General features: G+C 61.3%; 211 protein-coding genes, 6 pseudogenes and 3 riboswitches (1 of these 220 cut by a window edge). Of the genes and pseudogenes, 106 read left to right on the plus strand and 111 right to left on the minus strand.

The features are described from left to right. The 4 genes from ACVI9W_RS00295 to ACVI9W_RS00310 form a co-directional block, all read left to right on the plus strand. A protein-coding gene (locus ACVI9W_RS00295) for a response regulator transcription factor (protein WP_461531769.1) crosses the window boundary here: on the plus strand, positions 1-161 show its end. 241 nt of this gene lie to the left of the window's left edge; the window shows 161 of its 402 coding nt (coding positions 242-402); the start codon falls outside the window, past its left edge; it ends in the stop codon at positions 159-161. Between the two features lie 20 nt (positions 162-181). Beyond that, positions 182-451 (plus strand): hypothetical protein, encoded by a 270-nt coding sequence (locus ACVI9W_RS00300; protein ID WP_461528779.1) that lies wholly within the window; start codon positions 182-184, stop codon positions 449-451. 226 nt (positions 452-677) lie between these two features. Continuing rightward, positions 678-1,139 carry a hypothetical protein gene (locus tag ACVI9W_RS00305; protein WP_461528780.1) on the plus strand — a complete coding sequence of 154 codons (462 nt, stop codon included), beginning with the start codon at positions 678-680 and terminating at the stop codon, positions 1,137-1,139. Positions 1,140-1,220: 81 nt separating this feature from the next. After that, a complete protein-coding gene (locus ACVI9W_RS00310; protein WP_461528781.1) occupies positions 1,221-1,577 on the plus strand; it encodes a hypothetical protein in 357 nt (118 codons plus the stop codon). Here the strand turns inward: ACVI9W_RS00310 and ACVI9W_RS00315 are convergent. Together ACVI9W_RS00315 and ACVI9W_RS00320 are read right to left on the minus strand one after the other, a co-directional pair. Continuing rightward, positions 1,559-1,939: a hypothetical protein gene (locus tag ACVI9W_RS00315; RefSeq protein ID WP_461528782.1), complete on the minus strand. Its 381-nt coding sequence runs from the start codon at positions 1,937-1,939 to the stop codon at positions 1,559-1,561. The two genes, ACVI9W_RS00310 and ACVI9W_RS00315, sit on opposite strands and share 19 nt — an antisense overlap. A gap of 129 nt (positions 1,940-2,068) precedes the next feature. After that, the gene (locus ACVI9W_RS00320; RefSeq protein ID WP_461528783.1) at positions 2,069-2,884 is read right to left on the minus strand and encodes an MrpH family fimbial adhesin; all 816 of its coding nucleotides are present in this window, start codon (positions 2,882-2,884) and stop codon (positions 2,069-2,071) included. Positions 2,885-3,103: 219 nt separating this feature from the next. On the opposite strand from ACVI9W_RS00320, the pseudogene ACVI9W_RS00325 reads away from it, so the two are divergent. The 6 genes and pseudogenes from ACVI9W_RS00325 to ACVI9W_RS00350 form a co-directional block, all read left to right on the plus strand. After that, positions 3,104-3,400 (plus strand): annotated as a pseudogene (locus tag ACVI9W_RS00325) (DNA cytosine methyltransferase); the annotation flags it as partial. Next, positions 3,401-3,697 (plus strand): annotated as a pseudogene (locus ACVI9W_RS00330) (phage protein NinX family protein); the annotation flags it as partial. Positions 3,698-3,893: 196 nt separating this feature from the next. Next, positions 3,894-4,355 carry a hypothetical protein gene (locus ACVI9W_RS00335; RefSeq protein WP_461528784.1) on the plus strand — a complete coding sequence of 154 codons (462 nt, stop codon included), beginning with the start codon at positions 3,894-3,896 and terminating at the stop codon, positions 4,353-4,355. 217 nt (positions 4,356-4,572) lie between these two features. Next, on the plus strand, positions 4,573-5,766 hold the full coding sequence (locus tag ACVI9W_RS00340; protein WP_422421692.1) for a tyrosine-type recombinase/integrase: 1,194 nt from the start codon (positions 4,573-4,575) through the stop codon (positions 5,764-5,766). Between the two features lie 20 nt (positions 5,767-5,786). Beyond that, the gene (locus ACVI9W_RS00345; protein ID WP_461528785.1) at positions 5,787-7,373 is read left to right on the plus strand and encodes an ABC-F family ATPase; all 1,587 of its coding nucleotides are present in this window, start codon (positions 5,787-5,789) and stop codon (positions 7,371-7,373) included. Between the two features lie 126 nt (positions 7,374-7,499). Further along, entirely contained in the window at positions 7,500-8,690 is a 1,191-nt protein-coding gene (locus tag ACVI9W_RS00350) for an MFS transporter (protein WP_461528786.1), read from the plus strand. Here ACVI9W_RS00350 and ACVI9W_RS00355 read toward each other — a convergent pair. Both ACVI9W_RS00355 and ACVI9W_RS00360 read right to left on the minus strand, forming a co-directional pair. Further along, positions 8,684-9,709: an alpha/beta hydrolase family protein gene (locus tag ACVI9W_RS00355; RefSeq protein ID WP_461528787.1), complete on the minus strand. Its 1,026-nt coding sequence runs from the start codon at positions 9,707-9,709 to the stop codon at positions 8,684-8,686. The genes ACVI9W_RS00350 and ACVI9W_RS00355 overlap by 7 nt on opposite strands. A 141-nt stretch (positions 9,710-9,850) precedes the next feature. Beyond that, entirely contained in the window at positions 9,851-10,462 is a 612-nt protein-coding gene (locus ACVI9W_RS00360) for an FMN-dependent NADH-azoreductase (protein WP_038611233.1), read from the minus strand. A gap of 128 nt (positions 10,463-10,590) precedes the next feature. Between ACVI9W_RS00360 and ACVI9W_RS00365 the strand changes: the two genes are divergently transcribed. Further along, positions 10,591-11,499 carry a LysR substrate-binding domain-containing protein gene (locus ACVI9W_RS00365; protein WP_461528788.1) on the plus strand — a complete coding sequence of 303 codons (909 nt, stop codon included), beginning with the start codon at positions 10,591-10,593 and terminating at the stop codon, positions 11,497-11,499. After that, a complete protein-coding gene (locus tag ACVI9W_RS00370; RefSeq protein ID WP_461528789.1) occupies positions 11,492-11,851 on the plus strand; it encodes an MmcQ/YjbR family DNA-binding protein in 360 nt (119 codons plus the stop codon). The genes ACVI9W_RS00365 and ACVI9W_RS00370 overlap by 8 nt, the downstream gene beginning before the upstream one ends. Here ACVI9W_RS00370 and ACVI9W_RS00375 read toward each other — a convergent pair. Both ACVI9W_RS00375 and ACVI9W_RS00380 read right to left on the minus strand, forming a co-directional pair. Further along, positions 11,844-12,290, minus strand: coding sequence for a DUF1294 domain-containing protein (locus ACVI9W_RS00375; protein ID WP_461528790.1), 447 nt, complete (start codon positions 12,288-12,290; stop codon positions 11,844-11,846). The genes ACVI9W_RS00370 and ACVI9W_RS00375 overlap by 8 nt on opposite strands. Positions 12,291-12,294: 4 nt before the next feature. Continuing rightward, complete coding sequence (locus ACVI9W_RS00380; RefSeq protein WP_461528791.1) at positions 12,295-13,125, minus strand: undecaprenyl-diphosphate phosphatase; 831 nt, start codon at positions 13,123-13,125, stop codon at positions 12,295-12,297. Between the two features lie 390 nt (positions 13,126-13,515). On the opposite strand from ACVI9W_RS00380, the pseudogene ACVI9W_RS00385 reads away from it, so the two are divergent. The 10 genes and pseudogenes from ACVI9W_RS00385 to ACVI9W_RS00430 all read left to right on the plus strand — a co-directional run. After that, a pseudogene (locus ACVI9W_RS00385) lies at positions 13,516-14,202 on the plus strand (cache domain-containing protein); the annotation flags it as partial. A 123-nt stretch (positions 14,203-14,325) separates the two neighbouring features. After that, positions 14,326-15,060, plus strand: a complete 735-nt coding sequence (locus tag ACVI9W_RS00390) for a methyl-accepting chemotaxis protein (protein ID WP_371262000.1) — start codon at positions 14,326-14,328, stop codon at positions 15,058-15,060. A gap of 100 nt (positions 15,061-15,160) precedes the next feature. Continuing rightward, positions 15,161-15,727, plus strand: coding sequence for a nicotinamide riboside transporter PnuC (gene pnuC, locus ACVI9W_RS00395; RefSeq protein ID WP_461528792.1), 567 nt, complete (start codon positions 15,161-15,163; stop codon positions 15,725-15,727). Then, on the plus strand, positions 15,724-16,275 hold the full coding sequence (locus ACVI9W_RS00400; RefSeq protein WP_461528793.1) for an AAA family ATPase: 552 nt from the start codon (positions 15,724-15,726) through the stop codon (positions 16,273-16,275). Before pnuC ends, ACVI9W_RS00400 begins: the two co-directional genes overlap by 4 nt. Positions 16,276-16,592: 317 nt before the next feature. Next, positions 16,593-17,009, plus strand: a complete 417-nt coding sequence (locus tag ACVI9W_RS00405; RefSeq protein WP_461531770.1) for a hypothetical protein — start codon at positions 16,593-16,595, stop codon at positions 17,007-17,009. Position 17,010: 1 nt separating this feature from the next. Beyond that, positions 17,011-17,583, plus strand: a complete 573-nt coding sequence (locus tag ACVI9W_RS00410) for an adhesin (RefSeq protein ID WP_461528794.1) — start codon at positions 17,011-17,013, stop codon at positions 17,581-17,583. Positions 17,584-17,635: 52 nt separating this feature from the next. After that, entirely contained in the window at positions 17,636-18,934 is a 1,299-nt protein-coding gene (locus ACVI9W_RS00415; RefSeq protein ID WP_461528795.1) for a heme utilization protein, read from the plus strand. A 64-nt stretch (positions 18,935-18,998) separates the two neighbouring features. Beyond that, entirely contained in the window at positions 18,999-19,679 is a 681-nt protein-coding gene (locus ACVI9W_RS00420; protein WP_461528796.1) for a C39 family peptidase, read from the plus strand. 45 nt (positions 19,680-19,724) lie between these two features. Next, complete coding sequence (locus tag ACVI9W_RS00425; protein ID WP_461528797.1) at positions 19,725-20,471, plus strand: hypothetical protein; 747 nt, start codon at positions 19,725-19,727, stop codon at positions 20,469-20,471. A 47-nt stretch (positions 20,472-20,518) separates the two neighbouring features. Further along, positions 20,519-21,799 (plus strand): hypothetical protein, encoded by a 1,281-nt coding sequence (locus ACVI9W_RS00430; RefSeq protein WP_422416489.1) that lies wholly within the window; start codon positions 20,519-20,521, stop codon positions 21,797-21,799. 60 nt (positions 21,800-21,859) lie between these two features. On the opposite strand, the gene ACVI9W_RS00435 is transcribed toward ACVI9W_RS00430, so the two are convergent. Further along, complete coding sequence (locus tag ACVI9W_RS00435; RefSeq protein WP_461528798.1) at positions 21,860-23,185, minus strand: sigma-54 dependent transcriptional regulator; 1,326 nt, start codon at positions 23,183-23,185, stop codon at positions 21,860-21,862. 313 nt (positions 23,186-23,498) lie between these two features. On the opposite strand from ACVI9W_RS00435, the gene ACVI9W_RS00440 reads away from it, so the two are divergent. Beyond that, entirely contained in the window at positions 23,499-23,765 is a 267-nt protein-coding gene (locus tag ACVI9W_RS00440) for a hypothetical protein (RefSeq protein ID WP_038611268.1), read from the plus strand. A 134-nt stretch (positions 23,766-23,899) separates the two neighbouring features. On the opposite strand, the gene ACVI9W_RS00445 is transcribed toward ACVI9W_RS00440, so the two are convergent. The 4 genes from ACVI9W_RS00445 to cobW form a co-directional block, all read right to left on the minus strand. Continuing rightward, the gene (locus ACVI9W_RS00445; protein ID WP_461528799.1) at positions 23,900-24,493 is read right to left on the minus strand and encodes a vWA domain-containing protein; all 594 of its coding nucleotides are present in this window, start codon (positions 24,491-24,493) and stop codon (positions 23,900-23,902) included. Positions 24,494-24,564: 71 nt separating this feature from the next. After that, complete coding sequence (locus tag ACVI9W_RS00450; RefSeq protein ID WP_461528800.1) at positions 24,565-25,569, minus strand: ATP-binding protein; 1,005 nt, start codon at positions 25,567-25,569, stop codon at positions 24,565-24,567. A 1-nt stretch (position 25,570) separates the two neighbouring features. After that, positions 25,571-29,332 (minus strand): cobaltochelatase subunit CobN, encoded by a 3,762-nt coding sequence (cobN, locus tag ACVI9W_RS00455; protein WP_461528801.1) that lies wholly within the window; start codon positions 29,330-29,332, stop codon positions 25,571-25,573. Positions 29,333-29,335: 3 nt separating this feature from the next. Next, on the minus strand, positions 29,336-30,403 hold the full coding sequence (gene cobW, locus ACVI9W_RS00460) for a cobalamin biosynthesis protein CobW (RefSeq protein WP_461528802.1): 1,068 nt from the start codon (positions 30,401-30,403) through the stop codon (positions 29,336-29,338). Positions 30,404-30,498: 95 nt separating this feature from the next. Then, positions 30,499-30,711, minus strand: a riboswitch (cobalamin riboswitch). Between the two features lie 343 nt (positions 30,712-31,054). Between cobW and ACVI9W_RS00465 the strand changes: the two genes are divergently transcribed. From ACVI9W_RS00465 to ACVI9W_RS00515, 11 genes are all read left to right on the plus strand, one after another. After that, positions 31,055-31,807: a 2OG-Fe dioxygenase family protein gene (locus ACVI9W_RS00465; protein ID WP_461528803.1), complete on the plus strand. Its 753-nt coding sequence runs from the start codon at positions 31,055-31,057 to the stop codon at positions 31,805-31,807. After that, complete coding sequence (locus tag ACVI9W_RS00470) at positions 31,807-33,087, plus strand: PLP-dependent aminotransferase family protein (protein ID WP_461528804.1); 1,281 nt, start codon at positions 31,807-31,809, stop codon at positions 33,085-33,087. The genes ACVI9W_RS00465 and ACVI9W_RS00470 overlap by 1 nt, the downstream gene beginning before the upstream one ends. Continuing rightward, positions 33,084-35,510: an ATP-grasp domain-containing protein gene (locus ACVI9W_RS00475; RefSeq protein ID WP_461528805.1), complete on the plus strand. Its 2,427-nt coding sequence runs from the start codon at positions 33,084-33,086 to the stop codon at positions 35,508-35,510. Before ACVI9W_RS00470 ends, ACVI9W_RS00475 begins: the two co-directional genes overlap by 4 nt. Next, positions 35,507-36,424, plus strand: a complete 918-nt coding sequence (locus ACVI9W_RS00480) for a sugar phosphate isomerase/epimerase family protein (RefSeq protein WP_461528806.1) — start codon at positions 35,507-35,509, stop codon at positions 36,422-36,424. Before ACVI9W_RS00475 ends, ACVI9W_RS00480 begins: the two co-directional genes overlap by 4 nt. Continuing rightward, on the plus strand, positions 36,414-37,112 hold the full coding sequence (locus ACVI9W_RS00485) for an AzlC family ABC transporter permease (protein WP_461528807.1): 699 nt from the start codon (positions 36,414-36,416) through the stop codon (positions 37,110-37,112). Before ACVI9W_RS00480 ends, ACVI9W_RS00485 begins: the two co-directional genes overlap by 11 nt. Continuing rightward, complete coding sequence (locus ACVI9W_RS00490; protein WP_461528808.1) at positions 37,099-37,425, plus strand: AzlD domain-containing protein; 327 nt, start codon at positions 37,099-37,101, stop codon at positions 37,423-37,425. Before ACVI9W_RS00485 ends, ACVI9W_RS00490 begins: the two co-directional genes overlap by 14 nt. 34 nt (positions 37,426-37,459) lie before the next feature. Beyond that, positions 37,460-37,681, plus strand: a riboswitch (cobalamin riboswitch). 121 nt (positions 37,682-37,802) lie between these two features. After that, positions 37,803-37,988: a CbtB domain-containing protein gene (locus ACVI9W_RS00495; protein ID WP_038611292.1), complete on the plus strand. Its 186-nt coding sequence runs from the start codon at positions 37,803-37,805 to the stop codon at positions 37,986-37,988. A 10-nt stretch (positions 37,989-37,998) separates the two neighbouring features. Beyond that, positions 37,999-38,691, plus strand: a complete 693-nt coding sequence (locus ACVI9W_RS00500) for a CbtA family protein (RefSeq protein WP_461528809.1) — start codon at positions 37,999-38,001, stop codon at positions 38,689-38,691. A gap of 1 nt (position 38,692) precedes the next feature. Then, a complete protein-coding gene (locus ACVI9W_RS00505) occupies positions 38,693-39,094 on the plus strand; it encodes a cobalamin biosynthesis protein (RefSeq protein ID WP_461528810.1) in 402 nt (133 codons plus the stop codon). A 27-nt stretch (positions 39,095-39,121) separates the two neighbouring features. Beyond that, on the plus strand, positions 39,122-39,868 hold the full coding sequence (gene cobM, locus ACVI9W_RS00510) for a precorrin-4 C(11)-methyltransferase (RefSeq protein ID WP_461528811.1): 747 nt from the start codon (positions 39,122-39,124) through the stop codon (positions 39,866-39,868). 14 nt (positions 39,869-39,882) lie between these two features. Beyond that, positions 39,883-40,128 (plus strand): DUF1272 domain-containing protein, encoded by a 246-nt coding sequence (locus ACVI9W_RS00515; protein WP_461528812.1) that lies wholly within the window; start codon positions 39,883-39,885, stop codon positions 40,126-40,128. 121 nt (positions 40,129-40,249) lie between these two features. On the opposite strand, the gene ACVI9W_RS00520 is transcribed toward ACVI9W_RS00515, so the two are convergent. The 20 genes from ACVI9W_RS00520 to ACVI9W_RS00615 all read right to left on the minus strand — a co-directional run bounded on the left by ACVI9W_RS00520 (position 40,250) and on the right by ACVI9W_RS00615 (position 62,223). Next, positions 40,250-41,092, minus strand: coding sequence for a CsgG/HfaB family protein (locus tag ACVI9W_RS00520; protein WP_422416463.1), 843 nt, complete (start codon positions 41,090-41,092; stop codon positions 40,250-40,252). 27 nt (positions 41,093-41,119) lie between these two features. Further along, positions 41,120-41,539, minus strand: coding sequence for a curli assembly protein CsgF (locus tag ACVI9W_RS00525; protein WP_157192790.1), 420 nt, complete (start codon positions 41,537-41,539; stop codon positions 41,120-41,122). Further along, positions 41,536-41,931, minus strand: a complete 396-nt coding sequence (gene csgE / locus ACVI9W_RS00530; protein ID WP_038611313.1) for a curli production assembly/transport protein CsgE — start codon at positions 41,929-41,931, stop codon at positions 41,536-41,538. The genes ACVI9W_RS00525 and csgE overlap by 4 nt, the downstream gene beginning before the upstream one ends. Beyond that, positions 41,928-42,458 carry a type II secretion system protein gene (locus ACVI9W_RS00535; RefSeq protein ID WP_461528813.1) on the minus strand — a complete coding sequence of 177 codons (531 nt, stop codon included), beginning with the start codon at positions 42,456-42,458 and terminating at the stop codon, positions 41,928-41,930. Before ACVI9W_RS00535 ends, csgE begins: the two co-directional genes overlap by 4 nt. Continuing rightward, positions 42,433-42,807 carry a type II secretion system protein gene (locus ACVI9W_RS00540; protein ID WP_038616643.1) on the minus strand — a complete coding sequence of 125 codons (375 nt, stop codon included), beginning with the start codon at positions 42,805-42,807 and terminating at the stop codon, positions 42,433-42,435. Before ACVI9W_RS00540 ends, ACVI9W_RS00535 begins: the two co-directional genes overlap by 26 nt. Before the next feature lie 5 nt (positions 42,808-42,812). Next, entirely contained in the window at positions 42,813-43,286 is a 474-nt protein-coding gene (locus ACVI9W_RS00545) for a type II secretion system protein (protein ID WP_461528814.1), read from the minus strand. A gap of 3 nt (positions 43,287-43,289) precedes the next feature. Further along, on the minus strand, positions 43,290-45,113 hold the full coding sequence (locus ACVI9W_RS00550) for a secretin N-terminal domain-containing protein (RefSeq protein WP_461528815.1): 1,824 nt from the start codon (positions 45,111-45,113) through the stop codon (positions 43,290-43,292). Next, positions 45,110-45,610: a hypothetical protein gene (locus ACVI9W_RS00555; RefSeq protein ID WP_461528816.1), complete on the minus strand. Its 501-nt coding sequence runs from the start codon at positions 45,608-45,610 to the stop codon at positions 45,110-45,112. Before ACVI9W_RS00555 ends, ACVI9W_RS00550 begins: the two co-directional genes overlap by 4 nt. Beyond that, positions 45,610-46,158, minus strand: coding sequence for a type 4a pilus biogenesis protein PilO (gene pilO / locus ACVI9W_RS00560; RefSeq protein WP_461528817.1), 549 nt, complete (start codon positions 46,156-46,158; stop codon positions 45,610-45,612). The genes ACVI9W_RS00555 and pilO overlap by 1 nt, the downstream gene beginning before the upstream one ends. Further along, positions 46,145-46,687: a PilN domain-containing protein gene (locus ACVI9W_RS00565; protein WP_038611331.1), complete on the minus strand. Its 543-nt coding sequence runs from the start codon at positions 46,685-46,687 to the stop codon at positions 46,145-46,147. The genes pilO and ACVI9W_RS00565 overlap by 14 nt, the downstream gene beginning before the upstream one ends. 1 nt (position 46,688) lies before the next feature. Further along, positions 46,689-47,477, minus strand: coding sequence for a hypothetical protein (locus ACVI9W_RS00570; protein ID WP_461528818.1), 789 nt, complete (start codon positions 47,475-47,477; stop codon positions 46,689-46,691). Then, positions 47,458-49,161, minus strand: coding sequence for a GspE/PulE family protein (locus ACVI9W_RS00575; protein ID WP_461528819.1), 1,704 nt, complete (start codon positions 49,159-49,161; stop codon positions 47,458-47,460). The genes ACVI9W_RS00570 and ACVI9W_RS00575 overlap by 20 nt, the downstream gene beginning before the upstream one ends. Positions 49,162-49,214: 53 nt before the next feature. Then, entirely contained in the window at positions 49,215-49,748 is a 534-nt protein-coding gene (locus tag ACVI9W_RS00580) for a response regulator (RefSeq protein ID WP_461528820.1), read from the minus strand. A 229-nt stretch (positions 49,749-49,977) separates the two neighbouring features. Beyond that, positions 49,978-50,622 carry a SurA N-terminal domain-containing protein gene (locus tag ACVI9W_RS00585; RefSeq protein WP_038611342.1) on the minus strand — a complete coding sequence of 215 codons (645 nt, stop codon included), beginning with the start codon at positions 50,620-50,622 and terminating at the stop codon, positions 49,978-49,980. Beyond that, positions 50,619-52,154 (minus strand): cytochrome c/ABC transporter substrate-binding protein, encoded by a 1,536-nt coding sequence (locus ACVI9W_RS00590; protein ID WP_461528821.1) that lies wholly within the window; start codon positions 52,152-52,154, stop codon positions 50,619-50,621. The genes ACVI9W_RS00585 and ACVI9W_RS00590 overlap by 4 nt, the downstream gene beginning before the upstream one ends. Before the next feature lie 5 nt (positions 52,155-52,159). Continuing rightward, positions 52,160-52,828: an SCO family protein gene (locus ACVI9W_RS00595; RefSeq protein ID WP_461528822.1), complete on the minus strand. Its 669-nt coding sequence runs from the start codon at positions 52,826-52,828 to the stop codon at positions 52,160-52,162. Further along, a complete protein-coding gene (locus ACVI9W_RS00600) occupies positions 52,825-53,484 on the minus strand; it encodes an SCO family protein (protein WP_461531771.1) in 660 nt (219 codons plus the stop codon). The genes ACVI9W_RS00595 and ACVI9W_RS00600 overlap by 4 nt, the downstream gene beginning before the upstream one ends. Before the next feature lie 2 nt (positions 53,485-53,486). Next, on the minus strand, positions 53,487-55,475 hold the full coding sequence (locus ACVI9W_RS00605) for a cytochrome D1 domain-containing protein (protein ID WP_461528823.1): 1,989 nt from the start codon (positions 55,473-55,475) through the stop codon (positions 53,487-53,489). Between the two features lie 17 nt (positions 55,476-55,492). Then, positions 55,493-61,366, minus strand: a complete 5,874-nt coding sequence (gene mnxG / locus ACVI9W_RS00610) for a manganese-oxidizing multicopper oxidase MnxG (RefSeq protein ID WP_461528824.1) — start codon at positions 61,364-61,366, stop codon at positions 55,493-55,495. Positions 61,367-61,617: 251 nt separating this feature from the next. Continuing rightward, entirely contained in the window at positions 61,618-62,223 is a 606-nt protein-coding gene (locus ACVI9W_RS00615) for a lytic transglycosylase domain-containing protein (protein ID WP_038611356.1), read from the minus strand. Positions 62,224-62,400: 177 nt separating this feature from the next. Here ACVI9W_RS00615 and gspG point away from each other — a divergent pair, with 177 nt between their 5' ends. Both gspG and ACVI9W_RS00625 read left to right on the plus strand, forming a co-directional pair. Continuing rightward, positions 62,401-62,823, plus strand: coding sequence for a type II secretion system major pseudopilin GspG (gene gspG / locus ACVI9W_RS00620; RefSeq protein WP_038611359.1), 423 nt, complete (start codon positions 62,401-62,403; stop codon positions 62,821-62,823). Positions 62,824-62,838: 15 nt separating this feature from the next. Continuing rightward, entirely contained in the window at positions 62,839-64,026 is a 1,188-nt protein-coding gene (locus ACVI9W_RS00625; protein ID WP_461528825.1) for a type II secretion system F family protein, read from the plus strand. Here the strand turns inward: ACVI9W_RS00625 and ACVI9W_RS00630 are convergent. The 3 genes and pseudogenes from ACVI9W_RS00630 to ACVI9W_RS00640 form a co-directional block, all read right to left on the minus strand. Next, a pseudogene (locus tag ACVI9W_RS00630) lies at positions 64,023-64,685 on the minus strand (IS5 family transposase). The gene ACVI9W_RS00625 and the pseudogene ACVI9W_RS00630 sit on opposite strands and share 4 nt — an antisense overlap. Before the next feature lie 254 nt (positions 64,686-64,939). Then, positions 64,940-68,245: an RHS repeat-associated core domain-containing protein gene (locus ACVI9W_RS00635; protein WP_461528826.1), complete on the minus strand. Its 3,306-nt coding sequence runs from the start codon at positions 68,243-68,245 to the stop codon at positions 64,940-64,942. 242 nt (positions 68,246-68,487) lie between these two features. Beyond that, the gene (locus ACVI9W_RS00640; RefSeq protein ID WP_461528827.1) at positions 68,488-70,449 is read right to left on the minus strand and encodes a hypothetical protein; all 1,962 of its coding nucleotides are present in this window, start codon (positions 70,447-70,449) and stop codon (positions 68,488-68,490) included. Positions 70,450-70,754: 305 nt separating this feature from the next. Here ACVI9W_RS00640 and ACVI9W_RS00645 point away from each other — a divergent pair. The 3 genes and pseudogenes from ACVI9W_RS00645 (at position 70,755) to ACVI9W_RS00655 (ending at position 72,960) form a co-directional block, all read left to right on the plus strand. After that, positions 70,755-71,417, plus strand: a pseudogene (locus ACVI9W_RS00645) (IS5 family transposase). Between the two features lie 38 nt (positions 71,418-71,455). After that, positions 71,456-71,570: riboswitch (TPP riboswitch) on the plus strand. A gap of 79 nt (positions 71,571-71,649) precedes the next feature. Next, positions 71,650-72,297 carry a TenA family protein gene (locus ACVI9W_RS00650; protein ID WP_461528828.1) on the plus strand — a complete coding sequence of 216 codons (648 nt, stop codon included), beginning with the start codon at positions 71,650-71,652 and terminating at the stop codon, positions 72,295-72,297. Positions 72,298-72,300: 3 nt separating this feature from the next. Then, on the plus strand, positions 72,301-72,960 hold the full coding sequence (locus ACVI9W_RS00655; protein ID WP_461528829.1) for a TenA family protein: 660 nt from the start codon (positions 72,301-72,303) through the stop codon (positions 72,958-72,960). Between the two features lie 214 nt (positions 72,961-73,174). On the opposite strand, the gene ACVI9W_RS00660 is transcribed toward ACVI9W_RS00655, so the two are convergent. After that, positions 73,175-74,674 carry a hypothetical protein gene (locus ACVI9W_RS00660; protein ID WP_461528830.1) on the minus strand — a complete coding sequence of 500 codons (1,500 nt, stop codon included), beginning with the start codon at positions 74,672-74,674 and terminating at the stop codon, positions 73,175-73,177. 441 nt (positions 74,675-75,115) lie between these two features. Here ACVI9W_RS00660 and ACVI9W_RS00665 point away from each other — a divergent pair, with 441 nt between their 5' ends. Continuing rightward, a complete protein-coding gene (locus tag ACVI9W_RS00665) occupies positions 75,116-75,418 on the plus strand; it encodes a DUF3077 domain-containing protein (protein WP_461528831.1) in 303 nt (100 codons plus the stop codon). A gap of 76 nt (positions 75,419-75,494) precedes the next feature. Here ACVI9W_RS00665 and ACVI9W_RS00670 read toward each other — a convergent pair whose 3' ends face one another. Together ACVI9W_RS00670 and ACVI9W_RS00675 are read right to left on the minus strand one after the other, a co-directional pair. Next, positions 75,495-75,932, minus strand: a complete 438-nt coding sequence (locus ACVI9W_RS00670; protein ID WP_461528832.1) for an acyl-CoA thioesterase — start codon at positions 75,930-75,932, stop codon at positions 75,495-75,497. A gap of 103 nt (positions 75,933-76,035) precedes the next feature. After that, positions 76,036-76,992 carry a site-specific integrase gene (locus ACVI9W_RS00675; protein WP_461528833.1) on the minus strand — a complete coding sequence of 319 codons (957 nt, stop codon included), beginning with the start codon at positions 76,990-76,992 and terminating at the stop codon, positions 76,036-76,038. A gap of 160 nt (positions 76,993-77,152) precedes the next feature. Here ACVI9W_RS00675 and ACVI9W_RS00680 point away from each other — a divergent pair, with 160 nt between their 5' ends. Continuing rightward, positions 77,153-77,800 carry a DUF1345 domain-containing protein gene (locus ACVI9W_RS00680; RefSeq protein WP_461528834.1) on the plus strand — a complete coding sequence of 216 codons (648 nt, stop codon included), beginning with the start codon at positions 77,153-77,155 and terminating at the stop codon, positions 77,798-77,800. Here the strand turns inward: ACVI9W_RS00680 and ACVI9W_RS00685 are convergent. Continuing rightward, the gene (locus ACVI9W_RS00685) at positions 77,726-78,982 is read right to left on the minus strand and encodes a pyridoxal phosphate-dependent aminotransferase (RefSeq protein WP_461528835.1); all 1,257 of its coding nucleotides are present in this window, start codon (positions 78,980-78,982) and stop codon (positions 77,726-77,728) included. The two genes, ACVI9W_RS00680 and ACVI9W_RS00685, sit on opposite strands and share 75 nt — an antisense overlap. Before the next feature lie 321 nt (positions 78,983-79,303). Between ACVI9W_RS00685 and ACVI9W_RS00690 the strand changes: the two genes are divergently transcribed. Beyond that, a complete protein-coding gene (locus ACVI9W_RS00690; protein WP_461528836.1) occupies positions 79,304-79,564 on the plus strand; it encodes a DUF1652 domain-containing protein in 261 nt (86 codons plus the stop codon). Positions 79,565-79,566: 2 nt separating this feature from the next. Here ACVI9W_RS00690 and ACVI9W_RS00695 read toward each other — a convergent pair whose 3' ends face one another. The 9 genes from ACVI9W_RS00695 to ACVI9W_RS00735 form a co-directional block, all read right to left on the minus strand. Further along, positions 79,567-81,651, minus strand: a complete 2,085-nt coding sequence (locus tag ACVI9W_RS00695; protein WP_461528837.1) for a putative bifunctional diguanylate cyclase/phosphodiesterase — start codon at positions 81,649-81,651, stop codon at positions 79,567-79,569. A gap of 297 nt (positions 81,652-81,948) precedes the next feature. Then, positions 81,949-83,436, minus strand: coding sequence for an efflux transporter outer membrane subunit (locus ACVI9W_RS00700; protein ID WP_461528838.1), 1,488 nt, complete (start codon positions 83,434-83,436; stop codon positions 81,949-81,951). Next, positions 83,433-86,540 carry an efflux RND transporter permease subunit gene (locus ACVI9W_RS00705; RefSeq protein WP_461528839.1) on the minus strand — a complete coding sequence of 1,036 codons (3,108 nt, stop codon included), beginning with the start codon at positions 86,538-86,540 and terminating at the stop codon, positions 83,433-83,435. Before ACVI9W_RS00705 ends, ACVI9W_RS00700 begins: the two co-directional genes overlap by 4 nt. After that, positions 86,537-89,638 carry an MdtB/MuxB family multidrug efflux RND transporter permease subunit gene (locus ACVI9W_RS00710; protein ID WP_461528840.1) on the minus strand — a complete coding sequence of 1,034 codons (3,102 nt, stop codon included), beginning with the start codon at positions 89,636-89,638 and terminating at the stop codon, positions 86,537-86,539. The genes ACVI9W_RS00705 and ACVI9W_RS00710 overlap by 4 nt, the downstream gene beginning before the upstream one ends. After that, positions 89,635-90,918, minus strand: coding sequence for an MdtA/MuxA family multidrug efflux RND transporter periplasmic adaptor subunit (locus tag ACVI9W_RS00715; protein ID WP_461528841.1), 1,284 nt, complete (start codon positions 90,916-90,918; stop codon positions 89,635-89,637). The genes ACVI9W_RS00710 and ACVI9W_RS00715 overlap by 4 nt, the downstream gene beginning before the upstream one ends. 247 nt (positions 90,919-91,165) lie before the next feature. Further along, positions 91,166-91,666: a thiol peroxidase gene (gene tpx, locus ACVI9W_RS00720; protein ID WP_461528842.1), complete on the minus strand. Its 501-nt coding sequence runs from the start codon at positions 91,664-91,666 to the stop codon at positions 91,166-91,168. A gap of 166 nt (positions 91,667-91,832) precedes the next feature. Then, positions 91,833-93,110, minus strand: coding sequence for a serine/threonine transporter (locus ACVI9W_RS00725; RefSeq protein WP_191832639.1), 1,278 nt, complete (start codon positions 93,108-93,110; stop codon positions 91,833-91,835). Positions 93,111-93,337: 227 nt separating this feature from the next. Beyond that, on the minus strand, positions 93,338-94,531 hold the full coding sequence (locus ACVI9W_RS00730; RefSeq protein WP_038611422.1) for an amino acid aminotransferase: 1,194 nt from the start codon (positions 94,529-94,531) through the stop codon (positions 93,338-93,340). A gap of 184 nt (positions 94,532-94,715) precedes the next feature. Beyond that, positions 94,716-95,741, minus strand: a complete 1,026-nt coding sequence (locus ACVI9W_RS00735; RefSeq protein WP_461528843.1) for an Ldh family oxidoreductase — start codon at positions 95,739-95,741, stop codon at positions 94,716-94,718. Positions 95,742-95,889: 148 nt separating this feature from the next. Between ACVI9W_RS00735 and ACVI9W_RS00740 the strand changes: the two genes are divergently transcribed. The 6 genes from ACVI9W_RS00740 to ACVI9W_RS00765 all read left to right on the plus strand — a co-directional run bounded on the left by ACVI9W_RS00740 (position 95,890) and on the right by ACVI9W_RS00765 (position 101,187). Continuing rightward, positions 95,890-96,759 (plus strand): MurR/RpiR family transcriptional regulator, encoded by an 870-nt coding sequence (locus ACVI9W_RS00740; RefSeq protein WP_461528844.1) that lies wholly within the window; start codon positions 95,890-95,892, stop codon positions 96,757-96,759. A gap of 31 nt (positions 96,760-96,790) precedes the next feature. Beyond that, on the plus strand, positions 96,791-97,549 hold the full coding sequence (locus ACVI9W_RS00745; RefSeq protein ID WP_461528845.1) for a transporter substrate-binding domain-containing protein: 759 nt from the start codon (positions 96,791-96,793) through the stop codon (positions 97,547-97,549). Between the two features lie 138 nt (positions 97,550-97,687). After that, entirely contained in the window at positions 97,688-98,407 is a 720-nt protein-coding gene (locus tag ACVI9W_RS00750; RefSeq protein ID WP_038611434.1) for an ABC transporter permease, read from the plus strand. Then, the gene (locus ACVI9W_RS00755; RefSeq protein WP_342622318.1) at positions 98,404-99,114 is read left to right on the plus strand and encodes an ABC transporter permease; all 711 of its coding nucleotides are present in this window, start codon (positions 98,404-98,406) and stop codon (positions 99,112-99,114) included. Before ACVI9W_RS00750 ends, ACVI9W_RS00755 begins: the two co-directional genes overlap by 4 nt. 24 nt (positions 99,115-99,138) lie before the next feature. Continuing rightward, positions 99,139-100,380, plus strand: a complete 1,242-nt coding sequence (locus ACVI9W_RS00760; protein WP_461528846.1) for an NAD(P)/FAD-dependent oxidoreductase — start codon at positions 99,139-99,141, stop codon at positions 100,378-100,380. An 18-nt stretch (positions 100,381-100,398) separates the two neighbouring features. Further along, positions 100,399-101,187 carry an amino acid ABC transporter ATP-binding protein gene (locus ACVI9W_RS00765; RefSeq protein ID WP_461528847.1) on the plus strand — a complete coding sequence of 263 codons (789 nt, stop codon included), beginning with the start codon at positions 100,399-100,401 and terminating at the stop codon, positions 101,185-101,187. Positions 101,188-101,282: 95 nt separating this feature from the next. Here ACVI9W_RS00765 and ACVI9W_RS00770 read toward each other — a convergent pair whose 3' ends face one another. Next, on the minus strand, positions 101,283-101,573 hold the full coding sequence (locus ACVI9W_RS00770) for a hypothetical protein (RefSeq protein WP_038611444.1): 291 nt from the start codon (positions 101,571-101,573) through the stop codon (positions 101,283-101,285). Positions 101,574-101,993: 420 nt separating this feature from the next. Between ACVI9W_RS00770 and ACVI9W_RS00775 the strand changes: the two genes are divergently transcribed. Together ACVI9W_RS00775 and ACVI9W_RS00780 are read left to right on the plus strand one after the other, a co-directional pair. Beyond that, positions 101,994-102,809, plus strand: coding sequence for a gamma-glutamyl-gamma-aminobutyrate hydrolase family protein (locus tag ACVI9W_RS00775; RefSeq protein ID WP_461528848.1), 816 nt, complete (start codon positions 101,994-101,996; stop codon positions 102,807-102,809). Between the two features lie 195 nt (positions 102,810-103,004). After that, a complete protein-coding gene (locus ACVI9W_RS00780; RefSeq protein ID WP_038611450.1) occupies positions 103,005-104,078 on the plus strand; it encodes an NAD(P)-dependent alcohol dehydrogenase in 1,074 nt (357 codons plus the stop codon). 76 nt (positions 104,079-104,154) lie between these two features. On the opposite strand, the gene ACVI9W_RS00785 is transcribed toward ACVI9W_RS00780, so the two are convergent. Both ACVI9W_RS00785 and ACVI9W_RS00790 read right to left on the minus strand, forming a co-directional pair. Further along, a complete protein-coding gene (locus ACVI9W_RS00785; protein ID WP_461528849.1) occupies positions 104,155-104,835 on the minus strand; it encodes an MOSC domain-containing protein in 681 nt (226 codons plus the stop codon). A 5-nt stretch (positions 104,836-104,840) separates the two neighbouring features. Further along, positions 104,841-105,398 (minus strand): MarR family winged helix-turn-helix transcriptional regulator, encoded by a 558-nt coding sequence (locus tag ACVI9W_RS00790; RefSeq protein ID WP_461528850.1) that lies wholly within the window; start codon positions 105,396-105,398, stop codon positions 104,841-104,843. A gap of 125 nt (positions 105,399-105,523) precedes the next feature. Here ACVI9W_RS00790 and ACVI9W_RS00795 point away from each other — a divergent pair, with 125 nt between their 5' ends. From ACVI9W_RS00795 to ACVI9W_RS00810, 4 genes are all read left to right on the plus strand, one after another. Further along, the gene (locus ACVI9W_RS00795; RefSeq protein ID WP_461528851.1) at positions 105,524-106,258 is read left to right on the plus strand and encodes a hypothetical protein; all 735 of its coding nucleotides are present in this window, start codon (positions 105,524-105,526) and stop codon (positions 106,256-106,258) included. Positions 106,259-106,339: 81 nt separating this feature from the next. Continuing rightward, positions 106,340-106,726: a hypothetical protein gene (locus ACVI9W_RS00800; protein WP_038611460.1), complete on the plus strand. Its 387-nt coding sequence runs from the start codon at positions 106,340-106,342 to the stop codon at positions 106,724-106,726. Between the two features lie 42 nt (positions 106,727-106,768). After that, the gene (locus tag ACVI9W_RS00805) at positions 106,769-107,095 is read left to right on the plus strand and encodes a DUF7693 family protein (protein WP_461528852.1); all 327 of its coding nucleotides are present in this window, start codon (positions 106,769-106,771) and stop codon (positions 107,093-107,095) included. A 71-nt stretch (positions 107,096-107,166) separates the two neighbouring features. Then, on the plus strand, positions 107,167-108,402 hold the full coding sequence (locus ACVI9W_RS00810; RefSeq protein WP_461528853.1) for a ComEC/Rec2 family competence protein: 1,236 nt from the start codon (positions 107,167-107,169) through the stop codon (positions 108,400-108,402). Between the two features lie 66 nt (positions 108,403-108,468). Here the strand turns inward: ACVI9W_RS00810 and chrA are convergent, their stop codons facing one another. The 5 genes from chrA to ACVI9W_RS00835 form a co-directional block, all read right to left on the minus strand. Next, positions 108,469-109,656 (minus strand): chromate efflux transporter, encoded by a 1,188-nt coding sequence (chrA, locus tag ACVI9W_RS00815; protein ID WP_461528854.1) that lies wholly within the window; start codon positions 109,654-109,656, stop codon positions 108,469-108,471. Positions 109,657-110,118: 462 nt separating this feature from the next. Further along, positions 110,119-110,859, minus strand: coding sequence for a TorF family putative porin (locus ACVI9W_RS00820; RefSeq protein WP_461528855.1), 741 nt, complete (start codon positions 110,857-110,859; stop codon positions 110,119-110,121). A gap of 96 nt (positions 110,860-110,955) precedes the next feature. Then, on the minus strand, positions 110,956-112,698 hold the full coding sequence (locus tag ACVI9W_RS00825) for an amidohydrolase (RefSeq protein WP_461528856.1): 1,743 nt from the start codon (positions 112,696-112,698) through the stop codon (positions 110,956-110,958). A gap of 82 nt (positions 112,699-112,780) precedes the next feature. Beyond that, positions 112,781-113,761 (minus strand): helix-turn-helix transcriptional regulator, encoded by a 981-nt coding sequence (locus tag ACVI9W_RS00830; protein WP_461528857.1) that lies wholly within the window; start codon positions 113,759-113,761, stop codon positions 112,781-112,783. A gap of 118 nt (positions 113,762-113,879) precedes the next feature. Next, positions 113,880-115,784, minus strand: coding sequence for a M14 family metallopeptidase (locus tag ACVI9W_RS00835; RefSeq protein WP_461528858.1), 1,905 nt, complete (start codon positions 115,782-115,784; stop codon positions 113,880-113,882). A 72-nt stretch (positions 115,785-115,856) separates the two neighbouring features. On the opposite strand from ACVI9W_RS00835, the gene ACVI9W_RS00840 reads away from it, so the two are divergent. Both ACVI9W_RS00840 and ACVI9W_RS00845 read left to right on the plus strand, forming a co-directional pair. Next, positions 115,857-116,183, plus strand: a complete 327-nt coding sequence (locus tag ACVI9W_RS00840) for a cupin domain-containing protein (protein WP_461528859.1) — start codon at positions 115,857-115,859, stop codon at positions 116,181-116,183. Between the two features lie 90 nt (positions 116,184-116,273). Beyond that, entirely contained in the window at positions 116,274-118,505 is a 2,232-nt protein-coding gene (locus ACVI9W_RS00845) for a C1 family peptidase (protein WP_461528860.1), read from the plus strand. Positions 118,506-118,553: 48 nt separating this feature from the next. Here the strand turns inward: ACVI9W_RS00845 and ureG are convergent, their stop codons facing one another. From ureG to ACVI9W_RS00885, 8 genes are read right to left on the minus strand one after another with little or no spacing between them, the layout of a single operon-like run. After that, positions 118,554-119,180, minus strand: a complete 627-nt coding sequence (gene ureG / locus ACVI9W_RS00850; protein ID WP_461528861.1) for an urease accessory protein UreG — start codon at positions 119,178-119,180, stop codon at positions 118,554-118,556. 10 nt (positions 119,181-119,190) lie between these two features. Then, the gene (locus tag ACVI9W_RS00855) at positions 119,191-119,865 is read right to left on the minus strand and encodes an urease accessory protein UreF (RefSeq protein ID WP_461528862.1); all 675 of its coding nucleotides are present in this window, start codon (positions 119,863-119,865) and stop codon (positions 119,191-119,193) included. Then, the gene (locus tag ACVI9W_RS00860) at positions 119,865-120,410 is read right to left on the minus strand and encodes a HupE/UreJ family protein (protein WP_461528863.1); all 546 of its coding nucleotides are present in this window, start codon (positions 120,408-120,410) and stop codon (positions 119,865-119,867) included. Before ACVI9W_RS00860 ends, ACVI9W_RS00855 begins: the two co-directional genes overlap by 1 nt. A gap of 21 nt (positions 120,411-120,431) precedes the next feature. Then, on the minus strand, positions 120,432-120,911 hold the full coding sequence (gene ureE / locus ACVI9W_RS00865; RefSeq protein ID WP_461528864.1) for an urease accessory protein UreE: 480 nt from the start codon (positions 120,909-120,911) through the stop codon (positions 120,432-120,434). A 10-nt stretch (positions 120,912-120,921) separates the two neighbouring features. Then, positions 120,922-122,625, minus strand: coding sequence for an urease subunit alpha (gene ureC, locus ACVI9W_RS00870; RefSeq protein ID WP_461528865.1), 1,704 nt, complete (start codon positions 122,623-122,625; stop codon positions 120,922-120,924). Continuing rightward, positions 122,622-122,939, minus strand: coding sequence for an urease subunit beta (locus ACVI9W_RS00875; RefSeq protein ID WP_038611492.1), 318 nt, complete (start codon positions 122,937-122,939; stop codon positions 122,622-122,624). Before ACVI9W_RS00875 ends, ureC begins: the two co-directional genes overlap by 4 nt. Before the next feature lie 9 nt (positions 122,940-122,948). After that, positions 122,949-123,251: an urease subunit gamma gene (locus ACVI9W_RS00880; protein ID WP_107023374.1), complete on the minus strand. Its 303-nt coding sequence runs from the start codon at positions 123,249-123,251 to the stop codon at positions 122,949-122,951. A gap of 9 nt (positions 123,252-123,260) precedes the next feature. After that, the gene (locus ACVI9W_RS00885) at positions 123,261-124,094 is read right to left on the minus strand and encodes an urease accessory protein UreD (protein ID WP_461528866.1); all 834 of its coding nucleotides are present in this window, start codon (positions 124,092-124,094) and stop codon (positions 123,261-123,263) included. Positions 124,095-124,259: 165 nt separating this feature from the next. Between ACVI9W_RS00885 and ACVI9W_RS00890 the strand changes: the two genes are divergently transcribed. Together ACVI9W_RS00890 and ACVI9W_RS00895 are read left to right on the plus strand one after the other, a co-directional pair. Continuing rightward, on the plus strand, positions 124,260-125,234 hold the full coding sequence (locus tag ACVI9W_RS00890; protein WP_461528867.1) for a quinone oxidoreductase family protein: 975 nt from the start codon (positions 124,260-124,262) through the stop codon (positions 125,232-125,234). Positions 125,235-125,262: 28 nt separating this feature from the next. Further along, positions 125,263-126,180 (plus strand): LysR family transcriptional regulator, encoded by a 918-nt coding sequence (locus ACVI9W_RS00895; protein WP_461528868.1) that lies wholly within the window; start codon positions 125,263-125,265, stop codon positions 126,178-126,180. Positions 126,181-126,251: 71 nt separating this feature from the next. Here ACVI9W_RS00895 and nfuA read toward each other — a convergent pair whose 3' ends face one another. Continuing rightward, positions 126,252-126,836: a Fe-S biogenesis protein NfuA gene (gene nfuA, locus ACVI9W_RS00900; RefSeq protein WP_028941949.1), complete on the minus strand. Its 585-nt coding sequence runs from the start codon at positions 126,834-126,836 to the stop codon at positions 126,252-126,254. Positions 126,837-126,960: 124 nt separating this feature from the next. Beyond that, entirely contained in the window at positions 126,961-129,261 is a 2,301-nt protein-coding gene (locus ACVI9W_RS00905) for a fatty acid cis/trans isomerase (protein WP_461528869.1), read from the minus strand. Between the two features lie 156 nt (positions 129,262-129,417). On the opposite strand from ACVI9W_RS00905, the gene metH reads away from it, so the two are divergent. Both metH and ACVI9W_RS00915 read left to right on the plus strand, forming a co-directional pair. Next, a complete protein-coding gene (metH, locus tag ACVI9W_RS00910; RefSeq protein WP_461528870.1) occupies positions 129,418-133,125 on the plus strand; it encodes a methionine synthase in 3,708 nt (1,235 codons plus the stop codon). A gap of 138 nt (positions 133,126-133,263) precedes the next feature. Further along, a complete protein-coding gene (locus ACVI9W_RS00915) occupies positions 133,264-133,482 on the plus strand; it encodes a DUF2970 domain-containing protein (protein ID WP_038611512.1) in 219 nt (72 codons plus the stop codon). Between the two features lie 262 nt (positions 133,483-133,744). Here ACVI9W_RS00915 and ACVI9W_RS00920 read toward each other — a convergent pair whose 3' ends face one another. Continuing rightward, positions 133,745-134,827, minus strand: coding sequence for an ABC transporter substrate-binding protein (locus ACVI9W_RS00920; RefSeq protein WP_461528871.1), 1,083 nt, complete (start codon positions 134,825-134,827; stop codon positions 133,745-133,747). Positions 134,828-135,045: 218 nt separating this feature from the next. Between ACVI9W_RS00920 and ACVI9W_RS00925 the strand changes: the two genes are divergently transcribed. Both ACVI9W_RS00925 and ACVI9W_RS00930 read left to right on the plus strand, forming a co-directional pair. Continuing rightward, positions 135,046-136,698 (plus strand): nitrite/sulfite reductase, encoded by a 1,653-nt coding sequence (locus ACVI9W_RS00925; protein ID WP_461528872.1) that lies wholly within the window; start codon positions 135,046-135,048, stop codon positions 136,696-136,698. Then, positions 136,682-137,176 carry a DUF934 domain-containing protein gene (locus tag ACVI9W_RS00930; RefSeq protein ID WP_038611520.1) on the plus strand — a complete coding sequence of 165 codons (495 nt, stop codon included), beginning with the start codon at positions 136,682-136,684 and terminating at the stop codon, positions 137,174-137,176. The genes ACVI9W_RS00925 and ACVI9W_RS00930 overlap by 17 nt, the downstream gene beginning before the upstream one ends. A 37-nt stretch (positions 137,177-137,213) precedes the next feature. Here ACVI9W_RS00930 and ACVI9W_RS00935 read toward each other — a convergent pair whose 3' ends face one another. Beyond that, on the minus strand, positions 137,214-142,316 hold the full coding sequence (locus tag ACVI9W_RS00935) for an NEL-type E3 ubiquitin ligase domain-containing protein (protein WP_461528873.1): 5,103 nt from the start codon (positions 142,314-142,316) through the stop codon (positions 137,214-137,216). Between the two features lie 204 nt (positions 142,317-142,520). Then, the gene (gene sohB, locus ACVI9W_RS00940; protein WP_461528874.1) at positions 142,521-143,537 is read right to left on the minus strand and encodes a protease SohB; all 1,017 of its coding nucleotides are present in this window, start codon (positions 143,535-143,537) and stop codon (positions 142,521-142,523) included. Positions 143,538-143,734: 197 nt separating this feature from the next. Here sohB and ACVI9W_RS00945 point away from each other — a divergent pair, with 197 nt between their 5' ends. The 4 genes from ACVI9W_RS00945 to ACVI9W_RS00960 all read left to right on the plus strand — a co-directional run bounded on the left by ACVI9W_RS00945 (position 143,735) and on the right by ACVI9W_RS00960 (position 146,946). Next, positions 143,735-144,445 (plus strand): histidine phosphatase family protein, encoded by a 711-nt coding sequence (locus ACVI9W_RS00945; RefSeq protein ID WP_461528875.1) that lies wholly within the window; start codon positions 143,735-143,737, stop codon positions 144,443-144,445. A gap of 57 nt (positions 144,446-144,502) precedes the next feature. Further along, on the plus strand, positions 144,503-144,820 hold the full coding sequence (locus ACVI9W_RS00950; RefSeq protein ID WP_028941938.1) for an SCP2 sterol-binding domain-containing protein: 318 nt from the start codon (positions 144,503-144,505) through the stop codon (positions 144,818-144,820). A 268-nt stretch (positions 144,821-145,088) separates the two neighbouring features. Then, the gene (locus ACVI9W_RS00955; protein WP_461528876.1) at positions 145,089-146,156 is read left to right on the plus strand and encodes a phosphotransferase family protein; all 1,068 of its coding nucleotides are present in this window, start codon (positions 145,089-145,091) and stop codon (positions 146,154-146,156) included. Positions 146,157-146,178: 22 nt separating this feature from the next. Beyond that, complete coding sequence (locus ACVI9W_RS00960) at positions 146,179-146,946, plus strand: SDR family oxidoreductase (protein ID WP_191833542.1); 768 nt, start codon at positions 146,179-146,181, stop codon at positions 146,944-146,946. Positions 146,947-146,959: 13 nt separating this feature from the next. On the opposite strand, the gene ACVI9W_RS00965 is transcribed toward ACVI9W_RS00960, so the two are convergent. Together ACVI9W_RS00965 and ACVI9W_RS00970 are read right to left on the minus strand one after the other, a co-directional pair. Continuing rightward, complete coding sequence (locus tag ACVI9W_RS00965) at positions 146,960-147,559, minus strand: thioredoxin family protein (protein ID WP_461528877.1); 600 nt, start codon at positions 147,557-147,559, stop codon at positions 146,960-146,962. 24 nt (positions 147,560-147,583) lie between these two features. Next, positions 147,584-147,853 carry a DUF2790 domain-containing protein gene (locus ACVI9W_RS00970; RefSeq protein WP_038611538.1) on the minus strand — a complete coding sequence of 90 codons (270 nt, stop codon included), beginning with the start codon at positions 147,851-147,853 and terminating at the stop codon, positions 147,584-147,586. 225 nt (positions 147,854-148,078) lie between these two features. Between ACVI9W_RS00970 and ACVI9W_RS00975 the strand changes: the two genes are divergently transcribed. The 4 genes from ACVI9W_RS00975 to ACVI9W_RS00990 all read left to right on the plus strand — a co-directional run bounded on the left by ACVI9W_RS00975 (position 148,079) and on the right by ACVI9W_RS00990 (position 151,379). Further along, positions 148,079-148,819 carry a response regulator gene (locus ACVI9W_RS00975; protein ID WP_422416643.1) on the plus strand — a complete coding sequence of 247 codons (741 nt, stop codon included), beginning with the start codon at positions 148,079-148,081 and terminating at the stop codon, positions 148,817-148,819. Between the two features lie 8 nt (positions 148,820-148,827). Beyond that, positions 148,828-150,129 carry a sensor histidine kinase gene (locus tag ACVI9W_RS00980; protein ID WP_461531772.1) on the plus strand — a complete coding sequence of 434 codons (1,302 nt, stop codon included), beginning with the start codon at positions 148,828-148,830 and terminating at the stop codon, positions 150,127-150,129. 126 nt (positions 150,130-150,255) lie between these two features. Further along, entirely contained in the window at positions 150,256-150,879 is a 624-nt protein-coding gene (locus ACVI9W_RS00985) for a ferric reductase-like transmembrane domain-containing protein (RefSeq protein ID WP_461528878.1), read from the plus strand. A 14-nt stretch (positions 150,880-150,893) separates the two neighbouring features. After that, entirely contained in the window at positions 150,894-151,379 is a 486-nt protein-coding gene (locus tag ACVI9W_RS00990; RefSeq protein WP_461528879.1) for an HvfX family Cu-binding RiPP maturation protein, read from the plus strand. 70 nt (positions 151,380-151,449) lie between these two features. Here ACVI9W_RS00990 and ACVI9W_RS00995 read toward each other — a convergent pair whose 3' ends face one another. The 5 genes from ACVI9W_RS00995 to ACVI9W_RS01015 form a co-directional block, all read right to left on the minus strand. Next, positions 151,450-151,860 (minus strand): cupin domain-containing protein, encoded by a 411-nt coding sequence (locus ACVI9W_RS00995; protein ID WP_422416638.1) that lies wholly within the window; start codon positions 151,858-151,860, stop codon positions 151,450-151,452. A 22-nt stretch (positions 151,861-151,882) separates the two neighbouring features. Then, positions 151,883-152,638, minus strand: coding sequence for an SDR family oxidoreductase (locus ACVI9W_RS01000; RefSeq protein ID WP_461528880.1), 756 nt, complete (start codon positions 152,636-152,638; stop codon positions 151,883-151,885). 244 nt (positions 152,639-152,882) lie between these two features. Next, positions 152,883-153,602 carry an SDR family oxidoreductase gene (locus ACVI9W_RS01005; protein WP_461528881.1) on the minus strand — a complete coding sequence of 240 codons (720 nt, stop codon included), beginning with the start codon at positions 153,600-153,602 and terminating at the stop codon, positions 152,883-152,885. A gap of 103 nt (positions 153,603-153,705) precedes the next feature. Further along, positions 153,706-154,593: a YghX family hydrolase gene (gene yghX, locus ACVI9W_RS01010; RefSeq protein ID WP_461528882.1), complete on the minus strand. Its 888-nt coding sequence runs from the start codon at positions 154,591-154,593 to the stop codon at positions 153,706-153,708. Between the two features lie 47 nt (positions 154,594-154,640). Next, a complete protein-coding gene (locus ACVI9W_RS01015) occupies positions 154,641-155,591 on the minus strand; it encodes a LysR family transcriptional regulator (protein WP_461528883.1) in 951 nt (316 codons plus the stop codon). 127 nt (positions 155,592-155,718) lie between these two features. Between ACVI9W_RS01015 and ACVI9W_RS01020 the strand changes: the two genes are divergently transcribed. From ACVI9W_RS01020 to ACVI9W_RS01040, 5 genes are all read left to right on the plus strand, one after another. After that, positions 155,719-156,459, plus strand: a complete 741-nt coding sequence (locus ACVI9W_RS01020) for an SDR family NAD(P)-dependent oxidoreductase (RefSeq protein WP_038616661.1) — start codon at positions 155,719-155,721, stop codon at positions 156,457-156,459. 20 nt (positions 156,460-156,479) lie between these two features. Beyond that, positions 156,480-156,695 (plus strand): tautomerase family protein, encoded by a 216-nt coding sequence (locus tag ACVI9W_RS01025; RefSeq protein WP_461528884.1) that lies wholly within the window; start codon positions 156,480-156,482, stop codon positions 156,693-156,695. A 112-nt stretch (positions 156,696-156,807) separates the two neighbouring features. Then, the gene (locus tag ACVI9W_RS01030) at positions 156,808-157,386 is read left to right on the plus strand and encodes a GNAT family N-acetyltransferase (protein ID WP_461528885.1); all 579 of its coding nucleotides are present in this window, start codon (positions 156,808-156,810) and stop codon (positions 157,384-157,386) included. A 166-nt stretch (positions 157,387-157,552) separates the two neighbouring features. After that, a complete protein-coding gene (locus tag ACVI9W_RS01035; protein ID WP_038611564.1) occupies positions 157,553-157,840 on the plus strand; it encodes a hypothetical protein in 288 nt (95 codons plus the stop codon). Positions 157,841-157,928: 88 nt separating this feature from the next. Beyond that, positions 157,929-158,354: a DUF1810 domain-containing protein gene (locus ACVI9W_RS01040; protein WP_461528886.1), complete on the plus strand. Its 426-nt coding sequence runs from the start codon at positions 157,929-157,931 to the stop codon at positions 158,352-158,354. Between the two features lie 80 nt (positions 158,355-158,434). Here ACVI9W_RS01040 and ACVI9W_RS01045 read toward each other — a convergent pair whose 3' ends face one another. After that, positions 158,435-158,707, minus strand: coding sequence for a DUF1652 domain-containing protein (locus ACVI9W_RS01045; RefSeq protein WP_422416625.1), 273 nt, complete (start codon positions 158,705-158,707; stop codon positions 158,435-158,437). A 264-nt stretch (positions 158,708-158,971) separates the two neighbouring features. Here ACVI9W_RS01045 and ACVI9W_RS01050 point away from each other — a divergent pair, with 264 nt between their 5' ends. Continuing rightward, positions 158,972-159,199, plus strand: a complete 228-nt coding sequence (locus tag ACVI9W_RS01050; RefSeq protein WP_461528887.1) for a DUF6555 family protein — start codon at positions 158,972-158,974, stop codon at positions 159,197-159,199. Position 159,200: 1 nt separating this feature from the next. Here the strand turns inward: ACVI9W_RS01050 and ACVI9W_RS01055 are convergent, their stop codons facing one another. The 4 genes from ACVI9W_RS01055 to ACVI9W_RS01070 form a co-directional block, all read right to left on the minus strand. Next, positions 159,201-160,118: a DNA-3-methyladenine glycosylase family protein gene (locus ACVI9W_RS01055; protein WP_461528888.1), complete on the minus strand. Its 918-nt coding sequence runs from the start codon at positions 160,116-160,118 to the stop codon at positions 159,201-159,203. 110 nt (positions 160,119-160,228) lie between these two features. Beyond that, positions 160,229-160,855 carry an isochorismate family cysteine hydrolase YcaC gene (gene ycaC / locus ACVI9W_RS01060; RefSeq protein ID WP_038611574.1) on the minus strand — a complete coding sequence of 209 codons (627 nt, stop codon included), beginning with the start codon at positions 160,853-160,855 and terminating at the stop codon, positions 160,229-160,231. A 54-nt stretch (positions 160,856-160,909) separates the two neighbouring features. Beyond that, positions 160,910-161,596, minus strand: a complete 687-nt coding sequence (locus ACVI9W_RS01065) for a hydrolase (protein ID WP_038611578.1) — start codon at positions 161,594-161,596, stop codon at positions 160,910-160,912. Positions 161,597-161,682: 86 nt separating this feature from the next. Continuing rightward, on the minus strand, positions 161,683-162,573 hold the full coding sequence (locus tag ACVI9W_RS01070) for a pirin family protein (protein ID WP_038611581.1): 891 nt from the start codon (positions 162,571-162,573) through the stop codon (positions 161,683-161,685). A 96-nt stretch (positions 162,574-162,669) separates the two neighbouring features. On the opposite strand from ACVI9W_RS01070, the gene ACVI9W_RS01075 reads away from it, so the two are divergent. Continuing rightward, positions 162,670-163,578, plus strand: coding sequence for a LysR family transcriptional regulator (locus tag ACVI9W_RS01075; RefSeq protein ID WP_461531773.1), 909 nt, complete (start codon positions 162,670-162,672; stop codon positions 163,576-163,578). Between the two features lie 60 nt (positions 163,579-163,638). On the opposite strand, the gene ACVI9W_RS01080 is transcribed toward ACVI9W_RS01075, so the two are convergent. The 4 genes from ACVI9W_RS01080 to ACVI9W_RS01095 all read right to left on the minus strand — a co-directional run bounded on the left by ACVI9W_RS01080 (position 163,639) and on the right by ACVI9W_RS01095 (position 166,613). Further along, positions 163,639-164,514 (minus strand): alpha/beta fold hydrolase, encoded by an 876-nt coding sequence (locus ACVI9W_RS01080; protein ID WP_038611594.1) that lies wholly within the window; start codon positions 164,512-164,514, stop codon positions 163,639-163,641. A gap of 16 nt (positions 164,515-164,530) precedes the next feature. Next, positions 164,531-165,160, minus strand: a complete 630-nt coding sequence (locus ACVI9W_RS01085; protein ID WP_174446942.1) for a LysE family translocator — start codon at positions 165,158-165,160, stop codon at positions 164,531-164,533. Between the two features lie 101 nt (positions 165,161-165,261). Continuing rightward, on the minus strand, positions 165,262-165,852 hold the full coding sequence (locus tag ACVI9W_RS01090) for a DsbA family protein (RefSeq protein WP_461528889.1): 591 nt from the start codon (positions 165,850-165,852) through the stop codon (positions 165,262-165,264). A gap of 29 nt (positions 165,853-165,881) precedes the next feature. After that, on the minus strand, positions 165,882-166,613 hold the full coding sequence (locus tag ACVI9W_RS01095) for an SDR family oxidoreductase (RefSeq protein WP_038611598.1): 732 nt from the start codon (positions 166,611-166,613) through the stop codon (positions 165,882-165,884). A gap of 91 nt (positions 166,614-166,704) precedes the next feature. On the opposite strand from ACVI9W_RS01095, the gene ACVI9W_RS01100 reads away from it, so the two are divergent. The 18 genes from ACVI9W_RS01100 to ACVI9W_RS01185 all read left to right on the plus strand — a co-directional run bounded on the left by ACVI9W_RS01100 (position 166,705) and on the right by ACVI9W_RS01185 (position 184,402). Further along, positions 166,705-167,259, plus strand: coding sequence for a TetR/AcrR family transcriptional regulator (locus ACVI9W_RS01100; RefSeq protein WP_461528890.1), 555 nt, complete (start codon positions 166,705-166,707; stop codon positions 167,257-167,259). Continuing rightward, a complete protein-coding gene (locus tag ACVI9W_RS01105) occupies positions 167,246-167,842 on the plus strand; it encodes an eCIS core domain-containing protein (protein ID WP_461528891.1) in 597 nt (198 codons plus the stop codon). Before ACVI9W_RS01100 ends, ACVI9W_RS01105 begins: the two co-directional genes overlap by 14 nt. A 95-nt stretch (positions 167,843-167,937) precedes the next feature. Further along, positions 167,938-168,984, plus strand: a complete 1,047-nt coding sequence (locus tag ACVI9W_RS01110; RefSeq protein WP_461528892.1) for a class I SAM-dependent methyltransferase — start codon at positions 167,938-167,940, stop codon at positions 168,982-168,984. 105 nt (positions 168,985-169,089) lie between these two features. Beyond that, on the plus strand, positions 169,090-169,761 hold the full coding sequence (locus tag ACVI9W_RS01115; protein WP_461528893.1) for a GntR family transcriptional regulator: 672 nt from the start codon (positions 169,090-169,092) through the stop codon (positions 169,759-169,761). Between the two features lie 195 nt (positions 169,762-169,956). Then, positions 169,957-170,889, plus strand: coding sequence for a 4-hydroxyproline epimerase (locus tag ACVI9W_RS01120; RefSeq protein WP_461528894.1), 933 nt, complete (start codon positions 169,957-169,959; stop codon positions 170,887-170,889). Next, positions 170,886-172,001, plus strand: a complete 1,116-nt coding sequence (locus ACVI9W_RS01125) for an NAD(P)/FAD-dependent oxidoreductase (RefSeq protein WP_461528895.1) — start codon at positions 170,886-170,888, stop codon at positions 171,999-172,001. The genes ACVI9W_RS01120 and ACVI9W_RS01125 overlap by 4 nt, the downstream gene beginning before the upstream one ends. Next, on the plus strand, positions 171,994-172,230 hold the full coding sequence (locus ACVI9W_RS01130; protein WP_191833514.1) for a 2Fe-2S iron-sulfur cluster-binding protein: 237 nt from the start codon (positions 171,994-171,996) through the stop codon (positions 172,228-172,230). The genes ACVI9W_RS01125 and ACVI9W_RS01130 overlap by 8 nt, the downstream gene beginning before the upstream one ends. Then, positions 172,227-173,483: an FAD-dependent oxidoreductase gene (locus ACVI9W_RS01135; protein ID WP_461528896.1), complete on the plus strand. Its 1,257-nt coding sequence runs from the start codon at positions 172,227-172,229 to the stop codon at positions 173,481-173,483. Before ACVI9W_RS01130 ends, ACVI9W_RS01135 begins: the two co-directional genes overlap by 4 nt. A 56-nt stretch (positions 173,484-173,539) precedes the next feature. Beyond that, positions 173,540-174,289: a PAS domain-containing protein gene (locus ACVI9W_RS01140; RefSeq protein WP_461528897.1), complete on the plus strand. Its 750-nt coding sequence runs from the start codon at positions 173,540-173,542 to the stop codon at positions 174,287-174,289. A 241-nt stretch (positions 174,290-174,530) separates the two neighbouring features. After that, positions 174,531-175,349: an ABC transporter substrate-binding protein gene (locus ACVI9W_RS01145; RefSeq protein WP_038611625.1), complete on the plus strand. Its 819-nt coding sequence runs from the start codon at positions 174,531-174,533 to the stop codon at positions 175,347-175,349. A gap of 10 nt (positions 175,350-175,359) precedes the next feature. Next, complete coding sequence (gene lhpI, locus ACVI9W_RS01150) at positions 175,360-177,141, plus strand: cis-3-hydroxy-L-proline dehydratase (protein ID WP_461528898.1); 1,782 nt, start codon at positions 175,360-175,362, stop codon at positions 177,139-177,141. After that, complete coding sequence (locus ACVI9W_RS01155; protein WP_342622373.1) at positions 177,134-177,799, plus strand: amino acid ABC transporter permease; 666 nt, start codon at positions 177,134-177,136, stop codon at positions 177,797-177,799. The genes lhpI and ACVI9W_RS01155 overlap by 8 nt, the downstream gene beginning before the upstream one ends. 10 nt (positions 177,800-177,809) lie before the next feature. Then, complete coding sequence (locus tag ACVI9W_RS01160; protein WP_038611632.1) at positions 177,810-178,460, plus strand: amino acid ABC transporter permease; 651 nt, start codon at positions 177,810-177,812, stop codon at positions 178,458-178,460. Continuing rightward, positions 178,453-179,175: an amino acid ABC transporter ATP-binding protein gene (locus ACVI9W_RS01165; protein WP_038611635.1), complete on the plus strand. Its 723-nt coding sequence runs from the start codon at positions 178,453-178,455 to the stop codon at positions 179,173-179,175. The genes ACVI9W_RS01160 and ACVI9W_RS01165 overlap by 8 nt, the downstream gene beginning before the upstream one ends. Before the next feature lie 98 nt (positions 179,176-179,273). Then, positions 179,274-180,302, plus strand: coding sequence for a trans-3-hydroxy-L-proline dehydratase (locus tag ACVI9W_RS01170; RefSeq protein WP_461528899.1), 1,029 nt, complete (start codon positions 179,274-179,276; stop codon positions 180,300-180,302). Between the two features lie 123 nt (positions 180,303-180,425). Next, positions 180,426-181,343: a dihydrodipicolinate synthase family protein gene (locus ACVI9W_RS01175; protein ID WP_038611641.1), complete on the plus strand. Its 918-nt coding sequence runs from the start codon at positions 180,426-180,428 to the stop codon at positions 181,341-181,343. A gap of 70 nt (positions 181,344-181,413) precedes the next feature. Next, a complete protein-coding gene (gene abaF, locus ACVI9W_RS01180) occupies positions 181,414-182,796 on the plus strand; it encodes a fosfomycin efflux MFS transporter AbaF (protein WP_461528900.1) in 1,383 nt (460 codons plus the stop codon). A gap of 25 nt (positions 182,797-182,821) precedes the next feature. Then, positions 182,822-184,402 carry an aldehyde dehydrogenase (NADP(+)) gene (locus ACVI9W_RS01185; protein WP_461528901.1) on the plus strand — a complete coding sequence of 527 codons (1,581 nt, stop codon included), beginning with the start codon at positions 182,822-182,824 and terminating at the stop codon, positions 184,400-184,402. Between the two features lie 83 nt (positions 184,403-184,485). Here the strand turns inward: ACVI9W_RS01185 and ACVI9W_RS01190 are convergent, their stop codons facing one another. Next, complete coding sequence (locus ACVI9W_RS01190; RefSeq protein WP_461528902.1) at positions 184,486-185,730, minus strand: Ig-like domain-containing protein; 1,245 nt, start codon at positions 185,728-185,730, stop codon at positions 184,486-184,488. Between the two features lie 333 nt (positions 185,731-186,063). On the opposite strand from ACVI9W_RS01190, the gene ACVI9W_RS01195 reads away from it, so the two are divergent. After that, positions 186,064-186,372: a DUF3077 domain-containing protein gene (locus tag ACVI9W_RS01195; protein WP_461528903.1), complete on the plus strand. Its 309-nt coding sequence runs from the start codon at positions 186,064-186,066 to the stop codon at positions 186,370-186,372. A 212-nt stretch (positions 186,373-186,584) separates the two neighbouring features. On the opposite strand, the gene ACVI9W_RS01200 is transcribed toward ACVI9W_RS01195, so the two are convergent. Together ACVI9W_RS01200 and ACVI9W_RS01205 are read right to left on the minus strand one after the other, a co-directional pair. Next, positions 186,585-187,592, minus strand: a complete 1,008-nt coding sequence (locus tag ACVI9W_RS01200; protein ID WP_342622377.1) for an Ldh family oxidoreductase — start codon at positions 187,590-187,592, stop codon at positions 186,585-186,587. Between the two features lie 210 nt (positions 187,593-187,802). After that, on the minus strand, positions 187,803-187,991 hold the full coding sequence (locus tag ACVI9W_RS01205; protein ID WP_107023323.1) for a hypothetical protein: 189 nt from the start codon (positions 187,989-187,991) through the stop codon (positions 187,803-187,805). A gap of 104 nt (positions 187,992-188,095) precedes the next feature. Here ACVI9W_RS01205 and ACVI9W_RS01210 point away from each other — a divergent pair, with 104 nt between their 5' ends. Further along, on the plus strand, positions 188,096-188,962 hold the full coding sequence (locus ACVI9W_RS01210) for a LysR family transcriptional regulator (protein WP_038611654.1): 867 nt from the start codon (positions 188,096-188,098) through the stop codon (positions 188,960-188,962). Here ACVI9W_RS01210 and ACVI9W_RS01215 read toward each other — a convergent pair. The 3 genes from ACVI9W_RS01215 to ACVI9W_RS01225 form a co-directional block, all read right to left on the minus strand. Next, the gene (locus tag ACVI9W_RS01215) at positions 188,936-190,093 is read right to left on the minus strand and encodes an HPP family protein (protein WP_461528904.1); all 1,158 of its coding nucleotides are present in this window, start codon (positions 190,091-190,093) and stop codon (positions 188,936-188,938) included. The genes ACVI9W_RS01210 and ACVI9W_RS01215 overlap by 27 nt on opposite strands. A 215-nt stretch (positions 190,094-190,308) precedes the next feature. Further along, positions 190,309-190,467, minus strand: coding sequence for a DUF2986 domain-containing protein (locus tag ACVI9W_RS01220; protein WP_157192904.1), 159 nt, complete (start codon positions 190,465-190,467; stop codon positions 190,309-190,311). Positions 190,468-190,606: 139 nt separating this feature from the next. Next, entirely contained in the window at positions 190,607-191,092 is a 486-nt protein-coding gene (locus ACVI9W_RS01225; RefSeq protein ID WP_461528905.1) for an adenosine-specific kinase, read from the minus strand. Positions 191,093-191,252: 160 nt separating this feature from the next. Between ACVI9W_RS01225 and ACVI9W_RS01230 the strand changes: the two genes are divergently transcribed. Then, the gene (locus tag ACVI9W_RS01230; RefSeq protein WP_461528906.1) at positions 191,253-191,783 is read left to right on the plus strand and encodes a P-loop NTPase family protein; all 531 of its coding nucleotides are present in this window, start codon (positions 191,253-191,255) and stop codon (positions 191,781-191,783) included. Between the two features lie 12 nt (positions 191,784-191,795). Here the strand turns inward: ACVI9W_RS01230 and ACVI9W_RS01235 are convergent, their stop codons facing one another. The 3 genes from ACVI9W_RS01235 to ACVI9W_RS01245 all read right to left on the minus strand — a co-directional run bounded on the left by ACVI9W_RS01235 (position 191,796) and on the right by ACVI9W_RS01245 (position 194,471). After that, positions 191,796-192,413, minus strand: coding sequence for a GAD-like domain-containing protein (locus tag ACVI9W_RS01235; protein ID WP_461528907.1), 618 nt, complete (start codon positions 192,411-192,413; stop codon positions 191,796-191,798). Between the two features lie 71 nt (positions 192,414-192,484). Next, positions 192,485-193,102: a GAD-like domain-containing protein gene (locus tag ACVI9W_RS01240; RefSeq protein ID WP_461528908.1), complete on the minus strand. Its 618-nt coding sequence runs from the start codon at positions 193,100-193,102 to the stop codon at positions 192,485-192,487. 10 nt (positions 193,103-193,112) lie between these two features. Then, positions 193,113-194,471 (minus strand): DUF6861 domain-containing protein, encoded by a 1,359-nt coding sequence (locus tag ACVI9W_RS01245; RefSeq protein WP_461528909.1) that lies wholly within the window; start codon positions 194,469-194,471, stop codon positions 193,113-193,115. Between the two features lie 366 nt (positions 194,472-194,837). Between ACVI9W_RS01245 and ACVI9W_RS01250 the strand changes: the two genes are divergently transcribed. Next, the gene (locus ACVI9W_RS01250) at positions 194,838-198,239 is read left to right on the plus strand and encodes an Ig-like domain-containing protein (RefSeq protein ID WP_461528910.1); all 3,402 of its coding nucleotides are present in this window, start codon (positions 194,838-194,840) and stop codon (positions 198,237-198,239) included. A gap of 92 nt (positions 198,240-198,331) precedes the next feature. On the opposite strand, the gene ACVI9W_RS01255 is transcribed toward ACVI9W_RS01250, so the two are convergent. The 12 genes from ACVI9W_RS01255 to ACVI9W_RS01310 all read right to left on the minus strand — a co-directional run bounded on the left by ACVI9W_RS01255 (position 198,332) and on the right by ACVI9W_RS01310 (position 215,792). Then, a complete protein-coding gene (locus ACVI9W_RS01255) occupies positions 198,332-198,619 on the minus strand; it encodes a DUF3303 domain-containing protein (RefSeq protein ID WP_461528911.1) in 288 nt (95 codons plus the stop codon). A 176-nt stretch (positions 198,620-198,795) separates the two neighbouring features. Beyond that, positions 198,796-199,014 (minus strand): DUF4287 domain-containing protein, encoded by a 219-nt coding sequence (locus tag ACVI9W_RS01260; RefSeq protein WP_461528912.1) that lies wholly within the window; start codon positions 199,012-199,014, stop codon positions 198,796-198,798. Between the two features lie 25 nt (positions 199,015-199,039). Further along, complete coding sequence (gene bcsC, locus ACVI9W_RS01265; RefSeq protein ID WP_461528913.1) at positions 199,040-202,585, minus strand: cellulose synthase complex outer membrane protein BcsC; 3,546 nt, start codon at positions 202,583-202,585, stop codon at positions 199,040-199,042. Continuing rightward, on the minus strand, positions 202,573-203,673 hold the full coding sequence (bcsZ, locus tag ACVI9W_RS01270) for a cellulose synthase complex periplasmic endoglucanase BcsZ (RefSeq protein WP_461528914.1): 1,101 nt from the start codon (positions 203,671-203,673) through the stop codon (positions 202,573-202,575). Before bcsZ ends, bcsC begins: the two co-directional genes overlap by 13 nt. After that, positions 203,670-205,925 (minus strand): cellulose biosynthesis cyclic di-GMP-binding regulatory protein BcsB, encoded by a 2,256-nt coding sequence (gene bcsB / locus ACVI9W_RS01275; RefSeq protein ID WP_461531774.1) that lies wholly within the window; start codon positions 205,923-205,925, stop codon positions 203,670-203,672. The genes bcsZ and bcsB overlap by 4 nt, the downstream gene beginning before the upstream one ends. Before the next feature lie 47 nt (positions 205,926-205,972). Next, complete coding sequence (bcsA, locus tag ACVI9W_RS01280) at positions 205,973-208,570, minus strand: UDP-forming cellulose synthase catalytic subunit (RefSeq protein WP_461528915.1); 2,598 nt, start codon at positions 208,568-208,570, stop codon at positions 205,973-205,975. Next, complete coding sequence (gene bcsQ / locus ACVI9W_RS01285; RefSeq protein WP_461528916.1) at positions 208,567-209,301, minus strand: cellulose biosynthesis protein BcsQ; 735 nt, start codon at positions 209,299-209,301, stop codon at positions 208,567-208,569. Before bcsQ ends, bcsA begins: the two co-directional genes overlap by 4 nt. Then, complete coding sequence (gene bcsR, locus ACVI9W_RS01290) at positions 209,298-209,510, minus strand: cellulose biosynthesis protein BcsR (protein ID WP_157192917.1); 213 nt, start codon at positions 209,508-209,510, stop codon at positions 209,298-209,300. Before bcsR ends, bcsQ begins: the two co-directional genes overlap by 4 nt. A gap of 23 nt (positions 209,511-209,533) precedes the next feature. Further along, positions 209,534-211,132 (minus strand): cellulose biosynthesis protein BcsG, encoded by a 1,599-nt coding sequence (gene bcsG, locus ACVI9W_RS01295; RefSeq protein WP_461528917.1) that lies wholly within the window; start codon positions 211,130-211,132, stop codon positions 209,534-209,536. Beyond that, the gene (locus ACVI9W_RS01300; RefSeq protein WP_157192919.1) at positions 211,125-211,313 is read right to left on the minus strand and encodes a cellulose biosynthesis protein BcsF; all 189 of its coding nucleotides are present in this window, start codon (positions 211,311-211,313) and stop codon (positions 211,125-211,127) included. Before ACVI9W_RS01300 ends, bcsG begins: the two co-directional genes overlap by 8 nt. Next, positions 211,310-212,869 carry a cellulose biosynthesis protein BcsE gene (gene bcsE, locus ACVI9W_RS01305; RefSeq protein ID WP_461528918.1) on the minus strand — a complete coding sequence of 520 codons (1,560 nt, stop codon included), beginning with the start codon at positions 212,867-212,869 and terminating at the stop codon, positions 211,310-211,312. The genes ACVI9W_RS01300 and bcsE overlap by 4 nt, the downstream gene beginning before the upstream one ends. Before the next feature lie 211 nt (positions 212,870-213,080). After that, positions 213,081-215,792, minus strand: a complete 2,712-nt coding sequence (locus ACVI9W_RS01310) for a cation-transporting P-type ATPase (protein WP_461528919.1) — start codon at positions 215,790-215,792, stop codon at positions 213,081-213,083. A 191-nt stretch (positions 215,793-215,983) separates the two neighbouring features. Between ACVI9W_RS01310 and ACVI9W_RS01315 the strand changes: the two genes are divergently transcribed. Beyond that, positions 215,984-217,012, plus strand: a complete 1,029-nt coding sequence (locus tag ACVI9W_RS01315) for a GlxA family transcriptional regulator (protein ID WP_461528920.1) — start codon at positions 215,984-215,986, stop codon at positions 217,010-217,012. Between the two features lies 1 nt (position 217,013). On the opposite strand, the gene ACVI9W_RS01320 is transcribed toward ACVI9W_RS01315, so the two are convergent. The 3 genes from ACVI9W_RS01320 to ACVI9W_RS01330 are packed head-to-tail and all read right to left on the minus strand — an operon-like array spanning position 217,014 to position 219,686. Further along, a complete protein-coding gene (locus ACVI9W_RS01320; RefSeq protein WP_461528921.1) occupies positions 217,014-218,315 on the minus strand; it encodes an MFS transporter in 1,302 nt (433 codons plus the stop codon). A 38-nt stretch (positions 218,316-218,353) separates the two neighbouring features. After that, positions 218,354-219,298 (minus strand): D-2-hydroxyacid dehydrogenase, encoded by a 945-nt coding sequence (locus tag ACVI9W_RS01325; protein WP_461528922.1) that lies wholly within the window; start codon positions 219,296-219,298, stop codon positions 218,354-218,356. 40 nt (positions 219,299-219,338) lie between these two features. Further along, positions 219,339-219,686, minus strand: a complete 348-nt coding sequence (locus ACVI9W_RS01330) for a RidA family protein (RefSeq protein ID WP_232478182.1) — start codon at positions 219,684-219,686, stop codon at positions 219,339-219,341. A gap of 281 nt (positions 219,687-219,967) precedes the next feature. Here ACVI9W_RS01330 and ACVI9W_RS01335 point away from each other — a divergent pair, with 281 nt between their 5' ends. Continuing rightward, positions 219,968-221,374, plus strand: coding sequence for an NAD(P)/FAD-dependent oxidoreductase (locus tag ACVI9W_RS01335; protein ID WP_461531775.1), 1,407 nt, complete (start codon positions 219,968-219,970; stop codon positions 221,372-221,374). Between the two features lie 9 nt (positions 221,375-221,383). Beyond that, a complete protein-coding gene (locus ACVI9W_RS01340; protein ID WP_461528923.1) occupies positions 221,384-221,731 on the plus strand; it encodes a cupin domain-containing protein in 348 nt (115 codons plus the stop codon). Between the two features lie 38 nt (positions 221,732-221,769). Here the strand turns inward: ACVI9W_RS01340 and gltS are convergent, their stop codons facing one another. Beyond that, positions 221,770-222,984, minus strand: a complete 1,215-nt coding sequence (gltS, locus tag ACVI9W_RS01345) for a sodium/glutamate symporter (RefSeq protein ID WP_461528924.1) — start codon at positions 222,982-222,984, stop codon at positions 221,770-221,772. A gap of 180 nt (positions 222,985-223,164) precedes the next feature. Between gltS and ACVI9W_RS01350 the strand changes: the two genes are divergently transcribed. From ACVI9W_RS01350 to ACVI9W_RS01365, 4 genes and pseudogenes are all read left to right on the plus strand, one after another. Next, positions 223,165-223,623 (plus strand): HIT family protein, encoded by a 459-nt coding sequence (locus ACVI9W_RS01350; protein WP_461528925.1) that lies wholly within the window; start codon positions 223,165-223,167, stop codon positions 223,621-223,623. Positions 223,624-223,649: 26 nt separating this feature from the next. Beyond that, positions 223,650-223,994, plus strand: a pseudogene (locus tag ACVI9W_RS01355) (MFS transporter); the annotation flags it as partial. Positions 223,995-224,154: 160 nt separating this feature from the next. Beyond that, positions 224,155-224,862, plus strand: a complete 708-nt coding sequence (locus tag ACVI9W_RS01360) for a peptidoglycan-binding domain-containing protein (protein ID WP_461528926.1) — start codon at positions 224,155-224,157, stop codon at positions 224,860-224,862. A 1-nt stretch (position 224,863) separates the two neighbouring features. Further along, positions 224,864-225,340 (plus strand): hypothetical protein, encoded by a 477-nt coding sequence (locus ACVI9W_RS01365; protein ID WP_461528927.1) that lies wholly within the window; start codon positions 224,864-224,866, stop codon positions 225,338-225,340. A gap of 27 nt (positions 225,341-225,367) precedes the next feature. Here the strand turns inward: ACVI9W_RS01365 and ACVI9W_RS01370 are convergent, their stop codons facing one another. Together ACVI9W_RS01370 and ACVI9W_RS01375 are read right to left on the minus strand one after the other, a co-directional pair. Continuing rightward, positions 225,368-226,171 carry an alpha/beta fold hydrolase gene (locus ACVI9W_RS01370; protein WP_461528928.1) on the minus strand — a complete coding sequence of 268 codons (804 nt, stop codon included), beginning with the start codon at positions 226,169-226,171 and terminating at the stop codon, positions 225,368-225,370. Positions 226,172-226,322: 151 nt separating this feature from the next. Then, positions 226,323-227,135, minus strand: a complete 813-nt coding sequence (locus tag ACVI9W_RS01375; RefSeq protein WP_461528929.1) for a class I SAM-dependent methyltransferase — start codon at positions 227,133-227,135, stop codon at positions 226,323-226,325. Positions 227,136-227,313 lie beyond the last annotated feature (178 nt).

Raw genomic sequence — 227,313 nt, forward strand, 5'->3', positions numbered from 1 at the left:
AGATCATCAGCCCGCTGTGCATCGCACTGGCCGGGTTGATGGCTATGCACGCCGCCATGGGCGATGTCGACCCAATGCGCCGCGACCGCCGCGTGCCTGAGCGACGTGTTGCCCAGGTCCGAATCATCCGCAAGGCCGAATCGTTCGACCTGCACGCTTGATCCCAACTGAGGAAGACACCATGCAGACAGCAATGCATCCTGCTTTTCAGCAGAAGATTGCCGTGCTCGCGGCCCTGCTCGAGCGCAGCAAGGAAGTAAGAGCCGAAGCGCGCGCCAAGGTTGGCCACCCCGCCCCACTGTTCCAGGCTGTGAGCAAGGGCGGCACCTGGGATGTGGTCGAGATCGCCACCGGTACGACCAAGGGCTTCGCCTACAAGTACCAGGCTGCGATGCAGTTCGTTGACGCGATGGAGGCAGCTGCAACGCGCAAGCTGGTGGGACGGCAATGATCGGCGGCCCTATCCCAGACCCGCGCGTTCAAGTGCTTGAGCGGCTGAACGAGAGCATCGACAAGTTCTTCGCCGCCGGCGGCCAGGCCACTGAGGTCGAAGGCTACCAGCGCACTCCCCTACCGGCACGATCAGCAAGGGTCGACCCCGAAACCATCCTGAAGCGTCGGCGCCGCCGGCCAAGCACTGCAGAGCGCGCAGTCCTGCGGAAGCTCGCGGAGGATCTATGAGCAAGCGCAAACCGCACAACATGCGGACCCGGATCGAGCGTGCCTGCCGGGCGCTGCTCGGCACCAACCATGTAGCCGTGGTGAACATCGATCCCAGCGGCCAGCAGTGCCTAGTCAATTGGAAGAACTGCAGTCGTATCCGGAGCCGCCAGATCGTCGACGCGGTCTGCGATATCCCGCATCGCTGGACCATCTACCTGAGCGTTATGTGCGTTGGCGCCGGCGGCGAGCAGTACTGCAAGTCTGTCGAGGTCGCTCCCCAGGGCAACTACCTGGCCTCGCATCTCACCGAAGTGATCGAGGCCGCCCACACGGACCTGCGCGCTCAGTGCAACCCGCAGCACATCGTGGCCGCCGGATGGATCGCAATTCCGACGGACCTGACGCTTGAAGAGGCGCAGGCCGCCGCAGTGTTCGATGCCGTCGGCGCCTGGAGACAGGTGAAGGTCGCGGCATGAGACGAATCAGCAATCGGGCCCGGCATGGCCGGCGCCAGCAATGGATCAAACTGCCGCCCAGCGGCTTGAGAGGCACAGGCAATGGCCGAGAAAAAGACGGGAGCAGCCAAGCACTCGGCGAACTACCGCGAGAGGAAGAAGGCCGAAGCGGAGCGGTTTGGCATCGAGACGTTGCCAGTGGAAATGGCTGCCGGGACTCGGGCGGGAATGGTCGAGGCGATGAAAGCTCATGGCTATACCCAGTTGCAGGAGCTTCTGCAGAACCTTCACCGGTCGTTCCTGGCTGCCTCACCAGATGAGCAAGCCCGCCGACTACAACAACCTGACGCGCCAGCTTTTGAGATATCGCCAAAGCTAGCGCGACAGTTTGAGCAAGCCAGTCGGGCCGAGCTGAAGCGTGACTCTGGCGACGAGATCATTCACCCCTGCTCCGGGTAAGGCACCCACAACGTGCAGCCCGATGCCGATTGCGCAATCAGCCAATCATGACTGCGCTTATCAAATGGGCGGGACAATCCCTCTGAAACTTTCAAGGCCAAGGTATAGGCGCCAACAACCTCGCCCTCGCTTGGCATTGTCTTACCAATGCCTGGGCTCTTCTTCAGCGCAGTCATAGCTGAAGAAATGAATGACGGATGCAGATCGGGGTCGACAGTGGCCTCGATGACCATTACTGCCAAATATGCTGCGTTTGAACAGCGATCAATCTTCTCTCGCTGCTGCTTGTTACTTGGCTCGCCCATGGCGACAGATGACAACATCATCACCAAGCCCGCAGCTCCCACCACCAAAATACGCATTTCAACGCCTTCCTAGCTCGTTTAGTTGGCGCCATGTAACACGTTCCCACATTAAATAGCCACCATGCCGCATCCGGCCACGGAGGGCGGCGCATGCATGGGGAAAGCCATGAACGACTACATCTGCGCCTAAGGTGGGGAAATGGTCAGCACTGTAGATCCGGAAAAAGGCCCCGGCTCCACGGTTCCATTGCTGCTTAGCGTTGATTTGATAAAGATAGGAGTAGGCAAACCTTCTTCAACCTTGACTGGAACACCATTTGCCGGGGCTTTACCGTCAATCGTGAGTTTGGAGTACAAGCTGCCGTCCGCTCTAAGCTTAACGCCTGAAGTGTTTTCCTTGCTTGCAGAGGCGATTACGCTAGACGTTCCAGTACATGTCAACTGAAGAGTGACTGAGGCTTCATTACCATCAATAGCAGCATCACTGACGTTATTATGATCAATCGTAGTATTTCCTTTGATCTCGCACTGCAGTGCTGGCTTTGTTACTTTCGCGCAAGGCCCAACTGGCCCAATTGCACCTCCCACTCCAGGCCATCTGTACCCGTGTGCAAAGCTGATGCAAAAATTATCACTAACCCTACTATCTTTCGGAACAAATAAGCTTCCCTGAAAAGGAATTGAAAAACCTTTCATTTGGTTGCGTATGTCCGTCATGGAAGTTTTTGGCTTTACTTCCCAGTTATAGGTACTGAGCACCATAGCATAGGGGTCACCAGGCCCCTGCGCGCCAACCAAATATATACCACATGAACTAGCTGTCATATCAGTACAAACCCTATGGCCGCCACCCTCCCAGCTATTGACCGTGAAAAAATAGCGAGCTCCACCTGGCTCATACTGACTCTTGTTAAATTCGATAGAAATGGCATGTGCAGCATTGACTACGAAGCAGAGTAGAAACAAAAGCGCAGTCCAGTAAGGTCTTTTACTCTTCAACACATTCGCTCCTACACAAAAAATTAGCGGCTAATTCTATTAGGCACTTTTTGCTTTTTATCTAGGAATCTGCCGTAGCATTTGTAGGAATTTTCCGAGAGCTGTCAGGTGCTCTCCTGGCATCAACCCCGTTGCACCTCTCCGATTGAACTGAACCACCCTCCCACTTCAACGAATCACGCCACCCCGGCGAGGGCGGCGCCTGCACGCAAGGACCACAACATGACCTGTATGACTCCCCTCGCTCTGCCCTTTGAGAAAGAGCTGGTTGTCGATCTCTTCGCCGGCGGTGGCGGCGCCAGTAGCGGTATTGCCCAGGCATATCGCGAACCAGATGTGGCGGTAAATCACAACCCGATTGCCCTGGCTGTGCATCGCGCCAACCACCCGGAAACCGAGCACTACGTGGCCGACGTATTTGAGGTTGACCCGATTCTGGCTACCAAGGGCCAGCCCGTGGGCATCCTCTGGGCATCGCCAGACTGCCGCCACCACAGCAAGGCCAAGGGCGGTAACCCGTCAGTGGTGTCGGCGCAGTACGGCGTCCCTGCCCGGGTGTTCATCCAGCAAGAAGGGATGTTCCCGGTTCGCTACAAGCCAACTGTTGATTGGCAGGTAGGCGGGCCGCTGATCGAGAAGCACAACATCAGCCTGCACTGCCCGCAGAGCGTCGGCGACGTGTGGGCAGCCTGGATCACCGGTGGCGGCAACGATATTGCCCAGGCCGGAGACTCTGCCCTGCAGGCTGCGTGCCGCACCATCGTTGCCGCAAAGGCCGGCTTGTTTGTCCAGGTACCGAAGGGGCTGACTCTATGACGAACTACTACCCCAAGGGTGGTCGGTGTAAAGGCTGTTCAAAGCGGCTGAATGATTGCAGCGGCCTCAACTTCAGCGCCATGCCTGTGCACCGCAGGGACGGATCAGACGCAGTGGTGATCTGCACCGAGTTTCGCCAGATGAATCACGGGCACTCGCTTAAAGAGAACGTTCGGCGCGGCCAAGGAGGTTCACGATGAGTGATGCGCCAATCGAACCGCAGGAGTGGACATATGGCGTGAAGGTCGTCCAGATCGAGGATCTGCGAGTTGCCCGGGGCCTGACCCGCCGACCTGCATCAACCTGCCGGCACAAGAATCTGGTCTACGACGACAAAGAGCGCCGCGTCTGGTGCAGCGACTGCGAGGCTGAGGTCGAGCCCTTCGATGCTTTCATGGGGCTCGTGCAGGTCTTCAGCGCCGGCACGAACCGAATCAATCGGCGCGCAGCAGAGCTGGCTGAAGCCGAGAAGTTCCAGATCAGGAGCCGTGCTGCCAAAGTCATGGATGAGGCCTGGCGCAGTAAAACAATGGCGCCACTCTGCCCTCACTGCAATACCGCCATCCTGCCAGAGGATGTGGTAGGCGGCCTTGCCAGCGCTTCCAAGGCCCTGGTCATTGCTGCTCGAAAACGCCAGAGCAGCAAGCCCTCAACTTAACCCCTCCCCACCTCTGCCGCCATGCGCGGCGTGGAGCCTATCCCATGGAAACCGAAGCCACCGGTAGCGTCGACAAGATCACCGAAAAGCTCATGGCCGAATTGATCGGCTGCACCAAGCGTGCCCTGGAGCACCGGCGCCTGGAGGGAAAAATTCCTCAGGGCGTATGGATGAAGCACGGCGGACGGATCATTTACAGCAAAAAGAGGTATGACGAATGGCTGGAAAGCCAATGGATTTACCCCGTGGGGTCGAAATCTTCCGTAACTCCCTCCGGATTCGTTTCACATGGGACGGTGTCCGTCGATGCGAAACGCTCCCTTATCCCGCGACACAAAAGGGCATCAAGGCTGCATCCCAGCTGCGCGATCAGGTAGTCAGCTTCAACAAGCTCGGCTTGCTGGACCAGGACAAGTACGCCGAGCTCTTCCCGGGCTCACAGACCGTCGCGGGTAGTAAGCCGACGTTTGGCGAGTACGCGCAGCTCTGGCTGGACAGCCGAGAGATCACCCCGGGCACCTACCAGAACTACAAAAGTGCGCTGAACAACTATTGGATGGTTCACTTCGCGCTTGTTCGGGTCGATCTCATCACCACTACCATGGTGCGCAAGATTGTCAGCCTGATCGAATGGAGCTCGCCGGGCGTCAAGCGCAACGCGCTGGTCAAACTGTCCACGATCCTGCGGTCAGCGGCAACAGATGGCTTGATCAGCCGGAACCCTGCCGAGTCACTGCAGCTGCCCAAGCGCACCAAGAAAGAGATCGACCCGTTCACCCTGGAGGAAGCGAACGAGATCATCACCAGGCTTTACGACCACCCGCACTGGCCCAGCCAGATCTATGCGGCTTTCTTCGAGTTCGTGTTTTTCACTGGCGTGCGCCTGTCGGAGGGCCTGGCATTGCGGTGGGACGCCGTCGATCTGGAAAAGAAGATTGCCCATATACGGCGCACTGTCGCACTGGGCGAGGTGGTTGAGCGTACCAAGACCGGCAAAGACCGGTTCGTGCTTCTCAACGAGAGGGCCTTGCGTGCGCTCGAATTTGCCAAGGACTATGCCGAGCGACGCAGGAAAGGAAAGGGGCGGGTCACGGAGTCACCGTTCATTTTCCCGCCATCAAAGAATGCTGAGTTCGTCCAGCAGACCTCAGACCTCCATCATCAGTGGCGTCCGGTACTGAAAGAACTGGGGATTCGTTACCGCCCGCCATACAACTGTCGCCACACCTATGCGACAATATGCTTAATGTCTGGCCTCAACCCCGCATTTATCTCCCAACAGCTCGGCCACAGCGTGCAAATGCTGCTGTCGACGTATGCGCGTTGGATTAACTCAAGCTCCGACTGGAGCGAGCTGGAAAAGCTGCAAATTGGTATCAAATCGGTATCAGCCGCAATGCCAGCGACGTAAGCTATTGATAGGTAAGCCCTTTGATCTCCACCGCTAACATCACCATGCAGTTCGGCGCCAAGCCGTTGTTCGAGAACGTCTCGGTCAAGTTCAACAACGGCAACCGCTACGGCCTGATCGGCGCCAACGGCTGCGGCAAGTCGACCTTCATGAAAATCCTCGGCGACGACCTGGAGCCTTCCGCCGGCCAGGTCATGCTCGAGCCGAACGTGCGCCTGGGTAAACTGCGCCAGGACCAGTTCGCCTACGAAGAATTCACCGTGATCGACACCGTGATCATGGGCCACGAAGAGCTGTGGCGGGTCAAGGCCGAGCGCGACCGTATCTACTCGCTGCCGGAAATGACCGAAGAAGACGGCATGGCCGTTGCCGAACTGGAAACCGAGTTCGCCGAGATGGACGGCTACACCGCCGAATCCCGTGCCGGTGAGCTGCTGCTGGGCCTGGGTATCCCGCTGGAACAGCATTTCGGTCCGATGACCGAAGTCGCACCGGGCTGGAAGCTGCGTGTGCTGCTGGCCCAGGCGCTGTTCTCCGATCCTGAAGTGCTGCTGCTCGACGAACCGACCAACCACCTGGACATCAACACCATCCGCTGGCTGGAAAGCATTCTCACGGCGCGTAACAGCACCATGATCATCATTTCCCACGACCGTCACTTCCTCAACAGCGTGTGCACCCACATGGCTGACCTGGACTACGGCGAGCTGCGTCTGTTCCCGGGCAACTACGACGAATACATGACCGCCGCGACCCAATCGCGCGAGCAGCTGCTGTCGGACAACGCCAAGAAGAAAGCCCAGATCGCCGAACTGCAGACCTTCGTCAGCCGCTTCTCGGCCAACGCCTCGAAAGCCAAGCAGGCTACCTCGCGTGCCAAGCAGATCGACAAGATCCAGCTGGCCGAAGTCAAGCCGTCGAGCCGGGTCAGCCCGTTCATCCGCTTTGAACAGACCAAGAAGTTGCACCGCCAGGCTGTGACTATCGAGCAGCTGTCCAAGGGCTTCGACGGCAAGACTCTGTTCAAGAACTTCAGCTTCACCGTTGAAGCTGGCGAGCGCGTGGCGATCATCGGCCCCAACGGTATCGGCAAGACCACCCTGCTGCGCACCCTGGTCGGTGAACTGACCCCGGATGCCGGTGCGGTGAAATGGACCGAAAGCGCCGAGCTCGGCTACTACGCCCAGGACCACGCTCACGACTTCGAAGAAGACGTCAGCCTGTTCGACTGGATGGGCCAGTGGACTCAGGGCGAGCAAGTGATCCGTGGCACCCTGGGCCGCATGCTGTTCTCCAACGACGAAATCCTCAAGTCGGTCAAGGTGATTTCCGGTGGTGAGCAAGGCCGTATGCTGTTCGGCAAGCTGATCCTGCAAAAGCCTAACGTGCTGATCATGGACGAACCGACCAACCACCTGGACATGGAATCGATCGAAGCGCTGAACCTGGCGCTGGAGAACTATCCGGGTACGCTGGTCTTCGTCAGCCACGACCGTGAGTTCGTATCGTCGCTGGCCACGCGCATCATCGAGCTGAGCCCGAGCGGTGTGGTGGACTTCAGCGGCACCTACGATGACTACCTGCGCAGTCAGGGTGTAGTGGTTTAAAACTGTCGCAGGGCAAGTCGATTCGACTTGCCCTGCGATGCTTGGAAAATCCGTTAGCCTGCTTTCTTTTATCCTCGCCGCCAGCGATCATGGGCCCTCTCCCACCGCCCGCCAGCGAACGAGCAAATGTCCGCGTCAACACCCGCGCCTGCCAGTACCCTCTCGATTACCCTGCAGATCCTTGCGATCGTCTTCTACACCTTTATTGCCTTCCTCTGCATCGGCCTGCCGATTGCGGTGTTGCCGGGTTACGTGCATGACCAACTGGGCTTTAGCGCCGTCATTGCCGGCCTGACCATTGGCCTGCAGTACCTGGCGACGTTGCTCAGCCGTCCGTTCGCCGGGCGTGTGGCTGACAGTAAAGGCACGCGGCAGGCAATCATCTACGGTTTGCTCGGTATTGCGGTCAGCGGCGTACTGACCTTCGCCTCGGCGCTGGCAGTCAATGTGCCGCTGTTGAGCCTGCTGGCCTTGCTCGGCGGGCGTCTGTTTCTGGGAATTGCCCAAGGCCTGATCGGTGTCGCCACCTTGAGCTGGGGCATCGGCGCGGTGGGTGCCGAGCACACTGCCCGGGTGATTTCCTGGAACGGCATTGCGTCTTACGGCGCGATTGCCATCGGCGCGCCGCTGGGTGTGCTGCTGGTGGACCAGATCAATTTTGCCACCCTCGGCCTGATACTGACGGTATTGGCCTCACTGGCCCTGCTGGTAATCCGCAACAAACCCTCAATGCCGGTGGTGCGAGGCGAGCGCCTGCCATTCTGGGCGGCATTCGGCCGGGTTGCCCCCTGTGGCATGGGCCTGACCCTGGCTTCGATCGGCTACGGCACATTGACCACCTTCGTCACCCTGTTCTACCTAGAGCAAGGCTGGTACGGCGCGGCCTGGTGCCTGAGCGCCTTTGGCCTGTGCTTCATTCTCTCGCGGCTGTTGTTCGTCAATGCGGTCAATCGCTTCGGCGGCTATCAGGTAGCAATTGTCTGCATGAGCACCGAAGCCCTGGGCCTGACCTTGCTGTGGCTGGCGCCCAGCCCGTCGTTGGCGCTGGTTGGCGCCGGGCTGACCGGCTTTGGCCTGTCGCTGGTGTATCCGGCGCTGGGTGTGGAAGCCATCAAACAAGTGCCGGTGGCCAGCCGCGGTGCTGGCCTGGGTGCCTATGCGGTGTTCTTCGACCTGGCCCTGGCCATCGCCGGACCGCTGATGGGCGCAGTGGCCCTGCACCTGGGCTATGCCTGGATTTTCTGCATCGCCGCGCTGCTGTCGCTGACCGGGGTAGGCCTGACGCTGGTACTGTCACGTCGTGCCCGCAGTTACTGATCTGCAGTATTGAGGCGGCCGGCACGACCCAGGGTGCGGCTGAAGAAGTGCGCAGCTTCAGCCTGCAATGACAAGTGAATACCTTCACGGTCGACTCCGTCGGGGTCACTGCACAGCGCTGCCATGTGCTCACGCTGTTCCTCGTCGCACGGTGCCATGAAGACGAAATGCCCGGCCCCGGCCAACAGCCGGTAGTTGGGTGTCACCGGTAGTTTGCGCGCCAGTGCCTGGGCATTCTTGTCGATGGCCAGCAACTGGTCTTTGTCGCCGCTGTAGATCAATGCAGGCACCTTCACCTGGGCCAGGGCATGACGGCCGAACATCAAGCTCAACGGTGCCATCAGCAGCAATGCGTGAATGCGCGGATCGGCCTCGGCGCTCAGGTCGGCACGATCGGCGATCAGCACACCATTGGTCTTGCAGGCATCGGCGTCCAGCGGCCGCTCCAGGCAATAACGACGCAGGCGCTCAAGATCAGGTTGAGCGCCGGACAGTATCAAGGCGGTTTCCCCCCCCGCCGAGTAACCGATCATACCCACCTGGTCACCACTGACATAGGGAGCCAGCAAAGGGTCGGCAAGACTTGCGGTAATCGCGGCACTGATTTGCAGTGGCCGTCCATAAAGGTTGCTCAAGGTGCCCAGGCGACTGTGATCGTGGGCGTTGTCGCCCGGATGGGTAACCGCCACCACTACAAAACCGCGACGCGCCAATGCACTGGCCAGGTCATGCAAGGCCAGCGGCGTACCGGTATTGCCGTGAGACAGCATCAACAGTGGGTAGCGGCCAATGGCAATCGGCGCACCTTCATTGCCATCAACCCGATAACCGTCAATGCGGCTGATGCGCGCGGGGCCGCTGGAAGGATAGAACGCCAGTGCGTGCATCGCTCGCCCATCCAGCGGGTCGGCGAACACCAGACGGTGCAAGCCGACGCTCCAGTGTTGCGCCGGCTCAGCCTGCGCAATGCCTGCAATGCCAAGCCAGCACAGCATCCACAACAGCGCGAATTTGCCCATCTGCTTTCACCCTGCCCGGCGGGCCAGCTGCCAGGTACCGATCAAGCATAGAGCGAGGCATGACGGCGCGGATGAAAGCTCAATGAAAAAACCGACAGCAGACTTAGCCTGCTGTCGGTTCGGGTCACGCGCCGGTACTGATCAGGCGGCAGCGAACAGCTCGTTGCTGATCTGTGCCTGGGCAGCGCTCAGGGCATTGGCGCGATGCTCTTCGCCGTAGGCCAGGCCGTGGGCACGTACGATTTCCAGGTCGGTGATACCGATGAAGCCGAGGAAAACCTTGAGGAAATCTTCGTGACCAGCACCGGTCGGTTGACCTGCGTGCAGACCACCGGCAGTGGACACCAGGATCACCTTCTTGTCGCCGCACAGGCCTTCAGGGCCGGCTTCGGTGTAGCGGAAGGTCTGACCGGCTACCGCAACGCGGTCGATCCAGGCCTTGAGCTGAGTCGGGACGGTGAAGTTGTACATCGGCGCAGCAATCACCACTGCGTCGGCAGCCAGAAACTCCTGCAGGGTTTCGCTGCTCAGCTGGGCTTCGTGCTGCTGTGCAGCATCACGCAGTGCTTCCGGGGTACCGGCGGCAACCAGGGTGGCGGCAGAGAAATGGCTGATGGCGTCGGCAGCCAGATCACGGTAAACCACTTCCAGCGATGGATCGGCGGCTTTCCAGGCGTCGACTACGCTGCGGCTCAGCTGACGGGAGGCGGAATTGTCGCCCAGGATGCTCGAATCGATATGCAACAGTTTCATGGGACTCTCCTGATTGAGGACCGCATCTGGGCGATCACGTTGGGGAGAATCCTACCGGGGCAGCGAATAGCTGATAAGTCAGCAAAAATGCGTTAGTTTGTCCTACTGACAGGACAATGGTGCTCGCCATGCAAGACCTCAACGATCTCTTCTACTTCGCCAGGGTGGTCGAAGCCGGTGGTTTTGCCGCTGCCGGGCGCTTGCTCGGGATTCCCAAATCGCGGCTGTCGCGGCGTATCGCTGAACTGGAAGAACGCCTGGGCACGCGCCTGCTGCAGCGCACCACCCGCCAGCTCAAGTTGACGGCGGTGGGCGAGCGCTACCTGCGTCATTGTCAGGCCATGCTGCTGGAAGCGGAGATGGCCGACGAGGCGGTAGCCAGCATGACCAGCGAACCCCGAGGTCGCCTGCGAGTGTCGTGCCCGGTGGGTTTGGCGCACTCGCTTTTGCCGCAGGTGATCAGCGAATTTCTCGAGCTGTATCCACAGGTGCAACTGGACATGGTCCTGCTCAATCGCCGCGTTGACCTGATCACCGAAGGCATCGACGTGGCCCTGCGTGTGCGCGACCTGGGCGATGAAGACCCGGCCCTGGTCACCCGCCGCCTGCGCCAGGCGCAGATGTACCTGGTGGCAGCGCCGGCGTTTGCCGCTCGCCATGCCCCGGTCACGCCCGAAGACCTCAGCGGCCTGCCGATGCTCGGTGCTGTGGACGCCGACCGCCTGGTTCACCTGCGCCTGCTCGACAGCCGTGGTCACAAGCACGAGCTGGCCATGGAAGCGCGACTGGCGATTGACGACTTTCTAGTGCGCAAAGCGGCAGCAGTGGCTGGCCTGGGCTTTACCGCCCTGCCGATCATGCACTGTGAGGAGGAACTGGCCCGTGGCGAGCTGGTACGACTGCTGCCAGACTGGTCACTGCCCGGGGGCTATCTGCAAGCGGTCTATCCTCATCGGCGCGGTCTGTTGCCTGCTGTGCGGGTATGGATCGACCATCTGGTAGAGTCGTTTGCCGACTGTGGGGAACGTTATGTCTAAGGGCAAGATGAGCGAAGCGCAGGTGGCGGAATTTTGCCTGAGCCTGCCCGGTGCGCGGGAAGACTACAAATGGGGCGGCATCCGGGTGTTCTCGATCGCCGGCAACAAGATGTTCGCGGTCCTGGACCTGGCCGGCGCCGGCTTGTCATTCAAAGTCGACAGTGACCTGTTCCTTGGTTACGCCGACCGCCCCGGCGTGCGCCCGGCGCCGTATCTGGCACGGGCTCACTGGATCAGTATGACGCCACCCTACCCTATGGGCCGCGAGGAGCTCTGCGACCTGCTGCAGCGCTCCCACCAACTGGTGGTCAGGCGCCTGCCAAAGCGCCAGCAGCCGGGCCTGCTTATCTGAGCAGCGGCGCCAGGGCGCTGCCCAGCCAACGACCACCGAGCAACAGATGGTCAATCCAGAACAACTGATGCAGGGCGACAATGGCCCAGAAACTCAGCTGAAACGACAGTTTGCGGGTTTTATGCCGAAAGGCCTGTTGGGCCAGCAGTGCCCCGGGCCAGCCGCCGCACAATTCGCTGGCGTGCAGCACCTTTTCCGGAGTGCGCCAGCCCTGAGTACGTGCCTGCTGCTTGTCTCGCCAGTACAGCGCAAAACTCACCAGACTGGCCAGCGGATAAGCCACCGCGGGCAGCCAGGACTGCCCACTGATCAGCATCTGCAACGCCCCACCCAGCGGCAACAGGCACAGACCGACGAAGACCAACAGCTTGCTACGCGGGTGCTGGACAGCGGAGCTCGCAGTACTGGCACGTCGGGCAGAGGGTTGTGAGCGGCTCATCGACTCAACCTTGCGCCGTGGCCCAGTCGACCCAGCCAAACTGCCAGGTCGCCAGGATGATCAGGCCGAAGACAATCCGGTACCAGGCGAACATCGCATAGCTATGGTTGGCAATGAAACGCAGCAGCCCGCGCACAGCGATCATGGCGAAGATGAACGAGACCACGAAGCCAATGGCAAATACCGGAAAGTCGCCAGGCTGGAACAGATCGCGGTACTTGTAGCCCGAATACACCGCCGCACCGACCATGGTCGGCATGGCCAGGAAGAACGAGAACTCGGTCGCCGCCTTGCGCGACATACCAAACAACAGGCCACCAATAATGGTCGAACCCGAGCGCGAAGTCCCCGGAATCATCGCCAGGCACTGGGCAAAGCCGATTTTCAGGGCATCACTCCAGCGCATGTCATCAACCTGATCGACCTTGATCACATGCTCACGGCGCTCGGCCCAGAGCATGATGACCCCACCGATCACCAGGGCGGTGGCGACGGTGATCGGGTTGAACAGGTATTGATGGATCAGGTCGGCAAACAGCACCCCTAACACCACCGCCGGCATAAAGGCAATCAGCAGGTTGACGGTGAATCGTTGCGCCTGACGCTCCCTGGGCAAGCCTACCACCACTTCAAAGATCTTGCGGCGAAACTCCCAGACCACAGCAAGGATCGCGCCCAGCTGAATGATGATATTGAAGGCCATCGCCCGCTCACCACCGAAATTGATCAGGTCCGCGACGATGATCTGGTGACCGGTACTGGAAATCGGCAAGAACTCGGTCAAGCCTTCGACAACACCCAAAATGACGGCCTGCAGGCCAGTCCAAAGATCCATTATTCCCCCACGAGGCGATGCCGATGGCATGCCTCCGTTGTAGTTTGCACAAGCCAGAGCCGATTCGAATGCCCGGTGGTTTTACCGCGACAGTTGGTGGCGCAGTCGACAGAAAAGTTCAGTCACCCTTCAGGAATGTCCCGACCGGGCCGAAATCCTATCAGACCTCTTGTATAAACGCTGCTGGTCGGCACTACACACCTTGGTGGATCGGACACTTAGTCCTTGGTCGAGTAGGTGGTTGGCAAAAAGCATGCTGGGATGCGCTAGACAATAAAAAGAATCCGGGGTGACCGTTGCATGAAGACTCTACGAAATATGTCGATCAGCCGCCGCTTGTGGCTGATTCTGGTACTGGCCGTGGTGATGTTGCTGACCTTGGGCTTGCTGATGCTCAGGCAGATCCACGGCGACCTGTATCAGGCCAAGGCCGAAAAGACCCAACATGTGGTAGAAACCGCAGCCGGCGTACTGGCCTACTATCAAGGCCTCGAGGCGGCCGGCACCCTGACCCGCGAAGCCGCCCAGCAGCAAGCCTTGAGCGCCGTGCGCAGCTTGCGCTACGACCAGAATGACTACTTCTGGATCAACGACCTGGGGCCGAGGATGATCATGCATCCGACCAACCCCAAACTCGATGGCCAGGACCTCTCTGCGATCCGTGACCCGGACGGCTTTGCCGTTTTCAACGAAATGGCCGCGCTGGCCAAAGCTCGCGGAGCTGGCAGCATCGACTACCGCTGGCCCAAGCCCGGTGCCAGCGAGCCGGTCGAGAAAACCTCCTACATCCAGTTGTTCAAGCCTTGGGGCTGGGTGATTGGCTCGGGGATCTACATCGATGACATGCAGAGCGAATTCATGCGCCAGTTGCGCGACGCCTCGCTACTGGGTCTTGGTATTGCCCTGGTCATGACCCTGCTGGTACTGCTGATTGCTCGCAGCATCGCTCGCCCGTTGCAGGAAGCGGTGGACGCCATGGCCATGATCGCCAGCGGCGAGAGCGACCTGACCCGCCGCCTGGACACCCATGGCCGCGATGAAGTGACCCAGCTGGGCGAGCACTTCAACCGCTTTACCGGCAAGTTGCAGGGGGTGATCGGCCAACTGCAGGGCGCAGCGCATGCCCTGGGGCAATCGGCTGTGGATGTCGGCAGCAACGCCAACCAGGCTCAACAGCACAGCGAACAGCAGTCTGCGCAGATGGAGCAAGTAGCCACTGCAATCAATGAAGTGACCTACGCCGTGCAGGATGTTGCCAGGAATGCCGAACAGGCCTCCAACGAAATGCGCGACGCCCAGCACCGTGCCGAACAGGGCCAGCAAAGTATCCATGGCAGCCTGCAGCAGATCGATCAGCTGTCAGGCACCATTGATGAAGCGGTCAGAGTGATCCAGACCCTGGCCAGCCAGAGCACCCGGATCGGCAGCGTCCTGGAAGTGATTCGTTCGATTGCTGAACAGACCAATCTGCTGGCCCTGAACGCCGCCATCGAGGCGGCCCGGGCCGGCGAGCAAGGCCGTGGCTTTGCCGTGGTGGCCGATGAAGTGCGCCTGCTGGCCCAGCGCACCCAGCAATCGACAGCCGAAATCCAGAGCATGATCGAGCATTTGCAGGGACAGTCGGAGGCGGCGGTCAAGGCTATCGATGCCAGCAGCACGGCTTCGCGCCAGACCATCGAACAGGCCAACGAGGCGGGCGTCAGTCTGGACGCCATCAGCCAGGCCCTGCACAACCTCACCGCCCTCAACGCCTCGATAGCCAGTGCCACCCTGCAACAGTCGCATGTGGTCGAAGAGATCAACCGCAACGTCACTGAGACGGCTGACCTGTCGCGCCAGACTGCAGCAGCGGCGCAGCAGTCGAGCAGCGCCGGGGTGGCGCTGAACCAGTTGCGTGAACAGCTGGATCGGTTGCTGGGGCAGTTCCGGGTGTAACACTCCCACAGGGTTGCATGGGCGCCCCACGGGGTTGTGGTATCTGCCGTGCCACAAGGTACAATCCCCGCCCTCCTCCCGAACCTGCCAAGGAACGCCGATGTCCGGCCTCGAACTGTTCGCCGCCGTGCTCGGCGTTATCGCCGTGTGGCTCACGACCAAACAGAACCCCTGGTGCTGGCCCATCGGTCTGGTGATGGTGCTGCTCTACAGCTGGATCTTCTTTGAAGTGCGCCTGTATTCGGACATGCTCCTGCAACTGATCTATGCCGTGCTGCAGCTGTATGGCTGGTGGCAATGGACGCGTCCGGACAGCCAGCGCGAAGCCCGTCAGGTAACCCACCTGGATACCCAGGCGGTGCTGTTCGGCCTTGGCCTGGGGCTGCTGGGCAGTCTGGCGTTGGGGGCGGCCATGGCCAGCTGGACCGATGCCGCGCAACCCTGGCTGGATGCAGCGCTGACCGGCTTCAGCCTGGTTGCGCAGCTGTGGATGGCACAGAAACGTGTGCAGTGCTGGCCGCTTTGGATCGTGCTGGACGTGATCTTCGTCGGCCTGTTCCTCTACAAAGCGCTCTACCTGACTGCAGCCCTCTATGCCCTGTTCACCTTGATCGCCGTGCAGGGCTGGCGTGCGTGGCGCCGCGATCCGGCGTTGGTCAACGCATGAAAGTCCTGGTCCTGAGTGGTCCCGAGTCCAGTGGCAAGAGCTGGTTGAGCAGCGAAATCCAGGCCCACTTCGGTGGGGAACTGGTCAGTGAGTATGTACGTCACTTTATCGACGAACATTGCCGCGACACCTGTTATGCCGATATTCCGGCAATCGCTCGTGGCCAGCTGGCCTGGGAAGACGCCGCCCGTGCCCGCCAACCCGAGCTGTTGATCCTCGACACGCACCTGCTAAGCAACCTGCTCTGGAGCCGGGTACTGTTCGGTGATTGCCCGGCCTGGATCGAACAGGCCCTGCTTACGCGCCGCTATGACCTACACTTGCTGCTCGACCCCGCTGGTGTCAACTGGGTCGGCGATGGTCAGCGCTGCCAACCCGCACTGGAACAACGTCAGGCATTCTTTGCTGACAGCCTCGATTGGCTGCAGCGCAATCACCAGCCTGTGCAGGTCATTGGCGGCGACTGGGCCCAGCGCAGCGCGGCAGCCCTCAAAGCCGTGCAGCAGTTACTCAATGGCAAATCCCCGGCATGCGCCACCGAGTGTTAGACCACTGATACACCCCACTGGGTCAAATGCCCCGTATTTGCGCGACATTCCCCAAAATCGGTGGTGGTGTTAATCCGCTGATACAACCCCTGAAAAACCCTTCCGGCGCAGCCAGCGGCCCGCCAAGCGGGCATTTGGCAAGTCTGTGTCTCATGATTGATACAACAAAATCCCGACGCGCGCCGATTGCGCCTGCAACCTGTTGATTCTTAATCAATAAGAAAAACCGGCACACCTTCTGCTGTCTTCCTCGCAACGCTGAAACGGGCCAGCACACAGAAGAAGGAATTGCCGCCGTGGAGAAATTCAATAAAGGCATGTATCGCGTCCTGCTGGTCGGATGCGCGTTGGGATCAGGCTTCAGCTTGCCTGTCCAGGCCGAGAACGGGATCGTCGTCATTACCCGTGATGTGCAGCCGCGCATGGCAATACGCGCCCCCCTGGTTCCCGATCCAAACCCGGTCACCGTCAATACCAACCCATCCGCGCATATCCTCAAGCAAACAAACGAGTTGAGCGATGGTGATTTCGCCGGCATCAGCAGCGGCGCAGGCATAAGCTCACTGGTCACGCAACAGACCAACAACCTGGGCGGTCATATCAGCAACCAGACCCAACTGCCCAACCTCGCCGGCGGACGCTCCACAGGCGGCGGCAACGGCATCTCCAACATGGTCAATTCAAGTGTCCAGAAGGGCCTGGCGCCCCTGCAAATCCTGACTGGAGGCAAGTGAGATGAGGCACTCGCTGCTGATTCTGGCCACCTTTTGCAGTGCACCGGCCTTTGCCCAACCCCCTGTGATCAATAACGCCAACATCGACAGTTCCGGCAAGCAGTATCAGGGCAACCTCACCGTCAACCAGGCTGCCGGCGATCTACAGCAGCAAGCTAACGTGCGGGCCTTTGCCGTTGGCCATAGCGCCAGCGCGACCACCGAGGTTCGCCAACGCTTGCGCACCCGAGTCGACCCCGCCATCGATGCCCGGTCCAGCATCCAGGGCGACGCCTTCAGCAACGGCAGCGGCGCGCTGGGTGTCAACCAGAGCACCGGCGCCAGCAACCAGCAAGCCAACGCACTGCGTATCAGCCTCAGTACTCAGCCGCAAAGTATCGACGACAGCGTCCTCATGCAACAGAACGTGGCGCTGATCAATGGCTCCGATCCAACTGACTCTGCACCCGGCCATCGCCAGGTCACTACCAGTGACCAGGCATTCACCGGTAGCCGTGGGGTGATTCAGTTGAATCAGAGCGCCGGGGTGGGAAACCGAATGGCCAACACCCTGAGCGTACGGGTCGCGGATTGACCCAAACAGGTAAGAACAACACTTAACCTAAAATAAAGTACGGAGAATCACCATGAAACCCTCGATGGCACTCAAGCCTCTGGTTTTCGCAATTGCTGCGGTCATGGCTGTTGCTGTACAAGCTGATCAAAACGAACGGCGTGGCCATGGTCATCATCACGGCAACCACACCCCTCCTCCAAAAGCGTTCTATGTTGACGCCACTGCCAATGCATACGACAAGCAGAGCAGTACCGATAACAAAATCGTCAACAACGGCACCATAAACGAAGCCGAGATGAGCGACTCCGCCTCTGGTACCAGCGGTAACGTCGGCGTCAACGTCGCTGCAGGCGCCGGCAACCAGCAAGACAACGCGGCCGCCATCGCCAACGCTGGCTCCGACTCCAGCGCCATCGATAACAGCTTCGTATTCGGTACCTCCGAAGCCACCGCCAGAGTCACGCAATACAGCGACAACAACAAGGTCTACAACAACGGCGCTACAAACTCTGCGGTGATGAGCGGATCGGGCAGTGAAGGCAGCGGCAACATGGGCATCAACATTGCTGGCGGCGACCTTAACCAGCAGAAAAACACCATGGCAATTGCCAACACCAATGCCCCACTCGGTAACGCAACAGCTACCGCGTCTGCCACCCAGACTGGTCCTGGCCTGGTGGTGATCAACGACGCTGATCGGACCTACCGCGTGGACACCCTGACGTTTACCAAAACGGCCAGTGGCGAGAACCGTTACGAGAAGCAGTTCAACGCAAGCGGCAAGCAGAGCTCCTCGTCGGAGTTTGAAGTCAAAGGCGCTAACAGCTGGAGCGCTGAAGGCAGCAAACACTTCGATGCAAACGGCTCCAGAAACCATGAAGCCAGCGGCTCTTCCGAAGCTCATCTGCTCGCTACCCTGCACGTGGATGCGGATGCCAGCAAGACCGTTTCGTGGGAACAGGGGCGTCACGACGGTAGTCGCACCAAGTCTTTCGAAGCCGAGCTCAACGCAAGTCTTGACGTAGATGTCGAAAAAAGCTGGGAGAAAAAATCCGAATCGTCGTTCGATAAGGAGTACAACTCCAACTTCAATAAATCGTTCAAGTCTGAGTTCGAAAAATCGGGCAGCAAATCGCAAGAGTCCGAGTTCGAAAAAGAGAAGAAATTTGCTGAAAGCAGCTCCTATGAGTTGAGCAACACCTACTCTTACCAAGTGCTGACCCCAACTGGCTGGGCTAACCCTGTGACCAACACTGCAACCCTGAGTGGTTCGGTGAATGGCGGCAGCGGCAACCTCGGCGTCAACGTGGCTGCCGGTGTAGGCAACCAACAAAGCAACTCGCTGGCCATTTCCAACCAATCGTTCTGATTGTTGTGGCCTGGAGGCCCCCTTCGGGGGGCCTTTTCTCAACCGAACCGGAAGGCGTCCGATCATGCGTATTATCGCCTTGGCGTTTTTGCTTTGCCTGGCCAGCCAGAGCGAAGCGGCCCAGATGCCACTTGCCGTGTTGCCGGGTGGTGCGGTGATATACAAGCCCGTCCAGAGTGTACGTGAGCGCAAATTCGCCGACCTGGTACAACAGAAAACCGATTTCAGCTGCGGCGCTGCGGCGCTGGCGACCATATTGCGTCAAGCCTACTGGCTGGACGTGAATGAAGAACAGATCATCGAAGGCATGCTGGCACACGCTGATCAGGATCTCGTCCGCGTTCAGGGCTTCTCCATGCTCGACATGAAGCGCTACGTGGAGAGTCTGGGCATGCGTGCCCGTGGTTACCGGGTGGCAATCGACACCTTGCAGAGTATCCGCATTCCGGTGGTGGTTTTAATGGATGTCCGTGGCTACAAACACTTTGTGGTCATGCAGAAAGTCCACAATGGCTGGGTGTATATCGGTGATCCGGTGCTCGGTCATAAACGCTACTCGCTCGACGACTTCGTCAAAGGCTGGAACGGCATCATCTTCGCCGTCATCGGCAAGGGTTACGACAAAACCAATGCCTTGCTCGACCCGCCCATGCCGCTGACCGCCAAGAACCGCGTCAACACCTTCAGCCCGGTGCGAGACGCAGAGTTGATGGATTTCGGATTCATCCAAAGCGACTTCTTCTAATGACTCTTCTAATGATAAGGGAGCACGACGCTCCGGGAGCATGCAATGAAGACTCCACTGTGGCTAGTCGTAGCGTGCCTGGCCGCCAGCCTGCCGACCCAGGCACAGACATTCAAACCCATCGAGCTTAAAGATCAGGAACTGGCGAACCTGCGGGGCCGCTATGTCATGCCGGGGCGGATCATCAGTTTCGGCGTCGTCATGACCAGCACCTGGCAAAATGCCAACGGTGAAGTGATCGGGGCAACCTCCTCGATGCAGATCCAGCAGTCGACCATCAAGCCACAGTTCTATGTGTCGATGATCGACGAAAAAGGTAGTGGTTCGGCGCGTTCACAAAACACCGGCACCGGCACCATCACTGGCGGCAGTGGCCTCAACAGCACCGAAGGCGTCACTCAGGTCGTGCGGGCTGCCGGCGACAATAACACTGCCTACAACAACGTTGATATCAACGTCACCAAGGCTAGCCAGGCACCGGCCTCGCAACAGCAGGGCCAGGCACTGGCCGCAGGCTCGACGTTGGTCGGCGCCAATGGCGCAGGCTCGCTAAGCGTCTCCTCGACCGGTACCGGTGTGCAACTGAACATCACCGCCAACAACAACCAGGGCAGCACTGTGCAACGCCTGGCACAGGGTGGACTGATGCAGAACACAACGTTGCTCGGCGGCGGCAACCAGGTCAGAAACCTCACATCCCTGAATGTCGTGCTGCGTGAAAACGTGCCGACCGCCGGGTCGCTGAACGGCAGCCTGGACCAGCTCAAAGGAATTCGCACTCTCGGATTCTGATCTACGCTCAGTCTCATCAAATGTAGTCAGAAGGGACGGCTAACCCCATGCACCGATCGTTAACGTTCAGAGCTATCGTCTGTTTGAGTAGCCTGACCCCGGCGACAATGCTCTACGCAGCACCGGACCCTCAGGTCGAAGCACTAAAACAAGAACTCATGGAGTTGAAACAACGTTACGAAGCCCAACAGAACGCGCTGATGGTACTTGAGCAGCGCGTTCGCCAGGTCGAAGCAACACCTGCGGCACCAGCTCCCAAACGCCTGACCAAATCCCCCGCCGAAACGGTCAGGGGTGGCCAGACGGTGGCCGCAGGTGCGCCCGGAACCACCGGCAGCTCCTATGGCCAATCGCTCAAGGAGGATTCGGAACCGGCACAAAGCGTTTCCAACCTGTATGACGAAGCCAGTGGTTTCTTCGGAGGCGGCAAGTTCAGCGTCGAAACCGGCCTGACCTACACCCACTACGACACCCGCGCCTTGGTGCTCAACGGCTTCCTGGCACTGGACTCGATTTTCCTCGGTAACATCAACCTCGACCGAATCAAGGCCGATAACTGGACGCTGGATCTGACCGCCCGCTACAACCTGGACCAACGCTGGCAGTTCGATATCAACGTCCCGGTGGTCTACCGTGAATCCACGTATTCCTCTGGTGGTGCCGGTGGCGCTGGCCCGGTTACCTCCGACGCAACCGTTACCCGCGATCCGGCCATCGGTGATATCAACGTCGGTGTTGCCTACAAGTTCCTCGATGAGTCGCAGAACCTGCCCGACGCGGTCGTCACCCTGCGCGTCAAGGCACCGACCGGTGACGATCCCTATGGCATCAAACTGGTCAATGACCCGAACAACAACAACTTGTCGGTGCCTGAAGATCTGCCGACCGGCAATGGTGTCTGGGCGATCACACCGGGGATCTCGCTGGTCAAGACCTTTGACCCTGCCGTGCTTTTCGGCAGCCTGTCGTATACCTACAACATGGAAGATTCGTTCAGCGACATCAGCCCCACGGTCAACAGCAAAGTGCCAGGTGACGTGAAACTCGGCAACTCCTGGCAGGTCGGTGCCGGTATTGCATTTGCCTTGAACGAGAAGATGAGTATGTCGTTTTCGTTCACCGACCAGTTTGCCAGCAAAAGCAAAATCAAGCCCGATGGTGGTGAGTGGCAGTCGATTACCAACAGCGACTACAACTCGGCGAACTTCAACATCGGCATGACCCTTGCCGCAACCGACAACCTGACAATTGTCCCTAACCTCGCCATTGGCCTGACCGAAGACTCGCCAGACTTCTCCTTCAGCCTGAAGTTTCCGTACTACTTCTGATGTTGGCGCCCATGAAAAAGCCCGCTTCGGCGGGCTTTATGCGTTGTGGGCCGGCGCTGCTCAGCGAATCTGATGCTTATGCAGCAAGCGGTAGAAGGTAGGCCGGGAAATCCCGAGTACCTTGGCGGCAATGCTCAGGTTATCGCTGTGCCGATTGAGCACATCGCATAACGCCTGGTGCTCGGCCCGATGTTTGTAATCCTCGAGGGTACCCATACTCGAGGTGAAAGCATGCTGGCTGAGCAACCCCAGATCCTGAGCTTCGATCTGCCGGCCTTCGGCCAGCACCAGGCCACGTCTGACCCGGTTGGCCAGTTCGCGCACATTGCCTGGCCAGTCGTGTTTGCCCATCGCCACCAGGGCGTCCTCGCTGAAACTGCGCGGGCGTCGCCCGGTTTCCAGGCTGTAGAAATGGGCAAAATGGTTGGCCAGCATCGACAGGTCGCCATGCCGGTCACGCAATGGCGCAGTGACCACTTGCAGGACATTGAGCCGGTAATACAGGTCCTCACGAAAGCGCCCACGGGCAATGGCGTTTTCCAGGTCCACGTGGGTTGCCGCCAGTACCCGCACATCGACGTTGATTGGTTGGCCGCCACCGACCCGCTCAATGTGTTTTTCCTGGAGGAAACGCAGCAGGTTGGCCTGCAACTCCAGTGGCAGGTCACCAATCTCGTCAAGAAACAGGGTGCCGCCGTTGGCAGCCTCGATGCGGCCTATTTTGCGCTGATGCGCCCCGGTAAACGCGCCCTTTTCATGACCGAACAGCTCGGACTGTATCAGGTGCTCCGGAATCGCCCCGCAGTTGATCGGCACAAAGGGTTTGTCATGGCGCTGCGACTGGCGGTGCAGGGTTCGCGCTACCAGCTCCTTGCCTGTACCACTTTCACCCCGAATCAGCACCGGCGACTCAGTGGGTGCCAGTTTGCTGAGCAATTTGCGCAACTCGCGAATCGGACGGCTGTCACCCAGCAATTCGTGCTCAAGCTCATCCGCATGAACGTTGCCCTTGCCACGCAGGCGCGCCATGCCGAAGGCCCGGCCAATGGTGACCTGCACCCGCGAGACATCGAACGGCAGGGTATGGAAATCGAAGAACCATTCGCAGACGAAGTCACCGACATTCTGCATGCGCAGCTCTTCGGGGCTGAGCACCGCAATCCATTCGGTATTGCTGCGGCTGATGAGGTCTTTCACCGCATCCGGGCGCTGCAGGTGCATGGCCTGCAGGCGAAGCAAGCCGACATCACAAGGATGTTCCGGGGCCGAAGACAAGGTACAACTGTGAACGTCCCAGCCGACATTGCGCAGGCCCGGCAACAAACGGTGACAATCATCGCAAGGATCGACGACCAGCAGGCGGCGGTTGGATGCAGGTTCAAGCATGACCTTTCCTTGGCGCCAATTGTTGGAAATTTATGTAGAAACAGCAAGTTGGCGGGCCCGTCTGTAACAGTAGCAACGATGCGTCAAACGCCCACTACCGTCTGTCCGCAAAGTGTCAAGACTTAGGCGCGCCAGGGAATTTCCTTGAACTTTCAGCGTCTCACCCGGCACTTGTCAGCGCTTTTTTTGCACTCAATCAAAAAAACTTCAAAATACGTGTGACTCAACCCTGTACTGCGTGCATCAGTACAAGTAACTCACCGCTAATGCGGTTGTTTATTATCTTGTTTGGGCCCACAGAGAGACCGAACCCATGAACGCCCCGCTCCGTGTCAACGAAGCACTGCTGATTGCCGACCACGCCTTCGAACCCTTCCAGTGTGTTGCCTGGGATTCGCCTAACGGTACAGGTGAACTGAGCCTGGCAGTGATCGACCGGACCAGCACCCGCATTGGTGGCAAGCAGGTGCCATGCAGCACCTATTCCGACCCTGACCAACTGGCCAGCCTGATTGAAGAAATGCGCGCCGAGTTGCAAAAACAAGGTTGCCACCTGCAACCCTGGTCGATGCCTAAGTAAGTATCACCGATACCTGCTTACTATGATGGCCGCGCATCTTCTTGATGCGCGGCAAGCAAGTTAATTGTTTCAAAAGTTATACTGCGACATCAGGTCGCAGCGACACTTCCGTACAGTTTCTGTACGCGCCTTATTTATCCGAGCACCTTGAAACTTTCAATCGACCGGTAGTCGGCCTGTAACTGCTGCGCCAATAAACGCGCGCGCCCCAAACGCACAGGCGAACGCTCGATATCCACTAACAGGCTCGGGCATGGCAACGGTTGCAACGGCTCCCAGGCGCTAAGCCGACCGTCGGTCAGCACCAGGCAGCGCTGCTGCTCATGCGGATACTGACGCTGGCGTGCCTGTAGCCAGTGCCGCGCCTGCTCCAACGCGGCCAGCAAGGGCGTACCGCCACCGGCACCGAGGCTGTCGAGCCAAGGCTGCAAAGCTGCCGAGGCTTTAAGGCCATGGCGCTGCCAGCGTGGCGCATGACCACTGGCAGTGAGCAGGGTCAGGCGCGCGCGTTGCCGGTAAGCCTGATCGAACAATCCGGCCAGCAGGCCTTTGGCCTGGCTCAAGGCCTGATAACGCCGGGTCGAGGCCGAGGCATCGACAATCACCAGCCACAGTTCATGAGCGCTGGCCGTGCGTTGCTGCCAGCACAGGTCACGGCGTTGACGCGGACGGCCTTTGAGCAGGGTAGCCGGCCAGGCCACGGTTGTGCCCTGTGCGGCCTCGCGCACACGCCCGCGTGGTCCTTGCTTGATCGCACCTGGGCGGGGCTTGGCATCCGCCGTCCGGGGGCGACGGATGCTCAGGGCTTTTTTGCCCAGTTCGGCACCTCGCGGCGGGCACCGGTCGCTGTCGCTTGCGGCGGCATTTCGCCCCAGGCGCCCTGCCCTTGCCGGGTATTCGAGCCATTGCCACCTTGAGGTTCCGGCGCCGGGCTGTGCACAGGCGGTTGTGGCGCCTCGCGACGCCGATGTCGCAAGGCAAACTCGGCCACTGCCTCTATATCCTCTGCCTCGATCTGCCCGGCACCGCGCCAGGCGGCATGCGCGCGGGCGGCGCGCAGCCACACCAGGTCGGCGCGCAAGCCATCGACCCCGGCAGCAAAGCAGCGCTCGGTGATCTGCGCCAGGGCCTGATCGTCCAGGGCAATCTGCGTCAACTGCTCACGGGCGGCCTGACAACGGGCGCGCAATTGCGCTTGCGCTTCGGCCCACTGCAGGCAAAAAGCCTCAGGGTCGGCGTCAAAGTCCAGTCGCCGGCGGATAATCTGCCCACGGGCCTCGGGCGCCGGTTGGCCGTCGAGGGCGACGTTCAGACCAAAGCGATCGAGCAACTGCGGGCGCAGTTCGCCCTCTTCCGGGTTCATTGTGCCGATCAGCACGAACCGTGCACTGTGGCGGTGGGAGATGCCATCGCGCTCGACCCGGTTGGTACCGCTGGCCGCGACATCCAGCAGCAGGTCGACCAGGTGATCGGCCAACAGGTTGACCTCATCGACATACAGCACACCACCGTCGGCCTTGGCCAGTACGCCCGGAGAGAACTGTGCCTTGCCCTGGGCCAGCGCGGCGTCCAGATCAAGCGTACCGATCAGGCGCTCTTCACTGGCACCCAATGGCAAGGTCACGAACGGCCCTTCACCGAGCAGATCGGCCAGACCCCGGGCCAGCGTACTCTTGGCCATACCGCGTGGGCCTTCGATCAATACGCCACCGATTTTCGGATCGATGGCGGTCAGGCACAGCGCGAGCTTCAACGCTTCGGCGCCGACCACCGCAGACAGCGGAAAATGTGCAGGTTCAGTCATCTCAAGTCTCTTCTTCACCGTCCAGCAATTGCTCTTCGAGGGCCTCTCGGTAGTCCCCCGGTTGCTCCCACAGGCCGCGCTGCTGGGCTTCGAGCAGGCGCTCGGTGATGTCGCGCAGGGCCTGGGGGTTGTGCTGACGGATAAAGTCGCGGGTCGCCGCGTCAAGCACATAGGCCTCGGCCAGCGACTGGTAATGGTGATCGTCAATCAGCTGCGTGGTGGCATCGAAGGCGAACAGGTTATCGACGGTGGCCGCCAGTTCGAAGGCACCTTTGTAGCCGTGACGCTTGACCCCGTCTATCCATTTCGGATTGAGCGCACGGGCGCGGATTACCCGGTTGAGCTCTTCTTTCAAGGTGCGAATACGCGGGCGGTCCGGCTGACTGTGGTCACCGTGGTAACTCGCCGCCGGCTTGCCGCCCAGGCTTTCCACGGCCGCCAGCATGCCACCTTGAAACTGGTAATAGTCGTTGGAATCGAGCAAGTCGTGCTCGTGATTATCCTGGTTCTGAATCACCGCCTGCACCTGGCTCAAGCGCCGGGCAAAGTCGGCGCGCGCCGGTGTGCCTTCATCTGCTGCGCCGTAGGCATAACCGCCGTGGTTGAGGTAAACCTCGGCGAGGTCCTTGCGCTCGTTCCACAAGTGCCCGTCGATTGCGTTCTGCACGCCGGCGCCGTAGGCCCCGGGCTTGGCGCCGAAAATCCGCCAGCCGGCCTGCCGCGCCGCCTGCTCCTGGCTCATGCCCTGACGCTCGAACTCGGCACGTTCGCTGCGCACCCTGGCGGCGAGCGGGTTGAGGTCATCAGGTTCGTCCTGCGCGGCCACCGCCTGCACCGCCGCATCGAACAGCTTGATGAGGTTGCCGAAGGCATCGCGGAAGAACCCCGACACCCGCAAGGTCACATCCACCCGTGGCCGATCCAGCAGGCTCAAGGGCAGGATTTCGAAGTCGTCGACCCGCTGGCTGCCGCTGGCCCATACCGGGCGTACCCCAAGCAGGGCCATGGCCTGGGCGATGTCGTCGCCGCCAGTACGCATGGTCGCCGTGCCCCACACCGACAGGCCGAGCTGGCGCAAGTGATCGCCGTGGTCCTGCAGGTGGCGCTCAAGGATCAGGTTGGCCGAGGCAAAACCGATACGCCACGCTGTGGTGGTCGGCAGGTTACGCACATCGACGGTATAGAAGTTGCGCCCGGTCGGCAGCACATCAAGACGCCCACGACTGGGGGCGCCACTAGGGCCGGCCGGAACGAAACGGCCTTGCAAGGCCGCCAGCAGCCCTTGCAGTTCAGCCGGGCCACAGGCATCCAGTTGCGGCGCGACGGTTTGTTGCAGCGCCTCGAGTACGGCACTCACGTCTGACCACTGCGGCGCCTGCGGCACCTGAGCGGTACCGGCCAGCGTGTGTGCAATGTAATGACCGGCGAGCAGTTCCAGGCGTTCACGGGTATCTCCCGTGGTACGCCACAGCGCCTCATCCTGCCCCTGCAACAATGCCGGGCGCGGGCCGCTCCAGGGCTCGCCGAGGTCGCAGTCGAGTGGATCGAACCCCAATGCCAGCGCTCTGGCCAAGGCCCGCAGCAAACTGGCATTGGCACCGCGGCCATCGCCACGCTCGACCCGCAACAGCGCCAACAAGGTATCGATGCGCAAGCGCCCGCTCGGCGACTCGCCAAACACATGCAGGCCATCGCGGATCTGCGATTCCTTGAGGTCGCACAAGTAGGTGTCCAGACGCGGCAGCCAGACGGCAGCATCGTCCAGTGCGCCTTCCAGTTGCAGCTCGCGGTCAATATGGTTGTCGCGCACCAGCTCGAGAATATCCCGCTGCAGCTCACGGGCTCGACGTGGATCGAGCAGTTGCGCTTCGTAATATTCGTCAGCCAGTGCTTCAAGGTGACGCAACGGCCCGTAGGTTTCAGCGCGGGTCAGCGGCGGCATCAGGTGATCGATAATCACCGCCTGGGTCCGGCGCTTGGCCTGGGCGCCCTCACCCGGGTCATTGACGATGAACGGATAGATGTTGGGCAACGGCCCGAGCAACGCGTCCGGCCAGCAACTGGCGGACAGGCCGACGCCCTTGCCCGGCAGCCACTCAAGGTTGCCGTGCTTGCCGACATGGATCAAGGCGTCGGCGGCAAAGCCGTGGCGCAGCCAGAAATAGAACGCCAGGTAGCCGTGCGGCGGTACCAGATCGGGATCGTGATACACCGCACTCTGATCCAGTTGATAGCCTCGGGCCGGCTGGATGCCGACGAAGGTCAGGCCGAAGCGCAGACCGGCAACCATCATCCGCCCGCTGCGGAACATCGGGTCCTGCTCCGGTTCGCCCCAGCGCTCGCGCACGGCGTCCTGATTGGCCTGGGGCAAGGCGGCAAAGGCGGCACGATAATCTTCCAACGCCATGCTTTGCAGGCAGGGGCGCTGGTCCAGGCTGTCCAGATCGTTGCTGACGCCGCCGAGCAGCGCCTGGATCAGCGCCGTGCCGCTGTCGGGCAAGGCGCTCAGCGGATAGCCTTGCGCTTGCAGGGCGCGAAGGATGTTCAAGGCTGCCGCTGGCGTGTCCAGGCCGACGCCGTTGCCGATGCGCCCGTCACGGGTCGGGTAGTTGGCCAGGATCAGGGCGACGCGCTTGTCCTGGTTGGGCAACTGCGCCAGCGCGCACCAGCGCCGCGCCAGTTCAGCGACAAAGTCCATGCGCTCGGCATGCGGGCGATAACAGACCACATCCGACTGGCTGCGCTCGCTGCGCCAGGCCAGGTCCTTGAAGCTGATCGGCCGGGTAATGATGCGTCCGTCCAGCTCCGGCAAGACGATGTGCATGGCCAGGTCGCGGGCGCCCAGACCTTGCTCGCTGGCCTGCCAGCCCGGCTCGTTGTCCTGGGCGCAGATCGCTTGCAGCACCGGGATATCCCGGCGAAACGGGCGCAAGTGCGGTTGTTCGGGGCTGGACTGGGCAAAGCCGGTGGTATTGATGATCAATGCGGCGTCGACCTGATCGAGCCAGTCTTCGACCTGACTCAGGCAACCGGCCTCTTTAAGGCTGGCCACTGCAATCGGCAAAGGATTGAGCCCGGCCAGTTGCAAGCGCTCGCAGAAGGTATCGATAAAGGCAGTGTTGGCCGCCTGCAGGTGCGAGCGGTAGAACAGGATCGGCACCACCGGCTGTTCAACCTGCCACTCGGAAAACCAGTCAGCCAACCCGGCACTGGCTTTGCGCGGGTGATACACCGCCGTGCGTGGCAGCTGTTGCGGCTCGCTCCAGGGGTAATCGCGCTGCAGCCACTGGCTGGCCAGGTAGTTGAACAGGTTCAGGGCATTGGCCTTGCCACCCTGGCGCAAGAAGTGCCAGAGCCGCTCGGCCTGCTCTGCCGACACGGTACTCAGGCTGGTAAGTTCCGGATCGGGGCGATCATCACCCGGCACCAGGATCAACTGCACGCCACGGGCCGCCAGTTCCAGCAGTTGCTCAACACCGTAGCGCCAATAGCCGACGCCACCGTGCAGCGACACCAGAATCACCTTGGCATGGCGCAATACCTCGTCGACATACAGGTCGACCGAGGCATGGTTCTGCACCTGCATCGGGTTGGCCAGACGCAGGCTGGGGAAATCCTCGGGCAGCTGCTGGGCGGTTTCGGCCAGCAGCGCCAGGTGTGAGTCACCGCTGCAGAGAATGACCAGCTCGGCCGGAGTCTGGCCGAGATCGGCAATACTGTCGTCCGGTACAAAACCACCGGGCTGGGTCCGCAGCAGGTGCATGGATCAGGCGCTCAAGGCGGCGCGCAGGCCCGCTTCCAGTTGGGCCGCATCCAGTTCCTGGCCGATCAGCACCAGGCGCGTGGTGCGCGGCTCTTCACTGCGCCAGGCGCGGTCGAAGTGTTTGTCGAAGCGGGTGCCCACGCCCTGAATCAGCAAACGCATCGGCTTACCGGGGATCGCCGCAAAGCCTTTGACCCGCAGGATGCCGTGCTGCACCACCAGTTGGGTCAGGGCGTCGAGCAGCAGGCTTTCGTCGGCTTCCGGCAGCTCGATGGAGATCGAGTCGAAGGCATCGTGGTCATGATCGTCGTGGTCATCGCCGTCATGGTGCGAGTCGTGGTGAGTACGCCGGCCATCGATATGCGCTTCCGATTCAGCGCCCAGGCCCAGCAGCACTTCCAGTGGCAGACGGCCGCTGCTGGCTTCGATCACCTTGACCGCTGGCGGCAGCTCTTCCTGCACTTCGGCGCGAACCTTGGCCAGGTCATCGGCGGCAATCAGGTCAGCCTTGTTCAGCACCACCAGGTCGGCACTGGCCAACTGGTCGGCGAACAGTTCGTGCAGCGGCGACTCGTGATCCAGGTTCGGGTCGAGTTTGCGCTGGGCATCGACCTGGTCCGGGTAGGCGGCAAAGGTGCCTGCGGCCACGGCCGGGCTGTCGACCACGGTGATCACCGCGTCAACCGTGCAGGCGTTGCGGATCTCTGGCCACTGGAAGGCTTGCACCAGAGGTTTGGGCAGGGCCAGGCCGCTGGTTTCGATGAGAATGTGATCGAGATCGCCGCGACGGGCAACCAGCTCACGCATCACCGGGAAGAACTCTTCCTGCACGGTGCAGCACAGGCAGCCGTTGGCCAGTTCATAGACGCGGCCGCTGGCCTCTTCTTCAGTGCAACCGATGCTGCATTGCTTGAGGATCTCGCCGTCGATGCCCAGCTCGCCGAACTCGTTGACGATCACCGCGATGCGCCGCCCCTGAGCGTTGTCGAGCATATGCCGCAGCAGCGTGGTTTTACCCGAGCCGAGGAAGCCGGTAACGATGGTGACGGGGAGTTTGGCCAGTGTTTTCATGTCGATGCCCTTGGCAGGATGGCGGGCATGCGGGACGAGAGCCGCAGGTATCACTACCTGGGCGCGTTCGCCACCGGATCACCCCGCCCGGTTTATGTCGGAAACTGTTCGAGGCAGGTCTCCTGGCTGACGGTGTTCAGGCCTTAGGCCTGGCATTCGCTGCGCCTTCCCGCTAGCGCCTTCGACAGCGCTGGCAGTGGCGTGGCAGTAAACATCACCGTTCACAGTTGCGGGGGCAGCCGCGGCTTGAACCGCGTTCCCTTCTTAGCTTCGGCACGCGCCGAAGAACCTCGAAAGCGCAAGGCTACGCATGCTTGGGAGGCGGGTCAATGTTTGTCGCATTATCGTTTTAACGACATTGTTTATTCATGCGTTTTCCGCAGGCACCCATTATTACAAATTTTATTTGTAAGTTACCTCCTACAATCTAACACCCCATAACAACACTTATTCGACAGTCGCAGAATGGCGACCTCAAACCGCAAACTTACATCCCCTTACAAAAACCGAATTGATAAATAAAAACAACAAAGAAACCATGAACCAGCAACAGGAATCATCAACCACACAAGAAAGGAACTCTTGCATGATCGGTTACCATCAAATTCTGCTGCGAGCTTTTTCCTCAAGCGCCAAAAGCGTGTTCACAGCATGAGTTCCAGCACTGCAATACGGTATTCGGACGAAAGCACATTGTATGAACTTTCCGAATCACTAAATAGCCACCACTACGCCAGCAGCGCTCATTATCCAGCGTCTCTGGTTGCTCAACTGGGTAACGAAGCGTGTCACGCATTCAATGCAACCTGGAACAACCTGCAGCCGGACAGCTATCTGAGCGTCGGCAACGGCGCTCGCGAGCGTTGCATCTGCAAGTTCAAGTACCGCCAGCGGGACAGGCGCTGGAAGACGCTCGAAAACTGCCACTTCTTTCAGACCCAGGCCCATAACCCGCTGCTGGGTGGCATTCAGCGCACCTATGCGCGCAGCGAAACGTCCTTTATCGGCTCGCCCGTGCTGCAAACGCTACTGGCAGCCGACCTGGCGCTCCTGGATCTGACCGTCGGCCATCGCGACTGGCTGGTCACCTGCCACCAGTTCCGGATCCTGTGCGATGAGCACAATGCGGGCCAGGCCACACCCGAAGGCCGACACCGCGACGGGCATGACTTTGTATTTCAACACCTGATTCAACGCCAGTTAGTCATTGGCGGAGAAAGTCGGGTGTTTCACGAAAATGGCGAAACCGTATTCAGTGCAACCCTGACAGATTACATGGAAACCATCGTTTTGAATGACCGGACACTTCTGCACGAAGTTTCTCCGTTGCAAAAGCCTCATACCAGTTCAAATCCAGGCACTCGTGACATGTTGATTATTGACTTCGACTTGACGGAGCACTAATGAATCATCCCACTCACGCACTTCCTGCCGCCACTCTCAATATACAAAACTACATTATCGAGCAGTTTGAGCAGGCACGCGCACGACGGACTTCCACATTATCCCTGACCGCCAATGAGAATGTATTGTCCGAGACCGCTCGCACACTTGGACAAAACCGCCATTACGACCGTTATTTATTTAATGCCCAAACAACTGCTGGCCACCGTTATGCTGCCGACTTCAACGGCATGCAGGTCGAACACTTTCCGGAAGTCGAAAAGCTCAAGGCACTGGCGACCCAGGCTGTGCGGTCCATGTTCAACGCAGAATTCGTTGAGTACCGTGTGCTTTCCGGCGTCCATTGCACGTTGAGCGTGCTGGCGGCATTAACGGAACCAGGGAAAACCGTTCTGTCCCTGTCACCTGGGAGCGGCGGACATTTCGCTACCGGGCCATTGGTGCAAAAGATCGGCAGGCACAGCCTGTTCTTCAGACTGAGCATCGACGGGCAAATAGATCTGGCCGATTTCGACAAACAGCTCCAGACCCTCGGGCATCAACCGTCTGCCGTGCTCCTCGACCACGGTCTGACCACACATGCGATCCCCGTCAAACCTTTGCGAAATCTGCTCAACCGCCACGGCTACCACCAGACGCTGATCATTTACGACGCTTCCCACACCCTGGGCCTTATCGCCGGTCAGGCATTTGCTAACCCGCTCGATGAGGGCGCCGACATCCTTCAGGGCAACACCCACAAGTCACTACCCGGCCCGCACCGGGCATTGATTGTCTGCCGGCGTGCCGACCTCGCCAGGCAGATCGAACAGAACGTCAGCGCTGCACTCGTGTCCTCGCCCAACCTGCCGGGACTGCTTCAACTGTTCGTTACCCTTGTGGAAATGGAACGCTATGGCCAGGCTTACGCCCAACGCATGTGCGCCAACGCCCGCCAGTTGCGCAACGCACTGGCCGACCTTCCCGGGTGGACAGTTCCCCCGACAGACACCCATCTACTGCTGCTCGAAAGCGCCCTCAGCTCGCATGCAGCCCAACAGCTCAACGAGCTTGGTATCCGGGTCAACAACAAGCGCATCAATGGCCGTGACTGCCTGCGATTCGGCGTTCAGGAAATCACTCGGCTGGGTATCACCAACGAGGATCTGGACGCCCTTGCAGACATCTTGCGCAACGTTTTGACCGGCGAGACGAACGGCACAGAGCGAATCTGCCTGACGCACATTTGCCACCGTCTGAACCGGATTCACTATAGCTTCGACCAGGAGCCCTGCCGATGAACACGCCAAGTAGTCTGATAGTTGGCAACATTCGTGATGGCGAATACGAAGGCCTAATTGCCGAGGGCATCACACCGCTGCTCATCACCGACAGCCGTGCAACCCGCAAAATCGCCGATGCAGCAAAGATTCCGCCAACGGCCCATTACGATTTTTCCAAGGGCCTCACCGCAGAACTGATTGATTTGACCCGGCGGCTCCTGGACGAGCACAGCTTTACTAGCGTTCTGAACTTTCGTGAGGGGTATGTTGCGATCACGGCCGGGCTGTGCGCTGCACTGCCGGCGCTGGCGCACCTGCATCGAAACGTGGAAAACACTCTCGACAAGGCCCTGCAACGCCAATGCTTCCAGCAGTCGTCCAATCCGGACCTGCAAGTGATGTCGCTGGAGGTGCGAATCGATGACCTGCTCACGCGTCCTGACGAACTGCCCTACCCGTTCATCCTCAAACCGACAAACCTCTACAGCAGCCTGTTCGTACGCTGCATCCACGACCCTCAGGAACTGCTGGATTACAAACGACACGAATGGCCGGCGCTGCAACGCTATGTGAACGGCAAACACCGGGAAACCGATCAGTTACTGCTTGAGGAGTACCTGCAAGGTTCCAACCACTCCATCGATTGTGCCATCAGCCCTGACGGGACCATCAGCAGTTTCCCGATGGTCGATGTGATTTCCGGGGTGGATATCGGCCAGAGCGACTTTCAGCACTTCGCCCGCTACACGCCTTCGATACTGGAATCCGACGCTGCGTTGAAGGGGCGCTGCCATCGTCTAGCCCACGACGCCGTGAAAGCCCTGGGGCTCAAAGGCACATTTGCCCATGTCGAATTCATTCTCACCGCACACGGGCCTCGTATTCTGGAAGTCGGCGCACGGCCTGGAGGCAGCCGAATTCACGTGATACGCCAGGCATGGCGGATGCCGCTGGACGTCTGCTACCACCGCGCCCTTTCCGGTGAACCACTGCCCCAGGCCGAGTCCGGCACGCCCCAACGCTCGTTCGGAATCGTCACGCCCTTTGCCCGCGCAGACAGGACCTACGACGGTGTGCATCAGGTCGATCGCATCCGCGACCTTCCGGGTTTCCAGCGCTGGTATGCCTATGTCAGACCGGGTGAGCGTATCGGGCCGGTCAGCAACGGTTTTCAGAATTACCTGTACATTGAATTCCGCCAACCTGATACCGCCAGCCTGCGCGCGTCCCTGCTGGCTGTTGCCGACGTCGACGTGTACGCCGAAAGCCCCGGAGATGCGCAGGCCAAGCACATTCTGCTGATCGGTGGACGGGATTCGGGGCTGGATTGGGATACAGCGCAGCGCTTTCGCTTCACCCTCGTACAACAACCCGATCAGTTGTCAGACTACCAGCGTCAACACGCGTCCCTGGTACTGACCGACGACATCGCCAATCTAGCCGCTTACAGCGAAACGATCATGCGGCTTCATCGGCAACGGCCGTTCGATGCCGTGCTGTCATTTTCGGAACAGGGTCTGATGCCTGCCTCACAGCTGGGAGAGCGGCTGGGTATTGCGCACAACAGCCTGCACAGTGTCGAGGTCAGCCGCGACAAACTACTGTTCCGTCAACTGTTGCAAGGCAGTCGCTACGAGTTGCCCTGCGCCGCCATCGACAGTGCCGATGATGCCCGCGTCTTTCTAGCCCGCCACGGCCCGGCCATTGTCAAACCCGTCAACGGCTCGGGCAGTCAAGGCGTCTACGCAATCAGCAAGCCGGAGGATACCGACGACCTGCCTCTGCAGGGGCGCAACCTGATCGAAGCGTTCGCCAGCGGCGATGAATATAGCGTTGAGTCTCTGAGCCTGAACGGCCAGCACCGGATTCTCGGCATCACCCGCAAGCACACCAGTGGTACTCCGGGTTACGTCGAAACCGGACATGATTTCCCCGCCGAACTCGACGACGCCAGCCGTTCGCGGATCGAAGATGCGGTGCTGTGGTTGCTTGACCGCATGGATAACCACTGGGGCCCGGCGCACACCGAGATCAAGATCGACGGTCAACGCCTGCACTTCATCGAAACCCAGACCCGTTTCGGCGGCGACCAGATTTGGGAAATGGTCTGGAGAACCACGGGCGTGCATCTTGCTGCTACCACCATCGCGGCAATGACCGGCGTTCCATCGCCCGTGCCCGAACGCCAATACGTGCAAATGGCGATCCGCTACATCGAAGCGGATGACGCAACCGACCCGCAACACCTGCACGCGCACTTGCTGCGACACCCGTTTGCACTGCGCGCGTCGCTCCATCACGACAAGTTTGGGCAGCCCATCCACCGCTCTTGCGACCGTCACGGTTATGTATTGCTGGCCTGTGGCGCCGATGACAACCGAAAAGCCTTCAACGCTGCCATCTCCCACCCATTGCTCAACACCCAAGGACAGGCGCAATGACCACGAAAGAGACCCTGTATCACATCGATGGCCCGATCAGTGCGGATTTCCCGCAGATCTCCTTTTCCACAAATGTATACGACAACCCCGCGGACATTCTTGGCTCGATCACCGACTTGGCCAGGCACTTCAAGGCGGTCGAATTCGAAATCGGTGAAGACGCCGAAACGGTGTTCTGGTCCTTGAGCAACGATGAACGACAGACGCTGGCCCGGCAGATCCGTCAGTTTACCGAGCAAAATGAGATCACCCTGACGGTTCATGCCGGTTGGTGGGGGCGTCAGTACAACCTCTGCGCCAGTAATCTGGATGAGCGTGCACAAGCAGTGGACTGCTTGAGCGCGGCGATGGACTTTTCCCGTCAAGCCGGCGCGACCAGCGTCACATTTCATCCCGGCTACAAGGACCATCTGTGCAACGACGTGCTGATGACGAACCTGATCGAGGCCATCAAGCAGGTCACGGCGCTTTGTGACACAGGGGATATCGCGCTGTGTCTGGAAAACATGGGGGGCCAGCGTCCGAAGTTTCCGGTGTTCACCGTCGAAGAGCATGTGTACTTCCATCAGCAGACCGGCTGCTACGTGACCATCGATGTAACCCATTTATGTTCCTTGCTGCCTTATGGACAGAGCCTGTTTGAGGCCATCGCGACACTGGCGCCGGTCACCCGACACCTGCACATTGCCGACCTCAACGACACCCACCACCAGCACTTGCCGATTGGCGAAGGCAATTTGCCCTTGAGCGATGTATTGAACCGCTTCGCGCTCAACGGCTATCGCGGTGTGGCAGTGGTGGAAGAGTTCATTCCGCGCTTCTCAACCGCGTACTACCTGGAAAAAGCCTTGGCCTACCAAGCTGGCATGCAACATCTGCGCGCCAGCGCTCAGCAAAACATCCATGCCGGTTGAGCCTGCACGACTCGAACGTGCGCCACACAGCGAGATTGCGTCTGGCATCCGCGATGCGTTGCCGTTCGTGTTCTCGCTATTGCTGACGTTCACCCTGATCGGCATGCTCGGGCGGCGCCATGGCCTGGATCTACCGGCGATGGTGGTGTTCAGCGGCACGGTGATGGCCTCGCCGCTGCAGCTCACTTTGCTGGAGACACCCGCGCATCTGTTGAACGCGTTTGGCGTTTTGGTATCGGCGCTGAGCATCAATCTGCGGTTTCTGATCTTCACCCTGAGCCTGAAGTCCAGCCTCAAAGGTGCAAAAGCAGCGTTCATTCCGGCACTGGCGGTGATGGCCAATGCGGCCTTCACCCTCATGTCGATACGCAAGGAACAGCAGCCGATCAGCCGCCCCTACGCGAACACTGTGTGCTTCACGCTGTACGCCGCCGCGCTACTTGGCACCATGGCCGGTTATTGCTTCGCCAGTCTGGCCGACAGTGCGCTGATGGATGATGTCAGCGTAGTGATCGCGATCTTCATCAGCGCCTCGCTGGGCAAGATGACCCGCGAGCGCCACAGCTTCCACGCCCAATGGATCGCCGCGCTGGCCACTGCCGCGAGTCTGCTGTGGTTGGGGCAGATCAGTCTGATGCTGGTCCTCGCCGTTACCGTGGTGACGAGTTATGCCTATGACCGAACCTAGTACGTTCTGGCTGTATGTGCTGATCTGCGCGCTGGTATCGGCCATCTGCCGGCTGTTGCCGCTGGCGGTGAAAGTCGAGCGGCTGCCCAGCGGCGTTCGCGCTTTCATCGACCGCCTCGGCAAGTACACCTCGGTTGCGATGCTGATCAGTCTGCTGGCGGGATCACTTTATCCGCTGACCAGTCAGCAGACCCCGTCGACGCTGTGGATCTGGCCTGTGGCCCTGGCCTGGCTGCTGAGCCGCACGCGGCTCAAGTCCTACTACGCCTTTCTTGTCGCGCTGGGCGTGTACGTTCTGCTAGCAATGCGTTAGTCGTCGATTGACTCAAGTCCTGCGCCCATGCTCTCCTACACAGATTGTTACGGGTGCCCTTCACAGGGTGAAACGGGAAGCCGGTGAACCATGTGCTTTACTCTAAAGCCATGTCAGTCCGGTGCTGCCCCCGCAACGGTAAGCGAGTGAAGCGTCAGATCCACTGTGCCAGTGCGGCATGGGAAGGTGATGCTTGCAGGTCGGTTAATGCCAACCCCTCGCGAGCCCGGAGACCGGCCCGCAACTTACAGTGCGCGAATACGCTGCTGAACCTGACAAACCCGCGGTGGGCGGGCGCTGTTGCAACCCCTGGGCGAGTTCCGTGCAGGGGTTTCTTGCGCTTGCCTGTTGCCGAACAACACCAAGAGGAAAGCGCCATGCCTATCAGTACCGCCAGTCACTCCGCCGTTACCCCGTCAAGCCTCAGTCAGCGCCTGCTGGTTGCCGTCGGTGCCTCGCTGCTGGGCCTGTGCCTGGTCTACTTCGCCGGCTTCTCGCATATCGAAGCGGTGCACAACGCCGCCCACGATACCCGCCACAGCGCCGCCTTCCCTTGCCACTGAGTGCCCTGCGATGATCAAGCGTATTGCCAGTACCGCAGGGTTTGCCGGCCTGCTGGCCGCCTTGCTGTTGACCCTGCTGCAAAGCTTCTGGGTCGCGCCGCTGATTCTCCAGGCGGAAACCTATGAAAGCGCAGCGCCTGCGGTTGAAGCGCATGAACACGCCCCTGGTGTGGCTGCCGATCACCACCACGACAGCGAAGCCTGGGCGCCGGAAGACGGCTGGCAGCGTGTGCTGTCGACCACGGGCGGTAACCTGGTGGTCGCCGTCGGCTTTGCTCTGATCCTGGCTGCGCTGTATACCCTGCGCGCGCCAAACAGCGTGGTCAGTGGCGCACTGTGGGGCCTGGGTGGCTTTGCCGTGTTCTGCCTGGCGCCTACTCTGGGCCTGCCACCAGAACTGCCTGGCACTGCCGCAGCCGATCTGGCCCAGCGCCAGGCCTGGTGGGTAGGTACCGCAGCAGCCACCGCCGTCGGGCTTGGCTTGATCGTGTTCGCCCACAACTGGCTGCTTAAAGCGCTGGGCGTGGTACTGCTGGTGGTGCCTCATGTGATTGGCGCACCGCAGCCTGAAGTGCACGAAATGCTTGCCCCAGAGGCTCTGGAAGCCGAATTCAAGATCGCTTCCCTGCTGACCAACGCCGCGTTCTGGCTGGCCCTGGGCCTGATCAGTGCCTGGCTGTTCCGTCGCCCGAACCAGGCCTGACATGCACCTGTTCGTCGGCCTGGGTTGCCGACGGGGTTGCCCCGCCGACACCCTGATCCACCTACTGGAACAGACCCTCAAGGCCCACGACCTGCCGCTGAGCGCAGTCGCGGGCCTTGCCAGTATCGACCTCAAGCACGACGAACCCGGGCTGCAACTACTGGCCCGGCGGCTGAAGGTGCCTCTGCTATTCTTCAGCACCACACAACTGGCCGCCTACGAGCCGCGCCTGAGCCATCGCTCGGCCGTCGCCTACCAGCACAGCGGTTGCTATGGCGTCGCCGAAAGCGCGGCGCTGGCGCTGGCCGAGCACCTCGCAGGCCCGGCAAAGTTGCGCGTTACCCGTACCCTGCTGGCCGACGCCAGCCTGGCATTGGCTACAACCACAGGCTTTGGCGAATAATCCGCGCTTTCTCTTCAAGGACTCCGCATGACCGTCTATTTCATCGGTGCCGGCCCCGGCGATCCCGAGCTGATCACCGTCAAGGGCCAGCGTCTGATCCATCGCTGCCCGGTAATCATCTATGCCGGCTCCCTGGTACCGGCGGCGGTGCTCGAAGGGCATCGTGCCGAGACAGTCATCAACAGTGCCGAGCTGCATCTGGCCGAGATCATCGAGGCGATCAGGCAGGCGCACGACCGGGGCCAGGATGTGGCCCGGGTCCACAGCGGCGATCCCAGCCTGTACGGCGCCATCGGTGAACAGATCCGCTACCTGCGCGAACTGGGCATTCCCTACGAGATCATCCCGGGCGTTACCGCCGTGGCCGCCAGCGCCGCCCTGCTCGGCTGCGAACTGACGCTGCCGGACATCGCCCAGACCGTGATTCTCACCCGCTACGGCGACAAATCGCCGATGCCCGCAGGTGAACAACTGGTCGACCTGGCCCGCCATCGCAGCACCCTGGCGATTCACCTGGGGGTCAAGCATCTGGAGAAGATCGTCGAGGAACTGCGCCCGCATTACGGCGGGGATTGCCCGATTGCGGTGGTCCATCGCGCTACCTGGCCGGACCAGGACTGGGTGCTCGATACCCTTGATGGTATTGTCCAGCAGGTACAGGCCAAGGGTTTTCGCCGTACCGCACTGATCCTGGTCGGCCGGGTACTGGCCAGTGACAGCTTTTCCGAGTCGGCGCTGTACCGCGCCAGCCATGCCCATCTCTATCGCCCCTGACAGAGGACCTGACCATGCTCGAATTGCGCCCCAACTGTGAATGCTGCGGCGGTGACCTGCCCGGCGACAGCCAGGATGCACTGATCTGCTCGTTCGAATGCACGTTTTGCAAGGACTGCAATGAGCGTCAGCTCAAGGGCCAGTGCCCCAACTGTGGTGGTGAGCTGGTGAAGCGACCGCCACGGGCGGCAGCGAAGCTGGCGAAGTATCCGGCGTCGAGCAAACGGATCGTCAAGGAACAAGGCTGCCCAACGCACTAGGCTGGCTGTATTTGGCAAGGCTTGCGCCTTGCATCGCTGGCAATGCCAGCTCCCACAGGATCGGTGTGCACCAGGACGTTGTGGGAGCCGGCCTTGCCGGCGATGGGGTGCAACGCAGGTCTCATGGGGTTTGATACTGGCTCAGGTACTTGTCCAGGGTCGCCTTGTCACCGCTATCGTCGCCCGCCACTTGCCACAAGCGCCGCTCGATACCTTGGGCCAGCAGATGTCCCACCGCCGATTCGATGGCCGACAGCACACACAGCTGCGCCGGTTCGTTGGTGGTGTAGCCGACCTCGGCTTCGAGCAGTTTCTTGAACTCGATGAACTTGAACACCCCGGCACTGCGGCCGACCGAGTAGATGGTCTTGCTGGTCATGACGTTGGCCAGCACCTGACCGCTGCGCACATCCACGGCCCGCAGGTTGACCGACACCTGATCGACCCGGTACTCGCGGGAGATATCGATACCCAGGTAGCGCGCGCCCTCGCCGCCACTGCGCACGTTGGTGTCGTAGGCGATGATGCCGCCTTCAAGCATCAGGTTGGCCGCCTGCAGCGGTGGCAGTTCGCCCTGGATGTTCACCGGCGTGTCCGGCTTTTTCTGCGACGCACGGATGATCTTGCGCTCAGTCAGCAGGTTCTGCAGCCCTTCGCGCTCCAGCACCACAAACCAGCCACTGGCCTGCAGGGCGTCCATCAGCATGCTCGCCGCACCCTGGGTGACGCTGGTCGAGAACGAGCTGGCCGGAGTTGGCTTGTATTGCCCGGTCTGGTCGCGGAAACCATACACCACCGCCATCAGCCGGCCTTTGGGCCGCGGCATGTTGAGCAGGTCGTAGTAGGTCGAAGCCCGCGGGGTCAGCGTCGGGCTTTCGCCGTCCTGCTCGGCCGGCATCGGTTTGCGCAGGTTGCAGCCTTGCAGGACGGCGAAGATCAGCAGTGCGGTCAGAATTCGTTTCATGATTGTCACTCCCCATTACCCGCCCCTTCAAGGGTTCAGGCCGTTCACCAGAACTTCTGAAATTTCGCCTGTTGCACGGTCGGTGATCTCGATGGTCAAAGCCCCGGAATCATCGAGCACGTTGATAATGAAGGCGTCTGTCTGCAGGCTGCCGGTGGTGCCGTTATTGATGTTGTTGAGCAATTGCGACAGCAGCCGCGACTCGAGCTGGCTGGTGAAGCGCTCCAGGGCCGAAGTGCCCGCAAGCGCCGAGGCACGGTCCTTGATCGCCGGGTCCTCGTGGTCGTTCTGTGCCTGGGCGTTGTTGAGCAACCAGGTGCCGTTCAACGGGTTGCCGCCAAACGCGGGGTTGATGGGGGTGTACACAAGTTCAGTGGCACCGGCCTGGCTGCCCAGGGCAGTCAGCAGGACCAGGGAGGCCAGGCGGCGGGTATTGTTGTTATTCATAGCTCGTCCCTCTCAAGATCGGTGGTGTCCTGCAGCAGCATCTGCAGCTTGCGCTGGATGATCTGCTCCTTGACCAGGTCAGCCGCCTCATACGCGGCGTCCTTCAGCTCGGTGGTGTTGGGTGGCAGAAACCGCCGGTAGACCACGCGTTGTTCATACTCGACCGTCACCAGGCTGCCCCAGCGTGCGTCCGGCCGCTCGCGTACCACCAGGTTGAAATCCAGGCGGCTGGTGGCACGCAGCCGCTCGGCAAAGCTGTAATAGAAGTCGTGGCCGATGTGCGAGATGGTGTTATCGACGATAAAGCCCATCATCTCGTCTTCGGCGCCGCCCCGGGCAGTGCCGGCCAGCAGCACCAGAGCCAGGGCGCAGGCGGTCAGTTGGCGGTTCATTGCCCTGCTCCCTGGGGCAGGCCCTTGCGACCACCGACGGCGGATTCGGAGAAGGCTTTCTCGGCCACGAACTGCCAGTCGGAATAGTGTTCCAGGCCTTCAAAGTCCGACCACTGAGCGGCAAAGCCGGTCTGTTTCAGCGGCGTCAGATCGGACCGGCTATAGACTCCGGTGATACGCCCGTCGATGGAGCGCAGCAATCCCCAGTCGTCGCTTCCAGTGATCGGGTCGGAGTACAAGCGGCGCAGGTGGCGCTTGAGGTTGGGATAGCGCGGGTCCTCGAGCAGCTCGTCCAGGGTCTGTGGGTACTGGGCCAGGCCAGGCGAATCGCGATAGTAGCTGCGCAGCGCCTGGGCATACTGGCTGCCGACCCAGAGCAGGTCGCGCTCGCGTTCGCGCAGGGCCTGGGTCGACCACAGGGTGACGGTCGAGCCCAGCGCGATGCCGGTCACAGCAATCAGCAACAGCACACCCAGGTAAGTGAAGCCCGCCTCGGCGGCGCTACCACTCGGCATATAAGCTGCCATCACGCGCCCTCCCGGTTGCACCGCTCTTGATATCGGCCACCGAACCACCCACACCTTCCGGTGGCGCTACCACCTGCCAGCCGTCACGGCGCTCGGTGATCGGGTCCAGCGGGGCGTTACGCAGGTAACGCTGTTCGACCAGTTGCTCCAGCGACTCGGGATATCGCCCGGTGTCGCCGTAGTAGTGATCCAGGGCTTCGCGCATCACCGCCAGGCTTTGCCGCAGGGTGGCCTCGCGCGAGGTTTCCAGGCTCTGGAAGTAGCGCGGCATGGCAATAGTCATCAGCGTGGCGATGATCGCCATCACCACCAGCAACTCGATCAGGGTAAAGCCTTGGTTGCGTCGCATGCTGGTCACCATTGTCCGTAGGCAATGCCGTTAAGGCCCTTACCCGCTGCCTTGGAGTAAACGTCGAAGACGTCCTCCCCTTCACGCGGGCTTTGCGCCGAACTGTCGTAAGCACGCAGCCCCCAACCCCCTTCGTCATCTTTTTTGTGGCTGAGCAACGGGTCGTGGGGGATGCGCCGCAGGAAATAGAACTTGGCCCCTTTGGCGCTGCGCACATCGCGTACACCGTCCACCAGCACCTGCAGGCTCGGTGGGTAACCGGTGGCATTCAGCGATTTCTCGATGTAGCCGGCGTCGAAGGCGCGTTTGTAGGCGTCGATGGCATCGCGGATCTGATACAGCGCGGTTTTCAGCTCCTGCTCCTTGCCCCGGCGTACCAGGGTTTCGGTCAGCGGTGCGGCAATCGAGGCGAGCAACCCGAGCAGCGCCAGGGTCAGCATCACTTCGATCAGGCTGAAACCTGCCATCGAGCGTTTCATGATTTAAGGCCTCACCGCAGTAGGCACAGCGGCCAGCGGCTGCTCGTCGTCGACCTCGATCGGGCGATTGAGGTTGCGGATCTGCATGCTGGTTTCGGTGCCGGACGGGAATTCCATGTCCGACGGGCTCTGGTACGGCAGGTTGCGCACGATGCGCGGGGTAATCGACAGCACCAGCTCCGACTGGCTCTTGTCATTACGGTTGCTGCCGAACAGCCGTCCCAGCCCTGGGATGTCGCCGAGCAACGGAATCTTGTTGCCGCTGGCACCGTCGTCATTGCGTACCAGCCCCGCCAGCACCTGGGTTTCGCCGTCATGCAGACGCAGGCTGGTCTGGGCGTTGCGGGTGTCGACCTGAACCGGAATGGTGCCCTGGCGAGTCGGTTCCAGCGGCTTGGCGTTGCTGACTTCCAGGGATACCTTGATCGCCACTTCGTTGTTCAGGTGCACCACCGGGGTGACTTCGAGTTTGAGACCGACATCCAGGTAGGTGATGCTTTCGGTGATCACCGGTCCTTGGGTCGAAGGGACCGACGTGGCGCTGACAATCGGCACCCGCTGACCGATGTGGATGCGCGCCTGCTCGCGGTTGCTGACGCGGATCACCGGGCTTGCCAGGGTGTTGATGTCGTTGTCCTGGGCGTTGATCTTGGCCTGCGGCGACGGCGAGATGGTGATGCGCGAAGAGTTGATGCCGCGCAACTGATCGAGCGTTTCCACTGACTTGCCGTCTTCGTTGAGCACCCCGAAGGTATTGGGCCACTGCAGGCCGAGTTCGAGGATCCGCGAGCGGGCCACTTCCATCACTTCCACTTCCAGCACCACTTCCGGGTTGGACTGATCCTGCGACTGCAGCAGTTTCTCGGCCATGCGCACGGCGTCGGGGGTATCGCGCATGGTCAGGGTATTGAGGCGCTCATCGACGAACACATCGCGGGTTTTGAGCATGGTCTTGACCATGTTCAGCGCAGTGTTGGAATCGATGCTGGTCAGGTAGAAGGTGCGCATCACCAGTTCCTGGTAATCCTTGGTCTTTTGCGGCGAGTCCGGGTAGATCAGCAAGGTGTTGTCGTTCACCACCTTCTGGTGCAGCTGGTTCTGCTCCAGCAACAGCGCCACGGCATCTTCAATGCGCACATCGCGCACGAAGATGGTGGCCTTCATGTCCGGACGCATGTCCTTGTCGAAGATGAAGTTGAGCCCGGCCACCTGCGACAGCACCTCGAAGATGGTTTTCAGGTTGGCGTCACGAAACTCCAGGGTTACCGGGCGTTCCATCTTGGTCCGCAGTTGCGGGTTGGGCTGCGCGGTGCGGCTCTGCACCAGCTCGATGTCCTTGCGCAGGGCCAGGCCATCCTGGTTCTGCGGATCGAGCAGGAGGACTTCGCGCATGTGCCGCTCGGCGCCAAACAGATCGCCTTGACGCAGTGCCGCCTGGCCGAGAGCCACGCGCTCATTGATGTTGCCGATCTGCTCGATCTGGCGCACCGCTTCCTGGGCCCGGCGGTTGTTGGGTTCCAGGGTCAGCACCCGCCCGTAGCCCATGCGAGCCCCCTCAAAATCATGGCGGCTGCGGTCGCTGTCGGCCTGGGTCAGCAAGGCTTCAACCGACTGACGACGGCCCTGGATCACGGCAATGTTCAGCTCGGTGTCGCGTGGGTTCTCCTTGAGAGCCTCCTCGAGCATGGAGATACCTGCTTCGTATTGCCCTTCAGCGATCAACGCCTGGCCATCCTTGCGCACGCCACTGGTGCCGCAACCGGCCAGGGCAACGCAAAGTGCAAGCATCAGGTATGGCGCCTTGTTGCAGTGCCTGGACGAAATCATGGTGCGCTCCCTACAGACAAAGTCTGGGACAAGTGCAACGGCAGGTAGACCAGGCTCAGCTCCGTGGTGGAGATGTGCTCGATCCGGTAAATGTCATCAATCACGTCGCCGCGGCGCACGACGTAGAGTTTCTCGCCGCTTTGCAGGAACACGCGTTGATCGTCGCGATCATCCAGACGGCCAACAAACTGAAAGGGCAGTGCCGGTGCGGCTGGAGGCAAGGCCACTGGCGCAACGGCAACGGGTTGTTCGGTGACCGTGGCCATCTGTGCCGCCGGCTTCCAGTTCTTGCTCGGGAACAGGTCGCGCAGCTTGAGTGCCGCAGGCTTGGCCGCCTGGGCAGCGGCTTCGCTGGCGGCGACGGCGGTCTTGTCGGCGGCGGCGACCGCGGTTTGGCTGTCGGCCGACTCGTCGTCGAAGAAATATCCCGGTGCCCAGGCCAGTACGGCGGCAGCTCCGAGAAAGGCCAGCCAGGCCAGACGGCGTTGAGTATTCATCATGACCTCGACAGATAAAGGGTCATACGCAGGCGACCGGTCAGCTCGCTGTCGCCGATCTTCTTGCGCTGCAGGTCGACGTCTTCAAGCACCAGGGCCGGCAACTGGCCGAGCAAGGCATGCACGAAGCGGCGGATCTGCGGGTAGCTGCCGCGTACCGGCAAGAGAATCTGGTAGCGCGCCAGCTGGGTCTTAGGATCGACGCCCAGCGCGTACTCGCCGCGGGCCAGGCTGATGCGCTCGGCCTTGGCCAGGCTGTAGATGCGGTCGATGGCCACGGTGGCCTGAGGCTGGGCCGGCAGCTGTTTGTGGAAGTCTTCCAGTTCACGCTGAGGCACCTGCGGCAGTTTCAGGTCACCACGTTTGAACTGCTGCAACTGCGCTTGAGCGTCTTCGCTACGCAGCTGCTGCCGTTGCAACTGCTGCCATTGCGGCAGCACCACCGCCGCGCCATACAGCAAGGCCAGCAGGACCAGCGCACCGCCCGCCAGGCCAACCACACCCAGCTGCCGTGCACGCTCATGAAGAATCAGGCTATGGATGCGCATTGCCGATCTCCCAGGTGGCGGACAGGTTGAACTGCACAGGATGCTCGGCCTGCTTGGCCATGATTTCGTGATTGAGCAACGACACATCGCGCAGCTCGCCGCTGGCTTCCAGACGCTTGTGGAAGGTCAGCATGGCTTCCAGGTCGCGGGCCTCGGCGCTGATACGGACCTGGCCCTTACGTGCATCGGGGGTCAGGGTCAGTAGCGCCACGTCGTCCTGCGGCAGGGCTTCAAGCATGTCGAACAGACGTTCCCAGGGCCGCTGCAGCTGCTGCGAGACACTGCGCATCTGCGCCAGCTTCTCGGCTTGCTCGCGGCTCTGCGCCGGGGTCAGCGACGCGACGTGCTCAGGGCGCTTGCCCAGTTGCCGCTCGAACGCCTCCAGCTGTTGATCGAGCGCCGCCTGCTGCTGGCCGAAACCTTGTGCCAGGACCAGGGCGCCAGCCAGCAGGCCGACACCGGCCGCCAGCAGCACCCAGGCCGAGAGCGCCGTGCGCCGTGGCTGAAAGTCCAGCTCCAGGCGGCGCATTTCAGGCCACCGCCCGGGTCATGCGGCACAGCACATCTGCTGTGTCGCCGCCCAGCTCGCACAATTGCACACCGTCCAGCGCCGGCGGTTGCTCCTGACGGCCCGGCGCATGCAGGAACACCGGCAGTTCGCGGTCCTGGGCATTGAGCTCGCACTGGCGGGCGATCAGTGCTTGCAGGGCGGCGTCACTGTCACAGCCACCCTGAGTACTGATCTGTTGCCAGACGCCGTTCTGTGCCAGCAGGCACACGGTGCGCTGAGGCTCGGCGAGCACGAAGAGGAAGTCGCTCTGCCCCAGTTGTTCGGCAAAGCGGTTGTAGGCCGCCATCAGATACGGACGTACCGAGCGCAGGCGCAAACCAAGCTCACGGCAGTGCTCATGCAGCCGTTGCAACAACGCTTCCGGCACCGCCGTGGCGATCCGCGCAGCGCCGGCGGCCTCCGGCGACACCACCAGACGCCAGCCATCCAGGCTCTGCCCATAGTGGGCCTCGAAGCAAGCGCGGGCGTAGTGGTGCAGCTCATCAGGGCGGCCGATGGCAGCGCTCCAGGGCACCAGGCAGAAGCGGCAATACTGCGCCGACAGCAACAGCTGCAGTTCGCCGCCCTTGCACGAATGGTCAGCCAGCAGGCTGCGCAGCGTATCCAGGGCCAGGGTGGCGGCCTGGCTGCGCTCGGCGATAAAGCCCAGGCTGCCCAGCCAGTGTTGTTCCGTTCCCAGGCGTTGGCACAGGCCGACACCCTGGGCGCCGAGCACGGCGATAAAACGATCAGGCGACAAATGTGACACGATTGATCTCCTCCAGAGTGGTCCGGCCATCGCGCACCAGTTCCAGTGCCGAGCTGCGCAGCAGGCGCAGGCCGCGTTGACAAGCCAGGGCCCTGATCTGCGCCAGGGGCCGACGTTCAACAATCATTTGCCGCAGTTCATCGTCCAGGTGCAGCAGTTCGGCGATCGCCGTACGTCCGCGATAACCGCTGCCGCGGCACTGGCCGCAACCGCTGCCGTGCACAAACCGGTAGTGGTCCACCTGCCCCGCTTCCAGGCCGGAAAGGCTGAGCTCTTCATCACTGGGCTGGTGGGGGCTGGCGCAGTGTGGGCAGACCAGGCGAATCAGGCGCTGGGCCAGCACCGCGTTGAGCGCGGAAACGAAGCTGTAGGGGTCGACCTGCATCTGGCTGAAGCGACCGATCACATCGAAGACGTTGTTGGCGTGGATGGTGGTGAACACCAGGTGCCCGGTCAGTGCCGACTGCACGGCGATCTGTGCGGTGTCCGGGTCACGGATCTCGCCGACCATGATCTTGTCCGGGTCATGGCGCAGGATCGAGCGCAGGCCGCGGGCGAAGGTCAGGCCTTTTTTCTCGTTGACCGGAATCTGCAGCACTCCCGGCAGTTGATATTCAACCGGGTCTTCGATGGTGATGATCTTGTCCACGCCGTGGTTGATCTCGCTGATCATGGCGTAGAGGGTGGTGGTCTTGCCGCTGCCGGTGGGGCCGGTGACCAGGATCATGCCGTAAGGCTCGTTGGCCAGGCGGCGCAGACTGCGCAGGGTCTGGTCCTCAAAGCCCAGGGCTTGCAGCTGGACGCCGCTGACGCGATCGGCCAGGTCCTGTTTGTCGAGCACCCGCAGCACCGCGTCTTCACCAAAAATGCTCGGCATGATCGAGACACGAAAGTCGATCTGGCGGGCGCTGATACCGATCTTGAAGCGACCGTCCTGAGGGACGCGCTTTTCACCGATGTCCAGCTCGGCCATGACCTTGATCCGCGAGATCACCTGTTCGGCGAACTCGCTGCCGCTAACCTTGCTGATGCTGTTGAGCACCCCGTCGATGCGGTATTTGATCACCAGGCCAGTGCCGGTCACCCCCAGGTGGATGTCACTGGCGTGCATCTTCAGGGCGTCATAGAGGGTCGAGTTGACCAGCTTGACCACCCGGCTCTGGTCTTCGCTGATGCTGGCCAGCGACAGGCTTTGCAGGGTGTCGAGTTCGTTGACGGCTTCGCTTTCGGTGTCCAGCGAATCGACGGCATTAAAGCTTTCTTCGTGACGGGCAAGGAAGCCGGCCAGGTCGGCGGCCTCGACCAGGTACAGCGGTGCACCTTGCAGGCAGTCATCGATCCAGGCCAGGCGTGCAGTGTCGAAGGGGTCGGCGAACACGCCCAAGGCCTGGCCGTCATGTTCGAGGAAGAGGAATTCGCGCTTCAGGCACTGGGCCAGGCTGACCCGGTCGAACAATGGCGTGGCGGCGAACAGCGCCTGGCTGTCCAGTACGGGGTAATGCAGGGTGGCACCCAGACGGCTGACAAACTCGGCAGGGCTCAGGCCACTCAAACGTTGCAGGGTATCGAGCAGGCGCTCTGCGCTCTGTTCGGCGGTGGCGCGTGCCTGGGCCAGCAATTCACGCCCGAGGACTGCGGGGGCGCATTCCTGGGGGGAGACAACAGCGAGCGACACGGTTTCCATGACTTGCTCTCCAGCGCGGGGCGCGGCAAGCCATGTTCAGGTTTGCTCGCGCGTTATTCCCCGGTGAGCAGTTGATCGTCGTCTGGTTCCGCCTGCCTCTCGCCTTTACGTCGGCGATCTGCCAGGACCCAACTACCGTCGAACAACTGCAGGGGGAAACTCTCACTCCTGCTCTGGCGCCGTTCGACGAACCCTGTGTCCGTGTTGCCCTCGCTCCCGGTCTCTCGCTTGATGCCCATCAGGTCGTTGATTGCACGGGCCAGTTCCGCCAGCGGAAAAGGCTTGAACAGGATATGACTGACGCCCAGCTGGTTGGCACGCTCACGGACCTCGGCGGTCGGGTGGGCAGTGATCAGCACGAAATGACAGTTCCTGTTCTTGCGTACAGCCTCCAGTACCTGAAACCCCTCCATGTCGGGCAAGCGATAATCGAGCACTATCACGTCGGGTTGGGTGCGCTCGGCTTCACCGATGGCACTGACTCCGTCGTAGGCAACATGGACGTTCAGGCCTTGCGCATCCAGGTAAGCCTGGATATTGCCCGCAAGGGTCTGTTCGTCATCGACTACCAATACTGTGTTAACCAAGATCGACTCCTTCAAGCACCACAGGCCCGGTTTCCCGGTCTGGCGAAGTGCGACCTTGTATAGGCTTACGCATGCTTCGTGCCAAACCAGAAACACCGCTTATCAATGTGCTATGTCGTTGATTCTTTAAGAGTAGACGCAAATGGGCCAAGGCCCCTCCCCCAATCCTGGGGGCCGGCTGGCGTTTTGCCTCCACTGGTATCCCCAACATTGGGGGGCAGATGAGTCGTCAGTCAAGTCGCTGCACCTGCCCGGCGTCACGCAGACGCTGCAGCAAGGCGTGACGCGCCTGCGACTGTTGCTGATCGATCAGTAGACGTCTTGCCAGTTCCAGCCCCTGCTCATCTTCGACAGAGGTAGTAGCACTTTGGTTCTGTGCCTGTTGCAAAGAATTCGCATTTGCCAGGTAGAAAGCGCGGACTTCGGCCGTATCGGGCTCCGGCACCTGAGAGGCCTGCATGAATACCTGCTGCGCAGCCAGTTCATGGCGGGTGTAGTCGGCAAAGCTGTCGCTGTCGAAACCGGCATCGGCCAGGCGCTGCTCAAAGCTTTTGCCCGTGCCCAGCGCCTGGCGCAGTTGGTCGATCTGCGCGTCCACCTCACTGTCACTGATCTTGATGCCCTGGCGCTGGGCTTCCTGCCAGAGCAGTTCCTTGTCGATCAGGTCGTTGAGCGCCTGTTCACGCAAGCGCTTGTACACGCTGGGGTTGCGAATGCTGGTCAGGGCCCGGCCCTGGGCTTGCAGGTAGTCGGTAAAATAGCGCTCCAGACGCATCTGGCTGATCGCCACGCCGTTGACCTGGGCTGCCGGCGGTCCCTCCTGGGCCTGCACCTGCAGCGCTACCAGGCATAGCAATAGAGTGAGCAGCTTCATGGCGCATTCACCTCCGCGACAGGACGATAGGCAGCCACCGGATAAAACACCGGGCCGGGCATTTCCAGGGTCACCACATGAGCCCCGGCCAGCCCCTGACGACGGCCCGGGCCAAAGCTCAGTGGCGGTGTGAGGCCAGTCTGCACATCGTGCAGGCCCTCCAGTGCCTGGATCAGCTTTTCACGGCTGGCATCACGCCCGACGCGCTTGAGCGCGTCACCGAGCAGTTGCACGGCACACCAGGTGCTGACCTGCAAAACACCCTGGCGACCATCCAGCCCTTGGCGTCGGCGCATGTCGCTCAGCGTTTGACGCCCCGTTGGCGTCCAGTCATCGGGTACGAAGGGATAGGCCAGAAACACCCGCCGCGACCAGGCGTCAGGCACTTGCGGCAACTGGCTGGAGACCTGATTGGCGGCAGCAAACAGGTAGGGCGTGCGACCGACCTGCTGCAATTGTGTAGTCAGGCGGGCGAAATCTTCGCCCTGGCCAAGAAAGAACAGCGCCTGCCCCTCTGGCGCCTGCTCGCTCAGAGCCTGGGCTTTGACCTCACGCCAGCCGCGGTTTTGCAGTTGCTGCTCAAGGTGCCGGGCGAGGTTCGCCTGAGCCGGGTCGACGTAGACTATCTGCGTACCGGCCTGCTGCAGCATCAGGTTGCTCTGGGCATAGTCGGCCAGGCTGAGCAATTGTTCATCCAGCCCCGGTAACGGGTCGAAGATCTGGGTACTGCCGGTCAATAGCGGCGCCGTACCAATCATCGGCATACGGGCCTGCTCCAGGCGGGAGGCCAGCGTCGCATCCAGCGCGGGTGCCAGCGGCGCAATCAAGGCGAACACCTGCTCCTGTTCGAGCATCTGTGTGAGCGCCCGCTCGGCGCTGGCCAGATCGGGCCCGGGATCGACGTTGATCAACTGCAACTGGCGGCCATGAATACCGCCTTGCTGGTTGAGTTGCTTGATCTGGTCCTCAAGCACTGCCGCCACCACTCGTGCCGGCCCAGCCAGAGCACCTTCGCCCGGCAGCATCGTACCCAGGCGCAGGGTCTGCGCCTCTACACCAGGATCGCGGTCATCGGCCAGACGCTTGAGGTAGGCCGTGAGGTTGCGCTGGTCGGCCATGCTCAATACGAAGCGCGGCATCGCCGGATCCAGACGGTTGCCCGCCGGGTCGCGACCCTGCTGAATCGCTCGCGCCAGGCTCGACTCGGTGTAGGCCGGATAGGCGCGGCCATTGATGCTGCGCAATCCCTGCCCGAGCGCCAGGCGTTGCCAGTTCAGCGCCGGTGGACGTACCCCGCCCTCGGCGCGCCCCAAACCATCGGCACCGTGGCAGCTGCCACAGGGCACAACGCTGGCCGGCACCAGCATGTCGGCGGCACCGACCCGCGCCGACACCTGGGCGTCGCTGCTCGACAGGCCCTCGCGGTACAAACGTTTGCCTGCCAGTTCCGCCGGTGTCAGGTCCAGGGCCTGGGCAAGGCTGCTGGCGATCAGCATCAGCAGCAGGGTCCCGGTACGCAGGGCACTAGTCATGATGTTCAACGCCCGGCCATCGGTTCAGACAGCAGTTGCAGGCGTTGGGCAATCGCCACGGGCGGTGCGTCGGGGCGGATCTTGCTCCAGCGTTTGTTGGCCACGTCGCCAGCGATCAGTTGAGTGGAATGTTGCTCGGGGCTGGGGATCAGATGGCCAAGACGCATCAGCACCAGATCCATCTGCGCCTTGTCACCAGTCAGGAACAGCCAGTTGGGGCCGTCAACACCCTGCTTTTCGGCGAATGCCTTGAGCACTTGCGGTGTGTCGTTGGTAGGGTCGCTGCTCAAGGATACGAAGGTCACTTTGCTCGCCGCCTCCTCCCCCATGGCTTCGCGCACCTCGCGCAGCTTGCGGGTGATCAATGGGCAGGCATCGTTGCAGTGGGTGAAGATGACATTGAGCAGCACCACCCGGTCCTTCAGCACATCGCTGTAGAAGCGCAGGCTGCGACCGTTCTGGTCCTGCACCAGGCTGTCGGTGAAGTAGGTCTGGGCATCATGGGTGCCCGCGGTCGGTGTGACGGCGCTGGCGCCAGGGCTTGGACCGGGGCTGGCCTGGGGGGCATGCCCTTCGTGGGCAAACGCCACCGAGCTCAAGATCCACAGGCAGGCTACCAGGCTCAGCCAGTCGACCGTGCGCATCGGCGATTTGCGCGCAGTAGCGGCGCTCATGGTTGCACCTCCTGGGCGATGGCCGTGTGCTTGGCATGTACACGACGGGCACTGAGACGATCGATTTCGCTGACCAGCAGCGCCGGATCGGTAAAGCCGTAGAACCGCGTCCACTTGCCACTACGACCGTCGCCGACAAGGATCAACGGTGGATGCTCGCTAAGATTGGCGCTGAAGCTGCCCAGGCCCTTGAGGGTTTCATTGACCGCGTAAGGCGAGCCGGTCAGCCAGCTCCAGCCCGGCCCGACCTGGAAGGCCTTGGCGTAGTCCTGCAGGCGCTTGGAGTCGTCGCGCTGCGGGTCAACGCTGATCGACACCAGTTGCACTTCATCGCCGACCCGTCCGCCCAGTTGTTTTTGCACCTTGGCCATGATCGAGGACACCACCGGGCACACCGTGGTGCAACTGGTGTAGATAAAGCCCATGACTACCAGGCGGTCGGCCACCAGGTCCTTCTCCAGGCGTACCGGCATGCCGTTCTGGTCCAGCAGCTGGACATCGGCAAAGCGCACCGCGGTCTTTTCCTGGTGAGCGGCGGGTGCGGTATGGCCACTGTGGTCGTCATGGCCGCTGTGATCGACACCACCATGGGCCTGGGCGAAACCACAACTGACGGCCAGCAGGCAGAGGCTGAACAGTCTGCAGCGATCGAGCATTTTCATCGCACACTCCTTGATCCCGAATCGGACGCTTGTTGAGCCGCGGCAGGCAGTACCCGCAGACTGGTGTAGTTTTTCTCGGCAAAGGCACTGCCCAGCGACGGCGCTTGCACATGCAGATACCAGGCTCCGGCCTCAGCCAGCTCCAGCGGTGCCTCATAGACGCCATCGCCGACCTCATGCACGCGGCTGTCACGGGCCCGTGACGACGGTGCCAGGAAGTAGCGCACACTCAGATCCTTGATGCCGTTGCGCGGGCGGCCGTTGCCCTCGACGATCCGAAAGCGCGCGGTAAACGGGCTGCCCTGCACCACCACCTTGGGTTCAAGCATGAACTCCACCTGCGGCAGCAACCGGTGCGGTGCGGTGGATGAAGCGGCCACCTCGGTGCTGAAGCAGTGAATGATCTGCGGCTGGTTGAGCAGGAAAGCCACATCGAAGGTGCCGGCAGCAGGCAGTTTGATGGTCGAACTGTAGACCCCCGGCGCCACTTCGCGCAGGCTGCGGTCGACGACCAGGGCCGCGCGGGCATTGTGGCCGCGGTTGGCGTAACCGGACATCGGTGCGTTCATGCCTTCGGCATAGAAGTAGGTGGTGTTGTCCACCGGGTTGACCACGAACACCGAGTTTTCATCACGGGCCGTGGTCAAGCCTTGCGCCAGTGGCAGGTCACCCGCCTGGCGCGGTGCGGCAGGTCCGGCTTCGAAGCCCTGGACGATCGGCTGGCGGCCCTCGCCGAGGCTGCTCAGGTTGACCATGGTGACCTTCGGCGAAGCCAGCCCGCGGATGTAGGCATAGGCCTTGGTAAAGGTCAGTTGGTAGGGTTCGGCGGCCACCGGCAGGCTGTGGATCAACCGGTCGGTACTGGCGTCGATCACCAGCGCCTGGCTTTCCAGGGTGTTGAGGACGATACCGAAGCGCCCGTCGCTGCTGAAGCGCATCGGCCCCAGACCTTGCTTGCCCTCGATCCGGTGACGCAGCTCATGGCTGCGCGCATCGATCACACTGATGCTGCCGTCGCGTCCATCGGCCACATAAACCGCCTGCGACAGCGCCGAATAGGCCACCGACAGTGGATGCGAGCCGACCTTGAGGGTTTTCACCAGACGCATTTCGCTGGCATCGATCACACTCAAGGTGCCGCTGTCGCGGTTGCTGACAAAGGCGTAGCGCGAGTCGGCACTGAAGGCGATCTCGTGATGGCCGCTACCGGTGGCAAAGAACTTCATGGTCTTGCGGCTGCTGACATCAATCACCGTGACGCCACTGTGTGCCGGATCGCTGGCATTGTTGCCGACCCACAGCAGGCGCTGGTCCGGCTGCAAGGCCACCCGCAGCGGCTGTTTGCCGGCTGCGATGTTGCCCACACGCTGGAAGGTCTCGGTGTCGATCAACGCCACTTCATCGCGCTCAGGCATCGACACGAACACCTGTTTGTCGTCGTTGCTGGCGACCCAGTCCATGGGCACGCCAGGCAGCTCGATGCGCGCCAGGGTACTGGTGACCCCGCCGACCGAGACCGACGGATCGATCACGGTCAGGCTGGCATCCTTGTTCAGCACCAGCAAAAAGTAGCTATTGAGGTCGAGCAACGGCCGCGCGCCGATACTGCTTTTGAGAAACAGCGCCACCCGTGCCTTGCAGCTTTTGTTACGGTCTTTGGCGGCGTCGCCGGTCAGTGCCGGGTCCAGCCAGGCGCCAGGGGACACGCCTGACAGGGGCTGGCCACTGTTCTGGTCGGTGACTTTGAAACGCACACTGGCAAACGCCCCCTCGGTAAGCACCCCATCGCTGCCCAATGGCCGGGCTTCGAACTCGACGGTGACACCGTCGCGGCTGAGCCGGTGCAGCGCCTGCGGATCGCTCTCGGCCACACCGCCCAACTCGCTGCGCGGGTCGCACCACAAGCTCTCGTAACTGACCCCCAGGCCGATCAGCGTCAAACCTGCCATCAGGCCCAGGTACAACGGTCTATTTTTCTTGTTCATGACCTCTCCCCCTTCCCTTACTGCGCTGGCGCTGTGGTCGGTGGTGCCTCTTCGCTGACCCGCAGCAGCCCCCACAGTCCCGAGGCATTGCCGTAGGCAGCATAGTCGCGGAACAGATAGTCACCGGGTACCGCGTTGCTGCCCCCGGCACTGGGCACCATGAAGCTGAAGTGCGCAGCCGGCAGTACGCTTTCCTGGGCGCCGATGAACATCGCTTGCGGGTTGAAGCCGAAGCGCACCGAGCCGATACCTGGCAAGTTCAAAGGGTAGCCGCTGACATCAGACTTCTCAGCCTGGTAGTTATGCAGCGGCCACAGGTGGCCATCGAGCTGGTACGTAATGCCGCGGCTGCCACCGGTAGGCATCAGCACATGGTTGCGGAACGGCTGGCCCGGCTTGGCCCACAACACCGGGGTTTGCGGGTCGCCGCCGACCAGGGCGTTGCTGTACGCCATATGGGCGTTGGGTACATCCGCCCAGCCGTTGCCATCGGCATGCCCGAACGGTGCATCCGGGGCCAGGCCGAAGCGGAACCACAGTGGCTCGGTCTTGTAGTTGATGGCCATGTTGGAGTTGTCTTTCGGGTCCCCCGGCACACCATTGCCTTCAGTGGCGATACCTTCCACCGGCCGGCCATCCGCCCAGCGCATGTTCAGCGACCGCTGCCAGAGGGTGGCGAAGTCGCGGTAGGCCGGCTGCCCAGGCACCTGCACGGTGGCCGAGGCACGGCTGGCGCTGTCTTCGGTCCAGGTAGCGGTCTGCGGCAGGATGCTCATGCCACCGATCAGGCCCTTCTGCCCCTGTTTGATGACGTCGGCCGGAGTGATGTTGAGGCCGCCGAACTCGATGGCCGTGGTGTTGATGTTGTCCACCGAACGCCCCGTCTGCAGCACCGGCTTGCCTTCACGCTCCAGGTGCCCGGCGTAGTACTGGAACACCTTGCTCGGGTAGGCACCACTGCTGCCGGTGCGTGGCGGTACGGTCTGCACCGGGTTCTGGCCGACGTTGACGCCGTCCGACTTGGTGATGTCATAGGCCAGCAGTTGGGTATGCAGGCCGACATGGCTGGACGGACGCATCAGGTTGTTGTTGAAGGCGGTCGAACCTTCGCTGCCCTGACGGTCACGCTTGACCACGTTCTGCATCACCGCAGTGCTCGGCAGGTCCGGCATCACCATCGGCAGGCGGTTTTCCAGGGTGACTTTCAGGCAGTCGCCGGCAGCGGCTCGCAGTACCAGCGGCTCGATCGGCACGCCGGGCTTGAGTTTGCCGCTGACCGGGTCGAGATCGGCCTTGCGCACATAGAGGATCGCGGTCGGGTCATGCAGCGGACCGGCGTGGCCACCGATGGTGAAAGTCTCGCCATCTTCGGGGTCGGTCACCGTCACCTGGGGGATGCTGGTGCGCCGGCTGTTGTAGACCAGGGTACCGCCATCGGCCTTCAGCGGGCCACCGACGTGCTGACCAACGCCACTTGGGTCATTGATGCTCACTCCAAGCGGATTGCTGAGGATGTCGTTGGCCAGGGCCGCGACTATTTCATAGCTGCGCTGCACGGTTGGCCGGGTGCCAATACCGTTGGCGTTGGTGGTGTAGCGCGGGCAGATACCGTCAAACGCCACGGTGTTGCGCGCCGCCATGGGCATTGGGTTGTTCGGCAAGGCGAACAGGTCGTTGCGGCTGCTGGTGTAGTTGCGCATCACCCCCCAGATACCGTTCCAGTAGCCTTCGTGGGCGGCATCGAGCGAGTACAGGTAATCACCGTTGGGCGCCGCCGAACTGGAGATCATCGATACCGGCGCCATGAAGCCCAGCTGCTCGGAAATGCCCACCATCTGCGAGGCTTTCCACCCCGAGTTGGAGCTGTTGCCGAAGCCCGAACCGTTCTGCAGCCATTTGACGCCATGCAGGGTCACGTTGTGTTCCTCTTCATGGCCACCGGCATGCATGCGCAGGCGCACGTTGTCACCGGAATACGTGCGCAACATCGGCGTGAACGGGTCCCCAGGTTCGGCGCCCGCCTTGTTGATGTGCGGCGGGAACAGCGTAGTGCCGCCAGTGGGGCCAACCGCCGAGGTGATTGCCGCTGGCGACATGTTCATCGCCGGGATGGCACGGTCGGTACGGCTCTGCATGGCGAACGCCAGGTCACCACCGTAGCCGTCGGCCTGCATGCCGCGCTTGCCGTCCGGTGCGACCTTGTAGGGGTCGTATACACGCAGGGCCAGCGGCTCGTTACGGTAGTTGACGACGAACATGCCCGGGTCATCCACCGAGATCGCTTGCGGGCAAGGCCGCGACGGGCAGCCCGGGAACAGGCCACCGCGGGACTCGACCACTGCTTCTAGCAAGTTCGAGGCTTTCTGCCGCACAGGCGGGTTGATCGCAAAGCGGAAAGTATCAGCGGTTGCCGGGAAAGCCTGGCCATTGGGAATACCGTCAGGACCGGCACCGACATACACCCCAGCCTCGTAGGCATGCTGGAAGTCGCTGTACTCCAGGAAGAACTCGCGATAGCTGTCGTTGCGACCGTCACCGTCATGGTCGCCGGTTTTCACCACGGCTTGCCACGAGGTCGGCCCGCCGTCTTCACGCAGCGCCGGGTTGTACAGTTGCTCGCCGGTTTCGGCGTGGAACCAGGTCGAACCGGCTGGCTCGGCCAGTACGGTGGCGTACAGGCCCAGTTGCTGGTGCGTCGATGGGCCGAGGTGGTCGTGGGTGAAAATGGTCCCCAGGCCACGGTCGACGTTGTGCACATTGACCACCGGGTCCGCGAACCAGCGCTGCATTGCGGTGCGTGCGCCCATCCAGTCGGCGCGCCCGTAGCGGCCGAAGTACGGATGCGGCTTGGCCACCGGGCACTCGGCGCTGCCTTCACGCGGGTCGCTGCTGGAGCATTTGTTGTACTCGCGAATGGCGTGGATGCGTTCGACCACGGTGCCGGGCGAGAGAATGCCGTCTTCGTAGTTCCAGCCGTTGGCCGAACCATCCGCCGCGGTCAGGTCCCATTTTGGCAGGTGGATATGCTGGCCGATCACATCGGTCGGCGTGCGCACCTGATAGTCATCCATCTCATAGAACGACGGAATCAGGTTGGTGTGCTGGTACATCACGCAGTCAAAGGTGTTCATGCGCATCACCAGCGGCTCTGGTGGGCGCTGCTTGTTGATCACCGGCCAGGCGTCTTCCCAGAGGGCAATGATGCGCGCCTGCGGGAAGTGGTAGCCGACCTTGTTGTAGACCGCGTCGAACTGGATGTTGGCGCCCTTGTAGATCCGTGGGCGGTCGGCGGTAAAGGTCGAGGAGCCGGTGAAGCTCATGCCATCCAGGCGCTCGCCGCTGTTGAATTCGCCGACGCCTGCGGCCAGGGTCAGGCGCTTGGCACGGTCATCCATGCACGGTTCGAAGAACGGCGCGCCGGCGGTAGGCGCCGCGCCATTGGTGCGGAAGTTGCGCGCCACGGTCTGGTTACCCGGCAATACCGCGTAGCTGGGGTGCTCAAGCTTGGAATGGAAGCTCATCGCGGCCTGTTCGACATCGGTGCCCTCTTCCGGCAGGAACACCGCTTTGGCCTTGGTGATCTGCTTGGTGAAGTCCAGTGCGGTGGTGGTCACGTCAGCTTCACCACCGGCCGAGATACCGTCCAGCGCATGGCGTGGCAAGCCGCCGTCCCAACCGCCGACCTGGGCCGGATCAAGGTTGGCCCACAGGGCTTTGCCGGTTTTTTTCAACTCTCGTGCCTTGTCCGGATCGAGCATATCCAGCGGCGGAGTCGGCGGACGTTGGCCAACCGTGCTTTCAATGCCCCCGATCCAGAACGGATAACCGGGGTTTTTCAGGGTGCCATCGAGGTTACGGTTGGCGTCGGTACGGTCAACCAATGCCACCGAACCGACCGCCCGAGGTGCAACATCAGGCTGGCCGGAATCGTCATCGCCTTCCTCCTCGTCGTCATCATCGTTTGCGGCGACCAGGGTTTCGGCCAGTTTTGGAATCACCGCAACTTTACCGGGCATCGGCGCCATGGCCTTGCCTGGCAGCGGCACAATTGCCGGAATCGGGGTGCCGGCGATGATTTCCCCGTCTGGCAAGGCGCGAGCGCCAGCGGCTGGTTTACCGCTACGCAGCGCATACGGCTCGGTGTGATAACCGTCCGCGCCCTGGTTTGAGACTTCAAGCCGGGTGCCCTCTTCGAACACGTCATGCACCCGCCACATGCTCCACATGCCCTGGGCGAAGTGCGGATAGAAGTGGCAGTGATAGATCGCATCGCCCGCTACGCGGTTGCGGTTGCCCGAGCCGCCGTTGGCGATTTCATAGGTGTAGCCCACGCCTGGGCCAATGCCCTGGGCATCGACATAGTCGGAGTTGTCGTCGTTGGGGTTGAACAGCCACTGGTGCCCATGCAGGTGGAAGATGTGCTGTTCATGACCATTATGGGTATTGCGGAATTTGACGAAGTCGCCGATGTAGCTGTGGTTGACGTTGGCAGGTTCTGCCGGGAACAGCGCCATGCTGGCCTTGACTCCGACCTGGTCGGCGCTCGGCGTCTGCCCTGGGCGAATATTCTCCAGGCCGACGTTGGCTGGCACATCTACCAGCATGGCCACGTCACCCACCGTGTGCGAGCTGAGGAAAAACTCTTCGTAGGCACACGACAGGCAGTCGTGCATCGGGCCCACGCCCAGGCGGTTGGCCACCACTTCAGCGCCCATGCCACCGGAACCGTAGTTGATCATGAACGAGTCGCGGGTCGGCTCCAGCACGTGCCCCATTACCGGGTCAGCCCAATAACCGGGGAACGCCTGGGTGGCGGCGGCCTCATCGGTGAACTGCGCGGCAAAGTCGCGGAACGGCTCCAGGCGGTTGGGTATCGCCGGGTTGCGCTTGCCGATGCTTTCCAGCGGGTAAGTCGAGGGCGGGAAACTGCCATCGGCATTCGGCCCCATGACCACCGCGTCGGTTTCGCTGTTGATGATCTCGTTGCCATCGACCATGGCAATGATCGGCGAACCGGCCTTGCCTTCGCGGATCCAGGGTTCGCGCTGTGGGTAGCGCGCCTGGTAATCGACGACCGGCTGACCGGTCGGTGCACGGCCAGTGGTGGCCAGGCGCATCTCTTCTTCGGTCAGGGTGTTGCGGTAGGTGCGGGCATATTTCGGCAGCACCACCACCTGGCCAAACAAGCCGTTGGCGACGTTGCCGGCACCGCCCTGGCCACCGAAGGTAGCACCCTGGCTGGTGGCAGCGAACGCACCTTCGCGTTCGGCGTACAAGGTGTAGCTGCGGGTGCCACCGGGAGCGATCAGGAAGTTGCCGTTACGGCCGGTGTTGGCGGCAATGTCGCCGATGCTGTTGACCGCCTGCATGCCATTGACCTGAAAACCGACATGGCGGTCGGTGACCTGGTCATCGACCACGAAACCGTGCTCGCCACCGGCTTCATTACCTTCGGCACCTTCGTTTTCCTCGGCTTCGTTCTCCTCGCCTTCGATTTCTTCTTCGTGATCGATACCGTGCTTGTTCGGGTTGGCCTGGTAGGCCAGCAGGTTCTGCAGGTTCACGGTAAGGCAGTCACCGGCCGCTACCCGCAGCACGATCGGCCGCGGCCGCTTGTCCGGGCGCAGGGTGACCTGGCCCGGCACTGCCGCGCCGCCGTTGTCCAGCGACACCTGATTAACGTCGACTACATCGCGGCGCAGGGCGAACATCATGCCGTTGGCATTTTGCGCACCGAGGCGGTTGAACATCAGTGGCTGATCGAGCGCCACCACGTTGGCCACCAGATTACGCTCGCAGCGCACGGCGGCTTCGCTGACGGTGTGCCAGCCAAAGGTGGCGGCGGTGATCAGCAGTGAAGTCAGGACTGAGCCTTTGATCGGAGTCATCATGGCGTGCCTCGGGTGGTGCAAGTGGACTCTGGAGAGGCTTTAGCAAGCCTCGTGCCATTGTTTTTTATTGTTGTTTTTCAGTCACTTAAACTACTGAATGAATCTCAATTGGGGGTTATCCCCCGCTATTCCCCACTATTCGGGGGTGCCTCTGTGGGTGGGTGGGTGGGAGCGGGCTTGCCCCGCGATGCGATGCGGCTGACAACCCGCAATCGCGGGGCAAGCCCGCTCCCACCGGGTCTTCCGAGCGTTCATAGCGGCGCATCCATGGCCAAGCCCTGCAAGCGCCGGTACTGACGCAGCACTTTGGGCACATAACGCTGGGTCTCGGCATAAGGCGGCACCACCCGACCACGGCGCATCACCGCATCAGGGCCGGCGTTATAGGCGGCCACGGCGAGAGTGATGTCGTTATCGAAGAGATTCAGCATGCGTTTGAGGTAGCGTGCCCCACCCTGCAGGTTCGAGGCCGGGTCCAGCGAGTTCTTCACCCCTAATTCCCGCGCGGTGTCAGGCATCAGTTGCATCAGCCCGACCGCGCCACTGGGCGAGCGCGCATTGGGGTTGTAGCGCGACTCGGCCTGGATCACCGCATGCAGCAGTGCCGCCGGCAAGTCGTTGGCCTCGGCCGCCGCAGCCACCAGCTCGGCATAGGGCATACCGGTGATCAGTTGCGCCTGGCCGCTGCCGGCCAGGCTTACCCCGGGTTCGCTGATCACCCTTTGATAAGTGCGGCCCGGTCGGTGAACGTTGGACAGCACGTAGCTGCCGTCGGTTTTGATGGAGATATACACATCGGCCTGGACCTGGTGGGTCCACGCCAGCCATACAAAGAGTCCTGCTGTGAGCCAGTGCATCGTCACGCCCTCCCCGTTGCGTTCCCCGAAAAGTGGGGGATATGCCCCGATTGCCGAGGCTTTTATCCACTGACGCAAGCACTGTGCCGCCTTGCCGACCCCGTGGCGCAAAGGCTTGGCGCAGACGCGCACGGCAATTGCATAAGCCCTTGCAGGCGCACTACGGAGGGCCTTGTCATGAACAAAAAAAAGTACTCGCAACAAGGGTTCACCCTGCTCGAACTGCTGGTGGTGTTGGTGGTACTGGGTCTGCTTGCCGGCATCGTTGCCCCCAAGTACTTCAGTCAGTTGGGACGTTCGGAGGCCAAGGTGGCCAGGGCGCAGATTGAAGGCTTGAGCAAGGCGCTGGACCTGTATCGCCTGGAAGTGGGGCATTACCCCAATTCCGAGCAAGGCCTGCAGGCGCTGGTCACCGCGCCCAGCGACGAGAGCCGCTGGTCTGGCCCTTACCTGCAGAAAAAAGTCCCTCAGGACCCTTGGGGGCGTAACTACATCTACCGCCAACCCGGTGAAAACGGCGAGTACGACCTGCTCTCCATGGGCAAGGACGGCCAGCCTGGCGGCGACGGCGAGAACGCCGAGATCACCAGCTGGCAGTAAGCGGAGGATCGACACATGCGCTACGAGCTCAAGGCATTGGGCAAATCCGGCGTGGTCCTGCTCACGCTGGACGCCCAGGACGCCGGCCAGGCCCGCCTGCAGGCCGAGCAACAAGGCTTGCGGGTGGTCAGCGTGCGTAACTGCGAGCACTTTGCGAAGTTGCGATGGCGGCGCGCAGAAACCTTCGACCTGGTGCTGTTCAGCCAGGAGCTGACCACCCTGCTCAATGCCGGCCTGCCGCTGATTGATGCGCTGGAAAGCCTGGCGGAAAAAGAGTCGGCGCCACAGGCGCGCAAGACCCTCGGCGAGTTGGTGCGCCTGCTCTATGAAGGCAAATCCTTCTCCCAGGCTTTGGGGCAATTACCCAGCGTGTTCCCGGCGCTGTATATCGCCCTGGTGCAGTCGAGCGAGAAGACCGGCGCGCTGGGGGATGCCCTGGGGCGCTACGTCGCTTATCGCAAGCGCATGGACGAAGTGCGGCAGAAGATCGTCAGCGCCTCGATCTATCCATTGCTGCTGTTGCTGGTCGGCGGTGGCGTGGTGCTGTTTCTGCTCGGCTATGTGGTGCCGCGCTTCAGCCTGGTGTTCGAAGGCCTGGGCACCGAACTGCCGTGGCTGTCGCGTTGGCTGATGCAGGCCGGGATGTTTCTGCATGCCCACCAGGCCACACTGGGCCTGGGCTTTCTCGGCTCGATGGCGGGTTTGTTTGTACTGCGCCGTGATCCCCGGGTACGGCGCTGGCTGAACCGCCAGATGGAGCGCCTGCCTGCCCTGCACCGGCGTCTGGTGATGTATGAGCTGGCGCGTTTCTACCGCTCGCTGGGGATCCTGCTGCAAGGCGGCATCCCGATTCTCACCGCCATGGAAATGGCCCGCGGCCTGCTCGGCGTCGCTGCCAAGCAACGCCTGGAACATGCCTGTGAGCGGGTCCGTGAAGGCTTGTCATTGTCGGCGGCGCTGGAGGCTGGGCAACTGGTGACGCCGGTGTCCCTGCGCTTGCTGCGGGCCGGCGAGCAATCGGGCAATCTCGGGCAGATGATGGAGCGCAGCGCCGACTTCTACGACGAAGAAATCAGCCGCTGGATCGAGTGGTTCGTGCGTCTGTTCGAGCCGTTGTTGATGACCTTCATCGGCCTGTTGATCGGTTTGATCGTGATCCTGATGTACATGCCGATCTTTGAGTTGGCTTCCAGCATTCACTAGGCTCTGTCTGAAAAAAGGTGTCGCAGACACCGCATGACACAAGCCAGTGAGACCATCGCGCCATAACTTTTTGCGAGCTTGTCGAAGCGTGTCACAAGTCGGCGGTTCTCTTTCAGCCAACCGAACATACGTATCGTCCAGCAATGGCTGCGCGTAGCTTATATCGCTGGCTTGACCGCCAGAAAGGAGAAAGCGCAATGGCACGCCGTTGGCGTCGCAGAGCATATGAATCTTGGTGGTGAGGCCACCGCGACTGCGGCCTAGAGCGTGATCGGCGGGTTCATCAAGGCCCCTTTTTTACCTGCACCTGATGAAGCGCGGCTAGCACGAACAGCCGTTGAATCGATCATCCAGGTCTGCAGGTCAATGAGCCCTTGATCATTGAGCTTGAGATGTAATCGCTTGAGCATCTGATCAAATGTTCCCTGGTTTCGCCAAACTCGGAATCGGTGATAAACCGTCCGCCAAGGCCCAAAACACTCGAGCATGTCTCGCCAAGCAGCGCCTGAGCGCAACAACCACGGCACGCCATCAAGCATCAGGCGATCACTTGGTCGTGGTCTGCCTCTGGTGTGGGTTGGGGTGAAGAGGTCCGCGACCACATCCCATGCTTCATCCGAAAGTTCGTAGCACTTAGCCGTCACAGGATTCCTTTCCATAGATGGCTGAAAACCTTACAAAATCTCAGCGTTCGCGGCTCGGGAGTTGGGTTTCTCCGAATTTCGTACAGAGCCTAGGCTCTGTACGAAATGTGTCCGCACTCACCCATACTGCGTTGAAACGAGGCTCGGAATGCTCGTGTACTCCAGTACACTGTGCTTCCTCCTCCGTTTCGCCTTGTCTGGCCTTCGCGCAAATACATTTCATACAGACCCTAGCTTCACTATATATAAATATAACTGATCACGAAATGTTAAATATAACTGGTCACAGGCGGCAATCCATACAGATCTAACCAACGCTCGTCATTTCTGGAAAAGCAGAACGCGCCAATATGGTGGCCAGGTTGGGATTCCAAAGCATTTAGTTCTTCAAGGGTAATGCCTTTTCCATCGCTACCACGAAGGTCATGAACATGAATCTCGCGTTGGCGCAGGTTTGTCCGCAACGCTCGATAATCTTCTGATGCCCCGTTCAGATTGTTGTAAAAGTCTACATCCCTTTTTGACACGAGTCTCTTGAGGCGGTCCTGAGATTTTGTTTGTCTGAAGGCGGTGGTGTCTTCGCGCAAGAACTCACCAGCGCGGAGTCTCGGATCACGTCGGTAATCCACCTGCCCTGAAGCGGTTTTATAGCTGCTCCAGTTGTCGCCAAATTCGCGCCCATGACCGCCTGAATAGAGATGGATTGGGCTTGCACTGTTTCTTCTCGCGATCCTGATCATGGGTTCTGCAATGTCTGGAGCGAAGACTTCCGTGTCCGCACCCCAAAGGGTTCTGGGGTTAGCTCCCGGTAGCGCCTCGTCAAACCAATCGGGTGCTCTTGAGTAATTTAGTTTTTGTACTTGTACTGAAAGTGGTTGGTAGCCGAATTTTCCCAGCCCCTTCGGATGAGATTTTATTTTTGCCGGACGTGGCGCACGGACGTTGAATGCGGTTCGTCCGGTCATAGAGCGGCTCGCCATACCAGTCGTTGCGCGTCCAGCGATGGCGAAGCCAGCGGCAGCGCTGGTGACACCAAGTCCAATTCCAACATAAGATAAGGTCTTCGCAAGCTCTGGATCACTGTCCTCGATAATCAGAGAAGCAATTTCGAATGCCGACGAAACTACCGCAAGCCCAGTAACCGCCACTGCCAATCCTAAGGATGTTCCACCCGTAAACGGAGCAGTCATCAGTCCTACGGCTGCAAGGGCGTAACGAAACTCCTTGGTTTCAAGCAGCGTTCCTGACGCCTTGCGAGAGTACTGTGCAACACGCTGATTGCCACTAGGGTCGTGATAGTTGATCGGGTCTCCTGCGCAATAGGCATATGCTGCCGGACCGCCAGCGCCGAATGGGCTCCAGTCGTCTGGGCTCTGGAAGGACAAGAATTCAGGGTTGTAGAGCCTTTTATTACCCAGTAAGTAAACTTCATTGGGAAGCAGCGGCTCGCCCTTGTACCCCAGCCAATCGGGGGAATCCGCTTGGAAAGCACGATAGCCATAGGGTGAATAGACATGATAGTTGATAGACTGATCACTACTGATGCTCGCAAACACAGTACCTGCTGCATCGCGTAGCTCGAAACTGGATGAGAAGTACTTGCCATCATTCCACATCTCTTGCAGATAGCAGCTCGGGCTGTCATTGAGTAGCACCAGATCCCTACGTGCAGTCCCCAATGCATGCTGCGAGGAGCGGGCATAAACCTTGCCGTTCCGGTAATGAAATTGGTACCCTGCGTGATAGTGGTTCATATAGTGGAAGTAGACGCCGCGAAGCCGTCTCAGATCGTCGTAACCATATGTATACTTACTGCTTGAATGGTCATCCGGGAAAGGACTCGAGTAGTCAGGTTGACCATTGCTGTAATAACGAGAATTACGTGCTTTCCAGCGACCTTGATCATCGCTGTCGATAATATTACTTAGTTTTCTGTAGTCAGTCACGATCGAATGCTGGCGTAAAAGCCCGGGCTTGTCGGCAACATATTCTCGTTCATAATTCAGCTTCACAAGGCTGTAGCCTTTCCCCCAGTCTTTCCCAGTGCAGTGGTTTTCGGTTACATTGCCAAGGAGGTCATATTTGAATGTTTCCTTTACAATGTTCTGGCCGTGAAAAAGGTAACCTTTGTTTTCTCCAGTCCATTGGGTCAGTCGCCCGTGTTCGTCGTAAGTGTATGCGTCTGCTGAGTGCTCTTTTTCGTCAACTGTCAATACGCTTTTACCGAGTCTCCCATCCGCTAGCAATGTCCGGCTTAGAACATGAGTCGGTATGCCAGGGCAAGTGAAGGTGCGTGAAAGTTCGTTACCGGAAAGGTCGTAAGTATAAGCTACAGTCATGCAGCGTTTTTGCTTCAGGTCTTCGATTATTTCCTGGTGCAGTAACCCATCGTCCCGGTAGGAGAGCGACGCTCGGCATGCCTCACTGCATTGAATGATGAGTCTCCCAAACGCATCATAGGTATAATTGGTCACGTGCCCAACTATATCTGTCGTCTGCAGTGCCTGCTGACGTAGGCTATAGAGCGTTTGGGTAGTCAGCGAATCGGTGATACTACTGTCGAAGCTCAGACTCACTGGGCAGATCTCGGTTAGCGTCTGCTTGTCGCTATCCCAGTTGGAGGAGCACCCCTTAATTACCCCATCTATGTCCTGAAGGGGTATGGAGTTCTCATAATTGAACGATCCCATAACACCGTTAACCGTTCGAGTTTTTATGCGGCCTAAATCATCAATGGTCTGTGATCCTAAGATCAGGGGAGCGGCCTCGCTGCCCTTTGTTGCTATTGTCGCTTGGAGTGCTACAGGTGTGGGGATTGTCGAGGAGTAGACATTGCTGATAACGACGCCGTTTTCATCCTGCCGCAAGAGTCGGTCGTGCTCATCATATTCAAACGTATTGCTGAACGATTCAGAGCCAACCTGCTTTTGGATTTCAGCCAATAGGCCTGTGTGGGTATGACGATAGGTAGCAGAGGTCAGTTCGATCAGGTTGTTTTTTTGACCGGTACTGGTTCGGGTTGCGATAGTGCGGCCTTCGAGGTTGAATATAGACTCAATTTGCAGGACTCCCTTAGTATCAGTCGTCAGGCCTGATTCAATCTTCAATGTGCGAGTGGTATTGTCCCATTTCTTTTGGAGCTTGAAGGTTCCATGAATCACGTTGTGATAGTCATCGCCGTAGATGTATTCAACTAATTTGCTGTCTATCACATTGCCGGCGCCATCTTTGAGCATCTTGGTTGAGGTATGGCCTGAGCCATCTGCGCTAAAAGTGCATGTCGTTCTATGCTCATTGATCCTGTTATCATCGGCATCATAGTCGAATGCGCAGACGCAGGATTGGTGCCCCAACGAATCGTAGTCGGCCGAGTTTATCAGCAGCCACTTCTCGCTCTTACCTTTTATCCAGGATTCGCGTATTCGGCCTTGCGCATCCAGGGTGACCCGGGTTGCATCTGCTGAGTTGCTGCTTTGTATCTGGTACTGCAGTTGACCGGTCGAGAGAGGTGTCAGTGCCTGCGTTGTTTCACTGGTGGGGGCTCCCGTTAGGGAGCGCTTCTCGGTGGTAAGCATACCGTTTTTATTATAAAACCACTGAGTCTGTTTACCCCCGCTTTCAAGCCGGTGGAAAACCTTTCCTGTCAGTTCCGAACGTGTGATGCTTGAGGTGTAAGTAGTGCCATCGTAGCTACTGACGCTAACCTTGCTTGTAACTCTTCGCGGGTGAGCTGTATCCCAGCTATAGCTTGGGCTTTTTATGATTTGCGTAGAGGTTATTTTAGTCCCTTCTTCATTGAGTGAATAGGACGTGTTTTCTATGATCCAGCCGAAGCTTGGTTGCTCTGATTAGTTTCGTAAGAAAGTGATTCGACGTGCATTGAATGCGCAGCCCAAGGCTTCTTCAGCCGGAAGCCGACTCCATTTTGCTTGCTCTGCATTTCAAGACACTTATCAAGGTTTGAAATCATGTTGGTAAATGTGGACTTTTCTTCTGCGTCTTCAGCGGCGTTCACTTGCAGTTTCAAACTGTCAGCAAAAGGTTTGGCCCATTGCTTGGCGATGTCCAGTTGCAGACTCGAAATATCCACACGCTCGAAGTTGGGGTCTATGATGGTCAGCTTTTTAAATGGGACCAAGGTATGTGTTCTGTTTACATGGGGGTGCGCAATAGGTGTTAACTTTGTATAACCATAAAAGGTGAGGCTCCGAGGGTGCAATGTATCTCCATGACGAAAGTACACGATTTCCGACTCTGGGTGCGATGAAAAACCCGCACTACTTCCTGGATAATCCAAGTCCACCGGCAGTTGGAACGCGGATTTGGCGTAGTCCGTACCTGCGTGTGTCAGTGTGACCGTGGTATGAGCCACCTTGTACCAAGTGAGTCCGCTGTTGCCGAATATTAGACATCCCCAACCCACTGGGTTGGCGTGGTCTAGCGTGGCTTGCAGCCACTGCCCTGGCCAGTTTTCCTTGGTTATCGTATAGACGCGTTCTGATTCTTCAGAAACGTTGAAGACATCATAATCATTGTAGTATGTCCACTCAGTAACCACGCCTGCTTCATCGCGCTTTACTAGGTTTCCGTAGCAGTCAAAATGCCAAACTGCTGTTTCTGCTTCGCCATTGTTAATTGTTCGGGTTGATGTCAGCTGTGTGCGCTGGTCTGCCGCAACGAAGCTAATGTCGTGCGTGGTGTGAACGATATTGCCATTTGCATTGAATGTTGATGATTTGAGCCAGTCGCGTTCGAAGTTGTAGGTGTATAGTCCAGTTTGGCGCTTAAAACCATTTCCATTCTTGTCGGTTAAGGTGCCTTGGGTACAAGTGACTGTTGTCCTGCTGGTGTTGTTGTCGGTGTTCTTTGTGTAGGCATAGGTTGCAACGAAATTATCGCCATCGGCGTCGTCGTGAAGATGTAGTTGATAGCTGGCAATTTTTTCATTTTTGTATGTGAACGAAGCGGTGTCTGTGAATACGCATGCTTTTTCGTTGCCGTATGCCCTCTCCATCTCAAGCTTTGAAAGGTTGCCGGCACCGATGCTCAGTCGATAAGTCAATCTATCGGCTTCAATCCCATCACCGCTCAGCAGCAACTCTATAGTGTCTTCTGCATTGGTTGCGACGAGTGTCATTGCCTCGTCGGTACCCGGAAACACTTGTAGCCCACTCAATTTTGAATCTTGCCATTGGACGGTGAGCAGGTCGCCCAGTGAGTCGCTAATTCGAGTCAAGCGCGCGGCAGAGCATTTATCGTCCCAAGTGAACTCTACGAATTTTCCGGAGGGTGCAATTACCTTGCTGAGCAGGACATTACCCCAGTGTCCATCCTTCTTCGGTGCTAGCTCATAGACATGAATTGCACCATTTTTCAAGGTGATATGGATAAAGTTTTCGTTTGTTTCCGTCATCTCCGTGACATCATTATTGACATTGTCAACGACTGCATTGAGGAAGCGGCTGGCATCTATCAAATAATTGTCGCCCCGTGTGAATCCATTCAGGTCGAGGTCGCAACTGACAGATTGTCCATTGGTAAACGGCACGCCATAGAGGCGAAGATAGGTTGTTGAGGCTCCTAGTCCTCCCCAATAAAGACTCCATCTACCATGGCCAAACAGATTCAGGTTTGGGTCTATCAGGTCTGCTGATAGTTCCAGTGTGAATAAGGGGCCTTGTGCATCGTCTAGAAAACCTGCCAAAGGAAGGTGGAAATGGCCTTTGCCTGAGCATTCATTAATGGATACGCAATCAAATCCGCCGAAGTCTTCGCTCATTTTTTTTCCTTGATGTGCCGTTTTTGGGGAAACCCTTTCTTTACTTAATGATGTCTTCGTGCGTGATTGTTTAATGCTTTTCGAAGGCGAGTACAACTGACAAAATTGTCAGTTGTCTACGAAGTGGGAATGTGTTCCGTGACGCGCTGCGTGATTCCAGTGTGGTGTTTCAGAAATACCACTGAAAATCTTGTCTAGGGTCTGTATGGAATGTATCTGCGCGAAGCCTAGGCTCTGCCTGAAATTCGGAGAAACCCAACTCCCGAGCCGCGAACGCTGAGATTTTGTAAGGTTTTCAGCCATCTATGGAAAGGAAACCTGTGACGGCTAAGTGCTACGAACTTTCGGATGAAGCATGGGATGTGGTCGCGGACCTCTTCACCCCAACCCACACCAGAGGCAGACCGCGATCAAGTGATCGTCTGATGCTTGATGGCGTACCGTGGTTGTTGCGCTCAGGCGCTGCTTGGCGGGACATGCCCGAGTGTTTTGGGCCTTGGCGGACGGTTTATCACCGATTCCGAGTTTGGCGAAACCAGGGAACATTTGATCAGATGCTCAAGCGATTACATCTCAAGCTCAATGATCAAGGGCTCATTGACCTGCAGACCTGGATGATCGATTCAACGGCTGTTCGTGCTACCCGCGCTTCATCAGGTGCAGGTAAAAAAGGGGCCCTGATGAACCCGCCGATCACGCTCTAGGCCGCAGTCGCGGTGGGTTCACCACCAAGATTCATATGCTCTGCGACGCCAACGGCGTGCCATTGCGCTTTCTCCTTTCTGGCGGTCAAGCCAGCGATATAAGCTACGCGCAGCCATTGCTGGACGATACGTATGTTCGGTTGGCTGAAAGAGAACCGCCGACTTGTGACACGCTTCGACAAGCTCGCAAAAAGTTATGGCGCGATGGTCTCACTGGCTTGTGTCATGCGGTGTCTGCGACACCTTTCTTCAGACAGAGCCTAGCAGCCAACGTGACAATCCTGCCCGCTTGCTGTATAGATTCGGCCACCAAGGGGAGCCCGGCAACGGGCTGAGAAACCGCTGACAGCTACAGCGCGGTGACCCTTCGAACCTGATCCGGATCATGCCGGCGAAGGGATGGGGATTGCCAACCTGCCTTTTTGCCGGTCTCACTGCGAGGCCGCCCATGTCAGCTTTACCCGGTCTCGCTGTCGCCAGCTTTGAGGACAGCCCAATGACCGAACGCTTCACCGATACCCTTCGCCGCCAGAGCGAGCCGAGCTGGACGCAATCGATCGAGCACCGTTTCGTCAACGAACTGCTCGACGGCACCCTCGACGATGCGGTGCTGGTCAATTACCTGATCCAGGACCACCGCTTCATTGACGCCTTCCTGACCTTGCTCGGCGCGGCCATCGCCACTGCCGACACCTTCGAGGCGCGCATCCGCCTGGGGCGCTTCACCGGGGTGATTTCGGGTGAGGAGAACACCTACTTCCTGCGCGCCTTCGAGGCACTCGGGGTCACTGAGGCGCAACGCCTTGAGGCACCCGATTCGGTGCCGACCGCGGGTTTCAAGGCGATCATGCGCGAGGCGGCGGCCACCCGTTCCTATGCCGCGGCCCTGGCTGTGCTGAACGTTGCCGAAGGCATGTATCTGGACTGGGCCCTGCGCGCGCCAAAGCAGCTGCCTCCACGTTTCGAACATGCTGAGTGGATCACCCTGCACGACAATCCGGACTTCCAGAGCTTCGTGGCGTTTCTGCGTGCGGAACTGGACCGGGTGGGGCCGGCGCAAGCGCAGATCAGTACCGATTTCTTCCTGCGCGGCGTTGCGCTGGAGCACGCCTTTTTCGACGCTGCTTACGATATCAAGGGATAAGCCATGGACATCTTTGACCGCCTGAAACAGGCCGCCGCTGCCGACTGGAACAGTTACGTCGACCACGACTTCGTCCGTCAGATGGGCGCGGGCACCCTCACCCAGCCGGCGTTTCGCAAGTACCTGGTGCAGGATTATCTGTTCCTGATTCAGTTCGCCCGTTCGTGGGCGCTGGCCGCCTACAAGAGCCGCACGTTGGACGATATCCGCGCGGCGCAGGCAGGGTTGGCGGCGATTCTCGATGAGACCGAGCTGCATGTGCGCCTGTGCCAGCGTTGGGGGTTGGCGCCTGAGGACCTGGCCGCGACGCCTGAGCATCAGGCGACGGTTGCCTATACGCGCTTTGTGCTGGACTGCGGGGCGGCCGGGGATCTGCTGGATCTGCATGTGGCGTTGGCGCCCTGTGTGATCGGGTATGCCGAAATTGGGCGTAACCTGACGCCGCAAGGGGTCGATGCGCTGGGGGATCATCCGTATCGGGACTGGATTGCCGAGTATGCCGGGGCTGGGTATCAGGGTGTTGCTACGGCAGCGCGGGCGCATCTGGATGATCTGGCCGCCCGGACGATGACTGAGCGGCGGTTTGCTGAGCTGGTCAAGGTGTTTGCTCAGGCTTCGCGGCTGGAAGCGGATTTTTGGCAGATGGGGTTGGATGCGGCTTAAATTTTAAGAAATGTGGGCTTGCCCCGCTATGAAACCGTCACTAGCACTGTGCTTTTATACATACTAGTTTGCCCGAATGATAATTGACCGCCGTACCACCCTTACGGCGGTTTACTTTGGCAAACTCCTGTACAAGCCGAAACGTCCTAACCCATCACTTGTTCAATATGAGCTATGGGCAAGTCGCCTTAGGTCTTAGTTACGAAACCACATACTAGCGCCAAACCAAATCATCAATATAATATTCATCATGCCTACTTGCTTCAAACTCGACTCTATTGATCCCGCGCCCGGAAGGAGCGGTAAATTGAAACGGTATTGTTAGTGGCGAATTCGGAAGCACTCTACTATCAACAAGATCGCGGCCATCATAATATTTAACTACTACTCCGGCAAAATCATTCCCCTTGAGGATCGCAGAGAAGAACCTGATATGCCCACCAAACGTCAGATCAACCCTTGAGCTAGTCACAATCAACAAACCCTTAATATCTCTGTACTCATGTATAGAATTGCGAAGCCCTGGGGACGAGGCGTCTGTAATTACCTCTACAGTGACGCCGGAAGGAAATCTTACGGGACGTCCAAGCTCAAACGTCTGCAAAGGGACACTTTCCCAATTCTCACTACCTGAAACAAGGCGATGAATTTTAAACGTGAGCGCTAACACGGGAAATACTTGCGCCAAGTTTTCGTTTGCTGCGCCATCGAACGCAACCCTGACCTCAACTGTCAGTTCACTCAAATCCTTGAGCTTTTCCAGCTCTGTGCGCAGCAATACTACGCTCAGTCCGGCGCCGACCTGGGACTCATTGACCTGTATAGCTTTCGCCGGATAGAACATGTGGCTTATACCACTCTCCAGCATCCCGCTGACCTTGATCCAGTAGCGCTGCCCTGCGGCAATCAATGGCCAGGGCTGGACGTTGACCATGGCGTTGCTTTGAAAGGTGTAAAAATCGAGCGTGCCGCCGCTGGCCTGGGGCACCACCGGCGCAGGCAAATGCTCCTGGCCGAGTACGCTTACCGATAGCTCCAATAAAGCGGACGGTACGCCTGGTCTGCCCCCGCGGCCAACGAAATAGCGCACACTGATCCGCTTGCCCTGGCTGGCTGCCACCACCGCGACCGGGATGAGGAAATTGACAAAACCGCTAAGGCTGCCGTTCTGTGGGGCGGTTTCGTATGCATTCGGGTTGCCTTCAATGGTCCAGACTGCGGCCAGGCTATCGGTTAGCAACATACCGGCATAGGCAACTCGCACGGTTGCGCCGTTTTGCGCATTGATCGGATCGAGCGTACCGCCGAGCGACGCCTCTATCACCGTAGGCGCCACCAGGTTTTGCCCCAGTTGCCGCTCAATCCGGAACACCAGTGGCGACGACGTGGCGGTGCTGCCGTTCTTGCGTCTGACCTCGTAGATCACCGATACGTTGGTATCGAGGTTGCCGATGATGTACGGGTCATAGGCAATAGAGATGGGAATCGGCGCACTGCTGTTGCTCGCATCGACAGTGACGCTGAAGGTGAAATTGTGCCCACCACCGCCTAACCACCTGAGGGTTATTACATCGCCCTCGGTCTTGCCCAAGTACTGAGGGATGTTGGCGTCGGTCCCGTTGCGAACCTCGTCAGGATCGAGGATCAGGTTTTTGAGGCCGACTATGGCTTCAGCAACATGAATGTCTGCTCGGGATTCACTGAGTGTGGTCATGAAGGACTCCGGAAGGTGAACAGCGCAGCGCAGGTGTGTTGCGGGGTAGTGTGCGGAAAATCCGGGCATCAGGTAACTGACAAAAATACTAGGTGGCACCAAGTTTCCGCTTCGCTCTTGCTTTGGTGCGGGGGGTGTCAAATTGCTTCGAAAGATTTTAAGTCTGGTCATTTCAGGTCCTAGGAAATAACCTACGCGGTCTGTCGATGCCCTTCTGATTGCCCTAGGAAACCAGCCCTAATAGGCTTGCTTGGTCACTGTCGGTTCAGTGATCGGGTGTGGAAACCCGGGTATATCGTGAGTGCTGTCGTTATGGCAGTTGTGCGCGGGAGGCTTCAGGGCCTGCCGGGGTTACTCACGACCTGGTTTTCCACCCCGCGTACAACTGCCACCCTTCGTGTGGAAACGAGCGGTCGTAGTTCAATCTCGTGAGGTTGTGCCATGAAGAAGATTGTCCCCGATCCACCCTCGCTCTCCCCCACCCTCGAAAAACCGTTCGGCGACTGCCCCGCCGGTCACCCGCAATTGTTCTCCGTCAACGCCGGCCTCGCCCCGCACGATGCCCTGGTACATATCTCGCTGTACCTGCGTTGCGCGTATGACACGGGCAACAAGGCTTTCGATGGTATCGATGAGTCATCCAAGGGCTTTCTTTGGTCCACCCTGCATTCGGTGGAGATGGCCAAAGGGCTGGCTGAGGCTTTGCTCGATGCCCTTGAGAATAGAGAGTTGAATCCGCTTTAAAGCATCGCGGGGCAAGCCCGCTCCCACCGGGATGGTGGTAGCCCGGTGGGAGCGGGCTTGCCCCGCGATGACGCAGCTAGTCAGTCAACTTACGCAATTCAGCACGCACCAATTCAGGAATGGCGGTCGACTTGTTGCTGGCCCGGTCTACATACACATAGACAACGTAACCAAGCGCTGACACTTCAGTCTCGTCATTGCGGAAGATCCCCAGTTCATAACGGGCACTGCTGCTACCCAGGTGCGCAATACGCAGGCCCACGGTCACCTGATCAGGAAAGGTGATCGACGAAAAGAAGGTGCAGCTCGACTCGACAATCAGGCCGATCACCGGGCTGCTGTCGATATCCAGCGTCCCCTGCTCGACCAGGAACTGGCTGATCGCCGAATCGAAAAATGAGTAGTAGACGACGTTCTGTACATGACCATAAGAGTCATGGTCGCCCCAGCGCGTGCCGAGGGTATAGGCGCGTCGAAAGTCTTCGCGGCGCGGACGGTGGGCCTTTACAGGCATGGGCAAAAACCTCGAACGAATAGGTTGATAATGTCCGCAGCAGCGCTACGGACCTTCAACATATCGACTCGTCAGCCTTCAGCGCCCCTCCCAGGCGGGGGGGCTAGTAATCGTACCGATCTACTGCCCGGCGCCGCTCGTTGTCGTCACGCATGTCGTAGTTGGCGGTGGTCTGGATGTTGCTGTGGTGTGCGAGTTTCTGCGCAATCGACAGGTCGTGCTCCTCAATCACCCGGGTGATGAACGAGCGACGGAAATCGTGGGGCATGATCTTTACCCCAACCTGGGTACCACGCTGGCGGGCAATGTAGTAGATCGCATGTTTGGTGATGCGCTCGCGGGTGATGTGGCTGCCGCGACGAATGCGATTGAACAGGAAGTCGTCATCGGCCTGGCCTTCTGGCAGCTGCTCGCGCCGAAAGGCCAGCCAGGCGTTGAGTTTGTCGAAAGCCCAGGTCGGCGCGTACTTGATCAGTTGTTTGTTGCCCTTGCCCAGCACCTGCAAGCTGCGCTCGTGGAAATCGACCTGGCTCAGGTCGAGGTTGACCGATTCGGATTTGCGCATGCCGGTGCCATAGAGCAAGGCGATTACCGCCGCATCGCGCAACCCCTGCGGGCGCGGGTCGGCCGCGCAGGCGTCCATCAGCTCACGGATCAGGCTGCGCTTGAGGTTGCGCCCACTGGCCAGGCGTGTGCCCTGGGTCGGTTTGACGCTGCGGATGCGCAGCAGCTGATCCTGGCTGATCAAGCCCAGACGCCAGGCCTCGTTCATCACCCCACGCACCGCATTGACGTACAGCGACGAGGTGTTGGGCGCGTAACCGTCGGCGCGCAAGGCCGCCACCAGGGCGGTGACATGGCCTGGTTCAAGCTGGTGCCACGGCACCTCGCAGATGTCGCAATCCTCGAAACCCAAGCGGTCGGCGGCATCCTGGAGGATGTACTTCATGGTCAGCTGACTGGAAGGCGCCAGGCGGGCGAGGTATTGCAGCAGGGGGTTTTGCAGTGAATCGGACAAACCGGGAATCCTGTAGAACGAAGCTCGGGGCAGATGCCCCATGTCATGACCAGGTCATTGATTGGCAAGCCATTTACACCCGGTACGGATGCCGATAGTACCTCATCCGACCCTTCGGGATCGATTGAAGGCAATATCATGGCGTGCCCTGCCCCCGGCTTGCAGCTACAGTTGCTCAAGGTCCCCATAGCCCCGAGACAACATGGCTTTTCATCGACTGACCCGCAGCCACCCGCGCTTGAGTATCGCCGCCCTCGTCGGGCTCCTGAGCGGTTGGCTGCTGCCGGCGAACGATTGGGTCGAGCATGTGCTGATCGGCTGGAACAGCGGCGTCTGGCTCTACCTGCTGTTGATTCTGTGGCTGACGCTGGGCGCCAACGCAGAAAAGGTCCGCAAGGTTGCCAGTATCGAGGACGAGAACGCCGGCCTGGTGCTGTTCACGGTCAGCATCGCGGCCATTGCCAGTCTGGTCGCAGTGGTGCTGCAACTGGCGGCCGGCGCTCAGCTCGAAGATGGGCCGACGGCGCTGCAGCTGACCTTTACCGCCTTCACCGTCGCCGGCTCGTGGCTGCTGATCGGTGCGATTTTCAGCCTGCACTATGCCCACCTGTTCTACACCGCCCAGGCGCACACGCCGCTGCTACGCTTCAGCGATGGCGAACGACACCCCGACTATTGGGACTTTCACTACTTTTCCTACACCTTGAGCGTCGCGGTACAGACTTCCGATGTCGGCGTGGCCGGGCGGACTATGCGCCGGGTGGTGCTGGCTCACTCATTGGTAGGGTTTATCTTCAACACCGCCATTCTTGGTTTTACCATCAACATGGCCGCCACACTGATCAAGTGAAAGCCGGCCTTCGAGCACCTGCACAGCACACCGGGCGATGCGCTGGCAGGCCTGCTCCAGACGCTCACTGTCGAGCACCAGACCAATCCGCAAGTGCCCCGCCGCACTGGGGCCGAAGGCATCACCGGCGAGCACCGCCACCCCGTGTTCCTCCAGCAAGCGCTCGGCAAAAGCCTGCGCCCCCAGGCCGGTGGCGCGGATATCAACCATCACGAACATCCCGCCGTCCGGCTTGTGCACGCTGATACCCGAGCAATCGGCGAGGCAGGCACACACCCGGTCACGCCGCTCGCGGTAAGTCTCGCGCATCTGCCGCACCTGCGGCAGATCCTGCTCCAAGGCCACTTGGGCGGCATCGAGAATGAAGTCCGGCAGGCCGTAGAGCATGCACAGCGCCAGGTTGCTCAAGTGATCGCACAACGCCTGCGGAGCAATGACCCAACCGACCCGCCAGCCCGACATGGCGTGGGATTTGGACAAACTGTTGATGGTCGCGCAGCGCGCAGCCATGCCCGGCAGGCTGGCCGGGCTGAAATGCGCGCCTTCATACAGCAGCTCGCTATAGACCTCATCAGAGATCAGCCACAGGTCTTGCTCGATACAGATCTGCGCCAGACGTTCCCAACTGTGCCTGGGCAAGCTGGCTCCGGAAGGATTGTGCGGGCTGTTGAGCAGCAACGCCCGTGTGCGAGAGGTAACCCGCGCGGCGACGTCGGCCGGGTCAACGCGAAAGCCTTGTTCGGGACCTACCGGCACCGGTATCACCTTCGCTGCGCAGGCACCGAACACAGCTTCGTAGGTGACATACATCGGCTCGGCGACGATGACCTCGTCACCGGCATCGAGCAGGCACTGGGCCACGCCATACAAGGCACATTGCGCGCCGGCCAGCACCACCACTTCCTGCGGATCGACCCGCTGGCCACTTTGACGCGTTTGCTGGCGAGCAATGGCCTGGCGCAAACCAAGGCTGCCACGCACGTCGGAGTAGTGCGTGTTACCGGCACGCAGACTGTTTACGGCGGCCTCGACAACAGGCTGCGGCGTATCGAAATCCGGGTCGCCGATCGACAGCAGGAAAATTTCGCGCCCCTGCCCCTGCAGTTCCAGCGCGCGGTAGTGGATGTTCCAGGCAGCAGCACCGTCACCGGCGATACGTTGGGTGAGCGTGGAATAACGCATGGCGGTCTCCTTGACTGAACCCGGGGGAGCCATTGGTCCGAAAATCCCAGGCAGGCATCCCAGCCGACTGCCGGTAAAAATAGCAGAGCGCCATTGCCCGCAGCGGGGAAATGTTGCCGGCAAACGTTTGCCCTTTCGGTCTTTGTTTTCAGGGGATTTTGCAGTCGCTAATGGCCAGCTTGAAAGAACCGGAAAACTGTCATGACTGCGGGCGGACATTCACGGTAGCGGTGCTATGTTTAGGTTTCTTGAATGTTCGCCAAGTCTTGAAGCACAGCTTGCTCCGCTCGCCCTGTTGTTCACCCCTACATGGAGGCCGGAATGAACAAACTGACGTTTCCCAACGCCTGCCAGGTGATGCGCTGGTATTTTCATCCGCTGGGCTTCGAGGCCAGCATGGATGCCCCGCGCAGCATGGTCGCTCGCCTGTTTGACCGGGCCACCGGTGAAACCCTGCTAGCCATCGCCGGAATTCCCTGCGCCACCCTGATGCCTGCTACCGATGTTGAACGGATCATCGAAGCCGTCGAGGCCGAACTTGATGCCTTCGAGCCGTCCTGCAACCTGCGCGCCGCAGGCTGAGCTCAGCTGAGTGCCAGTGACTGGCGGGCGCGCTCGATATCGACGATAAACCGCTCGGCCGGCAACGGCTGGCCGAGCAGGTAACCCTGTAGCGAGTCGCACCCCAGGCGGGTGAGGAAGTTCTGCTGGCGGTCGGTTTCCACCCCTTCGGCAACGATGCGCAAGCCCAGGGCCTGACCCAGGGCGACAATCGCCGAGACAATCGCGGCATCATCGCTGTCCTGCTCCAGGTCGCGGACGAAACCGCGGTCGATCTTCAACTCGTTGGCCGGCAGGCGCTTGAGGTACATCAGGCTCGAATAGCCGGTGCCAAAATCGTCGATGGACAGGTCCACGCCCATGTCCGAAAGCTGCTGCAGCACGGCCATGCTCGCGTCGGCATCGTGCATGGCGGTGGTTTCGGTGATTTCCAGGGTCAGACTGTTGGCCGGCAACTGATGACGCGCCAGTACCTTGGCAACGCTGTCGACCAGCCCGCTATGGCAGAACTGGATGGCCGAGAGGTTGACCGCTATCCGCCAGTCGCTGTAGCCCTGGTCAATCCAGGCACGCATTTGCCGGCAGGCTTCATCCAGCACCCATTCGCCAATCGGAATGATCAGCCCGGTTTTCTCTGCCAGGGCGATAAAGCGATCCGGCAGCAGCAGGCCATGCTGCGGGTGCTCCCAGCGCAACAGCGCTTCGGCACCGATGGGCTGGCAGTCCTGGGCATCGAACTTGGGCTGGTAGAACAGGCGGAACTGCTTTTGCTCAAGCGCCACCCGCAGGTCCTGGAGCAGTTGCAGCTGCAGGCGCGCATTGCTGTTCATCGACACGTCGAAGAAGCTGTAACCGTTTTTGCCGGCACTCTTGGCGTGATACATCGCCGCATCGGCGTTGCGCAGCAGTTCATGCTGGTCGATGCCATTGCCCGGATAGAGGACGATGCCGATACTCGCCGAGATCTGCAGGCTCTGCTCCGCCACGCGGAAGGCACGGGAAATCAGGTTGACCTGCTTGGCCGCAACGCCCAGGGCGTCGTCAGGCTCCTGCATTTCCACCAGCAGCACGAACTCGTCGCCGCCGATACGGGCCAGGGTGTCCTGGCTGTGCAGATGGCCGCGCAGGCGCAGTGCCACTTCCTTGAGCAGCAGGTCGCCCATATGGTGGCCAAAGGCGTCGTTGACCGGTTTGAAGCCGTCCAGGTCGATGAACATCAGGGCGAAACAGCCACCCTGCTCCGCCACCTTGTTGATCGCCTGGTCGATGCGATCGGCCAGCAGCGTGCGGTTGGGCAAACCGGTCAGGGTGTCGTGCAGGGCCAGTTGGGTAAGCTCCTGGTTGGCGCGGGTCAACGAGCGCGCCAGTTCCGCCGTGCGCGCTTCCAGGCGGGCGTCGAGCACCGAGGTCAGCAGCGCCACCGCCAATACCGCCAGGGTGGTGATCAGCACCAGGTAATCCAGGCCGTTGCCACTCAAGCCAGTGCCCAGCGCGCCACAGAAGCTGCCTTCAGGGAAGTTGGCCGCCGCCATCGCGGTGTAATGCATGCCGACAATCGCCACGCCCATCACCACCGCCGCGGCGCCACGGATCTGCCGGACATACAGGGTTTGCTGACGCAAGCGGAAGGCAATCCACAAGGCTGCCGCCGAAGCCCCCACGGCAATCACCAACGACAGGCCGAACAGCATCGGGTCGTAGTTGATGCCCGGCTGCATCAACAACGCGGCCATGCCGGTGTAATGCATGCTGCTGATACCCGCGCCCATGATCAGCGCCCCCAGGCCCAACTGGGTCCAGGGCAGGCTCGGCTGGCTGACCAGCCACAGGGCAAAACCAGAAGACAACCCGGCGATCAGCAACGATAAAAGCGTCAGGGCCAGGTCGTAGCCCAACGGGATCGGCAAGCTGAAGGCGAGCATGCCGATGAAGTGCATCGACCAGATGCCGAACCCCATCGCCAGCGCGCCACCGCTGATCCACAGGTACACCGCCCGGCCCTTGGCAGTGGCGATGCGTCCGGTCAGGTCGAGTGCGGTATAGGAAGCAAGAATGGCCACACAGAGCGAAATCAACACCAGCGAAGAAGAGTAACTACCGATCAGCATTTGGCCTTCCACAACCCTTGGAACCGGGCACTGGTGCGGCCCGGGTAAAAGCCGATGATTGTACTCAACCTTTGGCGAAACGCACGGAGTTTTCGATGGCATTTAGCGATGACAAATGGATTGCCAAAAGACCAACATCGCCACAATAAATATCGTTATAAATCATGTAGTTAAGCGAACATTTTAATGTCTGATATTGCTTATTCATGCAATTTGCAGCAACACATTCATAAAGCTACAACAAGCATTAATAATTCGATGTAACTACCTGTTTTTATTCAATTTTTACAAGAAAACTCAAGGCGATTCAGCAAACGCCGCCTGCGCATCCCAGCCGCCGCCCAGTGCCGCTATCAACTGCACGCTGGCCACCAGCCGCCCCTGCAGCAAGGTCAGCACACTGCGCTCGTTGCTCAGCGCGGTGGTCTGCACGTTGACCACATCCAGGTAGGCGATCAGCCCCGCCTTGTACTGGTTGCTGGTCAGGCGCAGCGATTCGCGTGCGGCGTCCAGGGCTTCGCTGCGCACCTTGGCTTCATCCTCGTAGACGTCGAGCTGCACCAGGTAGTTTTCCACTTCCTTGAAGCCATCAAGCACCGCCTGACGGTACTGCGCCACGGTCTGGTCATAGACCGCTACGGTACGGTCGACTTCGGCAGAGCGCTGACCACCATCGAACAGGGTCATGGCCAGTTGCGGGCCTACCGACCAGAAGCGGTTGGGTAGGCTGATCCAGTCATTGAAGCTGCTACTGCTGTAGCCGCCGCTCATGCTCAGGGTCAGGTCGGGGAAGTACGCGGCACGGGCCACACCGATGCTGGCGTTGGCCGACATCACCTTGCGCTCGGCCGAGGCGATGTCCGGGCGACGCTCCAGCAGTTGCGAAGGCAAGGCCACAGGCACCTGGGGCAATGCCGGGATGTCTTTGCTGTCGGCCAGGGCAAAATCGGCCGGCGCCTTGCCCAGCAGCACGGCAATGGCGTTTTCCAGCTGGGCGCGCTGCCAGACCAGGTCGATCAGGTCGGCCTGGGTGCTTTTCAACTGGGTTTGCGCCTGGGCTACCGCATCCTTGCCAGACACCCCGGCGCGGTACTGGTTTTCAGTCATGGTCAGCGAGCGCTGATAGGCCGCGACCGTGGCTTCGAGCAGGCGTTTCTGCTCGTCCATCACCCGCAGCTGCAGGTAGTTCTGCACCAGCTCCGATTGCAGGCTCAGGCGGATCGCCGCCATGTCGGCCAGGCTCGCCTCGGCGCTGGCCTGATTTGCGGCCAGGCCGTCACGCAGCTTGCCCCACAGATCGGCCTCCCAGCTGCCCCCCAGCGTGGTGCTGTAAGTGTCGCGAATACCGCTGCTGGCGTTACTCAGGCTCGAACTGGAACTGCCGGTGCCCTGGCTGGAGCGGTTCTTGCCGGCCTTCAGGTCCATGCTGGGGAACAACGCACCACGCGCACTGCGCACCAGGGCCTGGGCCTGACGGTACTGGGCTTCGGACTGGGCGACGGTCTGGTTACTGGCGTTGAGCTGTTCGACCAGGTCGTTCAGTTGGGCATCACCGTACAGCTGCCACCAGGCACCACGTGCCAAGGCGTCGGAAGGATTGGCCTGGGTCCAGCCTGCTGCATGCTTGAACGCCACCGGTTCAGGCGCTTGCGGGCGCTGATAGTCCGGGCTCAGGGTGCAGGCGCTGAGCATCGCCAGGCACAGGCTGGAGGCCAGCAGGCGCGAGCCACGGGCGCCCAGCAGTTGCTGCAGGGAGCGGTCGGAGAGAAACGGACGTCGGGTCATAGCGGGGTTTCCAAAGCAGCGTCGGTGCGCACGCCACGCCAGTGGTTGAAACGATGGCGCAAGCGGTCCAGATAGAGGTAAACCACCGGGGTGGTGTAAAGCGTGAGAACCTGGCTGAAGACCAGCCCGCCAATGATGGTCAGGCCCAGCGGCTGGCGCATCTCCGAGCCCTCGGCATGGCTGAGCAGCAACGGCAAGGCGCCAAGAATGGCGGCGATGGTGGTCATCAGGATCGGTCGCAGACGCAGCAGACAGGCACGGCGGATCGATTGCTCCGGGCTCAGCTGCTCATGGCGTTCCAGCTGCAAGGCCAGGTCGATCATCATGATGGCGTTCTTCTTCACCACGCCAATCAACAGGAACAGGCCGAGCAGGGAAATCAGGCTGAACTCGCTACCCACCACATACAGGGTGAGCAAGGCCCCTACCCCGGCCGACGGCAAGGTCGAGAGAATGGTTAGCGGGTGAATGTAGCTCTCATAGAGAATCCCCAGCACCAGATACACCGCCAGCAGCGCCCCGAGGATCATGAACGGCTGGCCCTTCTGGCTTTCGGCAAAGGCATCGCCGGTGCCGCCGAGTTTGGCGATCACATCTTCGGGCAAGCCGACCTTGGCCACCGCCCGTTCGACCGCAGCCAGTGCCTGGTCCTGACTGAAGCCTTCGGCGATGTCGAAGTTGATGCTTTCAGAGGCGAACTGGCCTTCGTGGCTGACCCGGTCGTCGGCCAGGCTGTTCTCGTAGTGAGCGAAGGTCGCCAGCGGTACCCGGGCGCCGTCAGCGGTGATCACCTGGACCTGCTCGAGGCTACGCGGGTCCTGGGCGTACTTGGGGTTGATCTCCATCACCACCTGATACTGGTTGAGGCTGTCGTAGATGGTCGAGATCTGCCGCTGGCTGTAAGCGTTGTTGAGCACCGAGGTGACCATGCTCATGTCGATACCCAGGCGCTTGGCCTGCTCGCGATCGACCACCAGGGTGACCTGCTGGGTGCCACCGCCTTCGCGGGCATCGATGGCGGTGAGTTCCGGCAGAGCCTTGAACGCCGCGACCACTTTCGGATACCACTCGCGCAAGGCGGACAGCTCGCTGCTCTGCAAGGTGTAGAGAAACTGCGAGGTGCTCTGGTCGCGGCCACCGCCGAACTGCAGGTCCTGGTCAGCCATGAGGAACAGGCGTCCACCGGGCACCTTGGGCATTTCCTTGCGCAAACGCTCGATGATCTTCTGCGCGGAAATTTTGCGTTCGCTGATCGGTTTGAGGCGCACCAGCACCATGGCGTTGTTGGTGCCGCTGTTGCCACCGATAAAGCCGGCGACGCTTTCCACCGCCGGGTCCTTGAGCAGGGCCTGGCGGTAGATTTCCATCTTCGGCTGCATGACCTGGAACGACAGGCCGTCGTCACCGCGGACAAAGCCCATCAACTGACCGGTGTCCTGCTGCGGCAGGAAGGTCTTGGGTACCACCACGTACAGGGCGATGTTGACCGCAATGGTCACCAGCAGGCTGGCCAGGGTCAGGCGTCGATGGCGCAGGACCCAGTCGAGGCTGCGGCCATAGCTGGCCATCATGCGCTGGTGCAGGTGCTCGCTCCAGCGCTGCAGGCGCGTCTGCCCTTCTGGTGCCTGGGGCTTGAGCCAGCGCGCGCAAAGCATCGGTGTCAGGGTCAGGGAAACCACCAGCGAGACAATGATCGCCACCGCCAGAGTGATGGAGAACTCGCGGAACAACGAGCCGACGATACCGCCCATGAACAGGATCGAGACAAACACCACCACCAGCGACAGGTTCATCGACAGCAGGGTGAAGCCGACTTCCTTGGAGCCCAGGTAGGCGGCGCGCATCGGTGGCACGCCTTCGTCGATATGCCGGGAAATGTTCTCCAGCACCACGATGGCGTCGTCCACCACCAGGCCGGTGGCGAGAATCAGCGCCATCAGCGACATGTTGTTCAACGAGAAGCCGCACAGGTACATGGCCGCGAAGGTGCCGACCAGCGACACCGGCACCGCCAGGGTCGGGATCAGCGAGGCACGCAGGTTGCCGAGGAACAGGAACACCACGAGGATCACCAGCACCACGGCGATGATCAGGGTGTGCTCGGCTTCCTTGAGGGTCGCCTTGATCACTGGCGAGCGATCCATGGCCACCTCCAGCTTGACGCTGGCCGGCATCAGCGATTCCAGGGCCGGCAGCTGCTCCTTGATCTTGTTCACGGTCTCGATGATGTTGGCGCCAGTCTGGCGGTTGATCACCAGCAGCACCGCGTCCTGGTCATTGAAGAAGCCACTGTTGTAGCGGTTCTCCACCGCGTCGGTGACCTTGGCCACATGGCTCAGGCGCAATACCGCACCGTCCTGGTAACGGATCACCAGCGGCTCGTAATCCTTGGCCTTTTCCAACTGGTCATTGGCCTGCACCTGCCAACTGCGCTGAGGGTCTTCGATAAAACCCTTGGGCCGGCGCTGGTTGGCGTTGGCGATGGTCTGGCGCACATCGTCCAGCGCCACGCCGTACTGATTGAGCAATTGCGGTTCGAGTTCAATGCGCACCGCCGGCAGCGAACTGCCGCCGATCTGCACCTCGCCTACCCCCGGTACCTGGGACAGGCTCTGCGACAGGATGGTCGAGGCCAGGTCGTAGAGCTGGCCCTTCTGCAACACGCTGGAGGTCAGCGCCAGGACCATAATTGGCGCCTGGGACGGGTTGAACTTCTTGTAGGTCGGCATGCTGCGCATACCGCTGGGCAACAGGTTGCGCGAGGCGTTGATGGCCGCCTGCACTTCACGCGCGGCCGCATCGATATCACGACCCTGGTCAAAACCGAGAATCACCCGGGTCGAGCCCTGGCTGGAATTGCTGGTGAGCGTGGTGACCCCGGAAATCGCGCCCATGGAGCGCTCCAGTGGGGTCGCCACGGTTGAGGCCATCACCTCGGGGCTGGCCCCCGGCAGGTTGGCCTGGACCACGATCACCGGGAACTCGATCTGCGGCAGCGGCGCTACCGGCAACAGGCCGAAGCTGACACCACCCAGCAGCATGATCGCCAGGCTCAGGAGCATGGTCGCTACCGGGCGGCGGATAAAGGGTGCGGAGAGGTTCATGGCAGGTCCTGCACCGCGGTGTCAGGCTGCGGGCGCATGCGCCGCGCCAGCCGGTCGAAGTACAGGTAGATGACCGGCGTGGTGAACAGCGTCAGCACCTGGCTGACCAGCAGCCCGCCGACCATCACCAGGCCCAGCGGCTGGCGCAGCTCGGCGCCGGAACCGGTGGCGAGCATCAGCGGGATGGCACCGAACAAGGCCGCCAGGGTGGTCATCAGGATCGGCCGGAAGCGCAGCAGCGCCGCTTGATAGATCGCCGCTTCCGGTGCCATGCCCTGGTTGCGCTCGGCCTCGAGGGCGAAGTCGATCATCATGATCGCGTTCTTCTTGACGATACCGATCAGCAGAATGATGCCGATGATGGCGATCATGCCCAGGTCGTTGCCGGACAGGATCAACGCCAGCAAGGCGCCCACCGCCGCCGACGGCAGGGTCGAGAGGATGGTGACCGGGTGGATGTAGCTCTCGTAGAGCACGCCAAGCACGATGTACATGGTCACCACCGCTGCCAGAATCAGCAGCAAGGTGCTCGACAGCGAGTTCTGGAATGCTTCGGCCGCACCCTGGAAGCGGGTCTGCACGCCGACCGGCATGCCGATCTCCTGCTGCACCTGCTCGATCGCCTTGACCGCCTCGCCGAGGGCCACGCCCTGCCCCAGGTTGAACGACATCATCACCGCCGGGAACTGGCCGATATGGGCAATTGCCAGCTGAGCCTGACGCTGTTCGATGCGCGCCAGGCTCGACAGCCGCACCTGGCCGCCATCGGTGGCTTTGACGTGGATCTGTTCCAGCACCTGTGGCCCCAGGCTGGAGGCGGCCTCGGCCTGCAGCACCACGCGGTACTGGCTGGCCTGGGTGTAGATGGTCGAGATCTGGCGCTGGCCGAAGGCGTCGTACAGGGCGTTGGTGATGTCGGCGACGTTGATGCCCAGGCGGCTGGCGGCATCCCGGTCGATCACCAGGAATACTTGCAGGCCCTTGTCCTGCAGGTCGCTGGCGACATCGGTGAGTTCCGGGCGCTGTTGCAGGGCATCGACCAGCTTGCCGCTCCACAGCGCCAGCAGTTCGGCGTCCGGGGACGACAGGCTGAACTGGTACTGGGTGCGGCTGACCCGGTCTTCGATGCTCAGGTCTTGCACCGGCTGCATGAACAGACGGATACCGACCAGCTTGTCGACCTGCGGCTGCAGCCGGGCGATCACCTGGGCGGCGGTCAGGTCGCGTTCGCCATGGGGCTTGAGGTTGATCAGCAGGCGCCCGCTGTTGAGCGTGGCGTTGTCACCGTCGACGCCAATGTAGGACGACAGGCTCTGCACCGCCGGATCCTGGAGGATCACCGCACTGAGCTGTTGCTGGCGCTCGCTCATGGCGGCAAAAGACACCGACTGCGGCGCTTCGGAAATACCCTGGATCACCCCGGTGTCCTGTGCCGGGAAGAAGCCCTTGGGCACCATCAGGTACAACAGCACGGTCAGGGCCAGGGTCGCCACCGCTACCAGCAAGGTCAGCGGCTGGCGCTTGAGCACCCACTGCAGGCCACGGCCATACCAGGCGATCATCCAGTCGATCCAGGCGCCGCTGGCACGGTAGAAACGCCCCTGTTCCTGCTCGGTGGGCTCGCGCTTGAGCAGGCGCGCGCACATCATCGGCGTCAAGGTCAGCGACACCACCAGGGAAATCAGGATCGCCACCGCCAGGGTGATGGCGAATTCACGGAACAGGCGCCCTACCACATCGGCCATGAACAGCAGCGGGATCAACACCGCGATCAGCGAGAAAGTCAGCGAGATCAGCGTGAAGCCAATTTGCCGGGCGCCCTTGAGCGCCGCCTGCATGGGGCTTTCGCCTTCCTCGATGTGCCGGGAAATGTTCTCCAGCATGACAATCGCATCGTCGACGACAAAACCGGTGGCGATGGTCAGCGCCATCAGGGTCAGGTTGTTGATCGAGAACCCGGCCAGGTGCATCACCGCAAAGGTGCCGATCAGCGATAGCGGCACGGCCACCGACGGAATGATCGTCGCGCTGAAGCGGCGCAGGAACACGAAGGTCACCATCACTACCAGGGCGATGGCCAGCAGCAGTTCGTGCTGAACATCCTTGACCGAGGCGCGGATGGTCTGGGTGCGGTCGGTGAGTACGCTGACATCAAGGCCGGCCGGCAAGTTGTCGGTGATCGACGGCAGCAGGGTCTTGATCCGGTCAACCACCTCGATAACGTTTGCGCCCGGCTGACGCTGGATGTTCAACAGCACTGCCTGGTTCTGGTTGGCCCAGGCCGCCAGGCGCTCGTTTTCGGCGCCGTCGACAATCTCGGCGACGTCCTTCAGGCGCAGCGGCGCACCGTTGTTGTACGCCAGGATCAGGTTGGCGTATTCCTCGGGGGAGCGCAGCTGGTCGTTGGCGTCGAGCATCGACACCCGCGTCGGGCCGTCAAAGTTGCCTTTCGGCTGGTTGACGTTGGAGGCGCCGATCAGGGTGCGCACATCCGCCAGGTTCAGTCCGGCAGACGCCAGGGCATCAGGGTTGACCTTGATCCGCACCGCCTGGCGCTGACCGCCGGCGATGCTGACCATGCCGACGCCGCTGATCTGCGCTATTTTCTGCGCCACGCGGGTGTCGACCAGGTCGTTGAGCTTGGGCAGCGGCATGGTTTTCGACGAGATGGCCAGGGTCAGCACCGGGGTGTCGGCCGGGTTGACCTTGTTGTACACCGGCGGTGCTGGCAGGTCGCTGGGCAACAGGTTGCTGGCGGCGTTGATCGCCGCCTGGACCTGCTGCTCGGCAACGTCCATGTTCATGTCCAGGCTGAAGCGCAAGGTCAGCACCGAAGCGCCGCCGGAGCTGGTCGAGGCCATCTGGGTCAGGCCCGGCATCTGCCCGAACTGGCGTTCCAGCGGCGCAGTGACTGCGCTGGTCATGACTTGCGGGCTGGCGCCCGGATACAGGGTCATGACCCGGATAGTCGGGTAATCGACCTGCGGCAACGCCGCCACAGGCAGCAAGGTGTAGGCGATCAGGCCGGCCAGGACAATGGCCAGCATGCTCAGGGTGGTCGCCACCGGGCGCAGGATGAACAGCCGCGAGAGGTTCATGCGCCGGCCTTGTCCTTGCGGTCCGCGGCAGCGGAAGCATCGTTGTTGTCCTGCCCCTGCAGGTGCTGGCCAGGAGTTTCCGGGACTTGTGAGCTGTCGTTGACCACTTCCACCTCACTGCCGTCACGCAAGCGGTCGGTACCTTCAAGCACCACCCGCTCGCCCTTGGCCAGGCCTGCGGTGACCACGGTGTGGTCGCCGTCGCTGGCGCCGAGGGTGAGTTTGCGGATGCGCACCTTGTTGTCGCCTTCCATGACATACACAAAGGAGCCGTCGGTGCCGAACTGAATGGCAGCCGAAGGCGCCAGCACCACGTTGGTCAAGGTGTCGGCCAGCAGGCGCACGTTGACGAACTGGTTGGGGAACAGCACTTCGTTCTGGTTCTCGAAGAACGCCTTGAACTTCAGGGTGCCAGTGGTGGTGTCGATCTGGTTGTCGAGGCTGCGCAACTCGCCGACGGCCTGCTGTTTGAGGTCGCCGCGGTCCCAGGCTTCAACCGGCAACTTGGCGCCGCTGCGGTAGCGAGCCAGCACGGTGCTGAGCTCCGACTCGGGCAAGGTAAAGGCCACGGTGATCGGCTGGGTCTGGGTAATCACCACCAGTGCCGTGGTGTCGTTGGCCGCCACCAGGTTGCCGACGTCGAGCTGACGCAGGCCCAGGCGGCCGGTGATCGGTGCGCGGATACGGGTGAAATCCAGGTTCAGCTTGGCATCGCCAACCGCCGCCTGGTTGGTCTTGATGGTGCCCTGGAACTGGCCGACCAGCGCCACCTGGGTGTCGAGGGTCTGCTTGGCGATACTGTCTTCGGCGTACAAGCCTTTATAGCGTTCCAGGTCGATCTGGGCGTTTTTCAGCTGGGCCAGGTTCTGTGCCAGGGTGCCTTCGGCCTGCTGCAGGGCGATCTGGTAGCTGCGCGGGTCGATCTCGGCGAGCAGGTCTCCGGCCTTGACCTTCTGCCCTTCCTGGAAGTTGACCTTGACCAGCTCGCCGCCTACCCGGCTGCGAACGTTGACGGTATTGGTCGCGGTCACCGTGCCCAGGGCCTTGAGGTAGACCGGGAAGTTGCCGACAGTAGCCGGTTCGACGCGCACCGGCACCGGCCCGGCAAAGGCCCCGAAGCCTGGTCGCCCGCCCTTGCCACCGGGTGCGCCGGCAGCCTTGTGCGCCGCTGGAGACGGCCACAGCCACCAGCACAGGCCGGCAACCAGCAGCAGGATCAGCAGGCCGACAAGCCAGCGACGAGGGGAACGGGAACGAGAAAGCATCGGTTGATCGACCATTGGACTGGAAAGAATTCTTTTGAGGAGGCTGAACGATAAGCACTGTGGCGGGATAAGCAAAGCGCCTTTACCGGCAATTTACCTTGAGCTTACGTTGCTAAGACAATGAACTATAAATAAAAACGGCCTGGACTATGTCCAGGCCGTAACAATTGCTAACACCTGTGGGAGCGGGCTTGCCCCGCGATTGCGAGCTGTCAGTGACATCGAATCGCGGGGCAAGCCCGCTCCTACAGGGGCAATCAGATCACTTCAACACTGCCAGAGCAGCATCATAGTTCGGCTCGTCGGCGATTTCGCCAACCAGTTCGCTGTGCAGGACGTTGTCATTTTCGTCCAGTACCACCACGGCACGGGCGGTCAGGCCGGCCAGTGGGCCGTCGGCGATGGCAACGCCGTAGTTCTCGATGAACTCGCGGCCACGCAGGGTCGACAGGTTCTGGACGTTTTCCAGGCCTTCAGCGCCACAGAAGCGTGCTTGCGCGAATGGCAGGTCAGCAGAAATGCACAGCACCACGGTGTTGTTCACTTCACCGGCCTTCTTGTTGAAGGTGCGCACCGAGGTAGCGCAGGTCGGGGTGTCGACGCTTGGGAAGATGTTCAGCACTTTGCGCTTGCCGGCCAGGCTGGCCAGGGTCACGTCAGCCAGGCCTGCACCAACCAGGGAAAACGCTGGCGCTTTCGAGCCGACCTTCGGCAGTTCGCCGTTGACCTGAACAGGATTGCCTTTGAGAGTCACTTGAGCCATGAGCTGAGTCCTTTTGCGGGGTGAGTGGTAAAGGACCAGAGTTAATCATGAAAGTGCCCGGGCACCTATGGGGGAGCAACAAATTGTTGTATTGCCAGACAATTATTGTGGACAAACCGGCCACTCGAAAGCAGACAATCCTGCTTGCGGGTGGCCGGTCTATTCATCAGCTCAGCAGCGAGTAAACCAGCGCCGAGATCGCCACCAGGCCGACGGCCACGACGAAGACGTTGGACATCTGCCCGCTGTATTTACGCATGGCCGGAACCTTGCGGATGGCGTACATCGGCATCAGGAACAGAATCGCCGCGATCACCGGGCCGCCGAGGGTCTCGATCATGCCGAGAATGCTCGGGTTGAGGGTGGCGACGATCCAGCAGATCACCAGCATGAAGGCTGCGGTCATGCGGTCCAGCGCCTTGGCGCCAGGGCGCTTGCCGGTCTTGACGATCAAGCCTTTGAGACCTTCGCTGGCACCGATGTAGTGACCGAGGAACGATTTGGCAATGGCGATGAAGGCAATCAGCGGCGCGGCAAACGCGATGGTCGGGTTGCTGAAATGGTTGGCCAGGTACGACAGGATCGACAGGTTCTGCGCCTTGGCTTCGGCCAGCTGTGCCGGGGTCAGGGTCAGCACGCAGCTGAACACGAAGAACATTACCATCGCCACCATCAGCAGGTGGGCACGGCGCAGAATCTGCCCGCTGCGTTCGTCGGCGTGCACGCCGTACTGGCGCTTCTGGTCAACAGCAAAGGCCGAGATGATCGGAGAATGGTTGAACGAGAACACCATCACCGGAATCGCCAGCCACAGGGTGTGCAGGAACGCCGAACCCGACGGCACTTCAGTGGCGGTGCTGAGGATACCGCCGCTCCAGTGCGGAATCAGGAACACCGCCAGGAACGCCAGGGCCACGATGAACGGATAGACCAGCAGGCTCATGACCTTGACCGTGGCCTGCTCGCCGCAGCGCACAATGGCCAGCAAGCCGAGAATCAGCACGAACGACAGCACGGCGCGCGGTGGCGGCTCGATGTGCAACTGGTGTTCCATGAAGCTGCCGACCGTGTTGGTCAGGGCCACGCTGTAGATCAGCAGGATCGGGAAAATGGCGAAGAAGTACAGCAAGGTGATCAGGGCACCGGCCTGGATGCCGAAGTGCTCTTCGACCACGTCAGTGATGTCGGCACCATCGCGCCCGGACAGTACAAAGCGGGTCAGCCCACGGTGGGCGTAGTACGTCATCGGGAACGCCAGCAACGCCAGGATCAGCAGAGGCCAGAAGCCACCTAACCCGGCATTGATCGGCAGGAACAGGGTTCCGGCGCCGATGGCCGTGCCAAACAGGCCCAGCATCCAGGTGGTGTCCTGACGGGACCAACTGCCGAGGGCGGCTGGGGTCGATTCGAAGCGTTGTTCAACGCTCGGGGCCTGCTCATTCATCCGGGTGCAACTCCACTCGCAAGACTGCAACAGGGCTGAGAGTGGCGAAACAGACGCATCACCGCCCCTCAACCATATAAAGAGGGGCGCGATTGTGCGCCGATTGGTTGCACTTGAGAAGCCCTGTCCGACGGAGCGGTTGCACCTTTACCAAAGCATCGCGGGGCAAGCCCGCTCCCACAGGGTTAACACCAGTGGGAGCGGGCTTGCCCCGCGATCAGGTTTGCTTACTGAACCGCAGCAATCGCCTCAGCCACCTGCTGCAGGTTGTCCGGACGCAGCCCGGACATGCACACCCGGCCGCTGTCGATCAGGTACACCCCGAACTCGTCACGCAGGCGACGCACCTGCGCGACGCTCAAACCGGTGTAACTGAACATCCCGCGCTGGCTCAGGAAGAACGAGAAGTCCTGACCCGGCAGCAGCACCGCCAGGGCATCGACCAGCCCCTGACGCATGTCGAGGATGCGCAGACGCATCTGCTCCACTTCAGCCGCCCACTGCGCATTGAGCAGCGCATCGCCCAGCACTGCGGCCACCAGTTGTGCACCGAAAGCCGGTGGGCTGGAGTAGTTGCGGCGCACCGTGGCCTTGAGCTGGCCGAGTACGCTTTGCGCGGTGTCGGCATCGTCGCAGACCACCGACAGGCCCCCTACCCGCTCGCCATACAGCGAGAAGATCTTCGAGAACGAGTTGCTCACCAGGCACGGCACACCGGCACGGGCCGCTTCGCGGATGGCATAGGCATCCTCGACCAGACCTTCGCCGAAGCCTTGATAGGCGATATCGAGGAACGGGATCAGGTTGCGCGCCTTGACCACCTCGATCACCTGCTGCCATTGCGCCTGGCTCAGGTCGACACCGGTCGGGTTGTGGCAGCACGGATGCAGCAGCACGATGCTGTTGGCCGCCAGGCCCTGCAGGGTCGCGAGCATGCCGTCGAAGTCCAGGCCACGGGTGTCCTGGTTGAAGTACGGGTAGGTGTTGACCTTGAACCCGGCACCTTCAAAGATCGCCCGGTGGTTGTCCCAGGTCGGATTGCTGACCCATACCTGCGATTCGGGGAAGTAACGCTTGAGGAAGTCGGCACCGACTTTCAGCGCGCCAGAGCCACCCACGGTCTGCACGGTGGCTACACGGCCGCCCTGCACTGCCGGATGATCGGCACCGAACAGCAACGCCTGAATTGCCTGGCGATAGCTGTTCAGACCTTCCATCGGCAAGTACAGCGAAGCTTCATGCGGCTGGCCGGCCATACGCTTCTCGGCTTCGCCGACCGCGGCCAGTTGCGGCACCACACCTGCGGCGTCGTAATACAGACCGATGCTCAGGTTGACCTTGTTGGCGCGCGGGTCGGCCTTGAAGGTTTCCATCAGGGAGAGAATCGGATCGCCGGCATAGGCATCGACATGTTTGAACACAGCGTGCAGCTCCTTGGGTCTGGGCAGTTCGGACTAAATGCTGTGCTGAGGATACCTGTACCTGAGGTAGAGGAACATTACCGATGCTGCAACTGATTAGTGCATGGATGCACAGTAATGTCATCGCGGGGCAAGCCCGCTCCTACAGAGCCCTGTGGGAGCGGGCTTGCCCCGCGATGACTTTTTACTCAGCCAACGCCTGCAACTGCTCCAGCTCCTGCACCGTCAACGTCACCCCCTGGCGCACCGACAACTCGCGCTCACGATAACGCCGCTCACCCGGCATCCGCTGCAGGCCCACCGACTGCATCTGCCGTACCAGCTCATAGCTGCGCTCGGCAAAGCGACCACCTTCAGCCTTGCTCGGGTCAATCACGATTATCAGCTGCCCGGTCCAGGGGGTTTTCGCGCCCGGGTGCTGCGACCAGTCGAACTCCCAGGAGAAATTGCCTCCGGTCAGCGCCGCTGCCAGCAATTCGACCATCATCGACAGGGCCGAGCCCTTGTGCCCACCGAACGGCAGCAGCGCACCGCCGTCGAGAATCTTCTGCGGATCGCGGGTCGGCTCGCCCTGGCTGTCGACACCGATGCCATCGGGCAGTTGCTCGCCTTTGCGCGCTGCGATCTGCACATCACCGTGGGCCATGGCGCTGGTGGCCATGTCGAAAACGATAGGATCACTCCCGGCGCACGGCGCGGCAAAAGCGATCGGGTTGGTGCCGAACAACGGCTGGCGAGCACCATGCGGCACCACGCAGGTCATGCTGTTGACCACACTCAAGGCCACCAGGCCTTCATCGGCGAAGGGCTCGACGTCCGGCCACAGGGCCGCGAAATGGTGCGAGTTGTGGATTGCCAGCACGGCGATCCCGGCACTGCGGGCCTTTTCCACCAGCAGCTCACGTGCGGCGGCGAGGGCCGGTTGGGCAAAACCGCCTTTGGCATCAACCCGCAGGTAACCACTGGCAATATCGGCCACTTCAGGCACGGCCTTGCCGTCAACCCAGCCACTGGCCAGGGTCGAAACATAACCGGGAATACGGAACACGCCATGGCTATGGGCACCGTCGCGCTGGGCGCTGGCGCAGTTGAAGGCCAGGGCGCGAGCCACCGCTTCACTGGTGCCATGACGGATGAAAATACGCTGCAACAGGGCCTGCAGCTCGGCAAAAGCAATGTGCGCGACAGCGGTGTCGGGGCGTGCGGACATCTGAAGCTCCCTTATTGGATTTGGAATGGGCAACAGCGATGAGCAATGGCGAAACTTTCCTCTTGTGACAGCAAACTGTCAAATGTTGACTTGATGACAGAAAACATTCATTTTCTGTTTCAACGTGCAACCGCCTTCGAGAATCGCCGTGAGCCAACCGATCAAACAACGACTGGAAAACAGCCTGCACAGTGCCGCGGCTTCCGGGCGCAAGATCGCCAGCTACATGCTCGCCAACCTCACCGACTTGCCGTTTGAAACCTCGGCAAGCCTGGCGGCGAAAATCGGCGTCAGCGAATCCAGTGTCGGGCGCTTCTGCCGGGCCCTGGGCTATGAACACCTCAAGGCACTCAAACACGATCTCAAGGACGACCTGGGCGACGGGCCCTGGCTGGTCGGTGATCGTCTGCAAGAATTCCGCCAACAGCATGGTAAAGATGCCGCTGGCCTGGCGCGCAGCCTCGAACAGGAAGTCGGGGCGCTGGTGCGGGTCTACGAATACAGCCGTACACCGGCCTGGGAAGTGGTCAGCCAGCGCCTGGCCCGGCGGCGCAAGGTGTTTGTTGCAGGGTTTCAGACCGAACGCGGCATCGCCCAGTGCATGGCTCATCTGCTGCAATACCTGCGCGACGGTGTGCAGGTGGTCGATGGCAGCGCCGGGCATTTCGGCGAGGTGCTGCTCAGCGACCCGGCCGACTGCGCCCTGGTGGTGTTCGAAGCCCGCCGTTATTCACGCCATGCCCTGACCCTGTGCCGCAAAGCGCACGAAGCGGGCATCCCGGTAACACTGGTTACCGACACTTTCTGTGACTGGGCCGACGCTAACGCCGACGAGGTGTTTCGTATTCCCACCGAATTCAATCTGTTCTGGGAGTCCACCGCGACGATGCTGTCGTGGGTACACCTGATGGTCAACGAGGTCTGCAAGAAGCTTGGACCGGATGTTGAAAAACGCTTGGAAGCAACTGCCGCTCTACACAATGAATTCGTTGGCTACACGTCAGCGAGCAAACAATAGCAAGAGTGCAAACAACAGATCGAGGTGTGACATGAAACCCGTTATCCGCTTTGCAGGTGCGTGCGCCCTGCTGCTGGCCGGTGCAACCATGGCTCAGGCCGAAACCCTGAAAATTGCTACCGAAGGCGCTTACCCGCCGTTCAACTATGTCGATTCGGATAACCAGCTGCATGGCTTTGATGTGGACATCAGCAAAGCCCTGTGCGAACAGATGAAGGTGGAATGCACCCTGGTAGCCCAGGACTGGGAAGGCATCATCCCGGCCTTGATGGCGAAGAAATACGACGCAGTGGTGGCGTCGATGATCAACACCGAAGAGCGGCGCAAGAAAATCGCCTTCACCAACCACTACTACAAGACCCCACTGTCGGTGGCCGTGCCTAAAGACAGCGAGATCACCGACGCACAGACCGACTTCAAAGGCTTCACAGTTGGCGCCCAGGCCTCTTCGACCCAGGCAATCTACGCCGAGGACGTCTACGGCAAGGCCGGTGCCGACGTCAAACTCTACCCGACCCTCGATGAAGCCAACGCCGACCTCGCCGCCGGGCGTCTGGATGGCGTGATCGCCGACAAATTCCCGCTGACCGAATGGCTGGGCAAGGCCGGCAAGGACTGCTGCAAGATCCTTGGCGACGTCAACGGCACCAAGGCCGACGCCTCGATTGCCGTGCGCAAGGAAGACCAGGCGCTGCGCGAGCGCCTGAACAAGGCCCTGGACGAGATCGTCGCCAACGGCACCTACCAGAAGATCGCCAGTCGCTACTTCGAGTTCGATATCTATCAGTAATCCTGACCCAGGCTACCTGTGGGAGCTGGCCTTGCCAGCGATGCAGACACCGCGGTTTGACTGACACCGCGTCGATGCTATCGCCGGCAAGGCCGGCTCCCACAGGGGTGCGTGTCTGTCTTGCAAGAGGGTTCGCCCATGCTCGAACAACTGTCCCTGTTATCCTTCGCGAGCGGCGGCTGGGGCCAGGCCCTGCTGGCCGGCGCGCTGGTGACCATTTCCCTGGCCCTGGCCTGCCTGCCCATCGGTTTGCCCCTCGGTCTGGGCGTGGCCTTGATGGCGCGCTCGCGCAAGCGCTTTCCCCGCGCCGTGGCCACCGTCTTTTCTACCGTGTTCCGCGGTCTGCCTGAGCTGCTGACATTGTTGATCATCTACTACGGCTGCCAGATCGCCGCGCAGAAAATCCTCGCCGCCATGGGCTATGAAGGCGAGGTACTGATCAACACCTTCCTCGCCGCAATGATCGCCTTCAGCCTGGTATTTGCCGCGTTCTCCAGCGAAATCTGGCTGGGCGCGTTCAAAACCGTCGCCAAAGGCCAGTACGAAGCCTCCCAGGCCCTGGGCCTGAGCAAGGCCACGACCTTTCGCAAGGTGATTTTCCCGCAACTGGTGCGCATTGCCATGCCCGGCCTGTCGAACAACTGGCTGTCGCTGCTCAAGGACACCTCGCTGGTCTCGACCATTTCCCTGGTCGACCTGATGCGCCAGACCAACCTCGCGGTCAGCGTGACCAAGGAACCGATGTTCTTCTATGGCGTGGCCTGCCTCGGATACCTGCTGTTCTCGGCGTTGTCGGGACGGGTCTTCGTGTTTATCGAGCAGTACTTCAGTCGTCACCTGCGGAGTGCCCGGACATGAGTTTCGATCAACTGCTGGCACTGGTCCTCGATCCCGACCTGCTGGAACGCTACGGCCCGCGTTTTATCGACGGCCTGCTGGTCACCGGCAAGCTGGTGGCAATTTCCTTCACCCTCGGCGCCCTGCTCGGCATGCTGCTGGCCTTGGCGCGGCTGTCCAACAGCCTGCTGTTGCAACGCCTGAGTGCCGGTTACATCTACTTCTTCCGTGGCTCGCCACTGCTGGCCCAGCTGTTCTTGCTGTACTACGGCCTGGGTTCGCTCAAGGGCTTCTGGCAGGACGTGGGAATGTGGTGGTTCTTCCGCGAAGCCTGGTACTGCACGCTGCTGGCTTTCGTCCTCAACACCGCGGCCTACCAGGCGGAGATCTTCCGCGGTGCCCTGCTGGCAGTCGCCCCCGGCCAGTATGAAGCGGCCAAGGCCCTGAGCCTGAAGCGCTCGACCACCTTCTTCAAGGTGATCCTGCCGCAATCGATGATCGTCGCCATCGGCCCGCTGGGCAACGAACTGATCCTGATGATCAAGGCCAGCGCGATTGCCTCGCTGGTGACCATCTACGACCTGATGGGCGTGACCAAACTGGCCTTCTCGCGCAGTTTCGATTTCCAGATCTACCTGTGGGCCGCCGTGCTCTACCTGCTGATCGTCGAGATCGTGCGCCGCAGCCTGAAACACATAGAAGCCCGACTGGGCCGCCATCTGCCCTGATAGCCTGCTGTGAGGACCGTTCCAATGCATTGTCAAACCATCGTTCTGGGCGCCGGTATCGTCGGCGTCAGCACGGCCCTTCACCTGCAGGCCCGCGGCCGCAAGGTCATCCTCATCGACCGCGACGAACCGGGCAGCGGCACCAGTCATGGCAACGCCGGTCTGATCGAGCGTTCCAGCGTGATCCCCTATGCCTTTCCGCGGGAGCTGTCGAGCCTGCTGCGCTACGGCCTCAATCGCCAGTCCGACGTGCGCTACAGCCTGACTCGCGTACCGAAGATCGCGCCCTGGCTGTTCAAGTACTGGCAGAACTCCTCGGCCGCCGGCCTGCAGGTTGCCACCCAGGCCATGCTGCCGCTGGTGCAGCGTTGCGTGGAAGAACACGACGCCCTGATCGATGCCGCCGGGCTTGGCGATCTGGTCAAGGCCAATGGCTGGATCGAGGTGTTTCGCAACGACGCTGCCTTCAGCAAGGCTAAAGCCGATGCCCATGCCCTGGCGCCCTACGGCCTGAGCTACGAGGTGCTTGATCGCCAGCAACTGCATCAACGCGAAACCGACCTGAGCGATAACGTGGTAGGCGGCATCCACTGGCTCGACCCCAAGACCGTCACCAACCCCGGCGGCCTGACCCGTGGCTACACCGCCCTGTTCGTCAAACGCGGCGGCCAGTTCATCCATGGCGATGCACGCACCCTGCGCCAGATCGACAGCGAATGGCAGGTCGACAGCCGCCAGGGTCCGATCACCGCACCCGAGGTAGTAATCGCCCTCGGCCCGCAATCGGCTGACCTGTTCAAGCCGCTGGGTTATCGCATTCCGCTGGAAATCAAACGCGGCTATCACATGCACTACCAGGGCCGTGACGGTGCCGAACTCAAGCATTCAATCTGCGATGGCCAGGGCGGCTACGTACTCGCACCGATGGCCCAGGGTATCCGCCTGACCACCGGCATCGAGTTCGCGGCCAGCAGCGACGCGGCCAACGAGATTCAGCTCAAGCGCTGTGAAGCCCTGGCGCGCAAGATTTTCCCCCTTGGCCAGCGCCTCGACGCCCAGCCGTGGCTGGGGCGACGCCCTTGCCTGCCGGACATGCGCCCGGTGATCGGCCCGGCGGCGCGGCACAAGGGCCTGTGGTTCAACTTCGGTCACGCCCATCATGGTCTGACGCTGGGGCCGGTCAGCGGCCGCCTGCTGGCCGAGATGATCACCGGCGAGGCGACCTTTACCGACCCTGCGCCCTACAGCGCGGCACGCTTCAATTGATCGCGGGAGAATAACAATATGACCGCTTCACTGAGCCTTGCAGCAACCAGCCCTACCCCGCACGCCGACCCGCGCAAGATCGTGGTCAGCATCGAGGGTTTGAACAAACATTACGGCGCCTATCATGTGCTGCACGACATCAACCTGAATGTGCGCGAGGGCGAGCGTATTGTCCTGTGCGGGCCTTCGGGTTCGGGAAAGTCCACGCTGATCCGCTGCATCAACCGCCTGGAAATCGCCGAGAAGGGCCACATCCGCGTCAACGACACGGACCTTGCCCTGACCACCCGCCAGGCCGCCGATGTGCGCAGTGAAATCGGCATGGTGTTCCAGCACTTCAACCTGTTCCCGCACATGAGCGTGCTGGATAACTGCACCCTTGCGCCGATGAGCGTGCGCGGTCTGTCGCGCAAGGAAGCGGAGGAACATGCGCGTTTCTACCTGAACAAGGTGGGTATCGAGAGCCAGGCCAACAAATACCCCAGCCAGCTCTCTGGCGGCCAGCAACAGCGTGTAGCGATTGCCCGGGCGCTGTGCATGAAACCGAAGATCATGCTGTTCGACGAGCCGACCTCGGCGCTCGATCCGGAAATGGTCGCCGAAGTGCTGGATGTGCTGGTGAAACTGGCGGACACCGGCATGACCATGCTCTGCGTCACCCACGAAATGGGCTTTGCCCGTCAGGTGGCCGAGCGGGTGCTGTTTCTCGATGGCGGGCAGATTATTGAAGATGCCAGCCCCGAGGCGTTTTTCAATAACCCGCAGACTGCGCGGGCCAAGGGCTTTCTCGCGCAGATTTTGCACTGACGCAATCGCGGGGCAAGTCGAGTCGTCGCACCGCCGCTCCCACCGGGACTGTGATGACCCGGTGGGAGCGGGCTTGCCCCGCGATAGATTCACCTCTATTGCGGATGCATCTTCGACTTGATCAAACCAATGATGAAGGTCAGCACCGCGCCCCCGGCACCGCCACCGATAATGCTGCTGATCAACGCTGCCAGGTCCACTCCACCACCGGCGGCCGCAGCCGCAGGCTCACCGGTTACCGCCGCGATAATCTGCCCGAGCACTACCCCGCCGATACCACCGACGATCGAGTTGAGCCCAGGCCCCATGCTTTGTTTGCTCATGCCGACGGCATTGCCGCCCACTACCCCGGCAATGATCTGAACCACCAGACTGACAATATCCATGATCTGTACCCCTTGCAGCGTTGAGAGAGGACGACTCGCATCCGACGACTACAAAGGCACGACCACAGGATCAGAGGCGTCTTGACCCGGTCAACGACAGCAGGCTGTTGCCGATGGCATTAAGTATAGGTGGCCAGTGGCCGCCTGACTGTCAAATATAATTAACCGCGAAAAACGCTCACAGTGCCGGCTGGCAAGGCATGCACAGCGATAATTGCACCGAAGCAATGACAAGCTTCGCCCGCGCAATCTGAAGTCGTTTGACATATTAAACGGCTCTGGCAAGCTGTATGACAGGTTTCGACCGGAAATACGGGCCCTCAGCGCCCTTCCGGCAGTGCTCGAAACCTCAGGTAGCGCAAAGGTTTCAGCAGCGCGCCTGCACAATAATGACAGGCCGCGCCTGTCCCAAGGTGACATATGCCCAACAGCAACATTGGCAATAAGAAACAAACCCTTCGCAAACCCGTCGTCCTGATGACCATGGGCGCCCAGGAGCGCAAAGGTCACGACTATCAGGTCATGACCCACAAATACATCGTGCCGCTGGTTGAACATGCCGGTTGCGTACCCGTCCTGGTACCGACCTGCTGCGGTATCGAAGACCTCGAAACCTACCTGGACATGGCTGACGGTGTTTACCTCACCGGTGCTGGCAGCAACATCGACCCAGCGCTCTACGGCCAGGAAAACCAGACTCCGGGCAAAGCCCAGGATCGTGACCGCGACCTGTTCGACCTGCCTTTGGTGAAAGCCGCCATCGCCCGTGGCCTGCCGATCTTCGGCATCTGCCGTGGCATGCAGGAAATCAACGTAGCCCTGGGTGGCGACATCTACCAGAAGGTCTACGCAGAAGCCGGCTTCAACGATCACCGGGAAAACTCCGAAGATCCGGTAGACGTGCAGTACAGCGCGGTGCACAGCGTGCGCCTGGCGCAAGGCAGCTGGTTGCAGAAGCTGCTGCAAAGCGACGAGATCCGCGTCAACTCGCTGCACGGCCAGGGCCTGAAAAACCTCGGCAAAGGCATCGAGCCGCTGGCCCACGCTGAAGATGGCCTGGTAGAGGCTATCCACGCGCCAAGCCTGTCGCCCTTCCTGTTCGCCGTGCAATGGCACCCGGAATGGCAAGCAGCGAAGAACCCGGATTCGGTGAAGATGTTCCAGGCCTTTGGCGACGCCTGCCGCAAGCAGATGGTCAAGGCTCAAGGCGGTAACAAACTGAGCTCCGCTGCCTGATCCAGCCGCCTGTAGGAGCGGATTCATCCGCGATGGACTGCGCAGCAGGCCCATTTACGGGGCCGCTGTGCGCCCCATCGCGGATGAATCCGCTCCTACAATTGATCCTGATCACTGGCCTTACGCCCGCCAAACGCGCACCCTGAACGCAGACTGCACGCCCCAGCCACGCACACCTGTTCAGGAGAAATGGCCATGTCCCGCATGAAAGCGGCAATCTTCGTTGAAAAGAACCGCATTGTTCTGGATGAAAAACCCATCCCCGAAGTGGGGCCTTCCGACGCGCTGGTGCGCGTAACCACCACGACAATCTGCGGTACCGACGTGCACATCCTGCGCGGCGAGTACCCGGTCGCCAAAGGCCTGACCATCGGTCACGAGCCGGTCGGCATCATTGAAAAGCTCGGCAGCCAGGTTCAAGGCTTCACTGAAGGTCAACGGGTCATCGCCGGTGCGATCACTCCCAGCGGCCACAGTTACGCCTGCCTGTGCGGCTGCGCGTCCCAGGACGGTCCAGGCACGCCACACGGCTTTCGCCCCGCAGGCGGCTGGAAGTTTGGCAATACCATCGATGGCTGCCAGGCCGAATATGTACTGGTGCCAGACGCCATGGCCAACCTGTCACCAATCCCCGACGGTCTGAGCGATGAACAGGTGCTGATGTGCCCGGACATCATGTCCACCGGCTTTTCCGGCGCCGAACGCGGTGGCGTGCGGATCGGTGACACGGTCGCGGTGTTCGCCCTCGGACCTATCGGCCTGTGCGCCGTGGCAGGTGCCCGGCTGATGGGCGCAACCACTATCATCGGTGTCGACACCGTTGCTGCGCGACTGACTGTTGCACGTCAGCTGGGGGCCACGCATGTGGTCGATTTCAAGCAGGGCAATGTGGTGGAGCAGATCATGGCCCTGACCCACGGCCGCGGTGTGGATGTCGCCATCGAAGCGCTCGGCACCCAGTCGACCTTCGAATCGGCCCTGCGCATCCTGCGTCCGGGCGGCACCTTGTCGAGCCTGGGCGTGTATTCGTCTGACCTGACCATCCCGCTGTCGGCGTTTGCCGCAGGCCTGGGTGACTACAGCATCGTCAGTACCCTGTGCCCCGGTGGCAAGGAGCGCATGCGCCGGTTGATGGAAGTGGTCGGCAGTGGCAGCGTCGATCTCAAGCCGTTGGTCACCCACCGCTTCAAGCTGGACGATATCGAGGCCGCCTATGAGCTGTTTGCGCATCAGCGCGACGGGGTGATGAAAGTCGCGATTACGCCTTGAGTCTTTTCGCGGGGCAAGCCCGCTCCCACCGGGTTATCACAATCCCGGTGGGAGCGGGCTTGCCCCGCGAAGAATTCTACACCTGTGGCCCCTGCAGACGCGGGGCCCAGTCCTCCACTTCAGCCTGTTCCAGGCGCCGCGCCAGGGTTCGCTGCCAGTTCGGTACCAGGGGCAATTCCAGGCACTGGCGAATGATTTCACGGTCCACGCGCTTGTCGAACAATACTGACGACAGCCGCGCTACCGACCACTGCGGATGAGGCCGTTCGAGCAGTTCGAAGGCCATCCCCGCTGCCAGCACGCCCTCCTCCAGCACCCGGTAATACCAACCGGTACGACCGCTTTGCTGGACGCGCAGCGACATGTCCTTGACCCCGAAGCGATCATTGAGCTTCCAGCACGGCATGCGCCCCTGGGAAATTTCCAGCACCGCCGTGCCCACCCGCAAACGATCGCCCAGGCACACGCTCTGCTCGGTCCAGCCGTAGGTGCTGAGGTTCTCGCCAAAGGCGCCGGGTGCCTGTAGCAACGGGTGCTCACCCAGCTCTTCAGCCCACAGCGCATAGTGCTCGCGCGGGTAATGATGAATCGCTTTTTCCTTGCCGCCATGCACCCGCAGATCACCCTGTTCGTCGCCAGCCAGACCGAGCTCCGTCACGGCCAGTTCGCCGCTGCGTGGCTGTTTGGCGATAGCACTACTGGAACCTGGCCGGGTGAAAGGTACGGCCTTACCGGTCAAAACAGTTTCAAGCTTCATCGGCATTACTCCGTCAGTTCGGCGAGTTGATGCTCGCGGCAAATCAAATCGCGCTCGCCTGTAGTCAGCGGCTCCTGGGTCAGCTCACAAAAGCCGCCACTGGCAGTCTTGCGATGAAACCGGCAGGTCTTGCACAGACCGAATCCCGGCACGTTTTCGTTGCGCTGGACCGTACGCAGCAGGTCAGCCAGCAGGTTTTCCAAATCCTGGGCACGCGTGCCCATGCGCGCGCTCGCCGCCGCGAGAAAATCCGGCGGCATCACCGCATCGAGCAAGGCCCGGGCGGGTTCGGTCAGGCTCAGGTGCACGCTGCGTTTGTCCGCGGCATCCTGGGTCTTGACGATCAAGCCCTTGGCCTCCAGGGCCTTGAGCGATTGCGAGACCGTGCCCTTGGTCAGCCCCAGGTACTCGGTTACCGCCAGCGGGGTATTGGAATAACGGTTGCAGCGCGCCAGGTACAGCAAAGCGCTGAGCTGAATCGGCTGCAGATCGGCCAACAACGGGTGCTGGCGAAACCACACGCGGGTCAGGCTCGACAGCCTTTCCAACAGGTCGAATAGCACGGTGTGTAGCCTCGGTTGATCACGTCGATAGATAGTATCGAATAAAAACTATATTGACAAAGATCAGGATGAGCTTAGGCTATTTGGTATCGATTCGAAACCATAAACCTAGTAGGAGCCATTCCATGAAACGTACCCTGGCCTTCACCCTCAGTCTGCTCGCCACCCAGGTCTGGGCCCATGAAAACCCTGGCATCAGCAGTGCCAAAGGCAATGCCGAAGCCGCCTTCGACCTGGTCCAGACCCGCGTCTTCAAGCAAGGCGACAATCTGGTGTTCGAACAGCTGGTCGACGGCAAGGCCGGCAGCCGCCTGCCGAGCGCCAAGGGCTCTTTCGCCGGGGCCGAGGTCTACAGCTATGTCTGGCCCACCAGCCTGGACAGCAGCAGCGTCGGCTTCGAAGCCAAGGCCGGTATTCTGGCCCTGGCCCTGACCTCGCACCCGGACTTCGATGACACCCCGCAGCTCGATGAAAACCGCGATGGCAAGACCGACAACGACGGTGGCCTGTGGCACTCCCACTGGGTGGTGTTGAGTAAAGATGAAAGCTGCGGCCCGAGCGGGCTCAAGGTGCGCGACATACCCAAAGGGGCAAAACCGAAATTGCCCGCCACCTGGCCGGGTGCACCGATCTACATCGACTCTCCCGGTTACGCACTGAGCGTGGACAAGAACGCTGCACAGATCAGCGTACCGCTGGCGGCGGTAGGCTTTCCGCAGAGCTTCAATTACGACGGTGTAACCGCAGCGCTGAAGGTCAACGCCGACCTGCACGACCCGTTTCTGTGTGTCAGCAGCGTGTGGGACATCAGCTCCGGTGACCTGTCGTTGCCGGGCACCTGGAAGCTCAAGCAGGATTAAGCGACAGCAGGCGAGCCGCCCGACGACAGGCTGCGGCTCGCCTCTGGGCAAAAGCCGGTTAGCGTCGCTATGCTGGAGGTCATGAACGCCTCCCTGCCGACCCGCTCTCCCTGCCCGCCCGGCGCCTGCAATTGCGGCCGTGAAACGCTGCAGGACATGCGCATCCTGCTGCTGACCCGCGAGGAAGAAAAGCGCCTGCTCGAGCGCCTGGAAAATCTGCAGAGCCTGGCAGACCTGGAGCACATGCAGCGCAAGCTCTTTGAGAACCTCGGCATACGCCTGCAGATCAGCCCCAGCGACAACGAAGTGCGCACCATGCGCGGCTTCAACATCCAGATCGAAGAACTGCCGGGCCTGTGCCGCAAAACCCGGCAGAGCATCCCCGCCGCCATCCGCCGGGCGCTGGAGCGTCAGCCACAGATCGCCTACCGGCTGCTGGACGCCCAAGATTTGCTGCGTGATGCCTGAAGGGCTGCCACGCTACACTTGGCATTTGCCGAGCTGATACCGATGCCCACCCTGCACTCTCGCGAGGTCTACCAACAATTGCGCGACGCCGCCCTCGGCGTACGCTCCCTGCAGCTTGTGCAACAGCATCAGCTCGACGGACAGCGATGGGTCGATATCGATGGCTGGCAACTGCTGCTGGATTTTGAAGGCGATCGCCTGCACCACTGCGAACACTGCAGGCACCCGGATGGCCGAGAGGGCTCGCTGGACACCTGGCAACGCTATGGCACCAACCCGGTCAGCCTGCTTAGCACCTGGGAGATGGCACAGATCGAGCAACTTCTGAGGCAGAAACCCACAGGCGCATACGTGGCACAACCTGCCTGAACAATATCAAAATGATATGATCCGTAGACTGCCCGCCCCTGGTTGAGCACCTGCACAAAGGACTGTTACGTATGCAAATCAAAAGGACATTCCACCCTATCGGCCAAGGGGGATTCTTCACCGAACAGCATCTGTTCGCCGGCGGCGATCGCTTTACGATCGTTTATGACTGCGGCGTTAATGGCAACCGCAGGGATCGGGATTATGTTGTCCAGCATCCGGATCTCCATGGCAGAGATATCGATGTACTCTTTATTTCGCACTTTGATTCAGACCATGTGAGCATGTTGAATGTGCTCAAAGGGCATGTCGGGCAAATCAAGAAAGTAGTACTGCCGCTGCTACATGACGACGAGAGGATATTACTGACCAATCTTTTTCGTGCGCTGGGCCACAACATTCTCACCTTGATAAACCATCCGCAGAAGTTCTTTGGTCCACACACCCGGATCATTCAGATTGAACCCTCTGATGGCGTTGACGGTAACCCTCGCGACCCCATTACATTCACCGATCAAACACCATCCGGGCACCTGCCCAGTGGCACCCGTATCAGAATCGGCCTGCCTTCGGCCCCTGCTGGGCATGACTGGACCTTCATCCCTCACAACCACCGTTGCGCCTCCCGCCGAAGCGCGTTGGAAACAGCACTGGTCGCCGCCCATTACGACCTGACCAGCCTGCGAACGGACCCGGGTTACACCCTGGACAGAGCGATATACAATCGCGCTCAACTCAAAGCAATTTACAACGGTCTTCCTGGTGGCATAAACCAGAACTCGCTCTTTGTGTACTCCGGCCCGGAGCAGACGACAACATCGCTGAAGCTCATTTCTTACTGGGAGGCCAGACGCAAATTCTCAGCGCTGCCCAGCACACCTCCTCGAAATCTGAATCACCTTCCCGTATTACCGTTCAACGGTTTTGCTGATTTCATTCATCCCCCACAGTCCCATGGACCGCGAACCATTTATTTCCCTTCACTGCTGTACCCCTGGCGCTGGAGTTTCAACAAGCCCGGCTGTCTTTATACGGGTGACGGCGACCTGAACAGCGTCGCGGTACAGCAGGTGTTTTCCCGTGTATGGGATCATGTAGGCACCCTGCAAGTTCCACATCATGGTGCAAGCGCTTGCTTTCATACCGGCGCATTGTTGCAACACCCCGTAATTTGTCCGATCGCGGTAGGTACCACCAACGGTCATGGACATCCTGCAGGTAATGTATTCAGTACCATTTACCGTCATAGATCCATTCCGGTATTGGTAACAGACAAGAGCTTCGAATATGTTCAACTTATCTGCTAAAAATGATGAGCGCTGAGTCAGATCTGGCAATTGGGTTGTAGGCCTTATCGCGGGCCAAGCCCACGCCTACAGCAACCAGCCGGCAGCGCCACACCCGATCACCACCAGCCATGGCGGCAGCTTCCAGGCCATCAACGCCACAAGCGCAACCAGTGCCAAGGCGAAGTCCATTGGCTGCAAGATTGCGCTGGTCCATACCGGTCGATACAGCGCCGCCAGCAACAGGCCAACCACCGCCGCGTTGATGCCCAGCATCGCCGCCTGCATGCGCACATTGCGCCGCAGTTGCTCCCAAAATGGCAGCGCGGCAAACACCAGCAAGAACGACGGCACAAAGATCGCGATCAGCCCCAGCATCCCGCCGAGCCAGCCGGACTGCGGCCCGTGCATTGATGCACCGAGAAAAGCCGCGAACGTGAACAAGGGGCCCGGCATGGCCTGGGTAGCGCCGTAACCGGCCAGAAACGTCTCGTTGCTGACCCAGCCCGAGGGCACGACCTCAGCCTGGAGCAATGGCAGGATGACATGGCCGCCGCCAAACACCAGCGAGCCTGTGCGGTAGAACGCGTCCAGCATATTCAAGGTCTGGCAGGGCCAGAGTTCAGCCAGCAGCGGCAAGCCCAGCAGCAGGAGAAAAAACAGCGTCAACCAGCACACGCCTGCGCGATGGCTGACGGTGATGGGCAGTGGATCATGCTCAAGAGTCTTCGCCGGTTCGAACATGAACAAACCAGCAATACCGGCCAGGACAATCACCCCCACCTGCGCCCAGGCCGAAGGCACCAGCAACACCAGGCAGGCCGCAATAGCCATCAGTGATATGCGTGGAGCATCCGGACAAAGATTACGCGCCATGCCCCAGACTGCTTGCGCCACAATCGCCACCGCCACCACTTTCAGCCCCTGCAAAATGCCCGCGGGCATGGCCTCACCAAAGCTAGCGATACCCAGCGCAAAGAGCATCAGCGCCAGGGCCGAAGGCAAAGTGAAACCAAGCCAGGCCGCCAGCGCGCCAGGGTAACCCGCACGCGACAGCCCCAGCGCGATACCGACCTGACTGCTGGCCGGGCCGGGCAGAAACTGGCAGAGCGTCACCAGATCGGCATAACTGCGCTCACTCAACCAGCCGCGGCGGCAGACGAACTCATCGCGAAAGTAGCCAAGATGGGCAACCGGCCCACCAAAAGAGGTCAAACCCAGGCGCAGGAAAACCAGAAAGACCTGCAAAGGGCTGCGATCGTAGTTGAGGGGCATGAACAGTCTTCTGAAAGCAGTAGTTTTGAACAATACATGATTAAAGCCGCTATTGCGGTCGCTCACGAACAGCAAGAGCGAAGCGAATTGTGCTCTTGATCTTGATCTTGATCTGCTTTTGATCTTGATCCACCGGCCCCGTTAACCAGTAGGGCCGAGTGGAGGTGTCGTGGAGGGGCTAGCGCGCAGCGCCTTCGGCGTTAGCCGAAGTTGCGAAGCGTAGAGTTGCTTGCAACTCGTAGCTCGCAATGCCCCGTAGCGACACCGCAAGGAGGGAACCCGGAGCGCAGCGTAGGGCCCCTGGTGGGGCGAGACCTTTGTGTTACTTTGGGGCGTTTGCCAAAGTAACCCGCCGTAAGGGCGGAAAGGTGACTCAGCGCCACCACCGCCAATGGATATGCCAACAAATCAGGGGGCCGCATCGCGGGTCAAGCCCGCTCCCACAGCCCCCCCCTTCAGCCATCAAAACGTCTTGCTGGCACTGACCACCACCGTCGCCGAGCACAAATCATCATACCCATACCACCCAAAGCACTCGCTTTTCGACAGATCAGTGTCGACATAGCTCACCCCCCAGGTAACCCCGACAAACTCACGGCTAAGCTTCGCCTCCCACTCGTAATAAGCCTTACGGTCATCACCACTGGCCGACCAGAACGCCGGATCTTTCACATCATTGCGCCCTGCCCGCAAAGCCAGCCCCACCTCGCCCGGCAGCGCGAAGGTATAACCGAGATAGGTGTAGAGCGTATCCTGATCCTCACCAAAGACATTCGGCGTGTCATTGGAGTAGTAGGCGCCCAGTTGCACCCCGTAAAGATCGAGGATGGCGTACACCTCACTCAGGTTGAATTGGCCTTCCTTGGGGTAATCATATTTGATGTAGCCCAGATCAAGGCTGATGGCATCGCTCGCCTGCCAGTACCAACCCGCGTAGTACTCCAGCTCCTGACGGGTCTTGAAGTCGTCGCCGAAATCGACGTTGGACGTCCAGCTGCCCAAATACAAACCGCTGCTGTGGATCAGCGTAGCGCCGCCCTGCAGGGCCGGATCGCCAAGGGTTTGCGAAACACCCCGGCTGCGATAGTCGCTGGCAGCGGTGAGTTCCAGCTCCAGGGAAAAGTCTTCGCTCAGCGTCAGCGCCTGACTGCTCAAAGGGGCCAGCAACAAGCTGGCGAGGGAAAAAATGGCACGTGCGTTCATACAAAACCCTTGTTGTTATCGGTGTGCGGGTAGATTCGTGCAGGCGAAACCGGGCCCCTCGCGGTGCAAGGAGCCAGGCTTCGTCAAAGAGAGCGGTCAGGACGCGGGGGCGTAGACCTGTTTGCCGGCGAAGAAAGTCTTCAGCACTTGGGTGTCGAACAACTCATCGTTGCTGACCTTGAACACATCCCGATCGAGGACGATCAGGTCAGCCTGCTTGCCGGGCGCCAACGAGCCGATCTGCTGGTCCAGGCGCAGGGTCTTGGCGGCATTGAGGGTATAGGCCTGGAACATGACCTGGCGGTCGACACTTTCCTTGGCGTTGAGCACCCCCAACGGCCCTTTGCGGGTAACCGCCTGGGCAATGGCGTTCCACGGGTTAGGGCTGGACACTGGCCAGTCGCTGGCGCCAGCAATCATCGCCCCGGCGTGTTGCAGGGAGTTGGCCGGGTACTGATAGCTGTACGCCGATGCACTGATGTAGGGTTTGACCAGCTCCACGGTGTAGCTCTCCCCCGTGGCCCAAAGCAGCTGCATCGAGGCGATCACCCCCAGTTGCTTGAAACGCGGGAAGTCCTTGGGGTCGACCAGTTGCAGGTGACTGATGCTGTGCGCCTTGGCGCTGCTGTTGAGCTTGCGCGCGTACTCGACACCGTTCAGTGACTCGCGCACCGCCCGGTCGCCAACGGCGTGCATATGCACGATCCAGTCGCGCTGTTCCGCCGCAGCCACCAGCTCCCCAAAGTGTTCGGGCTCGATCAGCAACTGGCCGTTTTTCTGGCTGTTCTTGTAGGGCGCAAGCACCGCGGCAGTCTGCCCGGGATACTCCAGCACACCGTCAACGAAGACCTTGATCCCCGGAAAGCTCAAGTTGGGCACGCCCTGAAACTTGTTCATCACGCTGGCCAATACCTCAAGGTCCGCTGGCCGGCTCTTGGGGTTGGCAATCATCAAGGCGGCAACATGCGCGCTAAGCTCGCCCTTCTCGGCCAGCGTGCGATAAAGCGGCAGCACGCCGTAGCTCTGCTCGGTGGCTTTGAAATCAAACAGCGAATCGTCACTGCCAGCGTTGGCGGCGGCGTCCATCCAGGCGGTCACACCGTACTGGTTGTTGATCCGCACCGCTTCACGGGCGGCCTTGAGCATGACCTCTTCACTGGCGGCAGGAATCTGGCTACGCACCTGGTCCCATTGAGATTCGGAAAAATAGCCGTTCGGCGTGAAGTCAGCCTCGTGACCGACATAGCTGCGGTCTTGTTCTGACATACCCTTGACCCGTGCGGCGTCGATCTTCAGCCGCTTGAGCATGGCGTTGTTGGCCCAGCCGGTGTGGCCATCGATGCCGTTGAGCACCAGCGGCTGATCCGCCCAGCGGCCCTGGTTGAACAGCTGGCCCAGTTCGCGACTTTTCTCCCAATAGGCCGAACTCACGTTGGCAATGCTGATGACATCAGCGGCACGCCCGCGCCCCTCCTTGACCTCGGCAAGTATCCATTGCTCCAGTTCCGCCAGCGGTTTGACCTGATCCTCAAGGTTAGCGCCCAACGTGGAGAAGGCGCCCGCTACCGGATGACTGTGGGTATCGATCATGCCCGGCATCAGCACCTTGCCGGCCAGGTCGATGCGTTGCGTGTGGGCATCGGCCAGCGCATTGATCTGCGCGTCAGTGCCCACTTGCACAATCTTGCCATCCTTGACCGCCACCGCTTGCATCAGGGCCTGGCCGGGCTCGGCGGTGTATACCTTGCCGTTGACCAACACGAGGTCAGCGGCGGCCATGGCCTGCCAGGAAGAAAAGGCCAGGGTCGCGGCCAACAGGTTGGGGATCACTCGTTGCATCGGAACGCTCTCTTGTTTTTATCGGCTCTGGGCACACCCTATAGCGCGCGACAAAAGAACGGACCTCCGCAAATGAGGAGGGTCAGACGATTTTTTCCACCGCCGGTGCTGCCGAACGCAAGGCCGAGCCCAGCTCCACCTTGCTCTTGACCCCCAGTTGCGCATAGCAATTGCGCAGGTAGGTACGCACCGTGGCCGGGCTCAGCGACAGCATCCGGGCGATTTCCTTGTAGGAATGGCCAGCGGCGAAGAGCATCGCCGCCGTGCGTTCACGGGGCGCAAGCACAACGCCAGGAGTCGGTGCTTCAAGTGACAGGATCACATGTTCGGCGTTGGGGCTCAGGGTTAGCGCACAGCGCCCCAGGCGCATCACACAGGGCACCTGGTGCAACTGCGCGGTGACTTCGGCGGGCAACACCGAGCCGCTCCAGCCCGGCACCTCCCGCTGTATCGCCGCGCACAGACGGGCCCCGACGTACAGCAGGCTGCCATCCAGACGGGCGACACCGAAATCACTGGCGCCGTTGCCGGTGTCGAGGCGGATCATGTCCTGTACCTGGAAACGCCACAATTGCAGCAAGTGAGCGCAGAAGGCGGCAAACAGGCCCTCCTCACTGGCGTTGAACGCTTGCTCTTCCTCGCCCCGGTACAAGCAGACGAAAAAGCTCAAACCGCTCTCCGGCAGTTCGAAGGTGATGCACATCAGGTGATAGAGGTCGTAGCGGCGGGCAAAGTCGTTGACTGCCTCGACCGGGTCGGTGAACTCGCTGTCGCGAATCACCCTGCCCGGCTTGGCCAGAGTGTCGTGGGCGAAGCTGTCCAGGCCTGCGACGTGGCGCCACTCGGTAGCAAAGGATACCGGCAGGTCGATGCGCCCGTGCATCCAGCTCTGCAATGGCGCACTGGAAACGCTCGCAGACATTTCCCCCCACCAGGCCGAGGCGAATGGCACCAGTTGACGGAAGGCCTGCAAGCCGTCGGCGATGAAATGCGAGCTGCCTTGCTCACGGGCCAGGCTGGCCAGCTGCAGAACACACTGATTGAACGCTTCGAGCGTTGCCATCGACAGCTGTGGTCCATTTACTTCAACCGCCACCATTGTTCCCTCTCTTACTGGTTATGGCCATCGCGGGACAAGCCCGCTCCTACCGTGTGGGAGCGAGCTTGCCCCGCGATACGCCTCAGAACACCGCCCCGACCGGATAAACAAAGGCATTCACGTCATAGAACGGCGTGCGCTGGTAAAACCATTGCAAGCGCGCACTGGGGCTGGCGGCAAAGGTCTTGTCGGCCTTGAGCTTCTTGTCGAACTCGGCCTTCAGTTCAGGGCTCTCGGCGAGCATTTTGCGCGCCATGGGTTCCATCACGTACTCCTCAGGCTCTTCCGCCACCACCAGGGTCGAGTTGAAGAACCCCCAGGCCCAGAACGAATCAGGGCTTTCGGGATACAGCAAATTGACCGCCAGAACACCCAACGGTTGATCAAGGTCGATCACCACCGAACCTGCCGGGAAGGTCTGCAACCGTTCGAATGGCTTGGCTACCCCGCTGACCAGCAGACGTCCTTCATAGCCAGGGATCTGGTTGGTTTGCGCACGATCAGGCTCGAATCCGCCCGCCACCTTGACCTCGTCCATGCGGTACAGGGTGACCGCTATCGCCTTGGGCTTGTCCAGGGTGGTCATCTGGATGCCGTGGGCCTTGAGCCGGGCGATGACCTCACGCCACTGGCCGGGCACGACGTACTGCTGCGGACGCTTGGTCACCAGGTCCGGCTCGGTATTGCCGGTCACCGGAACGGTCAGCTGCTTGGGTTTGTTGCTCCAGACAATGGTCTTGGCACCGGTGATCGGGGACTGTTCATAACGGTAATCGCCGACACTGAACGGGGTGGTCTGGGCCTTGCCCGGCTTCCAGGTGAGGGTCACCTCCTGCTGGCTTTCCAGCCGCTCACGGTCCTGGCGGATGGCTTCCGTGAGCGATGCCGATTGCTCGCCAATCACCTGGAACATGCTTTTGAGCATCACATAGTTACCCAGTACCTGGGTCTGGTAGGGATGCAAGGCGTGCTGTTCGATGAGAATCGAGGGGACGTTGCGAATATCGCCGTACTGGTTGGAAAACCGCGCGTAGTCAGTGCGGTACGGGTAGTAGCCCTTGCTCGGGTCCTGGTTGTCGTTGAGGCTGATGCACTCGTGCACCACATGCCCGTCGGCCTCCAGCGCCTTGTAAACCGGCCCACGCATGACGTTATCCATCCACGCGCTGCTGGCTCGCGACCAGCCGTTGCCGTTGTGGCAATAGGAGCTGTCGTAGGGATACATGGCGCCATCGGTGGAATGGGTGTCGGCGAAGAAGCTCAGGTCGTAGGTGTTGAATACCCAGGCGACGTTGCGGATCTCGGCGCTGTCGAGCTTGGTGAAGTCACGGTTGAGGTTGTAGTTCAGGCCGTTGACCCGCCAACCGGTCTCCTGCGGACCGTTCTGGTTGATCCGCCCGTAGGCGCTGCGACGCAGGTCGCCATCGATGTTGACGGTGGGAATGAAGAGGATGTTGACCTTCTCCAGCACGCTGGCCAGCGGCTTGTCGCCGGTGGTCATGTCGCGCAGCAGCATGAACATGGCGTCTTTGCCGTTGGCCTCGCCGGGATGAATCTCGGCCTCGACGAAGATTGTCGGCTTGCCCGACTCGTTCAGGCCTGCCGGCGACTTGTCGACTTCCAGCGAGGCAATGGCCATGACCATCGGGTGGCCTTCGGCGCTTTTCTCCGGCAAATCGTGAAGCACGATACTGCCCCCGGACGCCGCAACCAGCTTGCTCAGGTAATCGCGCGTCTGTTGGTAATCGCTGGTCTGGGTGAAGCCGCTGGCTTCGGCCTGGGTGATCAGCGGGTTGTCCGCCTTGGCGATATAGCGGGTGCTGGCCAGGGTCTGCTCGAACATCGGCGGCAGAATGCGCTGCTTGGCCGCCGCCGGGTAGCCGCTATCATCGATGTAGGACGGCGCGCTGGGCAATGCGGCCAGGGCAGGCAGGCAAGTGCTCATCAGCATCGCGACACACAGGGGCTGCAAAAGCGGGTGTTTCATGATGATTCCCTATCATGAGTGGCAGACGTCACCTTAAACCACAATGAGATGCCAGACGAGGGTCATGCAGCGATGTTCAACAACCTGTTCAGTTCCCTTCCCGCCGCCGCCACGCAGGAACACTTCGACCAACTGCTGGCCCGCCCGGGCTTGCGTATAGAACGCATCGTCTCCCATGGCCAGGCGAGCCCTGCAGGTTTCTGGTACAACCAGCCGCAGGGGGAATGGGTGCTGGTACTGAGTGGCTCGGCCGGGCTGCGGCTTGAACATGAAAGCGCTGAGCGGGTGTTGAAGCCGGGTGACTTTGTCGAGATTCCGGCGCATTGCAAACACCGGGTCGAATGGACCGATAGCCAGCAGGCGACGGTGTGGCTGGCGGTGCATTTTGGTGAGGGTTGAATTCCGGTGGGAGCGGGCTTGCCCCGCGATCGGCTGCCGGGGCTACGCTAATTCCTGCTAGCCATCAAAAGCCTCTTCAAGGAGAAGCGCATGAGCAAAACCAAAGCCGGCGCCGTCAAGCTCCCCAAAGCCAAGCCCGCCATCAACCGCACCCCGATCGCAGGCCGGCTGTTCGACGCCCGCCCCGATCGCCTGGACTTTCGCGACCTGCCGTATTCGCCACCGTTGCGCTCTCTGCCGCCGTGTTCGCCGGCACAGGCTGACCTGGCGAAATACCTCAAGAGTTACGTCGCCCAAGGGCTGGTGCTGGATCAAGGCAGCGAAGGCGCCTGTACCGGATTCGGCCTGGCCTGCGTGGTCAATTACCTGCTCTGGCTCCAGCACCTGGCGCTAGGCAGCGCGAGTGCCTTCGAAGCGGTCAGCCCGCGCATGCTCTACGAACTGGCGCGTCGCTACGATGAATGGCCTGGTGACGACTATCAAGGCTCCAGTTGCCGCGGCGCCCTCAAAGGCTGGCACAAGCACGGCGTGTGCAGCGAGCAACACTGGCCGTTTTCCACAAAGGGCTTCATCCGCCCCCGGCCCCGCTGGGATGCCGACGCGGCCACAAGGCCTCTGGGGGTTTACTACCGAATCAACCGCAACGCCGTGGTGGACCTGCAAGCGGCGATTCTGAACATTGGCGCGGTCTACGTTTCAGCCAGCGTGCATGACGGCTGGGAAACCCTCATGCACAAGCGGGCGACGGCCTTGCCAAAAAATCTCGACAGCCTGCCCGTGATACCGCCGCCACAAACGCCAGGTTCGCTGGGCGGGCACGCGTTCGCCATCGTTGGCTACGACCACCGCGGATTCGTGGTGCAGAACTCCTGGGGGACCCGCTGGGGACGTTCGGGCTTCGCTGTGCTGCCCTACGAAGACTGGGTAGTCCACGGCACAGACGCCTGGGCCTGCGCACTGGGTGTGCCACAGCAGCTTTCGGACCCGGGCAAACTCAAACCCGGCAAGGTCGATCTGCTCAATCAGGTGTCCTCGGCCTTTCGCGTCGGCTCGGGACGTTCGCTGACCGGGCTTGATCGCTCGGCGCGGGTGCCGGCCAATCCGGTTGACGACCCGTGGCCTTTCGACCACCCCTTCAATGAACCGCGTTATCAGCCGATCAGCACACCCCGTGCCTACGAACTGACCCTGGTCACCGGCAATGATGGCGAGATCGTGCCTACGGACTTCACCCGTAGTCCGCTGGATCGCGCCGGCCTGGTGCAAGAGGTGGTGCATGATCGGCCGCTGGCCTGGCTGCAGACACAGTCGCAGAAAAAGACCCTGCGGCTGGTGCTCTACGCCCACGGCGGGCTGAATGCCGAAGACGAGTCTATTCAGCGTATCCGGGTATTGGCGCCCTACTTCCTGGCCAACGGTATCTACCCCTTGTTCATGACCTGGAAAACCGGGCCGGGAGAGACGCTGGCCAACATGGCAGAGGATTGGCTGCACAAGCTTTTTGGTACGCTGGACCTGCGGGTCAGCGGCCTGGACGACACCCTCGGCGACGCCAGGGACCGCGCCGTGGAAGCGCTCGGCCATGTACTGGGCACCGGCATCTGGTCGCAGATGCGCAGCAATGCCCGTGACAGCAGCCTGCCTGGACATGGGCTCGACCTGCTGAGCAAGTCCCTGAAAACACTCGCCGGGGACCTGCAAAGCCAAGGTGGCAAACTGGAGCTGCATTTGCTCGGCCACTCCGCCGGCTCGATTCTGCTCGGCCATCTGCTGGACCTGCTCGGTAAAACCACCGAGCAACCGCTACTGAAAGTGCAGAGCTGCGAGTTGTTTGCCGCAGCCTGCTCGAGTGACTTTGCGCTCAAGCATTACCTCAACGCACATGCCAACGGCGTGCTCAGCCTGGAGCAGCTCTGGCTCGATGTCCTGAGCGATGACGATGAAAAAGCCGATGGCCTGCCGACCCCCGACTTTCCCGCATATGGCAAGTCGCTGCTCTATCTGGTGTCGCGGGCGCTGGAAGATGTGCGCAAGCAGCCCCTGCTGGGCATGGCCCGGGCCCTGGATGTGAAGTATGCCAACGACAATGACCAATGGGATGCCAGTACGCTGCCGGCGATTCAACGGTGGCTGGCCAACTGGCCGACGAAACCTGATCGCTTGCGCATCTGGCCTAAACCCTGGGTGCGCAACACCCGGGATGGTCAGCAGATACCCTCGACCCATGGTTCTTTCGACAACAACATTGAGGTGCTCACGTTTGTGCTGATGCGCATCCTCAACAAACAGCTCATCGGACCGATTGAGTGGCTGGATTATTGACAGAAGGCAGGAACGGGGCCATCGACATGGCCCCACCCGCCGCGCTACTTAACCTTGAGCCGCCTTGAGCATTCCACGCTCGACAATGAAATCGATCACCCGCTGCAAACCCTGCCCGGTCTTGAGGTTGGTAAACGCCCAGGGCCGCTCGGGACGCATGCGCTGGGTGTCCTTCTCCATCACCTCCAGTGACGCTCCCACATAGGGTGCCAGGTCAATCTTGTTGATCACCAGAAAATCCGACTTGGTGATCCCCGGTCCGCCCTTGCGCGGGATTTTCTCGCCTTCGGCCACATCAATCACATAGACCGTCAGGTCGGCCAGCTCGGGGCTGAAGGTGGCGCTGAGGTTATCGCCGCCGCTCTCGACAAAGATCACTTCGAGGTTACCGAACTTGCGCGCCAGATCCTCCACCGCCGCCAGGTTCATCGAGGCGTCTTCGCGTATGGCGGTGTGCGGGCAGCCGCCGGTTTCCACACCGACGATGCGCTCGGGGGCCAGGGCTCCGGCTTCAGTGAGGATGCGCTGGTCTTCCTTGGTGTAGATGTCGTTGGTCACCACGGCGATTTCATAGTGATCGCGCATGGCCTTGCACAGGGCTTCGAGCAGCGCGGTCTTGCCGGAACCGACCGGGCCGCCGACACCGACGCGCAGGGGTTGCTGATAGCTTTGCATGGAGCGTTCCTCAGGATCGGAATAATCGGGTGTATTGGGTTTCGTGACGGGCCGAGGCAATCGCCAGCAGCGGCAAGCCACCACCCAACTGGTCGTCGGGCAGTTGCAGGGCACGTTGCAGCACCTCGGGCAGTGCTTCACACAGGTCGCGCAACAGGCTCTGGGCCGCCTGCTGACCAAAGGGCACCAGCTTGACCCCGGCCATCACTGCGCCTTCGAGCCAGGCGAAACCATGGCCCAGTGCAAGGTCGCGCAGCGGGATATCCCAATGCACGCCTAGCCAGGCCATGCCGCCCAACTGACTCAAACCCAGGCTGGCTCGCCACTCAGGCGCCTGGCACACCTGCCAGCCGTCCAGCAGCCGCGCCAGGGCCATGCCGCGCTGACGTTCTTCCAGGCGCAGCTCGGCAGTTTCGCGGTTGGCCAGCAAGAACTGGCTCCAGCGCGCGAACGCCTCGGCATCATCGTCGCGGCACGCCTGGTACAGGCGCGCCAACAATGGCCAGTCGAGGTAACCGAGAGTGTCCTCCAACTGCTGGCGTTGCCAGTTGCGAAAGCCTTCGGCGCCTTGCACCCAGCCGGCTTCCACCGCCCATTCCAGCCCCTGCGAGTAGGTGAAACCACCCACCGGCAGGTTCGGGTTGGCCAGCTGCAGCAGGCGCAACAGCTTGAGATCGCTGCTCATCAACCGGCCAGCACCACCGCAGCGCCTGCCAGCAGACCGCCGCCGAAGGCTTGTTGCAGGCCTCGGTGCCGGCGCAGCAGACAGCCTGCGGCAAAGCCTGCAACCAGCAACAGGCCGCTGACCGTGACAAAGCCTGCGCTGAACATCCAGAACGCGCCGGGGCTGGCTTCAACACCATGGGCCCAACCGTGGAACAGCGCGAACAGCGGCATAGCCAAGGCCAGCATCAGTTGCCGAGCAGGCAACAACAAGGCGGCAGCGGCGACCAGCAGCGAGCCGATGATCATCTGCTCCATACCGATTACGCCGCCGAACAGATGCCCGAGCAGCGCGCCGCCGAACATGGCGCAGAGAGTCAGCAACGGCAGCACCAGGGTGCGCCCGGTCAAGGCCGCGAGGACACCGGTACCGAGCAGCATCAACAGGTGATCAAGGCCGGTCAGCGGATGCAGCAGACCATCCTGCAGCGGATTGGCATCGTGCCCGGGGTGAGCGAAAGCCGGTACGGCAACCAGCAACAAAGCGAGGGCCAGGGTGTTTTTCATGGTGATGCTCCTTATCAAAAATCAGTGCTGTGCCACACGTACAAAGAGATGGTCGCTATGTGCATGGCTATGCGGCGCGCTCTGGTAGGCACCGGCTTCAGGCTCGAACGGCGCTTGCTCCACCGCTACCTGCAAGCCCAGGCCGCGAACCATCTCATCGAGTACGTGGTCGTGCTGATAGCGCAAAAAGCCGCCTTCGATCTGCAACGGCACATGGCGATTGCCCAGGTGATAGCTGGCGCGCGCCAACAGCAGTGGGTCATCGCAGCGCACGGTGGAAACCTGCTCGGCCGCCGCCACCACGCGAACAACTTCAGCCCCCAGTTCATCACTCAACAGCTCACCGCCGCGCAACAACTGGCCGCGTTCAAGCATCAGGCCCGCCTCGCGACCGTCGTCGAGGGTGACACGCACCCTGCTCTTGATCCGGGTGTCCAGGGTGAGGGTCACCGTGGTGCTTACCTGCTCGGCCTCATTCAGCCGACGCGTGAAGACAATCATGCTCGCTCCTTCAGAACAGAAAATAACGTTGCGCCATCGGCAGCACCGTGGCCGGTTCACACACCAGCAGTTCGCCGTTGGCACGCACCTCGTAGGTTTGCGAATCCACTTCGATCAGCGGCAGCAGGCCGTTATGCACCATGTCGCCCTTGCGCACCGTGCGACAGCCATCGACCACGCCGATCAGGCTGCGCAAGCCCAGCTGTTGATGGACGCCGCGTTCATGCGCCGACTGCGACAGGAAGGTCATGCGCGTGGCATTGCGCGCCGCGCCCAGGGCACCGAACATCGGCCGGTAATGCACCGGCTGCGGCGTCGGGATCGAGCCGTTGATATCGCCCATCGGTGCCATGGCGATCATCCCGCCCTTGATCACCAACGCTGGCTTGACCCCGAAAAAGGCCGGGGCCCAGAGCACCAGGTCGGCCAGTTTGCCGGCCTCCACCGAACCCACTTCATGGGCGATACCATGGGTCAGCGCCGGATTGATGGTGTATTTGGCGATGTAGCGCTTGACCCGGAAGTTGTCGCTGTAGCTGCTGTCTGGCGCCAGCGGGCCACGGCGGCGCTTCATCTGGTCGGCGACCTGCCAGGTGCGCAGCACCACTTCACCGACCCGGCCCATGGCCTGCGAGTCGGATGAGGTCATGGAGAACGCACCGATGTCATGCAAGATGTCTTCGGCGGCGATGGTTTCGCGGCGAATGCGCGATTCGGCGAAGGCCACGTCTTCGGCAATGCTCGGGTCCAGGTGGTGGCAGACCATGAGCATGTCCAGGTGCTCATCCACGGTGTTGATGGTGTAGGGCAAGGTCGGGTTGGTCGACGATGGCAGCACGTTGGCAAAGGCCGCCGCGCGGATGATGTCCGGGGCATGGCCGCCGCCCGCCCCTTCGGTGTGGAAGGTATGGATGGTGCGGTCACCGATGGCCGCCAGGGTGTCTTCGACGCAACCGGACTCGTTGAGGGTGTCGGTGTGAATGGCCACCTGCACATCCAGCTCTTCGGCCACCGTCAGGCAACAGTCGATGGCTGCCGGGGTCGAGCCCCAGTCCTCATGCAGTTTCAGGCCCACGGCACCGGCATGAATCTGCTCGCGCAAGGCTTGTGGTTGCGAGGCGTTGCCCTTGCCCAGCAGGCCGATGTTGATCGGCAGCTCATCGGCTGCCTGGAGCATGCGCGCCAGGTACCAGGGCCCGGAGGTGCAGGTCGTGGCGTTGGTGCCGGTGGCAGGCCCGGTGCCGCCACCAATGAAAGTGGTGATGCCCGAGGTCAGCGCCTCCTCCACCTGCTGCGGGCAGATGAAGTGAATGTGCGAGTCGATGCCGCCAGCGGTGACGATCTTGCCTTCGGCGGCGATCACCTCAGTGCCCGCACCGACAGGCAGGGTTACCCCAGGCTGCACATCGGGATTTCCGGCTTTGCCGACGCCATGGATGCGCCCGTTCTTGATGCCGATGTCCGCCTTGACGATGCCCCAGTGGTCGATGATCAGCGCGTTGGTCAGCACCAGGTCCATGGCCTCGGCGGCGAGCATCTGGCCCTGGCCCATGCCGTCGCGGATCACCTTGCCGCCACCGAACTTGACCTCTTCGCCGTAGATCGTGAAGTCCTTTTCCACCTCGACCCACAACTCGGTGTCGGCCAGGCGCACCCGGTCGCCGACGGTGGGACCGAACATGTCGGCGTAGGCCCTGCGGGAAATCCGGCTCATCCTTGCGCCTCCAGCTTGCCCATCACCCGCCCCTGGAAGCCATAGACCTCGCGCTTGCCGGCATACGGCACCAGGGTCACGGTGCGCGCCTGGCCCGGTTCGAAGCGCACGGCAGTACCGGCGGCGATGTCCAGGCGCATGCCGCGGGTGGGCTCACGCTCGAACACCAGGGCGTTGTTGACCTCATAGAAGTGGTAATGCGAGCCGACCTGCACCGGTCGGTCGCCATGGTTGGCCACCGTGACACTGAGGCGCGGGCAGCCGGCATTGAGTTCGATGTCGCCCTCGGCGACCTGTACTTCTCCGGGAATCATCCTGGGCTCCTAGACAATCGGGTCGTGCACGGTCACCAGCTTGGTGCCGTCGGGAAACGTCGCTTCGACCTGCACGTCGGGAATCATTTCGCTTACGCCTTCCATCACCTGCTCGCGGCTGAGCACTTCACGGCCCAGGTTCATCAGCTCGGCGACCGTGCGTCCATCACGCGCACCTTCCATCACCGTGGCGCTGATCAGCGCGACCGCTTCCGGGTAGTTGAGCTTCAGGCCACGGGCCAAGCGGCGCTCGGCAAGCAGCGCGGCGGTGAACAGCAGCAGTTTGTCTTTCTCTCTCGGGGTCAGCTCCATGGCGTTCTCTCAGGTAGCCCAGATACGCGGCGGGCATGGCGCCAGGCCGACCACGACCGGTCGCAAGGCATGCCATAGCCGCTGCAGGGTGGATTGCAGACGTTGGTTGTCGTCATCGAGCAGACGCACTACCAGCAGTTGGCCGAGCAGGGTCGCTGCGGCGGGTACGCTCGCGTCATCGATCAGGGTTCGTGTTTGTTCGAGCAGTGCTTCGCTGGCCGGGTAGGCGCAGAAAGTGGCCTGCAACGGATAGCCGCCGAGCTTCTGCAGCTGGCCACCTTCGATGCGCAGGCGTTCGTGCAGGCCGGGGTCATCGGGCACATCGATCTGCAGGCGGCTGTCCAGCGCGCCATGGCTGAACGGCTCGTTCATCACCGGCCGCCCCAGGCACAGGGTTTCCCAGGCCAGCAGGCGCGCACCAGGCGACAGAAAGAAGCGGTTTTCCAGGCGAACACGGGCACCGGGAAAACAGATGCTGCCCTGGGGCAACCATTCCAGCACGCTGTCGGATGCCAGGTGAAAATGCTGGGTCAGGGTCGAGGTGTCGCCGCCGCTGCGGTAAAACTTGGTCGCACCGGGCATGGTCAGCAGTGCATGACTGCCTGCTTCCAGGTGCACATCGAGCACCAATTTGTCGCCGCCGACCACGCCACCGGGCGGATGCAGCACATAGACGTGACACGGCGCGCCTTCGGGGTAGAACGGCCGCTGCACCAAAAGAGGACCGAAATGCCGCCGCGCACCAATGCAGGTCTTCGCTGCACGGCGGACAAAGCGCAGTCTCAACTCGGCACTCCAGCCGGTATCGCGGGCAGCGAGGTCGAGTGGTTGAGCAAACGTCATGCAGCGGATCCCTGTAAACATGCAGTTCAAGGGGGTAAAGCACATAGCGGGCCAACCAGCATTGCTGCACTGTATGCAGCACTGATCTGCCTTTTCAGGTAATTGTTGAACATCCCATCAGTAAATATCCTCGCAGCCACCTACAACTGATCCGAGGTACTGAACATGGTCATGCACGTGCGCCTGGAGCAAACAGGCAACTCGCAAGTAATGCAGCTCGCCAACACCGATCCGCAAGCTCCCGGCCCTGGCGAGGTGTGGCTGGAACAAGCGGCGATCGGCGTCAATCCACTGGACGTCAATCAACGCAAGGGCGATGTGCCGATTGCTCTTCCTTCGGGATTGGGACTGGAGGGCGCCGGAACCGTAACTGCAATCGGCCCCGGGGTGACCACGGTGCAAGTCGGTGACCGCGTGGGCTATGCCACCGGTCCCCTGGGTGGCTACGCCAGCGCCCGCCTGTTTCCCGCTGAACGCCTGGTAAAACTGCCAGCCAGCCTGTCGTTTGAAGACGCTGCAGCCGTACTGTTCAAAGGCATTACCGCCCAGTACCTGCTCAAGAGCACCTACCCGGTCGGCCCTGGCACCCGCGTGTTGATCTACGGCGCAGCTGGCGCGCTGGGCCAATTACTGGTGCCTTGGGCCAAGCACCTGGGCGCGTTTGTGATCGGTGTGGTGTCAAAGCCGCAAAGCCTGGCCCGGGCCAGGGATGCAGGGTGTGACGAGGTGCTGGTGTTCGATGCCGATACGCTGGCGGCACAGGTGCTGGAGGTGACCCAGGGACTGAAGGTGGATGTGGTCTACGATTCGGTTGGCCGGGTGTCGCTGCAAGCTTCGCTCGACAGCCTGCGGCCGCGCGGAGTGCTGGTGTCCTATGGCGCAACCTCCGGCGCGCCTGAACCGCTGGCCATGAGCACCCTCAATGCCAAGGGCTCGCTGTTTGTCACGCGGCCATCGCTCGCTGCGCATACAGCCACCACGCAGGAGTACCAGCAACGTGCGCAAGACGTGCTGGCAGCAGTGACGGCAGGTATCATCCAGCCGCGGATCTGGCAACGCTATGCCCTGGCCGACGTGGCCACTGCCCACGACGACCTGCAGCACGGGCGCTCCCAGGGCGCGATCATCCTCACCCCCTGACCGAACCTCTGCGAGGCGCAGCATCGACATGGACCCGTTCGACAGTCGCCAGGCCGATGAGCTGGCCACCCTCCTGGCTCTCTTCAGCCATGGTTCCTTTGCCGCGGCAGGCCGGCAGTTGCAACGCCATCCTTCGGTGCTGTCCAAACGCCTGGGCGCCATGGAGCAGCGCCTGGGTATCCGCCTGGTCGAACGCACTACCCGCCAGTTGCGTTTTACCGATGAGGGCTTGCGACTGGTAGAACGCTTGCAGCATGCCGCCAGCCTGATCAGTGACGCCGAACGTGAAGCCGCCCGGGGCGCCGTTGAGGTCAGAGGCCGCTTGCGCCTGGCGCTGCCCTCTTCCATGGGCAGGCTCTGGCTCAGCCCGATGCTCGCCGAGTTTGCCCTGGCCTTCCCGCAGGTGACGGTGGAAACCGAGTACTCGGAGCGTTTTGTCGACCTGATCGGCGAAGGCTTCGATGCCGCAATCCGCATCGGTGAACTGAGCGACAGTCGTTTGGTGGCGCGCAAGCTTTGCGATCACCAGCGCATTCTCTGCGCCGCTCCCGCTTACCTTGAACGACACGGGCAGCCGCAGTCACCGGCCGAGCTTGGCGCACACAATTGCCTGGGCTTTAGCGGATTGCGTTCTTATCCGCAGTGGCATTTGTATCGCCAGGGTGAGCTGCAGACCATCAGGGTGCAGGGTTCGATGCAGAGCAACGATAACGAAGCGTTGCTTGGTGTGGCCCGGGCCGGCGTCGGCATCATCGCCGGTGGCGACTGGATGATGAAGAAGGACCTGGACTGCGGCAGCCTGCAGCGGGTGTTGCCAGAGTGGCAACTGGACAGTGATGCGGGCGTGTACCTGGTTCGTCCCGGTGCTCGCTTCAATACCGCGGCAACCACTGCGTTCAAGCAGTGGATCGAGCGGCAGTTCGCTAATGGTGCGCCCTGGCGCTGAAATGCATCGCGGGGCAAGCCCGCTCCCACAGTAACACCTGTGGGAGCGGGCTTGCCCCGCGATAAAACGCCTTAGTAGTAGGCGTTCTCTTTCTGACTGTGGTCAGTCACGTCACGCACACCCTTGAGCTCAGGAATACGCTCGAGCAAGGTCCGCTCGATACCTTCCTTCAAGGTCACGTCGGCCTGGCCGCAACCCTGGCAACCGCCACCGAACTGCAGTACGGCGATACCGTCTTCAACCACTTCGATCAGGCTGACCTGGCCGCCGTGGCTGGCCAGTCCCGGGTTGATCTCGGTTTGCAGGTAGTAGTTGATGCGCTCGTTGATCGGGCTGTCTTCGTTGACCATCGGCACTTTGGCGTTCGGCGCCTTGATGGTCAGCTGGCCACCCATGCGGTCGGTGGCGTAGTCGACTACCGCATCTTCAAGAAACGGCACACTGACCGCGTCCAAGTAGGCAGTAAAACTGGCCAGACCCACAGCAGTGTCTTCCGGCTTTTCTTCGCCCGGCTTGCAGTAGGCAATGCAGGTTTCGGCGTAAGTGGTGCCCGGCTGGGTGATAAAGATGCGAATGCCAATACCCGGGGTGTTCTGCTTGGACAGCAGATCAGCCAGGTAATCATGCGCGGCGTCGGTAATAGTTATGGCGCTCATGGAAGTTCCTCACAGACTTGTCGGCAGTTTACGCCAACCTGGCCGCCGAACAAAGTCCTAGTAATTCTGTCGGGAAAGCCTGACAGCGCCGGGAAAGGTCAGGCGACCCTCCCGGCGACCCGGCTCAGAGGTTTTCGTAGCGGTTCATGTCAAGCACGCCCGCCTCCACCGCATCGGTTTCCTTGATGTAGCTGTTGAGGTCGTGGAAATACTGCCAGAACTGCGGATGGCTGCGCCGCACACCCCAACGCATGACCACGCGTTCAAAGCGGCCAGGGTCATCGCGGGCCGCTTCCAGGTCTTCGACGAACTCCGGAACATCGGCTACGGGGACGTTGAACATGAAGTTCGGGTAACTGCTCAGCACGCCAGGGACCAGGGTCAGGGTGTCCAGACCCGGCTGGTAGCGATACGCCTCGCCGAGCATGAAGGCCACGTTGCTGTGCGCCCGGTTGCGCAACAGGCTGTAGACCTGACGCTGACCGCCCTGCCCTTCGATCCGCAGCATGGTCGCCTCAGGCAACTGGCTGATGACCTTCAGCCCCGCAGCCGGACGCGACACCAGACGGCTCAAGGTTTGCTCGACGTCACGGAACTCTTCGTTCATCTGCGGGCGCGAGCAATAGGCACCCTGGCAACGATTGATCGGGTCGGGCGCGGCATTGAGGCTTCCGGTACGCTGGATCAGCTTGAGGCCGAAATCGCGTTTGGGATCATTGGCAGACAGTTGCAGTGCGCTCGGGGTATCGGTGTCGATCTCCTCGTAGTCCATCCACATCTTCACCTTGCCGCTGTTCTGGTACCAGTCGCTGAGAATCGCGCCGCGCTGTTCGGCCGGCATCAGGCGCAGGAAGTTGACCTCGGCGCCGTTGCGGATCAGGTCGAAGTACAAGCGCGTCTGCGCCTGGTGCGAAACGTTGCCGTAGACATCGAAGTTGACCGCCAGCTGATAGTAGGTGCGCTCGAACAGCGGGTAATCGAACAGCCACATGGTTTTCGGCACGTCGCCGATCAGGCCCTTGGTTACCGAGGCGCTATCGAAGTGGCGGAAGATGGTCAGCAATGCGTTGTCGTTACCGGCCCACAGGGTCGACCAGCTCGGCGCCGGCATGTCGGCATAGGCTTCGCGGCGCAGGCTTTCGTACTCGTTGCGCTTGTCGCGGTAGGCATGCCACAGGCTCAGGATGCTGCCCACGTCGTCGATCTGCCCGGGCATGGCCAGCAACGGCGTGGCCTGGCCGCGGTACTCGGCATCAGTCAGGTAGCGGTCGTGAGCCGGCTCCTGGAACAGCGCCCAGAAGTTGTCGCGGATCACATCGGTGGCGATCTGACCCCGGCACACCGGGCCGCGGATGAAGGTACGCACGAAATACTCGGCGTTATCCAGCATGAACTGGTAACGGGCCACGGCCGGGATTGCTTCGAAGGTTTCGAAAGGATTGGCGCGGTGGCGCGGGCCGTAGCCTGGCAACGCACTGGCGTGCCAGTCGCCGCTGTAGAACAGCTGCTTGACGCGCTTGAGCTTCTGCGGGCCCATCGGGTAAGTGATGTGGGTTTTGTGCACGATCACGCCCTGCACCGGCATCAACCGGTAATAGAAGTCGGTACCCGGTGGATCGTTGGGGCGACGTGTCGCGATCAGGTCGATGGGCTGGCCGCTGGGCGTACGCGAGCGTACCCACTGGAAAAAGTGCCCCTGTTCGCCGCCGACAAAATGGATATGCGCAAGGAACAGGTGCTCGTACAGCCAGCGCCCGACCAGCGCCTCGGTCGAGCCCGGACGGTTGAGCAGCGCTTCCCAGTCGGCGATCTGCGCAGCCTCCGTGGCGCTCGGCTGGATCGGGTTGTGTTCTACCGGCGCACCGGCGGCAAGCCAGCGTTGCAGGGTCTGGTACTCGGCATCGGTGAGGCCGGTGACCGCCAGCGGCATGCCCTCTTTGGGGTGTGCGCCGGCATAGGCATCGAATTCGCCGGGCAACGGGCACATGTTGTTGCGATTCAGGCCCAGAACGATTTCTTCAGGCAACTTGGCGTTGGGTGTCAACGGCGTCTTGTGGCCCAGTTCGAGCATCCGCGCCATCAGCGCCGCCTGGCTGCCCTGGTTGTCGAGTACCGAGTAAAAGCCTTTGCGCTGCCAGGCCTCGGTGCTGGTGGCGTCGTAGAACAAGCGGGTCGGGGCCACGGCCTTGCTGCGATCACCTTGGTACACCGGGACCTTGGAAGCGCCCCGCGAAGCGCCCTCGGCACTGCCCAGGTTCAGCTGGCAGGCCGCGTCGTTGCAGGCGTGGCAGGCCACGCATTTCTCGGTGAAGATCGGTTGGATGTCCCGGGTATACGAAATAGCCGAGCTCGATTGAGGGGCTTGCCCCAACGCCACGCCGCTGATGAACAGAGCGAAAGCGCCGGCAAGTAAGCGATGCACCATGTGCCGAATGTCCTGGGTATTGATAGCTTCACGATTCTACCGGTGCTGGCGGCGCGCCAACATGAATGAAATTCATGTAAATGCTCGACACGTCTAAAAACCGCGCAGCTTTGTTATTATTCCGCAACTTTTGTTTTCGCCCGACCAGGTAGTCCTATGTCTGACCGCAGCGCTCGTTTCCAAGCACTTCAGCAAGCACTCAAAGAGCGCATCCTGATTCTCGATGGCGGCATGGGTACTATGATCCAAAGCTACCGCCTAGAGGAACACGACTATCGTGGCACGCGCTTCGCCGACTGGCCAAGCGATGTCAAAGGCAACAACGACCTGCTGCTGCTCTCGCGCCCGGATGTCATCGCCGCCATCGAGAAGGCCTATCTGGACGCTGGCGCCGATATTCTTGAAACCAACACCTTCAACGCCACGCAGATTTCCCAGGCCGACTACGGCATGGAAGCGCTGGTGTATGAGCTGAACGTGCAAGGCGCGCGCATCGCCCGCCAGGTCGCCGATGCCAAGACTCTGGAAACTCCGGACAAGCCGCGCTTCGTTGCCGGCGTGCTCGGCCCGACCAGCCGTACCTGCTCGATCTCTCCGGACGTCAACGACCCCGGCTACCGCAACGTCACTTTCGACCTGCTGGTAGAAAACTACATCGAGGCTACCCGCGGCCTGATCGAGGGCGGCGCCGACCTGATCCTGATCGAGACCATCTTCGACACCCTCAACGCCAAGGCAGCGATCTTTGCCGTGCAGCAGGTGTTCGAGGAAGACGGCGTCGAATTGCCGATCATGATTTCCGGGACCATCACCGACGCCTCCGGCCGCACCCTGTCCGGGCAGACCACCGAAGCCTTCTGGAACTCGGTGCGCCATGCCAACCCGATCTCGGTGGGCCTGAACTGTGCACTCGGCGCCAAGGATCTGCGACCGTACCTGGAAGAGTTGTCGGACAAGGCCGGCACCCATGTGTCTGCGCACCCGAACGCCGGCCTGCCAAACGCCTTCGGTGAATACGATGAAACCCCGGCCGAGATGGCGGTGGTGGTCGAGGAGTTCGCCGCCAGCGGTTTCCTCAACATCATCGGCGGTTGCTGCGGCACCACCCCGGGGCATATCCAGGCGATTGCCGAAGCGGTGGCCAAGCACCCGCCACGGGCCATTCCGGACATCCCCAAGGCCTGTCGCCTGTCGGGTCTTGAGCCGTTCACCATCGATCGCAACTCGCTGTTCGTCAACGTTGGCGAGCGCACCAACATCACCGGTTCCGCCAAGTTCGCCAGGCTGATCCGCGAAGAGAACTACACCGAAGCACTGGAAGTCGCCCTGCAGCAGGTCGAGGCCGGTGCCCAGGTGATCGACATCAACATGGACGAAGGGATGCTCGATTCCCAGGCGGCCATGGTCAAGTTCCTCAACCTGATCGCCGGTGAGCCGGACATCTCGCGCGTACCGATCATGATCGACTCCTCCAAGTGGGAAGTGATCGAAGCCGGCCTCAAGTGCATCCAGGGCAAGGGCATCGTCAACTCGATCTCGATGAAAGAAGGTGTCGAGGCCTTCAAGCATCACGCCAAGCTGTGCAAGCGCTACGGCGCCGCGGTGGTGGTGATGGCCTTCGACGAAGTCGGCCAGGCCGACACCGCCGCGCGCAAGCGCGAGATCTGCCAGCGCAGCTACGACATTCTGGTCAATGAAGTGGGCTTCCCGCCGGAAGACATCATCTTCGACCCGAACATCTTCGCCGTGGCTACCGGCATCGAAGAGCACAACAACTACGCCGTCGACTTCATTGAAGCCTGCGCCTACATTCGCGATCACCTGCCCTATGCGCTGACCTCGGGCGGGGTGTCCAACGTGTCGTTCTCGTTCCGCGGCAACAACCCGGTGCGCGAGGCGATTCACTCGGTGTTCCTCTACCACGCGATCCAGAATGGCCTGACCATGGGGATCGTCAACGCCGGCCAGCTGGAGATCTACGACGAGATCCCGCCGGCCCTGCGCGAGAAAGTCGAGGACGTGGTGCTCAACCGCACCCCGGAAGGCACCGATGCCCTGCTGGCGATTGCCGACGACTACAAGGGCGGCGGCGCGGTCAAGGAAGTCGAAAACGAAGAGTGGCGTTCGCTGCCGGTCGGCAAGCGCCTGGAACACGCGCTGGTCAAAGGCATCACCGCCTTTATCGTCGAAGACACCGAGGAGTGCCGCCAGCAGTGCGCACGCCCGATCGAAGTCATCGAAGGCCCGCTGATGAGCGGCATGAACGTGGTCGGTGACCTGTTCGGCGCCGGCAAGATGTTCCTGCCCCAGGTGGTCAAGTCCGCGCGGGTGATGAAGCAGGCGGTAGCCCACCTGATTCCGTTCATCGAGCTGGAAAAAGGCGACAAGCCCGAAGCCAAGGGCAAGATCCTCATGGCCACGGTCAAAGGCGACGTGCACGACATCGGCAAGAACATCGTCGGCGTGGTGCTCGGTTGCAACGGTTACGACATCGTTGACCTCGGCGTGATGGTCCCGGCCGAGAAGATCCTGCAAACCGCCCGCGAGCAGAAATGCGACATCATTGGCCTGTCCGGCCTGATCACCCCGTCGCTGGACGAGATGGTCCACGTCGCCCGTGAAATGCAGCGCCAGGACTTCCACCTGCCGCTGATGATCGGTGGCGCGACCACTTCCAAGGCGCACACGGCTGTGAAAATCGAGCCCAAGTACAGCAATGACGCGGTGGTCTACGTCACTGACGCCTCGCGTGCAGTGGGCGTTGCCACACAATTGCTGTCCAAGGAACTCAAGCCGGGCTTTGTCGAGAAAACCCGTCAGGATTACATCGAAGTACGCGAGCGCACCGCCAACCGCAGCGCCCGCACCGAGCGCCTGAGCTACGAGCAGTCGATTGCGGCCAAGCCGAAATATGACTGGGCCGGTTATCAGCCGGCAGTGCCGAGCTTTACCGGGGTCAAGGTCCTGGAGAACATCGACCTCAAGGTGCTGGCCGAATACATCGACTGGACGCCGTTCTTCATCTCCTGGGACCTGGCCGGCAAGTACCCGCGCATCCTCACCGACGAAGTGGTCGGCGAAGCGGCCACTGCGCTGTTCAAGGATGCCCAGGAAATGCTCGCCAAGCTGATCGACGAGAAGCTGATCAGCGCCCGGGCGGTGTTCGGTTTCTGGCCGGCCAACCAGGTCAACCACGACGACATCGAAGTCTATGGTGCCGACGGCCAGCCGCTGGCCCAGCTCCACCACCTGCGCCAGCAGACCATCAAGCCGGACAACAAGCCGAACTTCTCCCTCGCCGACTTCGTCGCGCCAAAGGAAACCGGCATCACTGACTATGTCGGCGGTTTCATCACCACCGCAGGCATCGGTGCCGAAGAAGTGGCCAAGGCTTACCAGGACAAGGGCGACGACTACAACTCGATCATGGTCAAAGCCCTCGCCGACCGTCTGGCCGAAGCCTGCGCCGAATGGCTGCACGAACAGGTGCGTAAAGACTACTGGGGTTACGCCAAGGACGAGCACCTGAACAACGAAGCGCTGATCAAGGAGCAGTACTCGGGTATCCGCCCTGCCCCGGGCTACCCGGCCTGCCCGGACCACACCGAGAAGGAAACCCTGTTCCGCCTGCTCGATGGCACCGCCATCGGCGAAACCGGCCCCAGCGGCGTATTCCTCACCGAGCACTTCGCCATGTTCCCGGCGGCGGCGGTCAGCGGCTGGTACTTCGCTCATCCGCAGGCGCAGTACTTTGCCGTGGGCAAGGTCGACAAGGATCAGGTGCAGAGCTACACCGCGCGTAAAGGCCAGGACTTGAGCGTGAGTGAGCGCTGGTTGGCGCCTAATCTTGGGTATGACAATTAAGTAGCGGCGGCATCATCGCCGGCAAGGCCGGCTCCCACAAAAAATCTGGAGCAGTCCAATCTGTGGGAGCCGGCCTTGCCGGCGATGGGGCCAGTACGGTCTACACTAGTGGGGATGCCCTATACCCAGGAGCCCCTCATGGACGACCCAGCCCAAGGCAAACCCCCAACTTTCTGGCAGATGCTGCAAAGCATTCTGGCGGCGGCGTTCGGCGTGCAAAGCGGCAAGAACCGCGCCCGCGACTTCACCTACGGCAAGGCCAGCCATTTCATTGCGCTGGGCACCGTCTTCACCTTGATCTTCATTCTGGTACTGGTGGGGCTGGTGCAACTGGCCATGCACCTCACCGCGCGCTGAAACGCAATCCGCCCGCAGATGTCCATTCTGCGGGCGGTTCATGATTGCCCATCGCGTGATATTACTGGTGGCTGACCCAATACACCGCGGTCACAACAACCAGGACGATCAGACAGAGTATCGCCCAGGCATCGACACTGCTGTCACTCTTACCCGCTTTGGTCGAGTTTCCCATTGCATTGCCTCTTATTGGTGGTTATGGGAATGCATGTCACCCGTAGCAGTAAAGTCCAGCAATGCCCTTTGCTCAAGCAGGGCTATTTCAATATTTGACCGGTGCACTGAGGAATGGATAGCGGTACTCGGCAGGATGGCCCTGAGCGCTGAAACGGTTGAAGTCCAGCCCGTAGTCGGCCTGACCGTGAAGACTCAACCAGCGCCGGGCACGTACCGGATCAATCAACTGCAGCACCGGCACCTGGTGATCGCGTTGTCCATCCCGATCAATTGGCAGATTCAGCGCATCATCGTGCAGCAACACCATGGCCCAGCCACCCAGAGAGAAGTGCCCGCCCATCAGCACGCTGAGACGGCCGTCGATTCGCGCCTGCAGTGCTTGCGGGGAGCTGTTGACGGCACTGAACAGGACATCCTTGCCGGGCGTGCGGCCGGCTTCGACAAACGCCTGCATGGCACCAAAGGCCATCTCGTCGTTGGCCGACCAGACCAGTTCGATCTTCGGGTAGCGCTTCAACAATTGCTGCGCCTGCTCATAAGCCCGTTGCTGACCCCAGCCGCCATACACCACCTGACGCAAGCGTACTTGCGGATGTTCGGCCAGGGCCCGGCGCATACCCTGCTCGCGCAACTGCGCGGCGGGAGTGGTCTTGAGGCCGGAAAACGCCAGCAGCTCGATCGGTCGCTGCGAGCCGTCGCGCAGGTGCAGGGCAATCAGCTCCTTGAGCATCTGGTAGCCGGCCTGTTCATCGTTACCCACCAACGTGCCAAGCATTGGCGGGTACTTGTCCGGGTTAGCGCGAATCAACTCGGCCTGGTCTTGGGTCAGACCGTTATTGACCAGAAACAGCTTGACCCCGCTCCCCCGTGACAAGCGAATGATTTCGGGAGCCACGTACTGCTCATTGACCAGCACCAGATAATCAGGACGCTGCTTGCCTTCAAGCACTTGCCGCGCCTGATTCAGCGCCAGTTGCGGTTGCCGCTCACTGTATTCGATGCGCAACTGCATGCCCAGATCCTTGGCGGCGGCCTGCATGAAGTTCGAATAGCTGACCCAGAAGGTTTCGTTGGAATAGCCCGGATTGAGAAAAACCACCGACGCGGCCTGCGCGCTGGCAGCCAGCGGCAGACTCAGGCACAGGCTTTGGCACAAGGCCTTGAGCATGCGGATTCGCTCCTGCTATTCAAACCATTGATTATAAACACCGCAGAGGGTCGAACGGCGAAATGCCAGTCAGTCTCACTTAGTCCGAATGGTTCTTTTCATATGCAAAAACATCACTTTTGCGCATAAACGCAAACTGCTATCTTTCCTTCGCTCCGTTTAGGGAGTGCGCGGCCGTGCGCGCGATTAGCTGCAAGCAGCTTGAGAACAGGACCCCTATGTACGTATACGACGAGTACGATCAGCGGATCATCGAGGACCGCGTAAAGCAGTTCCGTGATCAGACCCGCCGCTACCTGGCCGGTGAGCTGAGCGAAGAAGAGTTCCGCCCCCTGCGCCTGCAAAATGGCCTCTATATCCAACGTTTTGCCCCGATGTTGCGGGTCGCCGTGCCTTATGGCCAGCTGACTTCGCGCCAGACTCGGATGCTGGCGAAGATCGCGCGCGACTACGACAAGGGCTATGCCCACATCAGCACCCGGCAGAACGTGCAGTACAACTGGCCTGCCCTGGAAGACATCCCGGAAATTCTGGCTGAGCTGGCCACCGTGCAGATGCACGCGATCCAGACCAGCGGCAACTGCCTGCGCAACGTCACCACCGACCAGTTCGCCGGTGTCGCTGCCGATGAAGTGATCGACCCACGCCCATGGTGTGAGATCGTTCGCCAGTGGACCACCTTCCACCCCGAATTCGCTTACCTGCCACGCAAGTTCAAAATTGCGATCAACGGCTCGAGCAGCGACCGTGCGGCCATCGAAGTGCACGACATCGGCCTGGAGCCGGTGTACAACGCCGCCGGCGAACTGGGTTTCCGTGTCCTGGTCGGTGGCGGCCTGGGCCGCACCCCGGTGGTCGGTGCCTTCATCAATGAGTTCCTGCCGTGGCAGGACCTGCTCAGCTATCTGGACGCGATCCTGCGGGTATACAACCGCTATGGCCGTCGCGACAACAAGTACAAGGCGCGGATCAAGATCCTGGTCAAAGCGCTCACGCCTGAAGTCTTCGCCGAGAAGGTCGAGGCCGAAATGGTCCACTTGCGCGGCGGCAGCAGCACGCTGACCGAAGCCGAAGTGCAGCGCGTGGCCAAGCACTTCGTCGACCCGGACTACAAGGCGCTGGACAACCTCGACTTCAGCGAACTCGAGCAACAGCACCCAGGCTTTGCCCGCTGGCGCACCCGCAACGTCCTGGCGCACAAAAAGCCTGGCTACGTTGCCGTGACCCTGTCGCTCAAGCCTACCGGCGTCGCCCCTGGCGACCTGACCGACAAACAGCTCGATGCCGTCGCCGATCTTGCCGAGCGCTACAGCTTCGGCCAGCTGCGCACCTCTCACGAGCAGAACATCATCCTCGCCGATGTCGAGCAGAGCCAGCTGCACGCCCTGTGGCTGGAGCTGCGTGAAAACGGTTTCGCCACGCCGAACATCGGCCTGCTGACCGACATCATCTGCTGCCCGGGTGGCGATTTCTGCTCGCTGGCCAACGCCAAGTCGATCCCGATTGCCGAAGCCATCCAGCGCCGTTTCGACGACCTGGACTACCTGTTCGACATCGGCGAACTGGACCTGAACATCTCCGGCTGCATGAACGCCTGTGGTCACCACCACGTCGGCCACATCGGCATTCTCGGGGTGGACAAGAAAGGCGAAGAGTTCTACCAGGTCTCCCTCGGTGGCAGCGCCAGCCGCGACGCCAGCCTGGGCAAGATCCTCGGCCCTTCCTTTGCCCAGGACGCCATGCCGGATGTGATCGAGAAGCTGATTGACGTCTACGTTGAAAAACGTACCGAAGACGAGCGTTTCATCGACACCTACCAGCGTATTGGCATCGACCCTTTCAAGGAACGCGTCTATGCAGCGAATCATTAAGAACAACGAAATCGTCGACGAAACCTGGCACCTGCTGCCCAAGGACTTCAACATCGACGAAGTGACCAACTGCGACGACTACATCGTGCCATTGCAGTTGTGGCGTGAACACGGCCATATGCTCAAGGCCCGCGACGGCGGCCTGGGCGTATGGCTGGATGCCGACGAAGAGGCCGAAGAGATCGGCCACGTCGCCAACGAGTTCCAGGTTATCGCCCTGAACTTCCCGGCCTTCACTGACGGGCGCAACTACTCCAATGCGCGTCTGCTGCGTGATCGCTACAAGTTCACCGGTGAGCTGCGCGCCATTGGCGACGTGCTGCGCGACCAGCTGTTCTACATGAAACGCTGCGGTTTCGACGCCTTCGCCCTGCGGGCCGACAAAGACCCGGTTGAAGCGCTGGAAAGTCTCAAGGACTTCTCGGTGACCTACCAGGCCGCAACCGACGAACCGCAACCGCTGTTCCGTCGCCGCTGAACAAACTAGGCCCCGCATGCGGGGCCTAGTTTTTTTGTCACACCTCAGGCTCAACCTCTGTAGCCCGTGTCAACTTCAGTATCAGCGCGTCCTCGGCAACTTTCCTGGCGCTTTTCAGAGCGTTGCTCGCCTGTTGGTACTGCCCATCGTTGATTACAATCTTTTGCAACGTACCCTCTGCGTTCATGGGTTCTGCGCCCAACACAGTGCGCAGGAACGTCAACACCTCACTATCGAGCGCTTCAGGTCCCTCGTTGAACGCACCAACGCAGAAGTCCAGGTACTCCTGCCCCTCGGCCCACATCACCCGGAAACTATCGAATTGCGACGCGTAGCGCTGCTCCAGGTACCGCGTCCAATTGATATCCTCGACCATCCATACCTGCCGGTTGGCGACCGTATCACTCGCCAAGACAGCACTTTTAACCCGCTGTACCGTCTGCGGCGACAGATTGGCAAAGTCCTGATAAAGCATGCCGCTGGAAGGCTCCGGATAATCCAGCCCACTCGCCAGCTGCTGGCGCAAGGCCAGTCGAATTTCAATGTCGTCGACTTCGTTACGCCTCAACATGGCATCAGTGATGTCATCCAGCGGATCCAGTGGGGTCAGCGCACTGTTCGACAGCAAGGCTCGACGCCGCTGCTTGCGAGCCAATGACAGTACATCGGCCATGCGCTGGACTTCATGGCGACGAAACAACTGTTTGTACAAAGCCAGCAACTCGGCACCGCGCTCAGCAGTGATGGCTTCCTGGCTTCGTTCAAACACCAGTACTGCAATTTCCAGGGCGCTGAAAGCATCGGCACCGGCATCGCCACAGGTAACCGGAAAAGCTTCGGCAATTTCGAGCAGTTCCTCTCTTAGCTGCGTGTGATCCGAGGCAAGCTGGAGCATTGACCACACCCGCTCGCGCACATCCGCCCCATTGCGTTGGAACTCCCTGGACAAGGCCAGCCGGTCAAGCATTTCACGCAGTGCCTTGTGCCCGTCATTCTGGAACAGGTCGTGCCAGAGGTCGCGTTGCGCCTGAGCTGCGCCCCGCAGCCAGGGATCTTCAGGTTGTACGGGTACGGCAATTTCAGGCTGTACTTGTACGACGATTTCAGGCTCGAACCCTACCCTGATTACTTCCAGGCGGGCGATGCTCGCGGCGTCCAGCCGATTGAAGTTCAGATTCAACCCCTGCGCAGCATGTGAATTGTCGCGCAGACCAGCGCCAAAACGCGTGGCGGCCAGGTCCGGCAACGCCTCGATCTGGTTGCGACTGAGGTCGACTATTCGCAGCTCATAGGGATTCTGGTTCATCAGCGTGGTCAACTCGGCGGGCCATTCACTTAACCCGCACCTCTGAAGTTCCAAATGCCGCAGTTGCAAAAGGTTGCCAAGCTCGGGAAAGCGCCTCAAGTGGTTGCCGCTTAACCTCAAACGCTGCAGGCGGACAAACCTTGAGAAGACCTGGGCACCTGCTTCATCCAGCTCCAGCCCGGTCCTGCTCAAATCCAGCTCCTGCAGGGGTAAACGAGCCAGGGCTGCCAAGCCTTCGCTAGTCAAATTCACCGGGTTGTAACGCAAGCTCAGATGGCTCAATGCAGGCAAACTGGCCAGCGTTTCCAGCGCCGCATCCGGGATACTACCCAGTCCGCTGCTTTGCAACTCCAGCCGCTGCAGGTTTACCAATGGCCTCAACGCCTCAAATATCGTATCGCTGCTGATCAGCTGGGTCTCTCTCAAACTCAAATAGCGCAGGCCAGTCAATGCGCTGATATCAGGCGGAATAACCCCCAACGGATTACCTTCCAACGACAGGTTTTGCAGCCTGGGAAAGCACTCCAGGAACACCGTGGGCATTTGCTGCAGGTTCATTCGGCTCATGTTCAAACTTCGGATATGCTCGAAGCGCGCCGTCAATACAGGAAGATGCCCAGTATCCCGCTCTTGCAGATTCAACTCCGATCTTCGGTCACCACCTAGTCGACGCCAGGCGTCCACCAATTGCCCCCTGGTTCTTGCGCGAGCAACACGCTGAAAGGGACCTGCACTGGCCTCGACCCACTCATCAAGGGTTGCCTGGAGTACTCTTCGTTCGGTCTCAAGCCTGAGAACAACATCTTCCAACGTCTCGTTGCGCGGCTGATAGGAGCGAATGAGCTCGTCAAGCTCCGCGCTCTCCAACCTCGGGAACATTGACCTGAGCTTTGCCTTGAGGACCAAATTTCGCCCTAATCCGCCCAAGGGATACCCAACACGGCCATCAGCCAGGCGCAAGGGTGAGCGAAACCAGGGTCTGATAGGCTGCTGGCCGAGCAGTTTCGCCGCCCTCGCGCGATCTTCCACAGCAAGCGAATACAAGCTGGAGCGCAACGCTTGCGTGGCATGGATATCGAGTTTCAGCGCCCTTCGCTCGCTATCGGGCAAGGCCTTGAGCAAGGAGACGATAATGTCCTGATCCTTGCTCAGTTCAAGCCCTTGAGCGTCAAAGACGGTATAGCGCTCCCCCTGGCGCACTAATGTTTTAAGCTCGCCCCCCGCCTCGCCGACACTAGCCAGCTCGTCGCCAGACAACTTGCCTTTGCGCATCTCCAGACGAACCGTACCGGTCCAGCCCGGCAGCTCAGTCAACAGCCCCAAGGCTAGACGATCGCTATTCAGCGTTGTCAGGGTGGCTTCATGCACCCCCTGTATTGCCCGACTCAGGACAATCTGGCGTTGATACTTCCGGGCCTCTTCGGCCAGACGCAACGGCACACGACCATCACTGGCTTGCAACTGCAGGCGTTCTGCGGCGTCAGCGGCCTGTACGATCTCCAGCGCAGCAGCGTCAGTCAGCGTGGGAAAGTCGCGCAACAGACGTTCCTGTTCAACGGAGCGAGGCGTGGGTTGATGCTCGTACATAATCTTGAAAATATTGGCACGACGTTTTATCGCCTGATCTGCAATCAGTGTACGCAAAACCTCCAGTCGCTTATCTGTCTCGACACTCGACCCGAACAGTTCGAGGGCTTCGGTCTCGTTCAAGTCCGCCAACACCTTTTCAGCCAGCTTGTTGGCGTATAACTCGTTTTTCGATATGCGAATCGCACGACCGTTAGGCCATTGCGTGGCACCATAGCGAACAGGCGCTTTGTCCGGAGTGATCTCGTCATAGACCTCGATCACCCGTTGCGGCCAGCGAGGCAACTTCTGGCTCAGGCTTGGCTCCAGGCCCAGACCGTGCACGCCGGGCACACCCTTCTTCAAGCTTTCGATTAGGCGGGTTACCCGACGGTCAATCTGAAAACGCTTTAGTGTTTCTTTGAGCAATGGCGGCACCGGTAACTGATCCAGGTGCATGCGTCGCAAAACATCATCGTCAACGCCACTGATGCGCACGGCCTGCTCAAGCACCTCAGCAGGTAATCCCTCTGCTGCAACGCCAATACGGCTGAGCAGTTTTTCATGGCTCCATTGCAGCGGTTGCTCACCGACAGCTTGCCAGGTGCCCTCCTGGTTATGCTTGAGGGCCGGCTGATAAGCATCGGGGTCATCCGGGTGGCGGATCGACCAGGCACCGTCAGCGTCTTCGAATACTTCGAAAACCTGCCCGTCGATGCGGATGTAGGATTTGCCATCAAGGCGGTACACCCCCTTGTCATTCGGGGCGATGTCTGTCAGTTCGACTTTGCGGGCATAGGGCGTCAGGTCAGGCGTCCACAAGCGCTGCTTGCCGTTGGGCAAGGTGACACGTATCAGGCTGTCCACACGCTCGCTTGCCTGCAACGGCGCGGCAACATGGCCTGCGGCACCCAAGCCGACCGCCAGGACGACATTCAGTGCCACCGACTCAAAATGGGCCAACGCTTCATCCAGCTCGTCGGCCTCCCAGGCATGGGCCCCGTCGACAATTTCTTTGACCAGTTGCCCAGCGGCGACCGCCGCCATGACTGTGTCGAGCACAGGCACAAAGAACGCAGCGGCATTGAGCGCGTTGAAACCAATGTTTTCCCAGTAAGCCAGGCGTTGCTTCTTCGCCGCCTCATCGACCTCCGCACTGGGCACGGCAAGGTCGCGGGCATTGGCCTTGATTCGTTTGAGCAGTTGGTCTTGTACATAGCCAAACAACTCACTTTCAATCGCCACATCACGCAGGTGCAGATTGGCCTTCGGTTTGAGTTGGCCGCCGGCATCAAGGCTGCGGTCATACAGCGCCTCATCAAGTAGCTTGAAGAAATGCTCTTGCTCATGCCTGGGCACAAAGGTACGAAACAGCTCCAGGTAAGCAGACGTCAGCAGGTTTGTTCGCAGGTCCTGCTTGAACGCTGCCACTGAGGCGTACTCTTTGAGCGGGTACAGCGGTGCGCCTGGCAAGTAGACGACAATCGGCTCGACCTTGTCGCTGGTAACCCGATTGGCACTGAACACCAGTACGCCATCAAGCGCTGACTGGAACATGCTCAGCGATTGGCAGATGACCGGTTCGCCATGCAGAAGCGGAGCTCGCTCGCCATTGAGCAAGTCGTTGAACATCTTCTGAACCGAGTCAGAAATTTCGCCCTTCATCACCGCTGTTTGCACAACAAGGCGCAAATTGTCCTTGTAGGCGTTGATCGACAGCGTACGAACGGTGGCCTTAGACGAAGCGGCCTCGAACACTTCACTCAAGTGCGTCTGATACTTGCCGCCCAGATCCAGCTCATGACACAAGGTGGCAAAGCGCGCGGGTTCGATGTCCAGCTGACGGGTATAGCGGTATTGAAAGCGCGGGTAAGCACCTTCTTGCCCAGGTGCCAGCTCCAGCAGAAAATCTCCCTTGGCGGCCAAGGCACTGCCCGGCAGAAATTCGCTGTCGGCGGCAAAATTCTGCATTGCCGCCTGAAGCAGGCTTTGCTGGCGTGGTTTGTTCCGCAGCATGCTACCCAGCAGTACAGACTCTTGATGAATCTCCACCAGTTCGGTGGTGTTGACGTCGAGTTCGACATCCAGGTCGGCTTTCAGTTTGTCCTTGAGCAAGGGCTCGGCGAAGGCGCCCAGGCCCTGAAAGTTTTTCAATGCCATGGCCAAATCGCGCACTGAGCGACGGCTGCTTTGCTGGGCGTCAAGCAACGCCTGGCGTGCCTCTTCGCTTGCATCAAAAAACCAGGCGCTGGAACCGGAGGGATTCAACTGGGCCGGACGCTGGCTTTCGCGCCAGCGCTTGAGGTCGGCGACAGTGGCATGCTTGAGCCAGTCCGGCAGGCGGTCGACTAAAAAGCGGCCATGCAGGCCAGGGACCGAGATTGATTGAGAAGTCAGCATAGGGGGGCTCCCGTGGTCAGTTGGACCCGCAGGAAACCCGAGTTCCCCCTATGCCGTGGTGTTACATATTGCTCAACGCCACTGGCCGAGCTTGCTCCAGAGCCCGAGCAAAGTGTTTTCGATCGAACCGCTGGCCGCCAGCCCTACCCGCTCCTGCAGGCTTTTGCGTTCGGCATAGTGCAAGTGGTACAGATTCGCCTCACGTGCGCGGTCGCCCAGGTACTCGTCACTGGTCTTGAGCTCGTCAATCAGCTGCTTGTTCAGTGCGGCGACGCCCAACCACACTTCACCGGTGGCCACATCGTCGATATGCAGCTGCGGGCGATAGCGCGAGACGAAATCCTTGAACAGCTGGTGGGTGACGTCCAGGTCTTCCTGGAATTTTTCCCGACCCTTTTCTGTGTTTTCGCCAAACACCGTCACGGTGCGCTTGTATTCGCCGGCAGTGAACACTTCGAAATCGACGTCATGCTTTTTCAGCAGGCGGTTGACGTTAGGCAACTGCGCCACCACGCCGATCGAACCGAGAATGGCAAAAGGCGCACTGACGATCCTGTCGCCAATGCAGGCCATCATGTAGCCGCCACTGGCCGCAAACTTGTCGATACAGACGGTCAGCGGAATGCCCGCCTGACGAATACGTGCCAACTGCGAAGCGGCCAGACCGTAGCTGTGAACCATGCCACCGCCGCTCTCCAGGCGCAGCACCACTTCATCGCGCGGCGTCGCCAGACTCAGCACGGCGGTGATCTCGTGACGCAGGCTTTCAGTGGCCGAAGCCTTGATGTCACCGTCAAAATCGAGCACGAACACCCGCGGTTTGTCTTCGGGGGTTTTCTTCTGCTGCTTTTGCGCCTTGGCCTGCTGCTTGCGCAGGGCCTTGAGCTGGGCTTTGTCCAGCAGGCTGCTTTCCAGGCGCTCGCGCAAGTCCTTGTAGAACTCGTTGAGCTTGTTGACCTGCAACTGGCCACCCGCCTTGCGCCGGCCTTTGCCACGCAAACCGGCAATCGCCGAAAGAACAACCAGAATCGCGATCACCAGGGTCGCGGTCTTGGCGAGAAAGCTTGCGTACTCTGCAAGAAACTCCACAGTAACTCCTTAACATGCCGGCGCCCGAACGGCGCGAACCGATAGTCAAGCATACCGACGCGGCCTTGCCCCTGCCAGCGTAGGAAATCTCCAGCAATGCAGTTCAAACGCTCTTTTCAAACGCTTGTATGTTTTTTCGTTGACAGCCCGCCAGCGGCATCCTAACCTCGGCCTCATTCTTAGCGCAGGCGCACGACGTGGGCAGTATCTACCTGATTCGACATGGCCAGGCCTCATTCGGTGCAGACGACTACGACGTCCTCTCGCCGGTGGGCATACGCCAGAGCGAAGCACTCGGCGAACACCTGGCACAGCTGGGGGTACGCCTGGATCGTTGCCTGGCTGGCGACTTGCGCCGCCAGCAAGATACCGCGCGCCTGGCGTTGGCCGCCATGCATGACGCCGGCTGCAACGTGCCGCAGCTGGAAACCGATGCCGCTTTCAACGAGTTCGATGCCGACGCCGTAATCCGCAGTCTGTTGCCCGGCTTGTTGCCACAAGAGCCTGAAGCGCTGCATATCCTGCGCAACGGGGCGCAAAACCGCGCCGAGTTCCAGCGTCTGTTCGCACTGCTTATCCAGCGTTGGCACGGCGGCGAGCACCAAAGTGACTGCCTGGAATCCTGGCAGGGGTTTGTCGAGCGTGTCGACGGAGGCCTGCAGCGGGTGCTGCAACAGGCCGGCAACGGCGACAACATTGCGATTTTCACCTCGGGTGGCACGATCACCGCCCTGCTCCACCTGGTTACCCGTATCACTGCCAGCCAGGCTTTCGAGCTGAACTGGCAGATCATCAACACCTCGCTCAGCCAGCTGAAGTTTCGTGGCCGCGAGGTGGCCCTGGCTTCCTTCAACAGCCAAGCGCATGTGCAGCTGCTGAAGGTGCCGGAGCTCATCACCTACCGTTGAGTCCCGGCCCGTGGCAGCCTTCACCGGTTGCCGTAATCACTTAATAAGGAACACACCATGAGCGATGTAGCAAAAGCCGTCGAAGCGATGAAAGCCAAGTTCAACCCAGCCGCTGCTGCCGGTCTTGACCTGGTGTTCGGTTTCAACATCACCGACGAAGACAAGCACTACGCCCTGATCGTCAAGGATGGCACCTGCGAAATCCAGGAAGGCGAAAACGCCGACGCCAACTGCACTCTGGTGCTGGACAGCGAAACCCTCAAAGGTATCGTCAGCGGCGACACCGATGGCATGCAAGCGTTCATGGGCGGCAAGCTGCGCGTTGAAGGCGACATGATGCTGTCGATGAAGCTGAGCGAGCTGTTCCCGGCCTGAGCCCTGCGCTGATGCCAGACAAAACCGAAGCCTTGAACGGCTTCGGTTTTTTTTCGTCTGCTCTTCGGTGGGAGCGGGCTTGTCCCGCGATGCGATGTGACTGAGAGATCGCGATCGCGGGGCAAGCCCGCTCCCACTGGCTGTCACCCATCAGGGGCGTTGATCGACCTGCAACACGCTGGCCTATAAGGCTGTGCCAGACTTGTTCGGGCCTGTCGCGAGAATTAGATTAGCCAATAGTCACTGGCTTCAATCATAAGGGAAAAGCATGACGCTCACCGATCAGTCCACCCAGGTCCGCCCCGGCGAAGAACTCGATGCCGCTGTCATCGACCCTTATCTGAAGGCGCACATTGCCGGCCTCAGCGGCACGCCGCACATCAGTCAGTTCCCCGGCGGCGCGTCCAACCTGACGTACCTGGTGCAGTACCCCGAGCGCGAGTTCGTCCTGCGCCGTCCGCCGTTCGGCCACAAGGCCAAGTCGGCCCACGACATGGGGCGCGAGTTCCGCATCCTCAACCAGCTCAACAGCGGCTTCCCCTACTGCCCCAAGGCCTACGTGCATTGCACCGACGAGGCGCTGATCGGCGGCGAGTTCTACGTCATGGACCGGGTCAAGGGCATCATCCTGCGCTCAGACCTGCCGCCGGAGCTGGGCCTGGATGCCACACGTACCGAGGCGCTGTGCAAGAGCTTCATCGAACGCATGGTCGAGCTGCACCAGGTGGACTACAACGCCTGCGGCCTGGGCGACCTGGGCAAGCCGGAAGGTTACGTGCAGCGCCAGATCGAGGGCTGGAGCAGTCGCTATGAGAAGGCCCTGACCCCGGATGCGCCGCGCTGGGAAAAGGTCATCGCCTGGCTGCGCGAAAAGATGCCGGCCGATCATCCCAAGCCTGCCATCGTGCACAACGACTACCGCTTCGACAACGTCATCCTCGATGCCGACAACCCGATGCGCATCATCGGTGTGCTCGACTGGGAAATGACCACCATCGGCGATCCGCTGATGGACCTGGGCAACACCCTGGCCTACTGGATCGAAGCCAGCGACCCGGCACCGGTGCAGCTGATGCGCCGTCAGCCAAGCAACGCCCCGGGCATGCTCAGCCGCCGGCAGTTCGTCGACTACTACGCCGAATGCGCCGGAATCAGCATCGACAACTACGACTTCTATTACACCTACGGCCTGTTCCGTCTGGCCGGTATCGTCCAGCAGATCTACTACCGCTTCTTCCACGGCCAGACCCAGGACAAGCGCTTCGCCCAGTTCATTCATATGAACAAGCTGCTGGAGCACATGAGCCTGCAGGTCATCGCCAAGTCCAGCCTCTGACGACTACAACAAGGAAAAGACCATGTCCAAGACCCAACTGTTCGACCTCGACGGCAAGATCGCCTTTGTTTCCGGCGCCAGTCGCGGCATCGGCGAGGCGATTGCCCACCTGCTGGCCCAGCAAGGCGCGCATGTGATCGTTTCCAGCCGCAAGCTCGACGGCTGCCAGCAAGTCGCCGACGCCATCGTCGCCGCCGGCGGCAAGGCCACGGCGATTGCCTGCCATATCGGCGAGATGGAACAGATCAACGCCGTGTTTGCAGCTATCCGCGAGCAGTTCGGGCGCCTGGATATCCTGGTCAACAACGCCGCGACCAACCCGCAGTTCTGCAACGTGCTGGACACCGACCTTGGCGCCTTCCAGAAGACCGTCGATGTGAACATCCGCGGCTACTTCTTCATGTCGGTCGAAGCCGGCAAGCTGATGCGCGAAAACGGCGGCGGCAGCATCATCAACGTCGCTTCGATCAACGGCGTATCGCCAGGCGTGTTCCAGGGTATCTACTCGGTGACCAAGGCAGCGGTGATCAACATGACCAAGGTCTTCGCCAAGGAATGCGCACCCTTCGGCATTCGCTGCAACGCCCTGCTGCCTGGCCTGACCGACACCAAATTCGCCTCGGCGCTGGTCAAGAACGATGCCATCCTCAACACCGCGCTGCAGCAGATCCCGCTCAAGCGCGTGGCCGACCCGAAAGAGATGGCCGGTGCAGTGCTGTACCTGGCCAGTGACGCCTCGAGCTACACCACCGGTGTGGCATTGAACGTGGACGGCGGCTTCCTCTCCTGATTGCTGGGCGGCATCAAGGGGCAAGCCCGCGCTGCTCTGCCAGCAGCTGCTGGATCACTTGCTCCTGGGTGTCATAGGCGCCCTCGCCGAAATGCACAAAGCGTACCTGGCCCCGGGCATCGACAAAGTAGTGCGCCGGCCAGAATTGATTGCCGAAGGCATTCCAGATGGCATAACGGTTGTCGATGGCCACCGGGTACTCGATACCCAGCTTGGCGACTTGCCCACGCACGTTGTCGATGTCGTTTTCGTAGTCGTACTCCGGGGTGTGCACGCCGATCACCACCAGGCCCTGTTCGGCGTAGCGCTTGGCCCAGTTGTTGACGTACGGCAGACTACGCCGGCAATTGATGCAGTCGTAGGTCCAGAAATCTACCAGCACCACCTTGCCCTTGAGCGCTTCGCGATCCAGCGGTGGCGAATTGAGCCACTGCACTGCGCCGCTCAATTCAGGCATGGGTCCCAAGGTGTCCAGCTGCGAAGGACCGGCCAGCAAGCGGCCGCCCAGGCCTACAGCAATCAGGGAAAGGGCCAGCGCAGCGGCGATGCCAACCTTGCTCCGGGTTGGATTCAGGCGGCGCAAGGCGCCGCCCAGCGATGTGAACAATGACATGCTCGGCTCTCTCCGTGAGGGTGCTTAACCGCCTTCGTGGCAGGCACCGGTGGCGTAGGTCTGGTATTGCAGGCTGTGCGGCTGGCCCTTGGAGTCCAGGTAGTCCATCTTCGCGGTGACCACGCCACAGGCCTCGCCATTGTTGTTTTCGTGGATTGACAGGACTTTCTTCACGTCCAGATGCTGGCCGTAATGATAGTTCTGCACGGGTATGCTGCTGTCGGCAAAGGCACTGAAGGCACCGAAACCGAAAAGGGCGAACAGGCTGATGCGAGCCAGGGTCTTGATAGTCATGTCGAGTCTCCCGGGTGAAAATCTCACCCTCTGCCGGAGAGGAACAGCCCTCCCCGTTGAGACCTATTTGAGGCGCCCAAGGTATCGCCGATGTGTCTGGATCACGCCGGATTGCCTCTTCAGGTATCTGCCGGCACAACAGATACACTGCAATACAAACCCCGGCAGGCAAGCGCCACCGGGCTCTGTACACTTCAGGCCAAAGCGCTTGAACAGGAGCCAGGCATGGATCATATCGATCATGTGCTGATCGTCGACGACGATCGCGAAATCAGAGAACTGGTAGGCAACTACCTGAAGAAGAACGGGCTGCGCACCAGCATCGTCGCTGACGGCCGGCAGATGCGCGCCTTTCTGGAATCCAACGTGGTCGACCTGATCGTCCTCGACATCATGATGCCCGGCGACGACGGCCTGTTGCTGTGTCGCGAACTGCGTGCCGGTAAACACAAGGCCACCCCGGTGCTGATGTTGACCGCGCGCAACGATGAGACCGACCGCATCATCGGCCTGGAGATGGGCGCCGACGACTACCTGACCAAACCCTTCTCGGCGCGCGAACTGCTGGCACGCATCAATGCCGTGCTGCGCCGCACGCGGATGCTGCCGCCGAACCTGACCCTCAGCGAAAGCAGCCGCTTGATCGCTTTTGGCCAATGGCGCCTGGACACCACCGCCCGTCACCTGCTCGACGGCGACGGCACCCTGGTAGCCCTCAGTGGCGCCGAATACCGTCTGCTACGGGTGTTCCTCGACCACCCACAGCGAGTACTCAGCCGCGAGCAATTGCTCAACCTCACCCAGGGCCGCGAAGCGGATATCTTCGACCGCTCCATCGACCTGCTGGTCAGCCGCTTGCGCCAACGCCTGCAGGACGACGCCCGCGAGCCGGCCTATATCAAGACCGTGCGCAGTGAGGGCTATGTGTTCTCGCTCCCCGTACACATGGTCGAGCCGCAGTCATGAGTGCAACGCTGCGCTGGCCGCGCACCCTGGCCTCGCGCCTGGCACTGATCTTTTTCACCGGGCTGGTGCTGGCCTATGGCTTGTCGTTCAGCTTTCAGTTCTACGAGCGCTACATCAGTTCACGCTCGATGATGCTCGGTAACCTGGAACAGGACGTATCCACCTCGGTAGCCATCCTCGACCGCCTGCCCGCCGCGGAACGCGAGGCCTGGCTGCCGCGCCTGGAACGGCGTACCTACCGTTACCGGCTGGATGAAGGCCAACCGGGTCAGCCGTTGTCATTGGCCAACGCGCCGATGGCGGCCCAGTCCATCGACAAAGCCATCGGCCATCAGTATCCGTTGATTTTCAACAACCTCCCCGGCCCGAATCCGCACTTTCAGGTGCACCTGCGCCTGGCCGACGGCAAACCGCTGACGGTGGATGTCACGCCGGCGCCGATACCGTTATCGACCTGGTTGCCGGTGGTGTTGCTGATTCAACTGGCGCTGTTGCTGCTATGCACATGGCTGGCGGTGAAGACCGCCATCAGCCCGCTGACCCGCCTGGCCCACGCCGTCGACAGCCTCGACCCCAATGCACCGGGCCCGCTGCTGGATGAAAGCGGCCCGCGCGAAGTGCGCTACGCCGCCGTGGCCTTCAATTCATTGCAAGCGCGCATCGCCGCCTACCTCAAGGAGCGCATGCAGCTGCTGGCGGCGATATCCCATGATCTGCAAACCCCCATCACGCGCATGAAGCTGCGGGTCGAAGTGATGGACCCGTCGCACGAGAAAGACAAACTCTGGAGCGATCTGGAAGCCATGGAGCACCTGGTGCGCGAGGGCGTAGCCTATGCGCGCAGCATCGACGGCAGCACCGAAGCCAGTTGCCGGGTCAACCTCGACGCCTTTCTCGACAGCCTGGTGCTCGACTACCAGGACAGCGGCCAGCAGGTGCTGCTTGAGGCCAGCACCGGCGCGGTGATCGACACCCGCCCGCATGCCTTGCGCCGGGTGCTGGTCAACCTGATCGACAATGCCCTCAAGTTCGCCGGCGCCGCGCAACTGGAAGTGGAGTCAGGTGCGGGCCGTACCACCCTGATCCGGGTGCTGGACAATGGCCCCGGCATTCCCGCCGATGAACTTGAAGAGGTGCTCAAGCCGTTCTACCGCGTCGAAGGCTCGCGCAACCGCACCACCGGCGGCACCGGCCTGGGCCTGGCCATCGCCCATCAGCTGACCCAGGCCATCGGCGGCAACCTGAGCCTGAGCAATCGCGACGGTGGTGGCCTGTGTGCACAGATCGAGTTGCCCGCGCGTGGCGTCTGAAGCTTTCAGTACATAGCGATACATAACTGGCAGTGGCCGACACACTGCAGATAAGTGCCCTTGCAACACTCCCGGACAGATAAGGCGCCGCCACCCCGACGGTGCCCTCTGCCTCTGGAGCCCTTGATGAAACTGCCCCCTTTGCCCTCCGGCTGGAAACTGTTCGGCCTGCTGGCCGTGTTGACCCTGGCGATGACCACACTGATCCTGGCCGCCCAGCCGCTGGGCGCGGACGGCCTGCGCAGCGCTATCCGCGCCACCGCCCGCAGCTCGCTCGCCTTGTTTCTGCTGACCTTCCTGGCCTCGTCCCTGGCCATTCTGCTGCCGGGTGACACGACCCGTCGGCTGCTGCGCGAGCGGCGCTACCTGGGCCTGGCATTTGCCTTCTCGCACACCGTGCACGGGATGTTGATCTACCGCTACTCGCAGCAGTTTCCAGCGCTTTTCTGGGCTGGGCGCACGGTCACTTCAAGCCTACCCGGCGCCTTTGGTTACCTGTTCATCCTGTTGCTGACCCTGACCTCGTTCAAGGCACCGATGCGCCTGCTCGGGTCGCGGGCCTGGAAGCAACTGCACAGTGTCGGTACCTGGGTCATTGCCCTGGTGTTCTGCCTGTCGTTCTACAAACGCATTCCCATGGGCGCCTGGTATGTACTGGCTTTCTCGACAATGTTCGCCGCCATTGCCCTCAAACTCACCGCCAAGCTGGCTCTGCGTGTGCGCCGCACAGCAGCGGCCTTTGCGTCCTGATCGAGGAAATTGTCATGACCGCTATCACGACCCCGTTCGCGCCCCTGAATCGCCTTGGTGCCTGGAGCGCCGACCTCGCCTTGCGAGTGTTTCTGGCCTGGGAATTTTTCGAGTCGGGCTGGCAAAAATGGAATGGCGAGAACTGGTTCGAACAGCTCCAGTCGGCCTTTCCTTTCCCGTTCAACCAGCTGTCGGCCAGCTTCAACTGGCAGCTGTCGATGTGGGCAGAACTGCTGTGCGCGTTGTTGCTGTTGCTGGGCCTGGCGACGCGCTTCTCTGCACTGGTGCTGTTCATCGTCACCGTGGTGGCCATTGCCGCGGTACATTGGCCGGCGCACTGGTCGGGACTGGCAGAGCTGGCGCAGGGCTACTCGATCAGTGACCATGGCTTTGGCAATTACAAGCTGCCGTTGATCTACCTGGTGGCATTGGTGCCGCTGATGCTCAACGGGGCCGGGAAACTGAGCCTGGATAATCTGCTGCAGCGCTGGCGGCGTTGAGATGATCGCGGGGCAAGCCCGCTCCCACAGTGTTAACCCAACCTTGTGGGAGCGGGCTTGCCCCGCGATGCTACTGCGCCGGCAGCACCGCCGGCTTGTCGGCATCCTTGAGCAGAAACACCACAAACTTCGCCGGCTTGTCCTGGCTGGCATTGCGCCCGACCGTGTGAATATCGGCCGGGCCTTCATGGAAGGTCTGACCAGGCATCAAGGTGACTTCCTTGCCACCCTTCACCCCCATGACCACCGAGCCCTCCAGCACATAGACAAAGCCATGCGCGTCATGACGGTGCACCGGGTCGGCGCCCCCCGGCGGATACGCCACCTCCAGGATCAGCACTTCCTTGCCCGGGTAGTCGGGCAGCGCATGGGTCATCACCGGGGTAACGGTGGGCGGCGGCGCGCTGGTTGTCGGGGATTGGCCATGAACGGCGGTGACGCCCATCAAAGGTACAAGCACAAGCAATGACTGGATGCGCATAGGGCTCTCCTGGTCTTGTGTGTCAGCGTTGGACAGGTGTGTTTTTCAACCACGTCTGGAAATGCAGGCCGCCGATGATCGCATCGACGTCGGGCGTCAGCGAGCGATCATTGATCGGTGCGCCGAAATAAGCGGCCTGGGGATCGGCGATCACTTCGCGGGGGTCCTGTTGGTGCTGCAGATAACTGCGCACGAACTGGTCCAGCGGCTGACGGTCAGGCCCCGCTACCTCGAAAGTGCGATTGGCCGCAGGCTTGTCGACAAGGTCGGCCAGTACCTGGGCAACGTCGGATGAGGCCACCGGCTGCAGTGCAGCGGTGGTCACGCGCACACAGTTGCCGTCGGCACCGGAGTAGGCAATCGCGCCCATGAACTCGAAAAACTGCGTGGCCCGCAGGATGGTATAGGGCACACCGGCGTGTTTGATCAGCTCCTCCTGAGCCATCTTGGCGCGAAAGTACCCGCTTTCCAGCATGCGCTCGGTGCCCACAACGCAGAGTGCGATGTGATGCTTCACTCCGCGGGCCTTTTCGGCGGCAAACAGATTGCGCCCGCAGGTTTCGAAGAACCGTAACACTGCACTGTCTTCAAACGACGGCGAGTTAGCCACATCCACCACTACATCAGCGCCTTCCAGTGCCAGCTCCAGACCTTCACCGGTCAGGGCATTGACGCCGGTTTGCGGGGATGCGGCAAGCACCGCATGCCCCGTCGCACGCAGGTTGTTGCACAACTGGGTACCGATCAGGCCGGTACCGCCAATCACAACGACTTTCATGGCAGAGTCTCCCGCAAAGTGGGCGGCGAGCGTGTCCGACGCCACGGGATGACTGCATTAGGTGGTAAGGGGCCCGCTCGTTGGTAGCGTTGCAACAATCCATGATAGTGCTTCGTGCACTGGCGAGCGCAGGGACGGATCAGTGGTGATCTCCTGTGGGAGCGGCGGTGCGACGTCTCGACTTGCCCCGCGATAGCGATATGACTGACAAACCGCTATCGCGGGGCAAGCCCGCTCCTACAGGTCAGAAGCGCTCGTCCAGTATCGCCGGCAAGGTCAGTTCCCGGACAAAACTGGCCGACGACAGGCTCAGGGCCATGCGCACCACCTGGACCACATCGTGTACCGGGATCAACTGCCCCTCACCCTGCTGCTCAGCCACCTCACGCGGGATAGCCAGGGCGTCATCGGTGTTCAGATAACCCAGGTTCAGGCAGGTAACCCCCAGGTGCTGCTGGCGATAGCCCTCGCGCAAGGCATCGGCAATGCCTCGCAGGGCGAACTTGGACGCGCCGAAAGTGACTTCCGGACGCCCGCTGCGGGCAAGTCCAGAGGTTGAGCCGGTGAGAATGATACGCGGGCGGGTGCTTTGCAGCAGGGTCGGCAGCAGGCGCTTGATGACCAGCAGGGTCGCGGTGATGTTGCAGCTGACAATGGCTTCGATCTGCTCCTCGTCATCTTCGAGAAAGTCGTAGTCGGGGCCAAAAGCACGCTGTTCCCAGATCCCCAGGTTGTAGATCAAGGTGTCCAGCCCCTGTTCAGCCACCGCCTGCTCCAGCTGCTGCGCGGCTTGCCGGGGATGGGTCAGGTCGGCCGCAATCCATTGGACCTGCACTCCGGGTTGAGCGCCGAGCCCTTGCGGCTTGCTGCGCGACACGCCGATCAGGGTGTCGCCGGCCTCTCCCAAGCCCTCGATCAACGCCTTGCCCAACCCTTTGCTGGCACCTACCACCATGGTTCTCATCGCCTGTCTCCTGACGTGGCTTGCTGTTTGAGGCGGACATGCCAGCAGAACGATGAGGGTTTGGCAAAGCGTCGACTGTATCCAGATGTGTAGCTGTTAGCCGCTATGCCAGGTAGCGCCGGAACCAATCCAGGGTCCGCTCCCAGGCCAGCTTCGCCGCCGCTTCGTCGTAGCGCGGCGTGGTGTCGTTGTGAAAGCCGTGATTGGCGCCGGGATAAAAATAGGCTTCGAAGGTCTTGCCCGTCGCTTTCAGCGCCCGCTCGTAGGCTGGCCAGCCCTCATTGATGCGGGTGTCCAGCTCGCCGTAATGCAGCAACACCGGCGCCTTGATCTTCGCGACATCCTTGGTGTCCGGCTGACGTCCGTAGAAAGACACCGCCGCCCCCAGCTCCGGATAGGCCACCGCCGCCGCGTTGGCCACACCACCGCCGTAGCAAAAGCCGGTGATACCGACTTTGCCGGTGGTGTGTTCGTTCTTCATCAACCACTCGATGGCGGCGAAGAAGTCATTCATCAGCTTTTGCGGGTCGACCTTTTCCTGCAGTGCACGGCCCTTGTCGTCATCGCCCGGATAGCCGCCAACCGAGGTCAGTCCATCGGGCGCCAAGGCAACAAAACCGGCTTTGGCCAGACGCCGTGCGACATCTTCGATATAGGGGTTCAGGCCGCGATTCTCATGCACCACCACAACCCCCGGCACTTTGCCCTGTACCTTGGCCGGGCGCACCAGATAACCACGGACCTGACCATGGCCCCTGGGTGAAGGATAAGTGACATATTCGGCGATGATGTCCGGATCGTTGGCCGCCACTTGCACGGCCAGCGCGTAGTTGGGGCTCAAGGAGGCCAACAAGGCACTGGCGGTCATCCCGGCCAGAGTGAAAGCCGCTGCACGGTCGAGAAACTCACGGCGGTTGATCTGGCCGTGGGCATAGTAGTCATAGAGTTCGAGCAGTTCAGGGGCAAAGTCTTTGGCAGTGAGACGTTCCATGGGCGCATGCTCTGTGAAGTGAGTCAGGGGCACGAAGGTCTGATTCATTAAAGCAGGCTTGCCGGTTCATGGCTGGGGCGTGATGAATGCGTATCGTCGTTGTGCAACAGGAAATCGATCATTGCCCTGACCCGCGACGGCACATGCCGGGCATGCGGATAGATAAGCATGAACGGTCGCGAGGCACCGCCGAAGTCGCTGAGCACCTCCACCAACTGCCCGTTGTCCAGTTCCTGTTGCACGGTGAATCGATAGGCCTGCATCAACCCGGCGCCGCTTTTCACCAGGGTGACGGTTGCCAGAAAGTCCTCCAGACAGGTGTAACTACCTGAGGTTTGCAGCTCCATCGGTTTACCGCCAACGCGAAAAGACCAGGTGCTGGGACGACCGCTGCTGGGCAGCTCGAACTGGATGCATTCATGATCGAGCAAGTCCTGCGGCGTCCCGGGCGTCCCCACGCGCCGCAGGTAGTCGGGTGTCGCCACCACCACCAGCTCGGCATCCTCCAGGCGGCGGGCGATCAGGTTCGAATCGGCAGGTTCGCGCCCGCGGATCGCCAGGTCATAGCCTTCATCGGCAAAGTCGATGTTGCGGTTGCTGACGTGCACATCGATCCGCACCTGCGGATAGCGCTGACGAAACAGCGGCAGGCGCGGCAGCAGTCGATAATGAGCGTAGGGTGTCGGCATGCTGATGCGCAACAAACCGGACGGCATCACCTGTGAACCGCTGACCTCACGCTCGGCATCGACCAGTTGCGTCAGGGCCTGACGGCATTGTTCGTAGTATCGGCGCCCACCTTCGGTCAGGCGCATCTGGCGGGTAGTGCGCACGAACAAACGCACGCCCAGTCGTTCTTCCAGACGCGCCACCGAGCGGCTCACCGCCGCCGGGGTGATCCCGGCCTGGGTTGCGGCACCGGTGAAACTGCTGGTTTCAGCCGCCAGACAGAACAGCTCGATACTGCCCAGTTGAAAATCATCGAAAAGGCGCGTCATGGTCGCTCGATTAGTTACATGGAGTATCTATTCAAGTTCCATACGCACCATTTTTCAAGTGCAGCTTGCCAATTACAGTGAACTCCACCTACCGGGCCTACCGCCCGGCCTTTTGGAGAGATCAATCATGCAAGCCAGCAAAACCGTCATCGTCACCGGCGCTTCCAGCGGCCTGGGTTTCGCCATCGCCAAAGCCTACCTTGAGCGCGGCGACAATGTAGTCGGCAACGCCCGCACCCTGGCGCGCTTGCAGGAAGCCGCGGATAAATTGGGCAATCCGGCAAATTTCCTCCTGGTGGAAGGCGACATTTCCCAGCCGCAAACGGCTGAAAGACTGTTCGCCCAGGCCATTGAAGCCTTCGGCAAGGTCGACGTGCTGGTCAACAATGCCGGCATCTTTATCGCCAAGCCAGTGGCCGAGTACACCCCGGCTGACATCGAGGCCATCGTCGACACCAACCTCAAAGGCTTCGTTTATCCCGCCCAGGCGGCTGCACGGCACATGACACAGAACGGCGCCGGGCAGATCATCGCCATCACCGCCTCCATCGCCCTGCAACCCAATACCAAGGTGCCGGCGCTGCTGCCGGTACTGATCAAGGGCGGCTTGAACCAGGCGGTACGCGCCCTGGCGCTGGAACTGGCGTCTGCGCAAGTACAGGTCAATGGCGTGGCGCCGGGGATCATCGATACCCCACTGCATGGCGATGACCCGCAGGTGCGCAACGCGCTCAAGGCCCTGGCCCCGACCGGACAGATCGGTACTCCTCAGGACGTTGTCGATGCTGTGCTTTACTTGAGCGACTCGCGTTTCGTCACCGGAACCGTCATGGCGGTGGATGGTGGTTCGGCTACAGGTGTCTGGTAAGCAATCGGAGGAAAACCGTCATGCCCTATGTTCATATTCGGGTCACCCAGGAAGGCGTCAGCGCCGAGCAAAAGCGCGCACTGATCGAAGGAACTACCGAGCTGTTGTTTCAGGTGCTGAACAAGCCACCGGCCTCGACCTTTGTGGTAATCGAGGAAGTGCCGACCGACAACTGGGGGGTCGGCGGTGAGACGGTGACAGCGCTGCGCAAACGTGAAAAACAAACTTCGGGCTGACCAGGGCTCACGCTGCTGACTACCGATCCGCGCATGGCGGATCGCTAGTCAGCGTTTGCGCCGATCTGCTAGCCTCAAACGCCCCCAACCCTGCAAACAGACCCCATTACCAATGCCCCTCGCCCTGATCGGTAGCACCGTCGAACTCCAGCCCCTGCGCAGCGACCACGCCCCTCACCTGCTGGCCGCCGCTGCCGATGGCGAACTGTGGAACCTCAAGGTCACCGCCGTTCCTGGTGCGGATACGGTCGAGCAGTACATCGCCACTGCCCTGGCCGGCCAGCAGGCCGGCACTGTGCTGCCTTTCGCCATCGTCCAGCGTGACAGTGGCAACGTGGTTGGCTCCACGCGTTTCTGGAAGATCGACCGGCACAACCGCAAGCTGGAGATCGGCCACACCTGGCTGAGCGCCTCGGTGCAGCGCTCCGGCATCAATACCGAAGCCAAGTACCTGTTGCTCTGTCATGCCTTCGAGGTCATGCAGTGCGTGCGCGTGCAGTTCAGTACCGATGTGCTCAATGACAAATCCCGCGCCGCCATTCTGCGTATCGGCGCCGTTGAAGAAGGCATCGTCCGCCACGAGCGAATCATGCCTGACGGACGCAAGCGCGATACCCGGCGCTTCAGCATCATCGACTCGGAATGGCCAGCGGTGAAACAGCACTTGCAGCGTTTGCTCAACCGCGAATGAGGCGGTTCGGACAAGCCGATGGAACGCCCACCTAGGTAAAGGCGTTTGCCGAGCAGATGATCAAGGATCACACTAAAACCAATCAGCTGCCGACCTTGAAACATCACCTCGAAGTGGCCAAGCAACTGCAGAACGCGCACCGCAAGAACTGAAGGAGGTGTCTGACATGAGAAAGGTCAGCCCGGCGTGCCCGACCTGCCTACGGCTCGATTTTGTCCAGGACACATTGTTCGGCCCTGTCGCCCATAGTGCCGAGTGCCAGGTGCAAGTGGCGCCGTTGAACCTCAATGGCCTGCCTGGCCTACGGATGCAAGTCCGGGCGCCAGTGCCGGCCAAGCTTGAGCGCTCGCATAGCGTGGCGTTTGTCTGGGAAGGTCGTACTTATCGCGGGATCATTCACTATCACAGACGATGTGAAGACGGCGGATTGCAGTTGCAGCTTGAGTTGCAATAGCGGGCAAGCGCTTCGAGGCAGATCGTAGCCACTGCCCGGGCACAGAGCGTGAACAGATCCGTCTCGACCTCGCCTTCAGGAGACCCTCATGCCAGCCCTCTTCAACCTCCAGCGCTTTGTCGACGCCCAGGACCCTTTCCTTGACCGGGTCCTGACTGAACTCCAGGCCGGGCGGAAAACCAGCCACTGGATATGGTTCATCTTTCCCCAACTGGAGGGCCTGGGTCACAGCGAAATGGCCGAACGCTATGCCCTGCAATCTGCTGACGAAGCCCGTGCGTATCTGCGCCATGAGGTTTTACGTGCCCGCCTGGAACAATGCGTCGCCGCAATCTTGCAGCACACGGACAAAAGCGCTGTGCAAATCCTTGGTCACACTGACGATCTGAAGCTGCGCTCCTGCCTCACCTTGTTTGCCAGCGTCGAACCCGATCATCCCTTGTTCAAGGCCGCGCTGGAGCAGTTCTATGACGCGCAACCCGACCCCAGGACCTTACAGCTGCTGCAAGCCTGAGTTCGCTTATTGCTTTCTCTATCAACCTTGACGGCGAACGGATACAGCTAAGCCAATCCGGCCCGGACAACAGCAACAACTCAGGCAGTAGCCCGAGGCTGGAACGGAATGTGACTGCGCCCCAGGCGTTGCTCTTCACGTACCTGCGCAACCAGGGCCGCCAATTCATGACAGGTGGTCAGGCTATACACACCAATGCCGGTGACCGTCAGGCAATCATCCAGGCTGTCACCCTGCCCTAACTGGATGGTCAAGTGTTCTCCGTCGGTGCAGGACACCACGCAACGGTCAGGCAGAAACGCCTGCTCGATAAGCTGGCGTAATTCAAGGTTGGAAACGCCAATCAGTGACATAGTTCGATCCTCGTGTCGGAGGTTCCGACTGCTCAGTTACTACCGAGCGGGCCTTCTCCGCCAATTGAAAATGCTGATCCGGCGCCAGCGCCTTCATGCAGTGCAGCAATCAACCGGGGGCTAACTGCCTTGAGCCTTTACCCGGGGCGATGTTGAACGCCCCTGCGGTTGCAATCCGATGGAATTTTTCCAGCCTTGCAGGACTCACTAAGAACATTGAAGGGATGTTCTCGGTCATTGCACTGAAAGGATCTATAAAGCCCTATGAACAACGCAAAGCTTTTCGTCATCGACTATCAACTGCACGGCGATCACAAGTCATTCATCATCCGCGCCGAAACGATGGACAGCGCCGAAGCCTGGCATTGGGCAAGTTGCGACGCCGGGGTTGGCCGTATCGGTCGCTACGGGCGCGAGAAGGTGAAAAAAGTCAGTCAGCCGCTGGCCGAACGTTATGGCATTACCGAAGTTAAATGGCGCCAGTCCAGTTGAATCAGCTCAATGACGCCCACAGATGCTGGGCCGCATAAGCACGCCATGGGCTCCAGGCCCGGGCGCGATCCGCCAGTTGCACCTCGGGCCCTTCCAGCAGGCGCAAGGCCTTGACCAGGGCAACGTCCCCCAACGGCAAGGCATCGCCGGCGCCCAGTTGACGCAACGCCAGGTACTGAGCGCTCCACGGGCCGATCCCGCGCAATTGGCACAGGCGCTGCACCCAGCTGTCTAGGTCGGCACCCGGACGCAACAGTTGCGGTTCATCGAGCAGTGCCCGGGCCAGGGTCGATAATGTCGCGGCGCGTGAACGGGGCATGCCGAGCCCGCTCAGATCTTCATCGACCACGGCTGCAGGTACCGGAAACACATGGCTCAGCCCTGCTGCTTCAGCGAGCTGCGACGACAACGGCTGGCCATAGCGAGCCACCATCCGCGCAGCCAGGGTCATCGCCCCGGCCACACTGATCTGCTGACCCAATACGGTACGCATGGCCTGCTCGAAACCGTCCCAACCCTGGGGTACACGCAATCCTGGCCGAACGGCGATCAGCCTCGCCATCAGCGGATCAGTGCCCAGTTGCGCCTCGATCCGCGCGGGTTGCGCATTCAGGTCAAAGACCCGCCGCACCCGGGCGATCAAGCCGGGCAGCGCCGCTGCAGGAACACCACTAAGCGTCAGTTTCAATCGATGCCCGCGCGCCCTGCTGACCTGAATCACCGCGTGGCGACCGGCCACGACGACACTGCGCGAATACACCCCGGCCTGCACCGTCTCGATACCGGCAATACAGCGCGCAGACAGAAACCTCAGCAGCGACGGCCAGTGCAAAGGGGGCTGGTAGTTCAGCCAGAAAGTCAGCAAACAGTCGGGCCGTAAACTGCGCCGGTAACCGTGCATGGCAGAGACATGATTCATTGGCGGATCATCGCCCGATTGCCGCAGGCTTTGCCAGTATCGATTTCAGCAGGCAGAAACGACAACGGCCAGGCAACGCAAGTGCCTGGCCGCTGATAGGTGAAACGGCGTTACTTGCCGTTGGTGAGGGTGTTGTAGCTGGTGATCAGGTTGCGGTAGTCCGGGATGTGGTTGGAGAACAGCGTGCCCAGGCCTTCGATGTCGTTGCGCCAGTCGCGGTGCAGCTCACAGGCCAGACCGAACCAGGTCATCAGCTGGGCGCCGGCTTGCGACATGCGGTCCCAGGCCGAATCGCGGGTCAGCGCGTTGAAGGTACCCGAAGCGTCGGTGACCACGAATACTTCAAAACCTTCGGCCAGGGCCGACAGTGCCGGGAAGGCCACGCACACCTCTGTCACCACGCCAGCGATGATCAGTTGCTTCTTGCCGGTGGCCTTGACCGCCTTGACGAAATCTTCGTTGTCCCAGGCGTTGATCTGGCCTGGACGGGCGATGTACGGCGCCTCCGGGAACTGCGCCTTGAGCTCGGGTACCAGCGGGCCGTTGGGGCCGGTTTCAAAGCTGGTGGTGAGGATGGTGGGCAGGTTGAAATACTTGGCCAGGTCACCCACAGCCAGCACGTTGTTCTTGAACTTGTCCGGATCGATGTCGCGCACCAGCGACAGCAGACCGGTCTGGTGATCGACCAGCAAAACAGCAGCGTTGTTTTTGTCCAGACGAACGTAGGGCTTGCTCATGGTGTTACTCCTTGCGTGGGTAGACCGGCACCCAGTGGCACCGGACATGAGGGATCAGCGTGCCGAATCCAGTTGTTCGTTTTCTTTGGCGACCTGTTGCGCCTTGAGGTAGCTTTCGATCAGCAGTTGGTAGTGCGGGAACACTGCGCTATAGGCTTCAGCCCACTGTTGTGCGTCCGGGCGGTTCCAGGTGCGCTGGACTTCCGAGCACACCGCAGCGGTGTCCATCGGGACGACACCGGCCTGCATGATGCGCGACAGGGTGATTTCCTGAGCCATCTTCGAATAGGTGCCGCTGGCGTCGATCACCGCAAATACCTGGTAACCGGCACTGACCGCGCTGATGCTCGGGAAGGCCATGCACACACTGGTGATGGTGCCAGCGATGATCAGTTGCTTCTTGCCGGTAGCCTCGACCGCCTTGACGAACTCCGGATTGTCCCAGGCGTTGATTTCACCTTTGCGCGCAACATATTTGGCATGCGGCGCAGCTTCATGGATTTCCGGAATCAGCGGGCCGTTGGGGCCTTGAGGCACGGATGCCGTGGTAATCACCGGGATCTTGGCCAGGCTGGCGACCTTGGCCAGGGTAATGGCGTTGGCCCGCAGTTCAGTCATGGGCATGTCCTTGACCGTCTGGAACAGACCACTCTGGTGGTCGATCAGCAGCATCGCGGCGTTATCAGGATCGATACGCGGGACCTGGCCATTGAAATTGGCAACGTTGGCAAATGTACTCATGACACATTCTCCTTGGGGTCTGGCTGCAAGTTGTGCTCGCAGCCGGGTCGAAGGCCACCCGTCGGGCGACCTTCGGGTTATTGATACTAGTTGTCGTGACGAGAACCGCCCGACCCATTCATCTGGCCGAAACGACCGGCACGGAAGTCATCGAAAGCCTCGGCAATCTCCGCCTCGCTGTTCATCACGAACGGGCCGTAGCCGACGATCGGCTCGTCCAGCGGTTCGCCGCTGAGCAGCAGCACCGACACCTCGGTCTGCGCTTCCAGCAACAGTTCGTCACCGGCACGGTCGAACAACACCAGCTGCGCCGGGCCGACGGCGCGCTCGCCATTGACCAGCAGCTTGCCGCGCAACACCACCAGCGCCGTGCTGCGCCCTGCCGCGCTGGGCAGGCGCACCGGTGCGCCAGGTTTGAGCTGCAGGTCCCAAACATCCATCGGCGAAAAGGTCTGCGCCGGGCCCTGGTGGCCACGGAACTCGCCGGCGATCACCCGCAGGCTGCCGCTACCGGCGCCCAGGGGCACGACAGGAATGTCGCTGCTGAGCAGGGTCTGGTAACCGGCTGCTGCCGATTTGTCCTTGGCCGGCAGGTTGACCCACAGCTGGACCATCTCCAGGGTGCCGCCCTTGGCGGCGAACGCCGGCGAGTGGAACTCTTCATGGAGGATGCCGTTGGCCGCGGTCATCCACTGCACATCGCCCGGGCCGATCAGGCCACCGGCACCGGTAGAGTCGCGGTGTTCCAGTTCGCCCTGGTAGACGATGGTCACGGTTTCAAAGCCGCGATGCGGGTGTTGGCCGACACCACGACGGGCAGTGGTCGGGGTGAAGTCGTGAGGGCCGGCATAGTCCAGCAACAGGAACGGACTGATGTGCTGCGCCAGGTTGTCGTAGGTGAACAGGCTGCGTACCGGGAAGCCATCGCCGACCCAGTGCGGGTTGGGGCTGCTGTAGACGCCTTGGATCTTTTTCATGAGATGTCTCCTCTCGTGGATGGCTATAACCATACGAGCGCAACGACATCGGCGGTAGATCAGTTAAACTGTCTTCAGCGTTCCATATGGAGAACACTGATGGAAGACCTCAACGACCTTTACTACTTTGCCCAGGTCGTCGATCACGGTGGCTTTGCCCCTGCTGGTCGTGCCCTGGACATGCCCAAGTCAAAACTCAGCCGGCGCATCGCCGGGCTGGAAGAACGTCTCGGCGTGCGCCTGATTCAGCGCTCGACCCGACACTTTTCGGTCACCGAAATCGGTCAGGCCTATTACCGCCACTGTGTGGCGATGCTGGTGGAAGCCGAAGGCGCCGCCGAGTTGATCGAGCGCAACCGTGCCGAACCGCAAGGCATCGTGCGCCTGAGCTGCCCGACTGCCCTGCTGGATTTCTGGGTGGGCGCCATGCTGACCCGCTTCATGGTCCAGTGCCCGTTGGTGCAACTGCACATTGAAAGCACCAACCGCCAGGTCGACCTGATTCAGGAAGGCATCGACATCGCCTTGCGGGTGCGCGTGCCGCCGCTGGAAAGCAGTGACCTGGTGATGAAAACCCTGGCCCACAGCACCCAGTGCCTGGTGGCCTCACCCGAGCTGCGCGAGCGCCTGCCGACGCGTCCGGTACCGGCTGACCTTGCCAGCCTGCCAAGTTTGCACTGGGGCAAACCGCAACGGGACTATCACTGGGAGCTGGTCGGTCCTGATGGCGCTCGCGCCAGCCTGCGCTATCAACCGCGACTGGTCACCGACGATCTGCTGATGTTGCGCGAGGCAGCAGTGGCTGGCGTTGGTGTGGTTCATGTGCCGTTGGTGGTGGTGCGTGATGAACTCGATAGCGGCCAACTGGTCAGGGTCACCCCTGAGTGGGCACCGGAGTGCGGCGTGCTGCACGCGGTGTTCGCCTCGCGCCGGGGGTTGCTGCCGGGCGTGCGCAGCTTGCTGGACTTTCTGGCGAAAGAATTCGAGGTCAGTGATATCACCTGATATCGCGGGGCAAGCCCGCTCCCACTGTGGGAGCGGGCTTGCCCCGCGATTGGCCTCACCCTATTGCTGCAGCAAGAACGCCGTGACCCGCTCGCTGCAAGCCGCAGGGTCTTCCTGCATGAAGCAGTGTCCGCCCGGCACTTGCTCGGCGCTGACCTGTCGATTGTCCTGCGCCCAGCGCTGCACCGACTGCGGTACGAAGGGATAGGTGGTTTCGCCGTAGAGTACCTGGCTCGGGGTCTTCACCCGGGTCAGCGAAGCCCACATGCGCCGCGGGAATGAACTGAAAATCTCCACTTCACGGCTTGGCCTGCACTTGAGCACCACGCCTTCGCCACAATCGCCGATGGCATGCTCGATATACGACTGCAACGCATGCTCGTTCCAGCCTTTGAAGATCCCCCGCCCCTCCAGCGAGGCGCGTGCGGCGCTACGGTCCGGCCAATGACTGCGGCGGGTCGCGGCCTTGCGCGCCAAGGCGTGACGGCGGTGCAGGCCAACCAGCGCAGCGGCGCCCATGATGCCCATCATCGAGCGGCTGAACAGCACCGGATCGAGCAGGACCGCACGCTGAAACAACTGCGGCCGATACGCCAGCATCAACCCGGTCAGCACCCCGCCAAAACTGTGGCCGACGGCAAAGCGCGGCACCTCGGCGTATTCGCCACGGCCCGCCTCGAAGGCCTCGATAGCCAGTTCTGCGGTACGGTTCCAGCCCTGGAACGGGCCGCCATGGTCACTGTCGCCATGGCCTTGGACATCACACAACCAGAGGTCGAAGTGTTCTGCCAGGCGCGCCAGCATTGGCTGGTAGACCAGACAGCAAAAGCCGTTGCCGTGGAGAAAATGCAGCAAGGGTTTGCCGCTGGCGGGTGAGCGCCAGCCGCGCAAGGTAAAGCCGGCACTTGTGTCATGGGACCAGGGAATCAACTGCATGTGCCAGCGCACTCATTCAGGAAAAACTCGATTCTACAAAGAGCAGCGGGTAAAGGGATATCACCAGCAACGCCGCCATCAGGACATTGAACAGCATTAACCAGCGCGGGTTCTGCAGTACCGTACGCAAAGCGCTGCCGAACATCACCCAGACGCACACGCTGGGCAGGTTGACCAGGGCGAACACAGTGGCGATGACGATCACGTTGGTGACGTAGCCCTGGGCTGGCGTGTAGGTAGTGATTGCCCCCACCGCCATGACCCAGGCCTTGGGGTTGACCCATTGAAACGCCGCCGCGCCCCAGAAGCCGAGCGGTTTACGGCTCTCGGGGTTACTGACCGACAAAGGCCCGGAGGTGGCGATTTTCCACGCCAGGTACAGCAAGTAGGCCGCGCCGACATAGCGCAGCACGGTATAGATCGGCGGATAGGCCTTGAACACTTCACCGAGGCCAAAGCCCACCGCCAGCACCATGACCATGAAGCCCACGCTGATGCCCAAGGCGTGCGGAATCGAACGGCGCACGCCAAAGTTCACCCCGGAGGCAAGCAACATGGTGTTGTTGGGCCCCGGGGTGATCGAAGACACGAAGGCGAACAGCACGAAGGCGGTTATCAGGTCGATTGAGCTGAGCATGGCAGGCATCCAGATTTTTTCTTGTGGGCTGCACTGACACTAGCGGAGTCCTGCTCTAGGCCGACCATACAGTTAATGAAAATAATACCGTATCACTTGACTGTACCCATTCAAGCCAATGCCGCTTCAACGAACTCCAGGCGGTCCTGACCGAAGAACATCTGCTCACCGACAAAGAACGTGGGTGCGCCGAATGCGCCACGGCGCACGGCTTCTTCCGTGGCCTCCTTGAGTGCCGCCTTGACCTGTGGGTCTGCGCTCCAGGCTTGGTACTGTTCAGGATCGAAGCCTGCTTCGCGCAACACCGCTGCCAACACCTGCGGATCGCCCAGATTGCGTTGCTGCACCCACATCGCCGGGAACAGCGCATCCAGGTAAGCCTCGAAGCGCTCGGGTTGAAACAATTGCACAGCCATGGTGCCGCGCATCAGCCCCAGGGTATTGACCGGAAAGCCCGGCGGGAACGCCAGGGTCACGCCATAGCGCTTGGCATAGCGCTGAAAATCGGCAAACACGTAGCGCGCCTTGGCCGGCACCATTGCTGGCGAAGCATTGCCAGTAGCCTGGAACACCCCGCCCAGCAGCATCGGCCGGTACAGCAGTTGCGCATCGTGGCGGGCACACAGCGCCGGCAGTTGGGTCCAGGCCAGGTAGCTGGCCGGGCTGCCCAGGTCAAAGAAGAATTCGACGGTTTTGCTCATTGTTCAGAGTCCTTGTTGTTATCGGAGGCTTACCAGCGTTCCATCCACGGCCGCAGATCGAGTTCGAAGGTCCAGGCATCACGCGGCTGCGCGTGCAGGAACCAGTAGCTGTCGGCGATGTGCGCGGGGTCAAGGATGCCGTCCTGTTCCTTGAGCGCATAGCGCTCGGGGAAGCTGTCGCGGATGAACGCGGTGTCGATGGCGCCGTCCACCACCACATGGGCGACATGAATATTACGCGGCCCAAGCTCGCGGGCCATGCTCTGCGCCAGGGCGCGAATGCCATGTTTGGCCCCGGCGAACGCGGCAAAGCCGGCAGCGCCGCGCAGGCCGGCGGTAGCGCCGGTGAACAGAATGGTTCCGCGCTCACGGGTCACCATGCGCCGGGCCACGGCCTGACTGGTCAGGAAGCCGGCGAAGCAGGCCATTTCCCAGATCTTGAAGTACTTTCGTGCGGTCTCGTCGAGAATGCTGCACGGCACGTTGGCGCCAATGTTGAACACGAACGCCTCGATCGGGCCGAGGGTAGTTTCGATCTGTTCAACCAGCGCCGCCACCTCCTCTTCCTTGCGTGCATCGGAGGCAAAGCCATGCGCCTCGCCACCCGCGGCACGAATCTCGTCCACCAGCGGCTGCAGTTTGTCGGCGCTGCGCCGGGTCACGCAGGCGATGTAGCCCTCGCGGGCAAAACGCTTGGCAATCGCTCCGCCGGTGGCATCACCGGCCCCTACTACCAACACCACTTTCTTGCCCTGGGTCATCCATCGCCTCCATTGGTAAACGATCATTTAGTAAGCGAACGCTATGCTATGATTCAGGCTTCGTCAAGTCAGTGCTACGGAGAAGGTCGGCGTGCGCTACTCCACCACCCACAAGGAACAAACCCGGCAGAAACTGCTGGAGAGCAGCGGCGCCCTGGCCAAGCGCGGCGGCTTCAATGCCACTGGCGTCGCTGGCTTGATGAAGGCCATCGGCCTCACTGGCGGGGCGTTCTACAACCACTTCCCGTCCAAGGACGACCTGTTCACCGAAGTGGTGCGCCGCGAGCTGTCGCTGAGCCCCATGGCCCAGCAACCGATGAACCGCCAGCGCCTTGAACGCTGCCTGGACCATTACCTGAGCCTGGCCCACGTGCACAACCCCGAAGGCGGTTGCGCCATCCCGGCTCTGGGTGCCGAAATCGCCCAGGCGCCGCTGCCGGTGCGTGAAGAAGCCGAACACTGGCTGCGCACCCTGCAACAAGCCTGGGCCGACACCCTCGAAGACCCGGACCTGGCCTGGGCCCTGCTCAGCCAGTGCGTGGGTGCGCTGGTGATCGCGCGCATGCTGGCCACCCCATCCAGCCAGCAGGAAGTGCTCAAGGCCTCCCGTGAGTTTCTCGCCGGGGCCTTGCATGAGAGTCCTTGAACCGCTGTTGCTTGGTCTGGCCCTGCTCGCCCCGCTCAACGCCCTCGCCGCCTGCCCCGCTGGCCAATACGAAATCTGCCTGGGCAGTTGCATCTGCTCGCCGATCGATCCGGGCGAGGCCCGTAGCGTGCTCGACGACCTCGGACGCATCGCCAGCAGTTCCCTGGCCCTGGCCCTGCAACAGGCACGCGACACCGCGGCGGCCGGTACGGTGCTGCCGATTCCCCTGCACATCCGCGCCCAGCTTGAACCGTACTACGACTTCCAGGTGCTGGATGCGGCGCGCTACAAGGTCGGCGATCAACAGGCGCTGGACAGCGCCAATGCCCTGCTGCAGAACCCCGACGTCAATGCCGTAACGCTGATCGACATCATCGTCTTTCGCAACGAGGCCGATGCCCAGGACAACGCCGCGCTCTGGGCCCATGAACTGCACCACGTGCAGCAATACCAGCAATGGGGCGTGGAAGAATTCGCCCGGCGCTACTCGCGCGACTTCGATGCGGTCGAGGCACCGGCTTACGAGATTCAGTCGAAAGTCAGCAAAGCCCTGCGCGAACGCTCATCCGGCCAGGCACGCTGAACTAGACTTAATGATTGCCCCACGAGAAATGGCCCGAGGTCGTCGCCTGGCGTGACGACCCCGTTGACGTTGGACTTCTTGCAGGAGAACACGCAATGGACGAAGCCAAGCTGAACGACTTCATGGGAAAGCTGGTCAACGACATGGGCGCCGCCGCCCTGCTCGCCAACCTGATCCTCGGCGATGAACTGGGCCTGTACCGGGCCATGGCTGACAGTCAATTCATCAGCCCCGAACAACTGGCGCAAAAGACCGGCTGCAATGCCCGGCTGCTGCGCGAATGGCTCAGCGCCCAAGCCGCGTCGGGCTATATGGAACACCAGGATGGCCGCTTTCGCCTGCCCGAGGAGCAGGCCATGGCCCTGGCTATCGAGGACTCACCGGTGTACGCCGCAGGCGGTGCTTCGGTGATTGCCGCCCTGTATCACGACAAAGACAAACTGGTAGCCGCCATGCGCGGCGATGGCGGCCTGGCCTGGGGCGATCATCATCCGTGCATGTTCAGCGGCACTGAGCGCTTCTTCAGACCCGGCTACCGCGCCCATCTGGTCAGCGAATGGCTGCCAACCCTGACCGGAGTGCTCGATAAACTGCAAGCCGGGGCCAAGGTCGCCGACGTGGGTTGCGGGCATGGCGCCTCGACGGTGATCCTCGCCCAGGCCTTTCCGGCTTCGCAGTTCTACGGTTTCGACTACCACGCGCCGTCGATCACGGTGTCGAGCCAGCGCGCCGCCGAAGGCGGTGTGGCCGAACGCACGCAGTTCATCCAGGCCAGCGCCAAGGATTTCCCCGGCACGGATTACGACCTGATCTGCTATTTCGATTGCCTGCACGACATGGGCGACCCGGTTGGCGCTGCCCGCCATGCCTACAAGGCGCTAAAGGCCGACGGTACGGTCCTGCTGGTCGAGCCCTTTGCCAACGACAGCCTGGAAGAAAACAGCACACCCGTTGGTCGGCTGTTTTATGCCGCCTCGACTTTTATCTGCACGCCCAACTCGCTGTCCCAGGAAGTCGGTCTGGGGCTTGGTGCCCAGGCAGGGGAAGCGCGCTTGCGCGCGGTGTTCGCGGAGGCTGGCTTCAAACATTTTCGCCGGGCCACGGAAACGCCTTTCAATTTGATTCTGGAAGCTCGCAAGTAGTCGCTTTTCGCGGGGCAAGCCCGCTCCCACCGGGTGTCTGTGGGAGCGGGCTTGCCCCGCGAAATTCGTATACCATATCCACAAAGAACTTCGGACGACGCCACCGTGACCGTACCTCGCCTTAACGCCCCGGATCTGGGCAATACGCCTTCGACCTCGGAAATCATCACCCATCACCTGCGCGATGCGATCATTGCCGGGCACTTCGCCGAAGACGAACCGATCCGCCAGGACGACATCGCCCGTCAGTTCAACGTCAGCAAGATCCCCGTGCGCGAGGCGCTCAAGCGCCTGGAGGCCGAGGGGCTGGTGATGTTCCAGCGCAATCGCGGGGCGATGGTCACGCGCATCTCCGAACCGGAGCTGGCGCAGATGTTCGAAGTGCGCATGCTGCTTGAAGACAAGGCGCTGCGCCTGGCGATCCCGAACATGACCGAAGCAACTTTCGCGCGCGCCGAACGGATCTGCCAGGAGTTCGTCGGCGAGAACGACGTCGGGCGCTGGGCCGAGCTGAACTGGGAGCTGCACGCCTGCCTGTACGAGCCGGCGCAGCGGCCCTTTCTGGTCAACATGATCCGCTCGGTGAACGACAAGCTGGAGCGCTACCTGCGCATGCAAATGAGCCTGTCGGCGGGCAAGGAACGCGCCGATCATGAACACCGCGAGATCCTCGATGCCTGCCGGGCCAAGGATGTCGAACGTGCCGTCACGCTGCTCGACGAGCACATCGCCGGCGTCTGCAAGACCCTCTTCGAGCACCTGCCGCAGACCAAGTGACGGGAACCCGGTGGGAGCGGGCTTGTCCCGCGATTGCGGACTCACAGTCACATCGCATCGCGGGGCAAGCCCGCTCCCACCGGGGTTCGGTCGCTGTGCTGATTTCGTCGTTCTCGTGGCTTAAAGGCATCAAGCCTGCAAGCCAGGCGACAAGCCACTCTGTCGTTCACTTCCCTGAACGGACGCGGCCTGCCCATGAAACGCATCAGCGTGATCGACTCCCACACCGGCGGTGAACCCACCCGCCTGGTCACCGACGGATTCCCTACGCTTGGCCACGGCAGCATGGCCGAACGCCGCCAGCGCCTGGCCGAGCACTACGATCAATGGCGCAGCGCCTGCATGCTGGAGCCGCGTGGCAGTGACGTGCTGGTTGGCGCGCTACTGTGCGAGCCGGTCGATCCCGGCGCCTGTGCCGGGGTGATCTTCTTCAACAACACCGGCTACCTGGGCATGTGTGGCCACGGCACCATCGGCCTGGTGGTGTCACTGGCGCACCTGGGCCGCATCGGGCCGGGTGTGCACCGTATTGAAACCCCGGTCGGCACCGTGCAGGCGACCCTGCACGAAGACCACTCGGTCAGCGTGCGCAACGTACCGGCCTACCGTTACCGCAAGGACCTGACACTGGAGGTGCCGGGCATCGGCCGGGTGGTCGGCGATGTCGCCTGGGGCGGCAACTGGTTCTTCCTGATCGCCGATCACGGCCTGAGCGTCGCCGGCGACAACATCGAAGCGCTGACCGCCTATACCTACGCCGTGCAACAGGCGCTGGAGAATCAGGGCATTCGCGGCGAAGACGGCGGCCTGATCGACCATATCGAACTGTTCGCTGACGACCCCGACGCCGACAGCCGCAACTTCGTGCTCTGCCCCGGCAAAGCCTATGACCGTTCGCCCTGCGGCACCGGCACCAGCGCCAAGCTCGCGTGTCTGGCCGCCGACGGCAAGCTGCAACCCGGTCAGGTGTGGCGTCAGGCCAGCGTGATCGGTAGCCAGTTCGAAGGTTCATACGAGGCCGACGGCGAGCGCATCGTGCCAACCATTCGCGGCCGCGCGCACATCAGCGCCGAAGCCACGCTGATCCTGCAGGAAGACGACCCGTTCGCCTGGGGCATCCGCCCGTGAACCGTGGTGCCGTGGCCGATGTGATCGTGATCGGCGCCGGGATCATCGGCGCCGCCTGTGCGCAGTCGCTGGCCGCGCGAGGGCTGCAGGTGCTGGTACTCGATGCCGGTCTGCACGGCGCCACGGCCGCTGGCATGGGTCACCTGCTGGTGCTCGACGACAATGCCGCAGAGTTGGCGCTCAGCCAGCATTCGCTGCAACGCTGGCGTGAACTAGCTCCCCGGCTCCCCGAAGACTGCGCCTACCGCAGCAACGGCACCCTGTGGCTGGCGGCCAACGCCGAAGAGATGGCCGTGGCCGAACACAAATTCAACGTGCTGCAAGCCCGGGGCGTGACCTGCGAGCTGGTCGCCGGGCACGCCCTGCGCCAGCGCGAACCGGCGCTGCGTGAGGGGCTGGAAGGTGGTCTGCTGATCAACGGCGACGGCATCCTTTACGCTCCGGCCACCGCCCGCTGGATGCTGCAATCGCCGCGTATCGAACAGCGCCGGGCGCAGGTCTCCAGGGTGCAAGGCAACCGTGTGCGCCTGGACGACGGCCAGTGGCTGAGCGCCAATGCCGTGGTGCTGGCCAACGGCATCCAGGCCACCGACCTGTGCCCGGAGCTGCCGATCGAACCGAAAAAAGGCCACCTGCTGATCACCGACCGCTACCCCGGCACCGTCACCCATACCTTGGTGGAACTGGGCTATGTCACCAGCGCGCATAACGCCAGCGGCCCGTCCACCGCCTGCAATATCCAGCCGCGCCCGACCGGCCAGCTGTTCATCGGTGCTTCGCGCCAGTTCGGCACCACCGACCCGGCCGTTGAAGGCTGGATGCTGGCGCGCATGCTCAAGCGCGCCACTGAATACATGCCAGACCTCGCCCACTTGAACGGCATCCGCGCCTGGACCGGCTTTCGCGCCGCCAGCCCCGACGGCCTGCCGCTGGTGGGCCGCCATCCGCAGCAGGATGGCCTGTGGCTCGCGGTCGGTCACGAGGGCCTTGGCGTCACCACCGCCCCGGCGACCGCCGACCTGCTGACCGCGCAACTGTTCGACGAAACGCCACCGCTGGCGGCGCAACCCTATCTGCCTGAACGCTTCCTCGGAGCACTTGCCCATGCCTGACCTGACCCTCGATGGCCGCCCGCTGCATGTGGCCGACGGCACCAGCGTGGCCGCCGCCCTGGCGTTGGCCGGCGACGGTAGCTCACGCACTTCGGTCAGCGGCCAGCGCCGCGCACCGCTGTGCGGCATGGGCATTTGCCAGGAATGCCGGGTACACATCGATGGCCGCCGGCGTCTGGCCTGCCAGACCCTGTGCCGCGACGGCATGCAAGTGGAGACCCGGGCATGAGCGAACACACCAATCTGTTGATCATCGGCGCCGGTCCCGCCGGCCTGGCCGCAGCACTGGCCGCCGCCCCCCGTGCCGCGCGCATCGTGCTGCTCGACGACAACCCGTTGCCAGGCGGACAGATCTGGCGCGACGGCCCGCAGGCCAAGGTGCCTGCCCTGGCTCGTCAACTGCGCGAGCAAGTACTCGCCTGCAGCAATGTGCACTACTACAGTGGCACACGGGTGATCGCCCAGCCCGGCCCGGACACCCTGCTGGTGGAAGACGCCGAGCGTGGCTGGCAGATCCGCTACGACCGGCTGATCCTCTGCACCGGCGCCCGTGAGCTGCTGCTGCCCTTCCCCGGCTGGACCCTGCCCGGCGTCACCGGTGCTGGCGGTTTGCAGGCACTGATCAAGGCCGGCCTGCCGGTGCGCGACCAACGTATCGTCATCGCCGGCAGCGGGCCATTGCTGCTGGCCAGTGCCGCCACCGCCAAAGCCAACGGCGCCCGGGTGCTGCGCATTGCCGAACAGGCTTCGCCCGCCGCCGTCGCCGGCTTCGCCGCACAATTGCCGCGCTGGCCGCAAAAACTCCTGCAGTCCTTCAGCCTGTTCGACCGCCAGTACCGTAGCGCCAGCCATGTACTTGCCGCACTGGGTAGCGATCGCCTGGAAGGTGTGCGCTTGATGCAAAACGGCAAGATCGTGGAAATCGCCTGTGACCGGCTGGCCTGCGGCTTCGGCCTGATCCCCAACATCCAGCTGGCCCAGGCCCTGGGCTGCGCCGTGGCGCATGACGCCATCGCCGTGGACAACTGGCAGGAGACTACGCTGCCCGGCGTTTACGCCGCAGGTGAATGCACCGGCTTCGGCGGCAGCGAGCGGGCCTTGGTGGAAGGTGCAATCGCTGGCCATGCCGCAGTCGGCAATCGCCAGGCGGCGCAACGGCTGTTGCGCCAACGCGCCCGCTGGCATGGGTTCGCCGATGCCCTGAACAAGGCCTTCGCCCTCGACCCGGCGCTCAAGTCGCTGGCGACTGCCGACACCCTGGTGTGCCGCTGCGAAGATGTCCCCTATTGCGCCCTCGCCGGACACAGCAGCTGGCGCGAAGCCAAGCTCGCCAGCCGCTGCGGCATGGGCGCCTGTCAGGGCCGGGTCTGCGGCGCGGCCACCCGCCACCTGTTCGGCTGGCAACCCTCGGCGCCGCGCCCGCCGTTCAGCCCGGCGCGCATCGATACCCTGCTGTGCCTGGATGAAACGCCCGGCGCTTGAGATAAGCGCCGGGGACACTCTATGATCCCGACGGTCGCCCCCGGACCGTCAGCGCCATGCACGCCACGCTCAACCACTTCGCCCCCTGCGATCTGCCGACCCTGCTGAGCAGCCTGCAGCCGATCGCGCCGCTGCTCGACACCCTCAACGACGTGGTGTTCTTCATCAAGGACCGCGAAGCGCGTTACGCCTTCGTCAACCAGACCCTGGCCCGGCGCTGCGGCCGCAAGCACTGCGACGAGCTGCTCGGGCTCACCGCCGAACACGTGTTCCCCGCCCGTTTCGGACCGCTCTACACCGAGCAGGACCGCCGCGTGCTGAGCAGTGGCCGGGAACTGGCCGACCAGCTTGAGCTGCACCTGTATTTCGGCAACCAGCCGATCTGGTGCCTGACCCACAAGCGCCCGCTCAAGGATGCCGACGGCAGCATCGTTGGCCTAGCCGGGATCTCCCGTGACCTGCAATTGCCGCAGTCCAACCACCCCGCGTTCCAGAAACTCGCCGCCGTCGATGCGCATATCCGCAGCCACTTCAGCCGCCCCATCAGCCTTGCCGAACTGACCGCCATCGCCGGGCTTTCGATCGCGCAACTGGAGCGCCATTGCAAACGGATCTTCCAGCTCACGCCGCGGCAGATGATCCACAAAGCGCGCCTGGAAGAAGCCTCGCGCTTGCTGCAAGACCCCGACCTGCCGATCACCGACATCGCCCTGCGCTGCGGTTACACCGACCACAGCGCCTTCAGCCGCCAGTTCCGCGCCCTCACCGGGCTTTCGCCGAGCCAGTACCGCGATAACCAGCGCTGAGTGTTCCTTTCCGGGGCGCTGTGCGCACGCAGTGCTCCCATATGTAACACCCGTCATACACCCTGCCGGGCGCGGTGAAACCTCCCACAGCAGCCGTCCTTTCTGTCAGACGCCCTAGTGCAAGGGCTGAAGAACAATTCCTGCAATAACACAAAAACAGGCACGGCCATTGCACTTAAAAATATCGTATACGAAATCTCAGCTACGATATTTAACAGCACTCACCCACCACGAGGCACCTATGAAAAACCGCACATTTGCCGTAGCCCTCAGCGCTGTTCTCAGTACCACCTTTATTGCCAACGCCCAGGCCGACAAACTCGACGACATCATCGGCTCCGGCAAGCTGCGCTGCGCCGTAACCCTGGACTTCCCACCGATGGGTTTTCGCGACGAAGCCAACAAGCCCGCCGGCTTCGACGTCGACTACTGCAACGACCTGGCGAAAATCCTCGGGGTCGAGCCCGAAGTGGTCGAAACGCCCTTCCCTGATCGCATCCCGGCCCTGGTTTCCGGCCGCGCCGACGTGATCGTAGCGTCCACCTCCGACACCCTGGAGCGGGCCAAGACGGTCGGTCTGACCGTGCCGTACTTCGCCTTCCAGATGGTCGTGCTGACCCGCGACAACACCGGCATCAACAGCTTCGAGGACCTCAAGGGCAAGGCGCTGGGCAACACCAGCGGCACCTATGAAGCCATCGCCCTGGAGAAGGACGTGAAGAGCTGGGGCAGCGGCACCTTCCGCGCCTACCAGTCGCAGAACGATACCCTGCTCGCGGTCGCCCAAGGGCATATCGACGCGACTGTGGTCACCAACACCGTCGCCGCCGCCACCCTCAAGTCCGGCAAGTACAAGAACCTCAAGGTCGCCGGTAACGCGCCTTACGTGATCGACTACGTATCGCTGGGCGCCAAGCGCAACGAGTACGGTCTGCTGCGTTACCTCGACCTGTTCGTCAACCAGCAGGTGCGCACCGGGCGCTACAAGGAGCTGTTCACCAAGTGGGTGGGCACCGAAATCGCCCCGACCGACCTGACCGTGCCACAGGTCTACTACTGAGGTGGGCAGCATGACCAGCACTCCCAAACCCCTGGCCGGGCGTAGCCTGGTCGAGGGCGCGGCCCAGGGCGAACTGCTGTTCGCCGACACCGGGCTGAGCTTCTGGGGCGGGGTCGACCCGTTCAGCGGCGAAGTGATCGACCGCCATCATCCGCTCAGCGGCCAGTGCATCGCCGGGCGTGTGCTGGCGATCCCCAGCGGACGCGGCTCGTGCACCGGCAGCAGCGTGATGATGGAACTGATCAGCAACGGCCACGCACCGGCAGCACTGGTGCTGGCCGAGGCCGACGAGATCCTGACCCTCGGCGTGCTGGTCGCGCAGACCCTGTTCGGGCGCTCCTTGCCGGTGCTGTGCATCGGCAAGGAGGCTTTCGCCGGTTTGCGCGGTGCAGGCTTTGCGCGGGTCGAAGGCGAGCGCCTGAGCCTGTTTGCCCGGGCGCCCGCCGCCGACTGGCAGGCCCCGTCGTTTACCCCGGCTGACCGGCCATTCAGCAGCACCCTGAAGCTGAGCCCGCAAGACCAGGCGCTGCTCAGCGGCGAGCACGGCAAAGCCGCGCAGATGGCGATGCAGATCGTCCTGCGCATGGCCGAGCTGCAAGGCGCCGAGCAGTTGCTGGACGTGACCCAGGCGCATATCGACGGCTGCATCTACACCGGCCCCGCCAGCCTGCGCTTTGCCGAACAGCTGGTGCAGTGGGGGGCGAAAGTGCGGGTGCCGACCACGCTCAATTCCATTTCGGTCGACCAGCGCCGCTGGCGCGAACTGGGCATCGACCCGGCGCTCGGCGAGCCGGCCAGTGCCCTGGGCGATGCCTACATGGCGATGGGCGCGCAATTGAGCTTTACCTGCGCGCCTTACCTGCTCGACAGCGCGCCAACCCTGGGCGAACAGGTGGTCTGGGCCGAATCCAACGCGGTGGTCTACGCCAACAGTGTGTTGGGTGCGCGCACGCTCAAATACCCGGACTACCTCGACATCTGCATCGCCCTCACCGGTCGGGCACCGAGCATCGGCTGTCACCTCGACAGCCAGCGCAAGGCCCAACTGATTGTTGAAGTGCCGCCGCTGGACGGCCTCGACGACAGCTTCTACCCCCTGCTCGGCTACCACATCGGCGCCCTCTCCGGTTCGCGGATTCCTCTGGTGCGCGGGCTGGAACAGGCGCAACCCGGCCTGGACGATCTCAAGGCGTTCGGCGCCGCCTTTGCCACCACCTCTGCCGCGCCGCTGTTTCATATCGCCGGGGTGACGCCCGAAGCCCTGGACCCGGCGCAAGTGCTCGAACCCGGCGCAATCCTACCGACCGAGCGCCTGCACCTGAAGGAATTGCTGCACAGCTGGCGCGAGCTCAACAGCGCCCGCGAGCCGCAGGTCGATGTGGTGTCGCTGGGCAACCCGCATTTCTCGTTCAGCGAGTTCGCCGCACTTGCCCGCCTGTGCCAGGGCCGGCACAAACACCCGGACGTAGTGGTGGCGATCACTTGCGGTCGCGCAGTGCTCGAACAGGCCCGCGCCGCCGGCCATATCGCCGGGCTCGAACGCTTCGGCCTGACCCTGGTGACCGACACTTGCTGGTGCATGCTCGGTGAGCCGGTGATCCCGCCGGCGGCGCGCACGCTGATGACCAACTCCGGTAAATACGCCCACTACGGGCCTGGCCTGGCCGGTCGCCCGGTGCATTTCGCCAGCCTCGCCGAGTGCGTCGAATCGGCCTGCAGCGGCCAGGCCAGCGGTCGCCTGCCAACCTGGCTGCAACCTGCCGTCTGCAAGGAGAGCCCCGCGCATGTTTGACTACACCTTCCAATGGCGTTCGGCCCTGCGCGCCCTGCCGGATATGCTGACTGGCGCCTGGGTCACCTTCGAGACCGCCGCGTTGTCGATGATCTTCGGGGTGTTGATTGCCCTGGCCCTGACCGTGATGCGCGAAGGCAAACAGCCGTTGCTGCGCGGCTTTGCCGATGGCTGGGTGTCGATCGCGCGCAACACCCCTTCGCTGTTCCAGATCTACATCCTGTACTTCGGCCTCGGTTCGATGGGCCTGCATGTCAGTTCGTGGATCGCCCTGCTGGCGGGGATCACCTTCAACAACGCCGGGTACCTGGCGGAGAACTTTCGCGGCGGCCTCAAGGCCGTGCCGACCACGCAGATGCGTGCGGCGCGCTCGCTGGGCATGAGCGCCTTCCAGACCTACCGGATGATCGTCATTCCGCAATTGCTGCGGGTGGTGTTCTACCCGTTGACCAACCAGATGGTCTGGGCGGTGCTGATGACTTCGCTGGGGGTGATCGTCGGCCTGAACAACGACCTCACCGGCGTGACCCAGGACTACAACGTCAAGACCTTCCGCACCTTCGAATACTTCGCCCTGGCGGCGGCGCTCTACTACGTGATCGCCAAGGCGATCGTCGCAGTTGCGCGGCTGATGGCCTGGCGCTTGTTCCGCTACTGAGGAGCCCGGCATGTTCTCTACCAGCTTTACCTGGAACGACTTCATGTTCCTGCTCGACGGGGCCAGGGTCACCGTGCAACTGACCTTCTGGGCCATCCTCCTGGGCACCTTCGCCGGCTTGCTGTTCGGCCTCGCCCGCGCCCTCTGGCCACGGCTCAGCCTGCCCCTGGCGTGGGTGCTGGATGTGTTTCGCAGCGTGCCGTTGCTGATCCAGTTCGTGCTGTTCAACTCGTTCAAGAGCATCGTCGGGCTGAACATCAGCGCCTTCAGCGTCGGCTGCATCGTGCTCGGCGTGTACACCGCCGCGTACTTCACCGAGATCGTCCGCGGCGGTGTGCTGGCGGTGTCGCTGAGCGTGCGCCGGGCCAGCCGTTCGCTGGGCATGAGCTACCTGCAGGATTTGCGCTGGATCGTCCTGCCGATGGCCACCCGGGTGGCGTTTCCCGGCTGGCTGAACCTGGTGCTGGGGGTGATGAAAGACACCGCGCTGGTGATGTGGATCGGCATTGTCGAACTGCTGCGCGCCTCGCAAACCATCGTTACACGGATTCAGGAACCCCTGCTGGTGCTGTGCATCGCAGGCCTCATTTACTACGTCATGAGCCTGGTGGTTGCCCGCCTGGGCGCCCGTCTGGAAAGAAGGTGGCAAGAAAATGATTGAGATCCAGAACGTACACAAATCCTTCGGCAACCTCGAAGTGGTCAAGGGCGTGAGCCTGACCGTGGACAAGGGCGAAGTGGTGTCGATCATCGGCGGCTCGGGTTCCGGCAAGTCGACCTTGCTGATGTGCATCAACGGCCTTGAAGAGATCCAGAAAGGCAGCATCCGCGTCGACGGCGTTGAGGTACACGACCGCGCCACCGACCTGAACCGCTTGCGGCAGAAGATCGGCATCGTCTTTCAGCAGTGGAACGCCTTTCCGCACCTGACGGTGCTGGAAAACGTGATGCTGGCGCCGCGCAAGGTACTGGGCAAGAGCAAGGAGCAGGCCGAAGAGCTGGCGGTCAAGCAACTGACCCACGTCGGCCTTGGCGACAAGCTCAAGACCTTCCCCGGCAAGTTGTCGGGCGGGCAGCAGCAGCGCATGGCGATTGCCCGGGCGCTGGCGATGTCGCCGGATTACATGCTGTTCGACGAAGCCACCTCGGCGCTCGATCCGCAGCTGGTGGGTGAAGTGCTGGACACCATGCGCATGCTCGCCGAAGACGGCATGACCATGGTGTTGGTGACCCACGAAATCCGTTTTGCCCGCGATGTGTCGGACCGCGTGGCGTTCTTCCGTAACGGCCTGGTGCACGAGATCGGCGCGCCGGACCAGGTGATCGGCAACCCGTTGCAGCCGGAGACGGCGGCATTTTTGAAGTCGGTGAAATAACAGCATCGCGGGGCAAGCCCGCTCCCACCGAGGTCACGCTGTGGGAGCGGGCTTGCCCCGCGATAAGGCCCTCCAATCAAACACAAGGAGTCCCGTGTATGCGTTCATCAAAGATCATCCACATCGTCAATTGCCATGCCGAAGGCGAAGTCGGCGACGTCATCGTCGGTGGCGTCGCCCCGCCGCCCGGCGCCACCGTCTGGGAGCAATCACGCTGGATCGCCCGCGACGAGACCCTGCGCAACTTCGTCCTCAACGAGCCGCGCGGCGGCGTGTTCCGCCACGTCAACCTGCTGGTGCCGCCGAAGGACCCACGCGCGCAGATGGCCTGGATCATCATGGAGCCCGCCGACACCCCGCCGATGTCCGGCTCCAACTCACTGTGCGTGTCCACGGTGCTGCTCGACAGCGGCATCCTGCCGATGACCGAACCGGAAACCCGCCTGGTGCTCGAAGCCCCTGGCGGCCTGATCGAAGCGGTCGCCGAATGCCGTGACGGCAAGGTGCAGCGGGTGGAAGTGAAGAACGTGCCGTCGTTCGCCGACCGCCTCGACGCCTGGATCGAAGTCGAAGGCTACGGCTCGCTGCAGGTCGACACGGCCTACGGCGGCGACAGCTTCGTCATCGCCGATGCCCGGAAACTGGGTTTCGCCATTCGCCCGGACGAAGCCCGGGAGATTGTCGAGATCGGCCTGAAGATCACCCACGCCGCCAACGAGCAGCTGGGCTTTCGCCACCCGCTGAACCCGGACTGGTCGCACATCTCCTTCTGCCAGATCGCCGCGCCCATCGAGTACGAGAACGGTGTCGCCACTGGCGCCAACGCCGTGGTCATCCGTCCCGGCAAGATCGACCGCTCGCCCTGCGGCACCGGTTGCTCGGCACGCATGGCGGTGATGCAGGCCAAAGGCTTGCTCAAGGTCGGCGATCGCTTTATCGGCCGCTCGATCATCGGCTCGGAGTTCCACTGCCGCATCGATTCGCAGACCGAAATTGCCGGGCGGGAAGCCATCTACCCGTGCATTTCCGGGCGTGCCTGGATCACCGGCACCCACCAATTGCTCCTCGATCCGAGCGATCCATGGCCACAAGGCTACCGGCTGTCGGACACCTGGCCCGGCGCCTGATCACTAACCCGTTGATTTACAAACACCCTTAAAACCCGATCCGCGATACACGAAAAAAACACTGGTCGACATCACACACTTTTAATATCGTATACGAAATACAATTAACAACCGGAGAACACCATGAGCAAGCACGTAAACTGGAGCGGCGTCTTCCCTGCGGTCACCACTCAATTCAACGACGACTTCTCGATCAACCTGGAGAAAACCCACGAGGTGATTTCCAACGTGATCCGCGATGGCGTCTCGGGCCTGGTGGTTTGTGGTTCGGTGGGTGAAAACACCTCGCTGACCGCCGAAGAAAAGATCGCCGTTACCGAAGTCGCCGTCGACGCCTCGCGCGGCCGGGTCCCGGTGATCTGCGGCGTGGCCGAGTTCACCAGCGTACAGGCGGCCAAGGTGGCCAACGCGGTGCACAAGGCTGGCGTCGACGGGGTGATGCTGATGCCGGCGCTGGTCTATGGCTCCAAGCCGTTCGAGACCGCCGAGCACTACCGTTATGTGGCCAAGCACGCCGACGTGCCGCTGATGGTCTACAACAACCCGCCGATCTATAAAAACGACGTCACCCCGGACATCCTGATTTCCCTGGCCGACTGCGACAACGTGGTGTGCTTCAAGGACTCCTCCGGCGACACCCGGCGCTTTATCGACGTGCGCAATGAAGTCGGCGATCGCTTCGTACTGTTCGCAGGTCTGGACGATGTGGTCCTGGAAAGCATCGCCGTCGGCGCCCAGGGCTGGGTCTCGGGCATGTCCAACGTGTTCCCGAAAGAAGGCGAAACGATCTTCCGCCTGGCCAAGGCCGGCCGCTTCGCCGAGGCCCTGCCGATCTACGAATGGCTGATGCCGATCCTGCACCTGGATGCCCGCGCTGACCTGGTGCAGTGCATCAAGCTGTGTGAAGCCATCGCCGGTCGCGGCAGCGCGCTGACCCGTCCGCCACGCCTGGCCCTGCCGGAAGCGGATCGGGTGTTCGTCGAGCAGATCATGGCCAAGGCCCTGGCCAACCGTCCGCAGCTGCCAGACGTCGGCCTCTGATGTGATGACCGGGCCGGCTCCGTGGTGGAGACCGGCCCGCCTGTTTTGCGCCCATACAGGAACCGCCAGCATGTCCAGTCACCCTTCCAGCGCAACCACCCCTGCAGGATTGAAACGTGTCGTCGCCGCGGCCATGGCCGGCACCGTCGCCGAATGGTATGAATTCTTCCTTTACGGCACCGCCTCGGCACTGGTCTTCGGCCAGTTGTTCTTCCGCCAGACCGACAGCCCCATCGACGGCATCATCGCCGCCTTCGCCCTGTATGCCGTGGGCTTTCTCGCCCGCCCTCTGGGCGGGCTGGTGTTCGGTCACTACGGTGACAAATTCGGCCGCAAGCGCCTGCTGCAACTGAGCCTGGTGGTGGTCGGCATCACAACCTTTCTGATGGGCTGCCTGCCCGGATTCGACAGCATCGGCTATGCCGCACCGGTGTTGCTGGTGCTGTTACGGCTGATCCAGGGCTTTGCCTTTGGCGGCGAATGGGGCGGTGCCATCCTGCTGGTGTCCGAGCACTGCCCGGACAACCGTCGCGGTTTCTGGGCCAGCTGGCCGCAAGCCGGAGTGCCGGCGGGCAACCTGATCGCGACCCTGGCCTTGCTCCTGCTGTCGAGCACCCTTGCCGAAGAGCAGTTCCTCGCCTGGGGCTGGCGTGTGGCGTTCTGGTTCTCGGCGGTGGTGGTGCTGATCGGCTACTGGATCCGTACCAGCGTCGACGACGCGCCGATCTTCAAGGAGGCCCAGGCCCGTCAGGCGCAAAAGGCCGAGCAGCAACTGGGCGTGGTCGAGGTCTTGCGCCATCACTGGCGTGCAGTGCTGGTGGGGATCGGTGCGCGTTTTGCCGAGAACATCCTCTACTACACCGTGGTGACCTTCTCGATTACCTACCTCAAGCTGGTGGTGCACAAGGACACCTCGCAGATCCTCCTGCTGATGTTCGGTGCGCACCTGTTGCACTTCTTCCTGATTCCGCTGATGGGCTACCTGTCCGACCTGGTCGGACGCAAGCCGGTATACCTGACCGGCGCGGTGCTCACAGCGTTCTGGGGATTTGTCGGCTTCCCGATGATGGACACCGGCAACAACTGGCTGATCATGGCGGCGATCACCCTGGGCCTGGCCATCGAATCAATGACCTACGCGCCCTACTCGGCGCTGATGGCCGAGCTGTTCCCGACCCATGTGCGCTACACCGCCCTGTCGCTGTGCTACCAGGTCGCGCCGATTTTCGCCGGTTCCCTCGCACCGCTGATCGCCATCACCCTGCTCAACAAGTACCACAGCTCGACACCGATTGCCTGGTACCTGGTCGGCGCCGCGCTGATCTCGATCGTCGCCGTCGGCCTGACCCGCGAGACCCGTGGCAAGTCGCTGCACGCGGTCGATGCCGAGGCTGCCGCGCGCATTGCCGCCGGGCAAGCCGCGCCTGTTCGCCAGGGCAGTTCGCTGGCCTGACCCCACCTTTGATATGGAGTGCTCCATGCCGGACATCATCGGCCACAACTACATCGGCGGCGCCCGCAGCGCCGCTGGCACTGTCACCCTGCAAAGCCATGCGGCGAGCAGTGGTGAAGCCCTGCCCTATCGTTTCCATCAAGCCACGCCCGAAGAAGTGGACGCTGCCGTCCGCGCCGCGCAACAGGCGTATCCAGCGTTCCGTAGCCTGTCACCGGAGCGGCGCGCGGCATTTCTCGAAGCCATCGCCACACAACTGGATGCCCTGGGTGATGATTTCATCCAACTGGTGACCTGCGAAACGGCGCTGCCCAATGCCCGTATTCTGGGCGAACGCGGGCGCACCAGCGGGCAGATGCGCCTGTTCGCCCAGGTGCTGCGCCGGGGTGACTTCCTGGGGGCACGGATAGACCGTGCGCAGCCGGACCGGCAGCCACTGCCACGTGCCGACCTGCGCCAGTACCGCCTTGGCGTCGGCCCGGTCGCAGTGTTCGGTGCCAGCAACTTCCCGCTGGCCTTCTCCACCGCTGGCGGTGACACCGCCGCCGCGCTGGCCGCCGGTTGCCCGGTGGTGTTCAAGGCGCACAGCGGCCACATGGCCAGCGCCGAAGTGGTCGCCGACGCGATCATCCGCGCCGCCGAACAGACCGGCATGCCCAAGGGTGTGTTCAACATGATCTACGGTGCCGGGGTTGGCGAAGCGCTGGTCAAGCACCCGGCGATCCAGGCGGTCGGTTTCACCGGTTCGCTCAAGGGCGGACGCGCGCTGTGCGACATGGCCGCCGCACGGCCGCAACCGATTCCGGTATTTGCCGAGATGAGCAGCATCAACCCGGTGCTGGTACTGCCACAGGCGCTGGCCAAGCGTGGCGAGCAGATCGCCCGCGAACTGGCCGCCTCGGTGGTGCTCGGCTGCGGACAGTTCTGTACCAATCCGGGGCTGGTCATCGGCCTGCGCTCCCCCGCGTTCAGCGCCTTCAGCGAGCAACTGGCGGGACAACTGGCCGAACAAGCAGCGCAGACCATGCTCAATGCCGGCACCCTCGCCAGTTACACCAGGGGCGTGCAGGCACTGCTTGCACATCCGCGCATCACCCACCTGGCGGGCCGTGCGCAACAGGGCAACCAGGCCCAACCGCAGTTGTTCAAGGCGGATGCAAAGCTGCTGATCGAGGGTGATCCGCTGTTGCAGGAAGAGGTCTTCGGTCCGGCCACCGTGCTGGTCGAAGTGGCCGATGTCGGCGAGTTGCATCAGGCCCTGAACGGTCTGCACGGCCAGCTCACCGCGACGCTGATCGGCGAAGCCGCGGACCTGCAAGCGCATGCCGAGCTGCTGCCACTGCTGGAACAGAAAGTCGGCCGCGTACTGTTCAACGGCTACCCGACCGGCGTCGAAGTCTGCGATGCGATGGTGCATGGTGGGCCGTATCCAGCGACATCGGATGCGCGTGGGACGTCGGTTGGCAGCCTGGCCATCGATCGTTTCCTGCGCCCGGTGTGCTACCAGAACTGCCCGGATGCGCTGTTGCCTGAAGCGTTGCAGGACGCCAATCCATTGGGCATTGCCCGTCTGGTTGATGGCCAGAGCAGCCGCCGCCTGCTTTAGGAGCAAACCGCCTCCACTTCCCCTGACGGGTACGTGGAGGCGGTGGATTAACGTTTTTTCGTACTAACCCTTGGTGTCCCAAATCATCGGGGGAACACGAAGGCGAACCCCGTACATAAGCGGAGTGATGGTGCTGCTGTTACGTATCCGGGGGGGATGTATGAAAATACACTATTTTGGAGATTTATATATTGAGACCACCTCCCCCCTCCTGGTATGTGTTCCTCGCTGAAAAAAGGATCCGTGTAGATGTACTCCCTTTGTATGTTCTGCGGGACGCGGTATTTGCTCCCTAGGCGCGCGGCTATGGCAGAAACCTCGGCTGGGGATGTGAGTGTTCTCCCAGTGGTTGCGTTCGCCCATTGCTTGTATTCGGGATAGTTCATTAGGGTTGGATTGTATAGACAACGCGTAACGTTCGATGCCATGACTTGGAATGTTGCAGTAGTCTCATTCTGGTCGGTTACGGTAATGGTGGCGGTGCCATTCCCCTCGCTTCGCACCAGGCCGGCACTGTCGACGGAGGCAATCATAGGGTCGGAAGATGTGTATGTGTATGGTGGGCGCCCCCCCGAAGGTGTCCGCTTTCCCGTTGTGTTGAGTGGATCAGTTCCGGTGTGTGTGTAATTGATTCCTGTGCCTGCGAGTGAAATGTTGGAACCGTTGAGTACCATCGGTGTGGGGTCCAGGATCAGCTCTGGCCTCACCTTGACCGTATAGGTCCTGATTGGGAATACCACCGCCTCTGCTTCGCTCTGACTGCGACCCAGTGCTGCCTTGAACTCGACCGTCAGCATCGAACCGTCCTTGAGCTCCTTTAGGTCGCTCAGCAGTACCGCGACATCAAAATAGCCATTGGTAATCCAGCTCGAACTAGTTTGGCCTGACGGTGGTTGCCACAGCACTTTATGATATTCAACGCCATTGGCCAGGGTGCCCGTGAGCCGTAGCCAGACATACTGGCCCAAGGCGATGAGGGGCCAGCTTACCTGGCGTACCGTGGCATTGCTGGTGAGGGCCGATACATCCAGCTCCGGCCCCTCGCCGCCATTGGCCCCCTGAAGGATTCTCGGGGCCGTCAGCGCACTGGCCGACAATGGCCACACCGCCAGGATCAGGGTAGCCGAAGACACCGGTGTGCCGTCGCGAATGACCGTGTAACGCACTGTCACCGGCTTGCCCAGGTTGAACGCCACCACCGTATTCGGAATCACAATCTCCTTGATACCGACCGTGCCCACCGGCACGGGGAGGGAGGTGTGCGAGCCTTCGGCCGGCGTCCCCGCAGCCCCGGTCCAGGTCACGCTGATTAGGTCGGCGCTGACCATACCGGTGTACTGGGGGTGTCAAATTGCTTCGAAAGATTTTAAGTCTGGTCATTTCAGGTCCTAGGAAATAACCTACGCGGTCTGTCGATGCCCTTCTGATTGCTCTGGGAAACCAGTCCTAATAGGCTCGCCTAGTCACTGTCGTTTAAGTGACCGGGTGTGGAAACCCGGAAAGCAATTTAAGGAGTAGCCTTTATGGCGGTTGTGCGCGGGAGACATTCGTGTCTGCCGGGTTTGGCTCCTATTGCCCCGGTTTTCCACCCCGCGTACAGCTGCCACCCCTTTGTGTGGAAACAAGTGGTAGGCAGCTCAATTACGCAATAGGAGGCTGCCATGAAAAAAATCGTCCCCGATCCACCAATACCCTCGCTCTATCCCACCCTCGAAAAACCGTTCGGCGACTGCCCCGCCGGTCACCCGCAATTGTTCTCCGTCAACGCCGGCCTCGCCCCGCACGATGCCCTGGTGCATATCTCGCTGTACCTGCGTTGCGCGTATGACACGGGCAACAAGGCTTTCGATGGTATCGATGAATCATCCAAGGGCTTTCTCTGGTCCACCCTGCATTCAGTGGAGATGGCCAAGGGGCTGGCTGAGGCTTTGCTCGATGCCCTTGAGGATGGAGAGTTGAGCCCTCTTTGAAAGCATCGCGGGTGTACAAGCGGAGACATCGTTTACACCGTTAAACGGAGTAAACGATGTCTCCGGTCCGTACACCAAGAAAAAAGTAGGCCGCCGTAAAGGCGGAAGGGGCCGCCAGCGTCGCCACACCGAATGGATAAGCTCGCATTCGAAGCCCAGCCCAACCCAACCCAAAGACCATACTCCCCCGGGATTCCGTGAAGATCCTTTCGTTATGCCAGCAACGCCTTGAGATCGTTGTACAAGGCTTCTGGAATCTCTACACCCTCTACCAGGCTGCGCGCCCGCGCGGCATAACGACGCTGTGAAGGCAACCGCGCGCCCTGCCCTTCGATGCTTTCAAACACCGTTTCAGCGCGAGCCAGATGCTGATCGGCAGCGTCTCCGAGAAACCGCTTCGGGTCCAGGGCAATCAGCAATTCCCCATGATAGGGCGAAGATTTGCTGCCATCGGCATGGGCCAGCGACTCAGCACTGGTCAGATCGCCGATCAACGGCCCGGCAATCAACTCGACCATCGCCGCCAGGGCCGAGCCCTTGTGCCCACCGAAGGTCAGCATCGCACCACGGTCCAGTACCACATTGGGATCGGTACTGGGCCGGCCGTGCTCGTCCACGCCCCAGCCTTCAGGGATCGCCTTGCCCGCGCGCCGGTGCAGTTCAATGTCACCCCGGGCAATGGCACTGGTGGCAAAGTCGAACACATAAGGATGCTTGCCCACCCGCGGCCAGCCGAACGCGATGGGGTTGGTGCCGAACACCGGCTGATGGCCGCCGGCCGGCGCAACCCAGGCATGGCTCGGGGTAAACGCCAAGGCGACCAGGCCGGCCTCGGCCAGTTGCTCGATCTCGACCCACAAGGCAGAAAAGTGCACACAGCGGTTGATCGCCAGGGCCGCGATGCCGTTGCTCCGTGCCTTGGCTTGCAGCAGCGGCAAGCCGGCCTGGAACGCCAGCTGCGAGAACCCGCCGGCGGCGTCCACACGCACGATCGAAGGTGCCTGATCAATCACTTCGGGGCGCGCGTCGGCTACCACCTTGCCGGCCTTGAGCGAGCTGACGCAACCCAGCACCCGGTACAGGCCATGGGATGCGCAACCGTCGCGCTCACCGGCAACAATGGTGTCGGTCACCGCCTGGGCGTGGTCAGCCGTGAAGCCATTGTGCAAGAGGATCGAATGGGCAAGCGTTCGCGCTTCGGACAGGGTCAGTCGGATCATGGTCATCTCCTTGAGCAGACTGTCCAGCCTGCCCGACCCCTGCCTTACCGGCTTGATCGCTTTAGCCCGTTGCGGTGACGAACTCGGCACAGCCTTTGGCCGGCGGGCCTGAAAGTGCTGCAAAGCATCCACCCTGTGGGAGCGGGCTTGCCCCGCGATACGATGTAGCTGAGACACCCAATCGCGGGGCAAGCCCGCTCCCACAGTGAACTAATCTTCGGCCTCGGGGAAGTTTCGACAACTCTTGCGTTCGGCCAGCTCTTTGTCGCTGGGGCGTTGTTCGACGAACACTGCATGGCCGTCCTTGTAGATTTCCAGGTATCCCCACTCCAGGTCCTCTTCCCGTTGACCGGGCTGTGGCGGCGTACGCCACCAGGGTTCGCGACTGATCAGCTCCATGGGCAAGGCTCTCGCTGAAAATGTCCTTTCACTATAGACAGCGGCTCGCCCCAACTCTGTGCAAACCCACTAGAATGGGCAACCTTCCCCATCCGGCAACCTCCATGGATATCGAGCTGGCCCGCACTTTCCTTGAAATCGTCCGCAGTGGCAGCCTGGTCTCCGCCGCCGAGCGCCTGCACGTGACCCAGACGGCAATCACTGCGCGGGTGCAGAAGTTGGAGCAGCAACTGTCTTGCCAGCTGTTCATCCGCAGCCGCAGTGGCGCCAGCCTGACGGCCGACGGCGAAGCCTTCGTGGTGTATGCCAACCAGCTGGTGCAAACCTGGGAAGCCGCCCGCCGCGACCTGCCGCTGCCTGAGGGTTGTCACCAGGTGCTGCACATCGGCGGTGAAGTGAGCCTGGGCAACCCGATGGTGCTCGACTGGGTCAGCGCCCTGCACCGCAGCATGCCCAGCCATGCCATCCGCAACGAAGTCAGCGATGGCGAGTCGTTACTGCGCAAACTGGAAATGGGTGTGCTCGATGCCGTGCTGGTCTACCAGCCCACCTATGGGCCGGGCCTGCAGGTCGAGCAGTTGATGGAAGAAAAGCTCATCCGCATCCGCCGCAAGGACAAACCCGAGCCGTATATCTACATAGACTGGGGCCAGGCCTTTCGCCGCCAGCACGACGCCGCCCTGCCCGAGTGCGCCCGCCCTGCCCTGAGCTTCAACCTCGGCCCGCTGGCGTTGCAGTTCATCCTCGAAAACGGCGGCAGCGGCTACTTTCGCACCCGCGTGGTGCAGAGTTACCTGGACAGCGGTATTTTCGAACGCGTACCGCAAGCGCCAGAATTCACCTACCCGACCTACCTGGTACACGCCCGCGAGCGCGACACCGAAGCCCTGCAGCAGGCCTTCAGAATTCTGCGCCAGCTAGTGGCCGACGGTGACAGCGACTGGTCACAACGCTGGGACCCGGTCATCTGAGCGCGACGCGGCACTGAGCAGGTGCCGCTTGAGTCCGGCGATCAGATCGGTCTGGGTGATCACCCCGACCAGTTGCTTCCCCTCCAGCACCGGCAGACAATGCAGCCCCTGCTCGCTGAGCAACGGAATCAACGCCACCGCAGGTTCGTCACTGCGCACGGTAATCACCGGCCGGCTCATGATCTGCTCGACCCGCACCTGGCGGCGCCGAAACAGCCCGCGCCAACTGAATCGCCCCTGAGCCATGGCGGCCCCGACCAGGTCGCTGAGGGTTACGATACCGACCAGTTGCCGCGCTTCATCGAGCACCGGCAACGCCTTCAAATGATGACTCGACAGCTGCTTCCAGGCCTGCTGCAAGGTGCTGTCAGGCGTTGCCTGCTGCACATCCCGCGACATTACCGAAGCAGCGGTAATGCCGCCGAGGCTACGCTGCAATGCATGCTGCTCGGTCGCCAGAATGATCCGTTCCAGCTCATCGCGAGTGATGTCGACAAACTCACCCAGTTCCTCCAGCGCCTGATCCAGGTCCGCGCCACTGACCCCGACCCGCTCACTGGGAATCACATCGGCAGTGTGGTGCAGATCCTTGCGCGGTGCGGCGGTCTTCGGATAGCGCACCCCGGTGAGGCGGTTATAGATCACCGCCACAGCCACCAGCACCAAAGCATTGAGCATGATCGGTTCAAACAGCTTGTCGCCCAGCGCCGTCAGCGACGAATCCGCCAGCACCACACTGACCGCCACCCCGCCACCCGGTGGATGCAGGCAGCGCAGCATACACATCACCACCAACGCCAGGCCCAGTGCCAGCGCTGCCACCCACAACGCCGAACCGAACCAGTGATGCAGCACCAGCCCGACCACCGTGGCACTGGCATAGCTACCAACAAACGGCCAAGGCTGCGCCAGCGCCCCGGAATGCACGGCAAACAACAGCACCGCCGAAGCCGCCAGCGGCCCGAGCAGGTGCAGCGCTACGCTACTGCCAAAGGCATAACTGCAGGCGACGCCAGCCAGAAACAGACCAAGCAGTGCACCTACGCCTGCGCGTAGCCATTCTTTAGGAGGGATGTTCAGCGGGGCCGGCATCAGCCGGGCAAACCAGTTGTTCATACGGCGGGAAGACATGGGGAAATCAGCTACCTGGCAGTAAAAAAAGCCCGGCCAAAGGGGCTGGGCTGAGTATCGCGAGGGGCAATACCTAATGGGCTCCGTCCGTGGAGATGGAATTTTTTGCGCTTGCGGGTGATGCGTTGGGAGGGATTTTGACGGGGATGAATGCGGGGGTGGTAATTCAAAAAACTGAGGGGTGGGTGCAAAAATTTTGAGGGATGCGCGGCGACTCACTCAGAAGGCGTGTTTGAGTCGTCACTCGATTCAGCGGCCAGTTTCAACCGGTCAGCTTTGCTGATGTATTTAGGCTTGTTTTTCGGCGCCAGCTTGGCGCTGGCCTTTTTGGCGTGAGCCTTCAATAGCTGTTTGATTTTCTTTTGACGATTCATTCTTTTTACTCGGATGTTTACTGCTTGAATGGTATCAGCTCCAACCTGCTTTTTAGCCGGTCAGAAACATAAACGGATCGATGCATCTATCCTTCGAGTGCTTCTACGCCGCCCCGGGTCATGCCTGATCCGCCGCAATTCACAGCTTGTAGCCGATTTGCCGCAACAGGTTCTTGCGCCACAGGATGTCATCGTCGCCTTCAATGTCCTTGGCACAGAAGCCATCCACTACCCCCAGGATTGCTCGTCCTTGCTCTGTCTCAGCGAGAATCACTTCAACTGGATTGGCGGTTGCACAAAAAATACGGCAGACCTCTGGAACCATTTTGAGGCTGTTCAACACATTCAGCGGATAGAAACCGTCGCCCAGGAAAATGATGAAGCTATGGCCGGCGGCGATGGCTTTGGCATTCTTCTGCGCAAGGTCAATCATTGCGTTATCGGTGCCAGACCATCGCACCAGACATTGGCCAGAGGCCTCACAAAAGGCCACGCCAAACTGGATGCCTGGCACGGTATTGACCAACGCTTCATGGATGTCCTCGACGGACTTGATGAAGTGCGTCTGCCCCAAAATGAAGTTCGTCACATCCGGCTTATCGACTTTCAACGTGATGAGTTGCATTGCAAACGCCTCCTTTCACGATGTTGCTGCCAGCGCCTGGCAACAGATCAAGCATAGCTACTCATTTGTAATAGCTCCGCTCACCACCCGCTTGTGCAGTGATCTGTTACTGCCCACAGAAAACCTGCACAATTACCGGTTCGCCGAAAAGGACTTCTTCATGCAACGCATTGTAATTCTGGGCAACGCCGGCAGCGGCAAATCAACCCTGGCGCGCGCGTTGGGCAAGCGCCTGGATGTGCCTGTCGTGCACCTGGATAAACTGTTCTGGGAACCCGGCTGGATCGAGCCCGATGCCGAACAGTTCCGCCAACGTGTTGGCCACGCAGTGTCATCAGACGCGTGGATCTGCGAGGGCAACTACTCTCGGCGAACCTTTGACTTGAGGCTCCCACGCGCGCAGTTGATCATCTGGCTGGATACGCCACGTACTACCTGCTTTCGCCGGGTGATCGTGCGCAGTGTGTTGAACCGGCCTCGCGCCGATATGCCGGTCGGCTGCAGCGAGAAACTGGACAGGGCGTTCCTGACCTTCCTCAACTATGTATGGACTTTCGATCGTGACTACCGCCCCTCCATCGAGGCGATGCGCCTGGCCGTAGGGCCGCTTGTTCCGGTGGTTCATTTACGCGACGCGGAGCAGATTGCCGCGTTTCTGGCGCAGCCGCACGGGGTGAAGATTGCCGGGTAGCAACCTGTGCTCTCAAAACTCCGGAAATCCCCAATCTTGAAGGGGTGAGAGTTGGGACAAAAACTCAAGATGCTCGATCGTTTTGACTTTCTGCAGATTCTTCAACTCCATTGCCCCGCCGAGAGCTAAAGCCGGTACAAATCCATACATCTCATCGCTGTTGAGCTGACCAAGCTTTTCCAAGGCAGGCTTGAACAAACCGTCTAAGTCGTTGTGCTCGGGTCTGAGAAATGAAAAAAACACACTCACCCCAAAACCCAGCCTATCACCCGTAAATTTTGAGACACGACCAGAGTACCGCGCAGCATGCGACGAAATAGTCAGGCACCAACCACTTTTTTCTCCCCACACATAAAGCTTGCCAAAAGCGCTTCGTGCAATGACATAGTAGTTATCTCGCAGATAAAACTCCGTACTCGCCAGCCAATGTTCCAGCAGGCCCTCATATTCTTGTGGATTGACAACCCAAAATAGCCCCTCCGCGTAACCACCCCAACCATATTCATGCCAATACTCAAGCAGCCGCTCAGGCAGTTTGTTTTCATAGTGAGCAATGCTGGACCCTGGAGCTTCCCGGTGATCAAAAACAGGACTGAATTTTTTGAGGAAAAAATCATAATACTCATCCATAGTCGTGATCCTACTTATAGATTTCTAACTTGGCCTCCTCCGGACAGCGCAGTAGATGGCGGCTCGCCTCTTCAAAGCTCTGGAAAGCCCCAATCCTGGAGGGGTGAGAGTTGTGATAAAAACTCCAGATGCTCGATAGCTTTGACTTTCTGTAGGCTCCTCAACTCCATTGCCCCGCCAAGTGCTAAAGCCGGTACAAACCCATACATTTCGTCACTTGTAAGTTTGCCAAGATTTTCCAGGGCAGGTCTGAAAAGCCCTTCCAAGTCGTTGTATTCAGCTTCTAGAGATGAGAAAAACACCCTTACACCGAAATCTAGCCTATCACCTGCAAATATGGACTCACGGGTAGAGAAACGGCCCATATAAGTGGTAATCGTCAAGCAGTAAGCGCTTTTCTCACCCCACACATAGATCAATCCAAAGGCACTACGTGCAATAACATAATATTTATCCTTCTGGCTAATTCCTGTACTAGCAAGCCATTGCTCCAGCAGCACTTCATAGTCCTGAGGATTTACCGTCCAAAACAGCCCATCAGCGTACCCACACCACCCGTGCTCTCCCCAATATTCAAGCAGTTGATCAGGTAGTTTATTTCTGTATCGCTGGATACTTGAAAGCGGAACTTCCTGACGCTCTATTGCTGGGCCGAAATTCTTGATGAAAAACGCATAATCTTCATCCATAGCAAGGTCCTTATTTGCATCTTTCAAGTCGTGCGCTGATTTGTGTGGTACGGCGCATTGCCTCAGGCACATCATTTGCAGCTACATCCAGCCCGCCTATACGGCTAGGCCATTGGGGGCCAATACTAGAATTGACACGCCGATCCCCGAAACCACTAATGATGTCCTTCCCTCCCGCGAATAGATCAGGATTATGCAATGCGGCTAGGGTGGCCATTTTCTGGGATGCTATTTCCTGGGCCAAGAGTCTTGCTTGTTCCGCAGGCAATCCTTCCGACCGCAGCTTTTCACGAAACTTGCTCTCTATGTCAAGCCTAAGTGCTCGCCGAGCATCTGTAGCAACCTTCGAATTCCTAACAACCAGCTTATTCGTAAACGCATCCCTCCCCTTCAGATACTCATCCACGGTCAGCTCATTAAGTCCCTTCTGCTGCCCTGCCAACTGCCGGTCAAACTCCGCAATCTTGCTGGCGGGCATGTTGCTTGCGTTAAAGCATGGCACTTTATGCTCTGGCATGCCCACCGGTCTTTTGCGCACTGGCGGTTGCGCTTGGCGATGCGCAGGTGACGCCGGCTCCTGCGGGCCATAAGCGCCTTTACGGGGGGCTGGTGGCTGCAGGTCCGGGTGCTTTTTCAAGGCGTCTTCGTGTTTGAGCATCCATTGCCCCAGCCGCGCCCCCATGGGGCTTGCCTGCATTTCCTGGGCAAGGACATGGGCATTGCCCCGGCCCCGGATGAGGTAAGCAACCATGGCGCCCAGCAACAGCACCACAACTTCCTCGTGCCCACGCGCAATGTGGTGGGCCGCGCTTTGCGAGGCAAAGGGATCGTCCTGGCTGAACGGATTCAGGCCGTCGTCACCACGGGGGCCATTCCAGGCGATGTTGATTCCGTCCAGGTAGTACTTGCCAATGCGTGGCAGCCCCTCGACAAAAAACTCGGCAACCGACACCAGCCCGAGCATCCCCAGTAACCAGGTACTGACTTGCAAGCCCATTGCCGCACCGGCCGCACCGAGGGGAATGGCACCCGCGCCTCCGGCAAAAAAACCTACCCCCGCGCCAATGGCGCCTCCGGTCACGGCACTGCCGACAACAATCATTGCCATCTGCGTGACCACCTCCAGCAACTCGGTGAGGATGCTGGCGATGTCGAGCCCGGAAAAACGTTGCCTCAACGTTTGAGCAGCTTGCCACTGTGCTCGATTGAATGCCGCCCTGACACTTTCGACGCGGCGAATGTTAAGGCCGATGCTGGGGACGATTTCATTGAGGTGGGTACGAAATCGACCTCCACCCTGATAGCCCATATCCCGGGTAACCCGGTCCTCTATCTCGAACCACGAGGGCACGATGTTCCATAAAAACATTCGCTGTCTCCCTGACACTGCCTTGCTGCTGAGCAGCAACAGACGCTAGGGAGATAGGAGAACGCTGTCAAAAACGCGGTGTTTAATCGAGCAGGATGAGCCAGAGAAGTATCCGACCCTCCACCAGAATTGGGGAACTACACCCGCCCATCCAGACGCATCCCCGCTGTTTGTAGAAAAATCCCCCACCGCTGCACACAGCCCAATAAGAAATATTTAGAAACATCCCATTAATAAGCCTGAACTTTTATCCCGCCTTGAGCACATGGCCCATCTGTTGCTATGGCCCCTCCAAGCGCTGCAGCTGCCGCCTCCACTTTGGGGACGGCAGGTTTCGCCGTTTCGGCATGACGCGAGGGGAAAAGCATGAAAAACGCTACACCAGGGGTGTATTCACGAAGCTGTTTATGGGGGCCGGGGGTGGTCTCGGTGATGTTGATCAGCGCCAGCCTGGCGTCGGTCAATGCAGCCCCCCTCGATGATTTCGGCCCACCACCACCGACCGACCCGTCCGCTTTCACTAACCCACCCGCCGACCCGAAGGCCGCGCTGGAGGCCCTGGAAAAAATGCCGCCGGCCAACCAGGGCGCGCTGGCCTTGCCCAATGGCGTATTTGGCGACCGCAACACACCGCGGGCCGACAACGTGCTGCCGCCCGCCGCACAGACCTCGTTCAATTACCCCACCAACGGCAAACCCAGCCCGTTGTTCGGGGCTCTGCCGTTTACCCAGCAATTGCTGTTGTTCGAAGAATTCGGTACGGAAAAATTCGACCCGACACTGCCGGCGCCACCGCTGAAGTTCCCGGTACCCAAGGTCGGTCCCGCCCCGCAACAGGACCCCAACAGCGTTGCCCGCAGCGCGCCTTCCGTCACCGAGCTGGATGATTTCATGCGCCAGCCGGGGCTGTTCCCGTTTCCATCACAGTATTCCAACGTGCTCGATCGCAACCCCTGGAAGAGGCAAATCGAAGACTTCCTCAATCGTTATCCAGTGGGGTCTCCCGCCGAAGGGCGGCCACCCGGAAAAGGCTGGTCGCACCAGCGCTGGAACGAGTTCTTCCCTCAGGTCGATTTCAAGACCGTGCAAACGGGTGCGCGGCTCAACCTCGGCCTGCGCGACCGCGGGCAACTGCACAATTACGCGGTCGGCGAGTTCGCCCCCGGCGGGCTGTACTACCAGACCTCGGACCTGCCGACCACGGCCGGCACCACCCACGGTATCGACACCCGCTTCCATCCGAACATGCCAGTGCAGAATCACAACTCGCTGTGGACCTTCGACGGCACCTTCCCGGCCAAACTGCTGATGGCCCGCTACGGTCAACCGCTGCTGATGCGTCACTACAATGGCCTGCCGATCGACCCCGCAGCCAACGCAGGTTTCGGTCTGCACACCATCAGCACCCACGAGCACAACGGCCACGCCCCCGCCGAAAGCGACGGCTACACCAATGCGTTCTTCTTTCCGGGGCAGTACTACGACTACCGCTGGCCGCTGCAACTGGCCGGTTACGACACCATCAACACCGACGCCCATGACCCGCGCGCAGCGTTCCCCTGCTCGCCGGGAGAAAAGCTGTTCGTCAACGACCGCAGCCCTGGCCTGAAGACCTGTGACAACGGCAGCATCAAGATTCGCGGCGACTGGCGCGAAACCATGAGCACCCACTGGTTCCACGACCACATGCTCGATTTCACCGCGCAGAACGTCTACAAGGGCAATGCGGTGATGATGAACTACTACAGCGCCCTGGATCGCGGAAACGAAGCACTCGACGATGGCGTCAACCTGCGTCTGCCCAGCGGTTCGGCGCTGGCCTGGGGCAACCGCGACTACGATGTGAACCTGTTGGTTGCCGACAAGGCCTGGGACGCAAACGGCCAACTGTGGTTCAACCCGTTCAACACCGATGGCTTTCTCGGTGACCAGATCCTGGTCAACTGGCAGTACCAGCCGCGTCTGAAAGTGCGGGCGCGCAGCTATCGCTTCCGCATCCTCAATGGTTCGGTGTCGCGCTACTTCAAGTTTGCCGTGGTGCGTGAAATCGCCGGCAATGGCGGCGAGTTCCCGGGGCCGTCCGGCTCAGGCGTGTCCTATGCTCGTGTACCGTTTCACCTGATCGCCAACGACGGCAATCTCATGGAACACACGGTGCCGTTCGACGGCAGCATGGACCTGGACGGCGATGGCGACCGTCAGAACCACAACGCCATCCTGCCCACCCAGGGCATCGCCGAACGTTTCGACATCATCATCGATTTCGCCAAAAACGGAATCAAACCTGGCAACAAGATCTACTTCGTCAACCTGATGGAACACAAGACCGGCAAGGGCCCGGAGAAAAACCCGTTGAGCCTGGCCGACGTGCTGTCGGAGAAGTACAAAGCCGTGATCAAGCAGACCAGCAAAGGCCCGCAATGGGACAAGGGCGATCCGGCGGTGGGCAAGTTCCTGCAATTGCTGGTGCAGCCTTACAGCGGCCAGGACCTGAGCATGAACCCGGCCGACTTCGAACCGGCAAAACCGGGCAAACCTGCGGGTAAATACATGATCCCCTTGACCCTCGATCGCGACGACCCGGCCGTTCAGGCCAGGCTCAAGGCAGCGCGGCATCGCGAGTTCATTTTCGGCCGTTCCGATGGCACCGACGAAGCACCGTGGACGATCAAGACCGACGGTGGTGTCGGTTACAACATGGACCCGCGCCGCATCAGTGCTGCCCCGCAACTGGCCAACGGCCCGACGGATGCCGGGTTCTCCGGCGACGGCACGCTGGAAGTGTGGAAGATCATTAACGGCGGCAACGGCTGGAACCACCCGGTACACGTGCATTTCGAAGAAGGCATCATCCTCAGCCGCGACGGCAAGGCACCACCGGAATGGGAGAAATGGTCGCGCAAAGATGTCTATCGCATCGGTGAAGGGATCGACAGTTCAGTCGATGTCGAAATGGCCATCCACTTCCGTGAGTTCGCCGGCACCTACATGGAGCACTGCCACAACACCCAGCATGAGGACACCTCGATGTTGCTGCGCTGGGATGTCGAGCATCCGGGTCAGTTCCAGTTGATGCCGACCCCGCTGCCTGGCTGGGATGGGGTCACCTACGTCGACTCTGCCGCGTTGCCGACCTTCCGTACCGGCGACCGGGACGACGACAACCAGGGCGATAACAAGAAGCCGCTGGCCAACCCCGACAGTGCCGCCAGCAGCAACGGCCGGCCGCTGATCATCAACGTGCTGGCCAACGATACCGACCCCGACGGCAACCTGCCGCTCAAAGTGGTGGACCTGACCCAGCCGGACTCCGGCCAGGGCACGACCAGCACCGACGGCCTGCGCGTCACCTATACACCGCCGGCCATTGTCCCTGCGCCGTTTACCGCGACCTTCACCTATAACGCCAGTGATGCCAAGGATGCGGTATCGGAGAAACCGGCGACGGTATCGGTGGCGGTCAGTGCCGCAGCGGTCAACGAGGAACTGGTGATCAGCAGTGCCTCGGTCACCGCCCGCAGCAACAACCGCTACACCTGGGAGCTGGCGGGCACGACGTCACTCGCTACCGGGAACACGATCACGGTGACCGCCTCGACCGTCGCCGGCCCGCTGAGCCTCGGCACGGCGATGCTCAGCCCTACGGGTTCCGGAGCACGCTGGCGGGTGTCGGTGACCACCACCGGTAGCGCGCCGACGAGCAACCCGACGGTGACCGTCAACTCGTCCGCAGGCGCGAAGGTGACGGCGCCGATCGTCGTGCGCTAGTGGGTGGGTGATACCGGGTTGCCCTTTACCGGGCAACTGCGGGAATCGGGCCAAACGCTTGGCCCGATTCCCGCAACAATGCCTGCGAAAACTCAAACACTCATCTGACTCACCACTGCCTTCAGCAATGGCGCAGCTTGCTCGTCAGTCATCGCCGGAAGCACCTGCATGTCCATCAGGTCGCTCCAGTCCAGTACCCATTTGAGCACCAGGCTCAGGTCATCGGTTTCGGCCACGGCAAAGCCTTGGCGGCTACCGACGGCATGCCAGCGACCAAGGACTTTGAGATTAGCGGGTGGAGCGCCGCCGGTCTGAATAAAGCGGGCCAAGGCAGCGTTGCGGTTTTCCGTGGTGATGGTCCAGTGAATGATGTACAGCATGAGGCACCTCCCAGTCGGGATCGGCGCCTGTTCGCCACGCCTGGCTGCAGGGCGCCGAGGCCACAGCAGGCGGCTGCCATACAGGTGTGTTCATGCCTTGCCAACCACGCCTGAAACTACAGGTTCAATTATTAGGAATAGCAGAGATTCAGAGCAGGGGCTCCCACCGGGGACGGTCAGGTGTTTTTGCTGGCAGCCAGAAAATGGGCAACCAGCGCATTGGCATGGCCATGCCCCAGACCATGCTCAGTCTTCAGCCACGCCACCATTTCCATGTGTTTTTTACCACTGACTGTTTTAAGCAGCTCCAGCCAATGCGTAATGGGTTGCCCATACTTTTTTTCAATCGAAGGAAAGTACGAAGCAGGTCCTTTGACTTTTGCATCTTCGCTCACGGTGCACACTCCTGTTCCATCGGTTTCAACGAAACTCCGCATAAGGCTTGAGCGGATTCACCGGCAACGGCAGGTTGCCCTGCCACGGGTCAAAGCTGTAACGCAGGTACAGCAACGCGCGATTGGGCGAATAGTCTTCGCTGCGTTGCAGGGTGAACCCGCCGCCCAGCACCCAATGATCATCCAGGCGCCGCTCGACCAGGGCCTGGGCCAGATAACCCAGCCCCTTGTTGTTGTCGCCTTCACGCGTACCGTCGATGTTTCCTTGCGCCCCACCATAGTAGTTGACGATGTCATCGTTGACCGAAGACAGCGGGAAGGTGCGCTCATCATCACTGCGCGCCCAGGAATAGCCCAGCGAGCCTTCCAGGTACACCGACCAGTCAGGGTTGCGCCAGGCGTAGCTGACCGGCACGCCGAACGACAGGTAGCGCTGCGGGCTGTAGTAGCCGCCCTGGCCCAGGGTGTAGCCGCTGAGGTTGCGGTCGTAGTGCCAGGTCATGGCAGTGGCACCGATGCGCAGTTCTTCGTCGACACGGTTGATCAACCGGTAGTAGTAACCGCCCATGGCGCGCCAGCGTTTGTTGTCTTCGACGTTCTTGCCTTGCAGCCAGTGGTAACCGAGGCTGGCCCATACGCCATCGTCCAGGCCCCGATCACGGCTCAGGCCCAGGGTAAGCCCGGTAGCCGTCACACCACCCCAGCTGATGCCGGTGCGCGGGTCCTCGGCGCCGGCGTAAGACAGTAACGAGTTGTTCATCGGCCGCCGCGAACCGGTCAGCGACCAGCCGATGCCGTGGGCCTTGCCATCGAAGGTGACGCCGCCCAACAGGTTCTGCACTTCGAAGCCCATGGGCGAGGTGCCGATGTCGGCGCTGATGCCATCGCCCTGCCAGCCTGCGGCCAGGGTGACGCCATCAGCGGTTTCCTTGCCGCCAGGGCAACCCGTGTTGGTGACGCCCTTGCCACCAAACGAACAACTGCCGAAGGCTTCGTGGTGCCGGCCGTCGGCGTCGGTATCGAAGCTCGCCGCACGCAGTCCCACCTGCTCGACGCGGGCAAAGCCAAGGCCATCACCTACCGGCATCTGCGCATGGACCATGGTGGTCGAGGTGGTGAGATCGGAAATACCCTCGGCGCCATCATTGTCGCGCCAGCCGTAATCCTGCTGGACCGTCACGGTCGGACTCTGCCGCTGATAGCGCTTGTCGACATCCTGGCGCAGGCTTTGCCGCAACCAGTCGTCTTCATCCTTGGCGCGGCTGGCGCGGGTCAAGGCGATGTCATCGCGCGGGCTGGCCTGTTCGGCGCTCAGCAACCCGGCATCGCGCATGGCCAGTGCGTAGTAATCCAGCGCCTGATCGGCCTGTGCGTTCGGCACCATGCGCGCCAGGTCGCGGTAGAGCAAGGCGTCCGGGCTGGTCTTGCGCCGGGCGACGTCGGCCAGCAGTACCCGCGCCTTGTCACGCTCACCCACGGCGGCCCAGGCATTGCCGAGGCGCCGGCGCTCGTCGACACGTTCTACGGGTATCTGCGGTTCATGCTGCTGCAGTATCTGCCGGGCAGCAGTTGTTTCGCCCTGTTCGATCAACACCTCGATATGCCCCAGGCGCGCCTGCGTATCGTTTGGTTGCAAGGCCAGGATACGGCTGTAGTAACCATCGGCGGCGCTCAGGTCAGCCGACTGCCGCGCCCAACCGGCCAGCTGCTGCAGGTCGCCAATCTGTTGCGCGACGGGCTGGTTGGCAGCCAGTTGCCCTTCCAGTACGGCCATTGCCCCGGCAATGTCGCCGCTGTCGGCGAGCGCGCGGGATCGATCGAGAACAACCTGACGCTGCAAGCGTTTGTGCAAGGCCTGCATGCTGTCGTTCCACTGCCTGGCGGGCACCTGTTCAAGGGTGTCCAGCCCGGCCTGACTGCGCCCGTCCGCCTCCAGGTACAAACCATGGGCGAAGCGTGCAGTCGGCTCCTGGCCCTGGCGCGACAGCAGGTCGGCGAACACCGCATCGGCTTGCGGCCCCTTGCCCTGCATGCGCAAGGCTCGGGCCAGGTCGCTGGCCAGCCACGGGTCGTTCGGCGCCAGCTGACGGGCCTGGCTCAATTGCCGCTCGGCGCCCGCCCAGTCCTGGCGCTCCAGCGACTGCCGGGCCTGGCCGCGCAACAGCTCCAGTTGCGAACTGCCAGACGACTGACCACCGGCGGACTGCGCAGCCCACTGACGCTGCTTGGCCGGCAAACTGGCGATGTAGCGCGAATAACGCGCCGGCGATTGCGCCTGGTACAGCCGCGACAAGGCGCGCACGGTGTTTTCGTTGCCCGGCTGCAAGCGCGACGCTTGCAGGTAGTACTGCTCGGCGCGCGGCAGCTGCTTGCGCGCCATCGCCACATTGCCCAGGCCGAGCAGCGCCAGCGGCTCCTTGGGATCGCGGCGGGCGGCCTCTTCATACGCCTGTTGGGCGACGTTGTAATTGCCTACGTTCAGCGCCTGCCGACCGCGCTGCATCAGCAGCCAGTATTCGGTGGACGCCAGCAGCTCGTGCCACTTGCTGAGGATGTAGGTGTCCTGCTCTTCGGCGACCGCCTGTTTGAGCCAGTCGACCGCCTCCTGACGACGGCCCTGCCGCGCCAGGGCCAGGCCCAGGTAGCCCTTGAGGGTGGCATCCTTCGGGTACGCGGCCAGGGCTTTGCGCAGGTTGCGCTCGGCCAGCGCGGGTGTGCGCTTCTCTACCAGCATGCGGATACCCAGCTGACCGGCGCGCCAGGCCGGATCACCGGTGAGTTTCTGTTGCCCGGCGAGCAGCTCCTGCACTTGCGCCTGGTGAGCGTCACCGGGGTAGCGATCAAGGAACGCCTGCCAGGCACGGACGCTGGCATCGCTGACCGGTTGCTTGCTCAGGTAGGCATACTCCAGGCCGGCAGCGAGGTTACGCGACTGGCTTTCGCCGGCCATGCGCTTGACCACGGCCATGGCCTCGTCGTTGCGTTTGGCACGAAACAACTGCTCGGCAAGAAACTGCTGCAGCTCGGGACTGCCCGGGTACTGCTTGTCCAGGGTGTAGAGGTGGTCGATGGTGGTCGGCAACTGGTCGGGCAAGCGGCTACGGATGCGCCAGTACTCCAGCGCCAGCTCCAGGCTTGGCGGTTCGCCCTTGCCAAAGGCCGCCTCATAACGCGTCAGCGCCTCTTCGAAACGCCCGGCGGTAGCCAGCAGGCGAATCTGTTGCAGGGTCTGCTCGCCCTCCCCGCTGTTCATTTCCAGCAGGCGCAGCATCTGTCGGTCTTGCGGGCTGTCCGGAGCCAGGCGATGCAGGTCGGCATACAGTTGCCGGGCGCGGTCGATTTCGCGGGTGCGCACCGCCTGGCGGATCGAGGCGGTAAGCGCGTCGAGGTTGTTCGGCTCCAGCAGGCGCAAGCGCGCCAGGGAATCTTCCACCAGGCTCTCGCGGTGCGTGGCTTCACCCAGGCGAATCTGCTGCATCAGCCATTCGCGCTGTTCGCTACGGTCTGCGGGCTGGGCCAGCAGCGTCAGGGGTACCGCGCTCAGGCACAGCAAGGTTGTCAGTTTTCGCATTGCGCTTTTTCCCAGCCTGGAACCAGTCTTCCTTTGGCGTCGAATCGATAACGACGCTCATCCCATCCCTGGCCAAACAGGCTCAGTACGCGGTTGTAGTAACCGCTGGCCGGCGACTGCAACAATCGCTGCCGCTGCTGTTGCAGGCCGTGCTGTTCTTTCAGTGCCGCCAGCAGCGGCAGCAAGGCGGCAGAAAAACCCACCGGCCCGTGGCCGCTGGCCTCACCGGTTTCGACATTGACGGTTTCCGGCGGAACGCCCTGTTTGAGGGTCAAGGCAACCATTGGCCGGTAGCGCTCAAGCAATGCCTCACGGCCATTGGCAGAGGGATCGAGCATACCCAGCCACAGGTACACGCGGATGGCATCGTAGCTACCCTTGGCGCCGTTGACCGGATCACTGGCCAAGCTGCCGTTGTCGCGCACCGCCAGCCAGTCGGGCGCCAGGCCCTTGGGAGCGCTGTCGAGCAGCAATTTGCGGCTGTTGCGGGCCAGCTCCTCCCAGAGCGGCGCCAGTTCGGCAAAGCGGTCCAGCACCTGCGGCGGCAAGTAGCTGGTGTTCAGCCGGGTGCCCTGTGCGCTGGTAAAACCGCGGTCACCCGGCAGCAGCATCACACCGACGCCGGGCAGCGGCCGCACGGTCTGTGCAGCGACCCGCCAGAGCACCTGGATGGCCAGTTCGCGGTACTCGGCCACGGCCCACAAGCGCCCGGCCTCCAGCAGGCTGTAGGCGAGCCACAGGTCGGCATCGCTGGCGTTGTTGCTGTCCAGCACGCGCCATTTGCCTTTTTCGTCCTGCCCCCATTTCCACGCCGGTAACTGCTTGCTCAGGTTGCCGCCGGCGAGGTTGTTCTCGGTCCAGTTGAGCAGTTGTTTAAAGCGCTCGTGATCGTTCGCCACCAGGGCGAAGAACAGCCCGTACGTCTGCCCTTCCGAGGTGCTGATGCGCCCTTGGGCCGGGTCGATCACCCGCCCGTCAGGGCTGACCAGGTCAGCCTTGAACTGCTCCCAGGCCGGCCAGCAACCGGCCGTCGCGAGCGACGCGCACAGCCATAGCGCGCCGCCCAGCAGCCACTTCGAAGCGGTCATTCCTTGCCCTCAAGCAGACGCCGGCGCGCGACCCAGGCCAGCAGACGCCAGGCCACCACACCCAGCAGGACAATGCTCAGCACCGCGCCCAGGGCCAACAGCACCGGGTGGTAGGAGAGCTTCACCCAGAGCAGCATCCACCACGGCAGGCGACCGACGAAGTAAGTGTCGCCGACATAGTGGCTGCTGACGCCACTGCTGCGGATCAGGCTGACCGAGCCGCGAATATGGTCATTGAGCTTGCCGGGATCGGTCAGGGCCTGGCGCAGCAGCGTGTAGTCGGCATCGTCGCTGGCCAGCAGCGCAACGATGCTGCGTTGCGAGTGAAACGGCGACTGCATACCGGTGATCGCCGCAATCGGGGCGCGTGCGATCACGTCGACCTGGCTGGCGGGTTTGTTGCGCACATCTTCACGCAAGCGTTGCACGCTGCTGGCATCCAGCGGCCACGGCGAACGTGCCTGGCGCAGCCAGTCGCGCGAACGGTCGAGCAGCAGGTTCAGCTCACGGCCGTTGCCGTTGCGCAGGTCGTCCGGCAGCGGGCCCAGCACCAGCAGATCGGCATCAGCCTTGGCGGCCACCGCCCAGTCGTCAGCCAGTTGCAGCCCGAGTGCCGGGTAACCGATACGCGAGGCCATCCCGGCGACCAGGTCGAGCATGGTGCCCAGCTGCAACTCGTTGGGCTTGCCCGGCATCAGCAGCAGGGTCTGCGACAGGTCGGCCATGCGGCTGAACGGGAACGCACTACGGGCGAACGCGCGCAGGTCGGGCATGGCGATGTAGTGGTAGTAGCCGGACAGATCGATGGTCGAGTTTTCGTCGATGGCCGCCTGCACGTCGGCCGGCAGGAAGGTCTGGCACTGGCCGTTCTGGGCGTTGCCGACCTTGCTGGCGAAGCTGAAGTCGTAGCGCAGTTTGTTGCGGTCTTCGACTTTTGCCGCCGGTACCAGAGTCTTGTCGGACAGCGTCGAGGTATCCGCCGAGAACACCCGCGTGCGCAGTTCCTGCAACGCCGCGCCCATGCCATCGGAACCTGGCAGCGGAATGCTGCCGACGAAGTGGTCGTTGAGACGGATGGTCAGGCGTGATTCATCGGTCACCACTGGTGGCGTGTAGCGATACAGGGTTTGCACAGCAACCCCCTGATTGCGCCAGACGAACAGATCAGGCGGCACGTTGAGCGACAGCTCGATCGGCTGCGGGCGCAGGCCGTTGACTTGCAGCTGGCCCGGATAGTCCTGCAGTTCGGCGAAGCGCACCGGGCGGTCGGTGCGCACCCAGTTCGGCGCATCGTAAGGTTCGCGTGGCTTGAGTTCCTGAACCCCCTGCACTGCCACCCGCGACCCACGGAACAGGTCGGTGCCCACGGCCAGTGCCGAGGCGGCCTTGACCAGGTCGTCTTCGTTGCGGCCCAGCACCAGCAGCACCTTGCTGTAACGGTTGTCCGGGTGGGTGATTTGCTGGATCACCGGCCCTTCCACCGGCGGGAAACGCTCAAGGTCGGCCAGGAACGCCGGGCGCCGGTCGTTGGTGGCAAAGACGATGCTCGGCAGCGGTTGCATCGCGGTCTGCGCCGGTAGCTGGTTGTAGAGCACCGGGAAGGTCGCCATGCGCCATTTCGCCTTGCTGCCGAAATACGAGGCGAGAATCGCCGCGGCCTTCTGCTCGCCTAGCCCCGGGCTGCCGGCGAAGACCATGGGAATGCTCAGCTGGTCAGTGTCGCGCGCATCAAAATACGGCAGCGGGAAATACGCCAGGTCGTTGTCGGTGACCAGTGCCTGTTCATCGACACGGATCACGCTCTTGCGGCTGACGTTCAGCCACAGCGAACTGTGTGCCGGGTCTTCGCAGATGTCGGTGTAGTGGCCGACGAACTCCACGCGCACGCGGTTGAAGTCCTGCACCAGTTTCGGGTCGAGGGCCATGCGTTGCTGGCGCGGCTGGCCGATGTCGTCGGCACTGATCGGCACCACGCCCATGAGCTCGTCGTTGAGGTACACCCGCAGGTGCGACAGGCGTGGCACCAGCGCCGGCGACGGGGTGAAATTCAACTCCAGCTCGACGCTGCTGGCGAGGCGGTCGCGACGCAGGCTGAATTCGATCTGGTCGCTGTTGCGCACGCCCATCAGCAGACTGTCGCTACCGCGTCCGAGGCTCTCGAAGGTTTGTGCACGCAACCAGTGGGGTACCTGTGGCGCGGCAGTAGTGATGGCTGGCTGCTCTTCGGCAGCCAGGGTGAACGGCAAGCCCATGGCCGCAACTAGCAGAGCCAGGGTCCATGGAGACAGGAATGAACGCTTCATGTCGTACTCTTCATTGAGTCGGAGGGAATGGGACGCGGCATCCGCGGGAAGAAACTGAGCAACCAGCGGGTTGCGCCAATGATCGGCATGGCCGGCAGGCGCACCCAGGCCGGGGCATATTCGATGACCCGGTAGTAGCCCATGGCGCCCAGCGCCAGCACATCGAAGAAACTGCGCAGGGGGCGGTCCGGTACATGGCTGTCGCTCCAGCCAAGCCAGTTGTCGGCGCGGGCGAAGGTGCACTGTACGTAGTCGATGCGTTGCTGCACGGTCAGCTCTGCCAGGCTGATACCGACCTGGCGCTCGACGCTGCGCATGACCCGGCCGGGGAACACGAACTCGCGCCCGGCCCGCTCCAGCAGCAACTGCACCTGGGTGTCCGGCGCCAGCGCGCGGGCGCTTTCCAGCTCGATCCCGGCACCGTTGTCGGAGTAGTCGTAGAGCAGCCCCGGATAGAGGTGGCCATCCGGCAGGCGCAAGGCCGCCGGCAGCTTCACCGGTACACGCTGGAAGCGCCGTACCTGGCGAACTTCAGCCGCTACCGCCAGGGCCGCACCGATCAACAGCAGGTTGTAGATCACCCACAGCGAACTGACGATCACCGTGCCGTACTCGTTGCTCGGCCCGTAGTAGAAGCGCCACACCGCGAAGGCCAGGCCCACCACGTTGAAAGCGGCCAGCACCAGGTAAGGCCGGGCGATGCGCCAGTCGAGCCGGTCGCTCTCGTTCATGCCGCCTTTGACGGTGACGTCGAAGTTGCCGCGTTTGGGCGAAAACAGCGCCACCAGGGTCGGACGCATGATGTACCAGGCCAGCACCGACTCGTAGACCTCGCCCCAGAAGGTTTGCCGGTACGGCCCCTGGACCCGCGAGTTGACCAGGCTGGCATGCAGCATGTGCGGCAGCACATAGAGCAGCAGCAACACCGCCGGGGCATAGATCACATAGGCGTGCAGCAGCAGGAACGCCAACGGCGCGGTGAGGAAGACCAGCCGCGGCAACCCGGACAGGAAGTGCAGCATGGCGTTGGCGTAGCACAGGCGCTGGAACAGGCTCAGGCCCTTGCCCAGTAACGGGTTGTCCATGCGGAAGATCTGCACCATGCCGCGTGCCCAGCGAATACGCTGACGCACATGGGCCGCCAGGCTGTCGGTGGCCAGGCCCGCCGCCAGCGGGATGCGCATGTACGCCGAGTTCCAGCCGGCGCGGTGCAGGCGCAAGGCGGTGTGGGCGTCTTCAGTGACGGTCTGGGTGGCGAAACCGCCGATGTCGTCCAGCGCCGAGCGGCGCAATACCGCGCATGAGCCGCAGAAGAACGTGGCGTTCCACAGGTCATTGCCATCCTGGATCAGGCCATAGAACAACTCGCCTTCGTTGGGTTTGCGACGGAACGAGCCGAGGTTGTGCTCGAACGGGTCGGCGGAAAAGAAGTGGTGCGGCGTCTGCACCAGGGCCATTTTCGGGTCCTGGAGGAACCAGCCGACGGTCAACTGCAAGAACGCCCGCACCGGGATATGGTCGCAGTCGAACACCGCGACCAGATCGCCGGTCAATTGCTCCAGCGCGTGGTTGAGGTTGCCCGCCTTGGCGCCGCGGTTATCGTGACGGTCGATGTAGCCGACCCCGATCTCTTTGGCGAACGCCCGAAACGACGCGCGGGCACCGTCATCAAGGATAAACACCTTGAGCTTGTCACGCGGCCAGTCCAGGCCGAGGGCGGCCATGACCGTGGTGCGCACCACCGACAGGTCTTCGTTGTAGGTCGGGATCACCAGATCGACGCTCGGCCACAAGCGCCGGTCTTCTGGCAAGGCCAGCACCGGCCGGCGCAATGGCCAGACGCTTTGTATAAAACTGAGGATCAGCACCAGCCACGAATAGGTCTCGGCCAGCAACAGGATCATGCCCAGGATCAGGTCGAGGTTGCTTTCCCAATGCAGCGTCGAGGTGTAGCGCCACCACAGGTAACGACAGGAGATGGTGATCGACAGAATGATCATCATCAGGGTCGGAAAGCGCCCGGGCATATAGCGCATCAGCAGCGCCATCGCCCCCAGGGTGACGACGAATACCAGCTGGGCATAGAGGTTGAACGGCGAGGTAATGCACAGCAGCGCGATGACCATCCCGACCACTGCCAGGGTCCAGTAGAACACCCGCTCGCCGGTCGAGCCGCTCGCCTTGATCCGCCGTTGCGTCTGCGCCAGGGCGTCGCTGCGGCCGATAAGCCGCGGCAACCTGCGCATCAGCCCCACCAGCGGCAGGCGTACCCGTTGCACTGAAGTGTAGAGTCCACGGCCCAGGCGTTGCCCCCAGCGAATGCCTTTACCCCGTTTCAGATCGGCACCCCGTGCCGGGCGTGCGGGCCGTAGCAGCAACAGCCAGAGGGTCTGTACCAGGCCCCGCAGCGGATCGCCCAGGCTCGGACGCTTGTGCGCAAGCTGCGGGTAGTACTGACGCCAGTTACGCAACAAGCGTTGCCACTGCGGCGAGTCCAGGCGCAGAAACACCCAGGCCAGACTGGCACCGATGCTGAGTACGACGGCCGTGAACGGACGGGCGCCGCGCTGGCGATAGGCGCGATAGCGATTCATACGCGCTGTGCCTCCTGTGCCAGTAGCCAGGTCGCCAGGCTGCGCACGTCATGGCTGGCAAGGGAGTCTGGCGCGTAATGGCCCACCGGGCTCTTCCAGGCCAGCGCACCGGCCATAGCCTCGTCGCGGTGGATCACCTGGGGAATCAGTTGTGCATGGCGCTCGCCCCAGAGCAGCAACAGGTCGCGTTGCAACTGGCTGATCGGGTCGAAGCGGTTGACCAGCAACAGGTCGTCGCCCGCCCCTTCGGTGCTCAGCAACGCATGGCAAGCGGCGTCCGTCTCGACGACCCGGACACGCATCGTCGCCTCCGGCAACAACGGCAGCGCCGTTTGCCCGGCGGGTAGCGTGGCGGGCAGGTCCAGCAGGATCCAGTCAAAGTGCGCCTGCAAGGTTTGCAAGCGTTGCGGCCACTCCTGTGGTTGGGTCTGTTGACGCTGCGCCAATGCGCCCAGCTCTGCCGCCGACAGCTGTCCGAATGGCAGCAGGCACAAGCCCTGCACCACCTGCAGCAAGGCTTCGCTCCAGCGTCCCTCGGCGTCCTGGTCGACCGTGGCCCAACCCTGCTCCGCATCCAGGGCCAGGTTGCAGTGCAGGCGCAACAGGTTGCGCGGGTGCAGGTCGATCATCAGCACGCGCTGCTGCAGCAGGTGCAAGGCAAAGCCCAGGCCGGCAACCACCGAGGTCGTGCCGACGCCACCACGAATACCGCTCAGTGCCACCACCGTCATAGGTTCGGCGCCTTGTGACTGACCTGCGTTGGCGTCACGTCGTGATCGCTCGACCAGCCCTCGCTTTCCGCCAGCAACGGCCAGCGCCGGCAGGCGGCAAGCAGCTCGCCTTCGCGGCTGATGTCCTGGTACGGCATGTCTTCATCGCCCAGGCGCTGTTTGAGCCGGGCGATGTCATCGCTATGCAGTTTCCGCTCGTCCTCGGTCATATCGCCTCCTGTTTTTTCGCGGCTCATTCGGGATACAGCATCCATTGCGTCTGCCCCTTGATGCGCACATAGGGTCGGCCCTGGAACTCGACCACCGCAGAATCGGAGTTCTCCGAAACCGCCGCGGTGGTCGGCAGGTCGTGGGTCAACGCCGCCAGGTCGAGCGGCCCGCCCTGCTGCGCATACAGCCGGGCGATCAGCTCGGAAACCGCCAGGTAGCTGGATGGCGTGGTGACATGCAGAGGCCCTTGCTGGTCGTTTTCGCCCATGTTGATCAGCTTGATGACCGCCGGTACGTGGGTGATGGAGCGCGACGGGATCTCGCGCATGCCGGAAATCTGCATGCGGTCGCCGTGCACCGCCGCGCCATGTTCAGGCACCAGCACCAGCACCACGCGCCGCCCGCTTTGCTGGATCATGTCGATGAACTGGTCAATGTCGCCGAGGAAGTTCTTCGCCCGCTCCTGGAACGAAGCGCGCCGGGTGCTGCCATCGGCATTGGTGATGCGGTTGCCGTCATGCAGGGTGATGGTGTTGTAGAACAGCGACACCGCCGGTTTCTGCTCCTTGATCCGGTGCGTCCACCAGGCCTGCAGCACGTCGTGATCGCGGGCAATGTTGGCGCCGTCGTACGACTTCAGGGCGGTGGGGAACTCGTCGCTGCTCATCAGCGGTGCAGGCAGGTGCTGACCGGCGAGGAAGGTCATGTACTTGCGGGTGATCGGGCCGTTGTGGTTGAGCATCAACTCGGGGCTGTAACCGAGCTTGGCCAGGTTGTCGAACAGCATGCACTGCTCGTTCGCCGGCTCGTACAGTTTGATGTGATGCGGTTGGCCACAGCTGGCGCGCAGCATGCGGATCGCTGCCGGGCCGCTGTACGAGGTGGCCGAGTTGAAGCGGTCGAACACCACGTTCATGCGCCGGAACAAGGCGTTGTCGCGCATGCCGGCATCTTCCAGGTCGTCCCAGGCCAGCGAGCACACGTTGAGCACCAGCAGGTCGAAAGGTTCGGCCGTGGGGTTGCGCTCCGGGAAACGGGTCATCTTGCCCGCCTGCTCGCGGTAGAACTGCTCCAGCCAGGCATCGATGGCCTTGCTTTCGGCCAGCGGGCTACTGGCGCCCTGGGTGGTGCCCGCCTCGCTGGCGACCGACTGCACCGGTGCACTGATCGCAGGCAAAGCGCCAGCGAGGTACACCCACAGCAACAACGCGACACTGACCAGTGTCAGGCGCACCCAGGGGGCAATGAACAGGTAGGCCAGAGCGATGGCGAGAAGCACGCCGAGCACGTCCCAGTTGACGAAACGCCCAAGCAGATCGATGACGTAGTCGACGGAGAACGCCAACACCTCGGACTGCTCGAACAGCCTGCGAAACGGCGGGTACCAGGTGTCCTTGTAGAGCAGCGCGGCTCCCAGCGGCACCGCAACGACGTTGCGCAGGCGCGGTAGCCATGGCCCCGGCAAGGGCAACAGCAACCCGGCCGCGAGCAGCAGATTGAGCAGTGCGTTGAAGTCCAGCAGGCCCATCCATAACAAGACAAACTTGGCAAGAAAGTACAGATTCCATAGCCCCAGTTCCGGCCATTTCAGTACCGGCGCTGTGGCGACCGCGTCACTCATGGACGCCCTCCTTTTCGGCATCATGATTAATCCGCACACCCCGGGCGATCAGGTGGCGCGGCGGCAAGCGGCGATTGAACCAGGTGACCAGACGCTGTCCCACCAGGAACAAGGCGATCGCCAGCGGTGCAGTCAATACAGCGGTGAGGCCAATGACCCACAGCAGTTCTTCGTAGGTCATTGGCGCGCCTCCAGCGCTTGCAGGGAAATCTTCTGTGGTTGCAGCGGCCGGAACGCCTCAACGTCCGGCTGCGCGTCAGTCGGCTCGAGCACCAGGGCGTCGACCGGGGCGCTCTCATCGGACTGGAACTGCGGCATCGACAATACTTGCGACGGCAGCACACTTTCGTAACCGGCGAGCACATCCTGCCAGGGCAAGCGGAATACATTGCGCAACGCGGCGTCGACCAGCGACGGGCTGCAGGCGAACAGGAACAGATAAGGCACATCACCGGCAATGCAGGCGATATCGCCATAGCGGCGCAGTTGCAGCTGCTGCAACACCACCGCTGGTGTCAGGGTCGGCAACGGCTGCAAGCGCAGCAACTGGTGACGCACCTCGGTGCCGACGGTGTTGTCGGCCATCTTCTTCGCCGCGGCGGCGAACGCCCGGGGCGACAGGCTGCCACGCACCTGCAGGGGCTGCAGGCGGGCCAGCAGCGCAGACGGTTCGGCCGCCATCGGACGCTGCCAGCGGTGCCCCTGGATAGAGCGCACCAGGGTCAGAAAACGCAGAAACGGCGTGCCCAGCGGCACGACCAGATTCGCGCCGCTGGCCAGCAGCAATTGTTCTTCGTGCTGACGCAGGCCTTGCAGCATCTCGCGCACCACCAGCTTGACCGCGCGCCCGCAATGACTACGCAACTGGTACAGGCGTCTGGCAAGTGCGTTGACATCGTCGGTGCCGCTCAAGGCGAAGATCACCGTCGCCGCCTGCGCATCCATGCCCCGCTCCAGCAGCGCGTCCGGGTCGTCAAACAGTTGCCATTGCGCAGTCGGTGGCGCCTCGCCGGCCAGCACCGCAGTGTCTGCCAGGACCTGGCGCTGATCGTTGGTGATTGGCGCGGCGTTGTCATCCTCAGGGCGAGGCGACACGCGGAAACCGCTGCCTTCGTCGAGCAGGAGGAAATCATGCGGGCCGTTGACGCCCGCGTCGTTACTCCAGAAGTGCACCAGCAGATGCCGCGCGCCTTGGGCAACGTAGACCTGGGCCAGGCCGGAAATGTTGTCGTTGTGGCGCAGCAGAATATCCAGCAACGCCGGCGGCGGTGTATCGCCGACAACCAGCAGCGTGCTGCCCACCGAGCGCAACCAATCCTGGGCACGAGAGCACCACAGCGCCAGGGACTCGGCCACCAGTTCATCCCAGCCCTTGTGCGGCACCCGGATCAGCCAGATCGCTCGTTCGCCGCCGCGTACCCGTGGTACGTCCTGGCGCACCGCCTGGATCATGCGTCTGGGAGACATCGCCGGGAGGTCGAACAGGGTCAGATGCCCTGGCCCGCGGCCATCGGGAATCGCCTTGACCAGGTCGCGCGAGGCGCCGGCGGCATTCACCAGCAAGGCCCGCGCCGAGGCTGGCAGGCTCATCAGTAACTGCGTGCTCAGCCGGTCAGCGGTGTCCGGCGATTCGCAGGCCAGCCAGTACAGGCCACCGGTGCGCATTTCTGCTTGTCTGTCGGGAAGACCGGGCAATACCGGTGTCGACGAATGCAATAGCCACCTCCATGAGGGCATTGGACTTCAGTCCATCCAGTCGGGCGCGTTTGCAAAACAATGCACGCCATACACGCCTCGATCCTGTCGAGGGTGCTGGGGGTTAAAAATAGAACGGGCCTGCAGCAAAGACTTTAGACCGAATTTCTCAAGTCGTAAGACGTTTGCCCGGCAGCAGGAAAAATCCTGAAGCGGTAGCACACCCTGCAGCACAGGGTGTGCAAATACGTAGCTAAGCGCTCTTGCTCGCCTTCCAACGGCGCACCACCAGTTTTTCGAGTTCCACCGCGAAGAAAACCAGTACGCCAATACCCAATGCCACCATCCAGTTACTGAACGACAGGGGCACGGTATGGAACGCCGTTTGCATGAAGGGCGCGTAGGATATCAGGCACTGCAGCAAGATCAAGCCGAGTGTCACCGTCAGCAGCGCGCCATTGCGCAGCAAGGCCAGGTTCAGCGAGAACTGATCCTGCAGCCGGCAGTTGAACAGATAGGCCCATTGCGCTGTCACCAGGGTGTGCAGGACCATGGTGCGGATCGTGTCGGTGTCCTGGCCATCGGCAACCATCCACGCCTCCAGCAGGAAGGCCGCAGCCGTCAGTAGCACACCGACAAACAGCACCCGCCACACCGCGTAGGCATTGAGGATCGACTCGCCGGCTTTCCTCGGTGAGCGGCGCATCATCCCCGCCTCGCCCGGCTCGAAGGCCAGGGCGAAAGACAAGGTGGTGGAGGTCGCCATGTTCATCCACAGAATCTGCAACGGTGACAACGGCACCACCGCCCCGACCAGCAACGCCATGACAATCAACAGTCCTTGGGCCATGTTGGTCGGCAGAATGAACAGCACGGTTTTCTTCAGGTTGTCGTATACCCGCCGCCCCTCGCGCACGGCATTGGCGATGGTCGAGAAGTTGTCGTCGGTGAGCACCATGTCGGCGGCCTCCTTGGTCACCTCGGTGCCCTTGATGCCCATGGCGATACCGACGTCGGCCTGTTTCAGTGCCGGGGCGTCGTTGACGCCGTCGCCGGTCATGCCGACGACCTGGCCGTTGGCCTGCAACGCCCGCACCAGGCGCAACTTGTGCTCCGGGCTGGTCCGGGCAAACACTGAATAGTGCATGACCAACGCTTGCAGCGCGGCATCGTCGGTCTGCTCCAGCTCCTGGCCGGTCATGGCGCGCAGGTCGTCACCCATGCCGAGCATACGGGCGATGGCCACGGCAGTATCCGGGTGGTCACCGGTAATCATCTTGACCTGGATGCCCGCCTGCTTGCACAGGGCGATGGCTTCGATCGCCTCGGGCCGCGGCGGATCCATCAGCCCGGCGACACCGAGAAAGACCATGCCCTGGCGCAGGTCGTCATGCGCAATCTCGCCGCCCGCGCCCGGCACCGGTCGGTAAGCCGCAGCCAGCATACGTAAACCCTGCTCGGCGATATGGCTCATCTCGCGTTCCCAGTAGGCACGATCCAGCGCTTCGGGGCCGTCGGCGCCCAGTTGCTGCTGGCACATGTTCAGCAGCACGTCGGGGGCGCCCTTGAGGTAGATCAGGCTTTCGCCGTCGACATCACAGCGCCGGGCCATGTACTTGTACGCCGAGTCGAAGGGGATCTTGCCCAGGCGCCGCACGTCCACAGGTGCCAGTTCGGCCTTGCGCGCCAGCACTTTGAGCGCCCCTTCGGTAGGGCCGCCGACCACCGTCCAGCGCCCGTCTTCATCGCGTTGCAGGCTGCTGTCGTTACAGATGTCCACTGCGCGGATGAACGCCGCCAGGTTGCCGTGCGCGGTCCAGTCCAGCGCCTCGGTGGCACCGGCCAGGGTAATGCGGCCACGAGGTTCGTAGCTCTGCCCGCCTACACCGTAGAACCGGTTGGCCGTCAGCACGTGCTTGACGGTCATCTCGTTCATGGTCAGCGTGCCGGTCTTGTCCGAGCAGATCACGTTCATCGCGCCCAGGGTTTCTACCGTCGGCAGCTTGCGGATGATTGCCTTGTTGCGCGCCATGCGCTGCACGCCGAGCGAAAGGATGATCGACACAATCGCCGGCAGCCCTTCCGGTACCGCCGCAACGGCCAGGCTGATCAGTGACAGCGACAGCTCACCCAGCGGATAGTCGTGCCAGAAGAAGCCGATGATGAACAACAGCACCATCATGCCGATGATCAGCTGGAAGATCCGCTTGCCGAGCTGGGCGATCTGGCGCAGCAAGGGCGTCTCGGTTTCGTCCACCGTGGCGATCATACGGTTGATCTTGCCAAGCTCGGTGGCAGTGCCGGTCTCGACCACCACGCCTTTGGCGTTGCCGGCGCTGACACTGGTGCCGGAGAAGGCCAGGTTGCTGCGGTCGGCCAGTTGTGCCTCGTGGTCCAGCGCTTCGGTCTGCTTGGCAACGGTGAGCGACTCACCGGTTAGCATCGACTCCTCGACCTGCAACTGGTGCACTTCGAACAGGCGCACATCGGCGGGAATCTTGTCGCCCGGACGCAACACCACGATATCGCCCGGCACCAGTTCACCGGCATCGACCTCCAGCTTCTGGCCGCCGCGCACGACGCGGGCCGTACTGCTGAGCATGCCGCGCAAGGCGGCCAGGGATTTCTCGGCCTTGTTCTCCTGAAAGAATCCGATCGCGGCATTGATCAGCGCTACGGTGATGATCACCAGGGTATCGGTCCAGTGCCCCATCAATGCCGTGGCCAGCGCGGCCGCCAGCAGAATATAGATGAGCACATCGTTGAAGTGCCGGGCAAAGCGCAACCAGATCGGCTCGACAGCCTTGGCCGGCAAGGCATTGGGACCCAGGCGCAACAAGCGGGCCCCGGCCTCCTCAGGAGTCAGGCCCGCCGTGCTGGTGTGCAGGTCGACCATGGTTTGTTGTGTACTTTTGCGGTACCAGGGCCGTGCGGTGCTGCGCGTTTGCGGTTGCAATGATCCCATGGTGTCCTCCCGGCGTTCGTCCTGAGGTGGAGGCCAATTTTGCGCGCTGGGCGCCAGGGGTACTTGATGCAGATCAGCAGTGCAGGACTCTGCCCGCAGACACCTCAGCACAGCCGGCAAAAGGCCGGTGATGTACTTGTGCAAAGGCTCGGAGTAGGATCGTTTTCGTCCTGCATAGCCTGAGCAGTACCGTGAAAACCCAGAGCCATTTCGAAGCCCCGCACGATACCCCGGCCCAGCACCTCAAGCCCGACCTGCGGGTTGCCTTCGTGCTCATCGATCAATTCACCCTGACGCCAGTGGCCGGTTTCGTCGACTCGTTGCGCTTTGCTGCAGACCGCTCCTTCGACAGCCGGCAAATCCTCTGCCAATGGGACTGGCTGAGTGTGAGCGGCGAGCCGGTCAGCGCCAGCTGTGGCCTGCCCATCGCCCCGACCCAGCGCCTGGACCCGGATGCCCACTACGACTATGTGGTACTCGCCGGTGGCCTGTTATCCGGGGTCATGAACCCCGCCCCCGCGCTGCTCAGCTACATCCATCAACTGCACCAGCGCAAGGTCCCGATCATCGCCCTGTGTGCCTCCTACTTCACCCTTGGCCTGGCGGGTTTGCTCAAGGGCCGGCGCTGCGCGGTGCACTTCACGGTGCGGGATGAATTTGCGGCGCTGTTCCCCGATACCCAGATCGTCGTCGACAAGGCTTACGTGGAAGACAACGGCATATTCACCTGCCCGGGTGGCACGGCGTTCGAGCTGGCGGCAGAGATCATCAGCCGTCACTGCGGTAAACGCCGGGCGCAGAAAGGCCTCGAGTACTTGCTGGTCGATGACGAGGAAGTCCAGCGCAGCACTGGCGCCGATGTCGCCCATGTCTACCAGGACCCGCTGGTGCAGCGCGCCATCGACTACATGCGCAAGCATCTGGACAGCCACTGCACACTCAAAGAACTGGCCATCAGCCTGGATTGCAGCGAACGCCAGTTGCATCGCGCGTTTCTGCTCAACACCGACCAGCCGCCCGCCCAGTACTGGCGCAAGCTGCGCTTGCAACAGGCGCGCAAGTTGCTCAGCGACACCAGCCTGCACGTGACGCAGATTGCCTACGCCACGGGCTTTTCCGACGCCTCGCATTTCATCCAGCAATTTCGCAAATGCTATGGCGAGACGCCGCATCTGTTTCGCAAGATCCGGCACCAGGCCGAGCGGTTGGTACGGCCGTAAATCAGCGAACGTAGCGCGGGTTGGTTTCCGGCGCCCAGAGCAGGCAGACCACCGCACCGATGACCAAAGCGGCCACGCAAGTACCGATCGCCACCGAAGTACCGAAGCGCTCCATCACCACCGGCAGCAGAAACGTGCAGGACGCCGCGCCGATGCGGCTGGCCGCCACCGACAGGCCGACCCCCGATGCGCGCAACTCGGTGGGGAACAGCTCAGAGGTGTAGGCAAACTCCAGCACCCCGGAGCCGGCCATGACAAAGGCGAACACGGCGAACACTCCGACCACATAGACCGCCGGCATGCCGCTCCAGGTGGCTAGCACGAACAGTGCGATGGCGTTGATGGTAAAAGTGCCGATCAGAAACGCCCGGCGCGTCAGCAGGTTGATCAGCATCAGCCCGACAACCGAACCGGCCAGCAGGAAGATGTTGTAGACCAGGCCACCGGTGTAACTGTCTTCGACCTTCAGCGCCGAGAAGATGCGCGGGATGAAGGTGCTCATGGCGAAGTAAGGGATCACCTGGCAGGTGTAGAACACCGCACCCACCAGGGTGTTACGCCGATGCTGGCGACTGAACAACTGGCTCCAGGAAGCTTTCGCCCCGCCCTTCTCTACCTTCGGCAGATTACCACCGCCGAGGCGATCGATCACCTCGCGCGCTTCCCGCTCGCGGCCCTTTTTCATCAACCACAACGGCGACTCCGGCGTGCCTTGCCGCACCAGCAGCACCAACAGCGAAGGCACCGCACTGCTGAACAGGATCCAGCGCCAGGCATCGTCGCCCATGGCCTGCATCAGGTAGCCGATGATGTAGGACACGGTGAAACCGAGGGTCCAGGCCACGGCCATCAGCGCCAGCAGCGGCCCGCGGAAACGCCGCGGCACCAATTCTGCGACCAGCGATACACCGACAACGAAATCCGACCCCAGGGCAAACCCGAGCAGCAGGCGCAGCACCAGTAGTTGTTCGGCGTTCTGGGCGAAGAACTGCGCCACCGAGACGACGCAAAACAGCGCCATGTTCCAGCGATAGATATGCTTGCGGCCAAAGCGGTCGGCGATCGGCCCGGTCAGCAGGCTGCCGAGGAACAAACCGATCAGCGCGGCGCCCCCGAGCAGGCCCAGCGACAGCGCGTCCAGGCCCAGCGGCGTGGTCGCCAGACTGATGGCGATACCGATGATGCCAAGCACGTAGCCGTCACAGAACTGGCCACCGACACCACCGATGGCCGCCTTGATGTGCAGGGGCCGAACGGGAGACTCATCGAACGAACGGGTACTGGCTATGTCGACGTTTTGCATGACCTACCTCTTGTTGTTTTTATAAGCGGGATCGGTGATCAGGACGCGTGCGAAACGAAAGCGCTAACGTTGTCCAGCGCGGTATCCATCAGCCCTTGCGTGGCCTCGGCACTGCTCCAGGCGATATGCGGGTTGAGAATCAGGTTGTGAGTGGCGGCCAGGTGCAGCAGCGGCTCGTCGAGGGTGATCGGCTCGTTGCTCAGCACATCGAGTGCTGCGCCGCCAATCTGGCCCGACTCCAGGGCATGGATCAGGTCCGGCTCGTTGATCACGGCGCCGCGTGCGGTGTTGATCAGCACCGCGTCATGCTTCATCCAGCTGAATTGCTCACGGCCGATCATGTGCCGGGTCTGTGCGGTCAACGGGCAGTTGATCGAGACCACATCGCTGCGGCGCAGCAACTGCTCCAGCGTCAGGTAGCGCTCACCCTGGTAGTGGCCATCGCGATCGAAGAAGTAGACGTCCATCTCCAGGCGGCCAGCCAGCTCCGCCAATCGCTGGGCGATCGGGCCATGGCCGATGATGCCGAGCACCTTGCCGCGAATGTCGCGGATCGGGTAGTCGAAATAGGTACCGCTCCACGCCCGCTTGCCAGCGCGAACGTCCATCAGCAGCTGGTGGTAACGGCCGACATTGCGCAGCAACGCAAAAATCATCGCCAGCGCATGTTCGGCCACCGCATGGGTACCGTAGCCGGGCACGTTACTGACATGAATCCCGCGGCGCCGGCAATAATCGAGATCGACCACATCGGTGCCGGTCATGGCCAGGGAGATCATCTGCAGCGCCGGCAATTGCTCCAGATGCTCCACCGAGATCGGCACGCCGCTGGTGATGGCGATGGTCGCGCCGGTCAGGCGTTCAACCATCTGCTCGGGTGCGGTGTAGTCGTAAAGGGTCCAGCTATGGGGAAAAGGCAGCTCCTTGATCCGCACGCTTTCGGCGAAGCCGTCACGGTCGAGGAATACGACGTCATGCAGCATGGACACCTCCTGAAGGCATCTATTGTTTTTGTTTTTTCCATCAGCTGACGGCGCACGCCTGGATTTCCAGGCGGTATCGGCTGTCGGCCAACGCTGCGCCCACGCAGGCACGCGCCGGCGGGTTTTGCTGATCGACCCAGGCGTCGTAGACCGCGTTCATGGCGTCGAAGTCGGCCATGTCGGCGAGCCAGATCTGCACACGGGTGAGGTGGGACTTGTCGACCTTGGCCATGGCCAGAATGTCTTCCAGTTGCTGCAGCACGTCGCGGGTCTGGGCGCCGATGTCCTGGCGCAAATCACGGGCGACGATGCCAGCTGTTTCGATCCTGTCTGCGCTGATCACGCATTGGCTGTAGCGGGCGTTGCCGCCCAATCGTTGTAGGTTCACGCCGACCTCTCTTGTCATTGTTATGGGGGCTGTACGGGTACTGTGCCGGGCTTCGGCGAAAAGTCTGTGGCCAGTCGCGGGCAGCAGGCTAGGAAGAAAATGACGATAAACAGGAGAAATCTGCAAAATTAAGAAATCTTGTTAATATTTTCTCTCAGTAAAAAATACTGTTGTTTTTTTACATTTCTGGCGATAGCTTCGACGGCATAAAAACAAACGCCCTGGAGATCACCATGACCTCGATGACAGTGGGCCAGACCGTGCAACGCACGAGCACCCCGATGAAATTCCCCGCCGTTGCGCCGTTGAAGCGCAGTTTCTGGCTGCAGTGCGCCGAACCTTCCTTGCAGCCTTCGCCCGCCCTGCAAGGCACGCATACGGCTGACATCGTCATTGTCGGCGGCGGCTTCGTCGGTTTGTGGACGGCGTTGACCATCAAGGAGCACGAACCCGATTGCCGGGTCATGGTGCTGGAGCAGGACGTCTGCGGAGGCGGCGCCTCGGGACGCAATGGCGGTTTCGTGATGTCGTGGTGGCCGAAAATTCAATCGCTCGGCTCATTCTGCTCCCCGGAGCAAGCGCTGTTTCTGGCCAACAGTGCCGAGCGGGCCATTAGCGAGCTGGGCGAGTTTTGCCTGCAACACAACATCGACGCTGCCTTCAAACAAAAAGGCTGGCTGTGGACCGCCACCTGCGAAGCCCATATCGACGCCTGGAACGGCACCCTGGCCGCCTGCAAGCGCGTGGGTGCCGAGCCTTTCGAGCGCCTGTCACGCCAGGAAGTGGCCCGGCGCACCGGCTCGGCCGTGCACCTGGCGGGGGTGTTCGAACGCAGCAACGCCACCGTGCAACCGGCAGCGCTGGTGCGCGGCATGCGCAGGGTGGCGATCAATGCCGGCGTCGAGGTTTATGAAAACACCGCGGTCAGCGACATTCAGCCGGGACGCCCGGTACAGATCGTCACCGCCAATGCCCGGGTCGCCGCCAAGCATGTGGTGCTGGCCACCAACGCCTGGTCTGCCGCCATCCCGGAACTGGCCAAGCTGTTTGTTCCGGTCGGCAGCTCGATCGTGGTCACCCAACCCATTGGCGAACGCCTGAGCAGCCTGGGTTGGAGCGGTGCCGAAGCCATCACTGACTCGCAATTGCTGGTCGACTACTACCGCACCACTGCGGATGGGCGGATTGCCTTTGGCAAGGGCACCGGCGCCCTGTCTTACGGTTCGCGCATGGGCAAGGTGTTCAGTGACGACGCCGAAGGCATCGGCCTGACCACCGCCGACCTGCGGCGCACCTACCCCATGCTCGACGATGTCGAGGTCACTCACGCCTGGTCTGGCCCGATCGATCGCACCTACGACAGCCTGCCGGTGTTCAACCACATCAACGGCAGCGACAACATTCATTACGGCATCGGCTGGAGCGGCAACGGCGTAGGGCCGAGCCGCCTTGGCGGGCGCATCCTGGCCAGCCTTGCGCTGGGCAGAAACGATCAATGGAGCCGCTGCGCGCTGGTCGGCCGCCGCTGCAAAGCCTTCCCGCCCGAGCCGCTGCGCTACTTCGGTGGCGCCATGGTCCGTGGTTCGGTGCTGCGCAAGGAACGCGCGGAACTGAGTAACAACAAGGCAAACCGGCTCGATGTGATGATGGCCGGTTTCGCCCCTGCTGGTCTTGAAGACAAATCCTGAGGAAACGCCATGTCCCCTGTTCTGATCCGTCTTGAAAACGAAGCTCAATTCTCCGCGCCTGAGCCTGCGGGCTTGCCCGTCGGCGAACCGCTGCCGATGACGCGCACCGCTGTCCACCACGACATCGCCGGGCAGAACGTCTGCAGTGGTTTCTGGGAATGCTCACCCGGCCGTTTGCGCCGCGCCGTCATGCAGGCTGAATTCAGCTACATCATCGAAGGCAAAGGCAGCTTCACCCCGGAAGGCGGCGAAACCCTGCACTTCAAGACAGGTGATTCGCTGTACTTTGCCGCCAACACCCAGGGTGAATGGGAGATTCTCGAGAAGGTTCGCAAGACCTACTTCATTCTCGGCTAACCCGGTCGTCCAGCGAGCCCCTTGAGACCCCGGGGGCTCTATAGACCGCTGAACATGCCGATGATCACGGCGTTGACCAGGTCAATGAAAAAGCCGCACACCAGTGGCACGATCAGGAAAGCCTGGTGGGCCGCACCGTACTTTTGCGTCACGGTTGTCATGTTGACGATGGCCGTCGCCGTCGAGCCGAGGGTAATCCCGCCGAATCCGGAAGCCACCACACTGGCTTCGTAATCACGCCCCATGCAGCGGAACACCACAAAGTAGGTATAGAGAACCGTCAGCAGCACCTGCAGGGTCAGGGCGCACAGAATGAACATCAACGCCCCGCTGAGCTGCCATAACTGCAGCCCCATCAGGGCCATGGTCAAAAACATGCCCAGACAGATGTCGGAGATCAACGCCAGGCCCAGGCTCGCGCCGCTCCAGCTTTTCAGCTTCTTCTCACCGACAACGGCAAGCACGATGTGGTGGATGACGATGCCGGCGAACAGGCAGCTGACGAATTTTGGCAAGGTAACGCCGGCATCGACCAGCAGCAGGTTGAGGCCATAGCCGAGCATCAGGGTCAGGTTGAGCCACATCCATGCCCAGAGCACGTCGTAGTAGTTCACGCCCTGGTTCGGTTGATGCTCGAGAATGCCGATTTCCAGCGCGGCATCCCTGGAAGGCGTCAGGTTATGGCGCCGTATCAACTGGTTGGCGATCGGGCCGCCGATCACGCACGCGGCAATCAGGCCGACGGTGTTGCTGGCGATGCCCAGTTCATGTGCATTGCTGATGCCGAGCTTCTCGACGAACAGCGGAGCCCAGGCCAATGTTGTGCCCACCCCGCCGGTCAGGGAAATCGAGCCCACCATCAAGCCCGCCTTGGGATCCAGGCCAAACACCTCGGCCAGGCCCATGCCCAGGGAGTTTTGCAGGACAATGAAGACACTGGCGAGCACCAGCAGGATCACTAGCGGGCGTCCGCCCTTGAGCAGTTGGCGGACATCCGATTTCAAGCCGATGCCGGCAAAGAAATACAGCAGCAAGGTGTCGCGAACCTGCAGATCGAATTCGATCTGGATATTCAGGCCGAAGTACAGCAGGCTGGTAACCGCGGCACAGACGAAGCCGCCGACAACCGATTCGGGAATACAGTATTGACGCAGCAAGGTGCTGTTCTGGACAAGGGTTTTGCCGAGGAAAAGCAGGAGAATCGCAAGGGTAAAGCTCACGAGACCGTGAACCGGGAAAAGCTGGGAGGTCATCAACGCCTTCCTCTAATCTGAAAAAAGCATTATCACGATTTGCCCACTGCGGGTTCCGATCCGAATCAATAAAAGGTGAATCAGATCGCCAGCGTGGTGCACATTGACCAACCTGCGTAGAGCCCCCTGCAAGGGTAGTCGCGATCCATTCGCTACGCACACCATCATCAAGGACTATGAATGCCGCTGATCTCGCAACGTGTAGCGCTGGCACGCACTGGCGCAAACGATAAAGTCATTTGCCGCATGGCATCGGGTTGGGCGGTCATGGGCGATGTGCAATTCCTGCCGGGATACTGCCTGTTGCTGCCCGATCCGGTGGTTGCGAGCCTGAACGATCTGGACGCTGAGGCCAGAGCGACCTACCTGCTCGACATGGCCCGCATCGGTGATGCCGTTTTAAAGGCCACCGGGGCGGTTCGCATAAACTACGAAATTCTCGGGAACACAGAGCCCGAACTGCATTGCCACATTTTCCCTCGCTACGCCTCAGAGCCGGAACACAATCGCCAGATGCCCGTGTGGTTTTACGACTGGAAAACGGCGATCGCTTACTCGGAGCAAGCCCATGGGGCATTGCGCAGCGCCATTGCTGAGCTTTTAGCGGCGTCGGGCGCAGACGCGCCATGCCTGCAGTAGCGCGCCACCACGCCACAACCACCTGCGGCATCGGGCTGTTCAATACCGGTCGGCAACTGGGTGGCCTGATGGGCGTCGCGGCCTTGCAGACCCTGCTCGAACACAATCTCGCCAGCAATGCTGTGGTGCTGGGCAGCCACGTCACTGCAGGTGCAGGCACGGTGATCGAACGACTCACGAGCCTGTCCACCCTGCTGGGCCGAGCGGTTGTGGGGCAATCCACAGTGATTGCCTTCGACACCGCGTTCATGGCCGTGACCCTGCTGTTCGCAGTGGCGGCGCCGATTCTGGTGGCCATCAAGATCGGGTTTGCGCGGTCCGGGAACGGCGGGCATCGCCGGGCAAGCCCGCTTCCACAGAGGGGGCAATAGTGCCGTGCACTATTGGACAACCTTTACGGCCAAAGCTACCGTCAATTGAAGTACGACAAACCCGTGGATCTACCCCTTGACGTCCCGGCTGGAGAAGGTGCAGCGCCGCACACGGTGCAACTCGACTGGGCTATCTGCACTGTCATCAGAGGGTCATGCCATGGTCACCGGAGAAGAGCTGTTCGCACTGGCTGCGACCAAGAAAGGCCAGAAATACGTCAATGTCCTGGTCCCCAAGGACAACCCGAACTGGAACGGCCCGTGGGACTGTGCAGAGTTCGTCTCCTGGGTGCTGTTCCAGAAGCTCAAAAAGCTCTATGGCTGCATCGACAACAAGGGCAACCCGGCGATCACTGAAGCGTATTCCGGCGCCTGGGTCAGAGACGCAAAGGATGGCACCCTGATCGCCAGCGATGAGTCCGATGCGATGCTCACCGCCGGGGTCATTCTGATCCGCAAACCGCCCCTGCCCGGGCGGATGGGACATGTCGCCATCAGCGATGGCCACGGCAAGACCATGGAGGCAGCCGGTACCAACCTGGGCGTTCGCGCCGGCAATGTCAGCGGCCGGGTCTGGGACCATATCTGCAGGGTACCGAACGTCGCCTACAGCAGCGAAGCACGGGCGCCGCGCCTCAAGCCGCAACCGCAGTTCATCCGGCTGCAAGAGCCGAACATCAAAAGTGCGAAGGTCAAGGAAATCCAGAACAGCCTGAAGGCCATGGGCATCGACCCCGGAAAGATCGACGGCGAGTACGGGCCGCATACCACCGCTGCGGTGATTGCCTTCCAGGCCACTCACCGTCTGGTCGCCGATGGCATTGTCGGCCCGGCGACCGCCCGGGCGCTGAAGATCGAGTGGCCCTGAGATGGCGGATGAACCGGCGACAACCGAGCCCAAAGACGCGATCAGCGATGTATCGCTCAAAGAAGCTTTTGACATCTACCAGAAACAGAGCGACAACCTGCACAAACTCTGGACTTATTTTCAGGCCGTGTCTCTTGCGGTGCTGGGCTACACGGTTGGCGCCGAAAAGGCACACTGGTCCACGTCAACCTATGTGTTGATCTTCCTGAGCTACCTGTTCTTTGCCGTCGCCAATCAATGGATCATTGTTTTGTCCCAGAAGGAGCTCAAGCAGTTCAGCGACGCGGTGAAACTGGCCACAAAAAGTAGCGGCCCGGTCGGCAAGAAACTGGTGGTCCGGACTGTTTCTCCCTGTTGCATCAGGGTGTTCCACTCCATTTCTATCGCGGTCGTTCTAGCAGCGATTGCGGCTACCTGGTACGTCAAATGCTCAGCATCCCTTGAATGCCCTAAACCGCCGGATACCGAGCAGCACTAGGAACGCCCTGAATGTGCCCGGTTACACTCAATGGTCAACATCCAGGAAGCGAACCACCTCCCCCAGCACCGCTTCAGGCGCCTCGCGGTGCGGGACATGGTGGCAATCTTCGAGGATCACATACTCGCTGGGGCCTTGCGACAGCCTGGCTATCCGCTGCGGGTGCAGCGCTGAGCCGTACTCATCATGCTCACCGTGCAGAACCAGTGCCGGGCAATGAATGGCATCCACTGTGCTTTCGATCGTCCATTCGCCGAAAGCCTCTGTAAGCCATGTCCGGGTCCAGGCCGTCAGTACCCAGGGCGCTTTATCACCATGGTATTTTTTCAAGCGCGCCATGTGCTCGGGCTGTTCGAACTGTATCTCAGCGGCGCGAATACCCTGCAGCGTGCGCTCTTCGACAAACGCCTGCGCAGCGATGGTGATCAATGCCATGCAGCTTTGCGGATGCAAAGAGGCACAGGTTGCAGCCATGGCCCCTCCGACGCTATGGCCCAGGGCAACGAAGCGCTCGACCTGAAGCGCCGTCTTCAGATGGGCAAAAAAGTACTCGGCTTCTTCACGGATGAACTGCGGCGACAGGCGTCCTGGGTACTCATCGGACTGGCCGAAGCCGAGCCGGTCATAGGCAATCACCTCACGTCCGGTGGCCTGGCTCAACTGCTGGGGAAAATCCCGCCACAGGGCAATGCAGCCCAGTGAGTCATGGAACAGGACTATAGGTGGCTTGTCCGGATTGCCCGGGCCATCTGCGGGGAACCATCGACTACAGAACAGCCGTCCTTGCGGCGTGTCTATCCAGAGCACTTCGGTGTTGATCGACAATGACATGCAGGCCCCCGGTTGATGGTTCACGCCGCAGGATAGCAGTTCCCTGTAGGAGCGGGCTTGCCCCGCGATGCGATGTGGCTGACAGCCCGCAATCGCGGGGCAAGTCGAGTCGTCGCACCGCCGCTCCCACAGGGGGAACAGTGGCCTGGATTCAGCGGCGGCTGATGACCACCTCCAGGTATTCGCTGGGCACCACCAGCGACGAGGCGCCGGCCACGTTGTTGTCGTTCAGCAGCTGAGTAAGATCGCGCTCCAATGCGTAGGCGGCGTCACTCTGCAATGAGGCAAAGGCTTTGTGCACCGGGCCATACCAGGTCCTGAACACGTCGATGAAATGCGCCGCCGAGCGGTAGCGAAAATTGAACTGCTGGCGGCTGATATTGATAACCCCGACGTTGTCGCCGAACAGCTGCTGCAACTGTTCTTCGTCACCCCAGCGCGAAGGCGGCAGCGCCCCGGCGGGTGGCGGGACATGGCGCCCGAGAGTCTTGAACATCTGCCCGATGAAACCCTGTGGCGTCCAGTTCGCCAGGCCGATCCGCCCGCCTGAGCGGCAGACCCGTGCAAGCTCCCTCGCCGCTTGAGCCTGATCCGGGGCAAACATCACGCCGAAGGTCGATATCACCGCATCAAAGGCGCCGTCGGCAAACGGCAGCGCCTCGGCATCGGCGGTTTGAAACACTACGTTCAGATGCTCGGCCCGTGCGCGTTCTTCACCGCGTTTCAACAGCTCGGGCACGTAGTCCGTGGAGGTCACCTGACAGCCGCGCCGTGCCGCGGCAAGGGTGGCATTGCCGTTGCCGGCAGCCACATCCAGGACCTTTTCGTCCCAGCGCAAGTCGCAGGCTTCGGCCAGGCGTTCGCCGACCAGTTGCAAGGTCGTGCCGATCACCGCGTAATCGCCGCTGGCCCACGCCGTCTGCTGGCGTGCCTTCAAGGCATTCAAATCCAGAGGTGTGCTCATTGTCTGCACCTGATTTATCCGCGCGGCCGTCAGCCTCTACGGCGGTCAACGCGCCTTGGTCTTTTGGGTTGTTCACGTTGCGGCGGCGGGCCGAGGATGCGCGCCCGCGCCTGCGTCCAGCTAAAACCCAACCCGGTCTGCGGTACAAGACCCGTTGGATACATGCATATAGCCCTTG

It is taken from the genome of Pseudomonas sp. 210_17 TE3656 (assembly GCF_054821965.1).

Bases quoted from the DNA above. Each gene is read 5' to 3' on its own strand.
- ACVI9W_RS00880 (WP_107023374.1), bottom strand. From the start codon at position 123,251: ATGGAGCTGACCCCGAGAGAGAAAGACAAACTGCTGCTGTTCACCGCC.
- ACVI9W_RS01035 (WP_038611564.1), top strand. From the start codon at position 157,553: ATGAGAAAGGTCAGCCCGGCGTGCCCGACCTGCCTACGGCTCGATTTT.
- ACVI9W_RS00495 (WP_038611292.1), top strand. From the start codon at position 37,803: ATGCCTATCAGTACCGCCAGTCACTCCGCCGTTACCCCGTCAAGCCTC.
- ACVI9W_RS00340 (WP_422421692.1), top strand. From the start codon at position 4,573: ATGGCTGGAAAGCCAATGGATTTACCCCGTGGGGTCGAAATCTTCCGT.
- ACVI9W_RS01240 (WP_461528908.1), bottom strand. From the start codon at position 193,102: ATGGATGAAGATTATGCGTTTTTCATCAAGAATTTCGGCCCAGCAATA.
- ACVI9W_RS00375 (WP_461528790.1), bottom strand. From the start codon at position 12,290: ATGAGCCGCTCACAACCCTCTGCCCGACGTGCCAGTACTGCGAGCTCC.
- ACVI9W_RS00830 (WP_461528857.1), bottom strand. From the start codon at position 113,761: ATGGCAACGCTCGAAGCGTTCAATCAGTGTGTTCTGCAGCTGGCCAGC.
- ACVI9W_RS01370 (WP_461528928.1), bottom strand. From the start codon at position 226,171: ATGTCATTGTCGATCAACACCGAAGTGCTCTGGATAGACACGCCGCAA.
- ureC (WP_461528865.1), bottom strand. From the start codon at position 122,625: ATGAGCCGGATTTCCCGCAGGGCCTACGCCGACATGTTCGGTCCCACC.
- ACVI9W_RS00685 (WP_461528835.1), bottom strand. From the start codon at position 78,982: ATGCGTTATTCCACGCTCACCCAACGTATCGCCGGTGACGGTGCTGCT.
- ACVI9W_RS01335 (WP_461531775.1), top strand. From the start codon at position 219,968: ATGAAATTCCCCGCCGTTGCGCCGTTGAAGCGCAGTTTCTGGCTGCAG.
- ycaC (WP_038611574.1), bottom strand. From the start codon at position 160,855: ATGAGCAAGCCCTACGTTCGTCTGGACAAAAACAACGCTGCTGTTTTG.
- ACVI9W_RS01140 (WP_461528897.1), top strand. From the start codon at position 173,540: ATGCACGCCACGCTCAACCACTTCGCCCCCTGCGATCTGCCGACCCTG.
- ACVI9W_RS00970 (WP_038611538.1), bottom strand. From the start codon at position 147,853: ATGACTATCAAGACCCTGGCTCGCATCAGCCTGTTCGCCCTTTTCGGT.
- ACVI9W_RS01250 (WP_461528910.1), top strand. From the start codon at position 194,838: ATGAAAAACGCTACACCAGGGGTGTATTCACGAAGCTGTTTATGGGGG.
- ACVI9W_RS00390 (WP_371262000.1), top strand. From the start codon at position 14,326: ATGGAGCAAGTAGCCACTGCAATCAATGAAGTGACCTACGCCGTGCAG.
- ACVI9W_RS00810 (WP_461528853.1), top strand. From the start codon at position 107,167: ATGCAAATCAAAAGGACATTCCACCCTATCGGCCAAGGGGGATTCTTC.
- ACVI9W_RS01015 (WP_461528883.1), bottom strand. From the start codon at position 155,591: ATGACGCGCCTTTTCGATGATTTTCAACTGGGCAGTATCGAGCTGTTC.
- ACVI9W_RS00715 (WP_461528841.1), bottom strand. From the start codon at position 90,918: ATGGTCGATCAACCGATGCTTTCTCGTTCCCGTTCCCCTCGTCGCTGG.
- ACVI9W_RS00785 (WP_461528849.1), bottom strand. From the start codon at position 104,835: ATGAAGCTTGAAACTGTTTTGACCGGTAAGGCCGTACCTTTCACCCGG.
- ACVI9W_RS00960 (WP_191833542.1), top strand. From the start codon at position 146,179: ATGTCCAAGACCCAACTGTTCGACCTCGACGGCAAGATCGCCTTTGTT.
- ACVI9W_RS01155 (WP_342622373.1), top strand. From the start codon at position 177,134: ATGTTTGACTACACCTTCCAATGGCGTTCGGCCCTGCGCGCCCTGCCG.
- ACVI9W_RS00465 (WP_461528803.1), top strand. From the start codon at position 31,055: ATGAGTTCCAGCACTGCAATACGGTATTCGGACGAAAGCACATTGTAT.
- ACVI9W_RS01020 (WP_038616661.1), top strand. From the start codon at position 155,719: ATGCAAGCCAGCAAAACCGTCATCGTCACCGGCGCTTCCAGCGGCCTG.
- gltS (WP_461528924.1), bottom strand. From the start codon at position 222,984: ATGACCTCCCAGCTTTTCCCGGTTCACGGTCTCGTGAGCTTTACCCTT.
- ACVI9W_RS00450 (WP_461528800.1), bottom strand. From the start codon at position 25,569: ATGACTGAACCTGCACATTTTCCGCTGTCTGCGGTGGTCGGCGCCGAA.
- ACVI9W_RS01350 (WP_461528925.1), top strand. From the start codon at position 223,165: ATGCCGCTGATCTCGCAACGTGTAGCGCTGGCACGCACTGGCGCAAAC.
- ACVI9W_RS00700 (WP_461528838.1), bottom strand. From the start codon at position 83,436: ATGACCCGACGTCCGTTTCTCTCCGACCGCTCCCTGCAGCAACTGCTG.
- ACVI9W_RS00410 (WP_461528794.1), top strand. From the start codon at position 17,011: ATGAGGCACTCGCTGCTGATTCTGGCCACCTTTTGCAGTGCACCGGCC.
- ACVI9W_RS01130 (WP_191833514.1), top strand. From the start codon at position 171,994: ATGCCTGACCTGACCCTCGATGGCCGCCCGCTGCATGTGGCCGACGGC.
- ACVI9W_RS00525 (WP_157192790.1), bottom strand. From the start codon at position 41,539: ATGAATAACAACAATACCCGCCGCCTGGCCTCCCTGGTCCTGCTGACT.
- ACVI9W_RS01080 (WP_038611594.1), bottom strand. From the start codon at position 164,514: ATGCAGTTGATTCCCTGGTCCCATGACACAAGTGCCGGCTTTACCTTG.
- cobM (WP_461528811.1), top strand. From the start codon at position 39,122: ATGACCGTCTATTTCATCGGTGCCGGCCCCGGCGATCCCGAGCTGATC.
- yghX (WP_461528882.1), bottom strand. From the start codon at position 154,593: ATGGAACGTCTCACTGCCAAAGACTTTGCCCCTGAACTGCTCGAACTC.
- ACVI9W_RS00575 (WP_461528819.1), bottom strand. From the start codon at position 49,161: ATGGAAACCGTGTCGCTCGCTGTTGTCTCCCCCCAGGAATGCGCCCCC.
- ACVI9W_RS00360 (WP_038611233.1), bottom strand. From the start codon at position 10,462: ATGAAACTGTTGCATATCGATTCGAGCATCCTGGGCGACAATTCCGCC.
- ACVI9W_RS00835 (WP_461528858.1), bottom strand. From the start codon at position 115,784: ATGAAACACCCGCTTTTGCAGCCCCTGTGTGTCGCGATGCTGATGAGC.
- ACVI9W_RS00485 (WP_461528807.1), top strand. From the start codon at position 36,414: ATGCCGGTTGAGCCTGCACGACTCGAACGTGCGCCACACAGCGAGATT.
- csgE (WP_038611313.1), bottom strand. From the start codon at position 41,931: ATGAACCGCCAACTGACCGCCTGCGCCCTGGCTCTGGTGCTGCTGGCC.
- bcsC (WP_461528913.1), bottom strand. From the start codon at position 202,585: ATGCGAAAACTGACAACCTTGCTGTGCCTGAGCGCGGTACCCCTGACG.
- ACVI9W_RS01185 (WP_461528901.1), top strand. From the start codon at position 182,822: ATGCCGGACATCATCGGCCACAACTACATCGGCGGCGCCCGCAGCGCC.
- ACVI9W_RS00600 (WP_461531771.1), bottom strand. From the start codon at position 53,484: ATGCTCGATCGCTGCAGACTGTTCAGCCTCTGCCTGCTGGCCGTCAGT.
- ACVI9W_RS00305 (WP_461528780.1), top strand. From the start codon at position 678: ATGAGCAAGCGCAAACCGCACAACATGCGGACCCGGATCGAGCGTGCC.
- ACVI9W_RS00515 (WP_461528812.1), top strand. From the start codon at position 39,883: ATGCTCGAATTGCGCCCCAACTGTGAATGCTGCGGCGGTGACCTGCCC.
- ACVI9W_RS00400 (WP_461528793.1), top strand. From the start codon at position 15,724: ATGAAAGTCCTGGTCCTGAGTGGTCCCGAGTCCAGTGGCAAGAGCTGG.
- ACVI9W_RS00480 (WP_461528806.1), top strand. From the start codon at position 35,507: ATGACCACGAAAGAGACCCTGTATCACATCGATGGCCCGATCAGTGCG.
- ACVI9W_RS00780 (WP_038611450.1), top strand. From the start codon at position 103,005: ATGTCCCGCATGAAAGCGGCAATCTTCGTTGAAAAGAACCGCATTGTT.
- ACVI9W_RS00490 (WP_461528808.1), top strand. From the start codon at position 37,099: ATGACCGAACCTAGTACGTTCTGGCTGTATGTGCTGATCTGCGCGCTG.
- bcsR (WP_157192917.1), bottom strand. From the start codon at position 209,510: ATGACCGAGGACGAGCGGAAACTGCATAGCGATGACATCGCCCGGCTC.
- bcsA (WP_461528915.1), bottom strand. From the start codon at position 208,570: ATGAATCGCTATCGCGCCTATCGCCAGCGCGGCGCCCGTCCGTTCACG.
- ACVI9W_RS00505 (WP_461528810.1), top strand. From the start codon at position 38,693: ATGCACCTGTTCGTCGGCCTGGGTTGCCGACGGGGTTGCCCCGCCGAC.
- ACVI9W_RS00415 (WP_461528795.1), top strand. From the start codon at position 17,636: ATGAAACCCTCGATGGCACTCAAGCCTCTGGTTTTCGCAATTGCTGCG.
- ACVI9W_RS01085 (WP_174446942.1), bottom strand. From the start codon at position 165,160: ATGCCTGCCATGCTCAGCTCAATCGACCTGATAACCGCCTTCGTGCTG.
- bcsZ (WP_461528914.1), bottom strand. From the start codon at position 203,673: ATGACCGCTTCGAAGTGGCTGCTGGGCGGCGCGCTATGGCTGTGCGCG.
- ACVI9W_RS01255 (WP_461528911.1), bottom strand. From the start codon at position 198,619: ATGCTGTACATCATTCACTGGACCATCACCACGGAAAACCGCAACGCT.
- ACVI9W_RS01190 (WP_461528902.1), bottom strand. From the start codon at position 185,730: ATGGTCAGCGCCGACCTAATCAGCGTGACCTGGACCGGGGCTGCGGGG.
- ACVI9W_RS00675 (WP_461528833.1), bottom strand. From the start codon at position 76,992: ATGGGGCATCTGCCCCGAGCTTCGTTCTACAGGATTCCCGGTTTGTCC.
- ACVI9W_RS00995 (WP_422416638.1), bottom strand. From the start codon at position 151,860: ATGCGCATCCAGTCATTGCTTGTGCTTGTACCTTTGATGGGCGTCACC.
- ACVI9W_RS00875 (WP_038611492.1), bottom strand. From the start codon at position 122,939: ATGATTCCCGGAGAAGTACAGGTCGCCGAGGGCGACATCGAACTCAAT.
- ACVI9W_RS01165 (WP_038611635.1), top strand. From the start codon at position 178,453: ATGATTGAGATCCAGAACGTACACAAATCCTTCGGCAACCTCGAAGTG.
- ACVI9W_RS01210 (WP_038611654.1), top strand. From the start codon at position 188,096: ATGGATATCGAGCTGGCCCGCACTTTCCTTGAAATCGTCCGCAGTGGC.
- ACVI9W_RS00795 (WP_461528851.1), top strand. From the start codon at position 105,524: ATGAAACGTACCCTGGCCTTCACCCTCAGTCTGCTCGCCACCCAGGTC.
- ACVI9W_RS00535 (WP_461528813.1), bottom strand. From the start codon at position 42,458: ATGGCAGCTTATATGCCGAGTGGTAGCGCCGCCGAGGCGGGCTTCACT.
- ACVI9W_RS01325 (WP_461528922.1), bottom strand. From the start codon at position 219,298: ATGCTGCATGACGTCGTATTCCTCGACCGTGACGGCTTCGCCGAAAGC.
- ACVI9W_RS00540 (WP_038616643.1), bottom strand. From the start codon at position 42,807: ATGCGACGCAACCAAGGCTTTACCCTGATCGAGTTGCTGGTGGTGATG.
- ACVI9W_RS00405 (WP_461531770.1), top strand. From the start codon at position 16,593: ATGTATCGCGTCCTGCTGGTCGGATGCGCGTTGGGATCAGGCTTCAGC.
- ACVI9W_RS01065 (WP_038611578.1), bottom strand. From the start codon at position 161,596: ATGAGTACATTTGCCAACGTTGCCAATTTCAATGGCCAGGTCCCGCGT.
- ACVI9W_RS00565 (WP_038611331.1), bottom strand. From the start codon at position 46,687: ATGCGCCGCCTGGAGCTGGACTTTCAGCCACGGCGCACGGCGCTCTCG.
- ACVI9W_RS00545 (WP_461528814.1), bottom strand. From the start codon at position 43,286: ATGAAACGCTCGATGGCAGGTTTCAGCCTGATCGAAGTGATGCTGACC.
- ACVI9W_RS00755 (WP_342622318.1), top strand. From the start codon at position 98,404: ATGAGTTTCGATCAACTGCTGGCACTGGTCCTCGATCCCGACCTGCTG.
- ACVI9W_RS01310 (WP_461528919.1), bottom strand. From the start codon at position 215,792: ATGGGATCATTGCAACCGCAAACGCGCAGCACCGCACGGCCCTGGTAC.
- ACVI9W_RS00355 (WP_461528787.1), bottom strand. From the start codon at position 9,709: ATGGGCAAATTCGCGCTGTTGTGGATGCTGTGCTGGCTTGGCATTGCA.
- ACVI9W_RS00925 (WP_461528872.1), top strand. From the start codon at position 135,046: ATGTACGTATACGACGAGTACGATCAGCGGATCATCGAGGACCGCGTA.
- ACVI9W_RS00770 (WP_038611444.1), bottom strand. From the start codon at position 101,573: ATGGATATTGTCAGTCTGGTGGTTCAGATCATTGCCGGGGTAGTGGGC.
- ACVI9W_RS01160 (WP_038611632.1), top strand. From the start codon at position 177,810: ATGTTCTCTACCAGCTTTACCTGGAACGACTTCATGTTCCTGCTCGAC.
- cobW (WP_461528802.1), bottom strand. From the start codon at position 30,403: ATGAAAACACTGGCCAAACTCCCCGTCACCATCGTTACCGGCTTCCTC.
- ACVI9W_RS01090 (WP_461528889.1), bottom strand. From the start codon at position 165,852: ATGAGCAAAACCGTCGAATTCTTCTTTGACCTGGGCAGCCCGGCCAGC.
- ACVI9W_RS00520 (WP_422416463.1), bottom strand. From the start codon at position 41,092: ATGAAACGAATTCTGACCGCACTGCTGATCTTCGCCGTCCTGCAAGGC.
- chrA (WP_461528854.1), bottom strand. From the start codon at position 109,656: ATGCCCCTCAACTACGATCGCAGCCCTTTGCAGGTCTTTCTGGTTTTC.
- ACVI9W_RS00440 (WP_038611268.1), top strand. From the start codon at position 23,499: ATGAACGCCCCGCTCCGTGTCAACGAAGCACTGCTGATTGCCGACCAC.
- ACVI9W_RS00665 (WP_461528831.1), top strand. From the start codon at position 75,116: ATGAAGAAGATTGTCCCCGATCCACCCTCGCTCTCCCCCACCCTCGAA.
- ACVI9W_RS00655 (WP_461528829.1), top strand. From the start codon at position 72,301: ATGGACATCTTTGACCGCCTGAAACAGGCCGCCGCTGCCGACTGGAAC.
- ACVI9W_RS00820 (WP_461528855.1), bottom strand. From the start codon at position 110,859: ATGAACGCACGTGCCATTTTTTCCCTCGCCAGCTTGTTGCTGGCCCCT.
- ACVI9W_RS00840 (WP_461528859.1), top strand. From the start codon at position 115,857: ATGTTCAACAACCTGTTCAGTTCCCTTCCCGCCGCCGCCACGCAGGAA.
- ACVI9W_RS00640 (WP_461528827.1), bottom strand. From the start codon at position 70,449: ATGAGCGAAGACTTCGGCGGATTTGATTGCGTATCCATTAATGAATGC.
- ACVI9W_RS00335 (WP_461528784.1), top strand. From the start codon at position 3,894: ATGAGTGATGCGCCAATCGAACCGCAGGAGTGGACATATGGCGTGAAG.
- ACVI9W_RS01235 (WP_461528907.1), bottom strand. From the start codon at position 192,413: ATGGATGAGTATTATGATTTTTTCCTCAAAAAATTCAGTCCTGTTTTT.
- ACVI9W_RS00660 (WP_461528830.1), bottom strand. From the start codon at position 74,674: ATGACCACACTCAGTGAATCCCGAGCAGACATTCATGTTGCTGAAGCC.
- ACVI9W_RS01110 (WP_461528892.1), top strand. From the start codon at position 167,938: ATGGACGAAGCCAAGCTGAACGACTTCATGGGAAAGCTGGTCAACGAC.
- ACVI9W_RS01215 (WP_461528904.1), bottom strand. From the start codon at position 190,093: ATGTCTTCCCGCCGTATGAACAACTGGTTTGCCCGGCTGATGCCGGCC.
- ACVI9W_RS00805 (WP_461528852.1), top strand. From the start codon at position 106,769: ATGCCCACCCTGCACTCTCGCGAGGTCTACCAACAATTGCGCGACGCC.
- ACVI9W_RS00670 (WP_461528832.1), bottom strand. From the start codon at position 75,932: ATGCCTGTAAAGGCCCACCGTCCGCGCCGCGAAGACTTTCGACGCGCC.
- ACVI9W_RS00845 (WP_461528860.1), top strand. From the start codon at position 116,274: ATGAGCAAAACCAAAGCCGGCGCCGTCAAGCTCCCCAAAGCCAAGCCC.
- ACVI9W_RS01070 (WP_038611581.1), bottom strand. From the start codon at position 162,573: ATGAAAAAGATCCAAGGCGTCTACAGCAGCCCCAACCCGCACTGGGTC.
- ACVI9W_RS00885 (WP_461528866.1), bottom strand. From the start codon at position 124,094: ATGACGTTTGCTCAACCACTCGACCTCGCTGCCCGCGATACCGGCTGG.
- ACVI9W_RS00985 (WP_461528878.1), top strand. From the start codon at position 150,256: ATGAAACTGCCCCCTTTGCCCTCCGGCTGGAAACTGTTCGGCCTGCTG.
- ACVI9W_RS01340 (WP_461528923.1), top strand. From the start codon at position 221,384: ATGTCCCCTGTTCTGATCCGTCTTGAAAACGAAGCTCAATTCTCCGCG.
- ACVI9W_RS00950 (WP_028941938.1), top strand. From the start codon at position 144,503: ATGAGCGATGTAGCAAAAGCCGTCGAAGCGATGAAAGCCAAGTTCAAC.
- ACVI9W_RS00470 (WP_461528804.1), top strand. From the start codon at position 31,807: ATGAATCATCCCACTCACGCACTTCCTGCCGCCACTCTCAATATACAA.
- ACVI9W_RS00615 (WP_038611356.1), bottom strand. From the start codon at position 62,223: ATGCACTGGCTCACAGCAGGACTCTTTGTATGGCTGGCGTGGACCCAC.
- lhpI (WP_461528898.1), top strand. From the start codon at position 175,360: ATGACCAGCACTCCCAAACCCCTGGCCGGGCGTAGCCTGGTCGAGGGC.
- ACVI9W_RS00955 (WP_461528876.1), top strand. From the start codon at position 145,089: ATGACGCTCACCGATCAGTCCACCCAGGTCCGCCCCGGCGAAGAACTC.
- ACVI9W_RS01145 (WP_038611625.1), top strand. From the start codon at position 174,531: ATGAAAAACCGCACATTTGCCGTAGCCCTCAGCGCTGTTCTCAGTACC.
- ACVI9W_RS01135 (WP_461528896.1), top strand. From the start codon at position 172,227: ATGAGCGAACACACCAATCTGTTGATCATCGGCGCCGGTCCCGCCGGC.
- ACVI9W_RS00635 (WP_461528826.1), bottom strand. From the start codon at position 68,245: ATGCTTACCACCGAGAAGCGCTCCCTAACGGGAGCCCCCACCAGTGAA.
- ACVI9W_RS00555 (WP_461528816.1), bottom strand. From the start codon at position 45,610: ATGAATACTCAACGCCGTCTGGCCTGGCTGGCCTTTCTCGGAGCTGCC.
- ACVI9W_RS00310 (WP_461528781.1), top strand. From the start codon at position 1,221: ATGGCCGAGAAAAAGACGGGAGCAGCCAAGCACTCGGCGAACTACCGC.
- ACVI9W_RS01105 (WP_461528891.1), top strand. From the start codon at position 167,246: ATGAGAGTCCTTGAACCGCTGTTGCTTGGTCTGGCCCTGCTCGCCCCG.
- ACVI9W_RS00500 (WP_461528809.1), top strand. From the start codon at position 37,999: ATGATCAAGCGTATTGCCAGTACCGCAGGGTTTGCCGGCCTGCTGGCC.
- nfuA (WP_028941949.1), bottom strand. From the start codon at position 126,836: ATGAGCGCCATAACTATTACCGACGCCGCGCATGATTACCTGGCTGAT.
- ACVI9W_RS00370 (WP_461528789.1), top strand. From the start codon at position 11,492: ATGTCTAAGGGCAAGATGAGCGAAGCGCAGGTGGCGGAATTTTGCCTG.
- gspG (WP_038611359.1), top strand. From the start codon at position 62,401: ATGAACAAAAAAAAGTACTCGCAACAAGGGTTCACCCTGCTCGAACTG.
- ACVI9W_RS00990 (WP_461528879.1), top strand. From the start codon at position 150,894: ATGACCGCTATCACGACCCCGTTCGCGCCCCTGAATCGCCTTGGTGCC.
- ACVI9W_RS00750 (WP_038611434.1), top strand. From the start codon at position 97,688: ATGCTCGAACAACTGTCCCTGTTATCCTTCGCGAGCGGCGGCTGGGGC.
- ACVI9W_RS01360 (WP_461528926.1), top strand. From the start codon at position 224,155: ATGGTCACCGGAGAAGAGCTGTTCGCACTGGCTGCGACCAAGAAAGGC.
- ACVI9W_RS00920 (WP_461528871.1), bottom strand. From the start codon at position 134,827: ATGCTCAAGGCCTTGTGCCAAAGCCTGTGCCTGAGTCTGCCGCTGGCT.
- pilO (WP_461528817.1), bottom strand. From the start codon at position 46,158: ATGCGCATCCATAGCCTGATTCTTCATGAGCGTGCACGGCAGCTGGGT.
- ACVI9W_RS00705 (WP_461528839.1), bottom strand. From the start codon at position 86,540: ATGAACCTCTCCGCACCCTTTATCCGCCGCCCGGTAGCGACCATGCTC.
- ACVI9W_RS00590 (WP_461528821.1), bottom strand. From the start codon at position 52,154: ATGACTAGTGCCCTGCGTACCGGGACCCTGCTGCTGATGCTGATCGCC.
- ACVI9W_RS01320 (WP_461528921.1), bottom strand. From the start codon at position 218,315: ATGCAAAACGTCGACATAGCCAGTACCCGTTCGTTCGATGAGTCTCCC.
- ACVI9W_RS01040 (WP_461528886.1), top strand. From the start codon at position 157,929: ATGCCAGCCCTCTTCAACCTCCAGCGCTTTGTCGACGCCCAGGACCCT.
- ACVI9W_RS00315 (WP_461528782.1), bottom strand. From the start codon at position 1,939: ATGCGTATTTTGGTGGTGGGAGCTGCGGGCTTGGTGATGATGTTGTCA.
- ACVI9W_RS00800 (WP_038611460.1), top strand. From the start codon at position 106,340: ATGAACGCCTCCCTGCCGACCCGCTCTCCCTGCCCGCCCGGCGCCTGC.
- ACVI9W_RS00825 (WP_461528856.1), bottom strand. From the start codon at position 112,698: ATGCAACGAGTGATCCCCAACCTGTTGGCCGCGACCCTGGCCTTTTCT.
- ACVI9W_RS01000 (WP_461528880.1), bottom strand. From the start codon at position 152,638: ATGAAAGTCGTTGTGATTGGCGGTACCGGCCTGATCGGTACCCAGTTG.
- ACVI9W_RS00425 (WP_461528797.1), top strand. From the start codon at position 19,725: ATGAAGACTCCACTGTGGCTAGTCGTAGCGTGCCTGGCCGCCAGCCTG.
- ACVI9W_RS01205 (WP_107023323.1), bottom strand. From the start codon at position 187,991: ATGGAGCTGATCAGTCGCGAACCCTGGTGGCGTACGCCGCCACAGCCC.
- ACVI9W_RS00710 (WP_461528840.1), bottom strand. From the start codon at position 89,638: ATGAACCTCTCGCGGCTGTTCATCCTGCGCCCGGTGGCGACCACCCTG.
- ACVI9W_RS01195 (WP_461528903.1), top strand. From the start codon at position 186,064: ATGAAAAAAATCGTCCCCGATCCACCAATACCCTCGCTCTATCCCACC.
- ACVI9W_RS00380 (WP_461528791.1), bottom strand. From the start codon at position 13,125: ATGGATCTTTGGACTGGCCTGCAGGCCGTCATTTTGGGTGTTGTCGAA.
- cobN (WP_461528801.1), bottom strand. From the start codon at position 29,332: ATGCACCTGCTGCGGACCCAGCCCGGTGGTTTTGTACCGGACGACAGT.
- ACVI9W_RS00745 (WP_461528845.1), top strand. From the start codon at position 96,791: ATGAAACCCGTTATCCGCTTTGCAGGTGCGTGCGCCCTGCTGCTGGCC.
- ACVI9W_RS00915 (WP_038611512.1), top strand. From the start codon at position 133,264: ATGGACGACCCAGCCCAAGGCAAACCCCCAACTTTCTGGCAGATGCTG.
- ACVI9W_RS01200 (WP_342622377.1), bottom strand. From the start codon at position 187,592: ATGATCCGACTGACCCTGTCCGAAGCGCGAACGCTTGCCCATTCGATC.
- ACVI9W_RS01120 (WP_461528894.1), top strand. From the start codon at position 169,957: ATGAAACGCATCAGCGTGATCGACTCCCACACCGGCGGTGAACCCACC.
- ACVI9W_RS01175 (WP_038611641.1), top strand. From the start codon at position 180,426: ATGAGCAAGCACGTAAACTGGAGCGGCGTCTTCCCTGCGGTCACCACT.
- ACVI9W_RS00585 (WP_038611342.1), bottom strand. From the start codon at position 50,622: ATGAAGCTGCTCACTCTATTGCTATGCCTGGTAGCGCTGCAGGTGCAG.
- ACVI9W_RS00430 (WP_422416489.1), top strand. From the start codon at position 20,519: ATGCACCGATCGTTAACGTTCAGAGCTATCGTCTGTTTGAGTAGCCTG.
- ACVI9W_RS00365 (WP_461528788.1), top strand. From the start codon at position 10,591: ATGCAAGACCTCAACGATCTCTTCTACTTCGCCAGGGTGGTCGAAGCC.
- ACVI9W_RS00550 (WP_461528815.1), bottom strand. From the start codon at position 45,113: ATGATTTCGTCCAGGCACTGCAACAAGGCGCCATACCTGATGCTTGCA.
- ACVI9W_RS00690 (WP_461528836.1), top strand. From the start codon at position 79,304: ATGAACAAACTGACGTTTCCCAACGCCTGCCAGGTGATGCGCTGGTAT.
- ACVI9W_RS01220 (WP_157192904.1), bottom strand. From the start codon at position 190,467: ATGAATCGTCAAAAGAAAATCAAACAGCTATTGAAGGCTCACGCCAAA.
- ACVI9W_RS00725 (WP_191832639.1), bottom strand. From the start codon at position 93,110: ATGAATGAGCAGGCCCCGAGCGTTGAACAACGCTTCGAATCGACCCCA.
- pnuC (WP_461528792.1), top strand. From the start codon at position 15,161: ATGTCCGGCCTCGAACTGTTCGCCGCCGTGCTCGGCGTTATCGCCGTG.
- ACVI9W_RS01365 (WP_461528927.1), top strand. From the start codon at position 224,864: ATGGCGGATGAACCGGCGACAACCGAGCCCAAAGACGCGATCAGCGAT.
- ACVI9W_RS01245 (WP_461528909.1), bottom strand. From the start codon at position 194,471: ATGTTTTTATGGAACATCGTGCCCTCGTGGTTCGAGATAGAGGACCGG.
- bcsG (WP_461528917.1), bottom strand. From the start codon at position 211,132: ATGAGTGACGCGGTCGCCACAGCGCCGGTACTGAAATGGCCGGAACTG.
- ACVI9W_RS00965 (WP_461528877.1), bottom strand. From the start codon at position 147,559: ATGTCATTGTTCACATCGCTGGGCGGCGCCTTGCGCCGCCTGAATCCA.
- ACVI9W_RS00855 (WP_461528862.1), bottom strand. From the start codon at position 119,865: ATGAGCAGCGATCTCAAGCTGTTGCGCCTGCTGCAGCTGGCCAACCCG.
- ACVI9W_RS00595 (WP_461528822.1), bottom strand. From the start codon at position 52,828: ATGAGCGCCGCTACTGCGCGCAAATCGCCGATGCGCACGGTCGACTGG.
- ACVI9W_RS01045 (WP_422416625.1), bottom strand. From the start codon at position 158,707: ATGTCACTGATTGGCGTTTCCAACCTTGAATTACGCCAGCTTATCGAG.
- ACVI9W_RS00605 (WP_461528823.1), bottom strand. From the start codon at position 55,475: ATGAACAAGAAAAATAGACCGTTGTACCTGGGCCTGATGGCAGGTTTG.
- ACVI9W_RS00775 (WP_461528848.1), top strand. From the start codon at position 101,994: ATGCCCAACAGCAACATTGGCAATAAGAAACAAACCCTTCGCAAACCC.
- ACVI9W_RS00765 (WP_461528847.1), top strand. From the start codon at position 100,399: ATGACCGCTTCACTGAGCCTTGCAGCAACCAGCCCTACCCCGCACGCC.
- bcsE (WP_461528918.1), bottom strand. From the start codon at position 212,869: ATGCCCTCATGGAGGTGGCTATTGCATTCGTCGACACCGGTATTGCCC.
- bcsQ (WP_461528916.1), bottom strand. From the start codon at position 209,301: ATGACGGTGGTGGCACTGAGCGGTATTCGTGGTGGCGTCGGCACGACC.
- ACVI9W_RS01050 (WP_461528887.1), top strand. From the start codon at position 158,972: ATGAACAACGCAAAGCTTTTCGTCATCGACTATCAACTGCACGGCGAT.
- ACVI9W_RS00650 (WP_461528828.1), top strand. From the start codon at position 71,650: ATGACCGAACGCTTCACCGATACCCTTCGCCGCCAGAGCGAGCCGAGC.
- ACVI9W_RS01025 (WP_461528884.1), top strand. From the start codon at position 156,480: ATGCCCTATGTTCATATTCGGGTCACCCAGGAAGGCGTCAGCGCCGAG.
- ACVI9W_RS01095 (WP_038611598.1), bottom strand. From the start codon at position 166,613: ATGACCCAGGGCAAGAAAGTGGTGTTGGTAGTAGGGGCCGGTGATGCC.
- ACVI9W_RS00975 (WP_422416643.1), top strand. From the start codon at position 148,079: ATGGATCATATCGATCATGTGCTGATCGTCGACGACGATCGCGAAATC.
- ureG (WP_461528861.1), bottom strand. From the start codon at position 119,180: ATGCAAAGCTATCAGCAACCCCTGCGCGTCGGTGTCGGCGGCCCGGTC.
- ACVI9W_RS01375 (WP_461528929.1), bottom strand. From the start codon at position 227,135: ATGAGCACACCTCTGGATTTGAATGCCTTGAAGGCACGCCAGCAGACG.
- ACVI9W_RS01170 (WP_461528899.1), top strand. From the start codon at position 179,274: ATGCGTTCATCAAAGATCATCCACATCGTCAATTGCCATGCCGAAGGC.
- ACVI9W_RS01030 (WP_461528885.1), top strand. From the start codon at position 156,808: ATGCCCCTCGCCCTGATCGGTAGCACCGTCGAACTCCAGCCCCTGCGC.
- ACVI9W_RS00760 (WP_461528846.1), top strand. From the start codon at position 99,139: ATGCATTGTCAAACCATCGTTCTGGGCGCCGGTATCGTCGGCGTCAGC.
- bcsB (WP_461531774.1), bottom strand. From the start codon at position 205,925: ATGGGCTTGCCGTTCACCCTGGCTGCCGAAGAGCAGCCAGCCATCACT.
- ACVI9W_RS00695 (WP_461528837.1), bottom strand. From the start codon at position 81,651: ATGCTGATCGGTAGTTACTCTTCTTCGCTGGTGTTGATTTCGCTCTGT.
- tpx (WP_461528842.1), bottom strand. From the start codon at position 91,666: ATGGCTCAAGTGACTCTCAAAGGCAATCCTGTTCAGGTCAACGGCGAA.
- ACVI9W_RS01230 (WP_461528906.1), top strand. From the start codon at position 191,253: ATGCAACGCATTGTAATTCTGGGCAACGCCGGCAGCGGCAAATCAACC.
- metH (WP_461528870.1), top strand. From the start codon at position 129,418: ATGTCTGACCGCAGCGCTCGTTTCCAAGCACTTCAGCAAGCACTCAAA.
- ACVI9W_RS01005 (WP_461528881.1), bottom strand. From the start codon at position 153,602: ATGAGAACCATGGTGGTAGGTGCCAGCAAAGGGTTGGGCAAGGCGTTG.
- ACVI9W_RS00930 (WP_038611520.1), top strand. From the start codon at position 136,682: ATGCAGCGAATCATTAAGAACAACGAAATCGTCGACGAAACCTGGCAC.
- ACVI9W_RS00435 (WP_461528798.1), bottom strand. From the start codon at position 23,185: ATGCTTGAACCTGCATCCAACCGCCGCCTGCTGGTCGTCGATCCTTGC.
- ACVI9W_RS00895 (WP_461528868.1), top strand. From the start codon at position 125,263: ATGGACCCGTTCGACAGTCGCCAGGCCGATGAGCTGGCCACCCTCCTG.
- ureE (WP_461528864.1), bottom strand. From the start codon at position 120,911: ATGATTGTCTTCACGCGTCGGCTGAATGAGGCCGAGCAGGTAAGCACC.
- ACVI9W_RS01300 (WP_157192919.1), bottom strand. From the start codon at position 211,313: ATGACCTACGAAGAACTGCTGTGGGTCATTGGCCTCACCGCTGTATTG.
- ACVI9W_RS01055 (WP_461528888.1), bottom strand. From the start codon at position 160,118: ATGAATCATGTCTCTGCCATGCACGGTTACCGGCGCAGTTTACGGCCC.
- ACVI9W_RS00625 (WP_461528825.1), top strand. From the start codon at position 62,839: ATGCGCTACGAGCTCAAGGCATTGGGCAAATCCGGCGTGGTCCTGCTC.
- ACVI9W_RS00860 (WP_461528863.1), bottom strand. From the start codon at position 120,410: ATGAAAAACACCCTGGCCCTCGCTTTGTTGCTGGTTGCCGTACCGGCT.
- ACVI9W_RS00300 (WP_461528779.1), top strand. From the start codon at position 182: ATGCAGACAGCAATGCATCCTGCTTTTCAGCAGAAGATTGCCGTGCTC.
- ACVI9W_RS00420 (WP_461528796.1), top strand. From the start codon at position 18,999: ATGCGTATTATCGCCTTGGCGTTTTTGCTTTGCCTGGCCAGCCAGAGC.
- ACVI9W_RS00735 (WP_461528843.1), bottom strand. From the start codon at position 95,741: ATGTCCGCACGCCCCGACACCGCTGTCGCGCACATTGCTTTTGCCGAG.
- ACVI9W_RS00905 (WP_461528869.1), bottom strand. From the start codon at position 129,261: ATGGTGCATCGCTTACTTGCCGGCGCTTTCGCTCTGTTCATCAGCGGC.
- abaF (WP_461528900.1), top strand. From the start codon at position 181,414: ATGTCCAGTCACCCTTCCAGCGCAACCACCCCTGCAGGATTGAAACGT.
- ACVI9W_RS00890 (WP_461528867.1), top strand. From the start codon at position 124,260: ATGGTCATGCACGTGCGCCTGGAGCAAACAGGCAACTCGCAAGTAATG.
- ACVI9W_RS00680 (WP_461528834.1), top strand. From the start codon at position 77,153: ATGGCTTTTCATCGACTGACCCGCAGCCACCCGCGCTTGAGTATCGCC.
- ACVI9W_RS00350 (WP_461528786.1), top strand. From the start codon at position 7,500: ATGTCCGCGTCAACACCCGCGCCTGCCAGTACCCTCTCGATTACCCTG.
- mnxG (WP_461528824.1), bottom strand. From the start codon at position 61,366: ATGATGACTCCGATCAAAGGCTCAGTCCTGACTTCACTGCTGATCACC.
- ACVI9W_RS01225 (WP_461528905.1), bottom strand. From the start codon at position 191,092: ATGCAACTCATCACGTTGAAAGTCGATAAGCCGGATGTGACGAACTTC.
- ACVI9W_RS00475 (WP_461528805.1), top strand. From the start codon at position 33,084: ATGAACACGCCAAGTAGTCTGATAGTTGGCAACATTCGTGATGGCGAA.